Here is a 186,316-nt window from a genome sequence, read left to right on the forward strand (position 1 = left end):
CTGATGGTTATATTCTTCGCCTGTACAAAACAAGACAAACAAATTAGCAATGAAAGAAGAATCTTTTTGAATTTCATTTTTCAAGTATCTTTTATTTGTTCGATAAATGGGAATCTAATTCAGACAGAAGAACATAAGAACAAAAAATAAAATAGCAGTTCAATAAGCAATAGAAATAATTTCAAAGCGCAGCATTTATGTTCTTTTGTTCTTATGTCTAAAAATAAAGATTATTTGAGTACATTTTCACAAACAATTCTAGTCAATGTATCTGTATGTCCTACCTCCTTACCATCTACAAAAATGCGTAATCCTTTTCCGCAATGATAACGATCACCATTCTTATCCCAAAGAATCGTCAGATTATGACCGTGATATAATACATTATCCAAACAGAACCAATCCCATTTGTCGGCAGGAATTAAGGGGTTCACTTCAATCGTATTATCCAAACGTGGACGAAGTCCGATCAGTCCTGTAATTATCAAGTCGTTGAAAGTGGAATGGTTATAATAACGGCTACGTTCCTGATCTCCTTTCAGCCAATAACCGGTCACCTCATCTAAATATTCACCAATATAGGGACGACCACGATGATACTGTGATTCCACATACAATTCCATCTGACGGAAATATACACTGTCAGACAATACAGTCTGCGGATAATTATTCATAAAGTTAGCCATTGCTGTCAATGTCTGTGCGGAAGCAAACGGCCAGATAGCACCGTCCCACTCACATTTGCCTACTCCACGTGTACGGAATTCCGGATGACGACGTTCTGCTGTTGTCAGTCCATAAGGAGCAGAAAAGCCTTTTTCATCCATAATTTCTTTCCAGGCAATTTCATACTTTTGGGTGGTATCTGGCAGGTTGAAATACCAGGGAATATATCCGATTGCTTCACGCACATTTGCAGAAGAGTCCGTACGCATCGTTTCAAAAAACTGATGACGTGTATTCCACAATTCATTTTCTACCAGATTTTTCAAAGTATCTGCTTTCATGCCATATTTCATAGCCATCCCCTCATCACCGGAAAGAATTCCTATACATGAAAGTGCTTTAGCATTGCCATACATATAGCTATTGATTGTCGGCCGGGCATATTTCTTCTTCCGTCCGCCACTGATTGATTCTTCCATACCATCCTGTACGTCACCCTGCCAATACAATCCGTTCTTCAAACGGTTCGTACGTTCCCAACGCTGATATTCGGTTTCCAGATCTATCTTCATATCCAGCAGATAGTCCTTATCACCATCTACCATGTAACGAGCCAAAACAGCATCTGCATTCCATGAGCTGAACTTATCCATTTTCTTCATCGGACCGCCATCATTGCCACGATACCATGTATGAATAATCTGATCCAAATATTTCGGATCATGCAACCAACGGCTTTCATAAATGTGATGTCCAATTGCACAAGCAATCAAATTATATTTATCTGAATAAGAACGCTGAACGAGGAACTCGGTCATGCCATAGCCAACAGGAGTCTCCTTGATATGCTTACGGATTGACCACCAACGATAATAATACATTTCTTCAAAGTTATGTTGCGGACACTCGAACAAAGGAATATTTTCCTCCATCCATCCCGAAGCCTTTGCATTGGGAATTGCCTGAACAATATTTTCGTCTTCCATACCGTTGAAATAGTCTGCATAATGACTGAAATCAGCATACTTTAAAAAAGCAGAAGATGCATCTTTATCCGTAGAAGATGTTTTCACATTGGCAATGCCATATTCAGCCAATGGATCTTGTGCACCTGCATTCGGCAAATCATAAGTCTGGTCGGCAGGAGTATCTACAGTCGGGAATGTACGAGGTACGCCAGTACGGAATACGATTCGCTCCACAGCAGCCACGGGCGCATAGAACATACGCAACCCTACTCTCTTACCATCTACATATACTTGAATATTACGATCAACAGTAGAAAGGACTGCTTCTACATGATAAACCTTTCCTGCTTCATATTTCATCATATTTGCAAACCGGGAGCCGCCTTTCAATCGGAAAATGCCATCATCAGTAAGTTCCATACGAGAACAGGCTATTCCATTCTCATCCAGAAATTCAATCTGGAGTGTGCCTTTATTATTCTGGCCGGCTTTCAAATCAAATGATACTTTCAATTCTTTAGAAGCCGGAATTTTACGTTCCACTTTGGCATAATCAAACGGATCTTTATCCTGCAACTTCAACCATTGATCCTCCAAAGAAACAGGAGCCCAAACCGGAGAATAAATATTCCAGTCAGTCAGTTCCGCAATTGATTTATTTTTTGAGAAATCATCATCCGCATGTGCTGAAGCATTTATTTCCACCGGGACAGGAATACGGGAAATCCACATATCTTCCTTGTTCACACTGTAAGAAACCCACAAATCACCATCAGCAGGCACTCCATTGCCTTCCTGAATACCACGCGGATATTGAGGACCGTATGATTTATAATTTCCTCCATAACGCATGGGAGTGATTTCGCCATGTACCAAATTCAATGTCGTATATTCCAATCCATCTTTACTCAAAGATATAGCCAGCGGCCAACGAAATTCCGACGGATTATATACGGTAGCGTATGTACCATCACTTAAACGCTGTCCCCAAATTTTCGCGTTGCTATTGACGAAACCTTTTGCACGAAGCACAGGCTCTGCCCAGGTATGTCCGCCATCCTCACTGATAGAGGTAAGCGCATGTTTCCAAAGACTGGCAATACGTCCATCCGGCAATGTATAACAATTGAATGCTTTGTATCCTTTCTTCAGCGGGAGAATAGGATCTTCACGGTCGGCTTCTTCCACCCACTGCATCATATACAGCGGATTGTCGAGAATTTCCTGGCAAGCCTTCACAAACTCACGATCCTTGCTTTTCTTAAAATACGGATAATCAGTGTTCTTTTCATTAAATCCATGATTATAATAAATGAAATAGATCGGTCCGTAAGAACCGTCTTTCTTTATTTCACGAACCACCCGGCCAATACCGTTTCCATCATTGGGATCATCCTTTTTATCCAAAGCAACTCCGTAATTTCCCATTGTAATCAGCTTGCCGGATTTAGAAACATAGAATCCGACACGCTGGTGCATAATGGCAATCAGATCTTTGGCCTGCACACCCGGACGAGACTCTTTGGTGTATCCATCGGGAACTTGATAAGGAGGAAACACTATTTCCGGATTTGTCCAGCGATATCCATCTTTCGACGTCATCAGAAAAGTCTGTGAAGGCGGTACGTGTTCGTCAGAAGGGTCTGCCAGATACTGATAGAAAAATTGTCCATTCCAATAAGCCAGCATCGGCTGATGATTATACGTCCATCCATTACCGTTCGAAGCATCGGGATGTTCACGATTCGCACGCACCAACTGAATGTTATGTACTCCGACTACCGGAGACAGTTGTCCGTCGTGACAAGCAGGGTTCGATAATTCTTTTCCTGTATAATGAATTCTATCTTGTGCAAAGGCTGTAGTAGTCAACCAACCGACAGCCAGTACAAAAAGAATTTTAGCAGAGTTGTTCATGATTTATTCTGATTTAAAATTGTTTCCGGATTTATTTCTTTTCTTCCAATAATGCTTTTACGACTGATTCCGGAGCCGTAAATATGGTTCCATGCTTATGCCCCACAGGGATGCTTATCTCTTCTGTTACATCTGTAAAGTTCCGGAAATCCTTCGTACGCATAGCGCCATAAATTTTTTTCTTATATACATCAAAATAGATTAGATAATCGTCTCCCACTTTCTCTACAGACGGTCCTTCTACAAAGGATTCTGTGAAAGGCTGGGATGCGGGCGAATAAGGACCGGTCATAGAATCGGAAAAAGCGATTTTCAGATTACGTTCCGGACGGGTGTTATCCTTGAGTACCATTACATAGTCATTCTTTGCCCGTTTCACGATAACGGCATCAATGGTGCTGAATCCTGGATCATACAAAAGTTTTGCTTTCGAAACGGTTTTAAAATCTTTTGTAGTGATATAGTATAAACGATGATTATTATTCTCTTCTTCTATCCCCTTTTCGAAACGCCCGGGGACACAGGAAGCCCATACGACCATGAACTGATCGTTCTCGTCGTCATAGAAAATTTCCGGAGCCCATACATTAATAGTAGTCGGTTCGTCTGCCATTACAGGAATCATCTGTTGTTCCGACCAATGGATCAGATCTTTGGAATGTGCGTAGCCAAATCCTAAATCACCTTTCCAACTTGTAGTCCAGACCAAATGGTAGGTTCCATCCGGAGTACGTACCATCGAGGGATCCCGCATGAGCTGGTGCTGTCCCAGTTCCGGCTTTAGCCAAACTCCCGGAATACTGTCCCAATGCATTCCGTCCTCACTATATAAGTATCTCAACCCCTCATCAGCCGGTTCATGAAACGAAGTGAACATGTAGTAGTCTTTGTTCCCCCCACAAGAAGCCAGAAACAGAAGACTTATTGCGGCTAATGTATTTCTTAACTTTTTCATTTCTATATTCTATATTTGTATCTTTTATACAGAGGAGACGATAGAAAGCGCCATTTGTACTCAAATATACTAGAAGAATCAATAGATTCAAAATTTATATACGATAAAAGGGCGACTCTCCGAGCCACCCTTTCCACCATCAAACAAACTAACCATTTACAATGGGAAAGAATTTCACTTCTTTTTATAGTATCTTATTTTTTAATTATATAGAACCTCCACGGGCTTTTATACGTTTATACCATTCCTCTCGTTCTTTCTTCAGGTCATATCCACGTTTAGCCAGATAGTTGTTGATACGTCCTTTGTATTTTCCGAAAGCAGCGTGTTTCTTATTCGAATTTTCTGCATCCAACGCAAATTCACGGGCCTCTATCAACCAAGCATAGATTTGAGCTTTTTCTTCTTCTTTCAAAGTAGGAATCATGTCCAGATGTGAGTCATAAGTCACTTTTACTACTCCATAAGTCATGCCATCTTTAACAGCTTCTATTTGCTTTTCATCAAGAAAGAGAGATAAATTGGCAGGAAAAGCGAAATGTGAACGATATAGTGCCGCATCTTTTTCATTTTCCGCAGCTTTCAAAGCTTCATTTTTAGCCTCACCAGTCAACCCGGATTCTTTTACTTTCTTGACTTTCGCATCCCGCACCTCATAAATATCATTTAATTCGAAGTAACGATTGGCTATGACATTGCGAACATCTTCGGCTATTTTCGCATCTGTAAGTCCGAGTTTATCAACGATCTTTTGTGACCGGCTGACAATAGACTTTACATATTCAGGATCACGATTCTCTTTATTTAAGTCGACTGCCTGTGCAGACATCCAACCGGAAATAAAAAGCAATGATAGTATCAGTATCTTTTTCATAATTACATTAATTTTCCTTTTTCAGCCAATGTATCGTAGTTGTTCTTCATATCTCTCCAATCTACTTTATGCTTTGTACTGATACCGTTGATGTATTTTTCAATATTAGTATATCCGTCACCAGTACAGTCCTTATTGGCATCACTCGGATCATTCGGATTTAGTCCGTTAGCAATTTCCCATTCGTCCGGCATACCATCTTTGTCTGTATCAACATAAGGAGTACCTTTGTATTCAGGATAACCACCCATCTGGCGAATATCAGTAATAATACCCTGCTTATAAGAATCTTTCGGTAAACGACGATACTTGAACTGTCCATCTTCTCCCATTGACTTAGGAGACAAACCTGTTAAGTCACCATAAGCATCTTTAGGAAGTTTCTTTTCATAATAAGGAATACCTGTTCTTACTTCTTCAATCACACGTTCGTCAACAATATCACGACAAGGAATATTCGCGCCTACATGTTTCAATACATAATCATAAGCATCTTTAGCCCCCATGATATTGATATACGGCATCTCAAACGGCTGATAGCTACGCATGTATTCAGTATATCCGTCAGTGTTCGGTTGAGTTTCAATCTGAATACCGCCATTCCAGTTGTCTTTAGTTATTTCAGGATAGCCTTCCATTATATTTCCATCGGCATATACTCGTCCATATTCTTTATGATCCAGCTTACTACGTCCTGCTTCCGGTTTCAAGATACGATGTCCTACATTGGAATCCTTAGGAGTAGCAGGTCCCGGTTTATAGTAGTTGTTAATCATATTGAACATCGCGGTATAATCACCACCATCGGAAGAACGGTGCACCCAATTGAATACTACATTATTAACGAAATTGAATATGCCATTCCAACCGATAGAAGGATTACGTCCGGAGTTACTAGCCCAGAGGTTACGGGCAAATGCACAGTTCTCACCACCTAACGTACTACCGAACGCATGATTGTATGTATCCAACGCTTTTGCAGAGATCGTGTTTTGAATAGTTACGTTTACAGTAGGAAGTTTCAAATCTTTGCTTTCATACTGTCCTTCACTCGGGTCGTACATGTGGCGATAGAAAGAAATGTTTTCATCCAATCCCCATGTACAGGAACAGTGGTCGATCATTATATTACCAACAGGGTTACCTCCGAAAGAGTCATCACGATGCCATACTTTCGTTTCTCCACGACGGAAACGCATATGACGTACAACCACATCATGTGTATCTACCCAAAATGATTCTCCAGCAATACAAACACCGTCTCCCGGAGCTGTTTGTCCGGCAATGGTTACGTAAGGAGCACGGACGATAATCGGAGATTCCAGACGGATGATACCAGCAACATTAAAAACGATAATACGTGCACCACCAGTTTCACATGCTTCACGGAAAGAACCCGGTCCACGATCATTCAGATTTGTGACAGTTATCACTTTACCTCCACGACCACCGAAACTGTACATACCACCACCTTCAGCACCTGGGAATGAAGGGATATCAGCCTGTGGCAAATCGTACGGACGACCAGCCCAAGGAATATATGGACGTCCTTCTCTAGCTTCTTTTTGTACTATCGGCAACGCTTTTGCCCATGCTTCATCAGAGCGTTTCCGCTCTTCAGTCATCATTTTTGTATAGTTTTCTTTGGCTTCGCCAGATATTTGTGGGTATTGCGCCCATGCAACGGTCGGAGTCAACATTGTTGCAGCAAAAACTGCTAAAAGTACCTGTTTCTTCTTCATTTTTATTTGGTTTTGTGAAGTTGTTAATTCAAAAATACAATAATAAGACGAAAGAAGAAAAGATTTGTAATCAGTAGAACAGAATTTATTATCCTAAATATGTTTTTTCCCTCAGAACCCATATTCCTATCAAAAAAATAACGTCTCCAATCCTCTCATTCAAGAGATATTAGAGACGTTATCAAGATAAATCAGATATTATAAATTTATTCTGCTAATGGATCGAAAGTACCGTTAGCACCACCATTATTATAATCTGCCCAACCAATAGTCTGTGGCAATGTCTGATTAGCCTTTTGAGCTCCTTCCGCAAAACCTAGGAAGTAATATCTAGGAAGAAAATTCATATATTTAGGTGTATGATCAGTAGTATATGCATCACCTTTCTTCATTTTACGCGTCAAATAAGTATTATAAAACTCAACTAACTTATTCTGTTGACTGGAAATATCCGCTTGTCTCAAATCTAATGCATCCGGACGTGTTACATCTTTTAGAGGATCTGGATTTACTCCATTTATTTCCCACGAAGTACCACCAAGCCCTTTACTCTCATGAGTACTACTAACACGGAATTCAAGATTATCACGGCGTTGTCCATTGAGTTGTTTAAAACCTAAATAAGTGCAAGTGTTTCCATTCCAACCAGACGGAACCCATGTGTCAGGAGCACCTTCTGCTCTTTCTGCACCACCATCAAACAACATCCAACGGCGTAAGTCATCAAAACGTTTTCCTTCATAAGCCAATTCAATCTGACGTTCGTACAAGATGGCAGCAAAACATGCAGCTTGGTCACCTGACAAGTTGGTCTGTAAACCGAAATTATTTGCAGATGTATATCCTACACGAGCACGTATCTTCTTCAATTGTTCAACAGCTACTCCCATTTCACCAGCACCACATGCAGCTTCTGCATAATTCAACAACACTTCAGCATAACGAATCTCCAAATATGGGCTACCACTAAATTTAAAACCATTTGCTTGAGTAAATTTATATCTGGCATTCGAATTCACATCTAAATCATCCGAACGTTTACGTATATAGAAACCTTTAGCATTTGTCAACAAGTTATCCGCACCATAAGTATTAGAGCTACTAGCCTCTTCATTATCTCTATCACTCTCATTAGCATACCAAACATAGTTCCACAAATTATACTTATCCCCTGTATAAGGATTATTATTGCTTGCATTCTTAGGATCACCACTGAAAGCCCAGCGTACTCCGGGGAAAGCAAATGTCCGATAAAAACGAGGATCACGATTGGCAAATGGAACATTCTTATCATAAGCAACAGAAGATTGCTCTAGTGTAGTATAAGTATTGCACATAGAAGGTCTTTTTCCATCAGCCATAGGAAACATATCAACCATCATAGCAGAAGGAGTTTTGCCACCACCTCCCATGGCATTTGATGGCCGAATACCATGTTCCCATGAGTTGTTTTTACTAAAATCAGGTACTCCGCCAGTGGCTATATCATTATATAGCGTTACGAATACAGCTTCTGTATTGCCATCAACCATTGAAAAAACATTCGCCCAACCTGAAGCATTAGCTCCGGCATTACTTTCATTAGCTAAACCATATCCACAAGCATTTATTCTGGGTAAATCAGCAGTGATTTCATTATAAGCCTTCCTCCAACGTTCTACATCATTTTTACGGTTAAACAACGGACTTGCATATAACAAAAGAGTCCGTCCTTTCAATGCCAGTGCTGTACCGGAAGTAACACGTCCAAAATCACTTGAAGGCCATCCTCCATTTTCAGTAAACGGAGCAAGTAACTGCGCTGAACGCTCTAAATCCTCACAAATAAAATCAACACACGCTTTTGTTGTAGAACGAGGAGTGATAGCCCCTGCCACTGGTTCCTGTACTTCCGTAATTATAGGCACTCCACCATACCATTTCACTAAGTTGTAGTAACACCATGCACGAAAGAAATAAACCTGTCCGAGTAACTCATTCTTTTCTTCTTCTGAAAGAGTACTATTCTCTATACCGTAAATAACATCATTGCAATTACGAATACGTCCCCAAACACTTGCCTGAATATTATTACCACTATTATGAAAATAATCAGGAACCGTATTGTTTCCACTCTGACTGGTCATCGGAGCGTCAGGATCTACGAATGATCCGAATCCACTATACTCTTCTGTAGACTTAGACTGTAAATCGGCTGCTCCGGTACTATTGTATTTCCAACTTGGTTCGGAACTCGTATTAGGCAAGCACCAAGCATATATATCATCTACACGTGCTTTTGCGCCACTGAATGTATTATATGTACTTGCGTCAACATAGTCGTAATTTTTTTTATCTTGCAGAAACTCGTCACTACATGAAGTGAAAGCACCTATCGCCATTAAAGCAACACTGAAAGCTATTATATTTTTTCTTTTCATCGTTATTTCTTTTTAGAATGTCACATTTACACCAATAGTAAACTTACGCAAAGTAGGATAACTACCATAAGAAGTCATAGGATCTATAAAATTATCAGGATAAGGATTATAGAAACTAAATAAGTTTTGTCCTGTTACATTAAAACGACAACTTTCGATACCTATCAATCTTGTAAACTTCGATGGTATGGCATATGCTAATGTTAAGCGATTCATGCTAACGCGAGTTCCACTCACTCTCCAAAATGTTGAATTCACACTATTAACACTACCCCATCTTAAGTTAGGATATTTTGCATTGCGATTAGCTTTTACAACCACATTACCTGACGCATCAACTACATCATTATAAACAAACATATTATCTGTATTCCAGAAGGATGGCATATTGGTATATTCCAAGTCTGTATACGAACCCGATCCTGAACCAACCATATTACCGATCTTAAGTGCCGATGTTGGGACAAAACTATATCCTCCCCAACTTGCGCTTATCTGTGCAGACAAAGAAATACCTTTCCATTCTGCACTCAAATTTGTAGTGAAACCATAAGGATTACTTCGGTTTGACAAACGAACTTGATCATTTTCATAACTTACAACTCCATCTGGTCCAGCATAAGTTCCGTCGGTCTGTTCTGCACCACGAATATCTTTATATATTAACATACCAGGTTTTACATTATCCTTAGTCATACCCATATATGATGTAATATTATATTTGGTGAAATATTCATCTATATCTTGATAACTACGGAACATACCAAGACACTGCATTCCCCATGTTCCCATATCGGTACGACTGCCTTCATGAATCTTCATATAACGTTGATTGGTTTCCCAGTCCATCATAAGTACCTTATTATCCGTATACCCGGTATTCACAGACACTTTATATTTAAAATCTTTTCCTATTTTATCTCTCCAAGTCACAGATAACTCCATACCATATGTGTCCAACTCTCCATAATTAAAATTCGCAGACTGTGTTCCTACTGTACCTGGAATAGAAGCTGAATATGGGAGTAACATTTCGCGATTCCACTCATAATAACCATCAATATTGAATGATAAACGGTTATTCAACACATTGAAATCCAAACCAAAGTTTGCTTTATATGACTTATCCCAGTGTGCATCACGGTTTACAGCGGATATTTCTTTATTAATAGTTATATGATTACCAGCGTTTGTTGATGTATTAACACCAAATATAGGTCCTTTATCTTTATCAACCGCATAGTTCTGCATCCATTGCCATGCTTTCGTATTATCCCGACCTGTTAAACCAAACGAAGCTCGTACTTTCAAATAATCAACCCATTTCACACTCTTTTTAAACCATTCTTCTTGTGATATAATCCAACCAGCAGAAACTGAAGGAAAAACTCCCCAATAATTTTCAGGAGCAAACTTGGTTGATGCATCCGAGCGAAGCAGGAACTCAAACAAGTACTTATCAGCATATGCATAGTTCACACGACCAATATATGATAATGTACCAGACTCTGCACGTTTAAATTCTGTAGTAGATGCACTATTATATTGAACTAGATTCGATTGTCCATTGGTAAATTCATAAGGATTAGTAACCTGTCCCACTAAATATTCACTTTCAGCCTCTGATTTTTCAATAGAAAACAAAGCACCTATATGATGACTACCAAAATCACGGTTATAAGTTGCAGTGAAGTTCATCTGATAATTATCAGCACGGCTCATTGTACGAGACAAATAAGGATCCCCACTGGCATTGTTTATAGCAGAACCATTATTAGCTAGTAAGAAATTGTTTTCTGCCAGCAACTCTTCATAAAGAGATTCCTGCCCTTGGATAGGTGTATACAAGTGATTTCCACTTCCAGCACGTTTGGACATATAATAAAGCTCATATGACGAACCATATTGATTGTTTTTTGTAGAATTGATACTCTTTGAATAAGAGAATTTTAGTTTTAACCCTTTCAACCATTTATTCCATCCAAAATCATATTCCAGCCCCGCATTAATGTTCATATTCGATGTTTCTGTTCTATTATAATCCCCTGCGTTTTGAAGCAGAGAAAATGAATAGTTTTGCGAAGAACTTACCTGTGAATTGCTAATACCATAAGGCACGATTGGAATACCATTCACTTCTTCAGGAATATAATATGGACGAACTAACAGAAGATTATAGTCTTTCTCGTCATTACTACCTCCAACCTTCACATTCGGTTTGTTTTTCTTTCCATAGTCACCTGAAACCTGAAGACTTGCTTTTAACCATTTACTAATCTTCACATCAACACCAGCACGATAGTTCCAACGGTTATAATCCAGATTACCAAGATTACCATCTTGATCAAAATAAGATATTCCTCCAAAATAATTAGCTCTTTCTGAACCACCGGTCATATTGATACTATGTTTTTGTGTCAATGCCGCTTTCCAGTATTTGTCCAACAAGTCATAATTCAAACCTTTCATTGCATTCAACTCGTCTGCCTGAAACAAATCATTTTGCAAATTAATAGATACGTCAGTCGGATCAGCCGCACGTACAGCATTCCAAAGTTGACCATATTGGTAAGCATTCAACATCTTAGCACGCGAAACCTCATCCACAACGCCAAAAGTTCCACTATATGAGATCTTAGGTGCACCTTGTTTACCTCTCTTAGTAGTAACCAATATAACACCATTGGCAGCACGAGCACCGTATACAGCAGCCGCAGCATCTTTCAAAACCGAAATACTTTCAATTACAGACGGATCCAAATTATTAAATGCAGTTGCTCCTAAGTTTTCTGTAACATCACCAATTTTCACTTCTACAGGATAAATATACCCATCAATAACATATAATGGTTCTGAAGCAGTACCACCAATATCTGATAAAACATCATTTTGACGAATATTAATCCGAGCATTCTCACCAGGTCGCGCATCTCCACCACTAACGCTAAGTCCATTTACCATACCACTCAACGTACTTGCCAAGTTACCGGAAGCAAGATCCTGAATATCATCCATAGGTACAGTAGCAATAGCTCCTGTTAGATGCGCTTTTTTCTGCGTACCATAACCTACCACTACAACCTCATCTAACTGCTGCGTATCTTCTTTCAGTTCAATCTTAGTCTGCTTAAAATCTGATAATACCTGTGTTATATACCCTATATAAGATATTTCAACCTGTTTTCCAGATGGAACAACAACCATAAATTTACCATCCAAATCAGTTATAGTTCCAGTAGTTGTACCTACCACCTTCACAGAAGCACCAATAATAGGTTCCCCCGTCGTATCTACCACTACACCTTTGAATGTCTGTGTTTTCTGGGCAATAGCAGGTAAAGCCATTGTGAAAGCCAGAAATATGCCAAGGCACAATTTGATTATATTATTTTTATGTTTCATCTTTATTGTATTATATATTACATTTAATATTACTCATACCAACGAGGGTCACCTGCTTTTTTTTCTGTAGCTAAACTAGCATTAGGCTTAAAATCAACTCCACCTTTAGCTTGTGTAAGGTCAAAGCTAAGATCAATAGGTCCTTTAAAGTTAGGGTCCTCAAGTGTTGCATAAGGTTTGCCATTTGAATCCGTTCTTCCTCCAGTGTCATTATTTTCAGAAGCCCTTGTTATTCCCCAAATAGTATTACCATCTGTATATCTTTTAGCTTGTGACTGTATCGCTTGATATAAACGCCAGCAATCATAAAAAATATTATATTGTATAGTAGTGGTTAAAGTATTTGTATTAGGTAATTGATTCGCAAAATCTTTATTTGCCATTGTTTTACAGAAAGTATTATAGGTAATTGTTATACTACCGGTATTATCTGTATTTCCCCATGTTTTTTTAGGTTGAGCATTACTAGAACTACTATAGCGTACAAAATAACCACTACATGTAGTATTCAAATTATAAAATGTACTATTTTCAACTCGCAAGTCTTTAATCCACCCACCACCATTAAAGTCGATAACAGAATATGAACCCTCGTTTTTCAATTGTACAATACAATTTGCAATACGGAAATCTTTCACACCATAGTTCTTTTTATTACCATAAATCAAACTATTAGGAATATTTCTAAAATTACATTCTTGAAATATAATAGGACTGTTAATCACATAAAATCCTGAATTAGCTCCATCATTTGTATACCCTAAAGCATCAGTCGTAATAGAAGCATCCGGATTTTCGCTTAAACAAAGAATCCCTTTTTGTGAGGACATATCTGTGCACTCAAAATTAATATACTTAATCTTTAAACCTCCCTGTGTCACAAGTCCACCATTGGCACCAACTTTTATAGTCGGACGATTGTCTTTGTCTCCGCGGAATGTCACTGTATTCAACTTAAAATCAGCTATATCATCTAATGTATAAACTCCTCCTGGCTCCAATACAAAACACTGCTCCTGATCTTGGCTAAAATCTTGAATATTAGCATTAACATAAGCTGCAATTTCATTGTTTTTATGAATAGTTGCAACTGCCGCAAATGCTTTGTAATCTTGAATAGTAGCTGTTTGAGCATCCTTATTATTTAATTTTTCATTACCCATTGTTTGTACAGTGACCTGATAATTAGTATCTTCTAATTTCGGGAATACCATTGAACTCCCGTCTACTATACTATCTGCTATTACTGCAACTGGATTAACTGGATCGTTCATATTATAAACATTTACCTTAAAACCACCAGCTCCCATAACAACAGGCCATGTTAGCTTCAAACTCTCTGACCCATCAGCATTAGTTAAGGTAGAGAAACTTATATTTTCAGGAGATTCCAACTGTGCATTTGTCACACCTCCAGAAAAGGTTTCATTATCATCAAAACCTTTAGCACAAGAAACGAATAAAAGAATTGCTGACAAGCCCCATAACTTTCCGGCAATCTTCATTTTAATCTTCATTTTACTCTTCATAGATTAAATTTTAATTTAAACAAAAATAATATATTATATCTTCAAAATCTAAAAGATCTTTTAAGGAAAGACGTACAATCAAAAAATATGTAATCACTTAAAAGAATAAAAAAAATAGATTTTGCATTTTTTTCTCTCTCTTTGTAATATTAACTATATCATAATATCCTCCTATCTCTGTTGAAACACCTCTTTCAAATACTTAATATTCGTACTATAATTCTTTTTCACGTTCCGCACGTCATCCTTATCGCGCGAACGTTCTACTACCAGCCATCCAATCCATCCCATCTTATCCAGCGTCTTTTTCACCTTATTCATGTCCAATCGTTCATTATAAGGTAAAGTCACTCCATCTGTGTCCGTACAGTGAATCTGGCAAATCCTCTTTTTCCCCAGAATTTTCAGCTCCTTGCACAAATCCCTTCCATTCTCCAATGCATTTTGAAATTTAAAATAGATCTTGATTCCGGGAGAATTAATTTCTTTCAGTAGTTTCACATCTCCTTTTGCATCCAGTTGAGTTTCAATACCAATCACCACTCCTTCAGAAGCTGCCATATCTCCTACCTCCTTCAAGCGTTTTACAACTTCTGTCCGTAGTGCCGGAATCTTTTCCCATCCGGCTTTGATTCCTCCCAAAGGAAGAAAGGCTACTTTGGCATTCATCACTTTCATGGCATGAAGGCAATCCTGAACTAAATCTTTATAGTTAGCCCGCTCCAGAAAAGACTGTCCATAGAAACCGGACATAGCAATAGAAGAAACTTCTAATTGATATTTTTGAGCAGTTTCACGAAATAACTGCTGGAAATGGGGCTCACGCAATTTATTATCAAACATTTCCCTCTTGCCAAGACCACCCATATCCAATTCTACACCGTCACCATTCAATTCATGTACCAATTGGAATGAACCGATTTTCTGACGTTTCAGAATCATCCAGTCACATACGGCTATTTTATAACGTTGTTCCTTTTGCTGCGATCCGGCAATTGCCAATAGAGGAAAACACTCTGCAAGTATCAATATCCAAAGGATATGTTTAAATAAATTTCTTCTCATTTTTTATTTTATTGCATACGATTTACATAGTAGACGTATGGAATAGATTTTTGTAATCACCTATAAAACAGAGAATAACTAAAAATACTACGGAGTATAATTTAATAAAAGTAAGATAGTGACGGTATCCAAGACAAATAGTGACGCTATCTTGGTCCGATACCGTCACTATCCCGGGCATATACCGTCACTATTTTCGAAGAAGTAATAACAGAAGTAAATGTAAAAAAATGGGCTGCCGGACTATAAAAAGTCCGACAGCCCTGTCAACCCAAAAACGATACCTATGAAACACTGTGTGTTATTTCAAATCAAACTTTAAATATTTGCCGTGAACAAGTTCATCATGTGTGATATGATATTTATTGAACTTCTTGCCATCCAATAGTACCTTATCAATATATAAAGTTCCTGGTTGAGTACGATTGGTTTCAATCACCAATTCGTTCTCTTTATACCATTTCGGATCTAACCGGATCGTTACCTTATTAAAGACCGGAGTCGTCAATGTATATTCGGGCAGTCCGGGACAATCCGGATAAAAACCGATCATATTGAAAATAGCCCAGGAAGACATCGTTCCCGTATCATCATTTCCTGGAATACCATCAGGTTTTGTTGTAAAGTACTTATCTAATAAACGCTGCGTCTCTTTCTGTGTACGCCATTCTTCACCTTTAAAGTATGAGAATAAATGAGCATAAGCAATATCCGGTTCATTTGCCGGGTCGTAAAGTCCTTCATCAAAAACCATTTGTAGTTTATCGATAAAAGGTTTCTTTCCACCCATTAATTTCGCCAAGCCATATACATCATGTGGTACATAGAACGTATAATTCCAGGAATTACCTTCATGAAAACCGGGATTCGGTTCAAAGTTCTCTCCTTGTCTCGGATTAAACGGGCTATAAAACGTCCCATCGGGGAGAATCGGACGGAAAGTACCAAATTCTTTACTATAATAATGTTTGTATCCTAAAGAACGTTTATAGAACATCTCCGCATCTTTCTTTTTACCTAAAGCATCTGCAAAACGAGACAGTGCAAAATCAGCAATATAATATTCCAATGCATGAGAGACGGAATTGTCATACTGTTCACGAAGGGGTACATATCCTTTAGACATATAATCATCATTATCAGGACGCATCAAGTTTTCTGCCCCCGGTAATGTAGCAGATTTGTACATTGCCTCATAAGCCAAATCAACATCAAAGTCACGCAAACCTTTCATCCAGGTATCTACAATTACCGGAATACTCGGATCACCTTCCATTGTCAATGTTTCTCTGCCATATAATTCCCACTTAGGCAACCATCCATGTTCACGATACATATCAAGCATTGTACGTACCATTTCCATCTGACGTTCCGGATAAACCAAGGTTAGCAATTGATGAACATTACGGTAAGTATCCCAAAGAGAAAATACGGTATAGCGATCACCTTTGGTTGTCAGGATCTTATCACTTTCCATGGCCGGATATTCTCCGTTCACATCCTGCAAAATATTAGGATGAATCAGCAAATGATAAAGCGCTGTATAAAACACAGTCTTTTGGGCATCTGTACCACCTTCCACTGTTATGCGTGACAAGTCATCATTCCATTTGGAACGTGCTTCCGCATGGATCTTCTCAAAATCCTTTCCAGCCTGTTCACGATCCAGATTCAAACGGGCATTTTCTACGCTTACAAAAGAAACTCCCATTTGCACTTCTACCTGTTCACCTTCTTCTGTATCGAAGGAGAAATAAGTACCAATGTCATCTCCTGCTATTTCTTTTCCGTAACGAGTATAAAGTTTATACTTTCCCTGATCCTTATCCCATTCAGCCTCAACACCCATCATCGGACGTTGTTTCTTCCAATACCCTGTTGCAGAAGGATTCTTCTTAACCCGCAATACAAAGTAAATGGGGAATACAGCTTGAGGATTATAACAAAATGTACCAAGTAGTTTGACTCCTTCCACTTCACAATCGCTTACACGACGAAGCATAGCGCCACTCTCATTCGTTAATCCCTCCCCCAGATTCAGCAGGATATGGCTTTTCCCTTTCGGGAAAGTAAATCGGGCAATACCGCTACGCGGAGTAGCCGAAACTTCTGTTTTTACATTATATTTAGTCAGATAATTAGAATAATAGCCCGGTGAGGCCTGTTCATCCTTATACTTACTACCATATTCTTTATAATCCACATTCAGTTCTCCGGTAGTAGGCATCAATAATAAAGAACCTAATTCCGGACAACCGACTCCACTCAAATTCACATGAGCATATCCGGTAAAGAAACAATTTGTATATTCATAAGGCGTAGACCACCATCGGGCATCTTTATCGTATGTGTTTTCGGAAGATCCCATCACATTGAAAGGAACCACAGACATCATACCATTGGGGCAAATCGCTCCGGGATTAGTCGTTCCGAAATTTGTAGTTCCGATAAAAGGATCCACATAATCTATCAAAAGACTTTTATCCGTATTTTTAAGGGGAGGGCTCCCCCCTTCCCCCGCATAGGCGGAAAGAAGGGAAAAAGCAAGTGTGTAAGTTAATATAATACGTTTCATATCTTTATTAAATGATACTCGTTCGTTTCGTAAAATCGATAATCTCTTTTATATATCCGAAGGCCATACCTACCACAGTATCTGCCGCACCATAATAAACAGCAACACGTTCACCATCTTGCAAAGCAGCACAGGGGAATACTACATTAGGAACGTCACCCTGAAGTTCGTAAGGAGCAGCCGGACCAAGCAGATATTCACGTGTACGGTAGAGGACTTTTTCCGGATGATCTTTATCCAATATGGCAGATCCCATAGCGTAACGGAAACCATTACAAGTAGTGATTACACCGTGATAGAACAGCAACCAGCCTTCATCTGTAAGGAAAGGAACTGAACCTGCACCAATCTTTGTACACTGCCAAGCGCTTTCCGGGAAAGGAGTCACTTTCATTACACAGCGGTGTTCACCCCAATATTTCATATCCGGGCTATAGCTGATGTATATATCGCCAAACGGAGTATGTCCATTATCACTGGGACGACTCAACATCGCATACTTGCCATCGATCTTCTGCGGGAAAAGTACACCATTACGATTGAAAGGCAAGAAAGCATTTTCGCACTGGAAAAACTCCTTAAAGTCAAAAGTATAGGCAATACCAATCGTAGGGCCATGATAACCATTACACCAAGTCACCCAATAGCGGTCTTCAATCCATGTAACACGAGGGTCGTATTTATATTCCGACTCAATCATTTCCGTGTTACCTGCTTTAAACTGAATAGGTTCATGATTGATATCCCAATGAATTCCGTCCTTACTAAAACCTGCAAAGATATTCATCTGTACAGCTTTGTTATCACAACGGAATACGCCTGCAAAACCATCCTCAAAAGGAACAACAGCACTATTGAAAATACTATTAGATGAAGGAATATGATAACGTCCGATAACTGGATTTTGTGAGTAACGCCACATAACGTCCGTACATCCGACAGGACGATCTTCCCAAGGAATTTGAATTTTATTCATAATCGTTGATTTTATATTATTTATTTTTTGAGTCATCATACGTGAAAGGTATGAAATAAGTAATCAGAAAAGCTGGAATAGTTGCGATTAACACATAGATAAAGAAATTACGATATCCTAATAAGTCACTAAGATAACCACTAACCATTCCCGGAAGCATCACTCCCAGATTCATGATTCCTGAAGCAAATGCGTAATGTGACATTTGATGTTTGCCTGGAGCAATCTGTTGCATCATAAACAACGTCAATCCGACAAAACCAAAGCCATAACCAAAATATTCCATTGTTATACAAGTTCCGATCAGATATACATTAGTAGGCTGTGCAACTGCCAAAAAAGTATAGGCAACAAACGGAAGATTAAAAATACAACAGAGAGTGAACAGTGTCTTTTTCAATCCGAACTTAGAGACATAAATACCTGCTAACAATGAGCCTAAAACGAAAGCAGCGGAACCAAAGATACCATTTAGCGTGCCGATCTCTGTTAACGACAGTCCTAAGCCGCCTACATCCCTTGAAGCACGTAAAAACAGCGGAGCTATTTTCATGATAAAGCCTTCTGCCAAACGATATAAAATAATAAAACAGATATAGTAGAGAATATGCTTTTTAGTAAAGAAGTTAGCAATGACTGCTACCAGTTCGTGCCCAACTTCTGATGCTGTTTTCTTCGTTGTTGACGGAACCTGTGTAGAAGGTAACATTTTTATATGATAAATACCGATCAGTACCATTATTGCCGCAATTACGCTGAAAATAATCATCCATGCAGATGAATACGCTCCTTTGTTAGCATCTATCGAAGCACCTTCTATTGCTCCGAAGTGCTCTGCCAATGCTCCTGCCATAGCAACTAATCCTCCATTAGCAACCAATTTGGCTACATTATAGAAGGCACCCTGCACTCCGATATATTTTGCCTGATCTTCTTTGTTCAATTCAGCCATATATACACCATCACAAGCAATATCGTGCGTTGCTCCACTAAAAGCAATCACTGCCATCGTAGAGATACTTATGGCGAAAAAGTAATCGAAAAACAAAGAAAAGGCTACTATTCCAAACAATACACCACTCAATAATTCTGTAATCAATACGAAGAATTTTTTCGTCCGATACATTTCAAGAAAAGGACTCCACAAAAATTTCAGTGTCCAAGGCATCATAATCAGAGAAGTCCAGAATGCAATTTGCGTATCCGAAATTCCAAGATCCTTAAACATGAAAACAGAAACCAAATTAATAGCAATAAAGGGAAGTCCCATTGCAAAATAAGCAGTAGGTACCCAGCAAGCCGGGTTAATAGTTTTTCGTTGAGAAGCAGTTTTATTCTGTTGCATAAATCATAGTATATAGATGAAAAAAAACATTTTTCTGACCCATCTATATATAATACAACTAAAAGGGGGAAACTACTAACGTCTCCCCCCTACTTTTTTTATTTTATTATCACTTCGTCTATAAAGAACCACGAAGGATGACCTACACCATAATGCCAAGTCGGACATTCTTTCGTTCCAGTGACTTCTACTTTCACATAACGAGTTTTTATCGGTTCGGCTGATTCAGCCTTGACTCCACGGAATTTTACCTCACCGGTACGTTCTTCCGGTAAATCAATCGTTTTCCAATGTGTATAATGCTCACCGTCTTCAGCATATGAATAAACCACCTTTAGAGGAAAAAGAATCCAGGCCCCTATTTGATGAAGAAAATCTGTTTCCACACTTTGTATCTCTTTCGCTTCGCCCAAATCTATAACGAATGCACCATCGGTTCCTTCCCAACCAATCCAGCTATCAACAAAGGTTGCTCCACCAAACAAACCGTCAACCAATGCGTTTTTTCCTAATGCCGCATATTTTCCCGTAGGAGGAATTAGATAAGTAACTTTTGCACCCAAAGCCAAACTTTTTTCTTTCTGCGGCATGTAACGTTTACGATACAATTTGCAATAGTCTACCGGTGAATTGGAACGCTCATTCAATGTAGGAACTTGAAACTCTTTCACGCGTTCCTCAAAAAGGTCTAACTTTTTATTGATATCTACCAAATCTTTTTCTGTCTCTGTTCGTGCAATCTCCAGTTCTGAATACTGAATTGGCAGACGTGCCCGTTGAACTCGTTTTAAGAAATCGGGATCTGCTGCAACAGCCTTTTCAGCCAAATCAAATAAATGATTATAACGACGCATCAAAGCAGGCTTTAGCATGCCATACTTATGTGATACGGGTGAATCATATATCCACAACCGCTGTCCACTACCGATTAATGCGCCTTCCATTATCTTTATGTACTGATAAAGATATGGCGCTGCTTCACCATAATATCCATGCAGAAAATGTTGCATCAATGAGTCTACATTAACTTCGGGATTCCACATTAACTTTGACACTAAATAAGCACGAAGTTCTGCAAAATCTCCTCCCCTGCTCCCTGCTATTTGAGAGAAATGCATGGTGGCATGATTCTTTTTGAAAAGACGGATATTGTCCTGTAAAATATGGAAATTAGGAAATGGAGCCAGATAATTATCAAAGTTAATACCGTAATCCCACACGAAAATATTATTGGTAATCTTAGACCATCCTTCCATGGCTTTCACAAACTCTTTTCCCGAAGCATTCTCCGTCAAAGTTACTTCACGGTCACAGTCAATATCACACAACATAATATTCACATTTGGCAAAGGTTTCACACGCTTCGGAGGATTCATTGTATATAGATAAGCCAATGTGGAAAACTCTTTATCCGGAAAACGGGCAGCCAACTTATTCAGAAAAGTGATGATGCTTCCTGATAATGCTCCTTCATAATCATCAATTGCCTTACAAGCATCACACGTACAATTTGTATAATTACCATCATTCTGACTTACAGACATGATATGTTTATCTGGATTTACTTTGAAAATAGAATCAACACGTTGAGCAACAATCTCAAAAACCTCCGGATTACTCAAACACCACTGACTGGCCTTTCCCGGGTGGCGTTTTCCTTTGAAGTAAGAATAATATTCCGGATGTTCTTTCCCATAAATGGATGAAGGCAGAAGCTTATCAAAAGTATGCACCCAATAACCGGCAGCAAACACTTCATTCGGTTCCTCTAAACGATTCCACCACTTATAAATAGAGTCTGTATGGATAGCATAACATTGTGTCTGACGATAACGAAAGCCCGGGTTTTCGACTTTATTAATGAAGGGTAAGTTCACCGTTTTTGAAGGGGTAAGAGAATATTCATTCTCTCCCCAATAATCGATACCCAAATATTGCTCCAATAAAGTAACAACCCCATATACAACACCGTTTTCTTTACCAGATATTTTTAGAATACCATCTTGAGTAGAAATAGAGAATCCATCCTCTGTTACTTCCGCTGGAGATTGACCACCAATGAGAATATCTCCTTTTCGAGGAGTTTGACTTATAACAACAGGCAGCTTACAACTGGTTACTTTTTGAATAAATGTTTGTAACAAATTTGCAGCTGTCCACGATATTTGATTATTCTCTTTCAAAATGATCCTAGAACTTGTATTCCCATTAGTTACTAACATAGTTTGAGAGAGAGACGGAAACGCCACACTAATTCCCATAAACCATAAACAGAACCGTAGAATAATAGATAATTTCATGTTTTTCTTGCTATTAAAAGTTATTATATAATAGTAATACAATCAATATGATACTATTAAACAATCAATCTTTTTCTTTTTTCATTTATTAACTTATATAGTAAGTCCCACTTTATCCGAAAAAACGAAAAAGCGGGACTTAAAAAATTCAATAACCTATTAACTATTTCGCATATAGGTCAAATTCCGTAAGGCTGACCGTATTGGGACCTTGTTTCACATAATACTTTAAATAACGCGTTTCAATAGCTTTCGAAAACTTAATATATTGTGTGCCACTTCTTGAAATAGTTACAGTTCCGATAGATTTCCATTTTATTCCATCACCTGAAGTAAATACTTCTACTGCAGTCGGTGAATAACTACTAGCATAACACTTATTTCTTATTCCTGTTAATGTCTGCACCTTACCTATATCCACAGTTAACCAATATTCTGCTCCTCCATCACGAGCTACATCAGAATTTGTTCCATCAATTAGATTTTTAGCATCTCCACGAGTCGTCGGGGCAACTTTTACAGTCCAGCCAGAACGATCGGCAATCAAAGTACCTTCAGCCGGTTGCCCGGACTCTACATTGACATGAATATTTTGAATTTTCACATAAACTACTCCTCTGTTAGAGCTAAGTGCATCTAAGTTATTACCTTCTATAGAAGATATGGTAACTGGCAACAAATATCCCCCTTCTGTAGTCAACGATCCTACATTTAACAGCTCTATTTTTATAGAATCTCCAGATACACTTTCTCCATTTTCAATAGTAACAGTTTTATTGGTGAAAGAATAATTTTCAGCAGGTAATATGTTATATTCCGTATCATTAGCTTTATTGTAAGCACTTACTAGATTATCATCACTATCGGCTGTTATTTTCACATCTTTCGATAATCTCTCCGTGGCACATGCAACAAACCGATAATTAGGTTGTAACTCATTTACGACCACTGAATTATCTTCAAAATCACTGACAACGATGCTTCATAAGAATCTACCGGAAAAACTTTCGTAGAAAGATAAAACTTAGAATTTACAGTAACTTCGTCATCATCGTCACAAGAGATGCACAGTGGTGATGCCATTAATGACATCACTACTGTTTTCCATATTATATTTTTCAATCTCATAATTACATCATTTGAATATTATATTATTTACCATCTGATCTAATGCCATCTACCCATCTGACAACTCCATTAGGCGCCGTGGCTTTATTTCCATGACCAGTTGCGTCTTTAAACTCGGTTCCTGCCCCTTCATTCAATTTCCAATAAGCCTCCAAGCCATCCGTACCCGGATTTATCGCAAACATATTATTCTGAATCTGCGACTGTGAAATAGCAGTAGTCCAAAAACGTACTTCGCTAACTATAGCATCTGTAACCATCCAATCACCATTGCATATACCAAAACTATTCTTAACAAGACGCAAAGGTTTTCTTGGAAGATCTAATGTTGCATCAATATTTCCATTTACATAAATAGTCAATTTCACTCCATCACAAACAAATGCTAAATGATACCATTGATTATTTTTAAACTTAGTAGCAGCATTTACTTGAGTACCTTGTGTTTTTATCTGCAAAATATTACCAGGAATCGGGCCATCACCAAAACGGATATAAATTTCACCATCTTCTGCGATACCATTACCTGGACCTGCAGAAAATATTGCTTGATTCTGATAGCTAGGAGGACCAGGATAACCAACTCCAGGAGTCACCCCATCCCCAAGTTCGCTCATATTAATACGCATTTCAAGTGACCATTGAGTTACTGTATAATCCTGACGCATTTCCATAGTAATTGGTTTTGTACCCGTCAACACTGGTGCAGAGGTTATAATAACCTGATCCATGATATAAATCATCACATCTGCACCTTCCAAAGTTTGTTGCCCACCTGATACAGCAGTAATAGCAACCGGTAGTGCAAATTTATCACCAGAATCAAGCATTTCCTTTGTCAACGGATCAATTGTTACTTTAACAGTAGGAGCCACTAATTCTCCTTTTTTTATAACCACTGTCTTTTGATCAAAAGAATATGAACCTTCCGGCATAGATTTATAGTTCGTACCACTTTTTGTATTATATACTTCCAACGATTTCGGACTTAGTCCCAAAGTAACTTCTATATCTTCTGTTGCAATTTGTCCCGACCGAGGAGTCACAGTGACAACACTACCCTCTTCAGCTACTGTTACTTTTTTAGATTCATAAGACAAACTACTGGATTCAGCTAAATAAATTCTACTGCCGATAGTATCATACTTTGCATCTTCACAACTTGCTATAATTGCACAAAGCAATATGGCAAAGGCGAACATTATTGTATTTTTATTTTTTACCAGATATCTCATAATTATTATATCTTTAAATTTATTATTTTACCGGTGGATTCATAATGCGGATAGCATTACGCAAATAAGGATAAGATTCTTCTGTACCATCAATTGTATATTCATACTCCATATGATAAGTTCCGACCCCTCCTTTTACACATTTTTTCCCGTCAATAATAGGCGTCCAACGTGCCATACCTTCCAAAGACTTCATTTTATTTCCATATCGATCTGTGAAATCAGCACCACCAGACAAAGCCCATTTTTCAAAATTTTCAGTTACAATATATTTCTTAGCAACTTCTTCTGCAGTCAAATGCCCATCGAAGTTTCTTATTGTAGAGTTTAAACGGCTATCCAAATGGTCACGTCCAGTATTATCTCCTGGAGAATCATAAGCCTGCACTATAAAATAATTAAAATAAGGACCTGACTCCGATACAATACTTTGTGGCTCACCGTCAATTACTAATAGCCTGTCTGTACCCGATTTTGGTCCGATTCTTTCTCCCAAGGTCTGAATGAACAACAACATATTCTCATCACTTCCACTCATGTTACCTCGATGACCAAAATTAGGCTCATAGTCAATATCAAAGCCATCATATCCATATTTATCAATACTATCACATATTGCATGGGCATATTTCTTTATAGCTTCTTCCTTATTCTCATTCCATCCCCAGAATTCCAGATAATTATCTTTATATTCCTCGGGAGTCAATTGGTCACCGATATTTTGAACAATAAAACACATCAAAGCTTTAGTACCTTTTACATTTTGTACATAACGCAAATCTTTTGTTTGCGCTTCTGTCAAATGTCTCCAGTTCCCCCAAATAGAAACAAAATCTACACTATCAGGAAGTCCAGCTAAACATTTTTCTAAGGTAGCTCCATTTCCTGTCCAATTACCAAACCATCCAAAAGCAACCGGATGATCTGTTTTTTTATAAGCGCGAAGCTGGGCATAGTATTCTTCCGGAAGTGACGACTGAGTCATATCTTCCTGGAATTTTGGTTCCATGTCTGTCCAATCATCACACGCTGTATTCGCAACCGTTATGCCAAATAACAACATTATAAAATAGAATATCTTTCTCATACTATTTATATTAATATAGATTATACTATTATTCACTTATCCCTACGCTGCCACCAAACCTTAGTCTGATAATTATCAGCGCCACCCAATTTACTTACAGCAGCATTTACATTAGCAGCATTACGAATATATTCCGATGGTGGGAACGGAATACGATTAGCAGAAGGAAGATTGGTTACATTTCCATTCAATAACGGGAAAAAACGCGGATACCCAGTACGACGATACTCACTCCATGCTTCTTGTCCCAAAGGCCACATTGCAATCCATTTTTGGGTTATTAATCTTTCCAGTTTTTCTTCCTCACCAGCATCATCTTTCCATTTGATAGTTATAAAGCTAATAGCACTTTCATTCCCCTTATTCTCATTAGGATCTACATAATCAGCCTGAGTACTTGATTCATCATTCAGGTATTGGTCAATACCATCCGATACTCCCCATTGTGCAAAAGAAAGTCTGATAGCTGATTCATACAAATCTTTCACCGTTTCTCCTTTTACATCCCATCCTAACATTGCCGCTTCAGCTTTATTAAAAGCTGTTTCAGCTGCACTCATCCATAAAGTACGATCCATCTCTCCAACATTTATTCTAGAGAAAGTCGGTCCGGTAATATCATTACCATAAGACAAGCCTGCACGCATCCCCACATAATCATCATCTCCTTTATCGCTCGTTTTCTTTTTAAAATATTTCGACATACGCGGATCGTTATACCCTTTCATATAGGACGTAATATCCGCAGAGACACATTGATCGGGCCATTGTACCAATACCGTATACAATTGATTTTTAGTACCTAAAGAAGTTGCGTTATCTTCATTAGAAGTAATTACCCCAATAGAATGGTTAATAGCTTCCTCCGCCATCTGTCTAGCATATTCACGATCTGCAAAACGAATACGAATGGCCATACGTAGTTTCAGTGAATTTGCAAATTTCACCCATTTCTCAAAGTCACCGTCATAAACTTTATCATACTTAGCCATCGTTCTGTTGTTTGGATTTTCGGTCACATAAACAGTCATTACATTAATAGCATCAGTCAGATCAGTAAACATAGCATGATATGCTTCCTCCATTGTATCGTAAGGAGCCGAAAGTTTATCACTTGAAATTTGGGAATAAGGAAGTGCCCCATACATATCAAGCATACGATGCATTGTCGCAATTCTCAAAATCTGTGCCCATGCAAAGTTAACTCCTGTTCCTTGGGTTACATTCTTTATTTTATTCCATGCACCATACGTCAATACCATTACATTATCATCTGCAAACTGCCAGTTTAACCAGTTCTCGGATGCGTTATATGTAGCAAAATTTGCCCCTTTAAACTTATCTGTTGCCATTACTTGATAACGTCCATAGCAGTCACCAATCAAGGATTCATTGGTATTATAAATGTTTTCAGTAGCTATGGGATATGCATAATCACATAAAGTCAAGAAGAAAGCATTGGCAGCAAATCCATCTCGTCCAAGTTCTTCTTCCGAAACTTTTCCCAGCGGATCATTCAAGCTATTATCCATGCATCCTTGTAACATTGGAGTTCCAACAAGCATACAGCCTGCAATAGAAATCTGCGTTATGAATTTATATATTTTCATTTGGTTATTCTTTTATCGTTAAAACTGTATTTTTACATTAAATCCCCAACTTCTCAAACTTGGTTGCATAAAGTAATCAACACCTTGATAATAAGTACCAGTAGAAGCGGTAGCTTCCGGATCAAATGGTGCTTTATTATAAATCATCCACAAGTTGTGACCTGTTATTGACAAACTAAGATTACATTTGTTATTAAACCATTTGGCTGGAAGTGAGTAGCCCACCGATAACTCTTGTAAACGAACATTAGTAGCACTATATACATAGTTAGACATCAATCCACTTATTCCACCCACTTCTGTATAATAAGTCTGGGGATCCACTTTTCCATTATTTACAGGAACACCTTCATTATCACGTGCTAAAGCTGTGACCTTAGATACTCCGAACTGATCCATTACAGCTTGTGTTGGTGAGATAACAATACCTCCAAAGCGGGCAGCAAGCATGAATCCCAAGCTAATGCCTTTATAAGAGAAATCATTTCTAAAGCCTAAATTGCTCTTAGGCAATACAGAGCCAATATGAATAAATTCATCCGAATTCTTTATATCCTCTTTCTTCACATTCTGGCTCGCTTTATCAATATATACATTTCCTTCATTATCACGTTTCAAACGATTAGTGACATACATGTCTCCCATGCTTCCTCCTTTACGAAGAATAACTTTAGCCGATCCAATGCCACCTTTATCTATCTCACTCAAACTATAGTGATTACCTTCATCATCCACTGCATCATCCAAGAGTTCTACAATCTTATTTTTATTAAAACTAAAAGTCAAATTTGAATTCCACGAGAAATCTCCCCATGATTTATTGTACCCTAAAGAAAATTCCATACCTTTATTCTCAATATTACCAGACTGCGCATACATAGTCGCATATACAGCGGTTCCTGATAAAGGAACTTGGAATGTTTGTTTGCGAGTATTAGCCTTATACCAGGTAACTTCCAAACTTAAACTATTATTAAAAAATTTGGCATTCAAACCAGCTTCCCAAGAATTAGTACGTTCAGGATAAAGTTTAGGCAAAGGACGATAAGTTTGTAATTTCCATTGACTAGTCGCAGGGTCCCACTCATACGTTTTGTTGGAAGAAAGATTCTTAGGAATAGGAGCACCTACTGAAGCAAATGAGCCGCGTACTTTCAAATAAGTAATAGCTTTGGGTAATTTTACCATTTCGGAAATAACTCCTGAAAGCCCTATTGATGGATAAAAGAAAGATGATTGTTCTGTATTAATCAATGCTGAATCCCAATCATTACGTCCGGTTAAAGTCATATACAACATACTCTTCCAACCAATTTCCGCACTAGCAAAAATAGAGTTGGTGCGTTGTTTGTATCCACTTTCTATAGGATAAGTATCTTTATCCAAAGTTGTAGTCATATTATATAGACTAAAAACATTAGACATATCTTTCAAACCACCTTGGAATCCTCTTTCGTCATAATAAGTTTGAGTAAAACTACCGCCAATATTAGCACTTAAACTTAAGTCACCAAAGCGTTTATTAATATTAGCCATCACATCTGCATAAGCCTGTCTATCGTCAGCTTTATAGTACTTATAGAATCCATAAATAGAACTATTAGTAAAGTAAAGATCAGTAGAAGCATTTCTTTTATCTGAATAATCATTGGTTGCATTATCAATGCGAACGCGCCCTGTCACATCAAGCCAATCCAAAATTTCATATTTTAAACTGGCATTAGCCATGTAACGTTGTTTTTTCATGCCATGGTTCATCTCATTAGCCACCCAATATGGATTATTTTTCATACTGTATCCAGGATCACCCCATCCCCAGTTCTGTACATCTATCTTACGAGTTGTGTCATACGTTTTATACATCCTCACAGCTTCAAAGTTTTCGCCACGCGGGAACAGATATACGGCTGGTAGTGGATTGAAATATTCACCTTGTGCCATTAGATTAAGATCTTCTTGAATAATATAGCTAAAACCCACATCTAATGTCATTTTATCCTTCAGGAATTTTGTTGTATTTCTGAAGGTAAAATTGTAACGGTCATATTTGCTATTTTGAATGATACCAGTTGCATTAGTAGTACCTACAGACAGATAAGTTTGATTCTTTTCATTACCAACAGATAAAGAAACGTTATTCTGGATATTAGTACCAGTATTGAAAAAATCTTTTGGCTCATAAGTTCCGAAAAGAGAAGACGCTTTATCTCCCCATGAAGCAAAGGAACCTGCGCGGTTTATATAAGAATTTTGGAATTCAGGCATTATAAAAGGATTGGAAAAAGTAGAATTATTAGAAATAATAATTCGTGCCTTACCTTCTTTTCCCTTCTTTGTAGTAATTAAAATTACACCAGACGCTGCATTAGAGCCATACAAGGCCGCAGCAGCAGGTCCACTTAATACAGACATGCTTTCAATATCTTCCGGATTGATATCAGATATGCCCTCTCCTCTCGGTTGGGCTGAATATTGTCCGTTAGTGTCACCTTTATTTGTATTAAAAATAGGAACACCATCAATTACATATAAAGCATTATTGTCTGAAGATATAGATTTGGTACCACGCATAATTACACGTGTAGCCCCTCCAACACCGGATGAAGATGCATTGATATTAACGCCAGCCACCTTTCCAGCCAGTGAGTTCATAAAATTGGCACTTTTTACAGTTGTCAATTCATCACCTTTTACTTCTTGCACATTATAGCTTAATGCTTTAGTTGCGCGCTTGATACCTAATGCAGTAACGACTACTTCGTCCAACACCTGCGTATCTTCTCCTAAAGTAACCTTCAAGGGTTGTGCACTAGTAAGCGTGATTGCTTGGGAGAAAATCAGTTTCATATACTTTCCCTAAATTCTATTCTTGTTTGATAAATAGATTAGATGTTCTATTTTTAAGATGTCAGACTAAATACAATTAAGTAAATTCAATGAATGAGAGAAAAAGTTAGTAAGATTGCGCATGAATATGCAGTAATCAACTTGTTTTTATTCATATATGCGGTATGAATATTCGATAAAAGACGTTTTTTCAGGAATGTTCCACACCGAGAAACGAAGTGATTCTCGGTGTGGAACATTTTGATTCTTTAAATGGAACCTAACAAATCATTTAAAGAATAATAATAACTTGCTTTATAGTAGTTGTTTTCTTCTAGTTAGTGCCGATAATACAAAGAACGGAATCTTTTCATTTGATTAATATTATCAATATTAGATATTATTCTATCACTACGCGGGCGATAAAAAGAATAAATTGCAATAATATCATCCTTTTTTTTATTTGAATTACGTTTGGCTAAAGTGGAAATCCCTGCGGTTTTCGAAACACTCCTGATAACAAGATGCATATTCTAAATTATAGATAATCTGAATATGCGTTTTTTAATATTATACTCACTTTTATCCTATATCAATTATTGGTCCATTTTTCATTGTACATACAATTTGCATGCAAATGTATTAATCTAGAGATTAAAGTTAGTCAATAATTGAGCATTCCTTATTCTTTCCTCTTTTTCAAAGTATGCTAAATAGTGCTCGGTTACAGATAAGTTAGAGTGTCCCAAGCTTTCAGAAATATATGAGGTTTTCGCACCTCCACGTTTTAATACTGTAGCAAAAGAATGCCTTGCCGTGTAAGTCGTCAACTGAAAAATTCCAATGTCTTGGGCTATTTTTTTAAGTCTTCTGTTACATTTGGTTATAATACGCCGTACCAATCTAATCTTTTCAAAGGCATCTTCAGTTCCTCTAGCATATTTAAAAATATACGTTTGCGGGCTTAATCTTGGATTACCCCATTTTTGAATAATATTCCACATTTCAGGAGTAATGATTGCATGTATCTCTTTGTTATGTTTGGTAGTTCGAGATGTCTTAGAGCGTACAAAGCATATTTCTCCATCCATAATATTTGAATACTGAAGAAATAATAAATCCATAAAATTAATGCCATTACATAAATAAGAAAACACCCAGAGATCTCTAAATTCTTCTATATCTTTTGTTTCACATTGATAGGACATTACTTTTTTTATTTCAGAAAGAGTAAGTGCTAATTTACGTCCACACCCTTCAGGAATTTCATATTTATTCTTTCCAAAAGGAAAAGATGATTCTTTTATAATACCATCATGTACAGCACGATTTAAGACACACTTTAAAGCTCGGAAATAAATACTTATGCTTGAATAGCTTTTACCTTCTGATATCCAAAATTTTTCACAACGTTTAAGCCAATCAATTGTAATGTTTTCCAAAGGTATAGTGGAACCTCCGAAATCTTCTAAACTTTTTAAAGCACTTTGATAATTTAGGTAAGTGTTTGCTTGTTCATAGGCTTCCAGTTCTTTCATTTTTAAGCGAAAAGCACTGCGCAAAGTCATATCATTCATCTGCCTTCCTAACCTGACGCTTAATGTTTCAATACTAAATTCTCCTTTTGTTATCAGTTCATTAACTTGTTGCTTAATAGTTGAAAAACTACTCTCTATATCTGATCGAATTTCTGCCAATAACCGGCTTTTTACCTTTAATAACCTTGCCCAATCTTCTTTTGACACTTCCTTCCCAGTTGAGTAATATTTTTGCTTTCTTCTATATACCACTTGAACTTTAACAGGAAACTGTCCACTCTTTTTTGCTCTTCTGGTATCTAATATGGTTAAAACCGAAATTCCATCTTTTGAATATTTGAACATAAAATGAATATTTATATCTATACAATAGGTAAAGCATACATATATTGTATGCAAAATGTATGCAAATGTAATAAATCAGCCTGATTTTAATAAGTACATAAGATTCTATTTATCAAATATTTGAGTATTTATTTTTCAATTAGGAATCTTTCTATTCTATTTTTTTCGAAAAAAATCTTATCTTCGTTTAGTAAGGTTACAACATAAAATGTATTACTATTGAATAAGCGCTTATGGAATTTATTTTAAGTATAACCTTTAAATTTATTAATTATGAGAAACAGAGATACATGAAACCTTTGTGTGAAAACGGTAATCTCATTTACCGCCTCTAATTACAAATTCTCTAAAAACTATTTCTAATTAAAAAGAATAAGATGAAAGAAATTATAAAACACAAGTTTTCATACTTGTTATTCTTCCTTTTGTTGGTTTCGTGTTTTGCTTCAGCTTATGGGCAAGAACGAACGATCACTCTTAATCTATCGAAAGTACCCTTGAACACTGCTTTGAAAGAAATTGAGAAACAAACTTCAATGTCAGTAGTCTATAACACAAATGATGTCGATATAAATCGTGTCATATCTATCAAGGTAACAAAAGAATCTTTGAATAATGTAATGAATCAGTTATTCAGAGGAGTAAATGTCAGTTTTTCAATAGTAGATAATCATATTGTACTTTCTGCGAAGAGTAATAAAGAAGAGCAGCAGAAAAAAACACCAATTACTGCAAGTGGTACTGTTACTGATTCAAAAGGAGAACCATTGATTGGAGTTAGTATTTTGGTAAAAGGAACTTCAAATGGTACTATCACTGATATGGATGGAAATTTCAAAATACAAGCAGCTAAAGGTGATGTACTTGAAGTATCCTATATCGGTTATGCCTCCCAAACAATCACGCTTGCCAACGCACAACCTATAAAAGTAACCTTAGGAGAAGATACGCAAGTATTGGACGAAGTAGTTGTTACTGCATTGGGTATCAAGCGTGCAACTAAGGCGTTAAGTTATAATGTACAAGAGGTAAAAGGTGACGAATTGACAGCTGTAAAAGATGCCAATTTTATGAATTCACTATCAGGAAAGGTTGCCGGTGTTCAGATTAATAGTGGTGCAACCGGTGCTGGTGGTGCCACACGTGTTGTTATGCGTGGTATGAAATCTCTGACTAAAGATAACAATGCATTGTATGTAATTGACGGTGTACCTATTTTTAATACAGGAAAAAGCGGTGGCGAAGGATTATTTGGAGAGATGGGAGGATCAGATGCTGTTGCTGACTTAAATCCGGACGATATTGCTAGTATTAGTATGATGACCGGTCCTTCTGCGGCAGCATTATATGGTTCTGCTGCGGCAAACGGTGTTGTTTTAATTACTACTAAAAAAGGCCAAACAGAGAAAACTACCATAACAGTATCCAACAGTACTACTTTCTCTAAAGCATATATTATGCCGGATATGCAGAACCGTTATGGTACAAGTTCCGGATTATTCAGCTGGGGAGAATTGACAAACCGTCGATATAACCCATCTGACTTCTTTGAAACAGGCTCCAATGTTATCAATTCGGTAGCATTATCTACAGGAAATACCAAAAACCAGACCTATCTTTCTGCTTCTACAACTAACTCCGGTGGAATTCTTCCGAATAACTCCTATAACCGTTATAATTTTACGGCACGTAATACCACCCATTTCCTGAATGATAAACTTACTCTGGATATCGGTGCACAATATATCGTTCAGAACAACAAAAACATGGTTTCTCAAGGACAGTATTATAATCCTCTCCCATCACTGTATCTATTCCCTCGTGGAGACAACTTTGACGAAATTCGTCTGTATGAGCGTTATAATACTAACTACGGCTATATGGAACAATATTGGCCTTATGGTGATGCAAGTTTGTCATTACAAAATCCATATTGGATACAAAATCGCATCAACCGTACTTCCAACAAGAAACGTTATATGATGAACGCTTCTTTGAAATGGCAGGCTGCAGATTGGCTCAATGTTGTCGGTCGTGTCAATCTGGACAACTCCGACTACCGGAATAAAAACGAAAAATCTGCTTCTACATTAACAACATTCTGTGGTGTAAGCGGTGGTTTTGAAGATGCCATGCGTCAGGAACGTTCTTTATATGCCGATTTCCTGGCTAATATAGATAAAACATTTGGTGATTTTCATTTAACAGCCAATGTTGGTGCTTCCATATATCATACTTCAATGGATCAGTTATATATTGCAGGTGACCTGGTTATTCCTAACTTCTTCCAGATCAACAATATTAATTTCTCCGCCAACTATAAACCGGACCCTACCGGATATGAAGATGAAATTCAAAGTATTTTTGCCAGTGCTGAATTAAGTTGGAAAAATCAACTGTATCTAACCGTAACCGGACGTAATGACTGGGATTCAAAACTTGCATTCTCCAAACAGAAATCTTTCTTTTATCCGTCAGTCGGTTTATCGGCTTTATTATCAGAAATGGTTAAACTGCCCGAGGTGATCTCTTATGCTAAAATACGCGGTTCATATACAGTGGTAGCCTCTTCTTTCGATCGTTTCCTTACTAATCCGGGTTACGAATACAACAGCCAGACACATAACTGGGCGAATCCGACCGTTTACCCGATGGACAACATGAAACCTGAAAAGACTAAGTCCTGGGAAATCGGTTTGAACTTGAAATTCTGGGGAAACCGTTTCAATTTAGACGCAACTTACTATCGTTCTAACACACTGAACCAAACATTTAAGGTAGATATTCCCTCTTCTTCCGGATATAAACAAGCGATTGTACAAGCTGGTAACGTGCAAAACCAAGGTCTTGAATTGGCTTTAGGGTTCAACGATAAATGGGCAGGATTCGGATGGTCTTCTAATGCAACCTTCACTCTAAACCGTAACAAGGTGAAACGACTGGCAAGCGGCAGCGTGAATCCCGTGACAGGAGAAGCTATCCAAATGGATGAAATGAATGTGGGTTGGTTAGGTAAAGAGAATGTAGCTCCTCGCGTCATCCTGACAGAAGGAGGCTCCATGACTGATATCTATGTATACAACCAACTGACAAAAGACAATAACGGTAATATAAAAGTCGATCAGAATGGTAATCTGGGTATCACTTCATCAAACACTCCGGTAAAAGTAGGTAATCTGGATGCTGATTTCAACCTCGGATGGACCAATCATTTCACTTATAAAGGAATTGATTTAGGAGTTGTATTATCAGCCCGCGTAGGCGGATTAGCTTATTCGGCTACTCAAGGTATCTTAGATTATTATGGAGTATCCGAAACATCTGCAACAGCTCGTGATAATGGTGGTATACCTATTAATAACGGTAAAGTTAACGCCCAAAAGTATTACCAGACTATTGGTACGGGTGAAGGTGGCTACGGTCGTTATTATCTATATAGTGCAACCAATGTACGTTTGCAGGAATTGAGTCTAAACTATACACTTCCTAAAAGATGGTTTAAAAATGTGGCGAATGTTACTTTGGGTATTGTAGGACGTAATTTATGGATGATTTATTGTAAAGCCCCATTTGACCCGGAATTGTCTGCCTCTACCTCCAGTAACTATTATATGAATGTAGACTACTTTATGCAACCTAGCTTGCGTAACTTCGGTTTTAATGTGAAAGTTCAATTCTAAAAGAAAAAGCTAATGTTATGAGAAAATATTTAAGAAATATCACAGTCGGTGCCGCTCTGTTGTTACTGGCAGGAAGTTGTACCGATAAATTTGAGGAGTATAATACGAATCAATATCAAATTCATGATGCAGACCCTGCGACTTTGATGAAGTCTATGATTGAAACAATTGTGAATATTCAGCAGAATGACTCTCAAATGCAAGATCAGATGGTGGGACAGTTAGGTGGCTATCTATGCTGTTCTAACACATGGAGTGGTACAAACTTCAGCACATTCAATCAGAGTGATGCCTGGAATGCTACCCCCTGGAACACTCCGTTTGAAAAAATATATGGAAACTTTTTCCAAATACAGGAAGCAACTAATTCTACGGGACATTATTATGCTTTTGCGTGTATGATACGTGCAATAACGATGCTTCGCGTTGCGGATTGTTATGGACCGATGCCTTACAGCCAAGTAAAGAAGGGTAATTTCTATGTATCTTATGATACCCAGGAACAGGTCTATACCAGTATATTAAGTGATTTAGCCAATGCAGCTGATGTTTTGTACAACTATTATGTAGAAACAAATGGCAATGCCCCATTGGGGGCCAATGATCCGGTTTTTGATGGAAATTATTCAGGTTGGGCTAAGCTAGCCAATTCAATGCGCTTACGTGTTGCAATGCGAATCAGCGGAACATGGCCTGGCATTGCTCAAGAGGCAGCTGAAGCAGCAGTAACACATAAAGCAGGATTGATTGAAAGTAATTCGGATAATGCTATGCTTTCTTGTGGCACACAGAGTAATCCATATCAACTGGCAGCTGTAAGTTGGGGTGATCTGCGTGTGAATGCAAATATTGTAGATTATATGAATGCATATGGCGATCCACGTATGCCGAAGTTCTTTAATAAGTCTACCCTTGCCGGGAAAACAGATAAATATGTAGGTATGCGTACAGGAGATGCTGATTTTAAAAAGGCAGACGCTGCAGGATTTTCTATTCCCGCATATACGGCAACCTCTAAATTAATGGTTTTCTGCGCTGCAGAAACGGCTTTTTTACGTGCAGAAGGAAAATTGCGTGGTTGGAATGTCGGTTCTAAAACAGCAAAAGCCTATTACGAAGATGGTATTAATTTGTCAATGGAACAATATCAGGTTTCAGCCACTGAATACTTGAAGATTGACGAAGCTCCTGTCGTATCACATGAAAGTGATGCTGTGCAAAATGCTACTGTTACAATTACCAATACAGTGAGTGTGATGTGGGATGACAGTGAGGCTGATAACGTAAATGGAAAAAATTTCCAACGTGTCATTACTCAAAAATGGATCGCCAATTATCCATTAGGATTGGAAGCATGGGCTGAATATCGCCGTACAGGTTATCCGGAACTTTATCCTTGTATCGACAATCTATCAGATTGTGGAGTGAGTAGCCAACGCGGTATGCGTCGTCTAAGCTTCCCTTATACAGAGGCACAAAACAATAAAGCCAATTATGATCTGGGAGTAGCAGAACTAGGCGGTGCTGATAACGAAGCTACTGACTTAAAGTGGGCTAAAAAGAACTAATTTATATAATGCATAAAAAGGACTTTTATGAAGAAAATTTATTTATTATACATTGTACTCATATCACTGGCAACGACCTCATTGATCGGTTGCAGTGACTGGACGGAGTCGGAAGCAAAAACTTTTCCCGAATCGATCGTATCGGATGAATATTATGCGGCCTTGCGTGCCTATAAGCAGACAGATCACCAAGTTGCCTTTGGCTGGTTTGGTGGCTGGAGTGGTGAAGGTGCCTATATGAAAAGCTCTTTAGCCGGTATTCCTGATAGTGTAGATATTGTTTCTATTTGGGGAAATTGGTCGAACATTACAGAAGCTCAAAAAAAAGATCTGCAATTTTGCCAACAAGTTAAAGGAACTCGTTTTACCATGTGTTTTATTATCAGAAGTGTAGGCGATCAAATTACTCCGCAGAATATTCGTGAAAATTGGGAAAATATGGGATTTTCATCCGAAAAAGAAGCTGTGAATGATTTTTGGGAATGGCCTTCCGATGAATCAAATAAGGAAGCAATAGAAGCATCCATTCGCAAATATGCAAGCGCCATTGCCGATACAGTAAACAAATATGGTTACGACGGCTTTGATATCGATTATGAACCTAATTTCGGCAACCCCGGTAATATCGTAGACGAAGACGATAGAATGTTTGCATTTGTTGATGAACTAGGCAAATATTTCGGTCCGAAATCAGGAACAGGTAAATTATTAGTTATCGATGGCGAACCACAGAGCATAACAGGTAGACCTGAAGTCGGGTTATATTTTGACTATTTTATCATTCAGGCTTACAATAATAGTAGTCCTGGCAGTGATTCTAAACTCGATAAACGTCTTATCACAGGCGGCGTAGCAGGTGCAGGACTTGTTCAGACGTATAGCAGTGTCATGTCTGAAGAACAAATCACGAAGATGACCATCATGACCGAGAATTTCGAGGCTACTGATGCTGCTATGGACGGTGGATATGATTACACTGATCGTTATGGTAACAAAATGAAATCTCTCGAAGGAATGGCACGCTGGCAACCAAGTAACGGATTCCGTAAAGGTGGTGCAGGAACCTATCATATGGAAGCAGAGTATGGAACTTCACCAGAATATAAAAATATACGCCGTGCTATTCAAATTATGAACCCGTCATCACATTCATTACTTAAAAATTAATGTAAACTATGAAACGTATGAATTATATAAAAATTTTATGCTTCTCCGCAGTCATAACAGGCTTAGGAAGTATAGTAAGTTGTGGAGATGCAAAATACGATACTTTAGATACACATGCTTATATTGAAGAAGCTCTTTCCAGTACAAGTCAAAAAGTGACCGTACAGGCTACTGGAGAAAGTTTTACTACCCTAAATGTGCATCTTAGTAATCTTTCTTCTACAGACAATCATTATAAATTGGTTACAGATCAATCAGTACTGGACACTTATAACCATATTAATGGAACCGGATATATAATGTTGCCCAAAGATTATTATACGTTGCCGGAAACGATTACTGTAAAAGCAGGACAATATGCAGCCGATGCCCTCCCCATCGCTTTGAAAGCTTTCAGTCAGGAAATGATGAAATCGGGAGAATCATATGCACTGCCTGTAAAACTAGTATTGCAAGATGGAAGTATTTCACCGATGGAAAATACCGGAACCTTTGTTATTTTGGCAGAAAGTATTATCGAATTTTCAGCTCCAATGTTTGTTGGCGCTCCTAGTTTAAAAGCTAATAAATTCACAGAATCTCCCGAAACGTATTCACAATATACGATAGAGGTTCGTTTTCAGGTAGCCAACACAGCTGACCGTGACCGTGCAGTATTTAAGAACGGAGGAGATGATGCAAACTTCATCCTTTTACGTTTTGAGGATCCTCAAAGTGACAATGAAAATTATAAGGCACATTCATTAGTACAGATTGTAGGACGTAACCGGCTTTATTTGAATCCAAGTAATTCTTTCAAGCCAAACGAATGGCAACATTTAGCATTGGTCTGTGATGGTTCCAACTATCGACTTTACATAAACGGAGTTGATTCGGGTGTGTTGAGTATACCAACAGGAGCAACAACTTTCTCTGATGTAAATTGGTTCTGCTTAGGTGATGATTCTTATAGTAGATGGGGAAACTGTAAAATTTTGATGAGTGAAGCACGTATCTGGTCTGTAGTTCGTTCCGCTTCTCAAATTCAAAATAACATGACTCAAGTTAGCCCTAAATCTGTAGGTTTGGAAGCTTATTGGCGATTCAATGAAGGACAAGGCAATGTATTCGAAGATGCAACCGGCAAAGGTCATACATTGACTACTTCTGCTACTCCTACCTGGATTGACGGTATTTTATCTACAGATAAATCTACCGAATGGAAATAGTAATAATTTAATCGTATGTACATATGAAAAATATATTTCAATCACTATCAATAGCAACTCTACTCGGCTTGTTTGTCCCGTTCATTTCGTCCTGTAGCGATGATGAAGACGTTTTTAACGAGTGGAATGCTACGTATGTGTCTCTACAGAGAAATGACTATTTATCGGGGAATGTAAAAAAGTTCAATCTGACTCATGATGCGAATGGAATCGGAGGAGATGAAATTAAGATGGCTTTTACTGTAAAAACACAGAAAGCAGTCTCTACAGATATGGTTATCGCATTAAGTGCAAAAAGTGAAACAGAAGGGCTTGATGCAAGCCAGATCGTTTTAAGTTCCTCACAGGTTACTCTCAAAGAAGGACAGATGACTTCTGAAGAAATCACTGCGACGGTTGATCCGACGATATTTGCCAGTATCATGGAAAAAACAAGTTTCTCTTTCAGTGTCTCAATCAGTAATGTAACTACCAATGATAAGAACACTGTTATTAGCAGTAGTTTAAGTACATTGCCTGTCATTATTAATAAAGCTGCCTATTGTAATCTAAAAAGCGGTATTCCTAGTAATAGCCAACTTATCAGTAATCGCGCCGGCTGGATTATTAATGTAGAAGAAGGAGTAGAAGGCGCACCCAATAATTTAATCGATGGCAAGACTGGAACTGACGTTGCTCTAAATAATAAAGGATTCTGGTTTACTGTTGATTTAGGAGAAGCTAAGGTTTTAACAGGTATCAAAACGAATCATTGGGCCAATGCATATGCTCCTAGAGAAGTGGAAATATTACAGTCTGAAAATGGTACGACATGGAAATCATTGAGTTCATTAGCAATCTCCGGTGGTACACAGAATATTACGTTCATTTCTCCTATTACTACGCGATATCTGAAATATCAGATTATTACTATCTCTACAAACGGTCGTACGGATGTTACAGTATTTAATGTTTACGAACCCAAAAGTGAGTAAGTATTTATGAATAGATAACTATAAAAATATAGAATAGAGGCTATCAAACAGGCCTTAAGTTCATAAAATCACCCTCATTACAATGAACTGCACCCCAAAAGTTGAACACAAAACTTAAGGAGTGCAGTTCAGTCATGTAGTGAGGGTGATTTCTCGTGTTAAAGACTATCTAATCAAATCCCATTCCAATCAGTTTGCCACTACATATATGTGAAATGCCCCCAGAAAGTTATGTATCTAACTTTTGGGAGCACTTCACATCTTTATATAACGAACAAACCTTAATCTGTCAAGATCTAATTAGACAGCCTTTTAGAAACACTAACCTATCTCTTATTTCTTCATCACTCGGACAATCCGTCCGTCTTTCTTATAAGAGAAATGATTGGTATGCATTAATACATTCAGTATCTCATCAGCAGTGCTATCAGTAGAGAATTCACCGGTAAACCGTTCTGATTTCAATGCTTCATCCTTATAGATAAATTTGATGTCGTACAACTTCTCCATAATATTGGTTATTTCCAATAAAGACTGTTGCTTAAATTCCAACTTGCCATTAATCCAGAGAAGCACATCTGTAGGTTGGTTATATTCAATTAACTCTGCTTGATAAGTATCCGTATTTACATTCAATGTCTGTCCCGGTTTCAACAAATAACCATTCTCTTCCGTTCGCGGAGAATCTACCCGTACCAGTCCTTGAAGCAAGGTAGTCACTACCCTATTCTCATCTTGGCGTGCACGCACATTAAATTTCGTACCAAGCACACAAGTCTTGATTTGCTTACTATTTACTATAAATGGAGCATGTTTATCATGAGACACTTCAAAATAGGCTTCACCCGACAAATCGATTTGACGATCCGAACTCCATAAAGAATTATGATAAACTATTTTTGAAGATGCATTCAGCCATACCTTACTACCATCCGGCAACACAGTCTGCGCTCTCTGTCCGGCAGCAGTTATCACCTCATAATCCGAAAGCTTATTAGAAAGTAATCCCCAGGCAATTCCACCGGCAAAAACGAGTCCGGTAAGAAAAGCAGCCGCCACAGTAGCATAACGTCCCCAACGGATTGAAATACTTTTCCGCTTAGCCTTTTTCTCCTTTTCTCTGATAGCTGATTTAAATTGATCCAATGACGCCTCTGTATCTACAGTATTCATCACCGCTATACGCTCACCTACAAAGAGAGTGTAATAAAGTTGCTCCAAAGTTTTCCGGTTTTCCGGCCCTTCCTCGCACCAAGCTTCCACCCGAGCAGCTTCTTCATCATTACATTCACCTTGCAGGTAATTCACCAAGATAGTTTCATCCATGCTCTTTTATCTTTTTACAAAAAAACTATAATATCTTTGTAGTAATACAGTTGTGAGCACAAATATACTAAAGAGAAAAAGAAAAAAATATTTTTTCTCGCATTTTTATTTCATTTATCTACTTCTTTCATTATTTTTGTCTTACATAAATTAAAAGAGAATGTCACAATCTCCGATATATTTGGATATAAATAATAATAAGTCCGTTATCACTGCCCTAAAAGCAGGAGAAGAAAAAGTTTTTGACGTCGTCTACAGACATTACTTCCGTAGGCTATGTGCTTTTTGTTCCCAATATGTAGGCGAGCAGGAAGAAATAGAGGAGATTGTACAAGAAACAATGATGTGGCTGTGGGAAAATCGTTGCACTCTTATGGAAGAGCTGACACTCAAAACACTTCTTTTTACGATTGTCAAGAACAAAGCTCTCAACCGTCTTTCCCATTTTGAGATCAAACGAAAAGTACATCAGGAAATCGTTGATAAATATGATAGTGAGTTCAATAATCCGGACTTCTATTTGAGTGATGAGCTTTTCCGCTTATATGAAGAAGCACTAAAAAAACTTCCGAAAGAATATCTCGAAGCTTACGAGATGAACCGCAATCAACATCTGACACATAAAGAAATTGCCGAGAAGCTGAATGTATCTCCACAAACGATTAATTACAGGATTGGACAAGCCTTAAAGTTATTACGAGTAGCTTTAAAAGACTATCTACCTTTATTCATACTTATTTTCGGACCTAATTTTTTCGAACAATCATGAAATCAAAATTCGTATTTAGTAGTTCAAGCCTGTTTATCGGACTTTTTCTTTTCTTCTTCACTGAAAACGTGTGTTCACAAGAATCCGCTGATAACTGGACTCTTAAACAAGCCCGTCAATGGACACAAAAACAAGAATGGGCAAACGGACTGAAGGCAATGCCTCATAAAACAACCGATTATCAGGAATTTGCGTCACAATATCATAAGAATAAGAAAGTGTGGGACAAGACTTTCCAATGGCTAGCTACCCACGACCTTGCGAATATGCCTGCCGGACGATATGAAGTGGATGGCGAACATTGTTACATCAATGTACAGGATGCAACAACACAAGATGTCAGTAAACGTAAAATCGAAGCACACCGTCATGGTATTGATCTGCAATATGTAGTGAAAGGCACCGAACGTTTCGGAATTACTTCAGCAGAATATGCAGAGCCTATCACCGAATACAAACCGGATGTAACTTTCTACAAAGCCAAGAAAATAAAATATGTAGATTCCACCCCGGACACATTCTTCATGTTCTTCCCCAAAAACTTCCATCAGGCATTGGTAAAGGCAGGGAAAGAACCGGAGGATATACGAGTCATTGTTGCTAAAATCGAATATATCCCATAAACAGAAACATGAGTGAACTTTTAGTCTATAAAGCCTCCGCAGGTTCAGGTAAAACATTTACCCTGGCCGTGGAATACATCAAACTGATCATTCTCAATCCCCGTGCCTATCGGCAAATTCTCGCTGTCACCTTTACCAATAAGGCAACAGCAGAAATGAAGGAACGTATTCTTAGTCAGCTTTACGGCATACAGATAGGTGATAAAGATTCAGAAGCCTATCTCAACCGTATCAAAGAAGAGACTGGAAAAACCGAACAAGAGATACGGGAAGCGGCAGGCGTCGCCCTTAGCTATATGCTGCATGATTACAGCCGGTTCAGAGTAGAGACTATTGACTCATTTTTCCAATCTGTCATGCGTAATCTCGCACGGGAGCTAGAACTTAGCCCGAATCTGAATATCGAGTTAAACAACACCGAAGTTCTTAGTGACGCCGTAGACAGCATGATCGAGAAGTTAGGTCCCACTTCCCCTGTCCTCGCATGGTTATTAGACTATATCAACGAGCGAATTGCCGATGATAAACGGTGGAACGTATCGGATGAAGTCAAAAGTTTCGGACGCAATATTTTCGATGAAGGCTATATTGAAAAAGGAGAAGGACTTCGGCAACGACTACGCAATCCGGACACCATCAAAGAATACCGCAAGCAACTGAAAGCGCTGGAAACGGAAATTCTGGAGCAAATGAAAGGATTCTACGACCAATTCGAAGGAGAACTGGATGGACACGCACTGACTGCTGATGATCTGAAAAACGGTTCACGCGGAATCGGAAGTTATTTTCGTAAACTTAATAATGGTATTTTAGGCAATGATATCCGTAATGCTACAGTAGAAAAATGTCTGGAAGACGCAAAGAACTGGGCAACCAAGACTTCTCCCCGCTACGCGGACATCATTAATTTAGCCAACTCTAGTCTCATGCAAATTCTGGAAGATGCTGAAAAGTTACGTTCCAAGAATAATTTGTTACTGAATAGTTGCCGATTATCCCTGCAACATCTCAACAAAGTGCAACTCCTCGCCAATATCGATGAAGAAGTACGTCAGTTGAATCACGACAACAATCGTTTTCTATTATCAGATACGAATGCCCTGCTCCATCAACTGGTGAAAGACGGTGACTCCTCTTTTGTATTCGAAAAGATAGGAACGAATATCCATAACGTCATGATAGATGAGTTTCAGGATACCAGCCGGATGCAATGGGGAAATTTCAAATTGCTCTTACTGGAAGGATTGTCTCAAGGAGCAGACAGTTTGATTGTAGGAGACGTTAAACAATCCATTTATCGTTGGCGAAATGGCGATTGGGGAATTCTCAACAGCCTGAATAATCACATCGAACATTTCCCGATCCGCGTCAAGACATTAGCTACCAACCGGAGAAGTGCAACCAATGTTATCCGGTTTAATAACCAAATCTTCACAGCTGCCGCCAACTATCTGAACGGAGTATATAAGCAACAGTTAGGCAAGGATTGTGAGGATCTGCAGAAAGCCTATGCCGACGTTGTGCAGGAATCTCCCCGAAGTACAGAAAAAGGATATGTAAAAGTCTCTTTTCTCGAACCCGACGAAGAACATGGTTATACCGAACAGACATTAATCAGTCTGGGAGAAGAAGTGCAACATCTCCTCACCTCCGGAGTACGACTGAATGATATAGCCATCCTGGTACGAAAAAATAAAAGTATTCCCCGAATCGCCGACTACTTCGATAAGGAGCTACACTATAAAGTGGTATCAGACGAAGCCTTCCGCCTTGACGCCTCTCTTGCCATTTGTATGATGCTGGATGCACTGCGATTCCTTTCCGATGAAAATAATAAAATAGCACGTGCCCAACTGGCCGTAGCCTATCAAAACGAGGTTTTACAGAAAGGACTGGATTGGAATACTCTCCTACTCCTCCCTGCCGAGAATTATCTTCCCGCCGCTTTTCTTGAAAAGACAAAGGAACTAAGGCTAATGCCTCTTTATGAGCTTTTAGAAGAACTTTTCAGCATATTCGAGATGAATCTTATCAAAGATCAGGATGCTTATTTATTCGCTTTCTTTGATGCGGTGACCGATTATCTGCAAAGCAACTCTTCCGAGCTAGACGGATTCATCCGGTATTGGGACGAAACATTATGCAGTAAAACAATTCCGAGTGGAGAAGTAGAAGGTATCCGGATTTTCTCCATACACAAATCCAAAGGATTGGAATTCCATACCGTACTCCTTCCTTTCTGCGACTGGAAACTGGAGAATGAAACCAATAATCAGCTAGTATGGTGTGCCCCGCAAACAGCACCATTCAATACATTGGATATTCTTCCTATTAACTATTCCACCCAAATGGCTGAATCGATTTATGGTAACGACTACCTGCAAGAACGTCTTCAACTTTGGGTAGATAATCTCAATCTACTATACGTTGCTTTTACCCGCGCTGGAAAAAATCTCATTATCTGGAGTAGAAAAAGTCAAAAAGGTACCATGTCCGAACTATTGGCAAACACCCTACCGATAGTAGCCCAAGAAGAAGGGATTGACTGGGAAGAAGACTGTTACGAGCAAGGACAACTATGCCCTTCCGAAAAAGAAAGAATCAAGACATCCACAAACAAGCTAACCCAGAAACCAGAGAAACTCCCTATTCGGATGGAATCCATGCGGCATGATATTGAATTTCGTCAGTCCAACCGCTCTGCTGACTTCATTCAGGGCATTGAAGAAGAAGATTCGGACGACCGCTTTATCAACCGCGGACGTATGTTACATACTTTATTTTCTGTCATCGAAACTGCAGAAGATATCGATCCAGCCATTGAACGGCTTATTTTTGAAGGAGTTATCAGAAATGATGAGAAAGAAAAAGTGGCTCGTGAAGTTGCAAAGAAAGCTTTTTCTTCTCCTGAAATTCAAGATTGGTATTCCGGAAAATGGACACTCTTTAATGAATGTGCTATTATCTATAAAGAAAAAGGAGTTCTGCAAACCCGTCGTCCGGATCGTGTAATGATGAAGGACGATCAGGTTGTTGTAGTCGATTTCAAGTTTGGTAAGGAAAATCCTAAATATAACAAACAAGTGAAAGGATATATGCAACTTCTTACCAAGATGGGATATAAAAATATCACCGGCTACTTGTGGTATGTGGATGAAGAAAAAATAGAAAAAGTATGAAAGCTGTTCCTCTCATCGGCATTGCCCGTCATCGACTAACGATTGACGGTGAAGGAGTTACAACATTAGTTGCTTTCCATGGCTGTCCGTTGCGTTGCAAATATTGTCTCAATCCGACATCTTTGCAGCCCGATGGTGTTTGGGAGAGCTATGATTGTAACCAGCTCTACGAGGAAGTACGCAAAGATGAACTTTATTTCCTGGCGAGTTGCGGAGGAGTCACATTTGGCGGTGGAGAACCTTTGTTACAAAGCGAATTTATCAGGCAATTCCGCCAACTCTGTGGCCCGGAATGGAGAATCACTGTCGAAACCTCTCTCAATGTTCCGCAACAGAATGTAGAAGAACTGATTTCTATTATAGACAATTACATAGTCGACATCAAAGATATGAATAATAACATCTATCAGCGATATACCGGAAAGAATAATGAAAACGTCTTAAGTAATTTGCGATATTTAATCGGGAAAGACAAAGCCAAGCAAATCGTTATCCGGACACCACTCATCCCTTCCTATAATACGGAGAAGGATATTGACCAAAGCATAGAACTTTTGAAAGAAATGGGAATCACCCAATTCGACCGATTCACCTATAAAACCCCTAATGATTAATGCCATGGCAAGAGGAAAACAAACCTGTAAAATCTTAAAAGAGATTCGTCGGCAGATAGCCGAAGCGAATGATATTGAATTCATTACCTCTGAATGTCAGTATCAGGGAGATTGTTTGGGTACTTGCCCCAAATGCGAAGCTGAAGTTCGATATTTGGAGCAACAGCTTGAACGAAAACGCCGTGTAGGTAAGGCCATCACTCTGTTTGGACTATCAACTGGTATACTTACAATAATACCTCCTACTTCATTGGACGCAGAAACACTGCAATGCCCTAAAATGAATTGGACCATTACTGCTGACAGCCTGATACAAGAAAAAGACATGAAAGGGGAAGCCCCCTTTTATGGTCCGGAAAAGCTACCGGAATTTCCCGGAGGAACAGAAAAATTTATAGAATTTCTGAAAGAAAATCTTCGTTATTCAGAAATAGATAGTATTGCTAATAATACATACACTGATGTAAAATTCACTATAGATTATGACGGACAAGTTATCAACCCTAAGATTACCCGCAAGATACACCCCAAAGTTGAAGCTGAAATATTAAGGGTCATGTCTCTCATTCCTCGTTGGACACCCGGCATATTGGCAAATGAGACAGTACAAGTGACATACAATCTGATGCTTTCATTCAGTGCGATGTATGGCCCGGAATTGAGAATCACTTATACTCGTATAAACTATCCTGACGTTTATGAGGAAGTAGCTGTTATGCCCGAATTTCCTGGAGGACAGAAAGCTCTCATGGTATTTCTTGCAAAAAAGATTCAACACCCTAATGCAGGATTAGGAGGTAATGGTGTACAGGGGCGTACTATTATTCAGTTCATCGTTGATAAGGAAGGAAATATAGTCAAACCAAAAGTTGTACGCGGCGTAGATCCTTATCTAGACAAAGAAGCTTTACGTGTCATTAATCAAATGCCTAAATGGAAACCGGGAGAATTGGAAGATGGTACTAAAGTTGCCGTTTATTTCACCGTTCCTGTTATGTTCCGATTACAATAAATACAAGAATCAGAAAAATAGTTTAATCAATATGCAATCATTTCTCCAACTAGTCGCTCATGATTTATATACCAAGATAGGAAACGACCTGTCACGTACGGTACTCGTTTTCCCTAATAAACGTGCTAACTTGTTCTTCAATGAATATTTAGCAGGAGAATCCGATAAACCGATCTGGTCACCAGCTGCCATGAGTATCAGCGACCTGTTTCAGAAACTATCCGTACAGAAAAGCGGCGATCCTATTCGATTGGTCTGCGAACTTTATAAAGTGTTCAAAGAGGAAACACGGAGTCAGGAAACATTGGACGATTTCTACTTCTGGGGCGAATTGTTGATTAGTGATTTTGATGATGTAGATAAGAATATGGTCGATGCCGACAAATTATTCAGCAATCTACAAGATTTGAAAAATCTGATGGATGACTATGAATTCCTTGACAAAGAGCAGGAAGAAGCCATACAACAGTTTTTTCAGAATTTCTCCATTGAAAAACGGACCGAACTAAAAGAAAAATTTATTTCCCTTTGGGACAAGCTAGGTACTATCTACCATCGTTACCGTGCGAACCTGACAGAGTTAGGCATTGCTTACGAAGGCATGCTCTACCGGAACGTGATCGAACAACTCGATACCGACCAACTCAAATACGACAAATACATATTTGTCGGGTTCAATGTTTTGAACAAAGTAGAAAGTGACTTTTTCAGAAAACTGAAAGATGCGGGCAAGGCACTCTTCTATTGGGACTATGATATCTTCTACACCCAACAAATCAAAAAACATGAGGCCGGAGAATTCCTGAAACGTAATCTCGAGGAATTTCCGAACGAACTCCCGGAAAGCTTTTTCAACACCTTTAAAGAACCGAAGAAAATACGTTATATTTCCGCTTCTACCGAGAATGCCCAAGCACGTTTCCTTCCCGGATGGATTAAGGCGATAACAAACGATCATTCACAAATTACCGTAGAAAAGGAAAAAGAAAATGCTGTAGTGCTTTGTAATGAAGCTCTGTTGCTTCCCGTACTTCATTCCATTCCGCAGGAAGTGAAGAATGTCAATATCACCATGGGATTCCCATTGGCTCAAACTCCTGTTTATAGCTTTATCAATGCCGTAATGGAACTGCAAACCAATGGTTACCGCTCCGATACCGGCCGATTCACTTACGAGGCAGTATCCGCCATATTGAAGCATCCCTATACCCAGCAATTATCATCCCATGCCGGTCCCCTGGAACGTGAACTGACCCAAACAAACCGTTTTTATCCACTTCCGTCAGAACTTAAACAGGATGATTTTCTAACTACCCTCTTCACTCCCCGTAATGGTATAAAAGAACTATGCGATTATCTGATCGAATTAATCAAAAACATTTCAACCATTTATCGGAAAGAAGGAGAATACAATGATATCTTCAATCAACTATATAGAGAATCGCTCTTTCAAAGCCATACCAAAATCAACCGTCTCTACAGTTTGATTGAAAGCGGAGAACTAAATATACGCACCGATACTCTGAAACGACTGATTACCAAAGTACTGACATCTTCTAACATTCCTTTCCACGGAGAACCTGCTATCGGAATGCAAGTCATGGGAGTATTGGAAACACGTAATCTGGACTTCCGGAATCTCATTATATTGTCTCTCAACGAAGGACAACTTCCAAAATCCGGAGGAGATTCCTCTTTTATTCCCTATAATCTCCGGAAAGCATTTGGCATGACCACTATCGAACACAAAAATGCAGTGTATGCCTACTACTTTTATCGACTGATACAACGGGCAGAGAATATCACGCTACTCTACAATACTTCTTCGGACGGTCTCAACCGTGGAGAAGAATCCCGCTTCATGCTGCAATTACTTGTAGAAGGTCCACATGATATCACTCGCGAGTATCTGGAAGCCGGACAATCTCCGCAAAGTACCCAAGAGATACGAGTAGAAAAAACACCTGAAGTACTAAGACGAATCTATCGTGCTTACGATAGCACTCATCCAAATTCACTGGTTCTCTCTCCTTCCGCCCTTAATGCTTATCTGGATTGCCGGTTGAGATTCTACTACCGCTATGTAGCGGGCTTGAAAACACCGGACGAAGTGAGTGCTGAAATTGATTCCGCTCTATTCGGAACCATTTTCCACCTCTCCGCCCAATTAGCATACACCGACCTGACTGCAACCGGAAAAACGATACAGAAAGAAGATCTTGAACGCTTATTACGCAATGACGTGAAGCTACAAAGCTACGTTGACCAAGCCTTCAAAAAAGAATTATTCAAAGTTTCTCCCGAAGAAAAACCGGAATATAACGGCATACAACTTATCAACTCCAAAGTAATTGTTTCCTATCTGAAACAATTGCTGCGTAACGACCTTCAATATACTCCTTTCGAAATGGTCGCTATGGAAAAGAAAGTTTCAGAAGAGATTACTATACAAACAGGACAAGGACCGTTCACTCTCCGTCTGGGTGGCACAATCGACCGTATGGATGCAAAAGAAAGTACCCTGCGGATTGTTGACTACAAAACAGGAGGAAGCCCTAAAATACCTGCTAATATCGAGCAACTGTTCACCCCATCGGAAACACGCCCGAACTATATCTTCCAGACTTTTCTGTATGCTGCTATCATGAGCCGGCAACAATCGTTAATGGTAGCTCCTGCTCTGCTCTACATCCACCGGGCAGCATCGGAAAACTATTCGCCTGTTATTGAAATGGGAGAACCTCGTAAACCGAAAATACCGGTAAACAACTTCGCTTTCTTTGAAGATGAATTCCGTGAACGCCTGCAAACATTATTAGAAGAAATATTCAGCGAAGAAGAGCCTTTTACGCAGACAGAAGATACTAAAAAATGTTCGTATTGCGATTTTAAGGCTATCTGCAAACGATAAACCGAAAATAGAATATACCAATTAAATAAGGGCACGATTTACATATTCATGCAAACCGTGCCCTTATTATTTCTAGTCGTATTATCTATAGTTATCTTATTTCTCCAACAATGGAATTGAGAAACTAAATGTAGACCCGTCTCCCTTCTTTGAAGTAAACCAAAGTTTACCGCCATTTTTGACAACAAAGTCCTGACACAATAACAATCCGAGTCCCGAACCTTCTTCATTGTTTGTACCAAAGGTACTGAAATGAGTATCGGTATGCAGCAACTTCTTCTGATTTTCGTCATCAATACCGCAACCACTGTCTTTCACACTTACGATTGCCATACCGTCTTCTTCTGCCAGTGACACCACTACTTCCGAACCTTCATTGCTAAACTTAATCGCATTACTGATTAAATTACGAATCACCGTCTTAATCATGTCAATATCAGCACGAACAGCCACATTCTCTACAGGCACATCTTGTACTATCTTAATATTTTTCAGACTGGCCACCATCGTAAAGATTTCACTTACGCCCTCTACGACTTCCACCATATTAATATCCTGATAAACCACTTTCAGTTTACCAATCTGGCTCTTCGTCCATTTCAGCAGATTATCAAGCAATGAGAATACATCTTCTGTTGTCTGATTAGCCATTGTCAGCAATTCATACATCTCATCACCAATTGTTTCGCTTGGCAGATTCAGAATCAGCATATTCAGCACCATCTTGATAGATCCCATTGGTGAACGCAAGTCATGTGCAATCACAGAATAGAGTTTGTCGCGTCCCATGATCGTCTTACGCAACTCTTCCGTTTGTGCAACAATGATTCTTTTCGCTGCAACCAACGAAATCTGGTGCGTCACACGAATAATCAATTCTTCTTTATTGAATGGCTTTGAAATAAAGTCATTACCACCCACCTGAAATCCTTTTACGATATCCGCCGTACTATTTAGAGCAGTCAGGAAGATAATGGGAATTTCAGCCATTTCGGGGTCTGCTTTCATTTGTTGAGCTACCTCAAAGCCACTGATATCCGGCATCATTACATCCAGTAATACAAGATCCGGATTTTCCTTCTTCACTTGTTCCAACGCCTGTGTTCCATTACCGGCAGTCACAATTTTGAATTTCTCGTTGGTCAAAAGTACCTTTAATAAAAGGACGTTTGATATTACATCGTCCACAATAAGGACTTTATATTCAGAAGGATTAATTTCCATATTCATAATTTTCTTTTTTTATGCTTCAGACATTTTTAAAATATTCAATCATACGCTTCAGCCCCTCTTCAAGTTCAACAGTAGGCTGCCAGCCCAATTTCTCTTTAGCCAATGTAATATCCGGTTGGCGTTGCTTCGGATCATCATCCGGTAAAGACTTAAATACAATCTTCGAAGATGAACCGGTCATACTAATGATCCTTTCCGCCAATTCCAATACCGGAAATTCATTCGGATTCCCCAGGTTTATAGGACCTGTAAACTCGTCCTCCGTATTCATCATTCTTATCATTCCTTCAATCAAATCATCAATATACTGGAAGCTGCGTGTCTGCTTCCCATCACCATATATTGTTATATCTTCATTATTCAACGCTTGAAGAATAAAATTAGAAACAACCCGTCCGTCATTCGGCAACATTCGCGGACCATACGTATTAAAAATACGGATAATCTTCACACGCACATTATTCTGACGGTGATAATCCATAAATAATGTTTCTGCGCAACGCTTTCCCTCATCATAGCAAGACCGGTAACCTACCGGATTCACATTTCCCCAATAGCTTTCCGGTTGCGGATGAACGATTGGATCTCCATATACCTCACTCGTAGAAGCTTGCAGAATCTTGGCATCCAGTCTCATTGCCAATCCCAGCATATTAATGGCTCCCATCACAGATGTTTTGGCAGTTTGAATCGGGTCATGTTGATAATGAATGGGAGATGCCGGACAAGCCAAATTATAAATTTCATCTACTTCAGCCGAATAAGGATAAGTGACATCATGCCTCACCACCTCAAAATGATGATTATCCATCAAGTGAATGATATTATCTTTCGAACCCGTAAAAAAATTATCCAGGCATATCACGTCGTGACCTTCGTTTATAAGCCGAGTACAGAGATGAGAGCCTATAAAACCGGCTCCGCCACTTACCAATATTCTTTTCATTCTAAATATTTCTATTGTTTACTAAAGAGACGCTGTCTCTTCGTTTTGTTTATGGTCACAAATGTAACCGATTTGCTTAAAATAAACAATTTTCGGAGAGGATATTTTAAAAAAAAGCAGATTTAAATAGTTTCAATTTCCGAAACAACTTGCCACTGACAAATGTTTATAATAGAAAAGTATTATTTATTAGAACTATTATGATGACAAATAATCCAAATGCAAACCTCATAGAAGCGATGAAGGAAAAGCTTCCGCTCAAAGGACAACTGGCAGATATGTTAATGGACACGCTATACATAGGAAAAGAGGCAGTATACAGAAGATTGCGCGGTGAAGTACCTTTCACCTTACAAGAGTCGGCTCTTATTTCAAGAAAACTGGGTATATCGCTAGACAAGATTATAGGACTAAGTTTCAAATCGAACGCCATGTTTAATATAAACATTGTAGATTATGACGACCCGTTCGAGAGTTACTACAATATCCTTGAAAAATATGTCTCGCTAATCAATACGATGCCGGATGACCCGAATTCTGTAATGGGAACTTCTGCCAACATTATTCCCCAGACTCTCTATCTGAAACATGAACTTCTGGCAAAATTCCGTTTATTCAAATGGATGTACCAGAATAAATATATTGATTGCAAGAGTTTCGAAGAATTGGATATTCCACCGAAACTGGTCAATATCCAGAAAGACTATGTAGCAATGACACGTCATATCCACTCCATAGACTATATATGGGATAATATGATTTTCCAACACCTTATCAACGATATCCAATACTTCGCCAGCATCCATCTCATTTCCGACGAAACAAAAGAAGAAATCAAAAATGAATTATTCTTATTGGCGGACGAACTGGAAGAACTGGCTATCAATGGCAAGACAGCCGATGGCAATCGTGTACGCATCTATGTGTCGAATATCAACTTCGAGGCAACATATAGCTATGTAGACACCAATAACCTGCAAATGAGCCTCATACGTATTTATTCCATCAACTCCATTACCACGATGGACAACGAAATTTTCTGTACCTTGAAAGAATGGATTCAACCTCTGAAAAAGTTCTCCACTTTGATATCCGAAAGCGGTGAAATGCAGCGTATTCAATTCTTCAAGCAACAGCGAGAAATTATTGACGCTCTTTAATTTTATTTTCGCAGATTAGAACTTCAAAAAAAAATCAGTTCCAATAAATGAAAGTAGATAAGATTCTTATCTACTTTTTTTCATTCCCTGTCCTCACCGCTTCCGTTTGATTCCCAATCAGAAAAAGACACATACATTCATCTCTGTTTTTCCACACAAATCTTTCAAACACAAGACGTAATTTTGCATAGAATGTATCACAAAGATTATTAACATTAAAATTAAAGGAACAAACAATGAAAAATGGTATTCTAAACGAATTAATATCTACAATGAAGGAGCGAATTCCTCAAGATATGAATCTGGCCAATACTTTGGCTGACATTTTATGCATGGGAAAGGAAGCTGTCTATCGCAGATTGAGAGGTGAGGTGTCTTTTACAATAGACGAAGTAGCGCTGCTTTCTCAAAAACTCGGTATTTCTATCGACCAGATTGTCGGTAGCCATGTATCTAATAAAGTTACTTTCGACCTGAACTTACTTCATGCCACTAGTGCGCTGGAAAGTTATTACGAAATAATCAACCGTTATCTGCAAATTTTCGACTATGTGAAAACAGATAATACGACGGAGGTGTATACTGCATCCAATTCCCTTCCCTTTACACTTTATTCTTCCTATGAGAATTTGTCTAAATTCCGTCTTTGCCGATGGATGTATCAGAATGGAGATATAAAGACGCCACATTCTTTGGAAGACATGTCTGTGGATGAACGGATCGTCAATGTGCATAAGAAGTTGAGTGAAAGTATAAGACAGTGTCCAAAAACGTTTTTCATCTGGGACACAAATATCTTTTATTCTTTTGTGAAAGAGATCAAGTACTTTGCCAGCCTGAATCTGATAAACAAGGACGATGTCATGCATTTGAAAGAAGAACTTCTTCAGTTACTTGGCGTGGTAGAACATCTTTCCATAAAGGGAGAGTTCAGCGAAAACAAGAAAGTGTCTTTCTATCTGTCCAATATCAGTTTCGAAGCCACTTACAGCTATATCGAGAAACATGATTACCAAGTCAGTCTGCTGCGGGTATATTCTATCAACTCGATGGATTCGCAAAGCTCATATATCTGCCAGATGCAACGCAATTGGATTCAATCGTTGAAGCGCCACTCTATTCTGGTTTCGGAAAGTGGAGAAGCACAGCGTATTGCTTTCTTGCAAAAGCAGTTGGAAGTTATCAATACGTTGTAAACAAAGGGAAACACACTAAACATTGTGGATTCTAGGAATAAAAAGAAAAGGATTTAATAGACGAGCTGTATCAGAATGAAGACAAACAACATTCTGATACAGTTCTTTTAGCTTTTATTCTATTGTGCGCACACAACGATACCAAGCCCAAGTTGTGGACTCTACCGTAGCCCATGCGCCGAATTCACCATTATTATGTCCGACCAGCCAATAGTTGCTATCGCGTGAAGTCAATGTCCAGTGCACAGTACTAATCTTCTCGAATCCGTTCCCTGTCCAAGTAGTCGAGTCACCGAAACCTTGGTTTTCGATATTGGTTACAGCCCCTCCCATACTAAGTACTAAATACATCTCACGCTGAGTAGGTAGACGCCAGCCACTCCCTTTGCTTTCGCATGCCGCTTTTGCTTCCGCCCAAGTTTTACCATTACTACTGGAATTTTCAATCTGAAACTTAGGAGCAACCTTATTCATTGCGCCACTTGTATCCGGAGTTTCACCTGAAGCAAATAACACCGAAGGATCTGTTCCTCCACTGGCATCGCGAGAGACAATAGTGACCCCCGAGGATTCTACCATCAAATAAGGGTACTTCTTTCCGCTATTTGTATTATCCCTTACGCAACGAAAATAATTATTATTACTAACAGGTGCGGAATCCGGATAACCTGCCGACATTTCCATCCCAAAACGTGTTGTAGAGCCTTTAGCCTCATAGTATGATGAAGACCAGTAGTTACCTGTCCAGTTTTGATACCACCCATATATATTCTGACCGTCATGATAATTACTGTTAATCGCATTACCACCCAAAGCATTTTCATAGACAAATGACAGCAACAGTTCACTAGCAGTAGGCAGACGCCAACCATCGCCTATATTCCTACAGATATCCTCCGCATCGGCTACATTTTCCAATCGCCCCACACTTTGGTTAGTTCCGTTATAATATCTCCTATTATCAAACCGAAGCGGATAAAGATAGAAAAGAGGTTCCCCGGCAGTTGTGTAAGATTTGGTTTCGGACACCATCTGAAGGTCAATCGTACGATAAAACGGGAATTCTTCATCCGCCACGGTATGCATTACATTTCTGAACGTGATTCTTATCGTTCCGCTTTTTCCTTCTTTCCACTTGCCGGGGTGAAGCTTCAGCCTGAAATCGTATCCATGACCAACCACATCATTTCCCTTGCCGTCATCATAGCCTATGATAGACTCAAGATACATCTTGTCGTCCGCATTCTTTCTACCTATAATTACATCATTATCCGAATCGGTCCGAATCAGTCCGGTGCCATCATTGTTCGTTATATTCAATTCCTCAATATCCATAATTTCCCAATTGTTATTGACAAACAATTGCAAGTATTGTTCCGCACCCAGATTGACTTTATAAGTACGACTATTGACTGTAGTGGAAAGATATCGGAGTGAAAACTCCAGCTCCCCCTGATTGATGGGGAATTGTACTTGAGTAAGGTATCCTTCCTTATCGTACAGGTCGAACAACATAAAGTCCCAACGCCACCACCAGCCTGCACCATCTTCAACAGTACCATCGCCTGCTCTTCGCGGATTAGGCTGTATGGTAAACGCCTGTACTCTTTCACTGAACGGTATCGCATTCGTCCTGTCTAATTGCGGAACCAAACCGCCGGCATTATATTGGACCATATTGACACCGCCAGTGCCATAAAGCTTACCTTCTATCCTATCCACAGAAAACATGACATACACCGTCTGCGGTTCGAGAGGGAGTTCGTCGCCATCAGGATTTCGAATTGGAAAAAAAAGACCTCTCTCCAACACATTTCCGTATGCATCGACAAATTTGATAATTCCCGGATCTATTGTATACTGCGTCACTTCAATATTGTGAGTCAGGCGCCCTGCCGTCAACGTAACAGTAGCCTTACGCCCAACACCAATATTTTCATTATTAAAATATGGAATCTTCAATTTGAGTTGGGTATCATCGTTTGCAATGCCCGATGCCGCATCAGCTCCACCTTCAAATTTGAGCCAGTCGTTCCCTGCAGTAATGGTGGCCTTCCAGCCTCCGGGACTGTCAGTAAAAACGTCTATAGCATAACTATTATTCTGGTATTGAGTTACAGCGACCTCCGATTCACCCACTCCAAGCATATATTGCCCATTGTAGACTATATCTTTGACCTTATCACGATCATAGTGTATCAACCGGAATTTCAGGTTGGACATGACTGTATATGATGCCAGCGCCTCGCTAAAACTTTTATAACCGGTTCCCAATGCTTGGGTAATGGTAATGATGTATTTATGGTTTCGCTTCAAAGGCAAATATTCCACCTGCTCTCCTGTATTTCCGTTTTTGGTAAAATCCACCCGGTAAAATGTCGATTCACCCGTACCGTTCCTTCCTTTCACAATCAGGCAAGTAGCATCCTTACGGCTCGCTTCTCCGTCTGCTCCCGCACCACCGGCATCCTCTGCCGCCAGGGATTCAAATGTATAAATCTCCCCATCGTAGGGTGTGTTACCATTTACGGAATAACGGATTGCATCCCCTTCCTCCGTCATTTTACCACTGCCCGTGGGGAGAACAGGAGTATCCGGAGCCGGTTCAGTAACCTGCCCGTTCGTGTTCCATGCCGGAGCAATATATCCGGTGGTATTGTAATTGGCCAGGTAAACCTCTTCGACCGTGAAATTTGAAGTGACACTGTTATTACGGATATCAATACGCGCCAGCATACGTTTCATATTTATGCCGGTTATCGGATCCATCGAAGGAGTGATTTTGCTTATTACCTTCTCCCCGTACATCGGAATCCGCGTATACCCACCAGTTGTCGAGCCATCTGCCAACCATTTGCCGGTCTGGGTGTGGAGCATCTTTTCCATTGCCTCAACCTTGGTGGTCGCTCCCTTCGTGAAGCCCGACACAATATTATCAAGTTCCTTATTTGCCACAACCACGATGCAGGTAGATGCGGTAGTGGGAGAAAGCACAGCAGAGAAACTCACAGTGGAATTGTCAGCCAAGTCCTGAGTGACTCCTGTAGCGCTGCCCCATTCCAGAAATACTGCCGGTGTTTTTGACATATCAAAAACAAGAATATCCACCGTTTTTATTTCGTCTTCTTTCTTTGCTGTTCCCGTTCCGGTCATCGTACGCGAAGATACGGACGGGAGGTTTACATCGGGAACCGTTAATGTAAAGCGAATACCGTTTCCTGCCGGAGAAGGCGTCGACTCAAATTCTTCCTGTACGCATCCGGTAAGCCATACCGTCATCAACAGAACAGACAAAAGATAGCACTTTCTTTTTATTGAAAACCCATATTGCATATTTCTATTTCCTTTCCTTAAACTTTGATATTGCATATTCGTCATTATGGTGCGGTCAATGTCACCGTTATTGGCAGATTATCACCATTCGTATTGGTTAGTATGAGTCTAGCCGTATCACCGGACACAGCATCGGCTCTAAAGTAGAAGTAAACCGCATCACCACTCACGCCACTTGTTTCGAGCATTGTCTCACTGTTAAGCAGAATTTTATCCGGATCTTGTATCTGGGTTATCTTCCACTCCCATATTCCCGGATTGCCCGAAGTAAAGACAATCTTGCGACGTCGCATATTTCCGGTTCCATTATCGTTGCTGTCCAACTCTACGTTCGAGGTCAGCCACTCTCCGTCTTCTCTCCACTGGCTCAACAGTACATGGTGCCGCAAATTACCGGCATTGATATAAAAGCCTGTTTCCCGCTTAGTTCCGGTTCCTGAATTAAATCTGGGCATCACAACCTGGATATTATACGTATACACTCTTTCTGAAAGGGATATCTGAGTCATATTAACTGTCGGCCACGTATCCATGGTACTTTTGTTTAATGACGCCCCCGGCAGAAATCCTGTATCCGGATTAGCATCATAATTCGTTTTCACTTCTATATTGACAGTGACCCCATCACCAGCCGTCTGTACCTTGGTCTGCGATAATTTGAGATAATACTGTTTATCGAAAATTACATTCACCTGGCTTTCCGTCCATTCAAGCGGGGTAGCTGAAAGCTGATAGGTTTCGTTGGATATCGTAAGATTGTAGTTGATGTACTCGCCCGATTCCCAAGAATGCGGATTCTTGGCGAGAATATCACTGAACAGGAATTCCCGATCGCCAAAGTTGGTGGTAACAACGATTTTGGCGGTTGCGGAGAAAGCGTCAGTCGGCAACATGAGGAATGTATCACCTATCAAGGTGGCATCTTCAGTAACTGTTTTGTTACCGGTGGGAGTAGAAGCGACCTTCCCGGTGGCGACATCGCTCCAGACAAACTTCGGTTTGCCGTTTTTCGTCGTGGTGGTCGGAATTTCAGTCATCGCAAGGTTACCGCTTTTTCCCACATTCTGGAATTCTATTTTCTCGATAGTCACCTCATTCGGTACAGGAGCTACTTTCTTGAATGTAAAGGTAACCTTGGTCAATGTGTGGTAGAAGTGTATATTCACACCTTCAACCCATATAGGGCCCGATATAGCCGCCAATACATCGACATGATTGGCGGCGGATTCATTCGCTGTATAATTCAGCACCATTTCTCCGGGATCAGTGAAACTCGCAGTAGGCGCATTCGCATCACTGTACGGATACCAGGAGAAGAACTTCATGCTCGCATTCAACAATCCGGGCCAATATTGCAACGGCGAGATGGTGGCTGTCAGGTCGGCGTTAACCGTAGCACTTGCATTGAAGTATGGTTGGGGAACAGAAGCATTGGGAGTCAGTGAACCGTAAAGACCGAAAGTCTCTTCTTTCAGATCGGTATTCGAAGAGATTACCGTACCACGAGTGTAGACATAGCCGCCTTCTCCAATACGTTGCACAACAATTAATTCCTTATCACACGTCATCTCTTCTCTGACACACGAAAAGAGGACAGCCGAAAGGACAGCCATTGCCATAATCATCCTAATATTATTTATAGTCTTTATCATCTTACTTCTTTTCCGAAATTAAAAACAATCAGCGAAAGATATTACAAGTCCATATCCAAATCAATGTCTTGTCTTTCACCCCAATCTTCTACGCTTATCGTCAGTATCTGAATACCTATTTTTCCTACGCGTGCCGTTACCTGATACACGTTGTTCCGACGGATCTCCGTAAAAGGTTGCGCTGTCGGACTACCTGTGCCGTCAACCTTTGTTACGCTTTCAATTACTTTCCCGGTTATTCCGGTGACGTCCGAAGGCCCTTTCGGAACATTAGTCATACTGATAGACAGTCGGTCGGAATAATCCGACTTGAATAGGCGTTCGGCTGTGTAGAACGAGCAAAGCAACTTCCGGTTTTCAGCTCCGGGAGCCGATGAATATGCCCAAGTTTCTGTAGTCGCAGCCGTCCAGCTATGCGTTAATAAATTGCTTTCCGACACGTCTTCCTTCACCTTTCCGTAGTTTTTTGAAGAGTCGGCGTTATCACGCGTGCCGTTGCCCACATTTCCCATCACGAAATAGCTATCATGGGAAAAATTATGCAAGGTGACACTGGTGCTTCCGGCAGTATATCCGGTCACTGCCCCGCCGTCTATAGCTTCGATAAAGACATCTACCCGGGCTACGGCACGTTCGATCACCATTTGCACTGTTTTGGTTTCATCGGGTGCTATGGATATATCCCGGATCACTCCTGTCATAGGCATTCCGGTCGCCGAAATAATCTGCCCGTCATTATTCAGTATGCTGGAGATGTCGTAAATCATCTCTTGTAATGTCAAAAGATTAGCTATACCGTCAAGTTGGCTTGTGAGACTCTGCGGTTCGTTGGCAATAACTACGACCAGAATATCATTGCTGGAAGTCACTTCGAGAAGTTGCGCATCTATATCAGTAGCTGTCTCCGGAGTGCTCAACAGGATGTGTTCATTCACATCCAGCCTCACGCCACCGGGCGTACTGCCGAATACGATAAACCGCATGGAGTTTATCTTCTCCTGTTGTTCCACATCCCCATTGTTCACCAAGTCGATGCTAAGTTGCGCCCTGGTAGTATGGGCAGGCAACTCATAAGCCACATCAGCTTCTCTACTACATGAGAACAAAAGGATGGTGGATGCCAGATAAATGATATGTAATAGCTTTTTTCTCATTCTTAAACTTCCATCCCGTGGAGCCAATGAATCCAGGTCCCCACGACAATACCAATTTGAAGGAATCCTCCTCCGGGTTTTTCAACAACTGTAAATATCAGGTTCCATTCACTCTGCCTGTCAAGATACTCCTGAAAGGGAAGTTCCGTTCCGTCGTAACGGGAAACCGGCCGGGCAATGCTCAATAGTGTCATCAGATTGTAGCTCCAGACTTCGGCTTCGGTATTCGCATCCCTTATAATAAACTTATAATCCCATCCGCTCCTGTTGAGCAAACGCATCGTATTCAGGCGTGCAGACATAACCACATCGGATATTTCACCCGGACCTGTATAGTAAGGCACATAAGTAACCGGCCCTTGTCCTGTGGGTTCGTTTTCCCAGGAATAAACCGCATTTTCCGGTGCCTGAATTTCAAATGTATATTGTGTGCCATCCACTTTATTTTCCTCATATCCCATTAACGCGAGATTAAACCGATTGGTGTCACGTATCAGGTTCACCGGATAAATTTTATGGTTGGTATTGGATGGCAGGGTGGTCCACTTCCACAACTTCTCCGAAGTAAAGATGCTGAAATTCGAAATTAACAACACCCATCTCCCGCTTCAGGGATACAATGACTTGTTGGAGGGTGGTTGTTCCCGGCACCAGTTTATTACCTGCATTGTCCGAAAGCCGGAATCTGTCAGACAGACTTCCGACGGTCAGTACTTTATAACTTCCGAAATCGAGCTCGTCGGTCAACGACATCCGGCTTCCACCAACCAGCGCAGCAACCTCGGCACTTTTGGTGAAAAGCAATTTATCATCGCTGTCGAACACAAGTACATCCACCGATTTAACCTGCGGATTAAATGCATCCGCATATTCCATATTGTAGTCGAATACAAATTCCAACCAAAGCTCGCACCGTGGCAGGTCTTCGCGTATACTGTCGCACGAAGCCATACATAGCATCGAAGCAACGATAAGGAACAGCGATTTAGTTTTTCCGAACATATCTTTTCTTTTAGGGGCAACCCTATCGGTTTGCCATTTTATATTGTCAGAGATCTCTATTTTGTGACCTCCGGTTATTTCCTCTTTTTGGGGCGCGCTTTGCATTTCATTGCATCTCGGATGCGCCGGTATATTTCAGTGCTGTTTTTGGGAAGCCTGTCACCGGCTTGTTTTTACTTTTTTCGGCGGTCTGTTCCGTACGGAATATCTATTTTAAAAGTACAGGGCAGGCAGTCCGCACTGCCCTGTTTTCTTTGAAAGTAAAGAATTTATTTAGATTTCGAAATTTGTAGTCCAGTATATCCACGGAGCAACTTTAATCTCAAAATGGAGATAGGCACCTTTCTTATCGATATCTTCTTCTTCATCCGGATCTTCGGGACCACCACCAGGATACCACGGTGTACCGTTACCATTCACCTTTGTCAGCGTAAGCGTATAATAGTTATTACGTACTACACCGTATTTCCCATACTCCATGTAAGAATTGGCTGCATTGTCATGACGAATCTCATAGTAGTAATAGTTGAGACTCTTTGGATACCAATAGATGCAACCTTCTTTTTTACACAGTTCACCACCATTCTGAATGTTGTTGTCGTCAAGAATAGCCTGCGTAAGGGATGCAAAATCACCCGGATCATTGGCGGTAAGTTCAGATTTTATCTGAGTATAGAACAGTTCGCATGCCGAAACTAAAAGTTTCTCCTGGGCGGTCATAGGGTCTGAGGCTGTTTCTTTAGCTTTGGCAGGCGTATAAGCAGCCAGCAAGTCGGCAAAACTCTTGAAGTTTACAGAGTTAGTTCCGTTAGGAAGACGATACCAGTCATTTCCTAAAGTAAATTCACCAGACTTCCAAGGTGCATACTGTCCCTTAAGTACCAGACGCGTAGCCGCACCGAACTTCTGATATCCTGCGGCCATCGTATTCTCGATACAGTATTTGTAATTATCACCTGCAGTCGCACTTTCAGCAACCCATTCCACCTTAGGTTCGCGAGTTGCAGCATCGAGTGTATTCTTAATAATGCCTGTAAGATATTCGGTTCCACCCGCAGTCGTAAAGTTCGGGTCGACTGTATAGAAGTTACTTTTGTAAAATCCGGTAGTATGAGACGATGCTGTGGTAGTCTTCTTTGCAAAAGGAAAGAACAGGGAGTTGTAGTAATCTATAGTCCAATTTCCAAAATCAAACTGTCCTAGACTTGCATTTGTTCCATCTTCAAAAGGTCCAACTGCTAATGGACTGCCAATCATAACCTCCAATTTTGCAGCAAGGCGTTCTATCTCAAGGGTAGCCGGATTACTTTTCGCTGCATTCTGAGCTTGCGCTTCCGATTTATAGTCGCTGACCAAAACAATCTTATCCGATACATCAAGCAGACATTCATCCTCCCATGCATGATTGGATGGATCTGAATCGGAATCATCGTAGAATCCGACATTAATCATTGCACAACCATTGGAGTGTACAACCTCCTCTACCAGATAAGCATTGTTGGGCTTAGTATTGTTTTCAGGAACTGTAATCATTCCATTGATGGTAGCATAGGTTGCACCCGCTGAAAGATTATCCAAGCGATCCTTTAATTGGTAACCTGGATTGGCAATAACAAGCAAATACTTAGTATTCGGATCCACTTTAACCGGAGTATTCGGAGTCGTAACTCCACTATTTGTTCCGAAAGAACTTGATCCCAATACCGTGGCATACTTAGTTGCCTTTTCATCCTTAGTCACCACCTTACTCGCATTGAACGTAATCAAATAGAGCTCATTAATCGCACTTTCCTCCTCTAAAGCCGTCTGTTCACCAGAAGCACGTGAACCAGGCACTTTGGGATTAGTCAGACTAATTGATACGTAAGCTACATCATAACCTGCTCCCCCTTCAACCTCCGGATTTTCCTCCAGATTCTCATTTGAACAACTTGCCAGTGCCGCAACAGCCAGCAATGAAACTAAAATTGATTTAATCTTTAGCATAATACAAAAAAATATTAGAATTAATACTTATATAATTTCCCACTTAATCAGTAAGTTTTACTTACCATTCTTTTTCATTTTAGCAGCATTAGCCTTCTTCCTGACTAATTCTTCCAGATTGCCCCTAGCTGCATCCAGACCTGACTGCTCTGCAAACTTCAAATACTTCTTCGATGATTCATAATCTCCCTTCATTAACATTAATATTCCCATAGCATTATTATATTCCGGCAAATTCTTATTCGAATTCACCATGCCCAGATAACGTTCAGCCGAAACCAATTCATTGCGTGATAAAGCGGCAGTAGCAGCATTTATATTTGCAATCTCACTCTGCGGATACATCCGGACAGCCGTTTCGAACACATCAATAAATTCTTGCGAGCCTGTCGGATAGGTATTAGCTACCAGAAACATTTCATTCAAGCTCAAATTCTGCGGACGCGTCTTGATAATCTCTTTTGCTTCCTCCACACTAAAATCCCTCACTTCGTAATTCACTTTGCAGATAGCCACACGCAAACTTGGGAAAATATACTTCAACAAGTATCCGTAAGGCGTCCCTCCGTGAAGTTGCATCAGTTTTGTTTCTCTTCCTTTTTCAATAGGTATGTTCCTGATAATATCCAGCACTTCGTCTTTATATTCCAATTCGATTGTTTCAAGCGCCTTCTCCAGTCCGTCCCAGTTTTCACCTCCAAAGACAATGTAGTATTGGTTTCTCGGAAAATCGTATCTGTATGCCAGATAATCCCGGAGCGCCATGGCACGTCCTTCAGACAGACGTTTGTTCGCTGCCAATGTTCCTTCCGGAGACGCATAACCGATAATATCCAGACGGTTCACTTTCACATTCGGATCGGACTTCAGCTCATCGATCATCTTGCGGATTTTAGCCAGTTCCTGAGGGTTATTCATGTATTCGGGACGAATATTGACTTTATTCACCTCGAAATCCAGAAAACATTCTACTTGAATATCCCGTTGTTTGATTTCTTCCGCTTTCGGTTGCAGATAAGCAAACTGAGGAACCACTACATAAGGCGTCCATACACGTTCCAACGTCACTTTGCCAAATTCCTCGATGTTCATTAATGCCGTTTCACCGCAACCACATTCGTCACGCTGCATGTCCAGACGCGCATCCTTCATCCATGATTCGAACGGAACCAGATATTGATACCGAATCGTATCATTTCTTAGTTTTCCGGCTTTTTCCACTATATACGGCTTCTCATAGCTTCTCTTCTCCTTGGCGCTCATCAACGCAAGCCCACGCTCATACGCCAAATACTCGTCACGACCTTTAATAGAAACTTTCGGAAGATTCAGAGTGCGTCCGGAAGTCACCAGCCGCGGAATTAAATCCATTCCCCGGGCAGATTTCACTTTCACATTATTCAAAACAAAATCTATATCGACATGAATAAAATCACCTTTCTGTTCCAACCGCACCGGATTCACGGTAATGCCACCTTCGTAAGAGCGGGATTGAGCCATAGCTGTGTTTATATTCAGGCTGCAAACCACCAACATACACACAAGGAAACCTATATTTCTTATTATCATACTCCTTATTATTTAAAATTACATAAATAAGTGACACACTTGCTTTGGTAGGTCCGAAATAATTTTTGCTGCTTTCCTTCAATCTCGTACCACAGGTAGCGCAAGGATACTTGTCATATACAATGTGCGCATATCCCACTCCGACAGACGTTTCTATACTCCAGCGTTTTTTCAGAATCCACGAATATCCTACGGAAAAGCCACCGCCATAAAGATATCCCTGATAACGCGTATGCTGCATATTGTCACTGATAAAAGACCAGTCGGGCCACCCTCCTACATTGAAATCGGCATAATGTCCGTGCATTCCGATAAATATACGGCGAAAACTCTCACAAAACCAGTAACGAACTTCGGGTTGTATCCCCCAATGACGGAGGCGTTTGCCGTCGGAAAGTTTCCACGGATTATAATTGACCGGAATGTCCAGCGTCCATTTACGCACCAGTCCGATCTCCAACCCCAAATTCATGGTAGTGGTAGCGTCATACAGCAGATTGCTTTTCAACGCAACCTTCTGGGCATAACCCTCGGAAATAGCACATCCGAGCATGAATAATATGAGTATAGCAACTTTCTTCATTTATATCACATTTACTGTTATTTATTGCCCCAATTGAGTAACATCTATTTTTATGCGTTGCACATTACTGATGCCCGTTTTAACGGAAGACGCCATTGTTGTGAGATGTACGATTCCGTTTCTGGAATCCGCCTCTATATTGGGCAATACCTTAATATATATCTTACCGTCTTCAACGATAATGCGTTCTTCTCCTGTATGTTCCTCCGGCATTACGGAAGAATACAGACGGATCCAATTTTTAGCACTTTCATCCACTTCGCCCGTAAGGCAGAAATAATTGATTTCATATACCTCCGAATTTGAATTTTCAGTAGGCATGAGCTGAAGCGTACTTCCCGCAGCAGGAACAGCTTTCCTTTGTCTAATATGAACTTCTTTTTCCAAATTTCCTGTTTTTAATGTTAGATATACATCATCCTGTCACCTGTTTCTCTTTGTCCTTCTTCATACCACATCAACCAGTCAGAGTCCCCCACTGTTACCTATGGTTACCTATGTTATCACTAGACCAACGGAAGTGACTATCGGTATCTTGTAATAAGAGTCTTGACTTTTGTAAGTCCCTTGAATGTTCAGACAGGTGTTGTTCTGAAGCCGGACTCATACATAATATAATTCATGGGAATAGTTTCTTGAATGTCACTATAAGGCAGAGAGCCAAGCAATGGATTGCTCAATGGTTTAATCAACAACCCGGCATATATATCCGCACAAGTTGTCACCTCTGGCGTTAATTGGATGAGAGTGCCGGTCACATTCAACTCCTGCACACACCCCACCACAGATAATAAAGAAATCAAATATAAAAAACAGGTTGTAAGTCTTGTTATTTCTCTCATTAATTCTCTAATGTACTTTCTTCTACTTCTCATATATCTCTCTTACTTCTCTTTTTGCTTTTCTCTCAGGACAATATTTTTTGTCCAAATCTCATATTGCAAATTTCGGAATATTAAAGGAGATACAAAATTGTATTCATTTCTGTTACAGAGAATCAACTTAGAATAAAGGGGCTAATTATGTAGGTAGCGAACAACAAGGTTACGAAATTCACAACAAAAATACTCAATATCCTCATTTCTTTCGATATGCGAACATTTTAAAATTCCCAAGTTTCTTTCGTAAAAACTTGGACAATAGAGGGAAGTTATAGTTTTTCGTGTCATTTAGACACAACTTAGGCACAAATTAGACAGAATAACTAGCTGTTTTATACAACAAAATAAGCTAATAACTTGTATAATTTGTGCCCAAATGACAAAATGCTCAATTTCTGTATATATATAACTATCAGATTATAAGGTTTTACGCTCAGTTTCCGTAGGTGCCACCTCATCAGGAATACTGAATTCGCGATTAGCAAACAGATCAGCAAGTCCTGAAATTTGTTTCAGGCGCAACAATTCATCACGATCCATACCAATATTTTTCATTATCCATTGATCGGACATACCTGCCTTATCAAGCTCCGCAACAATGTTGCACATCAATTCAATGTTATGCATTCCACGCGCACGGTTGTGCCGGATTGTTGAACTCATACGGTTAGACAAGTCTTTGTCTATCACCACAATCGGCAACAAACCGTTTTCACGCTTATAGATTCGTTGGGAAGTTTTCAATACCGTATAGCGATGGTAACCATCCACCAGGATATAACGGTCTTCATCTTTATTGTAGTAACATACACATGGCATCGTAAAGCCATCTTCCCAAATAGAAAGTTCCAGCAACTTCATTTCAGGCGGTGCAACGACATTCGGATTATAATCGTTCGCATATACTTTTTCTACGGGTACCGCTTTTACCTCGTAAACAGGGCTTTTATCTACACTCATGATACTATGATTCTATATTGTTCCATAATTTGACTTCTCTTACTCATCTCCTCCTTTGTAGGTGAGAATCCCATATATTTGCAGGCATGGTCATTCTTAAGAATACAAACGCACATTCGCTTATACGTGGGTATTTCTTTGAATTCCGGAATGTCAATATCATCCTGATATTCCATACGTACCGGTTTTTTCAACGTTTTGTAGTTACTGTTGTCCATAACGATAATCGGTACTTTCGCATCAATCAGCTTCTGGATGGTGGCATCACTCAGGCATCCGCCTTTTGTCCGCCAGAAATTCACGCTCACTGAAAGTTTCCGTAGATAATTCTTCCTCGCCCGCTCCGGCAGAGTAGACAACAAAAAATACATAAACTCGCGCCATGTATATCCTTCGGGAAGTTTCACCGATTGCCATCCCATTGCATGAGTACCACCATACATACCGGTAAAGTTCACACCGTTCACCCTTCCCACCATTTTACCCCAGGTATTAGGATCAAGCACCCGGTAAAGCTGCAAGCTCTCTTGTGCCTCATTAATAAAGGGACTTGCTACACGCTGACGCTCCAGATTGACTCCGGCACGATAATAAAGATCGTATAAAACATTATAATCCCACTGGAATTTTCCATTGGCAGTCCATACATCCGTTGTTTTCCAGTCATAAATAGGGTAGGCATTATAAATATCATTCCCTACTTTTGAAGTCCATTTATATTTATGATACATCTGGAATTTACGGCTCATATAGATACATCTCCACCGATTGAAACTTTCCTGTGTACGAATCCCGATCAGACAACAAGTGCGCACTGCATCTTTTTTATTATGTATCCATTGCGCAAAACGCATCTGAAATTCATAATCCCACATGGTTGTATTATAAAAAGGAAAATCTTCTTTGGTCATTGCCTTTTTCGGCATGGAACGAACCCATATATTCTTTTTGCTGTCTTCCCACGGACGCCAAAAAGATTGATACATCGAGGTGCAGGTAGCCACACGGAAAGGGATGCATACCCGGTATACATCCAAAATATCCTTATTGGCCTCCAGCATCCGGTCTACATAGTCGATGGTCATTTTATACTGGATCTCATAATCCATGTGAAAAACTCCCAAACGTACCTTCAGGTTATTCTTCCGGATATAATCGATACACATATTCAGCAGTACCCCGCTGTCTTTACCTCCGGAGAATGACACATATATATTATCAAATTCATTAAATATAACTTTCAGTCGTTCTTGTGCTAATTCATATACATTCTTTGTGCCTGCTATTTTCTTTTTCGTCATAAGTTATCTATACATTTTTACATACCGTGTCCATTTCTTGTCCATCGATACAAATTCAAACTTTTCAAATGTTCCTTTATCTTGTACCAGTGTGACCGAATTGAGCAACCAACTCTCGGGCCTAAATTCCGCAACGATAGCGGGCAACAGATGTGACAGGATTTCCTCCCGTACGGTGCCTTCTGCCTTCACATAATAATTATTGATTACAGCTTTCTTCCGGCTTTTCTGTTCCACGGGGACGAAGCCCACCACTTCTTTATCTTCAATCGCAATGAACCACACATACTCTTCGCCCGTCTTGAAAGGGTAATTATTGTTTGCGCGTATCACTTCGGGATCCATCACCATCGGCGCTAAAAGCCGATATAAGTGTTTGTCTTTTCCTTTTAATCGTATTATCTGTATCATATCATTCAAAAATGGACACACAAAAATAAGGAAAAAATATCAAATTCGTCATTTCTGTTCCTAAAACATTTGTTTTTCACACTATTATCTCTATATTTCGATATTTTTGAAATCACCCATACGCCATTCCTCTTTCACGTTTAAAGTAAGTCAGTATAGTTGCAAAGCTTAAATATTCCCGTCCAGGAGTATGCAACCGACTTTTAAACTGATAGTAGGCAAAGATGACTTCGCATGCCAATTTATATTTGAAATGCAGCTTTAAACGGTGCTGCAAAAACTCAAACACCCGGCAGAGATATGCAAACACCTCCTCCACCCTAGCATTTGGAATCACTCGTGGCGCACGATTTACATCCGCTATATGCTCCATCTCATTAAGCACATATTCCAGTTGCTCAATTTCCTCACCGGTGTTTTGCATTGTACACTTCATTTGTTCTATTTTCTCTCCCTGATGGATGTACTGTTTTCGCTTTCGTTGTAAACGATCTTTTATTATTTCTATTCCTTTCAACATTATAAAATTTAGTTATATATAAATGGTTTGATATTACTGATTATTAATCGACAAAACTGCCATATAAAATCTAATATCGAATGCAAATATAGAAAAGATTGTTTAAATAATTAGATTTTTATTTAAAAATATTCATACTTATTTTACATTTAAATTACCAGCATCAGAAAAACGTTTTTTTCATCCAATGAAACGAGTCATAATTTTGCGGCGTACTAAAATATTTTAAACAATGGATAATCAATCTTTTGACTGGCTGCTTCACGGTTGCCACGTACTATCCGAGATGGCAGTGGCTTATTTTCCCAACTATCAGGATAACTGATACAGACGATACGCTGGCAAATGCCCATACCCTCCTCGACCGATTGGAAAATGAATGTGGTACTGCCGAACATCTCTGTTCCACGTCACAACTCATAGAGGACACTATAAGTTGATAGAGGCCCGCATGGCCAGCAACAAGAACAGTGCTACAGGACTGACTACTGGATTTGCCGACCTTGACCGGGTGACATGCGGCTGGCAACCCGGTGAGGAGATCGTTATTGCCGCCCGTCCTGCGGTAGGTAAAACAGCATTTACACTGCATCTGGTACGTACTGCAGCTTCTGCCGGTTATCATATCGCTGTGTATATTTTCACATATACAATATTTTTCTTGATGAATAACTGACTATTACCATACATTACCGATGGCAGTATGGATTTAGAAGAACACACATTTGCAAGTCATCAAGAAAATCTTGAACCTGCAAGACAAGAAAGGAAGCGAAAATATGATTTGCATAAAATTTAAATAGTCTCTAACCAATAAGTCATCTTTATACAATGACGAGTTGTTTGACAAACTTCGTAGTTAGCAATACCGGAGCAACATTCACAATTACCTATGAATCAATTATTTACAACAACTCATTCATTTAAACAAAAATTGCCTGCTAAAAATTTAGACAAAATTTGGTCAAATATTCCTTTTTATTAATTAAAAAGGCTACAGTTTCACAAACTACTATTGGAATTCGGTCTCTTTTCCATATATTTGCGCCCGCATTTTTGATTTTCGAATGAACCTCCTTATTCAATTTACCAAAACTAGATAAAACGAATGGAAAAAATAAACGCAGTAATTACAGGAGTCGGAGGATATGTACCCGATTACATCTTGACCAATGATGAGATTTCCAAAATGGTAGATACTACCGACGAATGGATTATGGGGCGTATTGGTATTAAGGAAAGACGTATTTTGAAAGAGGAAGGACTGGGAACTTCTTACATAGCTCGTAAAGCTGTCAAACAGTTAATAAAACGCACCCGAACAAATCCGGATGATATTGATCTGATAATTGTAGCTACAACAACCCCTGACTACCGCTTTCCTTCCACGGCTTCTATTTTATGTGAAAGACTGGGACTGAAAAGAGCTTTTGCTTTTGACATGCAAGCTGTTTGCAGCGGTTTTTTATATGCACTGGAGACTGGAGCCAATTTTATCCGTTCTGGAAATTACAAGAAAGTGGTAGTTGTAGGCGCTGAAAAGATGTCGTCAATAATAAATTATGCCGACCGGGCAACTTGTCCGATTTTCGGTGATGGCGGAGCAGCTGTCATGCTTGAACCTACTACTGAAGATTTTGGCATTATGGATGCTGTGTTAAGAACAGATGGTAAAGGATTGCCTTTTTTGCACATTAAAGCGGGTGGCTCTATATGTACTCCTTCTTATTATACATTGGATAATCAAATGCATTATATCTATCAGGAAGGACGTACTGTATTCAAATATGCAGTATCCAACATGGCTGATGCCTGTGAATCTATCATTGCAAGAAACCATCTAAGCAAAGAAAACATCGACTGGGTAATTCCTCATCAGGCTAATCAACGTATTATCACCGCCGTAACACAACGTTTGGAAGTTCCTGTCGAAAAGGTCATGGTCAACATCGAACGATACGGTAACACTAGTGCCGGCACTCTCTCACTCTGCCTCTGGGATTTTGAAGATAAATTCAAAAAAGGAGATAACCTAATTCTTACTGCATTTGGAGCAGGATTTGCATGGGGAGCCATCTATGTGAAATGGGGATATGATGGAAAAAAGAGATAGCGATTATTCGCTATCTTCAAAATAAAAAATCCTCTGATTTTCAGTAAATCAGAGGATTTTTTATTTCCTAATGCGGTGCGTACGGGACTCGAACCCGTGACCCCATGCGTGACAGGCATGTATTCTAACCAACTGAACTAACGCACCAAAATATTCACTTTAGCATCTCTCTCGATTGCGGATGCAAAGGTAGATATTTTTTTGAAACCTGCAATAGCTTCAGTATCTTTTTTCTGAAAAAGTGGGTTTATTAAGAATTATCGTGTACATTTGCAGCTACTAATAAAATAGAAAATAGAATGAAAAATACACCAATTGAACGACATCTGATTGACGAAACCATCAATGAGTTTCAAATTGTCGATTTTTCCAAAGCTACCATTCGTGAAGTGAAAGCTATTGCTTCAAAAGCAGAAACAGCATCGGGAGTTGAATTTATCAAAATGGAAATGGGTGTTCCGGGACTTCCTCCTTCCGCTGTAGGCGTGAAAGCGGAAATTGAAGCATTACAAAATGGCATTGCCAGTCTATATCCCGACATCAACGGATTGCCGGAACTAAAGAAAGAGGCATCCAACTTTATCAAAGCATTCATCAACGTAGATTTAAGTCCGGAAGGTTGTGTGCCTGTCACTGGTTCCATGCAAGGTACATTCGCTTCATTTCTTACTTGCAGCCAATGTGACGAAAAGAAAGATACGATTTTGTTTATCGATCCAGGGTTTCCGGTACAGAAACAGCAGTTGGTTGTAATGGGGCAAAAGTTTGAAACATTTGATGTGTATGACTACCGCGGAGAAAAACTGAAAGAGAAACTGGAAAGCTATCTGAAAAAAGGAAATATATCAGCCATCATTTATTCAAATCCCAATAATCCCAGCTGGATTTGCCTGAAAGAAGAAGAATTGAGGATTATCGGTGAATTGGCAACACTGTATGATGTGATTGTTCTGGAGGATTTGGCTTATTTTGCCATGGACTTCCGCCAAGATTTAAGTAAACCGTATCAACCTCCTTTCCAGCCATCAGTTGCCCATTATACGGACAATTACGTATTGCTGATTTCCGGCTCAAAAGCATTCAGCTACGCCGGGCAACGTATTGGGGTAAGTTGTATCTCTGATAAACTATACCACCGAAGCTATCCGGGACTGACCAAACGATATGGTGGCGGAACTTTCGGAACGGTTTTCATTCACCGTGTGCTTTATGCGCTTTCTTCAGGAACTAGTCATTCTGCACAGTTCGCCATGGCCGCCATGCTGAAAGCTGCCAACGAAGGACAATATAATTTCCTTAACGAAGTGAAGATATACGGTGAAAGAGCACGGAAATTAAAAGAAATCTTCCTCCGTCACGGTTTTCATCTGGTATATGACAACGATCTGGGCGAGCCGATTGCAGACGGATTTTATTTCACCATCGGTTATCCGGGAATGACCAGTGGCGAACTGGCGAAAGAATTGATGTACTACGGAGTCAGCGCTATCTCATTAGTAACTACAGGAAGCCATCAGGAAGGATTGCGCGCGTGTACCTCTTTCATTAAAGACCACCAATATGCTCAACTGGATGAAAGAATGAAACTATTTGCTGAAAATCATCCGATAGCCTGATTATTTGACATAAGATATTCATAAAAGCCATTCTTAAAATGAAAAAAAACGGAAAGAACGATTGTTATTCCGTTTTTTTTCTTACTTTAGTGGCATGAATATCGACTCTGACATATTTAAGATTCAATCGAATAATGTGTTGCCATCGAGAGGAAGGATTTTAATATCAGAACCTTTTCTACGTGACGCAACGTTTGGCAGATCCGTAATTTTACTGGTCGATCATACGGATGAAGGAAGTATGGGATTGGTTATCAACAAGCAACTGCCATTGTTCCTTAACGATATCATCATGGAATTTAAATACCTGGATGAGATTCCTCTATACAAAGGTGGACCTATTGCCACTGATACCCTATTTTATCTCCACACATTATCTGATATCCCCGGATCCATTTCTATCAGTAAAGGGCTTTATCTGAATGGAGATTTTGATGAAATAAAGAAATATATATTACAAGGGAATAAAATCAGTGAATGCATTCGTTTCTTCTTGGGATATTCCGGTTGGGATAGCGAACAGTTGAGCAACGAAATCAGAGAAAACACTTGGTTGGTGTCCGAGGAAGAGAAATCATATCTGATGAAAAACAATATTAAAGATATGTGGCGGAAAGCTTTAGAGAAGTTAGGCAGCAAGTATGAAACGTGGTCACGTTTCCCACAAGTGCCTACTCTCAATTAATTTCTCATTTCTTAGGATTCAAACATTGGAGAAGCAATGCATCTTTGTAACAACCCTCCACCTGCAACCAGTTTTTTAATAATCCGCATTGAACGAAACCACAAGAGGTGAACAGTTTTACACATACTTCATTATCCGTCATGACATGTGCATAGAGTTGACTTAAAGACAGAAAATCAAAAGCATATTCACAAAGCAATTTCAATGCATCAGTAGCATAACCTCGTTGCCGATAATCCTTATGGACGGCAATCCCTACTTCTCCCCGCGAATGAAGGGGTACAAAATCTGTTATATCAATTGTGCCGAGTATACACTGGTCAGATTTGCGTACAATCATCAGCCGCAATTGCTTATCGGCAAACACATCGCACTGTGAGCCTTCGATGTATTGACGAAGCACATAACGGGAATAAGGAACCGTAAAATTACTAATATCCCACATTGAAGGGTCATTTTCCATCTCGTACATAATGTCCATATCTTCCGGTTCTACCGCACGAAGATAGATACGCTCGTTCATCAAGAAAGACTGTCTCATAGCTTTTCTTCTTTTGCAATGTGAAGTTCGTTACGCAATCTCTTCTCACTGGGCAGGCAGAAAAGTGACGCCGTGAGGCCAATCAGCATACAGAGGTTACCCGTACTGCTCAACGTCAGGTAGTAACACAAAAGGTTCACTACAATAGCTACTTCAAGCACTCCCAAGCGAACAATGTTCCATTGCACATATCGCTTCAAGGCAAGCGTGATAGTCATGTGATCTATCTTTTTCTTAAGCACCAAGCTAAATAATTTGAGAGAAAGAGGCACACACAAAGCAGTGAGCAAAATGCCGACCGTCTCAAAATAATAGGTAGCTGATGCGTTATCTACCAAACCTCCTACGGGAAAAAGTTCAAATTCTCCTGCCCCAAGCAAAAATGCCGGGAGCACCCAAAAGAAAACATAACTGATATTCAAATTTCTGACAGCTCGTTTTATCTGTTCTTCCATGTTCGTTCTTAAATGATTAATAATGATTATACAGTTCCGGTAAAAAGCGTCCGGTTCACAATACTGCGTCCTAAAGTTACTTCATCGGCATATTCAAGTTCATCACCAACCGATATGCCACGGGCTATCACACTTAGTTTAACCCCTAGTTTATCCAGCTTGCGATAGATATAGAAGTTGGTAGTATCCCCCTCCATCGTAGTGCTCAATGCCAGAATAACTTCTTTGATTCCACCTTCAGCCACCCGCTGCACCAGGCTTTCAATTTGAAGGTCACTCGGTCCGACTCCGTCCATTGGAGAAATAACCCCACCCAAAACGTGATAAAGCCCGCGATACTGCTGGGTTGCTTCCACCGCCATTACATCACGGATATTTTCCACCACACAGACAGTGGAAACATCCCGTTGCGGATTAGCGCAAATCTGGCAAGTTTCAGTATCGGATATATTATGACACACTTTGCAGTATTTCACCTCACGTTTCAACGTTATGATAGAATTTCCGAAAGCTTCCACCGTAGCCGTATCCTGACGGAGCAGATGCAGAACAAGCCTCATAGCCGTCTTACGCCCGATACCCGGAAGTTTGGAAAATTCGCCGACTGCCTTTTCAAGCAGTATAGAAGGATATTGTTGGTTCATAGATAATATTTGCTGTTCTATCGATAAAACCTTGCAAAGATACAGATTATTGTTTTTAATACCTACAAAAATTGCTACCTTTGCATCTGTTATGATGATACTAGTCACTATTCTTTGCTACTTCGCGGTATTATTACTAATAGCCCGTATCACCGGACGTAAGGGCGGATCGAATGCAGCGTTCTTCAAGGGAGAGAACCAATCACCTTGGTATATAGTCTCTTTTGGAATGATTGGCGCCTCTATCTCCGGAGTCACTTTCGTCTCTGTACCGGGAATGGTGCGCGGAATGGATATGACGTATATGCAAACGGTACTCGGATTTTTCTTCGGATACATGGCCGTAGCCCATATCTTACTTCCTTTATATTATAAGTTGAATCTGACAAGTATCTACGGATATCTCGGCACCCGCATCGGGATGCGTGCCTATCGCACCGGTTCCTTTTTCTTTCTGCTGTCACGCATGTTGGGAACCGCAGCCAAACTTTATCTGGTATGCCTCATTCTCCATACGTATGTATTTCAGGAAATGCACGTTCCCTTTTGGCTGATTGCTGTCGGTTCGGTTGCATTGGTATGGATATATACTCATAAAAGCGGAATAAAGACCATTGTGTGGACAGATACCTTACAAACATTTTGCCTGATTGCCGCTCTGATTTTTATCATCTATTTTACGATCCAAAGATTAGACCTTAACTTCAGCGGCATTGTGCAAACAATCCAAAACAGCGAACACAGCCGTATTTTTGTATTTGACGACTGGGTATCCCGACAGAACTTCTTCAAACAGTTCTTCAGTGGTATCTTCATCGTCATCGTAATGACCGGACTGGATCAGGATATGATGCAAAAGAATCTTTCTTGCCGGAACCTCCAGGAAGCACAAAAAAACATGTACTGCTACGGTTTCTCATTCATTCCGCTAAATTTCCTTTTTCTATGCTTGGGAATTCTATTAATAGCGCTAGCGGGACAGATGCACCTCGAACTGCCAGCCATGAATGATGATATACTACCCATGTTTGCAGCCCAAGGTTATCTGGGACAATCCGTATTGGTACTTTTTACAATCGGTATTATCGCAGCAGCTTTCAGCAACTCGGATTCCGCCCTGACAGCCATGACAACCAGTGTATGCGTAGACCTGCTGAATACGGAAAAAGACACAGAAGAAACGGCACGTCGCAAAAGAAGCAAAGTGCATTTATCGTTATCAGTCTTATTGGCATTCTTCATCTGCCTGGTAGAAATACTTAATAATAAGAGCGTTATTGACGCCATATATATCATCGCCTCCTACACATACGGCCCCCTGCTTGGAATGTTTGCTTTCGGACTTTTTACACGCAGGCAAACGAACGACCGGTGGGTTCCTCTCATAGCCATCCTTTCACCACTGATCTGCTATCTTGCCGACTGGTGGATTGAAAAAGAAACCGGATATAAATTCGGTTATGAATTGCTAATGTTAAATGGAACGCTTACCTTTGCGGGGTTAATTTGTATGTCTAAAAAAGGGAAAACGCTGAAAGTACCATGAAAACAGGTACTCCGAAGTTTATAATAAATAATGGCAGAGTTTATTATAAACTGCGCAATAGTTTATTATAAACAATGAACAAGTTTATTATAAACGATTTTACAAAGAAATAAATGACAAGAAAATGGAAATAACAAGTGCTGAATTTGTGATTAGCAATACGGACGTGAAGAAATGCCCAGCCGGTATTTTCCCGGAATATGCCTTTATAGGCCGTTCGAATGTGGGTAAATCAAGTCTTATCAATATGTTGACCAGTCGTAAAGGTCTGGCCATGACCTCCTCTACTCCGGGAAAAACGATGTTAATCAACCACTTCCTTATCAATAAGAATTGGTATCTCGTCGACCTTCCGGGATATGGCTATGCCCGACGCGGACAAAAAGGGAAAGACCAGATACGCACCATAATCGAAGATTATATCTTGGAACGGGAACAAATGACCAACCTCTTTGTCCTGATAGACAGCCGGCTGGAACCTCAAAAAATAGACCTCGAGTTTATGGAATGGCTGGGCGAGAACGGTATCCCCTTCTCTATCATCTTTACCAAAGCCGACAAGCTAAAAGGTGGACGTTTAAAAATGAATATCAATGCCTATTTACGTGAGTTGGGCAAACAATGGGAAGAGCTCCCTCCTCACTTCGTATCTTCCTCGGAAGACCGCACAGGACGTGTTGATATACTCAATTACATAGAAAACATAAACAAGGATCTCAATGTTAAATGAAAGAAGAATGAAAATGAAAAAGAGTTTTTTATCTATTGCCTTTTTGGCAGTATTTATGCTAACGGCAACTAACAGCCAGGCGCAATCATGGTCCGACTTATTAAATAAGGACAACATTTCAAAAGTAGTAAATGCCATCACCGGAACCACCGAATCTATCGACATGACCGGAACATGGAGCTACAAAGGTTCGGCGGTAGAGTTCGAATCGGATAACTTACTAATGAAAGCAGGCGGAGCTGCCGCAGCTACTATGGCTGAAAATAAGCTGAACGAACAATTAAGCAAAATAGGTATTAAAGACGGCCAGATGAGTTTCACTTTCAATGCCGACAGTACTTTCACCAGCACGGTGGGCAAGAAAACATTGAAAGGCACTTACTCCTACAATGCTTCAACCAAACAAGTTGATTTGAAGTATTTGAAACTTCTGAATCTGCACGCTAAAGTAAATTGCAGTTCCAGCTCACTGGAGTTACTGTTCAACTCGGACAAACTGTTGAAACTAATGGCTTTCATCGGTAGCAAAAGTAGCAGTACCGCACTGAAAACAGTTAGTTCACTGGCCGAAAATTACGATGGAATGATGCTCGGATTCCAGCTCTCAAAATAGCAAAAGAGAATCGTTTAATACTATTTCGCACTCCATAAAGTATATTTTAGGGGAAAAGCATTATCTTTGTCGTTTGTAATCAAAAAGAGAAGGAAAAATGAAAAAGATACTTTTTTTAATGACCCTGTTAGTAATGGGCGTAAGCTTTGCATTTGCACAAACAAATGCAGATATCAAGTTTGACAAAACAACTCACGATTTCGGTAAGTTTTCTGAAAACAGCCCGGTTGTCAGTTGCACATTTACCTTTACTAATATCGGCGATGCCCCGCTGGTGATCCATCAGGCTGTAGCCTCTTGCGGATGTACAGTACCCGAATATACAAAGGAACCCATCATGCCGGGCAAAAAAGGAACAATCAAGGTGACTTATAACGGAACAGGCAAATATCCGGGACATTTCAAAAAATCAATCACCTTGCGTACCAACGCCAAAACAGAGATGGTAAGATTGTATATCGAAGGCGATATGACGGCAAAAGATGCAAAGTAGGAAAAAATAGACTATTACATAAAGGAGAATCTTTCGGTTCTCCTTTTTTTTTGTTTACTTTGAGGACGGAAATGTAAATTAACACATTAGCAAATTATAAAAACTATGAAACAAGAAGAAGACAAATTCACCGGGTTACCCGAGAATGCGTTCAGAGAGTTGAAACCCGGGGAAGTGTACAACCCGTTGATGGGTCCCTCTAAAAATTATCCGGAAGTTAATATCTGGTCAGTAGCATGGGGTATTGCCATGGCAATCCTTTTTTCGGCCGCCGCTGCCTATCTGGGGTTGAAGGTCGGACAGGTATTTGAAGCAGCTATTCCAATTGCGATCATTGCCGTAGGAGTTTCCGGAGCTGCCAAAAGAAAAAATGCGTTGGGCGAAAATGTGATTATCCAGTCTATCGGAGCTTGTTCCGGAGTAATCGTTGCCGGAGCGATCTTCACCCTCCCCGCTCTTTATATTCTCCAAGCTAAATATCCCGAGATGACGGTTACCTTCATGCAGGTATTCATCAGCTCTTTATTGGGTGGCGTATTGGGTATTCTATTCCTGATTCCTTTCCGTAAATACTTCGTCAGCGACATGCATGGAAAATATCCTTTCCCGGAAGCAACAGCCACTACACAGGTGTTGATCTCCGGCGAAAAAGGCGGCAGTCAGGCCAAACCGTTATTGATGGCAGGTATGATCGGCGGATTATATGACTTCATCGTAGCGACATTCGGATGGTGGAACGAGAATTTTACTACCCGTGTTTGCAGTGCCGGAGAAATGCTGGCAGAAAAGGCAAAATTAGTATTCAAGGTAAACACCGGTGCCGCTGTGCTTGGTTTGGGATATATCGTCGGACTGAAATATGCTTCCATCATTTGTGCCGGTTCACTGGCTGTGTGGTGGATTATCATTCCGGGAATGTCTGCTATCTGGGGTGACAGTGTACTGAATGCATGGAATCCGGAAATCACCTCTACCGTAGGTATGATGAGTCCGGAAGAAATATTCAAATATTATGCCAAGAGCATCGGTATCGGCGGTATCGCTATGGCAGGTGTGATCGGTATTATCCGTTCCTGGAGCATCATCAAGAGCGCTGTCGGACTGGCAGCCAAAGAGATGGGCGGTAAAGGGAATGTAGAGAAAAGCATTATCCGTACCCAACGGGATCTTTCCATGAAGATTATCGCTATCGGTTCCATCATCACACTGATATTAATCGTATTATTCTTCTATCTCGATGTCATGCAAGGGAATCTGTTGCATACATTGGTAGCCATTGTTTTGGTTGCCGGCATCTCTTTCCTGTTCACCACAGTAGCAGCTAACGCCATTGCGATTGTTGGTACTAATCCGGTTTCGGGAATGACATTGATGACGCTGATTTTGGCTTCCGTAGTGATGGTAGCTGTCGGACTGAAAGGTCCTTCAGGCATGGTTGCCGCATTGGTAATGGGTGGTGTAGTATGTACCGCACTGTCGATGGCAGGAGGTTTTATCACCGACTTGAAGATTGGTTACTGGCTCGGAAGCACGCCTGCCAAACAGGAAACATGGAAGTTCTTGGGAACAATCGTATCGGCTGCAACAGTAGGCGGTGTAATGATTATCCTGAATAAGACATACGGATTTACAAGTGGCGCACTGGCTGCTCCGCAAGCAAATGCGATGGCAGCCGTTATCGAACCGCTGATGAGCGGTGTAGGTGCACCCTGGTTGCTATATGGCATTGGTGCTGTCTTAGCTATTATTCTGACTCTTTGTAAAATTCCTGCATTAGCTTTCGCATTGGGTATGTTTATTCCATTGGAACTGAATGTGCCGCTGGTAGTGGGTGGAGCAGTGAATTGGTTTGTTACAACACGTAGCAAAGACGCATCTCTGAATACGGAAAGAGGTGAAAAAGGAACTTTACTGGCATCCGGTTTCATTGCCGGAGGTGCATTGATGGGAGTAATCAGTGCCGCGATGCGCTTTGGTGGAATCAATCTGGTTAATGAGGCATGGTTGAACAATACTTGGTCAGAAGTGTTGGCATTAGGAGCGTATGCCTTACTGATTCTTTACTTTATAAAGGCTTCAATGAAAGTTAAATAAATCATTATGAGGAGACTATTATCCATTATAGTATCACTTGTAACTGCCATATCATTTGCGCAGCAGCCCGTCGAGCTACCTTTGTGGCCCGACGGTGCTCCCAACTCCAGTGGACTAACCGGAGAGGAGCAGGAAACGCGTCCTCATTTTGTCACGAATGTCACGCATCCCACCCTGACGGTCTACCACCCGGAAAAGCCGAATGGAATGGCTATTATCATGTGTCCCGGAGGCGGGTATCGTGGATTGGGTATGGATGGAGAGGGGTATGATATGGCCCCTTGGTTCTGCGGACAAGGTATTACCTATATGGTATTAAAATACCGGATGCCGAACGGACATTGGGAAGTCCCCGTATCAGACGCCGAACAAGCCATTCGCATGGTACGCCAACATGCCAAAGAATGGAATGTCAATCCTTACAAGGTAGGATTAATGGGAGCCTCTGCGGGAGGGCATTTAACTGCTACACTTGCCACTCACTACAATTCGGAAACACGTCCGGACTTTCAGATATTACTTTATCCGGTAGTTACGATGATGCAAGTCACCCGTGGAAATACAAGAACTGCATTGCTCGGCAAAAATCCCACAATGGAACAGATACAGAAGTTTTCCGCCGAATTGCAAGTAACGCCCGATACTCCACAAGCATTTATCGCTCTTACCTCCGATGACCCTTCCGTAGCACCTTACCACGGAGTAAACTATTACCTTGCTTTACAGAAAAACAAGGTTCCGGCAACTCTCCATGTTTATCCTACCGGAGGACATGGCTGGGGATTTCAGGATCATTTTAAATATAAGCAACAATGGACACAGGAATTGGAGAAATGGTTGCGCGACGGCGTTGTATTCCCGGAAAACCCCGAACCCATGTTACGAATCGGGAAATCTTACCTGGGAACTAAATACGTGGCTAACACATTAGATCAAGACGGAGAAGAATCATTAGTGATCCGGACTGATGCCGTAGATTGCCTCACTTTCGTAGAATACACGTTGGCACAGGCACTCGGCTCTTCCTTTGCCGACAATCTGCAAAAAATACGTTATCGGGACGGCATCATCAACGGTTATCCTTCCCGGTTGCATTATACTTCCGAATGGATAGAGAACGGAATCCGCCACGGATTCCTCACCGATATTACTGCCAAAAACAGTGCGCATACCCAGAAAATCTCTCTTTCGTATATGTCTACCCATCCCAAGCAATATAAAAAATTGGCTGATTCGCCGGAAAATGTACGACAAATGGCCGAATATGAAAAAGCAATCTCCGGAAAAGTCGTACATTGGTTGCCGAAAAGCGAACTGCCGGAAGCCGGATTGCCCTGGATCATGAATGGAGACATTATTGCTATTACAACGAAGATGCCCGGACTGGACATTGCTCATGTGGGAATAGCAGAATATAAAGAGGGAAAACTGCACCTGCTGCACGCTTCTTCTACATTGGGAAAAGTAGTTGTCAGCGACGAACCTCTCAATCACATGCTAAACAACAATAAATCGTGGACAGGCATACGTGTTGTCCGGATGTCTCACTCTAAAAATAACTGATTATGAAACGAGTAAAACATTTCCTTCTCGCCTCGTGCTTATTCCCCACTTTGCTGGGAGCACAAGAAATGGCAAGCGCCTATTTTCTGGAACTTACTCCAGACGCCCAATCGGCAGGTATGGCAGGTACAGGATTAGCTACCACCGATAACGGTAGTACAGCTATTTTTCATAATGCTTCTACCATCGCTTTCTCACAAGAAGTGATGGGTGCGAGTTATTCATACGCTAAGATCAACCAAGATTATGCGCTACATAGCGCCTCTCTTTTCTACCGGATCGGAAGGGAAGGCATACATGGATTTGCTGTAGGTTTCCGGCATTTCAAAGATCCCAAGGTGCTCGATTACCGCCCTCACGTATGGGACTTAGAAGCTGCTTATTTCAGAAATGTAGCCAAAAATCTGTCTCTTTCATTAACGTTCAGATACCTGCAAGCCAAAGCCGCGGAAAGCGCAGACAGCAAGAATAGCGTTTGTCTGGACTTCGGCGCGACCTACTATCGCAATATGGCTCTATTGGACGAAATGGCTTCCTGGAGCATTGGTTTCCAAGCTGCCAACTTAGGCAAAAAGCTGGACGGACAAAAGTTACCCGCCAGATTAGGATTGGGAGGTACAATCGACCTGCCATTCAGCATAGAAAACCGTTTGCAGGTGGCTCTCGACTTCAACTATCTGCTCCCCTCTGAAATCCGTCATCTCCAGGCTGGCATAGGAGCCGAATATAATTTCCTGAAATATGCTGTTGTCCGTGCGGGATATCATTTCGGAGACAAAGACAAAGGAGTAGGCAACTACGGCACTCTAGGCTGCGGAATAAACTTCTGGCCGATACGTGCAGACTTCTCATACGCCTTGGCTGATAAAGATTGCTTTATGCGCCGCACCTGGCAACTGGGAGTTGGAATAGTTTTCTAAGCTCCTCTTCGAGGCGTTGCTTCACTTCGTCCATCGGCACATCGTGCTTTAGTTCCTGACGAAGAGAAGTGACGCCTTTATCTATAAATCCGCAAGGGTGGATATAACTGAAATAACGTAAATCGGTATTCACATTCAAAGCCAGTCCATGCATCGTGACATAATGGCTGCTCCTCACTCCGATAGCACAAATCTTACGCGCACGAGGCGTATCACCTTCCAACCAGACTCCTGTCGCTTTCTCCAAACGTCCGGCTTCAATGCCATAAGAAGCACATACCCGAATCACCGCTTCTTCCAACAGATGAACGTACTCTTTCAATCCTAACTGAAATTCTTCCAGGTTTAATATCGGATAGCACACCAGTTGTCCCGGACCATGATAAGTAATGTCCCCTCCCCGATCAATATGATAAAGGGTGGCATCAATTGCTTTCAGTTGTTCATCACTCAACAACATATTATTTTCTTTCCCGCTACGTCCTAATGTATAAACATGGGGATGTTCGCACATCACAATACGGTTTTCATAACTCTCGCCCTGAACTTTTGCCCGGACAATGTTATCAAACCATTCTGTTTGCCGTTGCCATGCTTCGGCGTATGGTATCAAATTCCAATCAATAAAAACTGTTTTCATAAAAACAAAGGTAAGAAATAAAAAGAAAATGCGTACATTTGTTGGCCTAATATAACACACACAACTATGAAAATGGACTTTCCACAGGTAGACTTGCCTACCGAAGTATTAGCATGGACGAATGTAACAGAAGACATTCTCAATATTTACAAGCAATCTTGTCGGTTGCAAGCATGTATTGTTGCCATCTGTACCGAAGGTTCGATGAAAGCCTCCATCAATCTGCTTGATTACGAAATTCACCCCAATGACTTAATAACATTATTACCGGGAACAATCATTCAGTTTCGGGAGAGAACAGAAAAAGTATGCCTTTGCTTTGCCGGCTTCTCTGCTCATTGTGCCGGACGGATCAATCTCATGAAGAATATTGGTAACGCATATCCCAAACTGATAGAACAGCCGGTAGTTCCTCTTAATGAAGAAGTAGCCAGTTATCTGAAAGACTATTTTGCTCTATTATCACGGGCCAGTTGCAATGAGAACTTCGAAATGGATTCTGAATTGGTCGAATTGTCTCTTCAGACCATTTTGACAAGCATACGACTGATATATCATAAATTTCCGGGCGAAAACAGCAGTTCGAACCGCAAAAAGGAAATCTGCCGGGAACTGATTCAAGCCATCACCGAGAATTATAAAAATGAACGTCGTGCACAGTTCTACGCAGATAAATTAGGTATATCTCTTCAACATCTAAGCACGACTGTGAGACAAGTGACAGGTAAAAGTGTTTTGGATACCATTGCTTATATCGTTATCATGGATGCTAAAGCCAAACTGAAAGGTACCAATATGACTATCCAAGAGATAGCATATTCTCTAAACTTCCCCAGCGCCTCTTTCTTTGGCAAATATTTCAGACGATATGTAGGAATGACACCATTGGACTTTAGAAACAGATAATTTTCACGAAGGACGATAGAAAACATAAATGGTGAGATGCAAAACAATGAACGGTGAATAAATTGCGCATTATCCGCAAAGTATTCACCGTCTATTATTTACGCTGTTCATAAATGACAGCTTGCCATTCATCGTTTACAGCTTACAGGTTCCTGTCTTTTTATAGTTCATTTCTCATTTTCGTCCCAAGCTCAACGAATTGAGCACTACGCTCACACTGGAGAACGCCATTGCGGCACTTGCCAGCATCGGATTTAATAACAAACCATTCAGTGGGAACAAGATACCGGCAGCAATTGGAATACCGATCAGGTTGTAAATAAACGCCCAGAAAAGATTCTGATGAATCAGTTTGACCGTCTGCTTTGACAACTGGAAGGCTTTAGGAAGCAGCAACAAATCCGATGTCATCAAAGTCACCATAGCCACGTCCATAGCAATATCAGTTCCTTTTCCCATAGCAATGCTGACGTCAGCCAATGCCAGTGCCTGCGAATCATTGATACCATCGCCCACCATCGCAACCTTCTTTCCCTGCATTTGAAGCTCACGTACAAATTCGGCCTTATCGTCCGGTAGAGCGTCGGCAACAAAACGTTCGATTCCTAAACGGGAAGAAACGGCTAGTGCAGTCCGTTGTCCGTCGCCCGTCAGCATACAGATGTCAATCCCTTGGCGTTTCAGTTCCTTCACCGCTTCGGCAGAAGTAGCCTTTATAGGGTCGGAAACAGCAATAATAGCCAATAAATCGTTTTCACGTCCAAAGTAAATGATGCCGTTACCGTCCGATTCATAGTGAACCAGCATTTCAGCCATCACATCGCTTACTGTCGCACTGAAATCTTTCAGGAGTTTATGACTGCCTACCCAGTAAGTATGTCCCTCATACGAGGCTTTAATTCCTTTTCCCGTAATGCTTTCAAAGCTATCCAACGCGGCAGGTTTTATTTTTTCTTCGTCCTGAAGCGCAGAGACAATAGCGCCGGCAAGCGGATGCTCCGATTTCATTTCCGCAGCTAAAAGTACATCTTTGAAATGTGGTTCCTGCGACTGCGCCCATAACCATCCGGTAGCTGTAGGATGCCCTTCAGTCAGTGTTCCCGTTTTATCCAGTACAACGACATCTACTTTGCGCATTTGTTCCAAAGCCACTGCATCTTTAATCAGAATATGCTGGCTGGCAGCTTTGCCTATACCCACCATCAATGCAGTAGGTGTAGCAAGTCCCAAAGCACATGGACAAGCAATGACAAGAACAGAAACAGCCGACAAAATACCATAAGAGATATATTCACTACCACCAATGGTGACCCACAATACAAATGTAAGAATGGCAATGCCCAATACGACAGGTACAAAAATCCCCGTAATACGATCGACAATGCGTTGCACGGGAGCTTTGCTGCCCTGTGCTTCCTGCACCATAGCGATAATACGGGCAAGCACCGTTTCACTGCCTACCTGTGCGGCACGAATGATAAATGAACCACGCTGGTTAATCGTTCCTGCCAATACTTTATCACCTTTCTTCTTTTCTACCGGAACCGGTTCACCGCTAATCATACTCTCATCGACATACGAATCGCCTTCGGAAAGCTGACCGTCCACAGGTATTTGCTCTCCCGGACGTACAACCACCAAATCACCTACCTGGAGTTTTTCAATCAAGATCTCCTCCTCCACTCCATTGCGCAGAACACGAGCCGCTTTAGGCTGCATTCCCATCAACTTACGAATGGCTGTTGAGGTATTTCCTTTGGCACGTTCCTCCATCAACTTTCCGGTAAGAACGAAAGCGATAATCACCGCAGAAGCCTCATAATAGACATGCGGTTCCAATCCGCGGTCATACCAGAATTCGGGGAAGAAAGTGTTGAACAGACTGAACAGAAAAGCAATGGAAGTACTAAGCGCAACCAAAGTATCCATATTACTCCGTCCTAATTTAGCCTGTTTCCAGGCTCCGGTGAAGAAACCACCTCCGAAAAAGACCATAACAGGGATAGCAAGTACCATTTGAATCTCATTAGAGTATGGTACATGCATCAGTATCATGGAATATACCAACAATGGTACTACCAAAATCCACGCTCCAATTACCTTCCATTTCAAACGAGTGTAACGCTTATGCTGTTCCTCTTCCCGGCGTTCTTCTTTGTGGGCTTCTTCCACAATCAGATCATAACCTGCCGCAAGCACAGCCGCACGAATCTCTCCGGGAGTCAGCTGCTCTTTCTCATAAGAAACGGTCAATGTATTGGTAGCAAAATTAACGGAAGCCTCAATGACTCCCGGCAATTTTTTTACTGTTTTTTCTACATTATTGGCACATCCTGCACAATGCATATTAAGCACAGGAAATGCCTTTTTTGTTGTGTTACCCATATAATTATTGTTTACGGCCTTCCCCTCCTCTCAAAAAGAAGTTGGGGAAGAACCCTTGTTTGTTTATAGAAACAAGCTAATACAGGTATTTGTTCAATTACTTCTTATCAGCCTTCTGATCGTCTTTCTTTGTTTCTTTTACAAATTCGGCTTCATAACTGAACTTATTAAACCCTGCCTGCAACTTCTTTACATTCGTTTTTTCAGCGTCATACGTAATGGTTACCATTTTCGTTTTTACTTCGGTCGAAATATCCTTCAGCCCTTTCTCAAAACGCATATTGTCCTTTACTTTCTTTTCGCATTTCTCACAGTGCATCTGCGACACTTTAAATACAACAACACGAATATCTTTTGCCAATACAACTGTTACACTCAAAAGAGCCACCACGCAAGTGGCCATCCATCTTTTTGTTCTCATTTTTCTTATCAGTTTAAAATTAATATTCTTTATTATGCGATCGTTTCTTTCATTCGCTATTTCCCGTTTTTACTCGCTATTTCTAGCTAAGTTAAAACGTATTCCGATATATCCTTTTGCTCCGTGCACCGGTCCCCAAATCATGGTAGAATCAAAGTTGTTCCCCCAGGGATTTGCCGCATCGATAATCGGATTCTTTTGTTTGAAGTTTGTCAGGTTCTCGCCTCCTACGTAGATAGACCAGCGGCGGAAGTAACGGGTCACCTGTAAACTCAACTGTTCAAAACTGCCATAACGACGTTCCCAGGATAACTGTCCGTCTCCCAGTTCATAAGGAGTAGGCATCCTGCCGCCGCCATTCAGTTGCAGTGTAGCGTCAAACTGCCATATTCCCAGCGGAGTTTGGTAAGAAGCCGTGAGTAGTCCTTTATATTTGCTGGTCAGCGGTTTCTCCATTCGTTCACCTTTGTAGGTCGTTTTCGCATCCGTGAGCCGGTAAGCACCTGTCAGAGTGAATCCTTTGAAGAAAGGATAACTTGCTTCCACTTGGAACACATGCGAATAAGAGCGTCCATCCAAATTGTAGAAAGCTACTTCATGGGGGTTGCTATCCATATCCACTATCACTTGTTTCAGGAAATCCGTATAATAGTATTCCGCATTCACATTCAGCGTTTTGCCGAATATAGGGATATAAGTAGAGACGCTGGCACCGTAGTTCCATGCTTCTTCCATATCCAGGTTCTTTGCTATTTCCACCTTACGGCTGCTGGAAAGCAGGTAGTTGTTTTCTGCCAACACATGATTGGTACGATATCCTTTTCCGGCAGAAAGACGGAAATTCACATATTCATTCGGATTGTATTTAAGATGCGCACGCGGAGTCACGAAGAAACCATGTTCGTTACTGTAATCACCACGCAGACCGGCCATTACCATCCATTTATCATTCAGGTTCAACGTATATTGCACGTAAGCACCGGGAACAGCTTCCTTTTCAAAGGCTTTGAGCGGATTGTCCGTTGTATTTTCCAAACGGTAATGTTGGTCATAAGCGTCATAATTGAAGCTCAACCCTGCGGAGAAACTATTTTGCGGATTAAATTCCGTTTCAAACATCAGCGAAGCATAGACGTTGGTTTGATCCACATTATACAGTTTGCGTCCATACGTAGCATCCTGATTGTGTAAAGTGGTGGAAAGAATCAAAGCCAGATTCGTATTCTTCTCCTTATTAAAGATATAGGCGTTCTTGGTGAAGAATTCATAGCGCTCCGTATCGATCCCTACTTTATACAGGTCACCGGAGTGCATTGTCCCTCCATGATTGGCCTGTCCGCTGGTACGTGTTTCAGAAAGGGCTTTGATACCTGCCTGGAAAACATAATGGTCGCCCATGTATGCCCACCGGTTCCACACATTATACTGTTCTACCTGCGGAATATCCACAAATCCGTCATCGTTGCCATCATGCGCCTTGGTCTCATTTTCGTAATGCGCCAGCAGAGAAGTGCTCCATCGTTTGGAAAGTTTCAATGTAGCGTCCGCATTGGCTTCATATCGGTTGGTAGTGCTTGCAAAAAGGTTGGCAGACACCCAATCGGCTTCCGGCAACTGTGGTTTCTTAAATTCTACGTTTATCTGTCCTGTGATGGCTTCATAACCATTCTTCACCGAAGATGTTCCTTTGGAAACCTGTATGCTCTGCATCCACGGACCGGGGACATATCCCAATCCATAAGGAGCGGCGGCTCCCCGATAATTCGGGATGTTTTCCGTCAACATCTGCACATAAGTGCCGGACAGCCCCAACAATTTAATTTGTTTGGCTCCTGTTGCCGCATCGGAATAACTCACATCTACTGAAGGGTTCGTCACAAAACTTTCCCCCAGGTTACAACAAGCGGCTCTACTCAATTCGGCACTGCTTATCATGTCTTCGTTCATCACGCTACTGCGCAATTTCATCGTTCCCAGTTTACGAGTGACAATATTTACTTCATTCAGCTCCACTCCATCACGAAGCACAATATCCAGTTGTTGATTTTTACTGCTCACATGAATCGTGTCGTTCTGAAAACCGATAAAGCTGACAATCAGCATGTGGCTTTTGGAAGGTTTAGTGATAGAAAAACTACCATCCTCTTTGGTTGTCACTCCTTGTCCTGTATTCATCCAGAACACATTGGCACCCGGAATAGCCTCCCCGGTACTATCTTTCACTGTTCCCCGTACTTGCGCATATATATTACCGGCAAATAACAGGAACAGTCCTATTATCATATATTTCATTCTTTCTAAAGTTACTTTCGAGATACAAAATTAATTCATTTCTCATGCAACTTAGTTGCATTCAGTGCTGCTTTACTTTCATGTTCTATTGAAAGCAAAGGATTAAATAAGAAAGAAATAGTGGCTAAATAATATAAGTGGAATATAGCGCCAGCTTCTGCCTCGAACAGAGAGGTGGCGGAGAGGTCAGACTATCATATTCTACCGATTTATCCGCATAGGTCGGAGTCAACAGATAGCAAAAATGCTCACACAAAAGATCGACTACTAAAGCTGATGTTGTCAGTTCAGTAGTATGTTTCATCAAATCAAGCTTATAGATAATAGCTGTACAACCCTTATCTTTACAACCTTTTTTTGAATCACAAGTATGAGTCTTTTTACACTTCGGACAGCCTGTATCACAACAGCTCTGCACCGTTTCACAACGGACACAGCAATAATGCACAATAGAGACTCCACCTCCTGAATAGATAATCAGGAGAGAAAGGATAAGTGCTGTTATGTAGGCTAGTTTTTTCATTTCAGAGGACAAAGATAAGAATAAAAACAGATTTTCCTATAATTTTTCGTAATTAAGATTCAATCAATCCGATACAGACACATTCTCTTTCCTTTATTTGGCTATTTTAGAGTCATATCAGCACTATTAACTCTTTTTACTCAACAATAAAACCTATCTTTGCCCCAATAAATTCTCTGATTTTTAAGTAAACGCTATGCTTACATATTTACTCATCATTATCACTCTTTATCTGGCAGGTAATGCCTACATATTTATCAGAGCAAAGCAAGCTCTGAAAGTTAAATCTCTCGGAGTAAAAATATTCCTGACCGTTTTATTCTGGATATGTGCTTTATCCTTTTTCGGCACGATGCTAACTCGTAACCTTGAGATGCCTGTCTTTATCTCCCATTCAATGTACACCATTGGAACAAGTTGGTTGATATTTACTCTATACATGGCATTATTCTTGCTTTTGTTTGATATCTTGAAATTATTCAAAGTTGTCTACAAATATAGGTTCTATCTGTCTTTAGTGTTCACGTTGGGATTGCTGGGATGTGGGGTATATAACTATCATCACCCGGAAACCAATGTAGTCAGCATTTTAACCAATAAACGATATGAAGATACTCCCCAAGCAATTAAAATCGTCGCAATCAGCGATGTTCACTTGGGAAATGGTACAGGGAAAGCCGCATTAAAAAAATATGTGGAAATGATAAATGCGCAGCATCCCGACCTGATACTGATTAGTGGTGACTTGATTGATAATAGCGTCGTACCTCTTTATACAGAGAATATGGCGGAAGAATTAGCTAACTTGAAAGCTCCTATGGGTATCTATATGGTTCTCGGCAATCACGAATACATTAGCGGTATCGATGAAAGTATCCGATATATTAAAAGCACTCAAATACAATTATTGCGCGATTCAGTAGTTACACTTCCCAACGGCATACAACTGATAGGACGTGATGACCGTCATAACCGCAAGCGTCATTCCCTGCAAGAGTTAATGGTGAATATCGATAAAAGCAAACCTATCATTTTATTGGATCATCAACCTTTTGATTTGGAAAAAACGGAAGCTGCCGGCATCGACCTGCAATTCAGTGGGCATACACACCACGGACAAATATGGCCTATTAATTGGGTGACCGATTATATCTTCGAGCAAAGCCACGGTTATCGCCAATGGGGAAACAGTCACGTGTATGTATCTTCCGGATTGTCTCTTTGGGGACCACCCTTCAGAATAGGAACGCATAGTGAAATGGTTATTTTCAATTTTCAATGAATATTATGCAGTTTTGTCACATATGTTACAGTTTCCAAGCAATCTCTGCCCTATCTTTGCAGAAAAAAGATTATGGAACAATTACATGCTCATGAAGTCCTCCACATGATGGAAGGAAATAGCTACTCGGAATCATCATTGCGGGAAGCAATCATTAAGAAGTTTGGCTCACAGCAACGTTTTTATGCTTGCTCGGCAGAAAACATGGATGTAGATACCCTTATCGAATTTCTGAAAATGAAAGGGAAATTTATGCCTGCTGAAGATGGATTCACAGTAGATATCACTAAAGTTTGCAAGCATTGATTGGCGGATAATATCCGCCAATCCCATTTTTGGGGATAAATAGCTGCATTTTTTTCTGTTTTTATTAGCCCGATTCACGAATTTCATCTATATTTGTCAATAGTGAATGATAAAACAAATGTTGAATTTACAGAAAAAATGGGTATGAAAAAACAATATGTCAGTCTGCTTGCAATTATACTTTCGGTAAGCGGCTTTTTGTTTTCTTGTCATGACAAGATGAACAAAAACACAGGTGCGTTACAGTTTGATAGCATTCAAGTGAATAAGACAGCTCACCTCTTCAATGATACAGCCAAACCGGCCTGCAATATTATTATTAATTTTGCTTATCCGATAAAATCATCGGATGATATGCTGAAAGACAGTCTGAATACTTATTTCATTTCGGCCTGTTTCGGAGATAAATACATCGGCGAAAAACCGGAAGAAGTTGTAAAGCAATATACCGAGAATTATATCAGCGAATACCGTCGCGATCTCGAGCCTATGTATACCGAAGATGAGAAAGACAAGGAAGACGAATCTTCCATCGGTGCCTGGTATTCTTATTATAAAGGTATAGAAAGCCATGTGCAACTGTATGATAAAGATCTACTTGTATATCGCATCGACTATAACGAATATACCGGAGGTGCACATGGAATTTACATGGCAACTTATTTAAATATGGACCTCACCCTGATGCGTCCGCTCCGCCTCGATGATATTTTTGTCGGAGACTACAAAGACGCATTGACCGACCTGATCTGGAATCAGCTCATGGCAGATAACAAAGTGACCACTCACGAAGCATTGGAAGATATGGGATATGCTTCCACCGGGGACATCGCTCCGACAGAAAATTTCTATCTAAGCAAAGAAGGAATCACCTTCTATTATAATGTATACGATATCACTCCTTATTCTATGGGACCTGTAAAGGTAACAATCCCATTTGCTATGATGGAACATCTATTAGGCAGTAACCCGATTCTGGGAGAGCTAAAAAATTAAAAATCATAAAAAGCTGAACACCAATGAATATCCTGTTGTTATCACTTCCATGTGACAGAATAGGATATTCATCCACATCTATCATTCAAAACTTATAATTCAAAATTCAAACAGTGGAAATCATACTGAAATATTTTCCTGATCTGACGGAAGAGCAGCGCAAACAATTCGCAGCTCTATACGACCTCTACACTGACTGGAATTCAAAAATCAACGTTATCTCCCGCAAGGACATTGAGAATTTATATGAGCATCACGTGCTCCATTCATTAGGCATTGCCAAAGTCATCCAATTCCGCCCCGGAACCAGCATCATGGACTTGGGTACAGGAGGAGGTTTTCCCGGCATTCCTTTAGCAATCCTGTTTCCCGAGGTAAAATTCCACCTCGTAGACAGTATCGGCAAAAAAGTACGTGTAGCAACCGAAGTGGCAAATGCCATCGGACTGAAAAATGTGACTTTCCGCCATGCCCGTGCAGAAGAGGAGAAACGAACGTTCGACTTTGTTGTCAGCCGTGCCGTAATGCCTTTGGCGGATTTGATTAAGATTATTAAAAAGAATATCTCTTCGAAACAACAGAATGCATTGCCCAACGGACTTATCTGTCTCAAAGGCGGTGAACTGGAGCATGAAACAATGCCGTTCAAACATAAAACGGTCATTCATAGCTTGAGCGACAACTTCGAGGAAGAGTTCTTTAAAACAAAAAAAGTGGTATATGTTCCGATTTAAACAAGACTATATGTTCTGATAGATGATAAATCATAGAGAAACCATGAAAATAAAAAGATTTGAATTTAATATGTTTCCCGTAAATTGCTACGTATTATGGGATGACACTAAAGAAGCAGTCGTAATTGATCCGGGCTGTTTCTATGAAGAAGAAAAGCAGGCACTGAAAAAGTTCATTCTTACCAATGAACTGAATGTAAAGCATCTGCTGAATACTCATTTACACCTAGATCATATCTTCGGAAATCCGTTCATGCTGAAAGAATTCGGGTTATCGGCAGAAGCAAACAAAGCAGACGAGTACTGGATTGACGAAGCACCGAAACAAAGCAGAATGTTTGGTTTTCAGTTGCAGGAAGAACCTGTACCACTGGGCAAATACCTGCATGACGGAGATATCATCACTTTCGGACATACCAAACTGGAAGCAATACACGTGCCCGGACATTCACCCGGCAGCTTGGTGTACTATTGCAAAGAAGACAACTGCATGTTCTCCGGTGACGTCCTGTTCCAAGGCAGCATCGGCCGTGCTGATCTCACAGGAGGCAACTTCGATGAACTGATAGAACATATTTGCAGCCGTTTATTTGTTCTTCCCAACGAAACAGTCGTTTATCCGGGACACGGCGCTCCCACGACTATCGGAATGGAAAAAGCTGAAAACCCATTTTTTAGATAATAAAAAAGAAGTATTAAGTATCAGGTATTAGGTATTAACAAGGCTAATCGCCCATTAACCGCAGTAATACTTAATACTTGATACTTAATACTTAATTTAATACTTGATTATTATGAAAACCGATTTGTTAGCTAGCCGTCACATCGGCATCAATGAACAAGATACAGCCATAATGCTCCGCAAAATTGGCGTGAACTCACTGGACGAACTGATTAATCAGACAATTCCCGCCAATATACGGCTGAAAGAGCCGCTTGCATTGACTAGTCCACTGACGGAATACGAATTTGGAAAACACATCGCTGAACTGGCAGCTAAAAACAAACTATATACCACATATATCGGTTTGGGATGGTACAACACGATCACTCCGGCCGTTATCCAGCGGAATGTATTCGAAAACCCAGTATGGTATACTTCTTACACTCCGTACCAGACAGAGGTATCGCAAGGACGTCTGGAAGCATTGATGAATTTCCAGACAGCCGTATGTGATCTTACTGCCATGCCACTCGCCAACTGCTCACTTCTGGACGAAGCAACTGCCGCCGCCGAAGCCGTAAGCATGATGTATGCCTTACGCTCCCGCGCGCAACAGAAAGCCAATGCGAACGTAGTCTTCGTAGACGAGAATATTTTTCCGCAGACATTAGCTGTCATGACTACACGTGCCGTACCTCAAGGCATCGAACTACGTGTAGGTAAATATAAAGATTTTGAACCTTCACCGGAAGTGTTTGCCTGTATTCTGCAATATCCGAACTCACATGGAAACGTAGAGGACTATTCTGAATTTACCGAAAAAGCACATGCCGCAGACTGCAAAGTAGCTGTTGCCGCTGATATTTTAAGTCTCGCCCTGCTAACTCCTCCGGGAGAATGGGGAGCAGATATTGTATTCGGAACCACACAACGCTTGGGTACCCCAATGTTCTATGGCGGTCCATCGGCTGCTTTCTTTGCTACCAAAGACGAATACAAACGGAATATGCCGGGACGAATCATCGGATGGTCTAAAGACAAATATGGCAAACTCTGCTACCGAATGGCTTTACAGACACGTGAACAACATATCAAACGGGAAAAAGCAACTTCAAATATCTGTACCGCACAAGCATTATTAGCTACTATGGCAGGCTTTTACGCCGTTTATCACGGTCAGGAGGGTATCACTACAATTGCATCACGTATACACAGCATTACTGTATTTCTTGAAAAGCAATTAAAGAAATGCGGATATACACAAGTCAACGCTCAATACTTTGACACCTTACGTTTCGAATTGCCCGAACACGTTTCGGCACAGCAAATCCGCACGATAGCACTTACCAAAGAAGTTAATCTGCGCTATTATGAAAATGGCAATGTTGGTTTCAGCATTGACGAAACAACAGATGTGGCAGCTGCCAATGTGTTGCTCTCGATTTTTGCCATTGCCGCCGGAAAAGATTACCAGAAAGTAGACGACATTCCGGAAAGAAGCAACATCGACAAGGATTTAAAACGTACAACTCCTTTCCTGACACATGAAGTATTCAGCAAGTATCACACGGAAACAGAGATGATGCGTTACATCAAACGTCTGGACCGCAAAGATATTTCTCTTGCACAATCCATGATTTCCCTCGGTTCATGTACAATGAAGCTGAATGCAGCCGCAGAAATGTTGCCTTTAAGCCGTCCCGAGTTTATGGGTATGCACCCGCTGGTTCCGGAAGACCAAGCAGAAGGTTATCGTGAATTAATCAAGAACCTAAGTGAAGATTTGAAAGTTATCACCGGGTTTGCAGGGGTCAGCCTACAACCCAATTCGGGTGCTGCAGGAGAATATGCAGGCCTTCGTGTGATTCGCACCTATCTCGAAAGTATCGGTCAGGGACACCGTAACAAAGTCTTGATTCCAGCTTCGGCTCACGGAACAAATCCTGCGTCTGCTATACAGGCAGGCTTCGTAACTGTTACCTGTGCATGCGACGAGCAGGGGAATGTAGAAATGGCTGACCTACGTGTAAAAGCTGAAGAAAATAAAGATGAATTGGCTGCACTGATGATTACTTATCCTTCTACACATGGTATCTTCGAGACCGAGATAAAAGAGATTTGCGACATCATTCACGCCTGTGGTGCACAAGTATATATGGACGGAGCCAACATGAATGCACAGGTAGGATTAACCAATCCGGGATTCATCGGTGCAGATGTCTGTCACTTGAATCTTCATAAAACATTCGCTTCCCCTCATGGTGGCGGAGGTCCGGGAGTCGGTCCTATCTGCGTAGCCGAACATTTGGTTCCTTTCCTTCCCGGACACGGAATCTTCGGCAATTCACAAAATCAAGTATCGGCAGCTCCATTCGGCAGTGCAGGTATTCTGCCTATCACATACGGATATATCCGCATGATGGGTGCAGAAGGACTGACACAGGCAACTAAAATTGCGATCCTGAACGCTAATTATCTGGCTACTTGTCTGAAAGATACGTATGGAGTTGTTTATCGGGGAGCCAACGGTTTCGTAGGGCACGAAATGATTCTGGAATGCCGGAAAGTACATGAAGAAGCAGGAATCTCGGAGAATGATATTGCCAAACGCCTGATGGATTACGGTTATCATGCTCCTACCCTCTCCTTCCCCGTCCACGGTACGTTGATGATTGAACCAACAGAAAGTGAAAGTCTGGCAGAACTAGACAATTTCGTAGATGTCATGCTGAATATCTGGAAAGAAATTCAAGAAGTGAAGAATGGCGAAGCGGATAAAGATGATAATGTATTGATTAATGCTCCTCATCCAGAATATGAAATTGTAAGTGATCGTTGGGAGCACTCATATACACGCGAGAAAGCAGCTTATCCTATAGAAAGTGTACGTGATAATAAATTCTGGATAAATGTAGCTCGCGTAGATAACACCTTGGGAGACCGTAAGCTACTACCCACTCGCTATGGTACTTTCGAGTAAAAAGAGGTCTATCCAAAGAGATTTACAGAGCACTGTCTCTTAAAGAATCACCTCACAAAAATAAGGGGATGTATCAAAACTCCCCTTTTATCGAAATCACCCTCGCTACAACTTTCTGTGGCGAGGGTGATTTTTATATGAGAGTTTCGACACAGCCTCTTATTTTATCAGACAAGAAGCTGTATTCTATCTAACGATAGTTATTGTATTAGCCTTTACCTTTTTCTCTTTTATTGGAATCTTCGAATCAGGATAACCCAAAGCTACACAACCGTAGACTTTATGATTGGCAGGAACACCTAAAGCAGTAATAAATTCACGAACCTCCGGATCATCACATGTTGTCCCCAACTGATTGATCCAACAAGAGCCGATACCTAAAGACTGGGCAGCCAGGAACATATTTTCTATGGCACAAGCACAATCCATACCAGCCCACCATTGAGTAGGCTCATTAGATACAATCACTAAAGTCGGAGCATGATAATAGCAACAATAAGTCTTACTATGTCCACGTTCCTGCAAACGAGAATCGTCGCTTTTTGCAAAAGCCCCTTTAATCCGTTCATTCAGTTCTGTCAACTTATCCATATTTTGAATAGCCGTAAAATGCCATGTTTCCAGATGCATTCCACTCGGTGCATAAGTTGCAGCTTCCAAAATAGCCTGCAAATCCTCTTCTAAAACTTGCTGGCCAGTATAAGCCCGTACGCTACGGCGTGCTTTAATGTTCTCTAAAACTTCATTTGTTTTCATGGATAACAAGTATTTTATATAAGTATGCCATCATTATTAGTTTAACTGCATCAATACATTATACTTTTCTACCGTTTGACCAGCCCAATCTTTGCATTCAGTTTGAAATAATAGACTCCATTCTCTCTCTCCAGGAACCCGTATTTGTCTTTCTCTAAAGATCCTTTTTCTAAACGGGTATTTAAAAACAAAAAATCCTCCATTATTTGCTTTTCCGATTTATGATAACAGAGCACTTCTCCATTTCCATCCACCAATAGAATACCTTCCACTGCCGAATCCAATCCATTGTAAATCTTTGCAGGACGCATTCCCAATACTAATGCCATCAAGAACTGCTTCATCTTGAATTCATAGAACTTATGCTTATTGATTAGTTCATCTTTAATCTTCAACGGATTCATTTGTTTAATAACTTCCGTCAACTCACTAATACGGGAGATACCATCCAAATGCATGATACGAACCATTTCTGTCAGTACACGTGGAAAATGCAGATCAATCATCAAAAGATTACTGCGGAATACGCGGTCGGCTACATCAGCGTATTTAAGTACGCCCCCCAAACGTTCGATCATCATCATCCGTTCGGCAACTTCATTCGGAGATTCAGGCAAAGCATTGATTTTATTCACTGTTGGAGTGGCAAATTTGACTCCACTCTGTTCCAGTTTAAGATTCGCTGCACGTCCTCCGTCCAACAACGGATTCATTACGCCCAACCGTGAACGGACATTGAAACCTCTTAACGGAGCTTTCGGATGCCAAAATGTAATGGAAAAATCTGTGCGATCTTCTGTTTTTGCTTCCAAATCGAAAATGGCAGCTTCGTCTAAAAACTCTTCTACTCCTTCTGGAGAAGCAACATCATTTTCCGGCGAAGATTTCACAGCCTGTAATATCAGATCAGCTACAATACCAAAATCTTCACGAGGCATGGACTTACTCCCATTCTCTCCTTCTATACGAATCGTATCTTCTTCAATATAATATTGACGTGTTCCATCATGTTCTTCCCGTTGAATCATTGCAACAGGCCAAAATGTATCTCCCGCCTTTGCTTCTGCTGTGCCTAACACTACTTTTCCATCTGCTAAGAGACGAAAGAAAGAATAGAGTTCGCACCATTCTTTTTTGGTTGCTTCAAATGCCATATATTTTTGTTCTTCTTTATTTTACTACAAATGTTCTATCTTAATTCTACTACTGAATTTTCCTAACTATGAGTTGCTTCTACTGATTGATAACCTGCGGTAAGGTTACAGACGACACAACCGGAGGAACTATATGAGTCACCTCCTCCAATGGAGGGAGCTTGCCTACCTGTGCAAACAGGGAGTTTCGTATCCATTCTCTGGGAGTGACTATGATAAATCGTCCCGTCCAACAACCATCAAAATAGGAAGGGTTACCCGGCTGTTTCTTAATGGGATAACAGATGTTTTCTCCTTTAGTCCGCATCTCCGGCGAACGTCCGGGATCATTCACCCACACATGTTTATCATCAATGCCACGAAGCACCATCCAGTGCCCTCTCGGACCAGGACGCAAACCACGAACTGCACCTGTATATCTCACATTTACAAGCACAGGAATGCCACGATCAATATAATCTTTCAATATCCGATAATCTTTCTGCTGGAAATGTTCGGCACTTATCATGTTTTCATAATAACGTGTCAACGAATCAATCTCAAAAGAATAATATCCTCCCTGCCCTATTGAAGTACGGCGACGGAAAGGAGCACGTTTTTTCAGAAAGTAGTTCCGCTGATATTCAATCAGTTTCTTTTCTGCATCCTGGGCTGTACGTTGTGTATCAGCCGTCATTCCCTTAAAATAATCAAAGACCATTAACGAAGAAGCCAGAGAGCAATGCGAGTAAGGGCATCCCGCGATTTTCTGCGAATACCACGGAACAGGAATATTATTAGGAGCCAGTTTTTGAGTTTCCTGTATTTGTGCTTGCGCCTGAACGCTCATCCATACAAAGGAACTTAAAAACAGACTAAAAATTATGTGACATTTATTTATCATGCAATCCACTCTCTATCTCTATTACTACTTCTAATACTTTACCTACAAAATATTCTCATCATCAAGAATCCGCGCTGTCTCCACCTTCTCCAAACGTGCACGCAACTTAGGCATCATCGAACGACGAATCCGCAATGTCATGCTACAATCCATGTCATACGACTGATTAAGAATCTCCGGTTCCTCTTCTTTCACAATGCGCATGACATCATTCATAAAAGGATATTCAAACATTACCGTCACATCCTCATCTACCGTCTTTTCTATAATAGTAGCGGCAGCAATCGCTTCGGCAGCAGCGGCCTTGTAAGCAACAATCAATCCACTTGTCCCCAACTTGATTCCTCCAAAATAACGAACTACTATAATCAGTATATCCGTCAGTTCATTCGAGTTTATCTGTCCGAGAATAGGTTTACCCGCTGTTCCGGAAGGTTCTCCGTTGTCATTGGCACGGAAATCCTTTCGCGCAGCTCCCAACATATAAGCATAGCATACATGCCGTGCATCATAATACTTTTTCTGATACGTTTCAAGATGCATCTTTATCTCATCGAGAGTACGCACAGGAAGGGCTATAGCAATGAACTTGCTTCGTTTTTCCGTATAAATACCTTCGGAAGGCTCAATGATGGTTTTATAAGTATCTTCAGCAGTCATGTTGCAAAGATACGGCTTTAATGAGAAAAGTCAATCTATCATTTGGAAATATTAATGTTCCACTTATCGATGATAGGCAGTTGGGGGAATTAAAAATAGTGACGCTATCCAATAAAAATAGTGACGGTATACCACAACGATACCGTCACTATCCCGGGCATATCCCGTCACTATTTTTTCTACATCAATCAAGCGTCACATCTACTGATATAGTCCCTATCAACAATGATTTTCGCATCATCTTACAGATATTTTTTAATCTAACTTATGAATCACCAGTCCCGAACGAAGTTTCGGTTCAAACCAAGTAGTCTTCGGCGGCATAATATTGCCTGTATCTGCAATATCCATCAACTGTTTCATAGATACGGGATAGAGAGCCAAAGCCACTTTCATTTCACCGCTATCCACACGCTTCTTGAGCTCTCCCAATCCACGGATACCACCGACAAAATCAATACGTTTATCAGAACGCAGATCCTTTATACCTAAAACTTCATCCAAAATCAAGTTGGAAGAGATTGTAACATCAAGCACACCAATAGGGTCGTTATCATTATACGTACCGGCCTTAGCAGTCAAGCTGTACCATTTACCACCCAAATAGAGTGAAAAATTATGTAAGCCGGATGGTTTATAGATATCCGCACCCTTCTCTTCTACTATAAAGTTTTTATCAAGTGCAGCCAGGAATTGCTCGGGAGTCAAACCATTGAGATCTTTCACTACACGATTATAATCGATGATGGTTAGCTGGTTTGCAGGGAAGCAAACAGCCATGAAGTAATTATATTCTTCATCACCACGATGATTCGGATTTTGCTTTGCTTTCTCTGCTCCCACCAATGCAGCAGCGGCAGAACGGTGATGCCCGTCAGCAATATAAAGAGCAGGCATTTTAGCAAATTCGGCAGTAATGGTAGCAATATCTGCATCCTGGTCGACAATCCAGAAAGTATGTCCAAAGCCATCACCCGGAGCGATAAAGTCATAAACCGGCTTGTTTGCTGTATATTTCTTTATAATAACATCCAGCTTCTCATTATCAGGATAAGCAAAGAAAACAGGCTCAATGTTTGCGTTGTTCACACGTACATGTTTCATACGATCCTCTTCCTTGTCACGACGGGTAAGCTCATGCTTTTTGATAATACCATTCATATAATCGGGAACATAAGCACCGACCACCAATCCGTATTGCGTTTTCCCGTTCATCGTCTGGGCATAGATATAATAGTTTTCCTTATTATCCTGCACCAACCAGCCTTTGTCCTGAAACAGTTGGAAATTCTCGGCAGCTTTAGCATACACCCGTTCGTCGTGTTCATCCATACCAACAGGGAAATCTATTTCCGGTTTAATAATATGATAAAGAGACTTTTCGTTACCTTCCGCTTCTGCGCGGGCTTCTTCAGAGTTCAGTACATCATAAGGACGTGAAGCGACCTGTTCTACGAGGTTTTGCGGAGGACGAATGCCCTTGAAAGGTTTGATTATTGCCATGATATTAGTATTTTATATGTAAAAAATTAAAGCCACAGACTTCTTGAAAATCTGTGGCTCAAATATACTACTTATTTCTAAAAAAGACATTCTGCAACGGATTGTTTTTATTCAGATACTACCATAGTTATCCTGAAAAATCCGGCAGACTTATTCAGAATCTTACTTGTTTACTCTAAATTTCTCGCAACCATCTTTCAAGAAGCCCACAATTTGTTGAGCAGCAGCAATACCGGCATTGATATTTGCTTCGGCAGTTTGAGCACCCATCTTCTTAGGAGTTGAGAAATAACGTCCGGCAAACTTTTCTGCAAACTCTGCGTTAGCAGCAGGCATAATATCTGTGATATATTTGAAGTCTGCACGCTCTTCCATCAGTTTGATTAGTTCTGCTTCGTTAATCACTTCCTTACGGGCAGTGTTTACCAACATAGCACCTTTCGGCATATCTTTCAACAGAGCATAATTGATAGAGTTCTTTGTTTCGGCAGTTGCCGGAATATGAAGAGATACCACCTGGCAAGTCTTGTACAATTCTTCTGCAGAATCAAGTGCTTTCACACCATCTTTTTCGATTACTTCTTTCGGGCAGAATGCATCATAAGCATACACTTCCATTCCGAAACCTTTGGCAACACGAGCTACATTGCGGCCTACGTTTCCATAAGCATGAATACCCAATTTCTTGCCCATCAATTCTGTACCGGAAGTTCCGTTATAGAAGTTACGGACAGCATATACCATCATACCCAAAGCAAGTTCGGCAACAGCATTAGAATTCTGTCCCGGAGTGTTCATCACGCATACATTGTGAGCTGTGGCAGCAGCCAGGTCCACATTATCGTATCCTGCACCGGCGCGAACTACGATTTTCAATTCTTTAGCAGCATCAAGCACCTCTGCATCAACAATATCACTACGGATAATGATGGCATTAGCATCTTTCACTGCATCCAGTAACTGGGCTTTTTCTGTATATTTCTCAAGTAAAGCAAACTCGTATCCGGCTGCTTCTATTTCTTTACGGATACCGTCTACTGCAACTTTAGCAAACGGTTTATCAGTAGCTACAAGTATTTTCATAATCTAATTCTGTTTATAAAGACTCACCACAGATTACCCAGATTCTCACAGAATAAAAAAAATCTGCGTCCGTCTGTATAATCTGTGGTGAAAATATTATTAATGAAGTTTTTCAAATTCCTGCATACAATCAATCAAAGCTTGTACGCTTTCTTTCGGCAGAGCATTGTAGCAAGATGCACGGAAACCACCTACAGAACGGTGTCCCTTGATACCTACCATACCTCTTTCAGTAGCAAACTTCAAGAAGTCAGCTTCGAAGTCTTTGTATTCGGGAGCCATCACGAAACAGATGTTCATACGTGAACGGTCTTCTTTGGCAGCAGTACCCACGAACATTTTGTTACGGTCGATTTCAGCATACAACATATCCGCTTTTTCAATGGCACGACGTTCCATTTCTTTCACACCACCCTGTGCTTTGATCCAGCGAAGCGTCTGCAATGCTGCATAAATAGGTACAACAGGAGGAGTGTTAAACATAGAGCCACTGTCAACATGAGTCTGATAATTCAACATCGTTGGAATGTAACGGGAAACCTTACCCAATGCGTCATTCTTAACGATAACGAATGTAACACCAGCAGGAGCCAGATTCTTTTGTGCACCACCATAAATACAGATATATTTAGAAACGTCGATCGGACGTGAGAAAATATCAGAAGACATATCGGCAACCATCGGAACCGGAGAATCGAGGTCTTTCTTCAATTCTGTACCGTAAATTGTGTTGTTAGTCGTGATGTGGAAATAATCTGCGTCTGTCGGGATTGTATAATCTTTGGGGATATAAGTATATGTAGCTTCAGCAGAGGAAGCAACTTCTACAACTTCACCAAACCCTTTAGCTTCTTTCATAGCTTTCTTTGCCCATACACCGGTGTTTAGGTAAGCAGCTTTTTTTTCGAGGAAGTTATAAGGAACCATGCAGAACTCCATACTAGCACCTCCACCCAGGAACAGTACCGAATAGCCTTCGGGGATATTGAGTAATTCCTTGAATAATGCCTCTGCTTCGTCAACCACAGGTTGGAAGTCTTTGGCGCGGTGGCTGATTTCCATCAAAGAGAGACCAGAGCCGTTGAAATCTAAAATAGCCTTCGCTGTATCCTCTATCACCTCACGCGAAAGAATGGAAGGTCCTGCATTGAAATTATGCTTTTTCATTTGAAGTTTGTTTTTGGTTTAACAATTTCGTTACTTTTGTCTTTTGACCTTGCGAATTTACGAATTTATTTCCGCCGCACAAATCTTTCCTTATAAAAATACTGTTTTAAAGCAGATTTTCCTTTCTTTTTATTGGTTTATACAGGATATATACACCATTTTGTTATCCATAGATGTCAAGTAAGGTATCTTACAGAAAAGATCTTTACTTCGCTTCTTCTATAATAGTCTTCATTCCTTTGATTTTCTCCCCCTGAATCAGATTCAAGAGTTGCTTCACCTTAGCCTGGCGAACAGCGACAAAAGCATAATGTTCTTTGACGTCAATCGCTCCGACATCTTCGCGGGTCAGATTTCCTTTTTTATATAAGAATCCGGCAATATCTATCCGGCTAAGTTTCTCCTTTTTTCCTTTACCTATATAAATGGTAGCCCAGACCGATTTCGGAGGCCGGGGAGGGTTTTCAGGCAACACTACTATCTCCATTTCTTCCAGAATATAAGAAGGAAGTTTCTCTTCGGCATGAAGAATCAGATAAGACGTTCCGGTCGCATCCCAACGTGCTGTTCGTCCGTTGCGGTGCGTAAAGGCTTCTTCATTGACCGGCAAATGATAATGGATGATATGTCCGACTTCCGGAATATCCAGTCCACGGGCAGCCAGATCGGTAGAAATCAATACATGACAACTGCCATTACGGAACTTGTAAAGCGCACGTTCACGGTCCGGCTGTTCCATACCACCATGAAAACGTTCTGCGAGTAGTTTTTTATCCGCCAATAACTGATGTACACGGTCCACCGCATCCCGATGATTACAAAACACGATGCTCGAAGCGCTCCCCAATGTACAAAGCAGGTTATATAAAGTATCAATCTTATCTTTGGAAGGCGAAAGCACCTTCATCAATTTCAAGCGCGACTCTTGTTCTTCAGAATCGTCCGAAAGGAAGTTCAACTTAACTGTGCGGTTCAATCCTGTAAATTCGGGAATCTCTGCCGCATCGGTAGCTGAAAGCAACATACGTTTTTTTAATCCCGGAAGCTGGGTGATAATCTCTGCCATTTCATCGTGGAAACCAAACTCCAACGATTTGTCGAACTCGTCAATAATTAAAGTTTCAATGGTTTCAGGGTTGAAATTGCCTTTCGACAAATGGTCGGTGATACGTCCCGGAGTACCGATGATGATAGCAGGATGATTGCTCAATATACTTTTCTTTTCTTCGGCGATAGGATGTCCACCGTAACAACAGCAGGTTTTCCAGGAAGTCCCCATTGCTTTGAATACAGAATCTATCTGTAAGGCCAGCTCACGCGAAGGAACGAGAATCAAAACCTGCACGCTGTCGTCGTTCGGTTTTAGAGTAAGGAGTAAAGGTAACAGATAGGCCAATGTCTTGCCCGATCCTGTCGGTGACAACAGTATAACGTCTTTTCTTCCGGTAGCTTGTTCAAGTGATGCTTCCTGCATCGGATTCAGCTCCTCAATCTTCAAATTGCGGAGAGCCGACTGTATAATTTCATTTTTCTCTAACATGGGGGCAAAGATACAAAAAGGAAAGAGTACGGAGATAAAAATACAATCAAACTTTAGCCATGCCGGTCAATATATAATAACCTTTCAGATTATTCTCTTTCATGTAAATGGTTACTTCTGCCCTACAAGCTGTCACCAAGGCATATCCCGTTAAACTTGAACTCATAGCTTTGACAAATGAATACTCTGTATCATTGTGAATAAAAGATATACGATGATATTCCATAACCTATTGTACTTTAATGTGTAGCCAAATATACGAATATAATAGATAAGTACGGATAAAAAAGGAGAACTATCTTTAAAACAGACATAAAATAGATACAAACCATAACGGAAAGACATTATGAGATAATGCCAAAAAGAAGCGGGAAATCGAAGAAGCATTACTGCTTTTCAGATTTCCCGCTCTGTGTTTATGTAACCTTTCCGGTCATTGTTCCGACCAGTTGTTCTCTTCCGCGAATTATCCTCCGAAGTTATCGAACATCAAGTTCTGTGCCGGAACGCCAAGATCGTCGAGCATCTTCTCAACAGCTTTCGACATCGGACCAGGACCACACATGTAGTATTCAATATCTTCAGGAGCTTCGTGATTCTTCAGGTAAGTTTCGTAAATTACGTTGTGAACGAATCCCGGAGTGTACTTCACGCCTGCAGCATCAGCAGCAGGGTCCGGACGGTCGAGAGCCAAATGGAAAGTGAAATTCGGGAAGTCCTTTTCGATTTGCAGGAAATCTTCCAGATAGAACACTTCATTCAGCGCACGGGCACCATAGAAGTAAGACATCTTACGATCAGTTGTATGCAATGTCTTAGTCATGTGCATGATTTGCGCACGTAACGGAGCCATACCGGCACCACCACCAATCCACATCATTTCCTTCTTAGAATCGAAGATTGGGTGGAAGTCTCCGTAAGGACCGCTCATTATTACTTTGTCACCCGGTTTCAGGGTAAAGATATATGAAGAAGCGATACCCGGCATCACATCCATAAATCCAGGACCTTGTTCTTTCGGCTTGAACGGTGGAGTAGCGATACGTACTGTCAACATGATACGGTCACCTTCGGCAGGATAGTTGGCCATAGAGTAAGCACGAATTGTTTCCTCGTCGTTCTTACATTTCAAACCTAACAAACCGAATTTCTCCCATGCTGGCAGATATTCATCACCAATCAGGCTCTTATCGATGTCCTTATCATAATCCATTGAAAATTTAGGAATCTTAATCTGTGCATAAGAACCCGGGATAAAGTCCATGTGTTCGCCTTTAGGCAGAGCAACGATGAACTCTTTGATAAATGTAGCCACGTTCTTGTTGGAGATTACTTCGCACTCCCACTCTTTCACACCGAGTACAGATTCATCAATCTTGATAGCCATATCCCCCTTCACTTTTACCTGACAGCCCAGACGCCAATGGTCTTGCTGCTGTTTGCGACTGAAGTGAGGAACCTCAGAAGGCAGGATTTCGCCGCCTCCTTCGAGTACTTGGCATTTGCACTGTCCGCAAGATCCCTTACCACCACAAGCAGATGACAGGAATATCCCATTTACAGACAGCGTATTCAACAAAGTAGAACCGGAAGCCACTTCCAATTCCTTTTCGCCGTTGATTGTCAGTTTTACGTTTCCTGATGGCACCAGGAAATTCTTGGCAACCAACAAGATTACAACAAGCAACAGAATAACCACAAGGAATACCCCAATGCTCGCTAATATTAAATTCATATCCATTGTCTTATTCCTTTCTTTTTAGATGTTCAAACCAGAGAAACACATAAACGCGATTGCCATCAGACCTACTGTGATAAATGTGATACCCAAGCCCTTCAATGGAGCAGGTACGTCAGAGTAAGCCATTTTCTCGCGGATAGCAGCCAGACCTACGATAGCCAGCAACCAACCGATACCAGAGCCTAATGCATAAGAGAGGGCATCCCAAATATCACCAATGTATTTCGGATCACTCGGACCAACGTTAATACGTTGTTGCATAAACAGAGAGGCACCCATGATCGCACAGTTAACGGCAATCAACGGCAGGAAGATACCCAGCGAAGCATACAGTGACGGAGTGAAGCGTTCTACCACCATCTCCACCAATTGCACGATACCGGCAATTACGGCAATGAAAAGAATAAAACTCAAGAAGCTAAGGTCGACACCTTCAATGATAGCATTGGCAGCCAGCACCTTAGTTTGCAACAGGTAGTTGACCGGAAGCGTCACCAGCAACACGAAAGTCACGGCGATACCCAGTCCTACGGCAGTCTTCACATTCTTCGAAACAGCCAGGTATGAACACATACCCAAGAAGAATGCGAATATCATGTTGTCCACAAAGATAGAGCGGACGAATAAACTTAATAAATGTTCCATAATTCTTTTTGATTTATGATTTATGATTTATAATTTATGATTCAGCAGACTTATCATGCGACTATGACTATAAAGCTAGACATAAATCATAATTCAGAAATCAGAAATAATTAATTACTTTGTTCTTGCAATTCTTTATGACGTGCACGTTGATACCAGATAATGCATGCTACGATAATCAATGCCATCGGCGGCATCAACATCAAGCCGTTGTTTACGTATCCGATATTTTGAATCGGTTCATAATTCAGGATATTGAAACCAAGCAATGTTCCCGAACCAAACAATTCGCGGAAGAAAGCAACGATAATCAAAATCTTAGCATAGCCTAAACCATTACCTACACCATCCAAGAAAGACTCCCAAGGACCGTTCTGCATGGCAAATGCTTCCAGACGTCCCATCAAGATACAGTTGGTGATAATCAAACCTACATAAACAGAGAGCTGTACGCTTACGTCGTAAGCAAACGCTTTCAGGATTTCACTTACGATAGTTACCAAAGCAGCTACCACAACCAACTGGACGATGATGCGGATGCGGTTAGGAATCGTCTTACGCAACAGTGAAATAACAACGTTGGCAAATGCAGTAATCACCGTTACTGAAAGTCCCATCACGATGGCAGGCTCCAGCTTTGCGGTAACAGCAAGTGCAGAACAGATACCGAGCACCTGTACGGTTACCGGATTATCAATTCCCAGCGGAGCAGAGAATACTTCTTTATTTTTCTTTGAAAACAGTTGTCCCATATTCTATCTTTCTCCTCCTTATTATTTAGTTAAAAAACTCAAGTAACTATTCAGGCAAGACTTCAACATGGCATCTACACCTACTGAAGTGATTGTACCACCGGAGATACCATCCACTTGGTAATCAGGTTTCTCTACCTTGCCATTTTTTACGACTCCCAAAGTGATAGCTCCATTTTCCAAAGTCTTCTTACCTACAAATTCGTTTTGGAAATGTTCGGTTGCAATTTCAGCACCCAGACCCGGAGTTTCACTAGCGTGTGAGAAGTAAGTACCGTAAACGGTATCTTTATCCTCGTTCAGTGCAACATATCCCCAGATAGCACCCCAAAGGCCTGCACCATAAACAGGAACCACATATTTAGTCTGACCGTCCACTTCGCATACAAACACGTGCAGACGTTGTTGTTCTTTCGCTTCTTTTTCGTAGTTGGTAGCAAATTCACCTGTGTTTTCAGTCAGCGTACCGTCTACGTTCATCAGCATGTCCCCTTTCACATATTTCTTATATTCAGCATCCGCATCCTCCACATTTTTAATGTTCAGTGCAGCGAGAATCTGTTTCTTAGTGTCCAACTGCACATTCTTATCTTGTGTAGATTTCAATGAAGAACTAACGAATGCCAGCAGGAATGCTACGATAATAACCATTACCGAAGCATAAATGATAGTATAACTATTACTATTCGTATTCATTTTCTTTCGGTATTTATTGGTTAGACTTGATAGCGCGTTTTTCGCGACGGCTGATGTTACCCTGCACTACACAGTAGTCGATCAGCGGAGCGAAGATGTTCATCAGTAAGATGGCAAGCATCATACCTTCCGGATAACCCGGATTCAGTACGCGGATAACGATAGCCATCACACCGATCAGGAATCCGAAGATATATTTACCTCTTTCCGTACGTGCGGAAGTCACAGGGTCAGTAGCCATAAATACGGCACCGAAGCAGAAACCACCGAGAACGAGGTGTTCGTACCAAGGCATTTGAGCCATTGTGTTGTTTTCCATGCCGATTGAGTTGAATACCCATGCCATAAATGCACCACCGACAAACACGGAAATCATTGTCTTCCAACTAGCAACGCCTGTCCAAAGCAGGATAACCGCACCAATCAGAATAGCGATCACACTGGTTTCACCGATAGAACCCGGAATCAGACCTGTAATCATATCCATGTTGAATGCAGGCACACTGCCTGATGTAGCAGCTTGTCCCAGCGGAGTGGCAACGGTGAGTCCGTCTACGCTTTGTCCTAAACCGAAGATACTGTCGCCTGACACCCAAACGGCATCACCGGACATCTTGGTCGGGTATGCGAAGAACAGGAATGCACGAGTAATCAACGCAACGTTGAATACGTTCATACCTGTACCACCGAATACTTCTTTTGCGAAGATAACAGAGAATGCAGTAGCTACGGCAAGAATCCACAACGGACAGTCTACCGGAACGATCATCGGGATCAAGATACCGGAAACAAGGAATCCTTCCTGGATTTCTTCTTTCTTCCATTGAGCTACGACGAACTCAATGCCAAGACCTACTACGTATGATACGATTATTTTAGGCAGTACTGCCAGGAATCCGTAGATAAACATTTCGATGAAGCTGCCAGTAGCACCTGTGTGAGTGAAATGCTGGTAACCTACGTTGTACATACCGAACAGCAAAGCCGGTATTAACGAAATAACCACAATCGACATGATGCGCTTGCTATCGATTGCGTCATGTATGTGCGTTCCCGTTTTCGCAGTCTTGCTGGGCACGAACAGGAATGTTTCGAAGCCGTCAAACACCGACTGGAATGCGTGGAATTTGCCGCCCTCCTCAAAGTTCGGCTTTATCTTATCGAGATAATTTCTTAACGCTTTCATTTATTTAATTGAAAATTGAAAGTTGAGAGTTGAAAATTGGCTGTGCTGGGTTTATGCTGTATCCACAGAGAGCCGTTTCGCAAGATTTCAACTATCGCTTATTTTAATTTTTATTATTTAATCTCTTATTCGATTACGCCATTTCTGAACGGAGCATATCGAGTCCGGCACGAACGATGCGTTGCAGTTCCATCTTTGAAGAGCAGACGAACTCGCAAAGGGCGAAGTCTTCGGGAGCAACTTCGTAGATGCCGAGTGCTTCCATACGGTCGATGTCACCGGCGATAATTGCTTTAATCAGATATTCGGGCAGAATGTCCATCGGGAATACCTTATCGTATTCACCCGACATAATCATGTGACGTTCGCCACCTTTGATACGGGCATCCAACGTATATTCCTTCTTACCCATCAACCAGCTGAAATAAGAACGATTGGCACTGAACTGGTTGAAGCGTGGCATGATCCATCCAAGCATTTCGTGAATGTCGTCACCTTCGGGGATAACAGTCAGTTGGCTATGGAATGCGCCCAAGAATCCGTTCGGAGAAACTTGCTTTCCTGTCAGTACGTTACCGCTGATATAGCGTAAGTCTTTGTCTTTTGTTACATTGCCGACAAACACGTTGGTGAGCAATGCGCCTACCTGGAGTTTGCAGTATGCAGGTTTCAACACTTCGGAACCTGTCACAGCTACTGTACGGGTGAAATCCACATGGCCTGTATTGAAAAGGCGACCGATGAAGATTACGGCTTGCGGATCAATGGTCCATACCGTTTCTCCCTTGGATACAGGGTCGAGATGGTTGATCTGAACACCTACATTACCAGCAGGGTTCGGTCCGTCGAAAGCGGTGATTGTAACGTTCTTAGCCTGTGTCAGTGCAGCAGCGTTCTGTTTCACACTGATATTCAGGTAGGTTTTTGCCAGTTTGGCAAGAACATCAAGTCCTGTCTGGAAGTTTGTTTCTTCACCTTTGAGGGCGAACTCGAAATCCGGAGCTAACGGATTAGTGTCGAATGCGGATACAAAGATTCCTTTCGGAGTGACCGTCGGGTCAGCAATGATGTCATAAGGGCGCTGTTTGATAAACGCGAAAAGTCCGGCTTCCAACAAAGCGGTTTTCACAGCTTCAGCATCCATCGAAGCAACATTCTTCTTCCCAAAATCTTCATAGTCCTGCTCTGCAGCAGCTTCCACAACGATGTTCAACACCTTACGACGAGCACCACGTTCAACACTCGTCACCACGCCGCTCACCGGCGAAACAAATTTCACTTCAGGATGATACTTGTCGATAAACAAGGGTCCACCAGCCATTACATATTCCTGCTCTTTCACGACTACCTTAGGCGTCACTCCAGGAAAGTCATCGGGTACGAGTGCGTAGAACCCCGGTTCTTTTACTGTTGCGTACGTTTCAGCAGCTTTACCTTTCAGGTTTATGTCAAGGCCTTTACGTAACTTTATTACATTTGCCATGCTAGATAAAATAATGGTTTCATAAATTTGCCGCAAAAGTAATAAATAAGATTGGGATTCGGGAGGAAAAAAGAAAGGAATTACGGAAAAATATCCGTAATTCCTTTCGTGTTCGTGCACGTAATCTTTTATCTTTTGTTCCGGAACAAAAGACAGAAGCAAAGAAAAAGAACTATTCAGCAAACATAGGATCCCAAGCAGGAAGTCGGATAGGCTTCTGTTTCAACACCTCGAGAGCTTTTTTCGATGCATATTTCGTTTCTACTACTAGACGGAACATATATTCGTTAAACCAATCATCCGTCATGATGAGATAACCCTGATAACCGGCAGCAGGGCCCCAACTATTTTCAACCATCCATTTCGTCGGTTTTCCGTTTTTGTCAAGATCAACAGCCATAAGAGTCATGGCGTGACTGGAGCCACTGGCAAAACTTTGAATGCGTTGCTTCTTGTTCATGCCAAAAGAAGTACCCATAAGAGATTCGTAGTCGTAGTTTTTGACATCCAGTAGACCACGGTCAGAGTTTAGGAACTTACCTACATCGCAAGAGAAATACATCATCGTGCTATCCTTGAGAGAAGAAATAGCCATTTCTTTGATATCCTCGATGGGAAGATTGACATACGTCCAGTTTTTGCCGTCGTAACGGTGGCGGTCGTAGTCTATCTCATAACACTTATAATATTCACGGCTCGGATCGTTCATTAACATGACATAATTATCAATCAGTTTTTCGTCACCATACTTTTTCAGGAAAGAAAGCGGAGTGTAAGTTTCGGTAGACACAGGCTCACCCTTAGCGTTATATTCAGTCCAGGTAAATTCAGTAGGAGGAACACCGAGATTCAACACTAACATGCGGTAGATGGTGCTCAACATCTCTGTTTTTGTTTTCTCAAGGGCAGCAGGTTTAGCACCTTGCGCAGCGAGATCACGCAGTTGAAGCCCCTGTTCACGAAGTTTCAGGACGATCAGACCTGCCATACGGGAAGTATTTTCACTACTGTTGGTTTCCGGCATCACATCTTTGGGAACAAGCCCGTATTTACTGACGATATCGGCTACGCCGGTAAATGTTCCACCGTCACTCAAAGGATTGCGGAAGAGCCATTCCACCATTTTATCATCCATCGGCTTACTGCTGGTGTCGATAATACCTTGCAGAAAGAGATTAGCTTTCTCCAGCTGATCGAAGAAGAAAGGATAAGTTTGCGAAAATTCGAAAGAACCGAGGTTATGCTTGGCGATCGCTTTGGCACGCATCACATTCAAACCTGTGAAAAGCCAGCAACGGCCGGAAGATTTCTGATCGGTGATACCTTTGGAAGGCACTTTGATGGAGAAATGTGTGTCCATCCCTTTCAGGTTATCCTGATTGAGAGCCAGTTTACGAATGTCGTTGCTACCGATAGCGTTGCGGATAGCCTTGTCAGTAGGAGTGTTTGCGTAACTCTGCTTGATTTGTTGCATCATGGAGTCGCTGATGCCTCCTTTCACTTCTTGCGCTTGTGTAGAATAAGAAAAAGCACATAAAACAAAAATTGATAAAATCTGTTTATTCATTGATATAAGTAATTAATTAATAGGCTGACGGATCATGATACACTAATAAATACGGTTTAAATGTATGAGATTAAATCATGCGATTTTATTTATCAGCATATCGAAAAACATCATATTCCGCAAAAATACGATTCTTTTTTAGATTTATTATCTAAGAATATCAAAACTAATCGGAATAAAAGAGTTTTCTTTGCAGTCGAATTCCTCACAGAGAAATTATGAAGAAATATATAATAGGAATATTGATGATGCTTCCATCCATCAATATGATGTCAGCCGCGGCTGACAGTACGGCAGTAAAGAGCGATGAACTGCAAAGGTCTACAACTTCTATCAGTGATACTACTCCTACAGATATTGAAGACATCCCGTCAGATACCATTCCTGTCCTTTCAAAGCGCGAGCTGCGTCGCCAGCGCGTGGCAAACCGGAATTTACACTATAACATATTGGGTGGTCCCAGTTATACGCCGGATTTTGGTTTACTGGTGGGCGGTAGCGCACTGATGACATTCCGGATGAATCCGAGTGATACCACCCAACGACGTTCGGTAGTGCCGATGGCCATTGCCTTGATGTTCAAAGGCGGCTTGAACCTGATGACAAAACCACAGCTCTTTTTTAAAGGCGACCGCTTCCGTATCTTCGGAACTTTCTCATATAAAAATACAATCGAAAATTTTTATGGCATCGGATATTCCACTAATAAAGATTATGAACGTGGAGAAGATACCAGTGAATACCGTTATAGCGGCATCCAAGTAAACCCCTGGTTCCTGTTCCGTCTGGGAGAAAGCAATATTTTTGCAGGTCCCCAAGTCGATTTGAACTATGATAAAATTACCAAACCGGCTGCCGGAATGGTTAATGAGCCCTCATATATAGCGGCAGGAGGAACAGAACACGGATACAAAAATTTCAGTTCCGGACTTGGTTTCCTGCTGACGTATGACACACGTGATATTCCTGCAAATGCATATAGCGGAACCTACCTCGACTTTCGGGGAATGATGTATAACAAGGTATTCGGCAGCGATAATAACTTTTACCGTTTGGAAATCGACTACCGCCAATACAAAACAGTAGGACGCCGCAAAGTGATAGCCTGGACAGTGCAAAGCAAAAACGCATTCGGAGATGTACCCCTAACAAAATATGTACTTAGCGGAACCCCCTTCGATCTTCGCGGTTACTACATGGGACAGTTTCGCGACAAGTCCTCGCATGTCATGATGGCCGAATACCGCCAGATGATAAATACGGACAAAAGCACTTGGGTAAAAAAGATGTTAAGTCATATAGGATATGTAGCCTGGGGAGGATGCGGATTCATGGGACCCACTCCAGGCAAGATAGAAGGTGTGCTTCCCAACCTCGGATTAGGGTTACGCGTTGAAGTTCAACCCCGTATGAATGTACGCCTTGACTTCGGCAGAGACATGGTGAACAAGCAGAATTTGTTCTACTTCAACATGACAGAAGCCTTTTGACGCCATTTACGCGACAAATTGTGCACAAATTACAAGAAAGATTGTAAAATAGATAATAAAAGACTGCACATAAATGAAATTAATCCTTATATTTGCGCAAGCTATAACACAGCAAGAGCAAATAATAGGATTTTTTTATGAAGCAATTTATATGTTTTTTTTCGGGGTTATTACTTCTGTTCGTCTCTACCACTCGTGTAGTTGCACAAGAAGTGTCTGACTATTCTCAACTAAGTGAAGAAGATTATACTAAAATAGTGCTTCCCCCTCTATCCGTTTTATTCGAAAATGCCAAGAACAGCCCCATTTATGAGATGGCGGACGTAAAGGCGAGAATCGAGCGCAAATTACTCCAAAAAGAGAAATGGTCATTTCTGGGTTTCTTCAGTCTACGGGGAAGCTATCAATACGGAATGTTCGGCAATGAGTCCACTTATACGGACGTGGCACTCGCCCCATACCTCACCTACTCCACCCAGGCACAAAATGGCTACACAGTAGGTGCCGGTCTAAGCATCCCCTTAGACGACCTATTCGACCTCAAGGGTAAAATCAGCCGGCAAAGGCTCACATTACGCAGTGCAGAATTGGAACGGGAAGTGAAGTACGACGAAATCAAGAAGAATATTATTGAGATGTATGCGATGGCTACCTCACAGATAAGAGTACTTAAAATGAGAAGTGAAAGTTTGGTACTTGCTAATGTGCAATATGAAATTTCTGAAAAGAATTTTGCCAACGGAACCATAGAATCTTCCGACTTGGCCGTAGATAAAGAAAGGCAGTCAACTGCACGTGAGGCATATGAGAATAGCAAGTTTGAATTGACAAAGAGCTTAATGATACTTGAGGTTATTTCACGTACTCCCATCATAAGAAAATAAAAAAACTAAGATATGAACTTCATCATTTCTATCATACGGACCCTCTTTCGCCACCGTTGGCTAATACTGGTAGGGACCGCTATCTTCACGTTACTCGTCTTCTACTATACTCGTCACATGCAAGGTGGATATGACGTGAAAGCAACACTTTATACCGGAGTAGCCTCGGGATACAACTTGGAAAGCGATAAACGCACAGACTGGGCGACAGTACAAAATTCGATGGACAACCTGATAAGTATCATGCAAGCCGAGAGCACGCTGAAAAGAGTATTCCTGCGATTATTTGCCCGTGTACTTATCCAGGGAAATCCGGACAATGACAACGACGGAGTCACCCCATCCAGCTACAATTACACCTATAACCACTTAAAAAACAGTCCGCATGGACCGGAAATATTAAAGCTGATCGACAAATCGAGCGAAGATAAAACAGTTGCCAATCTGGAAGCATATATGCGTCCGAAAAAAGGTAACTACATCTATGAAATGTTCTACTACAATCACCCTTTCTATAGCTACAACGCTTTGAAAAACATCAAAGTGCAACGCCGGCTCACGAGTGATTTGCTGGACATCAGCTATACTTCCGGCGATCCCGGCATAGCCTACAACACGGTAAGCATCCTGATGGACGAATTTGTGGAAGAATACCGCCGTATTCGCTACGGAGAAACAGACAAAGTCATCAAATACTTTGAGGAAGAGTTGAAACGCATCGGCAAAAAACTCAACTCGGAGGAAGACGACCTGACCAAGTACAACGTAGAAAAACGTATCATCAACTATCTGGACGAAACCAAAGAAATCGCGGCCATCAGTAAAGAATTCGAGCTGCGGGAACAAGATGCACTTTTTGCATACAACAGTACCAAGTCAATGCTCGAAGAACTGGAGAAGCACATGGACAGCAATGCCAAGCAAGTGCTCAAGAATATGGAATTTGTGGACAAATTAAGAGAAGCATCCAATATCACCAGCAAAATCTCGGAAGTGGAAGCAATGAGCGACTCCAAACAAAAAGATACCGGATCTCTGACAGGTGACAAAAAACGGTTGAGCGAACTTAAACAAGAATTAAATGATTTAACCACTTCCTACGTAAGTCACAAATACACCAAAGAAGGTGCCAGCCGGACCAATATCATCGACCAATGGCTGGAACAAACCCTGTTGTTTGAAAAAGCTAAGGCCGAACTACTAATTGTACAAAATGCCCGTCAGGAATTGAACGACCGCTACGTTTTTTTCGCCCCTGTAGGTACCACCATCAAACAAAAAGAACGCTCCATCAACTTTACGGAGCGCAGTTACCTGACCGTGTTACAGAGCTACAACGAAGCCCTGTTGAGAAAGAAAAATCTGGAAATGACTTCTGCTACATTGAAAGTGCTCAATGAACCGACCTATCCGATTGCATCCAATTCAACCAACCGCAAGCAGATTGTCATTGCCGCCTGCATAGGTAGTTTTCTGATAATCATCGCTCTATTATTATTAATCGAGATTCTTGACAGAACGTTGCGTGATGCAAACCGAACCAAACGAGTGACCGGATTTAAGGTAATAGGAGCCGTTCCCAGCCCCTCCTCTTCCCGTTATGGCGGACTAGCCAAAACCTACGTCCAACTTTCCATCAAAGAATTGAGCAACTCCATACTCCGCTTCCTGACGAAGCGGAAATCCCCCGGAGTATTTATCATCAACCTGTTCAGTACCAGCGAAAACTCCGGTGAAGACATCGTTGGAAATCTGATCTGCGGATATATGCAAAGCCGGATGTTAAATACGAGATTCATCACGTATGGAGAAGATTTTAACACAGATTCTACTCAATACCTGCTTGCAAAAAACATTACCGATTTTTATACCCTGCAAGGAGAAGACATACTGATCGTTGCCTATCCGCCATTGTCGTCAAGCAATATCCCGACTGCACTGTTGCACGACGCTAATGTCAACATTTTGGTCAGCCCGGCAGACCGCGGATGGAAAACCATCGACAAACAACTTTGCGAACAGCTCACGACACAAATGGGTAAAACGGATGTTCCGTTCCGTGTGTGCCTGACCAACGCCAAGCGTGAGGCAGTGGAAGATTTCACCGGACAACTTCCGCCATATACCTTATTACGCAGAGTCAGCTATCGTTTCAGCCAATTGTCACTTACAGAAAAAATCATATTCAATCTAAGTAGAAAAGCGAAAGAGACTGAAGAAGACGATGACGAATAATAAGATAGTGACTTTCCATATCCTGCTTGCTTTACAATTTGTGTTGGTTGCAGCAGGAATGTTAGTAAATATCAAGGTAGGGTTATTCTCTATGATCATTATCTTGTCATTTACTACTATCTGTTTGATACAACTTAACAATGATGAACAAACCAACTGGAAAGCAGGTCAAAACATCATGACCTATATGTTCACAATCTGGTTGTGCTTCTATCTTCTCGAAATTCTTAATCCCAACAACGTGCTGGCAGCATGGAACATCAACCTTACACCTTATGCGCTGATACCTTTAATATGCGCCTTTGTTGTTCCGCTCGTTGTCCGCACAAAAAAAGACATCGAGCTGCTATTAATCATCTGGTCGGTATTCGTCCTCGTCTTTACGATAAAAGGTTACTGGCAAAAAAACTATGGTTTCAGCTCCAAAGACCTCTATTTCCTGCACGTGCTGGGCGGATGGCGTACACATATCATCTGGTCGGGTATCCGCTATTTTTCCTGCTTCTCCGACGCAGCAAACTACGGAGTACATGCCGCCATGTCCGCTGTAGTCTTTGCCATCTCCGCCTTCTTTGTGGAGTCCAAATGGCTACGCATTTACTTCCTCTGCATCGCCGTCGGGGGACTTTACGGAATGGGTATTTCGGGAACCCGTGCAGCTATGGGAGTCATCATGGGAGGAATGTTAATGATAACCGTCATTGCCAAAAATTGGAAAGCGTTATTGGCAGGTATATTCATATCCATCAGCGTTTTCGTGTTCTTCAGTTATACCAATATCGGAAGCGGGAACCAATATATCCACAAGATGCGCTCCTCTTTCCATCCGTCCGAAGACGCTTCCTACCAGGTGCGTGTCGAAAACCGGCAAAGAATGAAAGAGTTGATGGCAAAGAAACCGTTAGGCTACGGCATTGGACTCTCCAAAGCCGGTAACTTCGATTCACGAGAGCAAATGCCCTACCCTCCCGACTCATGGCTAGTCAGCGTATGGGTGGAAACGGGAATTGTGGGACTGATACTCTACCTTTCCATACACGGCATTCTCTTTGCCTGGTGCTCCTGGATACTCATGTTTAAAGTACGCAACAAAGGCCTGCGTGGACTTATCGCAGCGTGGCTCTGTATGGATGCCGGATTTTTTATCGCCACTTATGTCAACGACATTATGCAGTATCCCAACCAGTTGCCCGTATACATAGGCTTTGCACTCTGTTTTGCAGCTCCACATATCGACAAGCGCATCAGTGAAAAAAAAGAAGAAAGCGAAGAAAAAGAACGGCAGCTATCTAATAACGAAACCAACGAACAAGAATGACAAACAGTAGTCCCGACATATCATTTATTACCATCTGTTACAACGGGTTCAAAGACACCTGTGAACTGATAGAATCACTGCACAAAAAGCTGAAGTCTGTGAGCTATGAAATCATAGTGGTAGACAATGCTTCACGCGAAGATGAAGCAGCCAAAATACACGAATTATACCCAACGGTTATCAGTATCCGCAGCAATGAGAACGGAGGTTTTTCCGGTGGTAACAACATTGGCATCCGTGCAGCAAAAGGCAAATACATTTTCCTTATCAATAACGATACCTATATCGAATCCGATGAAATCGCCTACCTGGTGGAACGATTGGAAAGTCGTCCGGAAATCGGGGGCGTGTCTCCTAAAATACGTTTCGCCTTTCCGCCGCAACACATACAGTTTGCAGGATTTACCCCGCTGACAAAGATAACATTGCGCAACAATATGCTGGGCTTCGACTGTCCCGATGACGGAAGTTACGATACCCCCCATCCTACCCCCTATCTACACGGGGCAGCCATGATTATCAAACGCGAAGTGATCGAAAAAATCGGAATGATGCCGGAAATCTTCTTCCTTTATTACGAAGAACTCGACTGGAGCACAAGCATGACCCGTGCCGGCTACGAGCTATGGTACGAACCGCGTTGCACTGTTTTTCATAAAGAAAGCCAAAGCACCGGCCAACTAAGCAAACTACGCACCTATTTCCTGACACGAAATCGCCTGCTCTATGCCCGCCGTAATATGAAAGGCATGGAACGATTGATGTCCGTACTTTACCAGAGCACCATTGCAGCCGGCAAAAACAGTCTGTCATTCGCTTTCAAAGGCCGTTTCGACCTGTTTTGTGCCACCTATTATGGAGTCTGCACAGGGCTATTCATGTCTTCATCAGATACTAACAATAACACACTTAAAAAACTCTAGATACTATGAACATTATTGACTGGATTCTCTACATTCCCCTGGTATTTTGCGTATGCTACCTATTGCTATACGCTATTGCCTCCAAGTTTTACCGGGCTCCCCAATACCCCGAAGCACGTACGCTCCGACGCATCGTCGTGCTCTTTCCCGCCTACAAGGAAGACCGCGTGATTGTTGCTTCCATACAGAGCTTTCTTGAACAGGATTATCCGAAAGAACTCTATGAGATCATAGTCATTTCCGATCAGATGCGACCGGAAACAAACGACGCTCTGGCAGCCCTTCCCATCCGCCTGTTGATGGCGAATTACAAGGAAAGTTCGAAAGCCAAAGCACTGGCAATGGCCATGGATTCCATTGATACAAATGCATTCGACATTGTAGTCATCATGGATGCCGACAACATGACCACGCCCGATTTCCTGTCTACCATCAACCGTGTTTTTGACAGCGGCATAAAATCCGTACAAGCGCACCGGACAGGAAAGAATCTGAACACAGACATTTCCGTGCTCGACAGCGCCAGCGAAGAAATAAACAATGGATTCTTCCGCAGCGGACATAACGCTGTAGGACTTTCTGCCGGGCTATCCGGTTCGGGAATGGCATTCGAAGCAGAATGGTTTCATCAGAACGTGAAATATCTCCAGACAGCAGGTGAAGACAAAGAATTGGAAGCCATGCTCCTGCAACAGCGCATCTATACCGTTTATCTGCCCGACCTGCTTGTGTTCGACGAGAAAACGCAAAAGAAAGAGGCCATCAGCAACCAGCGCAAACGCTGGATAGCTGCACAATTCGGTGCACTCCGTGCTTCGCTGCCTCACCTACCCAAAGCATTTTTGCAAGGAAATTTCGATTACTGCGACAAGATATGCCAATGGATGCTTCCGCCACGATTGATTCAGTTGGCAGGAGTATTCGGCTTGACCTTTGTCTTTACCATTATCGGCCTTATATTGAGCCTATGCAATGGCAGCAACGAATGGATGATAGCCATCAAATGGTGGATATTGTCGGCTGCACAAGTAGCGGCCATGACGCTACCCGTACCGGGCGGCAGACTATTTACCAAACAGGTAGGGAAAGCAATCACCAAAATGCCTATGCTGGCTGTTACTATGATTGGTAACTTATTTAAATTGAAAGGAGCCAATAAAAAGTTTATCCATACGGAGCATGGTGAACACCATAAATAGAAATCAAACATAACAAGAAAACAACAATGAAAATCGCTATTGAAGCCCAACGAATTTTCCGCACTAATAAACACGGAATGGATTTCGTTGCTCTTGAAAGTATCCGGGAATTGCAAAAAATAGACCATGAGAACGAATATTTCATCTTCGTTACTCCTGGTGAAGACAGATGCTTGGAAGAATCGGAAAATGTGCATATTATCGAACTAAAATGCCCCACTTACCCCCTTTGGGAACAAGTGGCTCTTCCACGCGCAGTAAAAAAAATCATGCCCGATTTATTGCACTGCACAAGCAATACTGCCCCATTGCAATGTCCCGTACCATTAATACTAACACTACACGACATTATTTATTTAGAAAAGCGTCATTCTTCCAGCTTCACCTGGTATCAGGAAATGGGATGGTTTTACCGCCGGATGGTAGTACCACGCGTATTGGCCAACTGCGAGAAAATTATTACAGTCTCGCAATTTGAGCGTGAACGAATCCTTGACGTGCTGCATCTGCCGAAAGAACAATTAGTAGCCGTGTACAACGGTTTCAATAGTCATTTTCATGTACAACCCAAAGCTCCGGAGATCACCCGAAAATATATTGATGCAGACAATTATCTATTTTTTCTGGGAAACACCGACCCTAAGAAGAACACTCCCAGAGTGCTGAAAGCATATAGCGACTATCTGAAACAATCCACCCAAAAGCTGCCATTGCTCATTGCCGACCTCAAGGAAGATGTTATCGACCGGATATTGGAAGAAGAAAATATTACAGAAATCAAGAGTTATATCCACGCTCCGGGATACATTGCGAATACCGACCTTGCAGCACTCTATTGCGGTGCATTCGCATTCCTTTATCCATCGCTTCGCGAGAGTTTCGGCATCCCGATGCTGGAGGCAATGGCTTGCGGAACGCCCATCATTGCGGGAAACACATCAGCCATGCCCGAAATTGCAGGCGAGGGAGCTTTACTGGCAGATCCGTTCAACTCCAATGATATTACAAAAAAAATACTGCAACTGGAAAATGACCAGACACTCTATCAGCAACAAGTGGAATATGGCATACAACGTAGCCAGTTGTTTTCATGGCGGAATACGGCAGAATCGCTGCTGAAAATATATAAAGAATTTGCCAAGTAAAATACCAAAAAGCAATAACTAAATCAAAAAGAGAATGTGTCAAAACTTCCCTTTTTAACGAAATCACCTTCGCCACAGATAGTTGTAGCGAAGGTGATTTTATCTAACCATCCCACTCGGCTTTCACCTCGAAACACGGACATGCCTTAATCCATTCTTCGGGTTCAATCTCTCCGTTTCCATTCAGATCGGGGCTCAAATCCCGATGTCCGCACACCCGGCAGCCGGGATAATCACGCAAGAGCGTAAGAATCAGTACGTGCATTGAATGAACTTGCCATTCGGTACGGGTATCGGCGGGATGACCGTGGCAGTCAAGTCCGCCCTCATAACAAATGCCAATACTGTTCTGGTTGTGTCCTTTTGCGTGCGCACCGATTCGTTCAATCTCACGGGTGGTCTTTATATCTCCATTTTTACGGATATAAAAATGATAACCCGTCCCGTTGAAACCACGCCGACGGTGGCACACTTCCAAATCATCTTCCGTAAAATCCCTGTCCGCCCTTGTGGCGGAACAGTGGATCACAATCAAATTGATGGTTCGCATAAATTCATCCCTCCGTTTCAGTGACCATCTGTACTCGTTGCACACATTCCTTGCTGCTACACTGCAGAGCCGCAGCTTGCGTCAGCTGTCCTCTCAACGAGAAAATCTCCGCGTGCATCTCTTTCACTTTCGAACTAAGGTCGAAATAATCCTTCAACACTTTCTCCAACTGCTGCATCAGAAAAGTATACTGGTCTTTCACTAGTTCACTGAACTCTTTCACTTCTTGCGCCATCATCTGGCGCTTCTTGCGGCTACTGCCCAGAAAAGGCAGAATCGTCATGATGATTTCGATAATTTTATCTAACATTTTAATAGATTGAGATGATAAATTAATAAATTGAGAACAGAGTCAATCAAAGCGGTTTATGCTGCCGGATCCGGAGCTTCTCCACCACCGCTACCACCACCGGGTTCTCCCCCATCGCCTTTACCATCATCATCGGAGCCGTCACCGCCGTTTCCTCCGGCAGCGGACTTCTTCTCCGTATACAATTCGAACATCATGTTATTATCCCCGCCACGAGTAGTTGCCGTGCTGTCATTGGCAAGACGCAATGAGTTGTCGACTTTGAAACGGAGATTGATGCGAGTGATATTTTTCACCGTACAATCCTTTTCCTGTTCCACACCCGGACAGGTCAGCGTGGTATAAAAAATACCCAGTCCATCCACTTTCACCTTATTCCCTGCCACAAGCACTTTTTTCATCGCACGGACAAAGGATTTCATCACATGCGACACGTCTTCCACCGAAAGCGACCCGATAGACTCGATTTCCTGTGCCAGTGAATCAATTGAATAGATTTTCGACTCCCCAGCCTTGGGCTTGAGAAGGTACATCATCGGTGATTTATCATCACCGAGCCGTTTTCTGCGCTTGTAGCGCACAACTGTAACTGTTGCCATAATATAACTTGTTTCTACGAAAAGAAGTACATTCTCCCTTTCTGTTGATGAAACAAAGATACGACAACACGTTGACGACTTGCCGGATTGCACCGGACTACACCGGATTATGCCGGATTAAAACGGATTACACCGAATTATACAAATTATACCGGAATATGTGGAAATATGTAGGAATATGTAAGATCATTCCCTAGTTTCCAATGACCCATTCTCCAATAGTTCGCGTACTACTGTCGAAATTAACTCCCACTTTAACGACTTTCCGATGATCTGCCTGATAAGGAATCGCATACTGCTTGCTATTGATCTGCGCCAACGCTTCTTCAGGAGTACCGTCTACTTTGAATTCGAATACATAGATAGCCTCCTGCATCTTTATCACAACATCAGCCCTGCCAACAGCGCTCTTTACTTCTGCATCCACATATTGCCCCATCAGCCGGAACAGGAGGTAGAAGATGGTCTGATAGTGTTTCTCCTCCTTATTATTCATATCATTGGGGATAGAGGCGAAAAATGATTTGATCCGCTCCATACATTGATCCAGATTGCCGACCCGTAAGTCTTTGATAAACGATACTACATAAAATGTATTCTCGCGAGCAGGCAAATGCACATAAGCCGGCATTAATGATTCGATAAAGCCTTTCCGAACTTCTTTGTTAGGATAAGCCAATGTATAGATCTGAAAATCCCGGTCATACTCTTTGATAGTGAGATAACCGCTTTGGTAAAGTACCGGAAGCGGGTCTGTAATGACATTGGTAGGTGCATCAAACTGCTCGGCAGTAGCCGAAACGCCATCCAGTTGACGAATATCGAAATCGCTTTGCTGCAAGATGTCTATCAGGAAAGTGGGAGTGCCGGTAGAGAACCAGAAATTGGCATATTTCTTTTGAGCAAATGCATTAAACAAACTAAACGGATTGTAAATGTCTTCACTATTTTCACTGAAATGATACCCATCATACTGTTGTTTCAAATGTATACAAGCTTCATCATACGTTTCACCGTTCGCCTCGGCCATCCTTCTTATATCTTCTTCCAACTGTGTACGCAATTCATTTTCCGTTATACCGCAAATGGCACTATAAGCATCTTGCATACTTATGTTCTGAAGATTGTTCAATTCACTAAAGATGCTCATCTGACTAAATTTACTGATACCGGTTAGAAAAAGAAAACGAAGATATTCTCCCTGCGCTTTCAACGGACTGAAAAAGTCGCGCATGATGCCACGTATTTCAGCTTGCAACTCCTCATTGTTGTTGCTATCCAACATAGGAGAATCATATTCGTCTACAAGTAACACAACCTGACGCCCGCTCTGCTCGTAAGCACGTTTGATAATACCTTTCAGACGGAGACTGAAAGTGTCTTCGCTCGTGTCGCATCCGTAAATTCGTTCCCATTCCACCAAGCGATTGTTGATAGCGGAGCGCAGCATCCCCGCATTCATATACTTACTGATACTGAAATCAATATGCAACACGGGATAAACTGTCCAGTCTTTCTCCAACTGTTCCATCATCAGACCCTTAAACAGGTCTTTTTTACCAGAGAAATAGGCTGCAAGAGTGGAAACTAACAGACTCTTTCCAAAGCGTCGGGGACGGCTAAGAAAACAAGCCTTAGCCGAATTAGCCAAACGATAAATCAACTCTGTCTTATCAATATACACACAATTATCATTGCGTAGTCTCTCGAAACTCTGTATCCCTATCGGATAGCGTCTGAATGTTCCTTCCATCCTCTTTCTATGCTTTTAACGTGAAACATAAACAAAGATACAATAAATTTCAAGAATCGGCATTCTATTAGTATCAATTCTTTTATGAATACGCCCGAACATCTGTTCTCAAAATTTGCCTATTCCACTAAAAATGAGTAACTTTACTTCAAATACAACAACCTAAAAGCACAACTATAAATGAAAACAAAAAACAAGATTCTCCCCGAACAAGAAGAAGAAAAAACATTCCAATACCGCACCTATGGGAAAGGCGAACTTGCCTTGTTGTACCTCCCCAATATCCTGCAACAAAGCGCAGTAGACCGATTCAACGAATGGATTGAAGCTGCACCCGGACTAAAAGAACGGCTCCTGGCCACCGGCATGAATCCACGCGCCAGATACTACACTCCCGCACAAGTAAGGCTCATCATCGAAGTGCTACAAGAACCCTAATTAAAGTATCAAGTATTAGGTATTAGGTATCAAGTATTAACCGTGGTAAACGCATCACAACAACGGATAACATCATAATGCTTAACATCATAATACTTAACATCTAATACTTAATACTTGATACCTAATACCCTAAAACAGTTCTTTTTCAGGTAGCCAGCAGGAGCTGTCGAACATCGTATTTCGGACACGCTGGTCAGCGGAGAGAGAAGGGTCATGAGATTCTTCACAGGGCAGGTATCGTCCGCTTACGGGATCGTAGACAAAGGATGCCATTCCACCGACACCAAGATGCTTGAATTTCACCTTGTCCACATATACGCGGGTGACACCAACCTCCTTGTCACGTTCCACAATGATACCGTAATCCGCTTTGTTATAGAAATCGGCAGAGCCGTTGATGTCGTACATTTCCACACGAGGGGTAATGCCCGTGACAGGATTACGGTTCATTTTACGAGGATGGACTACAACCACGAGTAGGCAATTATGTTGCACTGCAAATTCTGTAAATTTATTCAACAGGTTGGAAATATATTGCGTTTCCGTCTGTCCCGGTTGCGGGTTGTGGTCGAAACGGTTGAGCGGGTCGAAGACAATAATGCGGCAGCCGCGGCGGACAACGAGTTCATGAGCCTTGGCCAGTACACGATCCGGAGAAACATTACCTTTCAGAGAGATATGAGAGACGTTTTCAGTCAGAAAATCTTCCGAGTTCGCAAGGAGTCCCTCCGTCATGCCACAGCCGTTTTGAAAACGGTGTCCGGTGAGTTTCTCAATCAGTTTGCGGAGATGATAGACGATAGGGGTATTTTCCGGGCTAAAGAACCCGATTTTCCATTGATGCCGCAGGCAGAGACGCAACACCAATTCGTCCACCCACTCGGATTTTCCTGCACCGGGAACTCCGGTGACGTAGACACTTCGCCCACGTTCATACGTGCAGATCTTATCCATCTCCTCCCATCCCGTTTCCGCTCCGGGACCGAAGCCGTTGTCGAAAAGAGCCCGCAGATCGTCATGCAAGTCGGCAGCGGTGAAGATACCTTCGAGCGGAACTTCTGCTGCCTGTTCGATGGCGATACGGAGACTGGCGATACCATATTTGCAGAGATGCTCGTTGGCATCTTTACACTCCGGACCGTAAGTCACCACCCGGCAGCGTTCAGCCCCTAGCCGATTGATGAGTTCATTGCGCAACCGGATTCCGGCAGAATCGGCATCAACGGCAATGATGATTTCTTTCAGGTCCTCGAAGTGCGTCTCCATAAAACGGTCGAGCCAGGAGAGGTTCGAATTGGCTCCGGCCGGCACGGAGATGACACTTTGAAATCCGGCGGCGATGGAGGAAGCAGCATCCAGTTCGCCCTCGTGGATGATGCAGGAGGTCTGCCCCACAATGGAGTCGATGTTGTAGGGAATCAGTTCGGCACCCTGCACCATTTTGAAAAGTTTCGGGAGAGCGCGAAATTTGGTGTTTATCAGTTGCCCCCCTTCAAAATAGTTGAAGCAGATGCAACGTTCCTTTTTGCCGGATTGCGGCATAAATTCTTCCTGTTCGGTGATGCGTAGGGCAGCTATGACGGACTGCGGGATGCAACGCGTCTCCACCAGCCAACGCTCCGTGTCTTCGGAAAGCGTGGTTTTCGAAACATCGAACATCGGACGCTGAAAATGCTGCGGAATGGCTGCCGCACGACGCTTGCGGGCTACCGCACGTTCGGCATTCTTGCGCTCTTCCACATCATCGGGAACATAAAAATCAGCGCCACAATGATAACAGTGACAATGGCCCGTGTCGACGTTGACACGTAGCGAACGGTCGCGCTTATTCTTGCGGGTAGGAAGACATTTTTTACAAATCGTCTTGAGCACTCCACTTGATTTACCGTGGATGTCGACATCATAGTTGGCAAAATTTCTCATAATTTTTTCCTTTTTTCTAATTAAAAAATAGTTTAAAATAATCATTCACACGCAGAGGACTTACCTGACGGACGAGTGTCTGCCACCTGCCGGACGAGCTTCCGTTACCTGCCAGACGAACATCAACAACCTGCCGGACGAAGCCAGTCATCTGCCGGATTAATGCGCCCATCTTTTCTTCACATCATCCCACACCGCCGATGCATCGGGACGTGGCGGCGCATCAGCCGGAATAAGATGTCCCAGATACGTTCGCCGCCCGTCGACGACGCTTTCAAAGCGGTTTACATCCTTGTCGACCGTATTCTCAAGCTCTTTCAGCAAGGTTTCCCTCAACGTGCGGCAAGTAACGGAACCGGCCGCGATATAATTTGAAAAATACCGTTTCACGTCCTCCGGGAAAAGCAGTCCCCCTCCTTTGTCATAAAGGCGGATATGTTTTTTGAAGATTTCCAGAATAAGTTTTTGATGGTCTACAAAAAGCTTTCCCAAACCGGAATGCTGCCCGGCCAATTCCATATATGACTGGAAAGTAGAAAGTTGGTCCACCAACTTTTCCCAAGGCAACACGGGTTGTAACGGACAATGATTGCCTTCATCCGCCAAACGGCTCACAAGAGACGACGGTGTTTCTATATTACTCCTATTATTGTTTACAACAGAAACACTTCCTTTACTCTCCTCTTCTTTACTCTCCTCTTCTCTCCTCTTCTGGTTTTCAGTGGGTTTTCTCCCTTTACTGACGGGCGTTTCAGCACTTTTTGCCACCTTTTTCGGACGCCCTCCTTTTTTACCGTTTTCGATGTCCATTTTCCGCTTCTCTTCCAAGCTTTTCATCACCCTATCCAAGTAAGAAGAACGAAACATCTGTCGTTCCTCATCCAGTTCGAAGAGATCGAATTCGCGAAGCACCCGCTCCACCGCTACTTCATCCACATCATACCGCCGGGCCATGGCCTTCAGTAAAACCGGTTTGCACGACGCCTCATAAGCATCTTTAGTGCGTAGATGCAACAGCAAGATCACGTAAATTCCGAGTGCTTCCGCGGCATTCATCTCCGACATCATACTGGCAATATTGTCGTCATTCAACAAATTTACCTCCAAATTGAAATACTGATCTTTCTTCATTTTCATTTATCATTTATTATTCCACATTTAATACTTCCGGGGCGCAAAGGTGCGAAATGTATTTTATTCCAGCTATCGCAAAAATGAGAGTTGGATTATATATTTTTTATCAGACCTTTGCCAAATATTATTAATAACCCCAAACAATATGGATACAAAACGCAACCAAACTTTGGAAGAAATAGAAGAAAATAAAATAGTAAGCGAGCATTATCAGAACAGAATAAAGCTGATAAAAGAGCTCCTGAAAACGTCACAGCTAGTCATAGGAGACCTCTGCGTTCATATCAACATCAGTGAAGCCTCCTACCACCGCTACACAAATTTCACCAGCTATATGAAGACAGACATTTTCATACATGCTTGCATCTTTCTCAAGCAATATATCGAAAGTCACCACATTCCTTATACCCAAGAAGAAAAACGGCTTATAAAAACATTAGACCTGTTTCAGATTTCCTCAAATAGCAACTTAAACTGCAATTAAAACACAGAAAAGAAGAAACTTATCATAAGTTTTATTACATTTGCAATGTAATAAAAGTCTTTAAAACTTAAAAAATGAATGATAGCGAAACAGACAGCCCATCAATAAAAGCACTGATCGTTTTCAGAGAAAACGGAGAAACCGACAATCTATTTGTTCCTATCTTATGCGATGCTATCAGAATGGCTGGAATTGACGTGCGATGTTCCACAAAAGAGTTTTGGGACTCGGATAAGCATTATGATATCATACATTTCCAGTGGCCGGAAGAAGTGGTGGGATGGACATGCAACGATCCTGATATCATCAGGTGTCTGGAAGAGCGAATCAGTTTTTTTCGTTCGAGGGGAACACGTTTTGTCTACACACGCCACAATGTCCGTCCGCATTACGCAAACGGAATCATCAGCCGGGCCTATGACATTATCGAATCGCAGAGTGATATCGTTGTACACATGGGACGGTTTAGCCGGGACGAATTTCTCACGAAGTATCCTGATAGTCAGAATGTTGTCATCCCTCATCACATTTACCAGTATACCTATAAAGAAGATATCAGCGTAGAGCGTGCACGTCAGTATCTCAACCTCTCGCAAGATGCATTCATCGTCACGGCTTTCGGAAAATTCCGCAACCGTGAAGAAATACGCATGGTGCTCGGAGCTTTCCGCGCCTGGGACGAGGAGCACAAGATGCTGCTGGCTCCGCGCCTCTACCCCTTTTCGAGACGCAACAGCTATGGCAGGAATATCATCAAACGATGGATTTCAAAAGCCGGATACTATCTGCTCATGCCGCTGCTCAACCGTATGTATAAACTACAGGCGGGAGCCAACGACGAGCTGATAGACAACTGCGATCTGCCCTACTATATGGCTGCTTCAGACGTGATATTCATCCAGCGGAAAGATATACTGAATTCGGGTAATGTCCCCCTCGCCTTCCTCTACCACAAAGTCGTGGTGGGTCCCAAGGTGGGAAACATCGGCGAACTGCTTTCCGAAACCGGTAACCCGACTTTCGATCCCGACGACAAGAAAGACATCCTGCGAGCACTCGAAGAAGCCCGCCGGCTTGCCGCATGGGGACAAGGGGAAGTGAATTACGCATACGGTATGGAAAACATGAGCATCCGCAAAGTGGGACAAGCATACGCGCAAACATATAAACAAGCAATCAATGGCTAATAATATTAAGAGTCAATTATTTTCGGGGGTATTTTACACAGCGCTGGCCAAATACAGTGGCGTCGTCATATCCCTTGTTGTGGCAGGAATTCTCGCACGTCTGCTATCACCGGACGACTTCGGCATCGTAGCTGTTGCCACCGTCATCATCGCCTTCTTCAATCTTCTCACCGACATGGGAGTGTCTCCCGCCATCGTGCAGCACAAATCGCTGACTAAAGATGATTTGTCGGACATCTTCTCATTTACTATATGGACGGGCATCGGAATCAGCATCCTGTTTTTCGCTTCTTCGTGGATCATCGCCGATTACTACCAAAGCGACACCCTGCGCATCCTGTGCCAACTGCTGTCCGTCAACCTGTTCTTCGCCTCCGCCACCATTGTGCCGGGAGCCATGTTCTACCGGAACAAAGAATTTAAATTCATTGCTATCCGTAGCTTCGTCATTCAGATTTCGGCAGGTGCAGCCGCGGTAACCGCCGCCCTCTGCGGAGCAGGATTGTACGCATTGATTATCAACCCAATCGTATCCAGCGTACTGATCTTCGTAATTTCCTTTCAGCGTTACCCGCAACGGTTGCGTTTCACACTCGGATTGAGGGTACTCCGGAAAATATTTTCCTATTCCGCCTATCAATTCCTGTTCAATGTCATCAACTATTTCAGCCGCAATCTGGACAAACTGCTGATTGGTAAATATATGAGTATGTCCGATCTGGGATATTACGAAAAGTCGTATCGTTTGATGATGCTGCCCTTGCAGAATATCACGCAGGTAATCACTCCGGTGATGCACCCTATTTTCAGCGATTTCCAGAATGACAAGGGAAAACTGTTGAGTTCCTACGAACGCATCGTCCGTTTCCTCGCCTTTATCGGTCTGCCGCTTAGCGTGCTGCTTTTCTTCACGGCAGAGGAAGTGACGCTTATTATTTTCGGCGATCAATGGATGCCGTCCGTACCCGTGTTCCGGATACTGTCGCTCTCCGTAGGGATTCAGATTATACTTTCTTCGTCCGGCTCCATCTTTCAGGCGGCAGGCGATACACGAAGTTTGTTTGTGTGCGGAGTGTTTTCGTCCGCGTTCAACGTGGCGGGAATTTTGCTCGGCATCTTCCATTTCGGAACCCTGACAGCAGTGGCCAGCTGCATTGTGGTGACATTCACCATCAACTTCATACAGTGTTATTGGCAGATGTACCGGGTGACCTTCCGGCAAAGTGCCTGGCCGTTCATCCGTCAGCTTATTTCTCCGTTGGTGATTAGCATTTTGATAGCATTAGTCCTCATTCCAATGCAGTATGCGCTGGAAGGGATGAACATTTTTGTGACAATTATTGCTAAAGGTATCGTTAGTTTTATTATCTTTGGCATTTATATACAGATGACGCATGAGTATGACATGATCAGTAAAGTGCGGTCGTTAAGAAAAAAAAGTCTATAGCTATGAATATACGCGACATTTTTATAACGCTACGTTATAAAATAAGTTATGGTAGCACTGTGGAATGGTACAATTTCTGGTACATCGTCTTGCGGAAAAAGAGAAAAATCATACCGCAAGTAGCTTCCATCGACGAAACGATACGTAAAATCATCGACGACCGTTGCTCTGTCAGCCGTTTTGGCGACGGTGAAGTGTTGCTCACCAGTCCGGACAAGGAAATCCGTTTCCAGAAAGGTGATCCGTTATTGGCTAAAAGACTGACCGAAGTGCTGCAAAGTCACGAAGAAGGACATATTGTCTGCATCTCCGACGCATTCCGCGATTTGTATCGCTACAATCGCAAAAGTCGCCGGTTCTGGAGAACTCATTTTTATCTGTACGGTTCTTGGTGGGACCGTTTGCTGGTAGCGGGACGAAAATATTATAATACATTCGTCACCCGTCCGTATATGGATTTTGCCCGCAAAGAAGATTCCGCCCGATGGTTTCACGACATGAAGGGCATTTGGGATAACCGGGACATCGTCTTCATCGAAGGGGAGAAAAGCCGGCTCGGAGTGGGCAACGATCTTTTCGATAATGCCCGGAGCATCCGGCGTATTCTTTGTCCGCCCAGAGATGCATTCGAACGCCTGGAAGACATCAAGCAGGAGGCCTGCAAAGTAGAAAAAGAAGCCTTGTTTCTGATTGCCCTCGGCCCCGCAGCCACAGTGTTGGCCTACGATTTGTTTAAAGCCGGCTATCAGGCCATCGACGTCGGTCATGTGGACGTAGAGTATGAATGGTGGCGGATGGGAGCCCATAAAAAAGTGAAACTGGAACGAAAATATGTCAACGAAACTGCCATTGGCAGCGAAGTGGCGGATGCCGGAGAAGAATACCGGAAACAAATCATCGCCCAAATCGTTTGAGGAAGAAAAAACAGTTTGAGAAAGAAAAAACAGAATAAACAATTATTGAATACTGAAAATAAGAATGAAAGCTCTTTTCCTTATATTTCACGGCTTCAATGAGGCCAACGGAATTAGTAAGAAGATACGTTATCAGGTGAAAGCCCTCAAAGATTGTGGAGTGGATGTTCGCTTGTGTCATTATGATGTGACCTCTTATGGCGAACGGCGTTGGATGGTGGATGACGAAGTGATCGCTGATTTCGGCACGGGCTTTGCCGCAAAGATTTGGAAACGTGTCTACTACTCTCCTATTCTTGACTATGCACGCCACGAAGGAATCGACTTTGTATATATGCGCTCTTTTCACAATGCCAGTCCGTTCACCCTCCGGCTGGTGAAGTCGTTGAAACGTACAGGCGCAAAAGTGGTGATGGAAATTCCTACTTATCCTTACGATCAGGAGTACGTCACCCGTTCCATGAAATTTCATCTAGCCATCGACCGCTGTTTCCGTCACAAGCTCGCAAAGGCTCTGGACGGTATCGTCACTTTCTCCAATGCGGAAGAAATATTTGGCGGAAACACCATACGCATCTCCAACGGAATTGATTTTGAGGCGATTCCGATGAAGCAGCAGCAGAATGACACTTCGAAAGAGTTGCACTTGATCGGAGTGGCGGAAGTGCACTACTGGCACGGCTTCGACCGCCTTGTGCGCGGATTGGCAGATTATTACCGCAACAATCCGGAATATAAAGTATATTTCCATATTGTAGGCCCGCTGTCCGGCGAACGGGAACGGGCGGGGATCTTGCCTGTTGTCCGTGACAACCATCTCGAACCGTATGTTCTTCTGCATGGTCCTTTGCATGGCGACGAACTGGATGCGATGTTCGAAAAAGCAGATTTTGCCATTGGCAGCCTGGGACGCCACCGCAGCGGAATTACGTATATCAAAACGTTGAAAAACCGCGAGTATGCCGCACGTGGCTTCGCGTTCACTTACTCGGAAACCGACGACGACTTCGACCACATGCCGTATGTATGGAAGGTGGAACCCGACGAATCTCCGGTGGATATTCAGGGACTGATCGACTTCCGGAAAACGCTGAAAATGACGCCTGCCGAGATACGCGAATCAGTCTGCCCGCTATCGTGGAAGGCGCAAATGCAGAAAGTGATCGACGCCATAAAGACCAAAGATAAATAAACAAAAACACAATTAATAACAAACAATATTCTGATAAACATGAAAATAGCCTACTGCATCCCCGCCCTCTACTACCCTAGCGGCATGGAACGGGTATTGACCCTGAAAGCAAATTACTTCGCCGAAGTGTTTGGTTATGAAATACATATCATCCTCACAGACGGGAAGGGCAAGAAACCGTACTACGAACTGCATCCGTCCATCACTCTTCATCAACTTGACATTGATTATGATGAATTGAACGGAATGTCATTCTATAAAAAACTACCTAAATATATTGCGAAACAAGGACGTTTTAAAAAGAAACTCAACGAATGTCTGCACCAAATTCGTCCGGACATTACTATCTCCCTGCTCCGTCGTGACATCAATTTCATCAATCGGATGACGGACGGTAGCACAAAGTTGGGTGAAATACACTTTAACAAATCTAATTACCGGGATTTCAGCAACAGCCGTCTGCCCGCATTCTTACGGGCAATCGTAAGCAATTATTGGAGAGAGCAGTTATACCGGCAACTTCGCCAGTTGAAACGTTTCATCGTATTGAGCCACGAGGATGCACAGGAATGGACGGAACTGGATAATGTTGAAGTGATCCATAACCCTCTTCCTTTTTTTCCCGACCAAATATCTGACAATAGCCATAAACAGGTAATAGCGGTAGGGAGATATGTTCCGCAGAAAGGATTCGACCGCCTGATCCCGGCTTGGCAACTCGTTGCCAGAAAGCATCCCGACTGGATACTGCGTATCTACGGAGACGGTATGCGTGAGCAACTGCAACAGCAAATTGACTCTTTAGGAATCACTGCCAGTTGTATATTGGAACCTACTGTTTCCAATATTGTCGACAAGTACTGTGAAAGTTCAATTTTTGCCCTTTCATCACGTTTCGAAGGGTTTGGAATGGTTATTATAGAAGCAATGGCATGTGGCGTGCCGCCCGTATCATTCACCTGTCCCTGCGGCCCGCGGGATATTATCAGCGACGGAAAAGACGGTCTGCTGGTAGAAGACGAGAATATCGAACAACTGGCGGAGAAAATCTCTTACTTAATAGAGAATGAAGATATACGTAAGAAAATGGGACAGCAGGCGCGTATGGACGTCCAGCGCTTCCGAATAGAAAATATTGCCGAACAATGGAAACAACTATTTGAAAGCCTGATTATCCCGGTTAATGAAAACAAATAAAGCATTCAATATCTATGGAATGGTATTCTAAGTATTTACAGGTTTATGAGAAACCTTTTGCGGAAGCTCCGCAAGCCGTTATCGAGGAAGTACGCCGCAATCTGGCCGGATTGCAGAGTAACGAACCGCTTGTCACTGTATCACTCATCGGATACAATGAGGAAAAACATCTGCTTGCCTGCCTCTGGTCGTTGAGCGAGATGAAATGTAAATATCCTGTAGAAATCATTGGTGTGGACAACGAATCGAAAGATCGCACTGCGGAGATTTACGAGGCTTGCGGTGTGCCTTATTTCACGGAAACGCAACATAGTTGTGGTTTTGCCCGTCTTTGCGGACTGAACCATGCCCGTGGAAAATATCATATCAACATTGATTCTGACACGATGTATCCGGCAAAGTATGTGGAAACAATGGTGGATGCGCTCGAAAAGCCGGGTGTAGTGGCTGTCAGCTCGCTTTGGAGTTATATTCCCGACAAGGATCACTCTTGGATGGGGCTGAAAATCTATGAGGCTGCACGCGACTTGCATTTATGGTTGCAGTCTTTCAAGCGTCCGGAGCTTAGTGTGCGCGGACTGGTATTTGCTTACCGGACGGAATGTGCGAGGAAAACGGGAATCCGCACGGATATTATCCGCGGTGAAGACGGATATCTGGCTTTGCAGCTCAAGCAATTCGGAAAGATTGCATTTGTACGGAAAAGACGTGCGCGTGCCGTCACCGGATATGGGACGGTGGGAGCCGACGGAACTTTGTTCAATAGTTTCAAGGTGCGTGTCGTCAGCAGATTAAAAGGTATCGGAGGACTGTTCACCCAAAAGAAGGAATATAAGGATGAGGAGAGTAATCTAGTAAAAAAGAAGTAAGAAAGGAAAGCCTATGTGCAAGAATCTCAATATCGGTATCGTTTTATTTTTAATTATTGGCTTAGTTATGTCGGGATGTATCCGCAAACTGAATCTATATCAAGGAGATAAAGACGAGGATGAAAACAAGGATAATGGAAAGAGGCGGGATGTCATCTGCGAAACGGAATTCATATACCCGTTCGGTAATGAAACAGCCGATAAAGAAATAGAAATAACCATTCACCTGAAAGCAGACAGACAGGTAGGATATCTGTATACGGAAATACCAACATTGAAATATAACAAAGATTGGCTGTTTCTGATGACACAAGACGACTGTATGCATTCAGCCTTTTCATATACATGGGCTGCCATTCATGGCAAACCTTTATCTTATATTTACTACTGCGATCTGGCTCATCTGCAAAACGGTGATTTGCCTCCTGATTATTATTCATTAGGAAAAACATTAGCTACCACCAATGGTACCGGACAGGAAGTACGTTTCTCTTTCGGAACTACCGTGGCTGCCGATGATGATTTAATGAACACACAAACATGGGTACAAAATGGATATACAAGAGATTATTTCCGCTTTTATAAAAAGACAATGTTAGTATGGGGCAACTTGCAGGAAATGATGAATTACGGAGTAAGCATCGCTTTCCATGACTTGAATCTACCTGACGAAGATAAAACAGAAGATAAGTTGCTGGCACAATTTCCTGTTGCTCAAAGCATGATACGTGAGAAACTGAATAATCGAACTTGTAAAATGCTGGCAGAGCCTAATGGAGATAAAAATTATATCAAAGCGGCTTTGAGATATGATAAAATCAGAACCCTGTGTGCACAAAGCGGAGCTACAAAACTCTATCCATTTCAAGAAAACGGAGATATTGAACAAGTAGTGATCGAAAGAGCTTTCTATGACCCACCCGAAGGTAGCGGGCTGACAAATCCGGATATGATTAAGGCGGCTATTCTCAAGGAAATGGAAAATCCAAAAGAAGAGCGGACAGCTATTTCTATAGGTGCCCATAATACAGATACCGGTTGGGTGAACTTCTTGGAATGGCTCAACGACACATACGGACGAGATGGTGACGACTCTATGTGGTTTACCAACCAGGAAGAATATTATGAATATTATTACTATCGTTTGCACAGCAAACCGGAAATCAAACAGGTAAATACGCACACGTGGAAACTGACACTAAATCTGAATGGAGAGGACTCCGCTCCTTTCTATTACCCTTCCGTGACTGTAAATATTTTCGGGCTTAAAATGGAGGACATTGAAAGCATAAAATCAAATGAAGATGTTACAGGACTCTCTTATGGTGACCATAAAGATTTCTTCATGCTAAATATCGACTGCCGAAAATACCTGGCGGAACACGCCGAGAATTTCGTGAAACGATATGAAGCGAATCCGACAGATGTTTCTGCCAAAGCGGACGCCAACTACTTTGTGAATATGCTGAAAGATTCGGATAAAAAGACGGAGTTGAAGAAACGAATCGAATAAATGGCCGGACGCAAAACGAACTGTTAAGCTATTTGGGCATAAACGAATAAAAAAGATGGAACGTAGAGAAAGAAAAAGAAGAAGTAATAAACAAATATAATTATGAACGAAACCATGACCCTTTGTCTTGAAATTATTTTCTGGCTTGCCCTGTTCGTTGTGTTCTACACCTATTTGGGCTATGGAATTGTGCTTTATATTCTTGTCAAGTTGAAAGAGCTTTTCGTGAAGCCTGTGAAGCGTTCGTTGCCGGCATCGGACGCAGACCTGCCGGAAGTTACCCTCTTCATTACGGCATTCAACGAAGAAGATGTAGTGGACGAGAAGATGGAAAACAGTCTTGAGCTGGATTATCCTGCGGACAAGCTGCACATCGTATGGGTGACGGACGGAAGCGATGACGGTACGAACGAACGACTGCAGACGCGTTGGCAGGGAAAAGCAACCGTACATTTCCAACCGCTCCGGCAAGGTAAGACGGCTGCAATGACACGTGGAATGACGTTGGTGGACACTCCGCTCGTTGTTTTTACGGATGCCAACACGATGGTGAACCGGGAGGCAATACGGGAAATCGTGCTTGCTTTCCAGGATCCGAAAGTGGGCTGCGTGGCTGGTGAAAAACGGATTGCCGTGCAGACAAAAGACGGGGCGGCTGCCGGTGGTGAAGGTATTTACTGGAAATACGAATCAACCCTGAAAGCACTTGATGCACGGCTCTACTCTGCCGTAGGAGCAGCAGGCGAACTGTTTGCCGTGCGTAACGAGCTGTTCGAAGCGATGGAGCCGGATACGTTGCTCGACGATTTTATTCTTTCACTCCGGATCACAATGAAAGGTTACACCATCGCTTATTGTACGAATGCTTATGCCATCGAAAGTGGTTCGGCAGATATGCGCGAAGAAGAAAAACGAAAAGTGCGCATCGCTGCGGGAGGATTGCAGTCTATCTGGCGGCTTCGTCCGTTGCTGAATCCTTTCCGTTACGGGATACTTAGCTTTCAATATACGTCGCACCGGGTATTGCGATGGTCTATTACTCCGTTCCTGTTGTTTGCGCTCTTCCCGCTGAATATTGCGATTCTGCTGTTGGGTGGTTCCACGATATTTTACGGAGTGCTGCTTGCCATGCAGGTTCTTTTTTACGGGTTGGGATATTGGGGATATTACCTATCTACGAAACAGATAAAAAACAAGTTGCTCTTTATCCCCTACTACTTTTTATTTATGAATGTCAATGTGCTGAAAGGCATCCGCTATCTCAAGAAGAAAAAAGGAAGCGGAGCTTGGGAAAAGGCGAAGCGCGCCGAAAAGTAAGAACAAATGCCATAATCTTTTGTTATCCTTATAGGAGACATAAGTCTCTATTATCTAATAAAGAACAGACATGGACAGAATATTACATGATGCGAATAACGCACAAAGAATATTGAAACTGACGGCAGATACAATGCTATTGGTTGACAGGCATGGCGTCTGCGTAGACATTGAGCCTCATTGTGATCTATGGTTTCTGCAAGAGGATATACTTTTAGGAAAAAATATATTTGAGCTTTTACCGGAATATACAAGAGAGAGGGTGATGCCCATCTTTCAGATTGTGCTCGAAGAGCAGCGTAGCATCAGCAAGAACTTCAAGCTGGTGCTGAATGACGAAATTTTCTACTTCAAATGCCTCATGTTTCCGTATGATGGCATGGTGCTTTGCCAATATCGCGACATCACGCAAAGAAGCAATGTAAAAAGACGGTTGGAACAAGCAAATCTCACCCTGCGGGCCATCCAAAAGGTAGCCCAGATAGGACAATGGGCGTACAATACGAATCAGAATATTTTCCATTATTTGGGTTATACAGGCGTTTTGTGTGAGGAAAGTGTGCAGAATCTCGCCATTGAAAAATATGTGGAACTGATTGTAGAAGAAGACCGTCAGAGTTTCAGGGAATGGTGTCGGGTGAACGAAAGGGAGCTCAACATGGAGAGCATCAGCTATCGCGTCCGACTGAACGGGGAAATCTTCTATATGCGTATCCAGACTTATTTGCGTGAAGAGCGCCCCGACGGCAGTTTCAACATCGAGGGGTATATTCAGAATATTACGGACATACAGCATCGCAGAAATGACATCAATACGTTGACGCACGCTATCAACAACGCCAAAGAGAGTATCTTTGCCGCCAGACCCGATGGCACGATTATCTTCGCCAATCGTCGTTTCCTGCACAATCACGGTATTCCCGAAAGTGAGGATATCAGTCAGTTGAAAATCTACAATGTCGCCGCAGATATGCCTACGCAAGAGGCTTGGGACGAACGTTGTAAAGATGTCATACACGGTGGCAGCAGTAACTTTGTGGCTCATCATCCATCGAAAATCAATAAAGGTATATTGGCTTACGAAGGTACGATGTACAACGTCACCAATGACTCCGGAGAAGAAAGTTACTGGTCGTTTGCTCATGATATTTCCGAGAGGATTCGATACGAAGCCCAAATCAAACGGCTCAATCAAATCATGGATACGACAATCAATAATCTCCCCGCGGGGATTGTTGTGAAGGAGATCAACAATGATTTCCGGTACATTTATCGAAATCGGGAGGCTTATAACCGCGATCTTTACAAGAACGATCCTGTCGGTAAGAATGACTTCGATTTCTATCCGCCTATCGTGGCCGAGAAGAAGAGACAGGAGGATATTCAAGTGGCCACCAGTGGAAAAGGTATGCACTGGACGGTGGAAGGAAAGGATCGGAACGGAAACCTGATTATCCTTGACAAGCGGAAAATCCGGGTGGATGGGGACGAACTGTCTTCGCCTATCATCGTCAGCATCGAATGGGATGTCACGGAACTGGAAATGATGAAGCGGGAGCTACTGTCTTCGAAGGAAAAGGCGGAAATGTCTGATAGTTTGAAATCAGCTTTCCTTGCCAATATGAGTCATGAGATACGTACTCCGCTGAATGCTATTGTGGGGTTCTCGCATCTCATTGCCGAAAGTGATGATGCGGAAGAACGAAAGACGTACTACAACATCGTAAACGCGAACAACGAGCGTCTTTTGCAACTTATCAACGAGATTCTCGATCTCTCGAAGATTGAATCGGGAACTATCGAGTTTTCCTTCGGACCGGCTAGTCTCCATAATCTCTGCCGGGAAGTGTACGATGCCCATATATTCCGTACGCCGCAGGGAGTGAGTCTTGTCTATGAGCCTTCGGACGAGAGTCTGGTGATTGAAACGGACAAGAATCGGGTATTCCAGGTGATTTCGAATCTGATTGGGAATGCTGTTAAATTTACGAAAGAAGGAAGTATCAGTTATGGTTATAAGTTGGTGGACAACCAGATTGTTTTCCACGTAACAGATACAGGGACGGGAATTGAGCCGGAGAAAGTGGGACGTGTGTTCGAACGTTTTGCAAAGTTGAACAATCATGCGCAGGGCACAGGATTGGGGTTATCTATCTGTAAGTCTATTGTTGAGCGTCTCGGGGGCAAGATTTCCGTCAGCTCCGAATTTGGTAAGGGAACGACGTTTACATTTACTTTGCCGTACACGATCGCAAATCCTGCAAATGCAGTTCCTTCAAAGAAAGAGAATGGTGAAGGGAACATTGCTGGGATAGCATCTGCCGGAAAAGCTGTTGATTCGAGTGTTGACAGTTCTGTAAATACACGGCATGCCTGTATTTTGATTGCCGAAGATACGGACAGTAACTTCGACTTATTGGAGGCCATTCTAGGTAAAGACCATCGGCTTATACGTGCGCATGACGGAATGGAAGCTGTCACGATGTTCGATGAGGTGAAACCGGATCTTATCTTGATGGACATCAAGATGCCGAATCTGGACGGACTGGAAGCTACAAAAATCATCCGTGAACTGTCTGCCACTGTTCCTATCATCGCTCAAAGTGCCTTTGCATACGAACAGGATCGGAAAGCGGCTGAAGAAGCGGGGTGCAATGATTTTATAGCTAAACCGATAGCGGATGATAAGCTGAAAGCTATGATTCATAAATGGTTGTCGCCTCCGTAAAAGGGCACATATTATAGAGTACATATTGTATAGAAAACGCTTTAATAGTGATATAATCACCCAATAACTTAGATTAGATGAAAGCCTTTTACAGACTGTTTTATTACATATCCATCGTGCTGACCAGTATTTTGGCAGGAGTTACCATTGCGGGCGCCTTCGTAGGTAATGCCGCACCGGACAGTTTCAAATTTATGCCTTTCATCGGTTTGATTTTACCGATACTTTTGTTGGCTAATCTTGCTTCTGTCATCTACTGGACGATCCGTTGGCGGTGTTGGGTTTTCATCCCTCTGATTGCTATATTTAGTAACTGGAGCTATATTAGTTGTGTGATTCAATCTCCTTTTTTCAGCCCGGCTTCGGCTCCAATGGTCAAAATGAACGCGTATACTCCTGGTATTCTAACTGTTGCTACTTACAACGTTGACGCTTTTAATCATGAGCATACCGGTTATTCATGCAAAGAGATAGCCTCTTACATGAGAAATCTGCAAGCAGATATTCTCTGTTTTCAGGAGTTTGGTATAAACGATGAGTTTGGTGTAGACAGTATAGCTGCGGTTCTTTCTAATTGGCCGTATCATTTTATTCCTATTTCTCCCGAGGGTAAACATTTGTTGCAGCTGGCTGTTTTCAGCCGTTACCCCATCAAGGAGGAGAATCTTATCGTCTATCCTGATTCGAAAAATTGCAGTCTCTGGTGTGATATTGAGATTAATGGCCGTATCATCCGCCTGTTCAACAATCATCTCCAAACAACGGAAGTGAGCCAGAACAAGCGCAAACTGGAAAAGGGACTCCGCACGGATGATTCTCAAAGGGTGGAACGTGCTGCTTTGGGATTGATTGACGGATTACATGAGAATTTCCGGAAACGTGCCGTACAAGCTAATACTCTAAAGCAACTGATAGCTGCTTCCCCCTATCCTACTATCATCTGCGGTGACTTTAACTCTCTGCCGTCTTCGTATGTTTATCACACTGTAAAAGGTGATAAGTTGCAGGATGGTTTTCAGACGAGCGGTCATGGGTATATGTATACTTTCAAGTTTTTCAAGCATCTGTTAAGAATCGACTATATTCTCCATTCACCGGAACTGAATAGTACGGGTTACTTCTCGCCGGATCTTACTTATAGCGATCATAATCCGGTGGTGATGAGGGTGAAGTTATAAAAGAAGATAAGAAATCCCTTATATTAGTTTCTTCATAAGAATGAATGGAACTATAAATAAGGGATTCTTTTCAAAATGACTTTAGACTAAATAGACTTCATTTTATTGTCGTTCAATTTTCCCAATATGGCCAATTTCTAAATTCAGGAGTAATTCCAAAAGTTTTTATTATAATTGATGAAGGAGCTCCATTTTTGGGAGATACTTTAACTGTAAAACGCACTGAAAATGGCCAAGGCCAATAAGGTCCACGCTGGTGGCCATATATGTCAGTAATTCCGCACCAATTAAAATTTTCGGGGGAACATACAACATCTCTTATATACACAACCTCTTGTTTCATAATTTCAACATCTGCAATCTCCTCTACTTCGGGATTTACTACCAAACAATTAGAAAAATCAATAGTTTTTGGAAAATAAAAATAATAATTATATCCATCTAATATATCATGACCATACACTGGATCTACCTCATAAAATTTTTCATCATAATATTCACTAATCACCAATTTGGGCTTCTCGCGTAAGTATAGAACGCCTAAACTTTTATCATATAATGGAACAAATCCAGTAGCTTCCGATGTAATATTCGTGCCTGGTATCCAAAATGAGACAGGAGTTGAAGGAAAGGCACCACCCTCTGTCCCAGTACCCTTCAGCTCAATTTCAGCCTTCAATGTCAAGCTAATAGGTGTAGGAGTAGAAGAACTACCACCTGCAACGGCACTTAATAATCCCATTATTGCACCAGGGATGTTTCCCGATGCAGCAGATAAAGCGGCAGAAACTCCTTTTGCCACGTCTTTAAATATCTTGTTAGACAATCCCAGTTTATTTTCTCCAGTTTCTGCATTAATAGTATTATGAGTGATTAAATCCTTTCCAACTCCTGCCAACACACCAGTACCCACAGCCTTACCAACACCTAATAAGGGTTTAAACAAATTTGATCCTGATGCACTTCCAATTGTTCCATTAAGACTGCCTGTTATATTCCCTCCTAGACTTATCTGTTGAACATTATAATAATTTAAAGTCCAGCTAAACTGAATATCCTTATATGGAATATCAGCTAAATTGGGATCATAAGCCAGTTCATATTGCATCATATACCAACGATTAGCAGCCAAAGGTAGAGAACCATCCATAGGAGCCGGTTGCATTTGCATATATTGCTTATTAGGCTCCTTATCCAAATCTATAATATCTTGCCCCAAATAATTTAAAATAGATGTTTTACGATTCGAAACAACAGTTATACCATCTTGAATATATGATGAAGTCGTAACAAATGAAGTTGTTAAATATAAATAGATACGCATTATTCCCCTATATTTATTATAAAGTACAAAATAAGGATTTACCAAAGGAGCAGTTACATTCGAATCGAATGTATTATACAATAATTCCCATCCATCAAATGCTTTTCTATCATTGACTATATCAATTCCATACGTTCCAACCAAACTTCCTTGTCCGGACCATGGGGAAGGGATTCGAGACTGCATTGAAGGAGTAGGCATCCAGTCTGCATTTTCCCAATCAAATACAGGAGTCGGTACAGCTCGTGTTTGAACTTTCGTCGCATTACTATTATCACTCAACTCTTCAAATTCATTGTCACTACAACTACCAATAGAGAAACCTATAAAAAGGCTTAGAACGAACAAATAAATGAAGTACAAAGGGCTAACAATTGCTTTCATAATGTTCTAGTTTAAAGTTAATGACTTGATATGAAAAACAAAATGTCGATTGAATACGACAACAGAGAGAAGTCTTTATATTTCCATAGGCTATAATGTTTATGTGTCTCAAATATAAGGAATAAAATTGACAGGGCAAAGGCAAAAACAATATATTTTACAAGAAAACATATAATACATTACAAATAGAAATAATTAGTACATAGCTTTGGGGGCATTTTAATGCCTCACACTCCTGTTTGATATAAAAAAGCCGGACAACTCAAAGTCACCCGGCTTTCTAATATTATGAGATTAATTCTCAATTAGTTAAAAATGTAGCGTACACTAAATTGTACCGAATAAGTAGATCTAAAACTTTGATATGTCCGATATGTATCGGTCAACACATTGCTTCCATTCTTATTCATAGTAAACTCTCCATTCTTATAATTAAGCAAAGAAGTATTATTCACTTGTTTATATACTCCCCAGCTGTTATTAAGTAAGTTAGGAAGATTCTTGATATCTACACCCACCTGTAGAATGTTCTTCTTTCCATTAACATTCAAGAAGAAGTCCTGATTCAATTTAAAATCAATCTGATGATGCCACGGCATTTTAGCTCCACCTCTCTCTGTATATTTACCCTTGCGACTTTTCAAATAACTATCTTGGTTAATGTAATTCCAAAAATCATCTTTTTGATCTTTAGCTGCATAAGTAACATTACCTGATTTATCTTTTGAATCTACAAAATTCCAGCTGTCTAATTCTTCACGTGTTGCAGGAACATACAACAGATTATTTGCTCCATAATCACCAACCACATTTCCACCAAAAGTATATGAATAACGACTGTATGAATAACTACCAGCAAAACCCATTTGCATACCTTCATACAATAGTGATACACTTGTTGCAAAATGCTTTCCATATTCTTTGCGATATCCGATTGTCGCTAATACTCTATCTGGTGCTACATAAGTACCATATCCCAATTCATGTTCATTAATACCATTAACAGAATAAGTATTAGTCTTATAAGCAGACGTTACCTGATCACCAATACCATCACTGTAAGACCGTGCCTTTGAGTGAGTATAAGCAAATGATACATCAAGACCAAAATCAAAATTCTTACGTAATTGTGCAGAAATAGAATAATAGTATGCACCCTTTTTCCAATTCTCTAACAAATATACATTTTGATATTTATTTCTCCAAGTTGCATCACTATACATTGTATATGTATTACGTACATCCCCCGGAGCTAGAGTTACTGTCGTTTCAGATGGTTTGTAACCTGTATTGGAAACGACTACAGGATTATAATCGCGACTATAAATACCCTCAACTGTAAAATCAATATCACCAGGCAATTTCATATCAAATGCTAAAGATGTTTTCCAAGTGGATGGCATCTTCAAATTTGTATCAATAATAGTTGGAGATTGTGGAGCTACAACTTCATTCGGAGTAAATTTTCCATCATAAAGATCTTTCAAAATATCATTTACATTTGTATGGAAATCGGGTTGTTTACCTGTATTAGCATCCACCTTATTATAAAAATATTGCGTTTGCCCAACATTTGAGTTTCCGACAGCAGATACTAACCATACGAACGGCAAACGTCCCACAAATAATCCTGTACCACCACGAAGCACATATTTACGTTCGCCTGTCAAATCCCAGTTAAAACCAACACGAGGTGATACAGAAAGCTTAGCATCAGGTAACTGATCAGTAGAATAACGAGTACCTCCAAAATCCAATTTTGCAAAGTCTTCATTATAGTTATTCTTCAATGAGGGATAAATTGGTAATTCAAAGCGAAGTCCACCTGTAACCTTAAGATTTTCAGACAATGCTATTTCATCCTGCAAATATAGAGAGAATTGTTGAAATTTCATTTCTGCATAAAACTGTGATAAATCCGCAGCATTAGAGTGAGTTATACCAAAAGCAGCAGGTTTCTTACCATTTACAAAATCATCCCATGAGCTATAAACATAGTAACCTCCACCAGCTTGCATATAGCCATTTGTAGCCTTAGTATGTTCATACTGGAAACCAGCCATAAACTTATTTATCCCAACATTCCAATTAAACTCATCCGTTACTGTATATACTGAAGTTTTACGCAAATTACCTTGTGTAAATACATCCATACCAAAACCTGCATATGATGCACCATCTTTTAATATATCAACGGTCGGAAATGGATTACCGTCATATTCACGTGGCTCATTCTGATAAGAATATGCAAAACGTAACATATTATTCATAGCTCCATTAGCGAAACGAGAGTTCCATTCACCAGCTACAGATGTAAAATCACGCACTTGATAATAGTTTGAGTTCTCAAAACTCATAGAATATTTAGTACTACGTCCAGAGTCCTTTCCTTTTGGAATACCCAATCCTGTATCACCTGGATAAATATCATCAGCACTCAAAGGACTAGTAGAGCTTGATGGGAAATTTGAATCTTTTGTATGAGTCTTTGTAAAACGGAGACTTAACTTATTATTCAGATTAGCATTCCAATCCAAACGAGCCATAATACGATATGCCGGAGTATTTACAGAATAGTTATTATAACGTCCTGGATCATAGTTATATTTCTCTTTCAAATATTGTCTCATATCATTCAAGCCAACCCAAGTCTCATTTCCGTCAACAATTGTATTTTCAACAGGACGACGTACATTTCCCGTATATTCTTGATCTAAAGATGTACGTGGTTGATAACTTGAACCAGCTGTTACATTGTCCTCATATTCTCCATTCACAAAAAAGAACAACTTATCTTTAATTATAGGACCACCAAAACTTGCACCATAAGTATAATACTGTGATTTTGAACGAGTCAGTTTATAATCCTCAACCCTATCACCACGCAGGTTCTCATTATTAAAATAACCATAAACCGTTCCACGGAATTGATTATCTCCTGAACGAGTTACTGCATTAATTGCCCCCCCTGTAAAACCGCTCTGACGAACGTCGAACGGAGTTACAGCCACTGTAACTTGTTCCAAAGCATCCAAAGATATTGGAGATCCGTTAGCCGGGAGATTACCTCCTAATCCGAATGTATTATTAAAAGCAGCACCATCAACTGTTACAAATGACTGACGATAGTTACCACCACCTACTGCAAAACCGTTACCAACATCAGCACCTTGTGGAGAAAGACGCATGATATCGCTAATACTACGAGAAATAGTCGGAGTACTATTAATCATATCACGATTGGCATTCATAATAGCACCTGCTCTGTCAGACTTCATATTACTCTCTTTAGAAGCAGTCACTACTACTTCGTCCAACAGTTCTGAACTCTCTTTTAAAGAAACATTTAAAACATAATTCTCTCCCAGTAAAAGATTAATTCCCTTGTAAATTGCTGTTTGATAACCAACATAAGAAATTTCTACTTTGTAAAGGCCGCCGGTACGCATACCCTGCAGATTAAATTGACCACTGACGTTAGTCACTGTACCATAACGAGTGCCTGATGGTTCGTGAACCGCAACGATTGTTGCTCCAATGATTGGTTCATCTTGTGCGGTCACTTTACCACTCATCGTGGCTGTTGTAACCTGCGCGCTCATCGTGACGGTAATAAATAACATTACTAGCACTAAGAAAGATCGCATTCTCTTTAACATAAATGTAGTTGATTAGTTAATATAAATTGTTTGCTTTTAAAAACTGTGCACAAATATAATTAATAATATTTAGAACTACATTACGATTATACTACAATTTTTTAAGAGAGATAAACGTTTTCCCTTGTTATAAAACGATAAAGGCTCCACAATATTTGCAGAGCCTTTTATTTTGAAACAGAAAGCATTAGAAATGCTTCAATCTATTACTTTATACTAGTCAGTCATTAACTTTCTATAACGAACACGCTTCGGCTCTTCATTTCCCAAACGTTTCATTTTGTTTTCTTCGTATTCTGAATAAGACCCTTCGAAGTAGAATACATTGGAGTCTCCTTCAAAAGCAAGGATGTGTGTACAGATACGATCGAGGAACCAACGGTCATGCGAGATAACTACAGCACAGCCGGCAAAATCTTCCAGACCTTCTTCCAAAGCACGCAATGTGTTTACATCAATATCATTGGTAGGCTCATCGAGCAACAGTACATTGCCTTCTTCTTTCAAAGCCATCGCCAAGTGTAAACGGTTTCTTTCACCACCGGACAGTACACCGCAAAGTTTTTCCTGATCGCCTCCGGAGAAATTGAAACGAGAAAGGTATGCACGTGCATTGATGTCACGTCCTCCCATGCGGATCAGCTCATTACCACCGGAAATTACCTGGTAAACACTCTTATTCGGATCAATGTCTCTGTGTTGCTGGTCTACATACGCCACCTTTACAGTCTCTCCTACTTCAAATTCTCCTTTATCTACTGTCTCCAATCCCATAATCAGACGGAACAGTGTCGTCTTTCCCGCACCATTGGGACCGATCACACCAACAATACCATTAGGAGGAAGCATAAAGTTCAAATCGTCAAACAACAGTTTATCGCCGTATGCTTTAGCCACCTGTTTCGCTTCAATGACTTTATTACCCAGACGCGGACCATTCGGAATGAAGATTTCAAGTTTTTCTTCTTTCTCTTTCACGTCTTCATTCAGCAACTTGTCATAAGAGTTAAGACGTGCCTTACCCTTTGCCTGACGGGCTTTGGGAGCCATGCGCACCCATTCCAACTCACGTTCCAGTGTTTTGCGACGTTTGCTGACGGTCTTTTCTTCCATTTCCATACGTTTTGTCTTCTGTTCCAGCCAGGAAGAGTAGTTACCTTTCCAGGGAATACCTTCACCACGGTCTAGTTCGAGAATCCATCCGGCAACATGATCGAGGAAGTAACGGTCGTGCGTCACGGCAATAACCGTACCTTCATATTGCTGAAGATGTTGTTCCAACCAGTCGATAGATTCTGCATCCAAATGGTTGGTAGGTTCGTCCAGCAAGAGCACATCCGGTTTCTGCAACAACAAACGACATAAAGCTACCCGACGACGTTCACCTCCGGACAGGTTTTCTACCGGCTGATCTTCAGGCGGACAACGGAGAGCATCCATCGCACGCTCCAGTTTGCTGTCCAGATTCCATGCATCAGTCGCATCAATGATATCTTGCAGTTCGCCCTGACGAGCAAAAAGAGCATCCATCTTATCCTGATCCTCGTAGTACTCCGGCAAACCGAACTTCTGATTGATTTCTTCGTATTCTGTCAGTGCGTCAACAATGGGTTGCACGCCTTCCATTACTACTTCTTTTACTGTCTTTGTGTTGTCTAAATAAGGTTCCTGTGCCAAGTAACCCACGGAATATCCCGGAGAGAACACCACTTCTCCCTGATAGGATTTCTCCAAACCGGCGATGATCTTCAATAACGTTGATTTACCGGAACCGTTCAAACCGATAATACCGATTTTCGCTCCATAGAAAAACGACAGGTAAATGTCTTTCAGCACATTCTTATTGGGGGTGAAAGCCTTGCTCACTCCCACCATCGAGAAGATAATTTTTTTATCGTCAGCAGCCATAATGTATGATTATATATTGTTGATAATGGCACAAAGATAAGAAAAATGTTTGAATTCTTTTGGAGTTATAAAAAAATGTTCTACCTTTGCACCCGCATTCGAAAGAAAGCACTGAAGGACCGATTCGCTAGCTCAGCAGGTAGAGCACAACACTTTTAATGTTGGGGTCCTGGGTTCGAGCCCCAGGCGGATCACTTAGGAGAAATGAAAATACTCCGACAATCTAAGACAAAGCTCTTTAAACCAATGGTTTAAGGAGCTTTTTTCCTTACCTGCCTACGACAGAAAAAGGACCTCAAAAAGCCACCCTGTGAAGATGAATCGTTACTAATTCGTTACGGTTTTCCGTTACGATAAAAACCGTAACGAATTTATAGGTAAGTCGCTCATTTGTCGAATATTGGCAGTCGAAAGTCATAGCCGTTACGGAATGAACAAATTAACTTTGCAACAAGAAAGGAGTTACGGTATGAAATCGACATTCAAGACACTCTTCTATTTAAAGAAGAACGAACCGAAGAAAAACGGTCATGTAGTAATAATGGTACGTATCACGGTGGACGGTGATCAGGTGCAATTCAGCAGCAAGTTGGATATACACCCCGATAACTGGGACACGAAAACGGGAAGAGCCGTCATCAACAAACAGAGTGCGGACAAGAAAGAAAACCTCAGGGTATCCTCACTTAACAAGACACTGGACGAGATACGTTCGGCCATCACCATGCACTACACACGCATGATGAACGTGGACGGTTACGCACTGCCGGAAAAAATCAGGAACGCATTCCTGGGATTGGAGGAAAAGGAGAAAACACTCATCAGCTACTTCACCCAGCACAATGAACAGTATGCAAAGAAGGTCGGCAAGACCGCCACGCAAAAGACCTACTCTCGCTACGAACTTACCAAACAGCGGATGATAGAGTTCTTGCAAAAGGAATACAAGTTGTCGGACATTCCCGTGAAGGAAATCACCGTCACCCACATCGAGAACTTCTACCTTTATTTGCGTCAGGAATGTGAGGTAAGCAACAATACCGCCATGAAATTTGTACAACGTTTCCATACGATACTGTTGTTTGCTCAGAAAAGCGGATTGAGCTTCATTGATCCCTTCGGGAATTTCAGGTTCAATTTTGACAAGACCGACAGAGGGTATCTCACGCAGGAGGAAATTGACACGATCTATTATAAGGAGTTCAAATCAAAGCGGTTGGAACACGTGCGTGACGCTTTCATCTTTAGCTGTTATACCGGTTTGCCCTACTGTGACATCTATACGCTTTCAAGCGAGGACATAAAGATCGGGGTGGACGGCAAGAAGTGGATTATGAAAGACAGGGGTAAAACCGGCGTGGAATCATTCATTCCCCTACTGCAAATACCGTTGGATATTCTCGCCAAATACGAGGGCAAGTTGAAAGATGGAAGATTGCTTCCGGTAATCAGTAACCAGAAGATGAATGAATATTTGGCGGAGATAGCCGCAATTTGCCAAATCAACAAACGGATCACCTACCATCTCGCCCGGCATTCGTTCGCCACGGAAATCTGCCTTACCAAAGGCGTTCCCATTGAGAGCGTATCCAAGATGCTCGGACACACCAACATTCAGACCACACAGATTTATGCCCGTGTGGTGGACAGAAAGTTGAGCCATGACATGAATATGCTGGATCGAAAACTAAAAAATATGGAAAAAGGTACGGCGCAAAACGCTGTATGAATAAACAAATCATTATATTGTCACACCATTTAAAAAACAACGCCTTATGAAAAATAGAGGATACATCACCATCACCGGTTTGGAAAACAAGGATGAACAACCCATCGTCAGTGTAAAGATAGAGAACGGCAACGTATGGATGACCAAGCACGAACTTGCCCGTCTGTTCGGAGTGTTCGTTCAGACAATAGACGCCAATGTGCGCTCCATCTTCAAATCCCGCCTGCTTTACGACGGCGACGTGACCATAACCGAGAAACAGAACAAAAGCATTGTTACCTATTATAATCTGGAAGCGATCATATTTCTCAGCTTCCGCATCAACACCTATTGCACGAAGCTGTTTCGTGAGTGGGTACTCAACTCCCTGTGCGAGTACAAACGCCTGCAAGAGAAAAAGCCCGAAGTCCTTGTTGTTTTCCATCCCGACAGCAACCGGACTACCATTTCTTATAACTAACGTGCATAGAAACCTGTAAATAGCGAGCCTTACCCGAAAATCCAACGGGCAAGGCCTCTTTTTCTCCCGAAATTTCTATCTTTACGCCAAATAACAATGTCATGATAGAAAACCTCACCATATCCGTATCCTTCAGCGAGGTGGAGGAAGCCCATATCAGCAACTATTTTCGCCTTTCCGAAATGTCCGGCGAGTTTCTGATTATCCAGAGGTCTGACAATACCTTCTACTTCCTTTGCACCAATAACTGTGACATCGTGAGCATCTGCCAATCTTTTGATTGGTATATTGTATCAAAAGACACTTTCAATGACACCTGATAATCGGCATTGGTTTATCGGATAAAGAAAGTATCAACGGAGAACTCTATCGGGTACAGGATGAAACCACGCTCACCCTTTGGCGTGATATACTCCACTTTACTTTCGAGAGCGATTTCGTGCGCCAGTTCTTCCCATACAATACCCATTTCAAAGGCAAGATGCGTATCGACGGAGCCTTGTGTTTCTATATCCACGATTATTACCCGACCAGATGCAAGGACATATCGGTATCTGACAGAAAGACGAGCAATCTGGTATTTAGATTTAAAGAAGGACGACAAGCAGCTCTTGTCGCCAAGATCTTCTCGCTTTGTATCGCCCGGATGCCGTTCTTTAAGGAGAAAGCCGCCAACGCCGTGCTGATCCCCATACCGGCGGCAACCCGTGAACGGAACATCACCCGCTTCGCCCGTTTTTGCAGCCTTCTCTCACGTCGGCTTAAAGTCGTGGACGGATTTCGTGCCACATGGATAAAAGAAGACCGTGAGCAGATGAAAGGAACTCACGGACAAGACAAGTTATCCAACTTGATCTTTCATCCCGATTATTTTAAGGGCCGGGACGTATTTTTAATAGACGACATTATCTCTTCCGGCGAGAATTTCACGCAAATGAAATGCAAACTGATACAACTCGGTGCAAAATCCGTTACCGGTTTGTTTTTAGGTAAAACAATAAAGTCTGAAAATCAAAAGTAATATGGCAATCAAGAAATCCCAGATCGAAAAATGGATAGTCGCCCAAAAGAAACACCGGCTATCGGATACCCATGTACAAATGGCCCGTGAACTTGGACTCAATCCCGATAAACTCGGCAAGATAGACAACCACCGGCAAGAACCGTGGAAAGCCCCCTTACCGGAATTTATAGAAGAGATCTTCTATAAACGTTTCAAAAAGGAACGTCCTGATGTAGTCAAGCCCCTAAAGCAAATCCTTAAAGAACAGGAAATAAAGACTAAAACAAAAAAGAAGGAAAAAGAAATACGGCGTAAAGAGCGTGAACAGGAACAGATTAATAACGGAACAGATGAAGTTCTTACATTTCAATCCCCAACCTCAATAACGGAATAAAAGCCACATTATTATCAGTAGAAAAAACGTTCCCATTCTTCCGGAACCGGAACAATCTTTCATCCATACAAAACCGCAGAAAAGTGTTGTACAAACAAGCGCGATGAATCACACATTGGACAGTACAACACCTTTCTTTTTTCCGGTTTTGAAATAGGAAGGCTTTTATTATATCGCTCTGTTTTTTTACTCTCTGATCTCCTCAAAGGCAGTATCTATCACATCATAGTGATCACCGTCATTAACACTCAATGCAGCCACAAGGCTGTTCAATGTCCGAACTGCGTCCAAACGCTTTTCCACATCACTTTCATCCGGATTGCTCAAGACATCTATCGCACAGGTCAAATGCCCTTTCATCTCTTGCAATGTAGATAGACTCTGAATGGGAAACAGATAGAAAAGCCCATCTTCTGAAGACCGGACTACTCCTTTCAGGAGAGTCGATTGTAAATCCATAACAATAACGTTATTATATTAAATTGACGTAACGCTGCCAGTCACAAGTCCAAAGCATCGCCAAACGCTCAATACAGAGTGAACCGACAGGTTACGTCAAAGTATATAACCTACCCGGTTCATTTACCTCTGTATTTTTGAAATTGGCGATTTCTGGACTACGGTAAACGAACAGATTACACGATGCTATTTGCATCGCTAACACAAAGGTAGAATTTTTTTCGTATTAATCATCGCTTTATGTATAAGGGATTTATAACACAACGATTTTAAGCAAAGTTTAAGGCTAACTTCCTTCGGGGTATTTCTCTCACTGTTTTCAGTAGCCATCACTCCACATTTAAAGCAAAGGAACGAATTAAACTAACTTATTCAAGTGCAAAGGTACTTCGGGTTCTTAACGGAAAAACAAGGTCAAGCCGTTCCGGTTTTGAAAAAAATCTTCCCTGCGCCATAATGGCACGAGGTATTTTTACCCAAAACCTTGTTTTTCCTAAACCCGACCTTTTGACGCACATGAAATAAGTCAGCTCAACTCGTCAATGCATAAAAAAAATGTCGTGATTATGAAAACAGCAAGAGAAATACATAAAGGAAATAAGAACAGACTCAATCTGCCTCTGCATAAATTGTTTGGCTGGTTAGTTCGGCTCCTTCTTTCAGGCTGCTGTTGGAGTCTGTACGGTGGCAGTCTTTTAGCGTGGTTTATCGGTTTATGGCTCGCAAAAGAACTGATAACGGACGTGATCCGCTCCGCATGGGGGTGTCTGGTTTCCATTCTCTCCTTTGCAGTCGTAGTCGGGATTATCATTTGGTTATTAATTCTTTAACACATACAGTTATGACAATGGATATTACAAAATCAGTAGCGTTCACCGGACACCGTTCAGAGCGTATCCTCCAAGTCGGTATGCTGCATCTTTATCTGGATATAGTTTCGCAAGTAAGAAGGTTGTATAGTCTGGGCTATCGCTACTTTCTAAGCGGAATGGCGGAAGGCTTCGATTTGCTTGCAGCCCAAGCGGTAACTGCCCTTAAAGCGGAATACACGGACATTCGACTCATTGCCGTTGTGCCGTTCAGCCGGCAGTCAAACAGATACCGGCCGGAGAACAAGTCCTTATACGACCGGATAATGAAAACTGCCGATGAAACGGTCATTCTCCGAGAAGATTACCGCAAAGGCTGCTTCCACCACAGGAACGACTACCTGATTGACAACTCCGAGATTGTTTTAGCCTATTGGGACAAGCAGCCCTATGGCGGTACTTATTATACCGTAGGAAAAGCACGGATAATGAACAGAATCATTATAAATCTTTATAAATAAAGCCTTATGAAACGATACAGCAGGACTGTCGCACAGCAGTGCAGATATTACGAGGTAAGCAACATTTTCGAGTACATGGTGGAAACCTACCTGAACGGCAACATCACCACCTTTGGAGAGCTTTACCAGGAATTGTGCAAAGAAGCGAGAAAAGATTTTATCGATTTCCTTCTCAGTGAGGTGGAGCCGATATACTGGAGAGAGATTTTGAAAATGACTGTCTAATGAATAAATCAGAAAAATATGAACGTAACGTTTGAAACCACAATTTGTGCATGGGATGAAAAAATCCCTGCACTCCTTATCCGACTGGTAAACACCCTTCTCTTTTGCCGGACAGAAGAGGAACTCCGCCAATCCATTGACAAACTTCGGGAAACGACCGAACTGGACGAGTTTTTCACCTACGGCTACGGCTCACACCATTTCTGGTGCAACCAGCGCATTTCCAAAGGAAGCATGCAGTTCATCCAAAGCCGATTATTCATTGCAACATTTTAACCCTCTAATACATAAATGATATGAAACCAATATCCCAAATGACACGAGAAGAGAAATTGCAGGAGATTGTAGAGTACAACCCTTGCAGGGTAGAGCGTAGTGCAGTCCTCCGTTACTTGTTGGCAGTACGCCGTAATGACACGGAACAAATCGCTTATTTCGAGAGTTTTGGCAAGAGTGTACGACATATCATACTCAATGTACGCACGTATGAAAGAGGGATGATTTTCGGTTATGTCGGCAAGCAGTTCAACGAACACGGTTGGATAAATGGCATGTTGCCGATAATAGAGGAAATCAAGTTAGACACCTTCAACACGATCCATATCGGGCAATCCGTTGACGGGACGTATGCGGTAGCCATCGACTGGTGTACCGGCACAGCCGGAGGCGGTAGCCACCCGTCCGTTTGGGATGAACCTGTCAGAGATTATAAGGAAGCTGTCCGACAAGGAATCCGCCTGTTGGAGCAACAATACAATAAAGCGGAACGTTGGTCTGTTTCCGACAGAAGCAATTACAACCCAAAGGTTATCCGCAGTCTGAAAGGAAAACTGTTGGAAATCAAGCGGAAATACACACAGCCCCGACAGTTAAGTCTGTTTTAATATTCACGAACTATAAAATCATAAGTTATGGCAACAAAAATGAACGAGAACGGAGTTTCAACCTGCAAGACGGGTGAGAAATATGAAAAATTCCAAATGACCGTAGGACGGAAAAGGCGCACGTTCTATCACTATGATTATAGGGATACGGCAGACAACGAACTTTTCTCCTGTGTGAAGCCCACATTGGAAGAGTGCAGGCGACAATACAACGAGTGGCTTAAAAAGAAAGAGGACAAGAAATAATACAGGAACAAGCTCCCCTTACCGGTTTCCATTCCGGTAAGGGGAGCTATCTTATTAGATTTTCATTCAGTTTCTCTACTCAGCGTTATCGCTGCTTTTTTTTCGGGGTATATCCGGCATAAATCATTCGGTATCCTCCTTTTCATCTTCCGCTTCATTATTAAAGGCAAAAGACTTTTGCACAACCTGACCGAAGGAATCGAGAATGTAAATGTCTATTTTCTGCTGGTCTGTGCCAAATGACCTGTAATAGAGCCTGAATGTTTCTTCCGGTAACGGATACAGGTCGTTCGGCAACAAAACCGTACCGTTCTCCATGCGAAGCTCCCCTTTGCCTGTCGGTTGGAAGTACCTGATGAAGTATTTGGTGTCCTGATACTCGCCGCTTCTTACAAGTTGACAACGGATTTCCGCTTCCTCGCCCTTTACGATTGTCGTCTGCACCGGCAAGGTCGCCAGATCAAACTCATACATCTGCTGAACGTCCAATTTGTCAGAACAGGCGGTCATATATAACAAGGCTACCAGCATACAACCTGCTATAATCATGCTTTCAATCATCTTTTTCATTCTATTATTGTTTTATCAATTCAAAATAATTTTCAATCCCACCCCGAACAGGAAATGAAAGTGTCCGCTGTCATTTCCCCAGAGGCAACGCTCACGTGCATGGAACAGCAATACCACCTGGTTGGCAAGGTAGGTTTCTATCTCCAGCGATACCGCACCGCCATAGACAAATGCATCCCCGACACACAGGCGTGAACCATCGAACAGCATGCCTGTGCCCCAATTCACGGTTTCATATCCCGCCAACACCGAACCGCCGGCATAGCAGAGAAACACCTTGTTGGCATCCGAAAGGAAATTATAATAATAGCCGCCTTCCGCAGTGAATTGGGAAACCGGGACACGTATGTCCTTGTATGGATAATACTTCTGGAGATACTCGCCACCGAATACCCACTTATGGCAGCCGTTCACATATCTGTCCATTCCCATCCCGAAATGGTAACCCAGCTCGTTACGTTTGTCCGCAGTGTGAAAGCCGTCCGTCATGCCGGCGGTAATACGCAGCCCTTTTGTACCGGGCAGGCAACGTTGGGCATGTGCCTTGTCCGTCAGGACAAAGCACAAAAGTATACATATAATAACAGAGACCCTTTTCATACTATTTCACCTTCAGCTCGTTAATGACTCTGGCACGAATCAGCTCGGCGTTGGTCAGAATAAACCGCTGATGCCTTCCCCCGTTCTGTTCGTTCATCTCGACAACCAGCTGCTTGTCATCCGGAAGGGTGAATTTGGGCAGGGTAAATACCGTCCGTTCCTTGCTCTTTCCGTCAACCGCCGTCACATAGTTGAAGGCACGAAGCGGCACGATAACCTGTTCCTGAATGGCGGTACGTTTTGCAACCTTTTTATCCACCACCTTAAAAGTGACAAAGTCAACGGAGAATGGCACGTTGGAAGCGTTTTTCAGTTCCATATGGAAATAAAGCAGACCGTTGTGCGTATAAATCCCTTTCAGGATATACTGGATACCGAAGCGCTTGCAGCCGATATGCTTCACCAGACGTTTGTTGTTGTCATAGACGGACTTCATGATCAGCCGTACCAGCAGCGGGGACTCGCTGCCGAGTTCCGTAAGGTAGATTTCCTGCGAGTTGTTCGGCCGGTTCACCGCCTCGCCATCATGGATGAAGTCTTTCATCTCGATATTCAGCTTGGCCGGCTCGTCCGCATACTTCACGTTGAATGTATAATAGCTGCCGTCATCCGTGATCACCGCCAGATTCGTTTCACGGGAGAAGTCCCTCAACGCCGCTTTCACCCGAAGCACGTTCTCCGAACCGTCCGCTTTGCCGGCAAGAATGTCAGCCGATCCCAGATCCACATACTTGATAGCAGCCGGGAAGATAAGGTGTACAGTTTTATTAAATGTCACCTCCAAGGCGTATGGAGGAACCATCCGGTCGAATGTCACCGGACGTGTCAGCCCGTCAAACAAATCACCGGTGGACGGGCTGCGCCTTGCGTCCTCCTTATCCGGCAGCGGCGTGGTTCCCGTTTCTCCGGAATCCGCCGTTTCTTCCGTGTCATTTCCCGTCTTTTCCACTTTCACGGTCTTTTGTGCATACGCACCGGTCATACCAATGGCAAAAGCCATCATTAAAATTACTTTTTTCATGCTTGTTGTTTTTTCTTGATTAATAAATTGATTTTAACCGTTTATTGTCTTGACACGAGCAATAGCTCGTAATCCGCCTTCAAAGTCGCCTTGGCACTCCTGAACTTTGTGGAAAGGTATTGCGATGCCCCCTGTATCACCCCTTTGCCCAAGTCCGCAGCCAGCTGTGCACCGGCATTGCTGGAGATATTGATGCTGCTTCCCATTGCCGAACCCATGTTGGCCGCCATCTCCTTGACGGCGGTAAGCTCCTGCGATCCCCTGACCTCAATGCCCTTCATGCCCCTCGTGTCATAAGCGTCCAGCTCCACCGGCAGGATTGTTCCCTGAAAGGCGACCGAGGAAACGGTGATTTCCATGCGTTCACCGCTGATTTTCGCCGTGCCGGTCAGTATCGTGTTGGCGGGTATGTACAACTCTCCGGCCTGCACCGGCTCCAGCAGGCGGAGTCCCACCTCCTGACCGTCGCTGCCCGAAACCGTTACCGTCCTGTACACGCAGGCACGGATACCATTCCTTTCCGTACGGCTCCGGACTGTCCCCACCGTGTGGAAACCCATGTTTCTGGGCTTACCGTACTGTCTGGCGAACTCTTCATCGGACAAGGGTGCGGCCAGCAGGCTGACCACCCGTTCCGCTACCTGCGTAACCGGGCAGACCGGCATTTTACCCGTAGAGGAGGACACGGCGACCTGTTTGGTTTCACCACCGCCCGGCATGTATCTTGCCGCCATCTCGTAGGACTTCTCCATCAGCCGCAGTTGTTCCTCACCGTTTTCTCTGGCCTTGCGCTCTTCCTCCGCCTGACGCTCCAGCTCCTGAATACGCCATTCCAGTTCCAGCGTTTTCTGGTCATCTTCCGCAGGCCGTGTTTCATAAAAACTGCCCAACTGCCGGTTGATGTCCTGATAGGCATTGGCGGAGGAACGGATAGACGGACTGCCGTTGTCCGTGTCCTCTTCCGTCAGGAATACCTCGTCTGCCACCGGCTCTTCCTGTTCCAGCGATACCGCCAGATCCTGGAGCGTGTTCATTTTCTCCTTTTGTTTCTTTTCAAAGGCACTTTGTTCGTAGGCGGTCTTTTTATCCGACGGCAGCCCCTTGTCCTCCGGCATCGGGACATCCACGTTGAATCCCTCCCTTAATGGCTCGTCGCTGTCAGAAGGAGCGAATATCAGCCACATCGCTCCCAGAAACACGAGAAAGAACAACGGATACACGAGCATCTTCTTTCGTTTGAGCATCTCTTCCGGAGTCAGAGGTCTGGCCTCTTTCTTCCCCTGTTTCGGCGTTTGCCCTTTCTCTTCCGCTTTTTCAGACGTTGCAGCGTTCGCCGGTTGCCGTTCCTGATTTTTTAGGTTCTCCATAATCCACCTGATTTTTAATGTTTATACTATCCTTGTTTATCCCCCTGTACAGTTCCATCCGCCTGATATGCTCCATTTGCAACTGCTCCCCCTCATGCCTGCCGATGCGGTATATCGAAGATACCGTCATGTATATCGACAGACAGCCGAAGCCGGTGAGCATGGCCACCACGCAGACGAGCCGTACATCGGGCGACATCCGTCCGCACAGATAGCGGAGTCCGTCGTCTATCCTGTCAGGCACATACCTGATCCATTTTTTCAATCGGTTCATTTCCTCTCTTTTTTTAAGTTATCGTTCAACGGTTCTCAAATCCCGGTTCTCCACGATATTGAACTGCTCCATCGTGAAGCCGTGCGGGTTATTGTCCGACCTGACCGAGTTCAACAGCCGGCAACGGGTTACAAGGCTCCGTTCCGTGATGTTGCTCGACCTGACGAGCGACTGCCGTGCGTAAGTTGTCACCACATACGGGTAGCTGTTGAAGTCGCACGCCACGCTGTCCACCCGGATGCTCTGGTTGATATTGGCCGAGATTATACGGTTGTAATACCCCTTTTCCTCCCAGTCCTTGTAGTAGCGGAACGCACTCTCGTCGCACAGGAACAACGCCCGGCGGATATTCGACTCGATAGCCGCCTTGTCGGGCGACAAGGTGAAAAACAGCTCGTGGAAACGCCGGATATGTTCTTTCGCCTCCACCGGCCTGTTCTGCGAAAGGTCTTGGGAAAGAGCAAGTATCAGGGACTTCCCATTGTCCAGCACATAGATTTTCTCCCTCTGCCGTTCGGCGAACCGGTAGGAGCTCCAGAGAGCATAGCCGGTAACCAGAGCACAGAGCGAAACGAACACGATCCCCATCGTGCGAATTTGCCGGAAGCTCGTTTCTATATTCTTTAAACTTTTAAATTCCATACATCTCTAATATTTACGTTGGTTCATCTTCCTCTTAACTTGCCGGCTATATGCCCGATGGAAGCACCGGTGATGGCGGCAGCCGCACGTCCGCCCTTTAGTGACCACGAGTTGACCTGCTTGCCGTAATTGCCGGCTCCCGATGCCTGAATCACCCATGTGGATACTGTCGGAATGGTGAAATAGCCCACAATGGCTATCAGCATGAAGATGATGTAAGCGGAATTGTTCACGTCGGGCACATAGGCGGGATCGCTCAGTGCAGCGATGTCCTTCTCGATCATCAGCACCTGAATCCTTGCCAGCACGGAGCTGAACAGGTCGGATATGGGCAGCCACAGATAGATGCTGATATACTGGCAAATCCATTGGATCATCGTATTGTGGAAGCCGTCGTACACCGATATGGCGAATGACAGAGGTCCCAGAATGCTCAATACGATCAGGAAGAAGGTTCTCAGCGTGTCCAGTACCAGCGAAACCGACTGGAACAGCAGTTCCAGAAAGCTGCGGAAGAAATTGCTCACGCTCTGCCTGGCCTGGTATTTGAGGCGTTCCGCCGCCATGCCCGCCATGGCCTTCAAATCCGAAGGCGACCATCCCAGATCTTCGATCTGGCGTTCATATTCCTCGTTATCGACCAGATACGCCGTTTCCGGATTTCTCGTCATCGCCTCGTATTCCAGTTTCTGCCGCTTCTCGGAATACTCCCGTATGTTCAGTGTCTGGCCTTCCATGATACTGTGGCAGCCGGTGACCACCGGACTCATGATGCCGTTGAGAGTTCCCAGAACGAATGTGGGGAAGAACATGATGCACGCCCCCAGACAAAAAGGTCTGAAGAGCGGGTAAATGTCAATCGGCTCGGCTCTCGAAAGAGCCTGCCACACCCGTGAGGCCACATAGAACAGTGCACCCAGTGCAGCCACTCCGGTAGCCACACCCGTGATGTCCGAACAGAGAGGCATCATCTCGTCATAAAGGTTGCGCAACACTTCGTGAAGGTTGCTGAAAGTTTCCTCGCCCGTCATGTCACCAGTATTTTTGATTGTCCGTTCCGTACAAGTCCAGCACCCTTCGGGTATCGTTCTTCTTTTTTGCACGCAGGTAAGAGATGCCGATGTTCCGGTTCGTGTAATACCTGACCAGATTGCGTTGGTTTCTTACGTCACGGTACACACGGTCGATCACGTCCATGCGCTCCTTATCCGTCATGGAAAGGCTGGTGGAGGTTACGACCGTCTTCATCTCGTTCAGCATACCGCTGCTCTCTTCCAGCATCTTCGCATATCCGGAAGCGATTGCCGAAAGCTCGTCCGGCGTATAGTTCCCGTCCGTCAGCATTTTCTGGAAAGAGTTTACATAGATGTCCGATATTTCACCGACCAGAAGAACGGTCTGCTGTACCTTGCGGGCATCCTTAACCAGATTGTTGACCGCTTTCAATGCGTCGTAATAACGCTTCCCCTGTTCGTAGATCTTGACTGTTTCCTGAAAATTCTTCACCATATTTTCTGCCGTCGTCGTGGTCTGCACCACATTGCGGGTTGTATTCACGATGCTTTGTGCAAAGTTCGAGGGATCGAACGTCACCCATTGTGCCTTTACTGCCATAATCGGGCAAAGAAGCCCGGCCAGGCAGACAGCCATAATTCGTTTCATGTCTTTTAAAATTTTAATGTTGAATAAATCGGATAGTTGTTACTGTCATTTACGGGAGAACCGGGGTTCTCCATTTTCCCTATGAGTCATCCGCACGTACATAGATCCCTTCGGTAGCCAGCACCAGCCGGTCTTCCTCCCGGTCATAAGCGAGCTGCACCCTCCCCAGCAGGTCTGCCCAGATGATGCCGCCGCTTTGGTGGATCGTGCCTACCACCACCGCATCAAGGTGGTAGGTCAGGGCAATCTTGTATGCGCCACCGTCACGGAATACGGTAACGGGCGGCGACTTGCGGTTGCTTTTCCACTCCCCGCATATCCAGTAGAGCGGAAACAAGGTTTCATACTCCATAGGCATTTACGGTATTTCATTGCTTTGATTCCGTTTCTTTTCCGCAAGCCTTCGGATAGCCAGTTCGATATTGCCGTCCAGCTGTTTCGCCAGTTGTTCCACTTCCACCTTCTCGCTCTCTTCGGTCGTGTAGCACAGATATTCTTCGGGCGATACCTCCGTGGCGTACACCGTTGACTGTACGCCCCCCAATCCGAACCAGACTTCCTTGTATTTGCGTTTCGGGTCATTGGACATGTTCACCGACAGAATCTGCGCCTTTTCCTTGTCCGTCAGTCCCAGCAGGGACTGTATCTGCGAGAACTTGTTAAGGTACTTCCTCTGGTCAAGCAGAATCTTGCAGTCGCTGTTGTTCACTATGGACTCCTTTACGATAGGCGAGGAAATGATGTCATCGACTTCCTGCGTCACCACAACTGCCTCTCCGTAAAATTTGCGGACAGTCTTGAAAAGATAGCGGATGTAGTCCGCCATCCCTTCCCTGGCGATAGCCTTCCACGCTTCCTCTATGATGATCATCTTGCGCACCCCTTTCAGACGGCGCATCTTGTTGATAAACAACTCCATGATGATGATAGTCGTTACCGGAAAAAGAATGGGGTGGTCTTTGATCTGATCGATTTCGAATACGATAAACCGTTTGCCGAGCAGGTCGAGCTGCTTGTCGGAGTTAAGCAGGAAATCATATTCTCCGCCACGGTAATAAGGCTCCAGCACGTTCAGGAAACCCGCAAGGTCGAAATCCTTTTCCCGGACTCCCTTCTCTTCCAGTATCTTCCGGTAGTCCGTTTTCACGAACTCGTAGAAGGTGTTGAACGAGGGAACGATGCTTTCATCCTCCTTGATGCGCCTGATATACAGGGCCACCGCATTGGACAGCGCCACTTCTTCCGAACGTGTCGCCGGTTCGTTGTCCTTTTTCCAGAGTGTGAGGATCAGTGTCTTGATACTCTCTCGTTTCTCAATGTCGAAAACCTTATCATCCGTGAAAAAAGGGTTGAACACTATCGGGTTTTCGTCCGTATAAGTGAAATAGATGCCGTCCTTGCCGCCGGTCTTCTGGTGTATCAGCGAGCAAAGTCCCTGATAGCTGTTCCCCGTGTCGATCAATACCACGTGTGTGCCCTGTTCATAATACTGCCTCGCCAAATGATTCATGAAGAATGACTTGCCGCTACCGGAGCCGCCCAATACGAATTTATTTCGGTTCGTGGTTACGCCACGTTTCATCGGCAGGTCGGAGATGTCCACGTGCAGCGGTTTTCCGCTGATACGGTCTGACATCTTCAGTCCGAAAGGTGAAACGGAGCTGCGGTAGTTCGTTTCTTCCACCCAGAAGCAGAGGGCCTGTTCGATGAACGTATAGAAGCTCTCCTCTGCCGGGAAGTCAGCGCCGTTTCCCGGCATTGCCGCCCAGTACAGCGTGGCGGCGTCCACCGTATTATGGCGTGGCTTGCACTCCATCATGGCGATCTGACTGCCCACGTCATTGCGCATGTTCTTCACCTCCATCGGGTTGTCCGTCCATGCGATGACGTTGCAGTGGGCACGTACCGAGGTAAGCCCGAACGAGTGTGCGTCATTCAGGTACAGGTCAATCCACTCCTTGTTGATCTGGTTGCTCCGTGAGTACTTCGAGAGCGACTGCATGTTGCGTGCGCTCTTTTCAAAACGTTGCAGGTTCTCGCCGCTGTCATCCAGAAAGATATACTGGTTGTACAGGTGGTTGCACGAGAGCAGCAGGCCTACCGGACTGGCGAATGACAGCTTGCAGTCGCTTTTGTCCGTTGACAGCCTTTCATACCGGCAGTCCGTACCCACCTTGCCAGGCAACGCATCCAGTTCCGATAGCGTATGTACCGAAACGTGCTTGTCGCCGACACGCAGGCCGTCATCTCCGAGTTCGATGTCTTCCAGCGCAGTGGTATTTTCCATTGACAGACAGAAATATTTCTCCACCAGTCCAGCCTTATCCTCCGTGCCGGTAATCTCATCACCGACGAGCCGTCTTAGGTGTACCAGCCCTGTATCGTTCACGATACGGGCGAATTGTCCTACCGTATCCAGAAAATGGGCGGTGGTATCCTTGTCCATCTCCTTGGGGATGATGAATCCCCTGCACAGCGAAGAGAAGCTGCTCTGCATCCTCATGCGTTCTTTCGTCGTCTTGGTCAGGTACAGATAGCATTTGTGGTTCAGGAAAGGACGTTCGTTGAAGTGCATCTCGTAGCTCCGGGAAAGGAAACTTAGATTTTCCTTGTCCGTCTGGCTGCGGTAATCCTCCCGGATAAACCAGTCCTGTTTATGTACCACCGTATAATTGGGCAATACCTTGATTGCCTTTGCCCATGCCGCATGGATAGCCTCGTATTCAGCTGCCGTTACCGTGAAGAGTTCGGGCAGCTCCACCTCAAAGACGGCGGTGATGTCCGCATCTTTGGAGATGATACAGTCCGCTTCGACGGCGAGAAGCGGGAACTTGCTTTCCAATGTGGCGGCCTTTAGTGTGTTCCGCATACGTTCTTCTTTTTAATCGTGAATAATTTCCGGGGACTGATCCGGTTGATCAGGTAGCGAGGGTGCTGTTTTCTGGCCAGCAGCTTCATCAATCCGTGTTCCCCGAACTTGCCGTTCAGATGGAAAGTCAGCCCGACCAATACGGATGCGGATATTACGCCGAAAGCAATGCAGAACCACTGGTTCACGCCGGCCATATAAAGAATGACAAACAGCACGAACAGAGCCAGCAGCCCACCGACGAAAATAAAAAGATATTGAGCCTTGAGTCCCTTGAACTCCGCACTCTCGCCGATTCCCTTGTTCAGTTCATAATTCATATACATTATTATATATAGGTGAATCCGGTTCTTAGAGAAAGAATGAACGAAGAATAGTGGCAGCCACGATTAAAAAGATACATGCACCAAACCAGCTCGCCGCCGTTTTCGAGGTATCCGGATCGCCGGAGCTGAACTTGTTGTACACCTTAATCCCGCCGACCAGACCTACCACAGCTCCGATCGCGTAGCACAATTTCGTTCCCGGATCGAAGTAGCTTGTGACCATTTTCGTCGCTTCCGTGATACCGGCCGATCCATTTCCTTGCGCATAGAGCGAGCCTGTGGCGATTAACATAACCGCCACGAAAACAAGTTGTTTCGTATTCATAAAATAATTGAATTTGAATGTGGGCACGACAGATGGAAAAGTCCGCCGTCCCCCGTTGTTAATTAAATTTATTTGGGTTTCTTCTCGTGAAAAATGAATAGACAAGCTATCCGTAATCTCTTTCCTTCATGTACGTTTTACTTCGTTAAACAATATCACTTATGGAGAAAGTGTCCGGTATGGTTTCTGTCGCCGCTTCGCTGTCCGGGCTGTTCCGTCTGCGGTATGCCGCAAGATGCAGCTCTATCAGCGAGTCGATACGTTCCTCACGCTCCGCATCGCCGAAGGTCAGCTTGTCGAACATCGGCGTGTTGCGCAGTTCAGCCAGTGTCTTTCCGGCCTGAAGCCTTTCCTCTTCACTGGCCGCTTCACCGCTGACCGCCACACGCACCGCCAGTCCCATGTCCTCGAAGCGGATGCCCGTGGCTTGCGGCGTGCATCCCGGCAGGCATCTGTCCTGCTCGTCATCGTCTATCCGAGGATTGTCATCCGCCGGTTCTCCCCGGAACTCCAACGGGACATCCATATCTTCCATCAGTTCAAGATCTTCCGGCAGCGGACTCCCTTCGGCAAACAGCTTGTCCAGTTCCTCGGCAGAAACTATTTTCGGGTACTTTTCCTTCTCCGGTACAAAAATACCTGCTTCGCTTACAGATTTTTCGTTTTCAATTTTTTCGGGCGTTTGTGGCGTGGAGTGGCTAAGGGAAAATGTACTTTTGCCTAAAATCTCGCTCACGTCCACCGTAATCCGGGTAAGGATCTGCCCGGCTTTTTCCGCTCTCTTCCTCCGGCTGTTCCACTCGTGGAAAAGGTAGGCGGCTATCCATAACAGATAGCTACCGATAAGTAAGAATAAGATTGCTGACATGGTTTCCGGGGTTTAAAACAGTTCGGTACTTCGTTTTCTGTATTCCTTCGTGATCTCGTCCTGATAGGCGGCAAAGTGCTGTTCCAGCACATTGTCCACATAGCTGAAAATGGACATCTCGTTGTTCCCGATTGTCTGGACGATCCTCTGAATCCGTTCATGAAACTCCTTACGAAGATAGATTGTCTTGCCAAGCCGTGCGCAGACCGGTGACTCGTGGATGAACAGACGGACATATCCGCTCTCTTCACCGGACTGTCCCTTATTCCCGGCTGCTTGCGCCTGCCCGTCCGCCGGCCGACCTTCCTTGAACGAGGCGACTATGGAGTTCTCGTCAATGTCCGTCAGGTTTATTTTTTTCCGTTCGTTTCCCATAGCCTACTTCCTGATAATGGACAACAGCTCTTCCGTAATCTCTTTCAGGTTGCTGCCTTTGACCAGCGTACCGTCTGCGGGGAACAGCGTGGAACGGAACAATGCCCTATGTTCCCCTGTCAGCTCACGGCGGAACCGTTTGCTGTCCGGCAGGAAGGTCTTCAGCACTTTCAGTCCCAGCTCGCCGATCACCTGTTCATACACCTTGTACAGTTCTGATTTCTCCCGGCCGTCCACCATGTTCCACAGCAGGTACAGCCCTTTGATATTCGTCTTGCCCGTAGCGATCAGCGTGTCATTCAGCCGGCTCGCAAAGCGGAGTGTGCTTTCCATCACCACCCTGTCGGCGGCAATGGGGGAAAAGACATAGTCCATGTTCGCCAGCGTGTTCAACACGCCTGTACTGTTTACCGTGCCCGGCAGGTCGAAGAACACGATGTCTGTTTCCGGCATCTTTTCCAGCAGTTCGTCCGCTTTCGTGACAGCGTCCTCAGCCGTACTCTCCGCTACCGGATAGGCTTTCTTCCTTATCCGTTGCAGTTGTCTGTACGCCATCAGCTTGTAATGCTCGTCCTCCATGACCGTTTTCAGGTCACGTTTTCTCATCTCGGCAATGCTGTGTTGCGGGTAGTCGCAATCCACCACCGCCACATTCATCCCTTTCACATAGTGCAGGTAACTTGCCACCAGCACGGTCAGCGTTGTTTTTCCCGCTCCGCCTTTTTGCGTGGAAAAGGCGATAAAGAGTGTTTCTTTTTCCATGATGCAGTTTGTTTACAAATGATACTTTTGAATCAACGCCGCAAATAAAGAAGGAAAAAGAAGGGAAATTCATGGTTTGGGAACGGCGGGGTTCAAGTGGCCGGCTCCTGACGTGGAATGGCTGACTGAACAGCCAACCGACCGAAGTATTGTCCGTCTGATTGGCCGACCGACGGTCTGACCATACATGACACAATCCGGCGGACTGCATAGCCTGTCGGACAAACAGGAAGATAATCGGTTGCCTAATCATCCCGCCGGACAGACAGCCTTTTATCCGCTTGGTTGGCTAGTCAGCCAGCCGACCGCACCAACGTTGCAACGGCTGACCGTCTGGTTGGTTATCTGACCGGTTGGTCATTCAGTCCGTCATTACGCATCCCATTCAGGCACATCCTCAACCGCTGATTCAGCCATCATCGGCCACCCGTTTTTCCTCTTGTTCCACCCGTGTGCACAAGTGGCTTCCATTTGGCATAATGTGGCTAATGTTAGTGATATACAACTGATTATACCACTTCCTAACTTTGCGCCATCCAACCGGGAATGGGCAGTTTGCCTTCCGTCGGTCACTAATCCCCGCTTTCCCCGAAAGCGCTCTTTCCTCTCCAAAGAGGAAAGATTTATGTTCGCCAGAACATAGCCAGGCGTTTTGCGCTGAACAGCCTGCACAACTATTTCTTCGCCAAAGGGCTGGATGCCGTCCGTGAGGGAGGCATCCTTGCCTTCATCACCTCGCAGGGGGTGATGAACTCCGCTATGGCCTATCCGGTAAGGCAATACCTGATGAACCAATCCCGGCTGTTATCGGCTGTCCGCCTGCCCAACAACCTCTTTACAGATTATGCCGGTACGGAGGTGGGCAGCGACCTGGTCATCTTGCAGAAGGACACACTTTCCCAAAGGGAATACACCCCGCTCGAACGGTCTTTCGTCGAAGTCGGCACGCAGGCCGACGGGACGACGCAGAACGAGTATTTCGAGCATACCGCCGCCATCGTGCATACACGTGGCCATGTCGGTACCGATCCCTACGGCAAGCCGGCACGCATCTATCTGCATGACGGAGGTATGGAAGCCATCGCCGCCGACATGAAGTATTTCCTTGACCGCAACCTCTCGGAACAGCTCGACCTGGACTTGTATCTCCGCCATTCACCCGTGCAGGAGTTCCGCAACCTGGTGAGCCGTCCGGCGGAAACCATGCAGCAACGCATCGCACAGGTGCGGGAAATCAACCGGTCCGGTGACGTGAGCGGACATTCCACTTCTACGGATCAACAGACGGTACAGGTGGAGCGTCGGACTCCCACGCCGGAGCAGCCTTCAACGGATGCCCGGCCAACCGCCGCAAAGACCATGCCGGAGCCGGTCATGTCCCTGTACGACCTTTTCGGCTTCACCCAAGAGGAGCGTTCACAGGTCAGGAAAAGGAAAACAAGGAGCACGAAGAAGGACTCCGGGCAGTTGTCCCTTTTCGATATGCCACCGTTGGAGCAACATCCCGCCCCGACCGAACCGGCTCCCCAAGAGAAAGAGCGGCAGGAGCAGGAACGTCAGGAACGGGAACGCCGCCGGCAGGAGGAAGAGGCCGCACGTCAGGAGCGCATGAAGCCCCGTCCTTATCCGGCCGACCTACAGGGGCACCACCGTAACGGCTCTCTTGTGGACGACGACGGGCAGATAGGCTACCTTTCCGCCATCGGCGAGGCCGCACCGGTATTCAACCCGTTGGATCTGCCCGAACGCCAGCGACGCCGTGCGTCGCTATACATCGAGATACGTGACACCTACCATCACCTGTACGAGAACGAAGCCGCCACCCATGCCGAAAATCCGGCGTTGCGCACCATGCTCAACACCCTTTACGATGATTTCATCCGTCAGTTCGGCAACCTGAACGACAAGAAGAACATCGACTTGTTCCGCATGGATGCGGGTAACCGTGAGATACTGTCGCTGGAGCGTTACATCGACGGCCGGGCGGTCAAGGCCGACATCTTCGACCATCCCGTTTCGTACAACATCAACGAGATCACCCATACCGACGACGTGCACGAGGCGCTCACCGCCTCGCTCAACAAGTATGGCAACGTGAACATGTCGTACATGGAGTCCCTGACCGACAAGTCGCAGTCCGCCCTGTTGGAAGAACTGCGTGGGCGAATATTTTACAATCCCCTCTCGAAGAACTACGAGATTGCCGACCGTTTCATTTCCGGCAACGTCATGGCCAAAGCCGAACATATCGAAGAATATTTGCAGTCGCATCCCGACAACGGCGAGGCACGCATTTCCCTCGAAGCCCTGCGGCAGTCGCTTCCCACGCCCATACCTTTCGAGGATCTGGATTTCAATTTCGGCGAGCGTTGGATACCGGCGGGAGTGTACAGCCGCTACGCCTCATGGCTGTTCGACACGGACGTGTCCGTCCGCTATACCGCCAGCAGTGACGAGTACAGCATCAAGGCCGACATGATCTCCCCACGCATCATGAACCAGTATTCGGTGCGTTCGGAAAGCCGCATCTTCAACGGCATCGCCCTCATGCGCCATGCCATCCACAACACCACACCCAACATCACCAAAACCGTCTTGGACAAGACGGGCAACGAGATGAAGATACGTGATCCGGAGGTCACCCTGCTCGCCAACAGCAAGATTGATGAAATCCGGAGCGGCTTCTCCGACTGGCTCATGGAGCAGTCGCCGGAGTTCAAGCGGAAAATGGCGGACATGTACAACCGCAAGTTCAACTGTTTCGTCCGCCCCAAGTACGACGGATCGCACCAGAGCTTTCCCGACCTCGACCTCAAGGGCTTGGGGATTCCCGACCTGTACCCCAGCCAGAAGGACTGCATCTGGATGCTCAAGCAGAACGGAGGGGGCATCGCCGATCACGAGGTGGGTGGTGGCAAGACGCTCATTATGTGCTGTGCCGCCTACGAGATGAAACGTCTGGGATTGGCGAACAAGCCCCTTATCACCGGCCTGAAGGCGAATATTCACGAGATCGCACAGACTTTCGCCACCGCCTACCCCAACGCCAAAGTCCTCTATCCCGGCAAGGAGGACTTCACGCCGGAACGCCGTGTCGAGATTTTCCACCGGATGAAGAACAACGACTGGGACGCCATCATCCTCTCGCACGAGCAGTTCGCCATGATACCGCAGTCTCCCGAAATCCAGCGTGACATCCTGCAACAGGAGCTGGACAGCGTGGAAGAGAACCTCGAAGTCCTCTACCAGCAGGGTGCGGAAGTGAGCAACGCACAGATCAAGGGCATGGAGAAGCGCAAGATGAACCTTGAGGTTAGGCTGAAAGAGCTGCTCCACGAGATCGAAACCCGCAAGGACGATGTGGCGGACTTCAAGCGCATGGGCATCGACCACCTCTTTGTCGATGAATCGCACCGGTTCAAGAACCTGATGTTCACAACCCGGCACGACCGTGTGGCAGGTCTGGGCAACAGCGAGGGCAGCCAGCGTGCGCTCAACATGCTCTTCGCCCTGCGCACCATCCAGCAGCGCACCGGCAAGGACTTGGGAGCCACCTTCCTGTCGGGAACCACCATTTCCAACTCGCTGACCGAGCTGTACCTGCTCTTCAAGTACCTGCGCCCCCGGGAATTGGAGCGTCAGGGGATCAACTCCTTTGATGCATGGGCGGCGGTATTTGCCCGAAAGTCCGTCGATTACGAGTTCTCCGTCACCAACGAGGTGGTGCAGAAAGAGCGTTTCCGCTACTTCATCAAGGTTCCGGAACTCGCCTCGTTCTATTCCGAGATCACCGACTTCCGTACCGCAGCCGACATCGGCATCGACCGTCCGGAGAAGAACGAGATACTGCACAACATCCCCCCGACGCCCGACCAGAGGGAGTTCATACAGAAGCTCATCGAGTTCGCCAAGACCGGCAATGCCACCGTACTGGGCCGCCCGCCACTGAACGAGAGAGAGGAGAAAGCGAAGATGCTCATCGCCACCGACTACGCCCGGAAGATGTCGCTCGACATGCGGCTCATCGATCCGCTCTCCTACGGCGACGACAAGGACAACAAGGCCACCCATTGCGCCGATATGATTGCGAAGTATTACAATAAATACGCCGGGCATAAAGGCACTCAGTTCGTTTTCTCGGACTTGGGAACCTACAAGCCCGACCAGTGGAATCCGTATTCGGAGATCAAGCGCAAGCTGGTGGAGGATCACGGCATCCCCGAAGACCAGATACGTTTCATTCAGGAAGCCAAGACCGAGAAAAAGCGCAAGGCGATGATCGAGGCGATGAACGAGGGAAAGATACGTGTTCTCTTCGGCTCTACTGAAATGCTGGGCACGGGAGTCAACGCCCAGAAGCGGTGTGTCGCCATCCATCACCTCGACGCACCGTGGCGGCCTTCTGACTTGCAGCAGCGGGACGGCCGGGGCATCCGCAAGGGCAACGAGGTGGCCAAGCTCTATGCGGACAACAAGGTGGACGTGATAATCTACGCCGTGGAGAAGTCACTTGACAGCTACAAGTTCAACCTGCTCTACAACAAGCAGCTTTTCATCACCCAGCTCAAGCAGAACAACATGGGCTGCCGTACCATCGACGAGGGAGGCATGGACGAGAAAGGAGGCATACCCTTCTCCGAGTACGTGGCGGTACTTTCCGGAAATACCGACCTGCTCGACAAGGCACGGTTGGAGAAACGGATTGCCGGCATGGAAGGGGAGCGCAAGGCCTTCCAGCGTGGCAAGGGGGAGTCACGCATCAAGCTGGAAACTTTCCTGGCGAACCGGGCAAGCAACGATGACATCATCGCCCGTGTCAGGAAAGACAAGGCAGCCATCGAGAGCCGTATGCAGTACGACAAGGAGGGCAACAGGCTCAATCCCTTGCGGATTGACGGTGTGGCAGGCGATGATCCGAAAGTGATTGCCGCCAAGCTCCACCAGATAGAAGACAAGGAGCGTACGCACGGCCAGCCGAAAGTGATAGGCTCCCTCTATGGTTTCGACATCGTTGTCAAGACCGATACCACCGTCAAGGACGGTCTGGACTTCTGCGAGAACCGTTTTTTCGTGCGTGGCGAAGGCAACTTCCTCTACAACTACAACAACGGCCGTCTGGCAGTCGATCCGAAAACCGCCTGCCAGAACTTCATCAACGCTTTCGACAGCATCCCCCGCCTGATAGAGAAATACACGAGAGACAACGAAGCTATCGAGAAGGAACTCCCCGTCCTGGAACAGGTCGTCGGGGAAGTCTGGAAAAAGGAGGACGAGCTGAAGCAGCTCAAGGCCGACCTTGCCGCCCTTGACCGCAAGATCCTGCTCTCCCTCAAATCAGTGGATGCACAGGAAAAGAACAACGACGGAGTGATCGAAGTCGTGCCCTCCCAACCGGTAACGCCCGACGGACAGGATAACGCCCCCGCCGCCGATGCTCCGCCCGGCAGTCCCTCATCGGGCAGTGTCCCCACGCAGGACACGCCCCCTGCCGAGCCTTATGTCCACCGGATGCCCGACTTCCTCACCGACAGGCAGCGCACTCCGCCCAAACTAAGCGGAATGCCCAAAAGCATCAGCATCAAAGAGGCAATGGACGCACTCGGCGGCAAGCTCGTCACCGGAGGTGTCCCCAAACCCGGCAACAAGGACGATCCCGATTCAGATCAGCCCGAAAAGCCCAAACCCAAGCTGAAATTATAGCCCCTATAACCGAAGCCACAAAACAACCCCACCCCGCCAGCTTTCCATGAAGCAGCGGAGTGGGGTTCCAATAAATATATAATAGATATTATCTTTTCTTTTTTAGATTCCGACCTTTCTTCTTTTGAGTTCTTTTGGGAATACATGCTACATATTTAGATAAAAAGTGACAATCTTTATCTTCACTTACTATATCAACAAAATCTTTGGGAGATAAATGTTCATAAAGTCCTAATTTGTATTTCCCCTTTCTTGACATATTAATATCCAAATGATGTATAGGATGTCTGGCTTCCTTACCTTTTGCCGTTATTGGATCATAATCGTATCGCAAATAACTAGGTTCTGTGTGCAGTAATAATTCCAGAATATCTAAGGAAGCCTGAGTGTTAGAGCCATCATCATTCATCCATGCATCAATAAAATTGCCATTTGTTGCTAAAGAACTTATAATTCCAATACATTCAGATATAACTTGATTAGTTACTTCTACATTTTCTTCCGTAGAGTAAATTTTTACATTACCACCATCCTGTTTTATATTTAATGGATAAGAGACACAAAAATATTTATTGTGAGAAATAAAAAGAAAAGCTCTAGAATTTTTGCATATATCCATCATTAAAAAAGGTTTTGAAATACTATTAATATTTTCTTCGCTTAGGTGAGGAAAACTTATAAGTTTACGCGATATTAAAAGAATTAAATATGCATAGTCTTTCATTCCATCTTTATGAACCTTATAATCATCTAATTCATAGTTTTCTATAGGAATTATTACTCTTTTCATATCATTGAACTCATTAAGCTAACCATTGTTTTTAATTTTTCATAATCTAAATTTTTTATTTTATCAATATTAATAGTTGCAAGAATATTTTCTTGCATTTTCATGTCGTTTATATTTAACTCTTTAAATACTTTTTTTAGTTTTTCTGCTAAAGATTCCACTCGTTTAGCACCTTCAAACCACTTTAACATATCTTGTGTTTCCTCCTGTGTTGGAGCTGTTACTTCTATCTTTTTATCTCTTAATGTCATACGTATACCTTGTAAAATTTCTGCTGTAAGTCCATTTTCTTCACCTTTTTCAATTAAAAGATAAGAGCGAATAAAAGAACGAGTCAGCATAGTGTATAAAGTATTTCGATATGAAATTGTAGAATGAATTTTCTTTGTGATACAAATAACTATAGGAAACTCAAGTCCTTTTACGTTATTTCGATTACTAATAAAAACAGAATCTTTAGCTGTATGCTTTGTTTCATAAGCTACATTTGTTTTCCATTCAAATTGCATATTTATAATATTGACTATATTAGAAGACAAATCATAAATGTAACTTTCATCATCAATATATATAATACCAATATCTTCAGGGCTAACATTAGGAAATTCCTCTTTGATTTCTATTAATATTTTTTTTATACCATTACAAAAGTTATCTGTCCTTAATATCTCAAAACTTCGAAATTCATCATTATCATCGTCAAAACGATGTAAAGGATATCGAGTAAGAGAGAATACATTCTCTTTTTTTTCTACAATATAACCACATTGTTTCCATTCTTCTTCCTTTAACCACCATAATTTCTTTTTCTCATAAAGTCCTAACCCTAAAGCATGCGCTATCATTAGAGTTTTTGGATCTGTACGATAACAATTACTTAATAATAATGTCGGAGTCCTTTTAGTCTTTGCATTTTCTTCAAAAATACTTTGAAATATGTCGCCAGCAATAAACACTTTGTGTTCAGTAACCATTTCACACAACGTGAAAAAAGCATCATCAAAATCTTGACTTTCATCAATGAATATATAAGAAAAAGCAAAATTGTTTTTTATTTTAATAGATTTGAGTTCTTCTATAGCCTTTTTACAAGCCTTATTAAAAGAACCACATTGCCTAAAGTTCCAAAAAGGAATATCATAATAATTACAGATATAACGGTATATTCCAGAAGTTATAGAACTTGATTGTCCCCATGCATTAACACAAAGCAATTTATCCCATTCTATTTGTTTCTTTACTTTCATGAAATTGAAAAAATCAGGAATCCTTTTTCTTAAGCTATCTGCTAATATTTTGTTATGACAAGTAAAACCAATAGGTAATTTGGGATCTGTCAGATATATTTCTCTTAGTTTATGCAATAAAAGTTCTGTCTTTCCTGTTCCTGATAATCCTTGTACTATTATTTGTTTTCCTGTTCCTGTATAATCTCCATAGATAAACCTAGTTTGTTCTCCATCAAACACTTGTATTTTCTGTTTTACACGTTCAATAATACTTGTTGATTTTTCTAAAGACAGGTTTGAAACATCATTGATACTACCAATAAAAAGAGTTATAATTAATTCTAATCTCCTATATTGATTTTCGTCATGAAGTTCTAGTCGTTTAATCCATTTTATATAATCATCAATTTTATCTAAAAAACAAGATATTGTTATCTCATTTTCCCATTTACGCACCCTACCGACAAGATTACGATAGCCATAAGTATCGCTTAATGAATTAATATCTTCAAGTACATCTGTTTTATAGTCTTCAAATTGATCTTTATTATCTTTTTTAAAAGAAACAAAAGCAATTTTGTGCTTCCTCATCAAAACAATACCTACATCATGAACTTCATAACTATATTTTGAATCCGTTAAAGGATGCTGAAGAAGATATATTTGTTCTTTTACCTCTTCTGCGTAGTTACGAAGAGCATCAATAAAATCACGATTAAGATCGTTTTCAGCTATGTGTGAATAAAAATATTCCATATTCAGTTTTTATTTTTTATTTTTTATCTTGGCCCTATAAATCTATCTCCATTAAAATGAATCATATGATCTGGATTCTCCGCTATCCAAACCTCGGTTTCCCATGCAATATCAGCCACATGTTTCTTAAACTCGGATCTGTCAGGAAAAGCAGTAACATATACTTTCCCCGCTTTGCATTCTTTCATGAAATCTTCCAGTTCGATTACACGCTTAGGAGATACCGGTCCATGCGAAGTAACCACTTCAATTAAGAATAGCCATTCTTTATTACTGTCATAAATAACAATATCCGGTAGTTTGCTGTGTTCTGTGATTGGAATGCCAATTTCTTTTAAAAGCTCCTTGTTACAATAAAGGTCTTTATTAGCAGTATCACCAATATAAAGGACTTTTGCGCCTGCCGCAAAACGGGGTGCAAACTCGTTAATGACCGCCGCTTGTACTTCATTATGTTTACCCGGAGATAGCTTAAATTCTGTACCTTCAATAGTAACCGGTATCATTTCCATCTCACGGCTTTTCTCATATTCTTCAACCAATCGTCCTACCGCATCATTAAAGCCTTGAGCTTTTGTTTCCCATTCTTGGGTATTATATGATTTTATAGCTTCATAGGCTTCTGCCGTCAATTTGTAATGGGCATTCGGACTATTTACAGGTAAAGCCGGGTTATCCGGATTATAATCTACGATACGTGCTTGTAGGAACTGATGAAGTACCTGCCGTCTGAAAGTTTCCCGTGTATTGGGGGCATACGGTTGTTCTTTTTTATAGTGCTTATTAACAAATGCCATAATATCCTTGCTTATTTTTAAGCTCGTACGAGTGGCATTTGCCCAATTGTCTTTCTCCTTTAATCCGCATAATGCAAGTAAAGTCAAAGCGGATATTTCATTCTGCTGTGCCGGAGGTAAACCCAACACTGACAATATATCTTGTGCATCACTTATTTTGCTCATATCACATAAAATATTTGTTTACAATCTTATTTACGTTCACCATAGAATAATCATTCATGGCAATCAAGTCTTTTCCAATACATTCAATGACTTCAAGGGGAGGCATGGGCATTTCCCTTAGCTCCGTAGCACTGACATTTACATTTCCATTGAATGTTCTAAAATAATTATCGAATAAGTCACTATTCAATAAAGCGGCTATTCCCATTACCTCCATACGATTCAAATGCCCTTTAGGACGATAAATATAATTCAGTTTGTTTTCGATTCCTACATATGCACAAGAAGTCATATTGCCAAAATAAGGTGCGGCAATCAACCGGCTATTATCGTCTTTAGAACTAAAGCGTCGCAACAGAACATAGTTCTTGTTGGGTAACAAAGTGGAGACAGAGTTTTCATTTATACGAATGAATTGGTGCTTTCCTTCCTTCATCACAGGATGATCTGCCAACATCTTTACTACATTATGTAGCCAATATAGTGATGCGGTTCCCTCTTCTGCGGTATCACATAACTGTTCTTTTGAGCGAAACGCCACAACTGGGCCGGTGGAGATTTGAATATGATATTTATTCAGGTTGCCATTCCATGATTTGAATAACTTAATGATTTTCTCATCTTCAAGGCTGACCGGCAAATGCAATATCAATTCTTTTGAGGTAAGGTCAATGATTTCTTTCCGTTGTACTTCTTTAATTGCAGGGGTAGCCAAGTCTGAAATCCCTTCACTATATGATAAAACGACATTATAATTTGTTCTCTTTTTAGGAGAGCATTTCATTATAATTGTTTCCTGAAGCACATTATCTTTGGAAAACGTATCTTTCCGGGTATTGAAAAGGTGGACAAAATCTATCTGTATATGCTTAAACAGGAAATTACGGAACAAACGGAAATATCTTCCCGAAGTGAAACTTCTTGGGGTTATATAAATCATCTGACCTTGTTCCGCAAGCAATAAGGCTGAAATGGCCATAAATATAGAGTATATATTGGGCTGTCCGTCTATAATGCATTGAGCCGCTTTCACCCGTTTGTCCTCTTTGGAAAGCTTGAAATAGGGAGGATTGGATATGATCAAATCATATTTCTGCAAATTCACAGCCCTTTCATAAATCGTATCAGAATATAATACTGAATAATTGGATAAAATAAAGTCCTCACAATATGAACGGCAATCAATCCGGATATTATGGCGCATCCCCCATATTGTTATATATTCCAGAACCTTTTGTAATCCCGGTATAAGGTTCTCATCGGTTTCATATGTAACCAACTTTATTCGTTTTACTTTTGATTGCAAAACCAAATTCTCGATCACGGCACATGATAATATGGCGGTTCCACATCCCGGATCTAATATGGAGATAGAGTCCTTATCCATACTTATCTGTTTGCCCATAAAATAGGCGATAGATACAGGTGTGAAAAACTGACCGTTACTTTTCTTAAAAGTAGCAGTAACAGTATCAGTATATAACCTGCCTATTCTATCTGCATAGTTAGTAGGCAACTCATCTTCATAAGGCTTTACTTCAGACCAACTTATATTCATAATTGCAAAATTAGGAAAAAACCTTTGTATTCTTCTTATGAATGTATTTTTCTTTTTCTGCAGAGTCGTGATAGATGCTTGGGTATTGAGGGAACTGACTTTTTATACTCCAGTTTCTACGCCAAAAAACTGGAATATTTTAGTTCCGCACATAAAAATGACACCCCACTCAGAGACACGCCCCAGCCGAACCTTATATCCACCGAATGCTCAATTTCCTTACCGACAGGCAGTATATCCCGCCCAAACTAAGCGGAATGCCCCAAAGCGTCAGCATCAAAGAGGCAATGGGAGCGCTTGGCGGCAAGCTCGTCACCGGAGGCGTCCCCAAGCCCGGCAACAAGGACGATCCCGATTCAGACCAGCCCGAAAAGCCCAAAACCAGGCTGAAGTTATAGTCCCTATAACCGAAGCCATAAAATAACCCCACCCCGCCAGCTTCTAACGAAGCGGTGAAGTGGGGTTTATATTATCACACAACCGAAATTTTACCGCCGTAAAGTTTACTACAGTAAAATTTCATTCGGTAGATATAAAAAAATCAGCTTTTTGGAGTAAGAGCAGAATCTTATATAGTTAAAAGTATCTCTTATTCTTTCGTATAATTCAAATCAAGTTGAATACCCAATAATTTATTAGCATCTGAAATATCATTCAACTCCAAAACCTCCGTATCTACTATTAATGCCTTATATTCTTCCTCTGATAACTCTTTGGCTAATAAATCTAATGTTGATTGATTAACAGACAATATATACTGAAAATTATTGTTCACACATTCTTTTTGTGCAATTTTCAACATTGTAGCAACTTGGCGAGGGTCATTTTCTGAAACCAATCGGCTATCATGAAAAATAAATTTTACAGAATGATTATATTGTCCTTTCAATAAAGTCCAGTCAAAGCAGAAAGTTCTAACTTCATTCACGCCATCACCCGTATCATCCATTATTTTAGCCTTTATATCAAAACGCAATTTATTTGTTCCAGAATTATTTTCAATTGTGATACCGGATGTTTTATCTTCGTAGAATTGTTCCGTCAAAGACTGAAATATTAAAATATTTTTCTTTATTAAAGATTCAACTTCTTCAAGATATTTATTGGTGGAAAGATTTTCATCAGCAAACTCTTTTTTTACTTCTTCTAACTTAGTCTTATACTCTTTTACCAATTGCTTATATTGTTCCAACTTAGACAACTCCATCCTATATTCAGCTAACAGTTTGGTTAATTGGGTATAATCATCCAATGCCCCGTGAGAAGCCAAATACTGAAGTTTCTCATTCTCTTGATGTCCCAAATAGGCAATCTTACTTTCTGTTTCAGACAAAGATCGTTCAAATCGAGCTTTCTCCTGTAACAGATTAATAGTTCTATTATCTAATAGTTTTACATTAAAGGCTTCTATTTCTTCCAGCCTTTTAACAACCATATCACTTAATTGGACTTTAGCCTCATTATAGAAATCAATAAGTTGTTGTTTTGTTATATCGGGCTTGTATTGCAGACTTTTCTCAATATTGGCAATAACCATACGATACTTCATCGCCTCATTTTGACAAGACTTCAAAGAAGCAGAAATACGATCAGCATCTTTTCTAATTTCATTATAATCTTCTGCTATTACGAAATTATCAATGTTGCATTGTAATTCATTTATCTTTTTTTCCAATCCAACAATTTTTATTTCAACATTCTCTGATACTTCATCTTTCATAAAGAAAGATTTCATTATTGGATCTTTTTGTATCTTATTGCCTAAATCTTTTATTCCATCAAGATCTTCCTTTAATTTATTTTTCTTTACAATCCTATCTATATCCAATCCTAATAGATAAGAATTGTTAAGAAGTTTAACATAATCTTGTTCTTCTTTTACAAAATCCCAATATAAATCATAGCTACTTCTTTTAGGACGAATGAATCTTGAAATAAGACTTCTAAAGGTTAGATAGTTAACAGGGGTTGTCAATCCAAACACCTCTTGTCCCATGAAACTTCTGAATTCAGTTAAAGACATCTTCTCATCATTCAAAAATATTACATCTTGTTGTTCAGTTGTTCGATAAGAGGTATATTCTTTACCATTTATCTCAAAATCAAGATAAAATATCCACCCTTGAAGCAATTCCTCAAATGCAGGTATTTTATTTGAAGCAAGACAAAAATGTATTAAAGCAATTGATAATGATTTTCCAACGCTATTATATGTGTTTCTTTCGTTTTCAGTTCTCTTTTTGGCTACAATCAGAGAAATACCTTTTGAATTAAAAGGAATAGTATGAAAACTTTCTTTATTTGCTCTTAATTTAAGTAGTTTCATATTTTATAATTTCTCCGTTAGTATTTATATTAATTGTCCCTATCAAGTACAACAAGTTTATAGCCATTACAACATTATCAAAACTATGATAAGCCGGAAAAACATCTCTTGTTTTGTTAACCTTTGAATACTCCTGCCATAGTTCGTCCAATGTATAAGGTCTTTTTGCCAAAAAAGTCAATAAAATTCCGGCAAGTCCCAATAAGGACTCAGATAAACTAATATGTTTAGAAGGCAAAATCATATTTCAGGAGCTTTAAAAATATCACAATACTCAAAATAATAAGACATTAAAGTAAAAATAGCAGCATCAATAGCAACAGTATGTTGAGGATAAGCCTTTTCATAAATATAAAAAAAGATTTCATCACTCTTATTTGTAGCGTCTGGAATTACCGTTAATGCCTCATTATATAAACCATTAAACACGTTCCGAAGTTCATTCTTAATGAAATTACTGTTATATTCAAAGAAATCATTAATTACACCTTCATTTATTCTATGACTTTTTAAATACACAGCAACCTGTTCACTCAGCTTATTAAAGATGATTTTTTCTTCAAAATTTGGATTTATGGGAATCACTTCTTTTTGAGGATTAGTTTTTACTTTTAGCATGTAATCAACAACATCTTTCATCACACCATATTCAACTTCCACATTGTCTGGATTAGGAATAACACCAATAATATCATCTATTGCTACTTCATCCAAACTCAAGAAAACATCTTCTAAATCTTTACATAAGAAAGGATTAGCACAAACATCCTTATATTGAATTTCAATTTTACGTAATTCTGCAAATAAACTGGCATACGCACCTTTATACTTGTCGTTAACTACATAAAAGAAACTTTGTATGGGATAAAGAGATTGCCAGTATGCATATAATCCAGAAAAGTCCGTAACTAACTTCTCTATTGTTTCTTTCTCCTTTATCTTAAGGTGGGTTCTATCAATTCCATTTTTTATTTCTTGCATAAGGCAGCAGAACCCTTTAACTGTCTTGAGCAAGATAAT

153 protein-coding genes, 2 tRNA genes and 3 pseudogenes (1 of these 158 running past the window's edge) are annotated in these 186,316 nt (G+C 42.1%); 63 read left to right on the forward strand and 95 right to left on the reverse strand.

Annotation, left to right across the window (positions count from 1 at the left end; genetic code table 11):
• The 19 genes from AB5217_RS03405 to AB5217_RS03495 form a co-directional block, all read right to left on the reverse strand.
• Nucleotides 1–77, reverse strand: partial view of a glycoside hydrolase family 78 protein gene (locus AB5217_RS03405; protein ID WP_070782966.1) — the start only. 2,758 nt of this gene lie to the left of the window's left edge; only the first 77 of its 2,835 coding nucleotides appear in the window; it begins with the start codon at nt 75–77; its stop codon lies off the left edge, out of view.
• Between the two features lie 153 nt (nt 78–230).
• Nucleotides 231–3,551 (reverse strand): MGH1-like glycoside hydrolase domain-containing protein, encoded by a 3,321-nt coding sequence (locus tag AB5217_RS03410; RefSeq protein WP_070782968.1) that lies wholly within the window; start codon nt 3,549–3,551, stop codon nt 231–233.
• 31 nt (nt 3,552–3,582) lie between these two features.
• Nucleotides 3,583–4,506 (reverse strand): glycoside hydrolase family 43 protein, encoded by a 924-nt coding sequence (locus tag AB5217_RS03415; protein WP_070782970.1) that lies wholly within the window; start codon nt 4,504–4,506, stop codon nt 3,583–3,585.
• 205 nt (nt 4,507–4,711) lie between these two features.
• On the reverse strand, nt 4,712–5,380 hold the full coding sequence (locus tag AB5217_RS03420; RefSeq protein ID WP_070782972.1) for a DUF3826 domain-containing protein: 669 nt from the start codon (nt 5,378–5,380) through the stop codon (nt 4,712–4,714).
• A 2-nt stretch (nt 5,381–5,382) separates the two neighbouring features.
• On the reverse strand, nt 5,383–7,122 hold the full coding sequence (locus tag AB5217_RS03425; RefSeq protein WP_070782974.1) for a thrombospondin type 3 repeat-containing protein: 1,740 nt from the start codon (nt 7,120–7,122) through the stop codon (nt 5,383–5,385).
• A 206-nt stretch (nt 7,123–7,328) separates the two neighbouring features.
• A complete protein-coding gene (locus tag AB5217_RS03430) occupies nt 7,329–9,542 on the reverse strand; it encodes a RagB/SusD family nutrient uptake outer membrane protein (protein WP_070782976.1) in 2,214 nt (737 codons plus the stop codon).
• 12 nt (nt 9,543–9,554) lie between these two features.
• Nucleotides 9,555–12,944, reverse strand: a complete 3,390-nt coding sequence (locus AB5217_RS03435) for a SusC/RagA family TonB-linked outer membrane protein (protein WP_070782978.1) — start codon at nt 12,942–12,944, stop codon at nt 9,555–9,557.
• Between the two features lie 29 nt (nt 12,945–12,973).
• A complete protein-coding gene (locus AB5217_RS03440) occupies nt 12,974–14,473 on the reverse strand; it encodes a DUF4992 family lipoprotein (RefSeq protein ID WP_032854702.1) in 1,500 nt (499 codons plus the stop codon).
• Nucleotides 14,474–14,644: 171 nt separating this feature from the next.
• Nucleotides 14,645–15,538: a sugar phosphate isomerase/epimerase family protein gene (locus AB5217_RS03445; RefSeq protein ID WP_004300476.1), complete on the reverse strand. Its 894-nt coding sequence runs from the start codon at nt 15,536–15,538 to the stop codon at nt 14,645–14,647.
• A gap of 301 nt (nt 15,539–15,839) precedes the next feature.
• Nucleotides 15,840–18,113, reverse strand: a complete 2,274-nt coding sequence (locus AB5217_RS03450; protein ID WP_032844741.1) for a GH92 family glycosyl hydrolase — start codon at nt 18,111–18,113, stop codon at nt 15,840–15,842.
• Nucleotides 18,114–18,120: 7 nt separating this feature from the next.
• The gene (locus AB5217_RS03455; RefSeq protein WP_032844742.1) at nt 18,121–19,089 is read right to left on the reverse strand and encodes a 1,4-beta-mannosyl-N-acetylglucosamine phosphorylase; all 969 of its coding nucleotides are present in this window, start codon (nt 19,087–19,089) and stop codon (nt 18,121–18,123) included.
• A gap of 16 nt (nt 19,090–19,105) precedes the next feature.
• Nucleotides 19,106–20,434 (reverse strand): MFS transporter, encoded by a 1,329-nt coding sequence (locus AB5217_RS03460; RefSeq protein ID WP_032844745.1) that lies wholly within the window; start codon nt 20,432–20,434, stop codon nt 19,106–19,108.
• Nucleotides 20,435–20,532: 98 nt separating this feature from the next.
• Nucleotides 20,533–22,734 (reverse strand): DUF4838 domain-containing protein, encoded by a 2,202-nt coding sequence (locus AB5217_RS03465; protein ID WP_080706954.1) that lies wholly within the window; start codon nt 22,732–22,734, stop codon nt 20,533–20,535.
• A 163-nt stretch (nt 22,735–22,897) separates the two neighbouring features.
• Nucleotides 22,898–23,614 (reverse strand): BT_3987 domain-containing protein, encoded by a 717-nt coding sequence (locus tag AB5217_RS03470; protein WP_230595700.1) that lies wholly within the window; start codon nt 23,612–23,614, stop codon nt 22,898–22,900.
• Nucleotides 23,615–23,885: 271 nt separating this feature from the next.
• The gene (locus AB5217_RS03475) at nt 23,886–25,097 is read right to left on the reverse strand and encodes a DUF1735 and LamG domain-containing protein (protein WP_008640544.1); all 1,212 of its coding nucleotides are present in this window, start codon (nt 25,095–25,097) and stop codon (nt 23,886–23,888) included.
• A 22-nt stretch (nt 25,098–25,119) separates the two neighbouring features.
• Complete coding sequence (locus AB5217_RS03480) at nt 25,120–26,184, reverse strand: glycoside hydrolase family 18 (RefSeq protein ID WP_008640545.1); 1,065 nt, start codon at nt 26,182–26,184, stop codon at nt 25,120–25,122.
• A 32-nt stretch (nt 26,185–26,216) separates the two neighbouring features.
• On the reverse strand, nt 26,217–27,794 hold the full coding sequence (locus AB5217_RS03485) for a SusD/RagB family nutrient-binding outer membrane lipoprotein (RefSeq protein ID WP_368112649.1): 1,578 nt from the start codon (nt 27,792–27,794) through the stop codon (nt 26,217–26,219).
• An 18-nt stretch (nt 27,795–27,812) separates the two neighbouring features.
• Entirely contained in the window at nt 27,813–30,641 is a 2,829-nt protein-coding gene (locus AB5217_RS03490) for a SusC/RagA family TonB-linked outer membrane protein (RefSeq protein ID WP_008775777.1), read from the reverse strand.
• Between the two features lie 626 nt (nt 30,642–31,267).
• Nucleotides 31,268–32,503: a site-specific integrase gene (locus tag AB5217_RS03495; protein WP_004310779.1), complete on the reverse strand. Its 1,236-nt coding sequence runs from the start codon at nt 32,501–32,503 to the stop codon at nt 31,268–31,270.
• Between the two features lie 377 nt (nt 32,504–32,880).
• Between AB5217_RS03495 and AB5217_RS03500 the strand changes: the two genes are divergently transcribed.
• Genes AB5217_RS03500 through AB5217_RS03520 form a run of 5 tightly spaced genes read left to right on the forward strand, consistent with a single transcriptional unit; the run spans nt 32,881 to nt 41,100 of the window.
• The gene (locus AB5217_RS03500) at nt 32,881–36,183 is read left to right on the forward strand and encodes a TonB-dependent receptor (RefSeq protein WP_032849479.1); all 3,303 of its coding nucleotides are present in this window, start codon (nt 32,881–32,883) and stop codon (nt 36,181–36,183) included.
• A 17-nt stretch (nt 36,184–36,200) separates the two neighbouring features.
• A complete protein-coding gene (locus AB5217_RS03505) occupies nt 36,201–37,751 on the forward strand; it encodes a SusD/RagB family nutrient-binding outer membrane lipoprotein (RefSeq protein ID WP_008775780.1) in 1,551 nt (516 codons plus the stop codon).
• 27 nt (nt 37,752–37,778) lie between these two features.
• Nucleotides 37,779–38,918, forward strand: a complete 1,140-nt coding sequence (locus tag AB5217_RS03510) for a glycoside hydrolase family 18 (protein ID WP_004300462.1) — start codon at nt 37,779–37,781, stop codon at nt 38,916–38,918.
• Between the two features lie 8 nt (nt 38,919–38,926).
• Nucleotides 38,927–40,126, forward strand: a complete 1,200-nt coding sequence (locus AB5217_RS03515; protein ID WP_008999501.1) for a DUF1735 and LamG domain-containing protein — start codon at nt 38,927–38,929, stop codon at nt 40,124–40,126.
• A gap of 23 nt (nt 40,127–40,149) precedes the next feature.
• On the forward strand, nt 40,150–41,100 hold the full coding sequence (locus AB5217_RS03520) for a DUF4999 domain-containing protein (protein WP_032845044.1): 951 nt from the start codon (nt 40,150–40,152) through the stop codon (nt 41,098–41,100).
• A gap of 333 nt (nt 41,101–41,433) precedes the next feature.
• On the opposite strand, the gene AB5217_RS03525 is transcribed toward AB5217_RS03520, so the two are convergent.
• The gene (locus tag AB5217_RS03525) at nt 41,434–42,426 is read right to left on the reverse strand and encodes a FecR family protein (RefSeq protein WP_004306246.1); all 993 of its coding nucleotides are present in this window, start codon (nt 42,424–42,426) and stop codon (nt 41,434–41,436) included.
• 160 nt (nt 42,427–42,586) lie between these two features.
• Between AB5217_RS03525 and AB5217_RS03530 the strand changes: the two genes are divergently transcribed.
• Genes AB5217_RS03530 through AB5217_RS03555 form a run of 6 tightly spaced genes read left to right on the forward strand, consistent with a single transcriptional unit; the run spans nt 42,587 to nt 51,534 of the window.
• Nucleotides 42,587–43,195 carry an RNA polymerase sigma-70 factor gene (locus tag AB5217_RS03530; protein ID WP_004300457.1) on the forward strand — a complete coding sequence of 203 codons (609 nt, stop codon included), beginning with the start codon at nt 42,587–42,589 and terminating at the stop codon, nt 43,193–43,195.
• Nucleotides 43,192–43,818, forward strand: coding sequence for a YhcH/YjgK/YiaL family protein (locus tag AB5217_RS03535; protein ID WP_032845045.1), 627 nt, complete (start codon nt 43,192–43,194; stop codon nt 43,816–43,818). The genes AB5217_RS03530 and AB5217_RS03535 overlap by 4 nt, the downstream gene beginning before the upstream one ends.
• An 8-nt stretch (nt 43,819–43,826) precedes the next feature.
• Nucleotides 43,827–46,997 (forward strand): UvrD-helicase domain-containing protein, encoded by a 3,171-nt coding sequence (locus AB5217_RS03540; protein WP_368112648.1) that lies wholly within the window; start codon nt 43,827–43,829, stop codon nt 46,995–46,997.
• Entirely contained in the window at nt 46,994–47,611 is a 618-nt protein-coding gene (locus tag AB5217_RS03545; protein ID WP_004300454.1) for a radical SAM protein, read from the forward strand. Before AB5217_RS03540 ends, AB5217_RS03545 begins: the two co-directional genes overlap by 4 nt.
• Entirely contained in the window at nt 47,604–48,623 is a 1,020-nt protein-coding gene (locus tag AB5217_RS03550; protein WP_004308169.1) for an energy transducer TonB, read from the forward strand. Before AB5217_RS03545 ends, AB5217_RS03550 begins: the two co-directional genes overlap by 8 nt.
• Before the next feature lie 31 nt (nt 48,624–48,654).
• Nucleotides 48,655–51,534: a PD-(D/E)XK nuclease family protein gene (locus tag AB5217_RS03555; RefSeq protein WP_004300452.1), complete on the forward strand. Its 2,880-nt coding sequence runs from the start codon at nt 48,655–48,657 to the stop codon at nt 51,532–51,534.
• Nucleotides 51,535–51,630: 96 nt separating this feature from the next.
• Here the strand turns inward: AB5217_RS03555 and AB5217_RS03560 are convergent, their stop codons facing one another.
• Together AB5217_RS03560 and AB5217_RS03565 are read right to left on the reverse strand one after the other, a co-directional pair.
• On the reverse strand, nt 51,631–52,764 hold the full coding sequence (locus AB5217_RS03560) for a hybrid sensor histidine kinase/response regulator (protein ID WP_004300451.1): 1,134 nt from the start codon (nt 52,762–52,764) through the stop codon (nt 51,631–51,633).
• A 19-nt stretch (nt 52,765–52,783) separates the two neighbouring features.
• Nucleotides 52,784–53,713, reverse strand: a complete 930-nt coding sequence (locus AB5217_RS03565) for a UDP-glucuronic acid decarboxylase family protein (protein WP_004300450.1) — start codon at nt 53,711–53,713, stop codon at nt 52,784–52,786.
• A gap of 200 nt (nt 53,714–53,913) precedes the next feature.
• On the opposite strand from AB5217_RS03565, the gene AB5217_RS03570 reads away from it, so the two are divergent.
• Together AB5217_RS03570 and AB5217_RS03575 are read left to right on the forward strand one after the other, a co-directional pair.
• Nucleotides 53,914–54,873 (forward strand): hypothetical protein, encoded by a 960-nt coding sequence (locus AB5217_RS03570; protein ID WP_032845048.1) that lies wholly within the window; start codon nt 53,914–53,916, stop codon nt 54,871–54,873.
• A 236-nt stretch (nt 54,874–55,109) separates the two neighbouring features.
• Nucleotides 55,110–56,069 carry a hypothetical protein gene (locus tag AB5217_RS03575; RefSeq protein ID WP_004306253.1) on the forward strand — a complete coding sequence of 320 codons (960 nt, stop codon included), beginning with the start codon at nt 55,110–55,112 and terminating at the stop codon, nt 56,067–56,069.
• Nucleotides 56,070–56,183: 114 nt separating this feature from the next.
• Here the strand turns inward: AB5217_RS03575 and AB5217_RS03580 are convergent, their stop codons facing one another.
• The 13 genes and pseudogenes from AB5217_RS03580 to AB5217_RS03640 form a co-directional block, all read right to left on the reverse strand.
• Nucleotides 56,184–59,402 (reverse strand): fimbrial protein, encoded by a 3,219-nt coding sequence (locus AB5217_RS03580; protein WP_032854705.1) that lies wholly within the window; start codon nt 59,400–59,402, stop codon nt 56,184–56,186.
• A gap of 44 nt (nt 59,403–59,446) precedes the next feature.
• The gene (locus AB5217_RS03585; RefSeq protein ID WP_032845049.1) at nt 59,447–61,054 is read right to left on the reverse strand and encodes a fimbrillin family protein; all 1,608 of its coding nucleotides are present in this window, start codon (nt 61,052–61,054) and stop codon (nt 59,447–59,449) included.
• 41 nt (nt 61,055–61,095) lie between these two features.
• The gene (locus AB5217_RS03590) at nt 61,096–62,208 is read right to left on the reverse strand and encodes a hypothetical protein (protein WP_008775792.1); all 1,113 of its coding nucleotides are present in this window, start codon (nt 62,206–62,208) and stop codon (nt 61,096–61,098) included.
• Between the two features lie 2 nt (nt 62,209–62,210).
• Nucleotides 62,211–63,210: pseudogene (locus AB5217_RS03595) on the reverse strand (FimB/Mfa2 family fimbrial subunit).
• 273 nt (nt 63,211–63,483) lie between these two features.
• Nucleotides 63,484–65,196 (reverse strand): Mfa1 family fimbria major subunit, encoded by a 1,713-nt coding sequence (locus tag AB5217_RS03600; protein ID WP_032845050.1) that lies wholly within the window; start codon nt 65,194–65,196, stop codon nt 63,484–63,486.
• Nucleotides 65,197–65,253: 57 nt separating this feature from the next.
• Complete coding sequence (locus tag AB5217_RS03605; protein WP_008640570.1) at nt 65,254–66,765, reverse strand: DUF3868 domain-containing protein; 1,512 nt, start codon at nt 66,763–66,765, stop codon at nt 65,254–65,256.
• A gap of 16 nt (nt 66,766–66,781) precedes the next feature.
• Nucleotides 66,782–67,348, reverse strand: a pseudogene (locus tag AB5217_RS03610) (DUF3575 domain-containing protein); the annotation flags it as partial.
• A gap of 21 nt (nt 67,349–67,369) precedes the next feature.
• A complete protein-coding gene (locus tag AB5217_RS03615; RefSeq protein WP_004300437.1) occupies nt 67,370–67,735 on the reverse strand; it encodes a hypothetical protein in 366 nt (121 codons plus the stop codon).
• A gap of 188 nt (nt 67,736–67,923) precedes the next feature.
• Entirely contained in the window at nt 67,924–68,223 is a 300-nt protein-coding gene (locus AB5217_RS03620) for a hypothetical protein (RefSeq protein ID WP_004318544.1), read from the reverse strand.
• Between the two features lie 423 nt (nt 68,224–68,646).
• Nucleotides 68,647–69,189, reverse strand: coding sequence for an IbrB-like domain-containing protein (locus tag AB5217_RS03625; protein ID WP_004300435.1), 543 nt, complete (start codon nt 69,187–69,189; stop codon nt 68,647–68,649).
• On the reverse strand, nt 69,186–70,490 hold the full coding sequence (locus tag AB5217_RS03630) for a DUF3440 domain-containing protein (RefSeq protein ID WP_004300434.1): 1,305 nt from the start codon (nt 70,488–70,490) through the stop codon (nt 69,186–69,188). The genes AB5217_RS03625 and AB5217_RS03630 overlap by 4 nt, the downstream gene beginning before the upstream one ends.
• A 3-nt stretch (nt 70,491–70,493) precedes the next feature.
• Nucleotides 70,494–70,901, reverse strand: coding sequence for a hypothetical protein (locus tag AB5217_RS03635; RefSeq protein ID WP_004300433.1), 408 nt, complete (start codon nt 70,899–70,901; stop codon nt 70,494–70,496).
• 112 nt (nt 70,902–71,013) lie between these two features.
• On the reverse strand, nt 71,014–71,421 hold the full coding sequence (locus AB5217_RS03640; protein WP_004300432.1) for a hypothetical protein: 408 nt from the start codon (nt 71,419–71,421) through the stop codon (nt 71,014–71,016).
• 451 nt (nt 71,422–71,872) lie between these two features.
• On the opposite strand from AB5217_RS03640, the gene AB5217_RS03645 reads away from it, so the two are divergent.
• Nucleotides 71,873–72,097 (forward strand): DnaB-like helicase C-terminal domain-containing protein, encoded by a 225-nt coding sequence (locus tag AB5217_RS03645; protein ID WP_004308201.1) that lies wholly within the window; start codon nt 71,873–71,875, stop codon nt 72,095–72,097.
• 432 nt (nt 72,098–72,529) lie between these two features.
• Nucleotides 72,530–73,534, forward strand: coding sequence for a beta-ketoacyl-ACP synthase III (locus AB5217_RS03650; RefSeq protein WP_032844515.1), 1,005 nt, complete (start codon nt 72,530–72,532; stop codon nt 73,532–73,534).
• Nucleotides 73,535–73,607: 73 nt separating this feature from the next.
• On the opposite strand, the gene AB5217_RS03655 is transcribed toward AB5217_RS03650, so the two are convergent.
• A tRNA-Asp gene (locus tag AB5217_RS03655) sits at nt 73,608–73,681 on the reverse strand.
• Between the two features lie 152 nt (nt 73,682–73,833).
• Here AB5217_RS03655 and AB5217_RS03660 point away from each other — a divergent pair.
• Nucleotides 73,834–75,150, forward strand: coding sequence for an aminotransferase class I/II-fold pyridoxal phosphate-dependent enzyme (locus AB5217_RS03660; protein ID WP_004300428.1), 1,317 nt, complete (start codon nt 73,834–73,836; stop codon nt 75,148–75,150).
• Between the two features lie 94 nt (nt 75,151–75,244).
• Nucleotides 75,245–75,835 carry a YqgE/AlgH family protein gene (locus tag AB5217_RS03665; RefSeq protein ID WP_008775855.1) on the forward strand — a complete coding sequence of 197 codons (591 nt, stop codon included), beginning with the start codon at nt 75,245–75,247 and terminating at the stop codon, nt 75,833–75,835.
• A gap of 4 nt (nt 75,836–75,839) precedes the next feature.
• Here the strand turns inward: AB5217_RS03665 and AB5217_RS03670 are convergent, their stop codons facing one another.
• Genes AB5217_RS03670 through recR form a run of 3 tightly spaced genes read right to left on the reverse strand, consistent with a single transcriptional unit; the run spans nt 75,840 to nt 77,475 of the window.
• Nucleotides 75,840–76,376, reverse strand: a complete 537-nt coding sequence (locus AB5217_RS03670) for a GNAT family N-acetyltransferase (RefSeq protein WP_004311640.1) — start codon at nt 76,374–76,376, stop codon at nt 75,840–75,842.
• The gene (locus AB5217_RS03675) at nt 76,373–76,831 is read right to left on the reverse strand and encodes a hypothetical protein (RefSeq protein ID WP_004311639.1); all 459 of its coding nucleotides are present in this window, start codon (nt 76,829–76,831) and stop codon (nt 76,373–76,375) included. The genes AB5217_RS03670 and AB5217_RS03675 overlap by 4 nt, the downstream gene beginning before the upstream one ends.
• 26 nt (nt 76,832–76,857) lie before the next feature.
• Nucleotides 76,858–77,475, reverse strand: a complete 618-nt coding sequence (gene recR / locus AB5217_RS03680; RefSeq protein ID WP_008775856.1) for a recombination mediator RecR — start codon at nt 77,473–77,475, stop codon at nt 76,858–76,860.
• Nucleotides 77,476–77,566: 91 nt separating this feature from the next.
• Here recR and AB5217_RS03685 point away from each other — a divergent pair, with 91 nt between their 5' ends.
• The 7 genes from AB5217_RS03685 to AB5217_RS03715 all read left to right on the forward strand — a co-directional run bounded on the left by AB5217_RS03685 (nt 77,567) and on the right by AB5217_RS03715 (nt 85,434).
• On the forward strand, nt 77,567–79,021 hold the full coding sequence (locus tag AB5217_RS03685; RefSeq protein ID WP_022199365.1) for a sodium:solute symporter: 1,455 nt from the start codon (nt 77,567–77,569) through the stop codon (nt 79,019–79,021).
• A gap of 124 nt (nt 79,022–79,145) precedes the next feature.
• Nucleotides 79,146–79,751 carry a ribosome biogenesis GTP-binding protein YihA/YsxC gene (yihA, locus tag AB5217_RS03690; RefSeq protein WP_004315890.1) on the forward strand — a complete coding sequence of 202 codons (606 nt, stop codon included), beginning with the start codon at nt 79,146–79,148 and terminating at the stop codon, nt 79,749–79,751.
• A complete protein-coding gene (locus AB5217_RS03695; protein ID WP_004315891.1) occupies nt 79,741–80,364 on the forward strand; it encodes a DUF4923 family protein in 624 nt (207 codons plus the stop codon). The genes yihA and AB5217_RS03695 overlap by 11 nt, the downstream gene beginning before the upstream one ends.
• A gap of 97 nt (nt 80,365–80,461) precedes the next feature.
• Nucleotides 80,462–80,857: a DUF1573 domain-containing protein gene (locus tag AB5217_RS03700; protein ID WP_004300420.1), complete on the forward strand. Its 396-nt coding sequence runs from the start codon at nt 80,462–80,464 to the stop codon at nt 80,855–80,857.
• Between the two features lie 105 nt (nt 80,858–80,962).
• The gene (locus tag AB5217_RS03705; protein ID WP_004300419.1) at nt 80,963–82,951 is read left to right on the forward strand and encodes an OPT family oligopeptide transporter; all 1,989 of its coding nucleotides are present in this window, start codon (nt 80,963–80,965) and stop codon (nt 82,949–82,951) included.
• 6 nt (nt 82,952–82,957) lie between these two features.
• Entirely contained in the window at nt 82,958–84,514 is a 1,557-nt protein-coding gene (locus tag AB5217_RS03710; RefSeq protein WP_032849483.1) for an N-acetylmuramoyl-L-alanine amidase-like domain-containing protein, read from the forward strand.
• Nucleotides 84,515–84,516: 2 nt separating this feature from the next.
• Nucleotides 84,517–85,434, forward strand: a complete 918-nt coding sequence (locus AB5217_RS03715) for a PorV/PorQ family protein (RefSeq protein ID WP_032849484.1) — start codon at nt 84,517–84,519, stop codon at nt 85,432–85,434.
• Here AB5217_RS03715 and lipB read toward each other — a convergent pair.
• Nucleotides 85,391–86,074 carry a lipoyl(octanoyl) transferase LipB gene (gene lipB, locus AB5217_RS03720; RefSeq protein ID WP_008775862.1) on the reverse strand — a complete coding sequence of 228 codons (684 nt, stop codon included), beginning with the start codon at nt 86,072–86,074 and terminating at the stop codon, nt 85,391–85,393. The two genes, AB5217_RS03715 and lipB, sit on opposite strands and share 44 nt — an antisense overlap.
• 66 nt (nt 86,075–86,140) lie before the next feature.
• On the opposite strand from lipB, the gene AB5217_RS03725 reads away from it, so the two are divergent.
• On the forward strand, nt 86,141–86,980 hold the full coding sequence (locus tag AB5217_RS03725; protein WP_004300415.1) for a helix-turn-helix domain-containing protein: 840 nt from the start codon (nt 86,141–86,143) through the stop codon (nt 86,978–86,980).
• A 174-nt stretch (nt 86,981–87,154) separates the two neighbouring features.
• Here AB5217_RS03725 and AB5217_RS03730 read toward each other — a convergent pair whose 3' ends face one another.
• The 4 genes from AB5217_RS03730 to AB5217_RS03745 form a co-directional block, all read right to left on the reverse strand.
• Complete coding sequence (locus AB5217_RS03730) at nt 87,155–89,365, reverse strand: heavy metal translocating P-type ATPase (protein WP_032844522.1); 2,211 nt, start codon at nt 89,363–89,365, stop codon at nt 87,155–87,157.
• Nucleotides 89,366–89,462: 97 nt separating this feature from the next.
• Nucleotides 89,463–89,786: a heavy-metal-associated domain-containing protein gene (locus tag AB5217_RS03735; protein ID WP_032844524.1), complete on the reverse strand. Its 324-nt coding sequence runs from the start codon at nt 89,784–89,786 to the stop codon at nt 89,463–89,465.
• Nucleotides 89,787–89,855: 69 nt separating this feature from the next.
• A complete protein-coding gene (locus AB5217_RS03740) occupies nt 89,856–92,078 on the reverse strand; it encodes a TonB-dependent receptor (protein WP_032844527.1) in 2,223 nt (740 codons plus the stop codon).
• Between the two features lie 124 nt (nt 92,079–92,202).
• Nucleotides 92,203–92,601: a hypothetical protein gene (locus tag AB5217_RS03745; protein ID WP_004306293.1), complete on the reverse strand. Its 399-nt coding sequence runs from the start codon at nt 92,599–92,601 to the stop codon at nt 92,203–92,205.
• A 196-nt stretch (nt 92,602–92,797) separates the two neighbouring features.
• Between AB5217_RS03745 and AB5217_RS03750 the strand changes: the two genes are divergently transcribed.
• The 6 genes from AB5217_RS03750 (at nt 92,798) to gcvP (ending at nt 99,563) form a co-directional block, all read left to right on the forward strand.
• Nucleotides 92,798–93,883 carry a metallophosphoesterase gene (locus AB5217_RS03750; protein ID WP_004306295.1) on the forward strand — a complete coding sequence of 362 codons (1,086 nt, stop codon included), beginning with the start codon at nt 92,798–92,800 and terminating at the stop codon, nt 93,881–93,883.
• A gap of 72 nt (nt 93,884–93,955) precedes the next feature.
• Nucleotides 93,956–94,189 (forward strand): YecH family metal-binding protein, encoded by a 234-nt coding sequence (locus AB5217_RS03755; RefSeq protein WP_004306297.1) that lies wholly within the window; start codon nt 93,956–93,958, stop codon nt 94,187–94,189.
• A 144-nt stretch (nt 94,190–94,333) separates the two neighbouring features.
• Complete coding sequence (locus tag AB5217_RS03760; protein WP_004326964.1) at nt 94,334–95,185, forward strand: RsiV family protein; 852 nt, start codon at nt 94,334–94,336, stop codon at nt 95,183–95,185.
• A gap of 113 nt (nt 95,186–95,298) precedes the next feature.
• Nucleotides 95,299–95,919 (forward strand): 16S rRNA (guanine(527)-N(7))-methyltransferase RsmG, encoded by a 621-nt coding sequence (rsmG, locus tag AB5217_RS03765; protein WP_004300406.1) that lies wholly within the window; start codon nt 95,299–95,301, stop codon nt 95,917–95,919.
• 43 nt (nt 95,920–95,962) lie between these two features.
• Complete coding sequence (locus AB5217_RS03770) at nt 95,963–96,601, forward strand: MBL fold metallo-hydrolase (RefSeq protein ID WP_004311627.1); 639 nt, start codon at nt 95,963–95,965, stop codon at nt 96,599–96,601.
• 112 nt (nt 96,602–96,713) lie between these two features.
• Nucleotides 96,714–99,563 carry an aminomethyl-transferring glycine dehydrogenase gene (gene gcvP / locus AB5217_RS03775; protein WP_004315900.1) on the forward strand — a complete coding sequence of 950 codons (2,850 nt, stop codon included), beginning with the start codon at nt 96,714–96,716 and terminating at the stop codon, nt 99,561–99,563.
• A gap of 186 nt (nt 99,564–99,749) precedes the next feature.
• Here gcvP and AB5217_RS03780 read toward each other — a convergent pair whose 3' ends face one another.
• The 16 genes from AB5217_RS03780 to AB5217_RS03855 form a co-directional block, all read right to left on the reverse strand.
• Nucleotides 99,750–100,319, reverse strand: coding sequence for a nitroreductase family protein (locus AB5217_RS03780; RefSeq protein ID WP_004300403.1), 570 nt, complete (start codon nt 100,317–100,319; stop codon nt 99,750–99,752).
• Between the two features lie 68 nt (nt 100,320–100,387).
• Nucleotides 100,388–101,473, reverse strand: coding sequence for an HpaII family restriction endonuclease (locus AB5217_RS03785; RefSeq protein ID WP_004311625.1), 1,086 nt, complete (start codon nt 101,471–101,473; stop codon nt 100,388–100,390).
• A gap of 79 nt (nt 101,474–101,552) precedes the next feature.
• Nucleotides 101,553–102,302, reverse strand: a complete 750-nt coding sequence (locus AB5217_RS03790) for a C39 family peptidase (protein ID WP_004300401.1) — start codon at nt 102,300–102,302, stop codon at nt 101,553–101,555.
• A gap of 96 nt (nt 102,303–102,398) precedes the next feature.
• The gene (locus AB5217_RS03795) at nt 102,399–103,016 is read right to left on the reverse strand and encodes an IMPACT family protein (RefSeq protein WP_004300400.1); all 618 of its coding nucleotides are present in this window, start codon (nt 103,014–103,016) and stop codon (nt 102,399–102,401) included.
• A 255-nt stretch (nt 103,017–103,271) separates the two neighbouring features.
• Entirely contained in the window at nt 103,272–104,519 is a 1,248-nt protein-coding gene (locus AB5217_RS03800) for a DUF1015 domain-containing protein (RefSeq protein WP_004311623.1), read from the reverse strand.
• A gap of 162 nt (nt 104,520–104,681) precedes the next feature.
• A complete protein-coding gene (locus AB5217_RS03805; protein WP_004300396.1) occupies nt 104,682–105,602 on the reverse strand; it encodes an NAD(P)-dependent oxidoreductase in 921 nt (306 codons plus the stop codon).
• A gap of 99 nt (nt 105,603–105,701) precedes the next feature.
• Entirely contained in the window at nt 105,702–106,769 is a 1,068-nt protein-coding gene (gene serC / locus AB5217_RS03810; protein WP_368112647.1) for a 3-phosphoserine/phosphohydroxythreonine transaminase, read from the reverse strand.
• Nucleotides 106,770–106,974: 205 nt separating this feature from the next.
• Nucleotides 106,975–108,309, reverse strand: a complete 1,335-nt coding sequence (locus AB5217_RS03815) for a DEAD/DEAH box helicase (protein WP_004315902.1) — start codon at nt 108,307–108,309, stop codon at nt 106,975–106,977.
• 46 nt (nt 108,310–108,355) lie between these two features.
• Nucleotides 108,356–108,535: a hypothetical protein gene (locus AB5217_RS03820; RefSeq protein WP_004306317.1), complete on the reverse strand. Its 180-nt coding sequence runs from the start codon at nt 108,533–108,535 to the stop codon at nt 108,356–108,358.
• A gap of 240 nt (nt 108,536–108,775) precedes the next feature.
• Entirely contained in the window at nt 108,776–110,050 is a 1,275-nt protein-coding gene (nqrF, locus tag AB5217_RS03825; protein ID WP_004306318.1) for an NADH:ubiquinone reductase (Na(+)-transporting) subunit F, read from the reverse strand.
• Between the two features lie 18 nt (nt 110,051–110,068).
• The gene (nqrE, locus tag AB5217_RS03830) at nt 110,069–110,695 is read right to left on the reverse strand and encodes an NADH:ubiquinone reductase (Na(+)-transporting) subunit E (RefSeq protein WP_004306319.1); all 627 of its coding nucleotides are present in this window, start codon (nt 110,693–110,695) and stop codon (nt 110,069–110,071) included.
• A gap of 110 nt (nt 110,696–110,805) precedes the next feature.
• Complete coding sequence (locus tag AB5217_RS03835) at nt 110,806–111,447, reverse strand: NADH:ubiquinone reductase (Na(+)-transporting) subunit D (RefSeq protein ID WP_004300389.1); 642 nt, start codon at nt 111,445–111,447, stop codon at nt 110,806–110,808.
• Nucleotides 111,448–111,468: 21 nt separating this feature from the next.
• Nucleotides 111,469–112,143 (reverse strand): Na(+)-translocating NADH-quinone reductase subunit C, encoded by a 675-nt coding sequence (locus AB5217_RS03840; RefSeq protein WP_004306320.1) that lies wholly within the window; start codon nt 112,141–112,143, stop codon nt 111,469–111,471.
• A 13-nt stretch (nt 112,144–112,156) separates the two neighbouring features.
• A complete protein-coding gene (locus tag AB5217_RS03845) occupies nt 112,157–113,329 on the reverse strand; it encodes an NADH:ubiquinone reductase (Na(+)-transporting) subunit B (protein ID WP_032843446.1) in 1,173 nt (390 codons plus the stop codon).
• 133 nt (nt 113,330–113,462) lie between these two features.
• A complete protein-coding gene (locus AB5217_RS03850) occupies nt 113,463–114,812 on the reverse strand; it encodes a Na(+)-translocating NADH-quinone reductase subunit A (RefSeq protein ID WP_234122847.1) in 1,350 nt (449 codons plus the stop codon).
• A gap of 172 nt (nt 114,813–114,984) precedes the next feature.
• A complete protein-coding gene (locus tag AB5217_RS03855; RefSeq protein ID WP_032843443.1) occupies nt 114,985–116,379 on the reverse strand; it encodes a C1 family peptidase in 1,395 nt (464 codons plus the stop codon).
• 218 nt (nt 116,380–116,597) lie between these two features.
• Here AB5217_RS03855 and AB5217_RS03860 point away from each other — a divergent pair, with 218 nt between their 5' ends.
• From AB5217_RS03860 to AB5217_RS03890, 7 genes are all read left to right on the forward strand, one after another.
• Nucleotides 116,598–117,869, forward strand: a complete 1,272-nt coding sequence (locus tag AB5217_RS03860) for a BamA/TamA family outer membrane protein (protein WP_004300383.1) — start codon at nt 116,598–116,600, stop codon at nt 117,867–117,869.
• 137 nt (nt 117,870–118,006) lie between these two features.
• Nucleotides 118,007–118,753 (forward strand): TolC family protein, encoded by a 747-nt coding sequence (locus tag AB5217_RS03865; protein ID WP_004300382.1) that lies wholly within the window; start codon nt 118,007–118,009, stop codon nt 118,751–118,753.
• Between the two features lie 12 nt (nt 118,754–118,765).
• Complete coding sequence (locus tag AB5217_RS03870; RefSeq protein ID WP_004326955.1) at nt 118,766–120,988, forward strand: GumC family protein; 2,223 nt, start codon at nt 118,766–118,768, stop codon at nt 120,986–120,988.
• Nucleotides 120,978–122,306: an O-antigen ligase family protein gene (locus AB5217_RS03875; RefSeq protein ID WP_004300380.1), complete on the forward strand. Its 1,329-nt coding sequence runs from the start codon at nt 120,978–120,980 to the stop codon at nt 122,304–122,306. The genes AB5217_RS03870 and AB5217_RS03875 overlap by 11 nt, the downstream gene beginning before the upstream one ends.
• A complete protein-coding gene (locus AB5217_RS03880) occupies nt 122,303–123,229 on the forward strand; it encodes a glycosyltransferase family 2 protein (protein WP_211480478.1) in 927 nt (308 codons plus the stop codon). Before AB5217_RS03875 ends, AB5217_RS03880 begins: the two co-directional genes overlap by 4 nt.
• Before the next feature lie 5 nt (nt 123,230–123,234).
• The gene (locus tag AB5217_RS03885) at nt 123,235–124,428 is read left to right on the forward strand and encodes a glycosyltransferase (RefSeq protein ID WP_032843438.1); all 1,194 of its coding nucleotides are present in this window, start codon (nt 123,235–123,237) and stop codon (nt 124,426–124,428) included.
• A gap of 26 nt (nt 124,429–124,454) precedes the next feature.
• Nucleotides 124,455–125,573: a glycosyltransferase family 4 protein gene (locus AB5217_RS03890; RefSeq protein ID WP_032843436.1), complete on the forward strand. Its 1,119-nt coding sequence runs from the start codon at nt 124,455–124,457 to the stop codon at nt 125,571–125,573.
• Between the two features lie 103 nt (nt 125,574–125,676).
• Here AB5217_RS03890 and AB5217_RS03895 read toward each other — a convergent pair whose 3' ends face one another.
• From AB5217_RS03895 to AB5217_RS03910, 4 genes are all read right to left on the reverse strand, one after another.
• On the reverse strand, nt 125,677–126,123 hold the full coding sequence (locus AB5217_RS03895; protein WP_004300376.1) for an N-acetylmuramoyl-L-alanine amidase: 447 nt from the start codon (nt 126,121–126,123) through the stop codon (nt 125,677–125,679).
• Nucleotides 126,124–126,127: 4 nt separating this feature from the next.
• Nucleotides 126,128–126,433, reverse strand: a complete 306-nt coding sequence (locus AB5217_RS03900) for a hypothetical protein (protein WP_004300375.1) — start codon at nt 126,431–126,433, stop codon at nt 126,128–126,130.
• A gap of 56 nt (nt 126,434–126,489) precedes the next feature.
• Nucleotides 126,490–127,032 carry an HU family DNA-binding protein gene (locus AB5217_RS03905; protein ID WP_004300374.1) on the reverse strand — a complete coding sequence of 181 codons (543 nt, stop codon included), beginning with the start codon at nt 127,030–127,032 and terminating at the stop codon, nt 126,490–126,492.
• 193 nt (nt 127,033–127,225) lie between these two features.
• Nucleotides 127,226–128,785 carry an ATP-binding protein gene (locus AB5217_RS03910; protein ID WP_128131201.1) on the reverse strand — a complete coding sequence of 520 codons (1,560 nt, stop codon included), beginning with the start codon at nt 128,783–128,785 and terminating at the stop codon, nt 127,226–127,228.
• A gap of 180 nt (nt 128,786–128,965) precedes the next feature.
• Between AB5217_RS03910 and AB5217_RS03915 the strand changes: the two genes are divergently transcribed.
• Entirely contained in the window at nt 128,966–129,223 is a 258-nt protein-coding gene (locus AB5217_RS03915) for a DUF4248 domain-containing protein (RefSeq protein WP_004300371.1), read from the forward strand.
• 132 nt (nt 129,224–129,355) lie between these two features.
• Here the strand turns inward: AB5217_RS03915 and AB5217_RS03920 are convergent, their stop codons facing one another.
• From AB5217_RS03920 to AB5217_RS03930, 3 genes are read right to left on the reverse strand one after another with little or no spacing between them, the layout of a single operon-like run.
• The gene (locus AB5217_RS03920) at nt 129,356–131,149 is read right to left on the reverse strand and encodes a bifunctional DNA primase/helicase (protein WP_368112646.1); all 1,794 of its coding nucleotides are present in this window, start codon (nt 131,147–131,149) and stop codon (nt 129,356–129,358) included.
• Between the two features lie 16 nt (nt 131,150–131,165).
• On the reverse strand, nt 131,166–131,321 hold the full coding sequence (locus AB5217_RS03925) for a hypothetical protein (RefSeq protein WP_004300369.1): 156 nt from the start codon (nt 131,319–131,321) through the stop codon (nt 131,166–131,168).
• Nucleotides 131,309–132,280: a Lin1244/Lin1753 domain-containing protein gene (locus tag AB5217_RS03930; RefSeq protein WP_181884926.1), complete on the reverse strand. Its 972-nt coding sequence runs from the start codon at nt 132,278–132,280 to the stop codon at nt 131,309–131,311. The genes AB5217_RS03925 and AB5217_RS03930 overlap by 13 nt, the downstream gene beginning before the upstream one ends.
• 148 nt (nt 132,281–132,428) lie before the next feature.
• Here AB5217_RS03930 and AB5217_RS03935 point away from each other — a divergent pair, with 148 nt between their 5' ends.
• The 11 genes from AB5217_RS03935 (at nt 132,429) to AB5217_RS03985 (ending at nt 146,309) form a co-directional block, all read left to right on the forward strand.
• Nucleotides 132,429–132,767, forward strand: a complete 339-nt coding sequence (locus AB5217_RS03935; protein WP_004300366.1) for a hypothetical protein — start codon at nt 132,429–132,431, stop codon at nt 132,765–132,767.
• A 74-nt stretch (nt 132,768–132,841) separates the two neighbouring features.
• Nucleotides 132,842–133,954: a hypothetical protein gene (locus AB5217_RS03940; protein WP_004326946.1), complete on the forward strand. Its 1,113-nt coding sequence runs from the start codon at nt 132,842–132,844 to the stop codon at nt 133,952–133,954.
• Nucleotides 133,947–135,401: a lipopolysaccharide biosynthesis protein gene (locus AB5217_RS03945; protein ID WP_004326944.1), complete on the forward strand. Its 1,455-nt coding sequence runs from the start codon at nt 133,947–133,949 to the stop codon at nt 135,399–135,401. The genes AB5217_RS03940 and AB5217_RS03945 overlap by 8 nt, the downstream gene beginning before the upstream one ends.
• Before the next feature lie 2 nt (nt 135,402–135,403).
• Nucleotides 135,404–136,315, forward strand: coding sequence for an SP_1767 family glycosyltransferase (locus AB5217_RS03950; RefSeq protein ID WP_004326942.1), 912 nt, complete (start codon nt 135,404–135,406; stop codon nt 136,313–136,315).
• Nucleotides 136,316–136,379: 64 nt separating this feature from the next.
• Nucleotides 136,380–137,507: a hypothetical protein gene (locus AB5217_RS03955; protein ID WP_004306343.1), complete on the forward strand. Its 1,128-nt coding sequence runs from the start codon at nt 136,380–136,382 to the stop codon at nt 137,505–137,507.
• Nucleotides 137,508–137,546: 39 nt separating this feature from the next.
• A complete protein-coding gene (locus AB5217_RS03960; RefSeq protein ID WP_128131199.1) occupies nt 137,547–138,704 on the forward strand; it encodes a glycosyltransferase family 4 protein in 1,158 nt (385 codons plus the stop codon).
• Between the two features lie 14 nt (nt 138,705–138,718).
• Complete coding sequence (locus tag AB5217_RS03965) at nt 138,719–139,573, forward strand: glycosyltransferase family 2 protein (RefSeq protein WP_004300359.1); 855 nt, start codon at nt 138,719–138,721, stop codon at nt 139,571–139,573.
• Nucleotides 139,574–139,586: 13 nt separating this feature from the next.
• Complete coding sequence (locus AB5217_RS03970; protein WP_368112645.1) at nt 139,587–141,086, forward strand: hypothetical protein; 1,500 nt, start codon at nt 139,587–139,589, stop codon at nt 141,084–141,086.
• A 102-nt stretch (nt 141,087–141,188) separates the two neighbouring features.
• On the forward strand, nt 141,189–142,403 hold the full coding sequence (locus AB5217_RS03975) for a glycosyltransferase family 2 protein (RefSeq protein WP_004306347.1): 1,215 nt from the start codon (nt 141,189–141,191) through the stop codon (nt 142,401–142,403).
• 70 nt (nt 142,404–142,473) lie between these two features.
• Nucleotides 142,474–145,131, forward strand: coding sequence for an ATP-binding protein (locus AB5217_RS03980; protein ID WP_032843430.1), 2,658 nt, complete (start codon nt 142,474–142,476; stop codon nt 145,129–145,131).
• A gap of 77 nt (nt 145,132–145,208) precedes the next feature.
• Nucleotides 145,209–146,309 carry an endonuclease/exonuclease/phosphatase family protein gene (locus tag AB5217_RS03985; protein ID WP_032843429.1) on the forward strand — a complete coding sequence of 367 codons (1,101 nt, stop codon included), beginning with the start codon at nt 145,209–145,211 and terminating at the stop codon, nt 146,307–146,309.
• Between the two features lie 112 nt (nt 146,310–146,421).
• Here the strand turns inward: AB5217_RS03985 and AB5217_RS03990 are convergent, their stop codons facing one another.
• The 3 genes from AB5217_RS03990 to ettA all read right to left on the reverse strand — a co-directional run bounded on the left by AB5217_RS03990 (nt 146,422) and on the right by ettA (nt 153,584).
• Entirely contained in the window at nt 146,422–148,017 is a 1,596-nt protein-coding gene (locus AB5217_RS03990) for a hypothetical protein (protein WP_080706953.1), read from the reverse strand.
• Nucleotides 148,018–148,322: 305 nt separating this feature from the next.
• Nucleotides 148,323–151,676: a TonB-dependent receptor domain-containing protein gene (locus AB5217_RS03995; protein WP_032854699.1), complete on the reverse strand. Its 3,354-nt coding sequence runs from the start codon at nt 151,674–151,676 to the stop codon at nt 148,323–148,325.
• A 216-nt stretch (nt 151,677–151,892) separates the two neighbouring features.
• Entirely contained in the window at nt 151,893–153,584 is a 1,692-nt protein-coding gene (ettA, locus tag AB5217_RS04000) for an energy-dependent translational throttle protein EttA (RefSeq protein ID WP_004300352.1), read from the reverse strand.
• A gap of 121 nt (nt 153,585–153,705) precedes the next feature.
• On the opposite strand from ettA, the gene AB5217_RS04005 reads away from it, so the two are divergent.
• From AB5217_RS04005 to AB5217_RS04015, 3 genes are all read left to right on the forward strand, one after another.
• Nucleotides 153,706–153,778 (forward strand) — tRNA-Lys (locus tag AB5217_RS04005).
• Nucleotides 153,779–154,053: 275 nt separating this feature from the next.
• A complete protein-coding gene (locus tag AB5217_RS04010; RefSeq protein ID WP_368112644.1) occupies nt 154,054–155,313 on the forward strand; it encodes a site-specific integrase in 1,260 nt (419 codons plus the stop codon).
• Between the two features lie 46 nt (nt 155,314–155,359).
• A complete protein-coding gene (locus AB5217_RS04015) occupies nt 155,360–155,773 on the forward strand; it encodes a hypothetical protein (RefSeq protein ID WP_005800177.1) in 414 nt (137 codons plus the stop codon).
• 29 nt (nt 155,774–155,802) lie between these two features.
• On the opposite strand, the gene AB5217_RS04020 is transcribed toward AB5217_RS04015, so the two are convergent.
• Nucleotides 155,803–156,045, reverse strand: coding sequence for a hypothetical protein (locus AB5217_RS04020; protein WP_007667361.1), 243 nt, complete (start codon nt 156,043–156,045; stop codon nt 155,803–155,805).
• On the opposite strand from AB5217_RS04020, the pseudogene AB5217_RS04025 reads away from it, so the two are divergent.
• Both AB5217_RS04025 and AB5217_RS04030 read left to right on the forward strand, forming a co-directional pair.
• Nucleotides 156,031–156,794, forward strand: a pseudogene (locus AB5217_RS04025) (ribonucleotide-diphosphate reductase subunit beta). The gene AB5217_RS04020 and the pseudogene AB5217_RS04025 overlap by 15 nt on opposite strands.
• A gap of 1 nt (nt 156,795) precedes the next feature.
• The gene (locus AB5217_RS04030) at nt 156,796–157,170 is read left to right on the forward strand and encodes a hypothetical protein (protein WP_005800179.1); all 375 of its coding nucleotides are present in this window, start codon (nt 156,796–156,798) and stop codon (nt 157,168–157,170) included.
• Between the two features lie 186 nt (nt 157,171–157,356).
• Here the strand turns inward: AB5217_RS04030 and AB5217_RS04035 are convergent, their stop codons facing one another.
• Nucleotides 157,357–157,629 (reverse strand): hypothetical protein, encoded by a 273-nt coding sequence (locus AB5217_RS04035; RefSeq protein ID WP_005800181.1) that lies wholly within the window; start codon nt 157,627–157,629, stop codon nt 157,357–157,359.
• Between the two features lie 566 nt (nt 157,630–158,195).
• Here AB5217_RS04035 and AB5217_RS04040 point away from each other — a divergent pair.
• Genes AB5217_RS04040 through AB5217_RS04065 form a run of 6 tightly spaced genes read left to right on the forward strand, consistent with a single transcriptional unit; the run spans nt 158,196 to nt 160,314 of the window.
• The gene (locus AB5217_RS04040) at nt 158,196–158,459 is read left to right on the forward strand and encodes a hypothetical protein (RefSeq protein WP_005800183.1); all 264 of its coding nucleotides are present in this window, start codon (nt 158,196–158,198) and stop codon (nt 158,457–158,459) included.
• A gap of 11 nt (nt 158,460–158,470) precedes the next feature.
• Nucleotides 158,471–158,959 carry an SLOG family protein gene (locus AB5217_RS04045; protein WP_005800185.1) on the forward strand — a complete coding sequence of 163 codons (489 nt, stop codon included), beginning with the start codon at nt 158,471–158,473 and terminating at the stop codon, nt 158,957–158,959.
• A 6-nt stretch (nt 158,960–158,965) separates the two neighbouring features.
• Nucleotides 158,966–159,184, forward strand: a complete 219-nt coding sequence (locus AB5217_RS04050; RefSeq protein WP_005776813.1) for a hypothetical protein — start codon at nt 158,966–158,968, stop codon at nt 159,182–159,184.
• An 18-nt stretch (nt 159,185–159,202) separates the two neighbouring features.
• Nucleotides 159,203–159,460 carry a hypothetical protein gene (locus AB5217_RS04055; RefSeq protein ID WP_005800187.1) on the forward strand — a complete coding sequence of 86 codons (258 nt, stop codon included), beginning with the start codon at nt 159,203–159,205 and terminating at the stop codon, nt 159,458–159,460.
• Nucleotides 159,461–159,480: 20 nt separating this feature from the next.
• The gene (locus tag AB5217_RS04060) at nt 159,481–160,068 is read left to right on the forward strand and encodes a hypothetical protein (protein ID WP_368112643.1); all 588 of its coding nucleotides are present in this window, start codon (nt 159,481–159,483) and stop codon (nt 160,066–160,068) included.
• Nucleotides 160,069–160,095: 27 nt separating this feature from the next.
• Nucleotides 160,096–160,314, forward strand: coding sequence for a DUF3873 family protein (locus AB5217_RS04065; protein ID WP_008777211.1), 219 nt, complete (start codon nt 160,096–160,098; stop codon nt 160,312–160,314).
• A gap of 123 nt (nt 160,315–160,437) precedes the next feature.
• On the opposite strand, the gene AB5217_RS04070 is transcribed toward AB5217_RS04065, so the two are convergent.
• The 15 genes from AB5217_RS04070 to AB5217_RS04140 all read right to left on the reverse strand — a co-directional run bounded on the left by AB5217_RS04070 (nt 160,438) and on the right by AB5217_RS04140 (nt 171,975).
• Complete coding sequence (locus AB5217_RS04070; protein ID WP_005800192.1) at nt 160,438–160,884, reverse strand: DUF3872 domain-containing protein; 447 nt, start codon at nt 160,882–160,884, stop codon at nt 160,438–160,440.
• Nucleotides 160,885–160,899: 15 nt separating this feature from the next.
• Entirely contained in the window at nt 160,900–161,484 is a 585-nt protein-coding gene (locus tag AB5217_RS04075; protein WP_032845480.1) for a conjugal transfer protein TraO, read from the reverse strand.
• Nucleotide 161,485: 1 nt separating this feature from the next.
• On the reverse strand, nt 161,486–162,505 hold the full coding sequence (traN, locus tag AB5217_RS04080; RefSeq protein WP_008777209.1) for a conjugative transposon protein TraN: 1,020 nt from the start codon (nt 162,503–162,505) through the stop codon (nt 161,486–161,488).
• A 41-nt stretch (nt 162,506–162,546) separates the two neighbouring features.
• Nucleotides 162,547–163,872, reverse strand: coding sequence for a conjugative transposon protein TraM (traM, locus tag AB5217_RS04085; protein ID WP_032845478.1), 1,326 nt, complete (start codon nt 163,870–163,872; stop codon nt 162,547–162,549).
• Nucleotides 163,820–164,146 carry a TraL conjugative transposon family protein gene (locus AB5217_RS04090; protein WP_032845477.1) on the reverse strand — a complete coding sequence of 109 codons (327 nt, stop codon included), beginning with the start codon at nt 164,144–164,146 and terminating at the stop codon, nt 163,820–163,822. Before AB5217_RS04090 ends, traM begins: the two co-directional genes overlap by 53 nt.
• A gap of 18 nt (nt 164,147–164,164) precedes the next feature.
• Entirely contained in the window at nt 164,165–164,788 is a 624-nt protein-coding gene (gene traK, locus AB5217_RS04095) for a conjugative transposon protein TraK (RefSeq protein ID WP_005776802.1), read from the reverse strand.
• 23 nt (nt 164,789–164,811) lie between these two features.
• Nucleotides 164,812–165,819 (reverse strand): conjugative transposon protein TraJ, encoded by a 1,008-nt coding sequence (gene traJ, locus AB5217_RS04100; RefSeq protein ID WP_032845475.1) that lies wholly within the window; start codon nt 165,817–165,819, stop codon nt 164,812–164,814.
• A 1-nt stretch (nt 165,820) separates the two neighbouring features.
• Nucleotides 165,821–166,450, reverse strand: a complete 630-nt coding sequence (locus AB5217_RS04105; RefSeq protein ID WP_032845474.1) for a DUF4141 domain-containing protein — start codon at nt 166,448–166,450, stop codon at nt 165,821–165,823.
• A 79-nt stretch (nt 166,451–166,529) separates the two neighbouring features.
• Nucleotides 166,530–166,802, reverse strand: a complete 273-nt coding sequence (locus AB5217_RS04110; RefSeq protein ID WP_016661987.1) for a DUF3876 domain-containing protein — start codon at nt 166,800–166,802, stop codon at nt 166,530–166,532.
• Nucleotides 166,803–166,808: 6 nt separating this feature from the next.
• Entirely contained in the window at nt 166,809–169,319 is a 2,511-nt protein-coding gene (locus tag AB5217_RS04115) for a TraG family conjugative transposon ATPase (protein ID WP_368112642.1), read from the reverse strand.
• Nucleotides 169,304–169,639, reverse strand: coding sequence for a DUF4133 domain-containing protein (locus AB5217_RS04120; RefSeq protein ID WP_032530901.1), 336 nt, complete (start codon nt 169,637–169,639; stop codon nt 169,304–169,306). The genes AB5217_RS04115 and AB5217_RS04120 overlap by 16 nt, the downstream gene beginning before the upstream one ends.
• Nucleotides 169,640–169,670: 31 nt before the next feature.
• The gene (locus tag AB5217_RS04125; protein ID WP_005800207.1) at nt 169,671–169,970 is read right to left on the reverse strand and encodes a DUF4134 domain-containing protein; all 300 of its coding nucleotides are present in this window, start codon (nt 169,968–169,970) and stop codon (nt 169,671–169,673) included.
• A gap of 145 nt (nt 169,971–170,115) precedes the next feature.
• Nucleotides 170,116–170,838, reverse strand: a complete 723-nt coding sequence (locus AB5217_RS04130; protein WP_008777064.1) for a conjugal transfer protein — start codon at nt 170,836–170,838, stop codon at nt 170,116–170,118.
• A 12-nt stretch (nt 170,839–170,850) separates the two neighbouring features.
• Nucleotides 170,851–171,213, reverse strand: coding sequence for a DUF3408 domain-containing protein (locus AB5217_RS04135; protein WP_005800212.1), 363 nt, complete (start codon nt 171,211–171,213; stop codon nt 170,851–170,853).
• 3 nt (nt 171,214–171,216) lie between these two features.
• On the reverse strand, nt 171,217–171,975 hold the full coding sequence (locus tag AB5217_RS04140; protein ID WP_005800213.1) for a ParA family protein: 759 nt from the start codon (nt 171,973–171,975) through the stop codon (nt 171,217–171,219).
• A gap of 187 nt (nt 171,976–172,162) precedes the next feature.
• On the opposite strand from AB5217_RS04140, the gene AB5217_RS04145 reads away from it, so the two are divergent.
• On the forward strand, nt 172,163–172,324 hold the full coding sequence (locus AB5217_RS04145) for a hypothetical protein (RefSeq protein ID WP_007667382.1): 162 nt from the start codon (nt 172,163–172,165) through the stop codon (nt 172,322–172,324).
• A 23-nt stretch (nt 172,325–172,347) separates the two neighbouring features.
• On the opposite strand, the gene AB5217_RS04150 is transcribed toward AB5217_RS04145, so the two are convergent.
• The gene (locus tag AB5217_RS04150) at nt 172,348–172,770 is read right to left on the reverse strand and encodes a hypothetical protein (protein ID WP_368128043.1); all 423 of its coding nucleotides are present in this window, start codon (nt 172,768–172,770) and stop codon (nt 172,348–172,350) included.
• On the opposite strand from AB5217_RS04150, the gene AB5217_RS04155 reads away from it, so the two are divergent.
• Nucleotides 172,735–177,675, forward strand: coding sequence for a helicase-related protein (locus AB5217_RS04155; RefSeq protein ID WP_410521109.1), 4,941 nt, complete (start codon nt 172,735–172,737; stop codon nt 177,673–177,675). The genes AB5217_RS04150 and AB5217_RS04155 overlap by 36 nt on opposite strands.
• 88 nt (nt 177,676–177,763) lie before the next feature.
• Here AB5217_RS04155 and AB5217_RS04160 read toward each other — a convergent pair whose 3' ends face one another.
• The 7 genes from AB5217_RS04160 to AB5217_RS04190 all read right to left on the reverse strand — a co-directional run.
• Nucleotides 177,764–178,465 (reverse strand): hypothetical protein, encoded by a 702-nt coding sequence (locus AB5217_RS04160; protein ID WP_368112641.1) that lies wholly within the window; start codon nt 178,463–178,465, stop codon nt 177,764–177,766.
• Nucleotides 178,462–180,450, reverse strand: coding sequence for a DEAD/DEAH box helicase (locus AB5217_RS04165; RefSeq protein WP_122139709.1), 1,989 nt, complete (start codon nt 180,448–180,450; stop codon nt 178,462–178,464). The genes AB5217_RS04160 and AB5217_RS04165 overlap by 4 nt, the downstream gene beginning before the upstream one ends.
• A 23-nt stretch (nt 180,451–180,473) precedes the next feature.
• The gene (locus AB5217_RS04170; RefSeq protein WP_032530148.1) at nt 180,474–181,412 is read right to left on the reverse strand and encodes a BsuBI/PstI family type II restriction endonuclease; all 939 of its coding nucleotides are present in this window, start codon (nt 181,410–181,412) and stop codon (nt 180,474–180,476) included.
• 1 nt (nt 181,413) lies between these two features.
• Complete coding sequence (locus tag AB5217_RS04175; protein WP_122139708.1) at nt 181,414–182,970, reverse strand: Eco57I restriction-modification methylase domain-containing protein; 1,557 nt, start codon at nt 182,968–182,970, stop codon at nt 181,414–181,416.
• Nucleotides 182,971–183,559: 589 nt separating this feature from the next.
• On the reverse strand, nt 183,560–185,296 hold the full coding sequence (locus AB5217_RS04180; protein WP_122139707.1) for a DUF2326 domain-containing protein: 1,737 nt from the start codon (nt 185,294–185,296) through the stop codon (nt 183,560–183,562).
• Entirely contained in the window at nt 185,283–185,540 is a 258-nt protein-coding gene (locus tag AB5217_RS04185; protein WP_122139706.1) for an ABC-three component system middle component 6, read from the reverse strand. Before AB5217_RS04185 ends, AB5217_RS04180 begins: the two co-directional genes overlap by 14 nt.
• On the reverse strand, nt 185,537–186,316 hold a 780-nt coding region (locus AB5217_RS04190; protein ID WP_368112640.1), incomplete at its 5' end, for an ABC-three component system protein. The genes AB5217_RS04190 and AB5217_RS04185, both read right to left, overlap by 4 nt.

Source organism: Bacteroides sp. MSSM.1001136sp1_RTP21357st2_D2_RTP21359_211015, assembly GCF_040913205.1.
GTDB lineage: Bacteria > Bacteroidota > Bacteroidia > Bacteroidales > Bacteroidaceae > Bacteroides > Bacteroides ovatus.

Coding starts and splice junctions, on each gene's coding strand:
- AB5217_RS03410 (WP_070782968.1), bottom strand. CDS start 3,551: ATGAACAACTCTGCTAAAATTCTTTTTGTACTGGCTGTCGGTTGGTTG.
- AB5217_RS03415 (WP_070782970.1), bottom strand. CDS start 4,506: ATGAAAAAGTTAAGAAATACATTAGCCGCAATAAGTCTTCTGTTTCTG.
- AB5217_RS03420 (WP_070782972.1), bottom strand. CDS start 5,380: ATGAAAAAGATACTGATACTATCATTGCTTTTTATTTCCGGTTGGATG.
- AB5217_RS03425 (WP_070782974.1), bottom strand. CDS start 7,122: ATGAAGAAGAAACAGGTACTTTTAGCAGTTTTTGCTGCAACAATGTTG.
- AB5217_RS03430 (WP_070782976.1), bottom strand. CDS start 9,542: ATGAAAAGAAAAAATATAATAGCTTTCAGTGTTGCTTTAATGGCGATA.
- AB5217_RS03435 (WP_070782978.1), bottom strand. CDS start 12,944: ATGAAACATAAAAATAATATAATCAAATTGTGCCTTGGCATATTTCTG.
- AB5217_RS03440 (WP_032854702.1), bottom strand. CDS start 14,473: ATGAAGAGTAAAATGAAGATTAAAATGAAGATTGCCGGAAAGTTATGG.
- AB5217_RS03445 (WP_004300476.1), bottom strand. CDS start 15,538: ATGAGAAGAAATTTATTTAAACATATCCTTTGGATATTGATACTTGCA.
- AB5217_RS03450 (WP_032844741.1), bottom strand. CDS start 18,113: ATGAAACGTATTATATTAACTTACACACTTGCTTTTTCCCTTCTTTCC.
- AB5217_RS03455 (WP_032844742.1), bottom strand. CDS start 19,089: ATGAATAAAATTCAAATTCCTTGGGAAGATCGTCCTGTCGGATGTACG.
- AB5217_RS03460 (WP_032844745.1), bottom strand. CDS start 20,434: ATGCAACAGAATAAAACTGCTTCTCAACGAAAAACTATTAACCCGGCT.
- AB5217_RS03465 (WP_080706954.1), bottom strand. CDS start 22,734: ATGAAATTATCTATTATTCTACGGTTCTGTTTATGGTTTATGGGAATT.
- AB5217_RS03475 (WP_008640544.1), bottom strand. CDS start 25,097: ATGAGATATCTGGTAAAAAATAAAAATACAATAATGTTCGCCTTTGCC.
- AB5217_RS03480 (WP_008640545.1), bottom strand. CDS start 26,184: ATGAGAAAGATATTCTATTTTATAATGTTGTTATTTGGCATAACGGTT.
- AB5217_RS03485 (WP_368112649.1), bottom strand. CDS start 27,794: ATGAAAATATATAAATTCATAACGCAGATTTCTATTGCAGGCTGTATG.
- AB5217_RS03490 (WP_008775777.1), bottom strand. CDS start 30,641: ATGAAACTGATTTTCTCCCAAGCAATCACGCTTACTAGTGCACAACCC.
- AB5217_RS03495 (WP_004310779.1), bottom strand. CDS start 32,503: ATGTTCAAATATTCAAAAGATGGAATTTCGGTTTTAACCATATTAGAT.
- AB5217_RS03500 (WP_032849479.1), top strand. CDS start 32,881: ATGAAAGAAATTATAAAACACAAGTTTTCATACTTGTTATTCTTCCTT.
- AB5217_RS03505 (WP_008775780.1), top strand. CDS start 36,201: ATGAGAAAATATTTAAGAAATATCACAGTCGGTGCCGCTCTGTTGTTA.
- AB5217_RS03510 (WP_004300462.1), top strand. CDS start 37,779: ATGAAGAAAATTTATTTATTATACATTGTACTCATATCACTGGCAACG.
- AB5217_RS03515 (WP_008999501.1), top strand. CDS start 38,927: ATGAAACGTATGAATTATATAAAAATTTTATGCTTCTCCGCAGTCATA.
- AB5217_RS03520 (WP_032845044.1), top strand. CDS start 40,150: ATGAAAAATATATTTCAATCACTATCAATAGCAACTCTACTCGGCTTG.
- AB5217_RS03525 (WP_004306246.1), bottom strand. CDS start 42,426: ATGGATGAAACTATCTTGGTGAATTACCTGCAAGGTGAATGTAATGAT.
- AB5217_RS03530 (WP_004300457.1), top strand. CDS start 42,587: ATGTCACAATCTCCGATATATTTGGATATAAATAATAATAAGTCCGTT.
- AB5217_RS03535 (WP_032845045.1), top strand. CDS start 43,192: ATGAAATCAAAATTCGTATTTAGTAGTTCAAGCCTGTTTATCGGACTT.
- AB5217_RS03540 (WP_368112648.1), top strand. CDS start 43,827: ATGAGTGAACTTTTAGTCTATAAAGCCTCCGCAGGTTCAGGTAAAACA.
- AB5217_RS03545 (WP_004300454.1), top strand. CDS start 46,994: ATGAAAGCTGTTCCTCTCATCGGCATTGCCCGTCATCGACTAACGATT.
- AB5217_RS03550 (WP_004308169.1), top strand. CDS start 47,604: ATGATTAATGCCATGGCAAGAGGAAAACAAACCTGTAAAATCTTAAAA.
- AB5217_RS03555 (WP_004300452.1), top strand. CDS start 48,655: ATGCAATCATTTCTCCAACTAGTCGCTCATGATTTATATACCAAGATA.
- AB5217_RS03560 (WP_004300451.1), bottom strand. CDS start 52,764: ATGAATATGGAAATTAATCCTTCTGAATATAAAGTCCTTATTGTGGAC.
- AB5217_RS03565 (WP_004300450.1), bottom strand. CDS start 53,713: ATGAAAAGAATATTGGTAAGTGGCGGAGCCGGTTTTATAGGCTCTCAT.
- AB5217_RS03570 (WP_032845048.1), top strand. CDS start 53,914: ATGATGACAAATAATCCAAATGCAAACCTCATAGAAGCGATGAAGGAA.
- AB5217_RS03575 (WP_004306253.1), top strand. CDS start 55,110: ATGAAAAATGGTATTCTAAACGAATTAATATCTACAATGAAGGAGCGA.
- AB5217_RS03580 (WP_032854705.1), bottom strand. CDS start 59,402: ATGCAATATGGGTTTTCAATAAAAAGAAAGTGCTATCTTTTGTCTGTT.
- AB5217_RS03585 (WP_032845049.1), bottom strand. CDS start 61,054: ATGATAAAGACTATAAATAATATTAGGATGATTATGGCAATGGCTGTC.
- AB5217_RS03590 (WP_008775792.1), bottom strand. CDS start 62,208: ATGAGAAAAAAGCTATTACATATCATTTATCTGGCATCCACCATCCTT.
- AB5217_RS03600 (WP_032845050.1), bottom strand. CDS start 65,196: ATGCTAAAGATTAAATCAATTTTAGTTTCATTGCTGGCTGTTGCGGCA.
- AB5217_RS03605 (WP_008640570.1), bottom strand. CDS start 66,765: ATGATAATAAGAAATATAGGTTTCCTTGTGTGTATGTTGGTGGTTTGC.
- AB5217_RS03620 (WP_004318544.1), bottom strand. CDS start 68,223: ATGAGAAGTAGAAGAAAGTACATTAGAGAATTAATGAGAGAAATAACA.
- AB5217_RS03625 (WP_004300435.1), bottom strand. CDS start 69,189: ATGAGTGTAGATAAAAGCCCTGTTTACGAGGTAAAAGCGGTACCCGTA.
- AB5217_RS03630 (WP_004300434.1), bottom strand. CDS start 70,490: ATGACGAAAAAGAAAATAGCAGGCACAAAGAATGTATATGAATTAGCA.
- AB5217_RS03635 (WP_004300433.1), bottom strand. CDS start 70,901: ATGATACAGATAATACGATTAAAAGGAAAAGACAAACACTTATATCGG.
- AB5217_RS03640 (WP_004300432.1), bottom strand. CDS start 71,421: ATGTTGAAAGGAATAGAAATAATAAAAGATCGTTTACAACGAAAGCGA.
- AB5217_RS03645 (WP_004308201.1), top strand. CDS start 71,873: ATGGCCAGCAACAAGAACAGTGCTACAGGACTGACTACTGGATTTGCC.
- AB5217_RS03650 (WP_032844515.1), top strand. CDS start 72,530: ATGGAAAAAATAAACGCAGTAATTACAGGAGTCGGAGGATATGTACCC.
- AB5217_RS03660 (WP_004300428.1), top strand. CDS start 73,834: ATGAAAAATACACCAATTGAACGACATCTGATTGACGAAACCATCAAT.
- AB5217_RS03665 (WP_008775855.1), top strand. CDS start 75,245: ATGAATATCGACTCTGACATATTTAAGATTCAATCGAATAATGTGTTG.
- AB5217_RS03670 (WP_004311640.1), bottom strand. CDS start 76,376: ATGAGACAGTCTTTCTTGATGAACGAGCGTATCTATCTTCGTGCGGTA.
- AB5217_RS03675 (WP_004311639.1), bottom strand. CDS start 76,831: ATGGAAGAACAGATAAAACGAGCTGTCAGAAATTTGAATATCAGTTAT.
- recR (WP_008775856.1), bottom strand. CDS start 77,475: ATGAACCAACAATATCCTTCTATACTGCTTGAAAAGGCAGTCGGCGAA.
- AB5217_RS03685 (WP_022199365.1), top strand. CDS start 77,567: ATGATGATACTAGTCACTATTCTTTGCTACTTCGCGGTATTATTACTA.
- yihA (WP_004315890.1), top strand. CDS start 79,146: ATGGAAATAACAAGTGCTGAATTTGTGATTAGCAATACGGACGTGAAG.
- AB5217_RS03695 (WP_004315891.1), top strand. CDS start 79,741: ATGTTAAATGAAAGAAGAATGAAAATGAAAAAGAGTTTTTTATCTATT.
- AB5217_RS03700 (WP_004300420.1), top strand. CDS start 80,462: ATGAAAAAGATACTTTTTTTAATGACCCTGTTAGTAATGGGCGTAAGC.
- AB5217_RS03705 (WP_004300419.1), top strand. CDS start 80,963: ATGAAACAAGAAGAAGACAAATTCACCGGGTTACCCGAGAATGCGTTC.
- AB5217_RS03710 (WP_032849483.1), top strand. CDS start 82,958: ATGAGGAGACTATTATCCATTATAGTATCACTTGTAACTGCCATATCA.
- AB5217_RS03715 (WP_032849484.1), top strand. CDS start 84,517: ATGAAACGAGTAAAACATTTCCTTCTCGCCTCGTGCTTATTCCCCACT.
- lipB (WP_008775862.1), bottom strand. CDS start 86,074: ATGAAAACAGTTTTTATTGATTGGAATTTGATACCATACGCCGAAGCA.
- AB5217_RS03725 (WP_004300415.1), top strand. CDS start 86,141: ATGAAAATGGACTTTCCACAGGTAGACTTGCCTACCGAAGTATTAGCA.
- AB5217_RS03730 (WP_032844522.1), bottom strand. CDS start 89,365: ATGGGTAACACAACAAAAAAGGCATTTCCTGTGCTTAATATGCATTGT.
- AB5217_RS03735 (WP_032844524.1), bottom strand. CDS start 89,786: ATGAGAACAAAAAGATGGATGGCCACTTGCGTGGTGGCTCTTTTGAGT.
- AB5217_RS03740 (WP_032844527.1), bottom strand. CDS start 92,078: ATGAAATATATGATAATAGGACTGTTCCTGTTATTTGCCGGTAATATA.
- AB5217_RS03745 (WP_004306293.1), bottom strand. CDS start 92,601: ATGAAAAAACTAGCCTACATAACAGCACTTATCCTTTCTCTCCTGATT.
- AB5217_RS03750 (WP_004306295.1), top strand. CDS start 92,798: ATGCTTACATATTTACTCATCATTATCACTCTTTATCTGGCAGGTAAT.
- AB5217_RS03755 (WP_004306297.1), top strand. CDS start 93,956: ATGGAACAATTACATGCTCATGAAGTCCTCCACATGATGGAAGGAAAT.
- AB5217_RS03760 (WP_004326964.1), top strand. CDS start 94,334: ATGAAAAAACAATATGTCAGTCTGCTTGCAATTATACTTTCGGTAAGC.
- AB5217_RS03770 (WP_004311627.1), top strand. CDS start 95,963: ATGAAAATAAAAAGATTTGAATTTAATATGTTTCCCGTAAATTGCTAC.
- gcvP (WP_004315900.1), top strand. CDS start 96,714: ATGAAAACCGATTTGTTAGCTAGCCGTCACATCGGCATCAATGAACAA.
- AB5217_RS03780 (WP_004300403.1), bottom strand. CDS start 100,319: ATGAAAACAAATGAAGTTTTAGAGAACATTAAAGCACGCCGTAGCGTA.
- AB5217_RS03785 (WP_004311625.1), bottom strand. CDS start 101,473: ATGGCATTTGAAGCAACCAAAAAAGAATGGTGCGAACTCTATTCTTTC.
- AB5217_RS03790 (WP_004300401.1), bottom strand. CDS start 102,302: ATGAGCGTTCAGGCGCAAGCACAAATACAGGAAACTCAAAAACTGGCT.
- AB5217_RS03795 (WP_004300400.1), bottom strand. CDS start 103,016: ATGACTGCTGAAGATACTTATAAAACCATCATTGAGCCTTCCGAAGGT.
- AB5217_RS03800 (WP_004311623.1), bottom strand. CDS start 104,519: ATGGCAATAATCAAACCTTTCAAGGGCATTCGTCCTCCGCAAAACCTC.
- AB5217_RS03805 (WP_004300396.1), bottom strand. CDS start 105,602: ATGAAAATACTTGTAGCTACTGATAAACCGTTTGCTAAAGTTGCAGTA.
- serC (WP_368112647.1), bottom strand. CDS start 106,769: ATGAAAAAGCATAATTTCAATGCAGGACCTTCCATTCTTTCGCGTGAG.
- AB5217_RS03815 (WP_004315902.1), bottom strand. CDS start 108,309: ATGTTAGAGAAAAATGAAATTATACAGTCGGCTCTCCGCAATTTGAAG.
- AB5217_RS03820 (WP_004306317.1), bottom strand. CDS start 108,535: ATGGAATATCATCGTATATCTTTTATTCACAATGATACAGAGTATTCA.
- nqrF (WP_004306318.1), bottom strand. CDS start 110,050: ATGGATATGAATTTAATATTAGCGAGCATTGGGGTATTCCTTGTGGTT.
- nqrE (WP_004306319.1), bottom strand. CDS start 110,695: ATGGAACATTTATTAAGTTTATTCGTCCGCTCTATCTTTGTGGACAAC.
- AB5217_RS03835 (WP_004300389.1), bottom strand. CDS start 111,447: ATGGGACAACTGTTTTCAAAGAAAAATAAAGAAGTATTCTCTGCTCCG.
- AB5217_RS03840 (WP_004306320.1), bottom strand. CDS start 112,143: ATGAATACGAATAGTAATAGTTATACTATCATTTATGCTTCGGTAATG.
- AB5217_RS03845 (WP_032843446.1), bottom strand. CDS start 113,329: ATGAAAGCGTTAAGAAATTATCTCGATAAGATAAAGCCGAACTTTGAG.
- AB5217_RS03850 (WP_234122847.1), bottom strand. CDS start 114,812: ATGGCAAATGTAATAAAGTTACGTAAAGGCCTTGACATAAACCTGAAA.
- AB5217_RS03855 (WP_032843443.1), bottom strand. CDS start 116,379: ATGAATAAACAGATTTTATCAATTTTTGTTTTATGTGCTTTTTCTTAT.
- AB5217_RS03860 (WP_004300383.1), top strand. CDS start 116,598: ATGAAGAAATATATAATAGGAATATTGATGATGCTTCCATCCATCAAT.
- AB5217_RS03865 (WP_004300382.1), top strand. CDS start 118,007: ATGAAGCAATTTATATGTTTTTTTTCGGGGTTATTACTTCTGTTCGTC.
- AB5217_RS03870 (WP_004326955.1), top strand. CDS start 118,766: ATGAACTTCATCATTTCTATCATACGGACCCTCTTTCGCCACCGTTGG.
- AB5217_RS03875 (WP_004300380.1), top strand. CDS start 120,978: ATGACGAATAATAAGATAGTGACTTTCCATATCCTGCTTGCTTTACAA.
- AB5217_RS03880 (WP_211480478.1), top strand. CDS start 122,303: ATGACAAACAGTAGTCCCGACATATCATTTATTACCATCTGTTACAAC.
- AB5217_RS03885 (WP_032843438.1), top strand. CDS start 123,235: ATGAACATTATTGACTGGATTCTCTACATTCCCCTGGTATTTTGCGTA.
- AB5217_RS03890 (WP_032843436.1), top strand. CDS start 124,455: ATGAAAATCGCTATTGAAGCCCAACGAATTTTCCGCACTAATAAACAC.
- AB5217_RS03895 (WP_004300376.1), bottom strand. CDS start 126,123: ATGCGAACCATCAATTTGATTGTGATCCACTGTTCCGCCACAAGGGCG.
- AB5217_RS03900 (WP_004300375.1), bottom strand. CDS start 126,433: ATGTTAGATAAAATTATCGAAATCATCATGACGATTCTGCCTTTTCTG.
- AB5217_RS03905 (WP_004300374.1), bottom strand. CDS start 127,032: ATGGCAACAGTTACAGTTGTGCGCTACAAGCGCAGAAAACGGCTCGGT.
- AB5217_RS03910 (WP_128131201.1), bottom strand. CDS start 128,785: ATGGAAGGAACATTCAGACGCTATCCGATAGGGATACAGAGTTTCGAG.
- AB5217_RS03915 (WP_004300371.1), top strand. CDS start 128,966: ATGAAAACAAAAAACAAGATTCTCCCCGAACAAGAAGAAGAAAAAACA.
- AB5217_RS03920 (WP_368112646.1), bottom strand. CDS start 131,149: ATGAGAAATTTTGCCAACTATGATGTCGACATCCACGGTAAATCAAGT.
- AB5217_RS03925 (WP_004300369.1), bottom strand. CDS start 131,321: ATGGGCGCATTAATCCGGCAGATGACTGGCTTCGTCCGGCAGGTTGTT.
- AB5217_RS03930 (WP_181884926.1), bottom strand. CDS start 132,280: ATGAAGAAAGATCAGTATTTCAATTTGGAGGTAAATTTGTTGAATGAC.
- AB5217_RS03935 (WP_004300366.1), top strand. CDS start 132,429: ATGGATACAAAACGCAACCAAACTTTGGAAGAAATAGAAGAAAATAAA.
- AB5217_RS03940 (WP_004326946.1), top strand. CDS start 132,842: ATGAATGATAGCGAAACAGACAGCCCATCAATAAAAGCACTGATCGTT.
- AB5217_RS03945 (WP_004326944.1), top strand. CDS start 133,947: ATGGCTAATAATATTAAGAGTCAATTATTTTCGGGGGTATTTTACACA.
- AB5217_RS03950 (WP_004326942.1), top strand. CDS start 135,404: ATGAATATACGCGACATTTTTATAACGCTACGTTATAAAATAAGTTAT.
- AB5217_RS03955 (WP_004306343.1), top strand. CDS start 136,380: ATGAAAGCTCTTTTCCTTATATTTCACGGCTTCAATGAGGCCAACGGA.
- AB5217_RS03960 (WP_128131199.1), top strand. CDS start 137,547: ATGAAAATAGCCTACTGCATCCCCGCCCTCTACTACCCTAGCGGCATG.
- AB5217_RS03965 (WP_004300359.1), top strand. CDS start 138,719: ATGGAATGGTATTCTAAGTATTTACAGGTTTATGAGAAACCTTTTGCG.
- AB5217_RS03970 (WP_368112645.1), top strand. CDS start 139,587: ATGTGCAAGAATCTCAATATCGGTATCGTTTTATTTTTAATTATTGGC.
- AB5217_RS03975 (WP_004306347.1), top strand. CDS start 141,189: ATGAACGAAACCATGACCCTTTGTCTTGAAATTATTTTCTGGCTTGCC.
- AB5217_RS03980 (WP_032843430.1), top strand. CDS start 142,474: ATGGACAGAATATTACATGATGCGAATAACGCACAAAGAATATTGAAA.
- AB5217_RS03985 (WP_032843429.1), top strand. CDS start 145,209: ATGAAAGCCTTTTACAGACTGTTTTATTACATATCCATCGTGCTGACC.
- AB5217_RS03990 (WP_080706953.1), bottom strand. CDS start 148,017: ATGAAAGCAATTGTTAGCCCTTTGTACTTCATTTATTTGTTCGTTCTA.
- AB5217_RS03995 (WP_032854699.1), bottom strand. CDS start 151,676: ATGTTAAAGAGAATGCGATCTTTCTTAGTGCTAGTAATGTTATTTATT.
- ettA (WP_004300352.1), bottom strand. CDS start 153,584: ATGGCTGCTGACGATAAAAAAATTATCTTCTCGATGGTGGGAGTGAGC.
- AB5217_RS04010 (WP_368112644.1), top strand. CDS start 154,054: ATGAAATCGACATTCAAGACACTCTTCTATTTAAAGAAGAACGAACCG.
- AB5217_RS04015 (WP_005800177.1), top strand. CDS start 155,360: ATGAAAAATAGAGGATACATCACCATCACCGGTTTGGAAAACAAGGAT.
- AB5217_RS04030 (WP_005800179.1), top strand. CDS start 156,796: ATGGCAATCAAGAAATCCCAGATCGAAAAATGGATAGTCGCCCAAAAG.
- AB5217_RS04035 (WP_005800181.1), bottom strand. CDS start 157,629: ATGGATTTACAATCGACTCTCCTGAAAGGAGTAGTCCGGTCTTCAGAA.
- AB5217_RS04040 (WP_005800183.1), top strand. CDS start 158,196: ATGAAAACAGCAAGAGAAATACATAAAGGAAATAAGAACAGACTCAAT.
- AB5217_RS04045 (WP_005800185.1), top strand. CDS start 158,471: ATGACAATGGATATTACAAAATCAGTAGCGTTCACCGGACACCGTTCA.
- AB5217_RS04050 (WP_005776813.1), top strand. CDS start 158,966: ATGAAACGATACAGCAGGACTGTCGCACAGCAGTGCAGATATTACGAG.
- AB5217_RS04055 (WP_005800187.1), top strand. CDS start 159,203: ATGAACGTAACGTTTGAAACCACAATTTGTGCATGGGATGAAAAAATC.
- AB5217_RS04060 (WP_368112643.1), top strand. CDS start 159,481: ATGAAACCAATATCCCAAATGACACGAGAAGAGAAATTGCAGGAGATT.
- AB5217_RS04065 (WP_008777211.1), top strand. CDS start 160,096: ATGGCAACAAAAATGAACGAGAACGGAGTTTCAACCTGCAAGACGGGT.
- AB5217_RS04070 (WP_005800192.1), bottom strand. CDS start 160,884: ATGAAAAAGATGATTGAAAGCATGATTATAGCAGGTTGTATGCTGGTA.
- AB5217_RS04075 (WP_032845480.1), bottom strand. CDS start 161,484: ATGAAAAGGGTCTCTGTTATTATATGTATACTTTTGTGCTTTGTCCTG.
- traN (WP_008777209.1), bottom strand. CDS start 162,505: ATGAAAAAAGTAATTTTAATGATGGCTTTTGCCATTGGTATGACCGGT.
- traM (WP_032845478.1), bottom strand. CDS start 163,872: ATGGAGAACCTAAAAAATCAGGAACGGCAACCGGCGAACGCTGCAACG.
- AB5217_RS04090 (WP_032845477.1), bottom strand. CDS start 164,146: ATGAACCGATTGAAAAAATGGATCAGGTATGTGCCTGACAGGATAGAC.
- traK (WP_005776802.1), bottom strand. CDS start 164,788: ATGGAATTTAAAAGTTTAAAGAATATAGAAACGAGCTTCCGGCAAATT.
- traJ (WP_032845475.1), bottom strand. CDS start 165,819: ATGACGGGCGAGGAAACTTTCAGCAACCTTCACGAAGTGTTGCGCAAC.
- AB5217_RS04105 (WP_032845474.1), bottom strand. CDS start 166,450: ATGAAACGAATTATGGCTGTCTGCCTGGCCGGGCTTCTTTGCCCGATT.
- AB5217_RS04110 (WP_016661987.1), bottom strand. CDS start 166,802: ATGGAGTATGAAACCTTGTTTCCGCTCTACTGGATATGCGGGGAGTGG.
- AB5217_RS04115 (WP_368112642.1), bottom strand. CDS start 169,319: ATGCGGAACACACTAAAGGCCGCCACATTGGAAAGCAAGTTCCCGCTT.
- AB5217_RS04120 (WP_032530901.1), bottom strand. CDS start 169,639: ATGAATTATGAACTGAACAAGGGAATCGGCGAGAGTGCGGAGTTCAAG.
- AB5217_RS04125 (WP_005800207.1), bottom strand. CDS start 169,970: ATGAATACGAAACAACTTGTTTTCGTGGCGGTTATGTTAATCGCCACA.
- AB5217_RS04130 (WP_008777064.1), bottom strand. CDS start 170,838: ATGTCAGCAATCTTATTCTTACTTATCGGTAGCTATCTGTTATGGATA.
- AB5217_RS04135 (WP_005800212.1), bottom strand. CDS start 171,213: ATGGGAAACGAACGGAAAAAAATAAACCTGACGGACATTGACGAGAAC.
- AB5217_RS04140 (WP_005800213.1), bottom strand. CDS start 171,975: ATGGAAAAAGAAACACTCTTTATCGCCTTTTCCACGCAAAAAGGCGGA.
- AB5217_RS04145 (WP_007667382.1), top strand. CDS start 172,163: ATGACACAATCCGGCGGACTGCATAGCCTGTCGGACAAACAGGAAGAT.
- AB5217_RS04155 (WP_410521109.1), top strand. CDS start 172,735: ATGGCCTATCCGGTAAGGCAATACCTGATGAACCAATCCCGGCTGTTA.
- AB5217_RS04160 (WP_368112641.1), bottom strand. CDS start 178,465: ATGAAAAGAGTAATAATTCCTATAGAAAACTATGAATTAGATGATTAT.
- AB5217_RS04165 (WP_122139709.1), bottom strand. CDS start 180,450: ATGGAATATTTTTATTCACACATAGCTGAAAACGATCTTAATCGTGAT.
- AB5217_RS04170 (WP_032530148.1), bottom strand. CDS start 181,412: ATGAGCAAAATAAGTGATGCACAAGATATATTGTCAGTGTTGGGTTTA.
- AB5217_RS04175 (WP_122139708.1), bottom strand. CDS start 182,970: ATGAATATAAGTTGGTCTGAAGTAAAGCCTTATGAAGATGAGTTGCCT.
- AB5217_RS04180 (WP_122139707.1), bottom strand. CDS start 185,296: ATGAAACTACTTAAATTAAGAGCAAATAAAGAAAGTTTTCATACTATT.
- AB5217_RS04185 (WP_122139706.1), bottom strand. CDS start 185,540: ATGATTTTGCCTTCTAAACATATTAGTTTATCTGAGTCCTTATTGGGA.